The organism is Brucella sp. NBRC 12950, from assembly GCF_030268145.1.
Classification (GTDB): domain Bacteria; phylum Pseudomonadota; class Alphaproteobacteria; order Rhizobiales; family Rhizobiaceae; genus Brucella.
On sequence record NZ_BSQC01000002.1, the window covers coordinates 229612 to 460297 of the forward strand.

A 230686-nucleotide genomic window follows, 5' to 3' on the forward strand; every position below is an offset into this window, starting at 1 on the left:
AAAGCTGGCTTTGTGGCATGCAGGCTCGCACGGCGTTTCGTCAATGGTTGCGGGCTCGCGCAGTCATGTGCCGATTGCCGCAAAACGACAGCGGCGCTGCTGTTTCAACGCAGTGCAGCGTTGGCAGTGAAGATCCCGCACAATGGTTGGTTGCCAATGGATGGGCGAAAGCTGTTGCGGGTGGTGCCTATCAGGAAGCAGGGCAAAAAGCCGAAGATAGTCATTTGGGTATCTTCGGGAACAAGCCTGACGCATCTCTTCAAAGTCTGGCACCTGATGATGGTGGAGCATTGGAGAATCCTTCTCCGCTCGCACCACAGACCGAACCAGTGCCGGGGTCGCCGTCGCTCCAGCAAGGCGAGTTTCCTCCGGCCCCTTCGGCGCCCGCTCCCGCAAACTGAGTTAAAGCATTTCCAGCAAAAGTGCGAAGCGATTTTGCGTCAGATAATGCGTAAAAACAATCAGTTACCGCGGTACTAACGATTAATCTTTACTGCAACCGCTGTAAATTTGGAAAGCCGGTTTTATAAACAGACCGACTTTCCTTTGCCCGAAATCTGCAGTCAGCTTATGTCCCGACCACGGCTTTCTGATCTTGTCTCAAAGGTCTGTTGAGTGGGATCGTGATCACCACGAGACATGAAATGACAAGGACGACGCCAAACCAACCCATTAATGGCAAGCGCTCGCCTACGATAATAATGGCTAATATCGCAGCGACTACTGGCTCGATCAGCGTGATTGTTGTCGCCATGCTGGCTGGAATGCGTGCGAGACCGATCCCAAAGCAGACGTAACCAAGAAACATTGGCACAATAGCCATATAGATGCCGACTGCTGCATTGTTCCATGAAGTCAGAAACGGGCTGCCAGCCGCGATTAAGACCGGCATAAGCAATAATCCGCCAAATCCGAATGTAGCGCCCATGGCGACAGATGACCGAACTCCATTGAGCATCATGCGGCGCGCGGTCCATGAATAAAGCGCATATGTGAGACCACCGAGAAGTCCCAGACAAATACCCGTAATAACAGAGCCATTTGTTTCGATAGATGCGTGCTCTCTACCTTCTGCAACCGTAATCAATACGATCCCGGCGAGCCCAATCAGCGCGCCAATCAGCCATTGGCGCGAGAGCTGCGCGCGGTCGAAAAAATACTCGATGAGTGCAGAAAGCAGTGGCGCCGAGCCGATGGTGACGACCGTTCCGATTGTGACACCCGCCATCCGCATGGAGGCATAAAAGGCCAATGGGTAAACTGCGACAGCAAACCCGCCTAAAACGAGAAGTCCCCACTGCCTTTTCAGCAGTGACAAGCTTCGCACGATCCCCCGGCCGGCGAGTAGAGCTTGTAACAAGCCTCCGATCCCCATGGCTGCGGCACCGATAGCAACTGCGCTGACTTCGGGCGCGAAAGTGGCAGCAGTGCCGGTGGTTCCCCAAACTACGGATGAGAAGAGAACGGCAGACACGCCAATTGTGTAATCTCGAGACGAATTGCTCACAATGCCTCCAGCATATCAGAGACGATTTCACGGGCGTCGTGAACGCAGCCGCTATCACCTTCGAGACCTGCCCTTGAGATTGATCCCTCAAGCAGAAAAGACGTATGTCTTGCGAGAGTAGTGGCACGAATGGGGGAGGCGGGCAGCAGTTCTCTAAAATGCGAGGCAAGTATCGCCTCAACTTCCCTTTTGTGGTGTTTGACTGCTTGCCGCCCAATATCGTCAGCGGGTAGTTCTGCTGCAGCATTGAGCAAGCCGCAGCCACGAAAGCCGCGTTCATATTCATGCTCGGCATGGTCCTGATAGGCGTCAAAAACGGCAAGAACTCTATCTTTAGCCGTTGCCGCATGTTCCAGCCGTGCGTGATAAAGGCCTAACCACTCGGCATGGCGTGCTTCGAGATACTGGTTTACCAGATCAGCTTTCGAGGCAAAGTTGTTGTAAAGGCTCTTCTTTGCCACCCCCGCTCTTTCAACAATTGCATCGATGCCGGTGCCACCGACACCATTATTATAAAAAAGAACAGCAGCGGCTTTGAGCAGCTTAGCGCGCGCATTTTCCGGCGGAGTTTTTTCAATGCTCATGGTTTTGCCTCGTTAGTAGGTAGGTCGTACTACCTACTAACGAGGCTTGAGTCAACGGAGTTGATTTTGACCAAACGCAAACCCGTCGAGCGCCATTCGCATTTCATTTGTTGAAAGTGGACCGCCATGGCCTTCTGTTTCCATGATGCGCAACCGGCTTGCCGACCATGATTTATGAAGGTTCCAAGCAGTGATTGCCGGTCCACTGAAATCTCTGCGTCCGCAAATCAGGATCACCGGAATATTCTCAATCCGGGCCATATTCGCCAGAATTTCAGACCCATTGCGAAGGAAGCCATCATTGGCCCAGTAATGCGTAACCAGCGTTGCGAAGGCGAGGCCTTGCAGATCATCGAAACGGCTTTCGATTGGCGTCCAATTAGGATCAAGCGCGATATGCGTCGATTCCCAGGCGTTCCAATCCTCCGCGGCCTGCAAACGCTCTTCTAAACTGCCATTGGCAAGCCGCCTCGCATAGGCTTCAACTACCCGCTGACATTCGCACCTTTTAGAGGCTTTCTCGAACTTTTCCCATTCTTCCCGAAAATGACTCCCAACGCCTTCTGTGATCCAGTTCACTTCCTTACGGCTCGTGGTTGTGACGGCAACCAGTGCCAGTTCAGTGACGCGGTCGGGATGCGCTTGCGCGTAGGCGAGCGCAAGTGTCGCCCCCATGATGAGCCGGCGACTAGCCACGCATTGATGCGAAGATGACTTCGGATAGCTTCGATATCTCCAATCAGCGTCTGGGTCTTATAGAGAAGAAGGTGGTCGAGATTATTAATCACAGCGGACGACTGCGCCCGCAACCGCGTTGGTCGATGCCGATGATAAGGTATTTTGCTGGATCAAAGCGTTGCCGATAGCTGCCCGTGCGCAAACCGCTGCTCGGTCCGCCATGAAGATAAAGCGCTGGCTTACCTTGAGGATTGCCCGACGCCTCCCAATAGATTTTGTTGCCGTTTGATACCGGCAGCAAGCCTTTCAAGAAGGGTTCACATTGAGGATAGATCATTTCTGCTCCCCCTCTAAACCGAGCATAAAAAAGCCTCACTCGGTGCAATTCCGGGCGAGGCTTCTCATAAAAATATCAAGAGCTTATGACAATGTGCCAGCAAGAGCCTTCTGGATGAGTGCGCGGGTTTCATCGACGCCGTAAAGGGCAACGAACGAGCCAAAGCGCGGGCCGCGTTCCTGACCGATCAGCACTTCATAGAGCATCTGGAAGAAGGACACCGACACGCCGGGGCCGCCTTCAGGGCTCTTTTTGGTATGATCTTGATAACGCTCGATCGCACGGGCAACGTCTAGAATGGCATTCTGGATGTCGGTGCCATCGCTACCTAAAGGAAGCGTTGCAAGCTTGGCGTCAAGGCCTTCGAGTGCTGCGCGTTCCACATCATCAGGGGTACGGAACTGTTTGGTCGGCTTGACGAAATCGTTGAAGTAGCGGATCGCATAGCCGACGAGCGCGTCGAGTTCCGGATTGTTTTCCGGCGTAACACCCGGAACATGGCGCGAGATGAAGCCCCAGAGAACGCTTGGGTTTTCTGCATTGGAGGCGCTCACCAGATTAAGCATCAGCGCGAACGTAACCGGCAGCTCAACCTTTGGCGGGTTGCCGTAATGGATATGCCAGACTGGATTGTTCAGACGGTCTTTCCATTCCTGGCGGTTATAAGCCGAGAGATAAGTGAAGTATTCGTCCACGGCCTTAGGAATCACGTCGAAATAAAGCTTCTTCGCAGTCTTTGGCTTCTGGAAGTTGTAAAGCGCAAGGCTTTCAGTTGGCGCATAGGCCAGCCACTCGTCGATCGCAATACCATTGCCCTTCGACTTCGAAATCTTTTGGCCGATCTGGTCGAGGAAGAGTTCGTAGACGAAATGCTCTGGCGCACGACCACCTAGAATTTCGCAAATGCGGTCATAAATACCCGCATTGGTCTGGTGATCCTTGCCGAACATTTCGAAATCGACGCCCAGCGCTGCCCAGCGCATACCGAAATCGGGCTTCCACTGCAGCTTCACATTGCCACCGGTAACGGAGAGCGTGGTTTCAACGCCATCTTCATCGTCAAAAGTGATGGTGCCAGCCTTGGCATCCACGCTTTTCATGGGCACGTAAAGCACGCGACCAGACTTTGGCGAGATAGGCAGGAACGGGCTGTAGGTTGCTTGGCGCTCTTCTCCAAGGGTTGGTAGCATCACCTTCATGATGTCGTCATAGCGCTCGACCGCTTTCAGCAGCACTGCATCAAACTTGCCGGACTTGTAGTACTCGGTCGCACTTGCAAATTCGTAATCGAAGCCGAAAGTATCAAGAAAGCGGCAGAGCATTGCGTTATTATGTTCGGCAAAGCTCTTGTATTCGCCGCCAAACGGGTTTGGCACAGCAGACAGCGGTAACTGCAGATATGGTTCCAGTGCTGCCTTGTCTGGTACATTGTCCGGAATCTTGCGCATACCATCAAGATCGTCCGAGAAGCAGATAAGACGCGTCTTGACCGTATCGCCAGTCAGAACGCGAAACGCATTGCGCACCATCGAAGTGCGCGCGACTTCGCCGAATGTACCAATATGTGGCAGGCCCGATGGGCCGTAGCCAGTTTCAAATATCACGGTTTCAGGGAAACCGGTCTTCTCATAGCGCTTGAGGATTTTCTTTGCCTCTTCAAAGGGCCACGATTTCGCTTCCGCAGCCGCCGCGGTCAGTTCCGGGGTCAGCGTAATCTCGGGAAGACGGTGCGAAGTCATGATTTTATCCTGATGTCCTGTGAAGGGCTTTATGTGTTGAAATCTTTTACACTCAAGCGTGTCATTGCTCTATGGCGCGGTGGAACCCACACGTCAATCTTTGCCGCTACAATTCCGACCGAATTTCCTTGCGCAAGTCTGACAGGCTCCCTAATTTTCTTGGAAACTAGCCGAAACTATGATTCCGATGAGACGATGCAGGAGCATTCGATGAAAAATATTTCGCCGCAGGACGCGCTCGTTTACATCATGGTGACGACATCTGCCGCTGACACCACAATGACCGATGCTGAGCTCGAATCCATCAGTAATGTGGTTTCTCGCCTACCGGTATTCCAGGGTTTTGATGCAGCACGTCTGCCAAAGCTCGCCAGCGATTGCTACGGGCTTCTTGCATTCGATGATGGACTGGAGCGCATTCTCGATCTTGCGCATGATGCAATGCCGGAAAAGCTTTATGATACAGCTTATGCCCTTGCGGTTGAAGTGGCGGCGGCTGACCTGCATGTCGAGCAGGAAGAGCTTGAGTTTCTTCAGATGCTGCGTGACCGCTGGGCACTGGATGAGCTCACCGTCGCAGCTATTGAACGCAGTGCGCGAGTGCGTTTCCGCAAGCTTTGAATAAGTAATAACTTCAAATGGAAAACGGGCGGGGTAAATCCCGCCCGCTTCATGAGATGGTTCGACTTAGCAGACGACTGGCACGCGTCGTGCCTTGCGCCACTCAAGCGCTGTGCGCATCAAATGGGCAGCTTCAGCAAATGTGGCATTGTCTTTCCAGCGTTCCGAACGGATGAGGTTTGACGGAACAATATCCCTCAAGGCTTCCAGCGTATGACGAGGGACCGTATCGGTGCAGCGCCACAGGCGACGGAAAACGACGCTGATACGCGTGACCTTACCATTGATTGCTACGACTGGTTCGGCCGTTTCAAGGTTCCAGTCTTCATAAGCATCCACTGCGTCCTGAAATGCGTGATGCAAATAGATCGGTGCATGACCGTCATGAAGTGGGGGCAGCAAACTAGACATTTCTGTTTCCTCTCTTCCAATGGTGGTTCAGCTACAGGCACTTACGGAACTTCAGAGCGCTTTAAACCGTCTTTTGTGCACAAACATCGCTCTGATACTCATAAACAGGACTCCGCAAATGCGGTTCAAAAGAGCTGATCTCAACTCTTCAACTATGTGCCGCATCAACTTCTCCTCACGAAATGCGACAACACATAATTAACCATGATCTATGCAAGTGAGGGTGTTTGGCAAGGAGAAATTTTCCTTAAAAAACTCCAAAAGGGAAAATCAGTTCCCCTCCATTAGACCGTCTGCGCTGCATTTGAGTGATGTTTAGTTCGGCTTTCAAGCGCGCTTGAAATTGAAGTTCATTCAAGAAAAAGAAACAGTTTTCGATATTTATTGCCACTGTGACAGGATTTACCCTGCAATTCGTCCAGGCCCGGTGTAGACAAATGCACAGGGAATTGGATTTCAGAGGCGGGATATGGCTCGGTTTATTTCTTCACGCAGGGCATTTCTGGTTGGTTCAACAACGCTTGCAGCTTTACCGATGCTACCCCGTTGGGGGTGGGCTGAAGGTGGGGTGCAAAAAGGCGGGCGACTGGTTGTGGCGGCAGATTCTGAGCCACGTAACCTCAACCCTGCAATTGTTGCATCCAACGGCGTTTTCTTTGTTGCGAGCAAGGTGATTGAGCCTTTGGCAGAAGCTTCCTTCGACGGTGAAAACGGTCTGGAACCACGGCTTGCAACCAGCTGGAAAGGCGCTGATGACGGTTTGACTGCGACCTTCCATCTGCGAGAGGGCGTTAAATGGCATGATGGTCAGCCGTTCACCTCGGCCGATGTGGCGTTTTCGGCGCTGCAGGTCTGGAAGCCGCTGCAAAATCTTGGCCGCGTGGTGTTCAAGGCGCTTGAGAAGGTCGAAACGCCGGATAATTATACGGCAGTGTTCCATTTTAGCGAACCAACACCGTTTCAGCTCATCCGCAATGCTTTGCCAGCTCTGACGTCAGTACTGCCCAAGCACGTGTTTGACGGCACTGATATTGCTGCCAATCCCGCCAATGAAAAGCTGATCGGCACTGGTCCATTCAAATATGCCGAACACAAGAATGGCGAACATTATCGGCTCGAGAGAAATGGAGATTATTGGGGTGAGGCAGAACCTTATCTCGATGAAATCATCTATCGTGTGCTGCCTGATCGTGCTGCGGCCGCCGGAGCGTTGGAAGCTGAGGAAATTGACCTTGCTGCTTTTTCTGCTGTGCCTTTAGCTGATCTCGACCGCATTTCGAAGGTGCCTGGGATGAATGTCATTTCCAAGGGGTATGAGGCGCTTACCTATCAACTGGTCGTCGAAATCAATCATCGTCGTAAGGAACTGTCTGACCCTAGAGTTCGTCAGGCAATCGCTCATGCGATTGATCGCGATTTCGTCGTGAAGACGATTTTCCTGGGCTATGCCAAACCTTCAACCGGGCCGGTTCCGCAATATGACAGCCAGTTTTATACGAGCGATGTTGCCGCTTATTCTTTCGACGTGGCGAAAGCCAATGCGCTGCTGGATGATGCGGGTTATAAGCGCGGCAAGGACGGCACGCGTTTTGCGCTGAAGCTGCTACCAGCCCCATATTTCAACGAAACCAAGCAGTTTGGTGACTATCTGCGGCAGGCGCTGGCTGAAATTGGCATTGATGCGCGGATCGTCAACAATGATTCAGCAGCACATCAAAAGGCTGTCTATACGGACCACGATTTCGATCTGGCCATTGCACCGACCGTGTACCGTGGCGATCCTGCTATTTCGACGACCATTCTGGTTGAAAGCGGGATTGCAGCAGGCGTGCCGTTCTCTAATCAGGGTGGGTATGCAAATGCGGAATTGGATGCGTTAATCACCAAGGCTGCACATGAAATTGACGAGCAAAAGCGCACCGCTCTTTATCATGAGTTCCAGCAAGTCGTCCAAGCTGATCTGCCGCTTATCAATGTGGCGGAATGGAGCTTTATCACGGTCGCCAATGAGCGCGTTAAAAACGTCTCCAACAATCCGCGCTGGGCAGTTTCAAACTGGGCAGATGTCTTTATTGCGCAGTGACGAAACTCTGCTTTGAATGTACGCTCACGGCGTGGCGCAGATTCTAACCCTTTTCAGAAATCGACTGATCAGCAGCATGATCGTGCTGCTGATCGTTATTATTGGCTGTTTTCTGATGTTGGAAACAGCACCGGGCGATGCGGTGGATGCCTATGCGGTAAGCTTCGGCGGTGACGCGAATGCAATTGCAGAAATGCGCGCGCGCTGGGGACTCGATCACTCCGTTTGGCACAGACTCACGGCCTATCTTGCCGCACTTTTGCAGGGCAATCTTGGCTGGTCGGTCAGTTTCGATCGCCCCATTCTCGATGTCATTCTTGAGCGCCTCCCCAATACACTTTTGCTAATGGGTGCTGCGACGGCATTGTCGTTCGCAGTCGGGACGGCTCTGGGGATTGTCGCAGGCGCAAGACCCGGAAGCTTTCGCGACCGTTTCCTTTCGATTGTTTCGCTTGTACTTTATGCTATTCCCGGTTTCTGGTTGGGACTTGTGCTGGTCATCCTGTTTTCAATCCGGCTGCGTTGGCTGCCTTCAAGCGGCATTGAGACCATTGCTTCGGGTAAGTACGGTTTTGCGCGTGGGTATGATGTAGCGCGTCATCTGTTGTTGCCGGTGTTTTCGCTAGCGCTGATTTATCTGGCACTTTATCTACGTATCATGCGTGCTTCCATGGCTGACATCTGGCGCATGGATTTCGTCCGCGCACTGAAAGCGCGAGGCATCTCACGTCCTCGAATCGTGTTGAGCCATGTGGCGCGCAATGCGCTCTCACCGCTTGTTACAATGCTTGGGCTGCAGTCTGCCTCTATGCTGGGCGGCAGCGTGGTGATTGAAAGCGTGTTTGCAGTTCCCGGCCTTGGAAGGCTTGCGCAAGAGGCGGTTGCAAGCCGAGACACGCCTTTGTTGCTGGGCGTTATTCTGACGAGTGCCATAGTGGTGATCATCGTCAATTTTGTCACCGATCTTCTCTATCTCTGGCTTGATCCGCGTATATCCTCGGGAAAGACGCGGTGATGAGTGGGATGAGAATCTACTTCGGATCCGGCGAGGGCGTTGCAGGCGCGGTTTTTCTACTCGTGCTAATCCTAGCAGCATTTTTTGCACCGCTGTTTTTTCCAGGTGATCCCCTGCGTATTGTTGCAACGCCGATGCTTGCGCCCTTCGAAAATACATCTTTTCCGTTGGGAACAGATCGGCTGGGCCGTGATGTTTTGGCTGAACTCTTCCATGCAAGCCGCACATCGCTGGTCATTGGGTTGGCAGCTGCGGCAGCATCCATCATAATTGGCAGTATCGTCGGGACGCTTTCAGGTTTTTTGGGCGGCCTCATCGATGAGGCGCTCATGCGGGTCACGGAAGCGTTTCAGACGGTGCCGGGGTTTTTGCTGGCGCTGGCATTGGTGAGCATTGCCGGACCTTCGCTGCCGGTATTGGTTGCAGCGATTGCGCTTTCAAGCTGGACGCAGGCTGCACGCCTTACGCGTGGACAGGTGCTGTCGATCCGTGAGCGGGATTATGTGGCGTCAGCCCGCGTAATCGGTATGCACCCACTGGAGATTGCTTTTCGGCAAATTCTACCCAATGCTTTGCCACCGGTGCTCGCGCTTGCGCCTGTGATTGTTGCCTCTGCCATTCTGATTGAGGCAGCGCTTTCATTTCTGGGGCTTGGCGACCCCAACCGTGTGACATGGGGCGGAATGATAGCTGAAGGCCGCACGGTATTGCGCTCAGCTCCGTGGTTGTCCATTTTGCCGGGGCTTGCGCTGGCATTCACTGTCGTCGGTGTCTACCTCGCAGGTGAAGGTATCACGCAGGCTGCATCACGGCGCGAGGTGCAGAAATGAGATTGCTCGCACATATTCAAAATCTGAGCGTGCGCTATGGCAGCGATGCTGCTCTCAACAATCTTGACCTCGATATATATATCGGCGAGACGCTTGCCATTATCGGTGAGAGTGGTTCGGGAAAGAGCACAATGGCGTTGGCGCTTGCGGATCTTTTGCCCGCTAGCGCTCAGGTTTCGGGCTTACTCGAGTGGTCGAACGGAAAACCAACGCCGGGCCGCGATGTGGGCTTTGTGTTTCAGGATCCGGTCTCAAGCTTTGATCCTTTGATGAGCATTGGTGCGCAACTGGTCGAAACAATCCGCGCTCACGAAAATATTTCTCGTCATGGCGCAAAAGACAAGGCGATCAATCTGTTGAGCCGCGTGCAGATAGCAGAGCCGGAGCTGAGCTTTGTGCGTTATCCGCATCAGTTTTCCGGCGGGCAGAAGCAGCGTATCGCCATAGCGCTGGCCATTGCAGCAAGCCCCAATCTGCTGATTGCGGATGAGCCGACAAGTGCTCTTGATACGATCGTGCAACGAGAGATAGTGGAACTGCTGCGTGCGTTGGTTCAGGCGGATGCGATGACACTGATTTTCATCACACATGATATTGCGCTGGCCTCCAATCTTGCGGATCGTGTCGCCGTGTTTCGCCATGGGGAACTGGTGGAAAGCGGTTCAGTGCATTCGATCATTACAAACCCAATGAGCGATTATACGAAAGCGCTGATTTCAGCCGTTCCCGTGCTGGATCCTCAATATGGATAGAACCTTGTTGCAGGCGAATGATCTGACGATGCGTTATGGAAATACATTGGCGCTGGATCATGTAAAGCTTGAGATTGCAGCTGGTGAAACGCTGGCGCTGGTGGGGCCTTCCGGCAGCGGTAAATCCACGTTGGCGCGTGCGCTTCTACAGCTACTTGCGCTTGAGTCGGGTTCGATCCGTTTTGAAAATGAGGACTGGCTTGCGCTCAAAGGCAGTGAATTAAGAAAGCGCCGCGCGCGGCTGCAGATGGTGTTTCAGGATCCGCTTTCGGCATTTAATCCACGCACAACGGTACATAACCTGCTCAGCGAACCGCTGCGTATTCATGGAATAAGGCGCGATATTTCCGAGCTTTTACGAATGGTCGGTCTTGATCCAAAGTTGAGCAAACGCGGCGTGCATGAGATTTCTGGCGGCCAGCGTCAGCGTGTGGCAATTGCACGGGCCTTTGCAACAGCGCCGTCGCTCATCGTTCTGGATGAAGCGGTGTCGGCGCTGGACGTGACAGTGCGAGGTTCTATTCTGAGACTGTTGAAGGAGATACAGAAGGCTGAAGGAACGGCCTATCTCTTCATCACTCATGATCTGGCGGTCGCGGCACAAATGGCAGATCGGATTGCGGTGATGGAGCGCGGGCGCATTGTTGAATGTCGCCCGGCGCAAGAGTTGATCGCGGAACCGCAAGCGCGGGTTACTAAGGCGCTGATTGAAGCTGTACCGCGAGTTTTGGTTTAAGCTTTGCCAAGCTCAATCGAACGCTTACGAGCCGCATCAACGGCTTCGGCGACCAAATTCTTTAGGCGATCTTCACCCATTAAGACATCGAGCGCTGCGGCAGTTGTGCCGTTGGGGCTTGTGACCTGCTCACGCAGCCTGGTTGGGCTGTCGCTGCTTGCTGCAGCCAATGCACCTGCACCCATCACTGTCTGCATGGCGAGAAGTGCTGCCGTTTCGCGCGGCAGGCCAGCCGTCACGCCAGCATCGGTCAGTGATTCAATGAAGTGGAATACATAAGCGGGGCCGGAACCGGAAACGGCAGTAACTGCATCCATCAGCGCTTCATCATGGATGCTTGTGACCTTGCCGGATGTCTTGAGCAGGCTCTTTACGAAAGCCGCATCGTCATCGCCCACATTGGCATTCTTATAGGTGACAAGCATTCCCTTGCCGATAGCGGCTGGGGTGTTCGGCATGCAGCGCATGATCTTTGCATCGCTGCCTAAATGCTGTTCGAAGAATGACACCGGAATGCCAGCAGCTACGCTGACAAAGGTGGCATTCGGTGCAAAGCGCTTATAGGCAGGCAGTACACCGCTCATGACCTGCGGCTTGACGGCAACCAGCACCATGCGCGGATTGAGATCATCGGATAGGGATTCGGCGCTTGAGCACGCATTTACACCTGCAAGCGCCGCGCGGCTCTGAAGGGCTTCGGAAGGTTCAACGACATGGACATTCTCGGATTGTAAAATGCCGCTGTCGAGCCAGCCTTTAAGCATGGCAAAGCCCATATTGCCGCAACCGACGAGAATAACCGTATCTTGCATGAGAAGTTCCACCTTCATGAATCGAGTGTTTAAGCACTGTTGTTTGTTGGGTCCGATATAGCCCCCCATAAACACAAACCGCAAGGCGCGAAGGCAAAAACTCTGGAGAACATTCGCGCTTTAATGTTTCAAACGTGCAATCAATTCTTTGTTGAACAGATGCTGTTTTATGGATAGGTCTCTTTCTGGAAAATAATCACGACCTAATAAAATCTGTTGTAAAACATTGCTTTAAAAGGTGAGCAAATGCTTGGAAAAGCTTTCCATATCGTGCGTGTGGTTGCAATTGCAGCCGGTGTTATGAGCGCAGGTGCAGCTGTCGCCGAAACGCCAAACGGTCCAGAATGGGCCGTTAAGGAAATCAGCAAGCTCTCGGATGCTGACCTTGTTATTTCGTCGCCTGCAGGCAAAGCCTTCATGGATAAACTGGCTCCCGATCATGACAAGGCGTGTGGCAAGCCGGACGAAAACCGTCCGGACTTTGACGAGTATTGCTCTTGGGCCTTCAACAATGAAGAGTCCGATTTCGATATCCTTCTCGGTCTCAAAGACGGCAAAATCGTCAGCGTTGTAGCGTCAACTGTGCCTGAGAATAACGATGTCTGGGTATGCGAGAATACTAAGAAAGACATTCCCGAAAGCGATCTGCAGACATGCAATGTGCGTTCAGCCGATGAAAAGAGCCGTGCACATTGGTCGGAGAGCTGGGAAGGTTTCCTGAACTCTATCAATTAACGTTTGGCAAATAAGCTCAAGTTTTTGATCTCTGTAATGAGCGGTGTTAACGCAAGTTAGCACCGTTTTCCTTTATTATTTTATTGTGATTTATTGATTGCTTTCTCTTTCTGTTCCAAGATGCAGAACACATTGCATTGAGGGAAATGATGGATCCTGCGTTAACAACTGGCGTGCCACCTGCGGAAGCATTCACGCACGTTCGCATCATCATCGGGATTATTCTTGGTCTCTGCGTATCCCGTCTCCTGACGGGTTTTGCGCGCTTCATCCAACATCCCGGCAAACAGAAAATTTACCCGGTTCATCTGGGGTGGGTGGCTTTCATCCTGCTTTCTGTCATCCATTTCTGGTGGTTCGAGTTTAGCCTGCGCACCATTCCTCTATGGACGTTCGAGAAATATTTCTTCGTCATTTTCTATGCGGGGCTCTATTTTCTGCTCTGTACGCTGTTGTTTCCTGACAGCATGGAGGAATATACCGGTTATCGTGATTACTTCCTTTCACGACGTAAATGGTTCTTTGGAATTCTCGCGCTGGTCTATGTCGCTGATGTCGTCGATACGCTTATCAAAGGCATGGAGCACTATAATCTTTATGGGGTCGAATACCCAATTCGGGTTGGTGCGCTGATCGCGGGCAGTCTGATTGCGATGTTCACCGATAATCGGCGTTATCATGCGATCTTTGTCAGCGTCGCACTTCTGTATGAAATTGCCTTCACGCTCCGCCATTTTGCGACTTTATCCTGAATCTTGCCTTTTCTGAGATTGTCATCTCAGTCGATGACGCTTATTGGCATGTTTTCAGGATCAAGGCGCTGTATCCCAAGGCATCGCCTGTTTAAAACGGAGCATTCGATATGGCCCAATTGATCGATGGCAAGAAGCTCGCCGAGGATGTGGTTTCCACGGTGAAGCGTGAGACCGAAAAGCTCGTCAGCGCGACTGGGGTTGTGCCGGGCATCGCAGTGGTGATTGTCGGTGAAGATCCAGCAAGCCAGGTTTATGTTGCTTCAAAAGGCAAGAAAGCTAAAGAATGCGGCTTTGTTTCCGTTCAGCACGATCTGCCAGAAAATGCTTCTGAACAGGAGCTTCTCGATCTGATTGACAGCCTGAACAACGATCCTGCAATCCACGGTATTCTGGTGCAGCTGCCACTGCCAAAGCACATTGATTCAGGTCGCGTAATCCAGACTATTTCGCCGGAAAAGGACGTTGACGGCTTCCATTTCATCAATGTGGGCAAGCTTGGCACCGGCGAAGTCGACACGGCATTTGTCCCATGCACGCCTGCTGGCGCGATGATTATGATCGAACGCATTCACGGTCGTGATCTGTCGGGCCTTAATGCGGTTGTGATTGGTCGTTCCAATATCGTGGGCAAACCTATGTTCAACCTCTTGCTTGCAGCCAATGCAACGGTAACTGTTGCACATAGCCGTACCAATGACTTGCCAGCGATTGCCCGCACTGCCGATATTCTGGTTGCGGCTGTCGGTCGCCCGCAAATGGTCAAAGGGGATTGGGTTAAGCCTGGTGCAACAGTGATTGATGTGGGTATTAATCGCATTCCGGCGCCAGAAAAAGGCGAAGGCAAGACACGTCTGGTTGGGGATGTTGATTTCGCCAATGCAGAAAATGTCGCCGGTGCTATCACGCCTGTTCCTGGTGGTGTTGGTCCGATGACCATTGCCATGCTGATGGCGAACACTTTGACTGCTGCTTGTCGAAGTGTGGATTTCGAAAAGCCAGTATTCTGACGCAATTGAAAGGCGTATCTTGCGCCTTTTTGTGAGTTTTTTGTCAGTTTAAGAGGCAAAGCGGCGTAAAAACCGCTTTGCTTTATTTTTAATAGGTCAGATTTCAGAAGACCGAAGCGCCTTCATCAGCTCGCCCGGCGATGTTGCGGAAAGCGCGGAAAAGTTCCCGTCCCATGCCATGTTCATTGGCTGAAAGATCGGGGCGCTGTTCGATACGTTCATCTAGAAGCGCATCACTCATGAGAATGTCCAGAGTACCGTTCACGGCATCAAGACGAACAATATCGCCAGTGCGGATTTTTCCAATTGCGCCACCATCGAGTGCTTCCGGTGTTACATGGATGGCAGACGGCACCTTGCCGGACGCACCTGATAGACGACCATCGGTGACAAGCGCCACGCGCTGTCCACGATCCTGCAAAATACCAAGCACCGTCATCAGCTTGTGCAGCTCTGGCATACCATTGGCTTTCGGCCCCTGATAACGCACAACTGCGATAAAGTCGCCTGTCAAATCGCCAGCCTTGAAGGCCGTCTGCAGTTCGGCCTGATCATTGAAGACTTTTGCGCTCGCCTCAATGATATGGCGCTCCGCCTTGACAGCGGAAACCTTGATGATCGCATTGCCGATATTGCCGGTCAGAACCTTGATGCCGCCGCTTGGCTGAAAGGGCTCGCCAATCTTGGCCAGCACTTTATCGTCGCCGCTCTTTTCGGGAACGGGTTCGCGAACAACAGTGCCATTTTGCCCGAGTTTTGGTTCAATCGCATAAGGACGCAGACCTTCACCCCAAACGGTGCGAACATCTTCATGCAAAATGCCACCATCGAGCAATTCGCGGATCAAAAAGCCCATGCCGCCCGCAGCATGGAAATGGTTGACATCGGCAAGACCGTTTGGATAAACGCGCGCCAGCAAAGGAACTACGTCTGAAATCTCCGAAATGTCCTGCCACGTCAGTTTGATACCGGCGGCGGCTGCCATCGCAATCAGATGGATCGTGTGATTGGTCGAGCCGCCGGTGGCGTTTAACCCGATAATACCATTGACGAAAGACCGCTCGTCGAGCATCTCGCCGACAGGCGTATATTCATTGCCGCAAGCGGTAATCGCCAGCGCGCGCTTTGCAGCTTCGCGGGTCAGCGCGTCGCGCAATGGTGTGCCGGGATTGACGAATGAGGAGCCGGGCAAATGCAGCCCCATGATCTCCATCAGCATCTGATTAGAGTTGGCCGTGCCATAGAAAGTGCAGGTGCCGGGACCGTGATAGGATTTTGACTCGGATTCTAGCAATTCTGCGCGGCCGACCTTACCTTCTGCATAAAGCTGACGGGTCTTCGCTTTCTCGTCATTTGGCAGACCGCTGGTCATCGGCCCGGCCGGAATGAAGACCGCTGGCAAATGTCCGAAGGTGAGGGCACCGACGATCAGCCCAGGTACGATCTTGTCGCAAACGCCAAGATAGACGGCAGCGTCGAACATATCATGCGACAGGCCAACGGCTGCTGCCATGGCAATGACTTCGCGCGAGAATAGCGATAATTCCATTCCGGCAAAGCCTTGCGTGACCCCATCGCACATTGCAGGCACGCCGCCCGCAACCTGTGCCACGCCGCCTGCTTCGCGCGCGGCTTGGCGGATGAGTTCTGGATAGGTTTCAAACGGCTGATGGGCCGAAAGCATATCATTGTAAGCGGTGATAATACCGAGGTTTGGAACGACATCGGCGGTCAAAGCCGCCTTGTCGTTGGAGCCGCAGGCTGCAAAACCGTGGGCGAGATTGGCGCATCCAAGGATCGAGCGGTGCGGCTTGCGCGAAGCGGCCTCGCGCACGCGCCCTATATAGGTTTCGCGGGTCGGTTTCGAGCGCTCAACGATACGCTCTGTGATGGCCTTGATGCGGGTATGTGCAGTCTGCGTCGTCATGGGTATCACCTGCTGAAATATTGCCAGGTTTGCCTGTGGCTAATTATAAAACCCACAGTCCCAAACGCAAACTGCTGCGTTCGATAGGACCGTTAGCTTGTCCAGTAGAGTTGTATCGGTTTGCGGGCGTGACGGAACACGGCGCGAACCGGCATTTCATTTTCGTCGTCGTTGGCGAGTGCTTTCTCAAGCGTTGCCTGCTTGGCAGCGCCTTCGATATGCAGAACAAGCATGTCTGCTTCCACCAATAGCGGCAAAGTCAGTGTCAGACGCTTTTCGCCAGCACCTTCCGCATGAATTGGCAGAACGACAGCTTTGGTCTTGGGATCGATTGCCTGATCAAGCCTGTCAGCATTCGGGAAGAACGAAGCCGTGTGGCCATCATTGCCCATGCCAAGCACAACAACATCAAACGGACGACGCAATGCGTCGATGCGATTTGCTGCTGCAAGTGCAGCGGTTTCTGCGGTCGCCGCCGGATTATAGAGGCCCACAAACTTCGCAACGCCTGCATGATCGCGCAACAGGTGGTCGCGTACCAGCTTTTCGTTGGAACGCTCACTGGTCGGTGCAACAAAACGCTCATCGACGAGTGTGATTGTAACAAGCGTCCAGTCGATCATCTTGCGAGACAGGATGTCGAACAGCTTGAGCGGCGTTGTGCCGCCGGAAACAGCGATCGTCGCTTGCCCCCGCTCGGCGATAGCGGCAGCCAGCTTGCCTGCAATCGCTTCAGAAAGCGACTGTGCCAATTCGGTTCCGCTGGTAAAATCGTGCCGTTCGATGCTCATGCCATACCTTTCAAGTCAGGACAGAGCGAGCACCCCCTACCAGGTATTCGCGCTCGCTCTTTCTGTTTGGCACAAAGACTGATCCGGAAATGTCTGTCAACGTCTCCGGGTCTTTGCTTTATCAGCTTTCGTGCCAGGTCCGTCCGTCACGCTCGATAAGAGCTATCGAAGACGACGGACCCCATGTGCCTGACGTGTAGCCCTGAACCTGCTGGTTGTTCACATCCCAACCCTTGAGAATAGGGTCAACCCAGCGCCATGCAGCTTCAACTTCGTCGCGGCGCATGAACAGGGTCTGGTTGCCACGAACAACGTCCATGATTAGACGTTCATAGGCATCCGGGTTACGTTCATTAAACGACTCGGCGAAGCTCATGTCGAGCGGAACGTGACGAAGACGCATTCCGCCCGGACCCGGATCCTTAATCATCAGCCACTGCTTCACACCTTCATCAGGCTGCAGACGGATGACGAGCTGGTTGGCGACGACCTTGCCAGCATTTTCACCGAAGATCGAATGCGGGATCGGCTTGAAGGTGACGACGATTTCCGAAACACGCGATGCAAGACGCTTGCCCGTGCGCATATAGAAAGGAACGCCAGCCCAACGCCAGTTGTCGATTTCAGCCTTCAGCGCAACAAAGGTTTCGGTGTTGCTGTCGTCGCTGCCGAGATCTTCGAGATAGCCCTTAACAGGGCCGCCTGCGGATGCACCGGCGCGGTACTGACCGCGAACCGTAACGTCTTCGACATTGGCCGTGGTGATTGGCTTCAGCGAACGCAGCACCTTGACCTTTTCGTCATGCACGGCATCGGCTTCGAGCGACGAAGGCGGCTCCATGGCGACGAGGCAGAGAAGCTGCAGAATATGGTTCTGCACCATATCGCGAAGCGCGCCAGCGGTGTTGTAATAGCCTGCACGACCTTCGAGGCCGACGGCTTCGGCAACCGTGATCTGCACATGATCGATATGCGCGGAATTCCACAGTGGTTCATAAAGAGCATTGGCAAAGCGCAGAGCCATAAGGTTCTGAACAGTTTCCTTGCCAAGATAATGGTCGATACGGAAAATCTGGTCTTCGCGGAAAACGCTGCCGATGGTGTCGTTCAGCGCATTGGCGGATTCAAGATCGCGGCCAATCGGCTTTTCAACGATTATGCGCGTGTCGCGGGTGATGAGCCCATGCGACTTGAGGCGGCTTGCAATATCGCCAAACAGCGTCGGGCTAACTGCCAGATAGAATGCGCGAATCTTTTCAGGCTTCTTGCCGATAGCATCTTTCAGAGCGGCCCAGCCGTCTTCTGACTTCGCATCGACTGCAACATAGGTAAGGCGAGCAATGAAAGTCTCGACTTCCTTGGCGTCGATTTCAGAAGCTTTGACATGCTCGTTAATCGCATCGCGGGCAAACTTGCGATATTCCTCATCGGTCATGGCGCTGCGCGAAGCACCGATGATGCGCGTCGGCTCACTGAGCTGACCTGCACGCTGGCGCTGATAAAGCGCAGGAATCAGTTTGCGCTCGGCAAGATCGCCGGAACCGCCGAAAACGATACAATCGAAGGGCTCTACCGGTATTATCTGGCTGGTCATATATTGCTCTCTTCCACTTCTGACGCAAATCACTGTGCTAATAGCAGATTGCGATTTTCGTGCAGCCTTTGTCTATAATCTAATCGATTTAAATTCAACCGTCCAATATAACATTCTCGCGAATGTTGCCAATTACAGCTGTCTTTGCATTCCGGTTAACCGCATATGCATAGATGACATGTTCAACATAGAGCCACATGCAGGCATGAACACAGCTGTGCTGAACAAAGTTTTTAATGGTTTGACGGGCGGATCATATCTCTCATCCGCAAAAGGAGAATGACATGAAGAGGCTGCAGGATAAGGTTGCGATCATCACAGGTGCGGGATCGGGTTTCGGTTCAGCCATTGCGCGCCGATTTGCAGCCGAAGGTGCAAAGGTTGTGCTGGCTGATGTCAATGTGAAGCGCCTTGAAGACGAGCTAGCCGATATTGGCGAGAATGCATTGTCTGTGCAGGCTGATGTTTCGCGCAAGGATGATATGGAGCGGCTGGCGCGTGCAGCATTTGATAAGTTTGGTCGTATCGACATCATGATCAATAATGCCGGCTTCACGCATCGCAACATGCCGTTGTCGGAGGTGGATGAGCACAATTTCGATCTCATCAACGCGGTCAACATGAAGGCGATTTATTATTCGACATTGCTTGTCGTGCCGATCATGGAACATCAGGGCGGGGGTGTCATCATCAATACCGCATCGGCGATGGCCAATCGTCCACGCAAGGGCCTCACATGGTTTGCAGCTTCCAAAGGCTGGGTTGTGAGCGCCACCAAGGCGATGGCGCTTGAACTTGCTGAGAAGAATATCCGCGTCAACTGCATCTGCCCCGCCGAAAGCGAGGGTGAGGCTTTAGGATTGTTCCTGGCGGAAGATACCCCAAAGGCGCGTGAAGGTCTGAAAGCCACCATTCCGCTTGGCCGTTTCTCCAAACCGGAAGATGTGACCGAAGCCGCACTTTTCCTGGCATCGGATGCATCATCGATGGTGACAGGAACCGCGCTCAATGTTGATGGCGGGTATTCGATTTAATAGCCCGCTTCGCTCAGGAAGTCATTGAATATCGCTTCCAGTTTCTCGTGGCGTGCCGCCGCCATCTGGCTTCCGGTTTCAGTTTTGAAGCCGGAGGCAAGTTTGAAAAGCTTGGTGCGGAAGTGATCCAGCGCATAGCTTTTATCATCCAACGGGCGATTTTCGGCCATCGGATCGTTGCTGTCGTAAAGTGCGCTGCCCATGCGGCCTGCAATATAAAAGCAGCGCGCGGCACCAATTACCCCAATCGCATCCAGTCGGTCCGCATCCTGCAGTATCTTTGCCTCAAGCGTGCGCGTCTCGATATTGGCCGAAAAGCTGTGTGCCTCGATCACATGGGCGGTGGCGGCAATCCGTTCTTCATTCCATCCAAGCTCACGCAGAAGATTGGACGCTTTTTCAGCGGCCAGTCCTGATGCGCGATAGCGATCCGGCGAATTCTTCTCGACGCTCACGCAATCATGGAGCAGGGCGGCGGCGAAGAGTATTTCCGCGTCGCCGCCTTCGGCCTTTTGAATTGCAGCAGCATTTTTCCATACGCGCGCAATGTGGGACAGATCATGGGAGCCGTCGGCGTTTGCCTCCAGGGCGTCCGGCAGAAGCTGTTCTGCCAGTGCATCGAAGGGCGCGAATGGTTGGAATGTCATGTCAGACTTTCAAAAAGGATTCAATTGTTGGGTTTACTATTCCCGCCATACGTCAGTTCTGTGAAGCCCTGCGTAAAACCATCCAGTTATAAAGCGCGCCCATCGCCATCAAGAGACAGGTGCCGATAAACACCCACGGCATACCCATGCGTCCACCGACAAAGCCACCGGCGACCGGACCCGCAACCTGCCCGACATATTGGGCTGAAACAGAGAGGCCAAGCACGCTGCCTGCAACACGGTCAGGCACATTGTGCCGGATGACGCTGCTGATGCAAGGTAAAAGGCCGCCCAGAGCCAAGCCCATCAGGAAGCGTAAACCGATCAGCTGCCAGGCTTCGGTTACGAAAGCCTGCGGAATCAGCAGGATTGCGGCAATCGCCAAAGCGCCAGTGATAACACGGGTATGACCGATACGATCTGCCAGACGCCCAAGACGAGAGGCCGACAGGATGCTGCCGAGCGCTGCTGCTGCCATCACGACACCGGAAATCAGAGTGACCTTGGTCTGGTCATCCATGAGCTGCATGACATAGACTGTGATGATCGGTTCGATCGACATATTGGCGAACATCAACAACATGCCGGTCGCAAGCATGGCAACGACGGGTCTGCGGTCGGGAACCGCTGCCCATATCGATTGCTTCTTTTGTTCCTTGTTTCGCTTGGGTGGTTTGCGATCTTCGCGGATCAGAAATGTCGTTGCAAGGAAGGTCAGGAAGATCACGCTGCCAGCCAGCCAGAAGGTTGCGCGGATGCCTATCAGCGGTGGAAGCGCGCCACCCAGCAGAGGCCCAGCCAGATTGCCAGCCATGATGCCGGCAGAAAGTGCGCCGAGCGCCCAGCCGGTCTTATCCTTTGGTGTCTGGGTCGCGACGAGGATCATGGAGCCGGACGAATAGCCGCCTGCAATCCCGACGAACAGGCGGAGTGCGACGAGCTGCCAGATATCTGTGACCATGCCCATCAGCGACATGGCAATAGCCATGCCAAGGCTCGCCCGGATCAGCATCAGCTTGCGGCCATAAAGATCGCCGAGCTTGCCCCAGAACGGAGCTACAATCGCGGCTGCGAGAAAGGTCGCGCCATAGGCAATGCCGGACCATTGCACGATAGCGGCATGATCGGCGACGCCCAATTGTTCAACATAAAGCGGTAGGAACGGCAGAAGCAGCGACATGGCAACGAGCGTGGTGAACGAACCGATCAAGCAGATGAGAAGGTTCTGCTTCCAGTAGCGTTCGTGAATTTCGTCTGTGACGGTCGCGTTCTTCGCATCCGCATTGATTGTAGCCTTGCCGCCGCTTGTGGCGTGCTGGGTGCTCATGCTGTGTTCCGTGTTTTTATGCGTGATTGCATTGTATGCCATTTTGGGATACCAAAACGGAATACACACATGCGCCTGTCCTGACGGCTTGTCAATTAGTTGCGCGCCAGAATTATTGAGGGTCCAATGTCACAGATGCGTCAAGTCGAAGAACAGCTACGTGATATGATCCTCGGCCTTGAACTGGGGCCGGGCGAGCGGCTGACCGAACGCTGGATCGAAGCGCAGTTTAATGCTTCACGCACGCCGATCCGCGCAGCGCTTTTGCGTCTTGAGGCGGAAGGGCTTGTCGGGCGGGAAGGGCGCGGCTGGACTGTTTCACCGATCAATCTCGCCGAGATTGAACAGATCGGCGTTTATCGCGAGGCGCTGGAGATTGCCGCCCTCAACGTCACTTGCGCGATGGAAGATCGCAGTGGTGTGGAGGCAATTGCCGAAATGCTCAACAGTTGCGATGCCACAAGCACACGCGAGGAATGGCATCGTGTGGGTATGGATTTTCACATCGAACTCGCGCGACTTTCCGGCAATGAATTTCTGAGCCGTGGTGTTCGCGATGCTATGCAGCGGCTGTCACGCGCGCGCTGGCTTGAAGTGCGCGACGCGGACGCGCTGGCGCGTGCGTGGCAGCAGCATCGCGCTATTCTTGATGCAGTGCGGGAAGGAGATGCGTCGCAAGCGACAGCTCTGATGGCATCGCATCTTGGAGGAAGCCGGTCACGCCTGATCGACAATCTGCGCGAGGACCGGCGGGGTTTGAAAGCGCGTGGCTTTGCGGTGGTTAGCGGCTAAAAGCGTTTCCAGCAAAAGTGCGAAGCGGTTTTGCTGGAAACGCATAAAAACAGATAATTTTCACCATTCAGGCAGCTTGTGTCCTGCAGGGTCAAAGCGGGATGGTCGTCCTTCTTTGATCCCCACATCGCGCAGCAGATATTCCGGCGAATTTTCGCCGATGACGTAATGGCTCGGCTTCCGCTTGAACAAGCGTGCAATCCACGCACGCAGGCCGGAAGACGCGATTTTTTCAGGGCAAACAACGGCAATCGCTGATGAGTTGATCTCAACATCACGCATGGTCGATCTCGATTTTTTCTGAGCTTAGAGCCTAGTGGGAGGCTGGGCTGTCGGTTAAACTGTGCCTATAGTTATGGCGGAAAAACGCGTTGTTTTCCAATTGAACGTCGATTATGATGCATAAGGAGGACTTATGTATTATGACGTCGCCCTTACCGCCGCTCTCAGCCATTCGTGTTTTTGAATCCGCTTCCCGCCATGCAAGCTTTACGCGGGCTGCGGAAGAGCTTGGAATGACTCAGGCTGCCGTCAGCTATCAGATAAAATTGCTGGAAGAGCGTGTCGGCGCACCGCTGTTTCTGCGAAAGCCGCGCCAGGTGGAATTGACCGAACTGGGCAAGCGTCTCGCTCCTGCGATCAATGACGCATTTGAAACCATGAGGGCCGCCTTTGCATCGGCACGCGAAGATACACAGGGCGTTTTGACGATCAGCGCTGTGGTGACCTTTGCGTCAAACTGGCTCGTGCAGCGATTAGGATCGTTTCAGATGCGGCATCCGGCGCTGGCTGTACGGCTGGATACATCGAATGATATGGTCGATTTCGCAACCTCAAATGTCGATATGGCCATACGCAGCGGGCGTGGTGAATGGCCCGGCATGATCTCACATGAGCTGATTAAAGCGCAGTTTTCGCCGATGCTCAGTCCCAAGCTTATTGAGTCGGTCGGAGGTATTAAAGAACCGGCTGACCTGTTGCGTCTTCGCGCCGTTGACCCCACTGATCCATGGTGGAAAATCTGGTATAAGGCTGCCGGAATTGAAACCCCCGACATCAAGGGCAACGCATTCAGCCGGTATGGCGCGCAGCATCTGGAAGGGCGAGCCGCTGCAGCCGGGCAGGGCGTGGGTATTCTGACGCCTGCGTTTCATGCGGCTGAACTGGCATCAGGGCAATTGATTCAACCCTTTGATCTTCTTTGCGATGATGGACAGGCCTATTGGCTGGTCTATCCCAAAGCGCGAAAGAACATGCCCAAAGTCCGGGCTTTTCGTGAGTGGATTTTGGGTGAACTAAGTTAAGGCTTGCAGACGAATACAAAGGTCTTCGATTTCCGTATCTGCGAAAACCTCAATGCCATGGCCGCGAAGAAGAGTGGCAGTGACACCGGCACCAGAATGCTTCTGGCCGATGAATTTGCCATCATAGATCGTGCGACTGCCGCAAGACGGGCTACCATCGATTAACAGAGCAAAGCGGCAATCATTTGCTTGTGCCACGGCAAGTGCTGCCCGAGCACCGGCGACAAATTGTGCGGTTACATCGCCGCCGGTTTCTTCAATGACGCGGCCTTTCCCGGAAAGAACGGATTCACCATCGCCTCCCGCAGCGATTTCTGCAGGGAGGCGCGGCACGCTGAATCCCGCCATCAATTCGGGGCAAACTGTCACGAGTCGCCCTTCGGCACGCCATTTATCGACAAGTGGATGTGCAAGCGGCTTTGCCGATCCGTTGTAACGGACTGGATGACCCGCAAGGCAGGCGCTGATCAGTATTTTGCCGCTCATGGTGTGAACCTTTGATTATGGATGCGGATTGGGGAAACCATGCCGCTCGGCAAGAACTGCGAGAATAGCGTCTTTGTCCGAAACGAAAGCATTGCCTTCATTCTCGCCGGTCTGATGGAACGAGCGATCACCTTTCGTCAATATGAACAAAGGTAATGACTGGTTTTCTTCCCCCACAAGAGCAATGACTTCATGCCTTGGACGCGGCCAGGCGATCCGCTTGATGTCGAGGTCTTTCCCGAGTTCGGGAAAGGAAGCCAGAACCCCTTCCATCAAGGCGCAATGCTCGCAATAGAATTTTTGTCCGGGATAGGCCGGGTCTTCAAACCCCGGCTGCAAAAGGTAAAGTGTATCGCGATACATGATTTCAACTTCCATTATTGCTTTGGAACAGGACGCCATACAGCAGAATTCCTTAAACTTGAATCAGTTTAAGATAAAATTATGCTGTAAATATAAAGTGTTAGATCGACCTTTATGTACCCAAAAGGGGCGCATAAAGGTTGCTCTAGTCATGCTTGAGAGACTCGGCTGAGCTCTTCATTCAGATTAGCAGCCAGTTCAAAAAAGCGCTGACGAATTTGCGGTGCGAAGTCATTTGCACGTTCGATGGCATGGAAAACCTCTGGTGCATCATGGCGCACCATGCCGACTGCCTGCATGATGAGATCGAAGCTCTTCGTCGTCATACGCGTTGGCAACGGCTCCATCTGCACCAGCACTTTAGCGATCAGATGCGTGAGCCCCTGAACCATGGCCGCATCGCGATCATGGTCTTCGGGCGTTGTCATAATCACATCAAGTGCCAGTTGCTTGCGCAAGAATGCGCCGATGCAAAGCGCTTGCCTGCCGCGAACCGGGCAAATGGCAATCTTCAGACCAGCGATCCCGTTGCGTGCGCTTTGCGGACCAAACAACGGGTGCGTGGCGACAATATCGACATAATCCGGCAGGCCATTGAGCATGATTTTGGTGGGGCCAACCTTCACCGATCCGACATCCATAATCAGCGCGCCGGGCCGCAGATGCGGCGCGATAGCTCTAACAACGCCTTCAAGGGTTGATACGGGTGTTGCCAGAATAACGATGTCGCAACCGGCTGTATCTTCGATTGTCGCAAGTGTTACGGAGAGCGCGCCTGCAACATTATCCAGTCTGGCGACAGGATCATAAGCATACAGCCGGTAATAAGGGCTGAGGTAACGGGCGATAAGCTGCCCGAATGCACCAAAGCCGATAATGCCGATTGTTTTTTGCTGATGATTTTCGTCGAAAGACATAGACTGACCTCTGAATGGCTGGATCGCCAGAGGCACCGTCTTCAAACTAAACCGCTGGCAATGCAGCGGTTGAACTATGACAAAGCAAAACCACCGCTATATGAGCGGGGCGTAATAAGACCGGGTGTTGATGAGCGCTTTAATCATGGTGCCTTGCTATTCCTGCCGGGACGCATTGTCAATCACTTGAATGCGCCCGGCGTTCAATCGTTCAAAGGTTGCTCACACCGCCGTCGACCTGAATTTCCGAACCGACAACGAAGGTCGATTCATCGGAGGCAAGAAACACCGCAGCTTTCGCAAGCTCGACGGGCTTGCCCATCCGTCCAATTGGCACGAGCTTGCGTATATCCGCACGCAAGGCTTCTTCTTCATCGGCAGCAAGTCCCAGCTTGCCAAAAGCCGGCGTTTCAGTCGGGCCGGGGCTCAGACCATTTACACGAATGCCGCGATCGACAAGCTCGCCGGAAAGTGTCCGTGCGAGCGAAAGAATCCCCGCCTTGCTGGCAGCATAGACACTGCTTTGCGGTAAGCCGATATGTGCGCTGGCCGATCCGCACAGGATGACGGATGAGGGATTGGCAAAAAGCGGTAGCAACGCTTTGATGAGAAAGAATGGCCCTTTCAGATTGATCGCCATCAGGCGGTCATAGGCCTCTTCGGAAAAGTCCTGCAGCGGGCTATGGGTGACGTCGCCCGCATTTATGTAAAGGGCATCCAGGCGCGGCCATTGTTCTGCAAGCGTCTGTGCAAGCTGCTCCTGCGCCGCAACATCTCCTGAATCACTTTGGATTTTTAGAACACTGTCAGGCAGCTCGCGAGCAGCCGCTTCCAAACCCTCCGCCTTCCGGCCTGTAATGGCCACGGTCGCCCCTTCAAGGGCGAACTGTCTGGCTGTTTCAAGCCCGATACCGCTCGTACCGCCTGTGATAAGCGTATATTTTCCTTCGAGACGACCCATAATTCACCTTTCTGCAGCCGAAGCATTTTCGCTTCCGGGAGAAAGGACATTGTGTCCATTAGTATCCAATGTATAGTAGGCACCAATTTGGTACTAAAGGAATAATTTTCTAATCTGGAGATCACGTCCATGGGTGACATATCGAGTGAGGTGTCCACCGACAGTCGGTGCCCCATGGTTGATTTCGTCAATCTGATTGCTGGAAAATGGGCGATACCGATCCTGTATCGGCTGATCGTCACGGATGGTCCTATCCGTTTTGGTGAATTGCAGCGCGCTGTCGCGCCCATTACCCAGAAAGAACTGACGCGGCAGCTCCGGTTGTTTGAAACGCGCGGGTTGATTACCCGCGTCGTTTATCCGGAAATGCCGCCAAGAGTGGAATATGAGGTGACGCAGTTAGGCAAAACCCTGCGTGATACGCTTGATTCACTTGCCTGCTGGATGCAGGCAAATGGATCAAAGCTGAAGGTCTGAAAGCTGTGTCTTATACCAAGGCGGCTAAAGATGCTGACGCATCACGCCTTGAGAAAGTTCGAACGCTACTCGGGCTAACCAGAACTCCATGAGGCATCCACATAGAGTTTTGGTGTTATGCAGGCTGGTTGGCGGCGCGCATATAGCGAACCGTCGCAAACCACAGCACCACGCCAATGCCGAGGAGCACAGCGGCAATAGCATATTGTTCCGCATCGCGTCCGGTCCAGGGACCGGCAAGGAATGAGCAGCTGATTGCACCCAGTATCGGCAAAATCGTAGGCGTGCGGAAATGCTTGTGATCGACATGGTCGTTGCGCAAAACCAGCACTGCGACATTGACCACGGCGAACACGCACAGAAGCAACAATGCAGTCGTTCCTCCGAGCGCTGGAACGCCACCCGCAAACAGAATGAGGCCAATCGCCAGCAGCGAAGTGAAGATAATCGCAATATGCGGCGTACGGCGACCCTTATGCACCTTGCCCAACACTTCTGGCACCACGCCTTCACGCGCCATACCGTAAATAAGGCGACTTGCCATCATCATGTTGATCAATGCGGAGTTGGCAACGGCAAACATGGTTATAAGAGCAAAGACGCCGATCGGGAAACCGGGTGCACCAGCCTGAATGACCTTGAGAAGTGGGGTGTCGCCCTCACCAAGCTCGGCGGCGGAAACCAATGTAATGGCCGAAATGGAAACGAGCACATAGACAATGCCGGTAATGGCCAGGCCTGTGAGGAGCACTTTTGGGAAAAGGCGGCTTGGTTCTTTGCATTCCTCAGCCATGTTGACCGAATCTTCAAAACCGACCATCGCGAAGAAGGCGAGGGTAGTTGCAGCGATGACAGGCCAGAAAAAGCCGCTGCCTTCAGGCGTCTCGAAAGTCCAGGCACGTGATACATCGCCTTGGCCGCCAGCGATTGCCCATAGGCCGATGCCTATAATGATGAGCAGGCCTGTAACCTCGACAACGGTGAGAACCACGTTCATTTTTACGCTCTCGCCAACGCCGCGTAAATTGACTGCGGCAATCAGTGCAATAAAGCCGACTGCAATGAGCGGTATGCCCCATTCACCGAAACCCAAACCCAAGGATGCCTCGAAGTTTGCAGCAAAAGCACGTGACGCCGTGGATGCGGAGGTAATGCCCGAAGACATGACCGCGAAGGCAACAAGGAAGGTGATGAAGTGAACGCCGAAGGCCTTGTGCGTATAGAGCGCTGCACCAGCCGCGCGCGGATACTTGGTGACAAGCTCAAGATAGCTGCAGGCCGTTAGCAGCGCGACCACGAATGCGATGAGAAAGGGGAGCCACACAACGCCACCGACTTCTGACGCTACTTCACCTGTCAAAGCATAGATGCCTGTACCCAACACGTCGCCAATGATGAAAAGTAAAAGAAGACCGGGCCCCATCACCCGTTTCAGTTCTGTTTTTCCTTCGCCCGCATTGTCGATCTGATTTTGCATCAAGTCCTCCTCATTCGGGGCTCAATCAGTTTTAAAGCTGCGCAAAGCCAAGATTTGCCGCAGCAAATGCAAGTATCGTCAATAGAAGTAGTTCAGACCTCTTTAATGACCCAATATATGAAGTGGTTCCAAACATCTGGCGTTTCCGGAATCGATGAAACAGATGGCCACTTAATCTCAATCAACATTTCCGAGTTTTCAAATTGCCCAAACTCCGTCGAAACAGCCCTCTTTCGCGGTAGAGTCTACGCCTATTCGTGGAGGCTTTAGCCCGGATTGCTGGAATATTTTCGGTGGGGTCATCGGCTATGATCAGATTCGTAATCTTGGGGCGAAGCAACAGAAGCAGACCATCCGCGTAACACGGATTTGAAGCTTCAGATTTTTGATTTGACGCATCGTGCTTTACAAAAATCCAAGCTGATTTAGCCCGATGCCTGTCATTCGAAGAGCGGAGGGATCCATGCCATCAGATAATTACCCACACTCGCCTCGCAATCGCGCGCGACGGCACTTTTTAGGCGCCGCCGCAGGAATGGCCGCCAAAGCTGCGGCTCTGGGCGCATTAGCTTCGTCGCTGTCGTCACTACCCGCACGTGCTTTGGGCACGAAATGGTGGGAGCATGGCGGCGGCTCTGGCACCAATTGCTTTCTCCGAGGCACACTCATCGATACCGCCAAAGGACCTGTCCCGGTAGAAACACTGGAGATTGGCGATCTGGTTAAAACGGTACGTGGTGAAGCGTTGCCGGTCCGATGGATTGGATGGCAATGTCTAGTGAGCTCCGGCGCGCAGTGGAATGAGAACATCATGCCGATCCGCATCAAGCGTCATGCGCTGGGCGGTGAACTCCCCCGGCGGGATCTTATGCTTTCCCCAAATCATGCGCTGTTTATCGATGGTGTTCTTATCCGCGTAAAAGATTTGGTCAACGCGCATTCGATCGCGCGCATTTCAGAGGATGATGCCATCGACTATTACAACATTGTGCTCGATAGCCACGAGGTGGTGTTTGCTGAAGGTGTGGCGGTTGAAACTTATCTCATGCAAGGTGAAAACTATCTGAGCTTTACGAATTTCGCTGAGTATCAGCAGCTTTATGCTGGTCAACCGAGTGTAACCATGACGCCGTTCGCGCCGATCATGGGATATGAAGGCGCACGGGAACACATTCGTGCTCTGCTGTGTATGAGCGGCGTGCTGCCCATACGCGATATCGTGGAAGAAACATATCAGAAATTGGCTTCAGCATCGGTCCAAAAATCAATTTCAATTGTGGGAGGTCCGTTGCTTAGTTCACGAAGTCATGGTGCCTGAAGACGCGTCACTTAGAGTAACAGGGCATTAAACTTGCAGGCGATGCGCTCTCTGACGTGTCGCCTGCTTTTTAAATCCGATCCATCAGCGCATACCACGAGAGCGCGAGAAAGAGCAGGGGTGCGCGGAACGTGCGGCCACCCGGAAACGATGGAATGCGCAGCTCTTCAAAGAGCTTGAGCTTGTCGCGCTTGCCGGAAAGGGCTTCCGCATAGAGCTTGCCCATGTAATTGGCGAGCATGACCCCGTGACCGGAATAGCCGCCTGCGGAAATGACACCCGGCATCACTTCGCGTACAAATGGCTGACGCGGCATGGTTATGCCAACGGAGCCGCCCCAGGCTTGCGTGATTTCAACCTTGTCGAGTGCGGGATAGATCTCCGCGATCTGTCGGCGGATATGTTCGCTGATGTCGCGCGGATTGTCTGCCGTATAGGCTTCACGACCACCAAACAGTAGGCGGCCATCTTTGGATTTGCGGAAATAGCGAACGACAAAGCGCGAATCGTCAATCGACTCCCCACCGGGAATGACTGGGCTATCAGCAGCCAAGGGCGCTGTTGCGCCTATGAAGGAACGGATCGGCATGACATGCGCAGCACTTGTCGGTTCCAGATCGCCACCATGAGCATTGACCGCAAGAAAGGCATTCTTTGCCGAAATCGTGCCGTGCGAGGTTTGAACTTCAACGCCACCGCTTGCTGTCGTTATCTTCGTGGCTTTGGTGTTCTCAAACAGGTGCGCACCGGCGGCTTGTGCCGCTTTCGCGAGCCCAATCACCAATTTAAGCGGGTGAATATGCCCCGTACCGGCGTCATAGAGGCCGCCGTGATAGCGGTTTGAACCAAGAAGCGCGGCCATTTCGGCGCGTTCGACATAACGGATGTGTGGGTAATTGAAGCGCGTAGCCATCAGTTCCACATGGTCCTGATAGTTCTTGAGATAGCGCACCTTATGCACGGCCGAAATCTGGCCGGGCATATATTCCATGTCGATATTGTGCTCGCGGGAAAAGCCAAGCAAGTAAGTCTTGGCTTCTTCCGCAACGTCAAACAGGGCTTTGGCACGCTCAAAACCATATTGCTTTTCAAGATCTTCGGCCCAGATGCGCTGCCCTGTACCGAATTGACCGCCATTGCGTCCGGATGCACCATCACCGAAGCGTGCTGCTTCGACTAGCACAACATCCGCTCCCTGCTTAGCCAGATGATAAGCCGCTGAAAGACCGGTATAACCGCCGCCGATAATCACGACATCCGCCTGACGGGCACCGTCGAGCTCTTCATATTGCGGGCGCTCTGGAACGCTCACTTCATACCACGAGAAGCCGGGAGAGATAGGGCTTTGATAGGGCCGTTGATTATGCATGCGGAACCGGTCAGACGTTGAGCAGCAGGAACTCACGTTCCCACGGGCTGATGACTTCCATGAAGGTTTCAAATTCGGCACGCTTGATCGCCGCATAAGTGGTGACGAATGAATTGCCAAACAGATTTCGTAATTCCTGATCGTTTTCAAACAGTTCTACCGCGTCGATCAGGCCGCGGGGCAGGTCGATTTCCTTGGTGTTGACGCTGGTTGAAGCTGGCTGATCCGCTTCAATCTTGTTCACCAAGCCAATCAGTCCACAAGCAAGCGAAGCAGCAAGCGCCAGATAGGGGTTTGCATCGGACGATGGAATGCGGTTTTCAACACGCCGACCACCTGGCTCAGAACGCGGTACGCGGAACGCAGTCGTACGGTTGTCGTAGCCCCATTTCACGTTGACAGGAGCCGATGCAGACGGAGTCAGGCGACGATAAGAGTTTACATAGGGTGCGAACATTACAAGCGCGTTTGGCACATGGCGCTGCATGCCGCCGATGAAATGGCGGAAGGCTTCGCTTTCGCTTCCGTCTTCATTGGAGAAAATGTTGCGTCCGGTCTTTTTGTCAACAATCGACTGATGAATATGCATCGCCGATCCTGGTTGGCCCTGGATAGGTTTGGCCATGAAGGTTGCATACATATCATGCTTGAGCGCTGCTTCACGGATTGTACGTTTGAACAAAAATACCTGATCGGCCAGTTCAACCGGATCACCATGGCGCAGGTTTATTTCAAGCTGGGCTGCACCTTCTTCGTGGATCAGCGTATCGATCTCAAGGCCTTGGCCTTCAGAGAAATGATAGATGTCATCGATCAGTTCGTCGAACTCGTTGACACCAGCAATTGAATAGCCCTGACCGCCACCGATCGCGCGGCCGGACCGACCGACCGGAGGTGTGAGCGGGTAGTCCGGGTCGGGGTTCTTACGGACCAGATAAAACTCGATTTCCGGTGCCACCACAGGCTTGAGGCCGCGCTTGTTATAAGCAGAAACCACCGAGCGCAGAACGTTGCGCGGGGTGAATTCAACCGCACGTCCATCCTGATAAACCAGATCGCAGATGACCTGCGCCGTGGCATCAGATTCCCATGGCACGGCGGAGAGCGTGGAAAGGTCTGGTAAGAGTCTCAGGTCGCCGTCGTCTTCGGGATATTGGAAGCCATGGCCGTCTTCAGGATAATCGCCCGAAATTGTCGTCATAAACACCGCCGATGGAAGCGCCAGCGAAGTGTTCGATGTGAACTTTTTCGACGGCATCATCTTTCCGCGGGCAACGCCCGCTTGATCGGGGGTGATGCATTCGATGTCTTCAATGTCTCGCCATGCCAGCCATTCTGTGGCTTGCTTCCAGTTTTTCACACCTCGAAGAGATTTGACATAAGCAGGCGTACGGCGACGCGGCGCACGCGTAACCTTCTTTTCCGTCGTATCAGCAGACATCCAACACCAAAAAATGATTTCGTATGTCTGTATGATAGCGGGGACACACGACAATGACAAATGACCTTTGAGCAACAATGGCATTAAATATTGCAGTGCATTTTGCGGTGGAGGTTAGTCCTGTTTGGTGACCGCAACCCTTCGTCAGTATCATCGGTTGCCAGAGCGTAGGCAGCTAGATTCTCAGCAAGGCAAAGATGTGGATTGCCACTTTTGCGTAATGTTCGCGCCATGTTTGAGAAAAGAATTCCATAATGCATTTTTGGGGAGATTTTCTATATGCTAAGAACGATCAAGGCGGCTTTGGCAATGGCAGGCGGTTCATTGTTTGCAATGCTCGTCCTGCAAGGGCAGGCCACGGCTGCAAGTCAAAAACTCACCTGCATGATCATGCTCAATGCGAACAGCGGCGAGGTTATCGCCAAAGAGGGCGAGATTTGCGACAAGCGCAACAGTCCAGCATCAACGTTCAAAGTGCCATTGGCGCTGATGGGGTTCGAAAGCGGCATATTAAAGGACAGTCACAACCCGGTCTGGCCTTATAAGGAGGGCTATCCTGCGTGGCGTGAATCCTGGAAACAATCTGTCGATCCGAGCTATTGGGAAGAGCAGTCGGTAGTCTGGTTCTCTCAGGAGCTGACACGGAAGCTGGGGAAAGATAAGTTTCAGGTATACACAGATCGCCTCAACTACGGCAATCGCGATCTGAGTGGCGATCCGGGCAAGAATAACGGTATGTTGCGCTCATGGATTTCTTCGTCGCTGACGATATCGCCCAATGAGCAGGCGGATTTTCTCATGAAGATGGTCAATAAAAAGCTTCCGTTCTCGGAAGCTGCAATGACCAAAGCCATGGATATTCTGCCTAGCCATAAGCTGTCGAACGGCTGGACTGCCCATGGTAAAACAGGCTCGGCGTTTGAAACCGGGCCCAAGGGCAAGCCGGATCGGCGACGTCAATTCGGCTGGTATGTCGGATGGGCCGAGAAAGGCGATGAAAAGGTCGTATTTGTACGCCTGAACCGAAACATGCTGGCCCACAATGCCGGTATGGGGCCGGTGACGCGTGACGAGCAGTGGTCGATACTGGAGAAGACACTTAAATAATCTGATTAGCGCGTCATTGGGATTTCTTTCGATGGCGCGCTATCGGTTCAAAGTCTAAAATGCTCTTTAATGGATGGGGCCGCAACAATCAGTTGGTCCACCAGATTTGGATCGCGTTCACGGATATAAAGGAACACTTGATTTCCGGCATCGGTGATCTGCTCGTTTGACAGGCCGCTTGTGCGGAGGTTGGCGGCTCCTTTGAGCAAAGCGCTCATCTTTTCTCCGGCAATAGTGCCCATCAGCCCTGAAAAAACACCAACAATACCGCTGCTTCCCGCAGCGAGCACATCGTGGTTTTCTGCCAGAAGCTTCGCATCCGGTAAAAGTTCAAAGACTTTCTGTCCGATTTCCGGTGTGGTGTGTTGCAACACGGAAAAAACTGATCCGGTTAGCTTTTCGGCAAGTGGCTGATCGATATTGACCCGATGTGCAATTGTGTCGACGAGCGATTGAATGGACATGGCGGCTCCTGATTGTATCCGGCGATAGTTTTAAGTGGCTCGCCTATTGATGGCAATTGTCTAGAACGCATCACGATTTGATTTAGGGCAGAACTTGCGGTGCTTGGCGAAGAAGCGCAAAGACTATAAACACCGTCCGTAACATTCTGGGATATGCATTGAAATGATCGTTCGTCCGCGCCCGCCCTTGTGGAAATTATTCTTCATCCTCAAAGGCTCAATCATCACGCGGATATTGCCACAAATCTTTGCGGTTTTCGTCCTGTCGCTCGTGGTGGTCTGGGCGCACCGCGCTTTTCCGGGCTGGGTTCCGGCTTTCAATAATGGCACAGCCTTCGCTCTGCTTGGCATAGCGCTTTCGATCTTCTTGGGATTCCGCAACAATGCCTGCTACGACCGCTGGTGGGAAGCGCGCAAAGTCTGGGGCAAACTTGTGCATCTGACACGAAGTTTCGCGCGTCAGACCATTTTGCTGGACCAATTGCCGGGCGAGGGCTCGCGGACGAAGCTACTTCATTATGTGATTGCGTTCACGCAGTCACTGGTGCCGCATCTTCGGCCAGATGATGGGCAAGCAAAAGCCCACAGATGGCTTAGCTCTGAGGAGCAAATAGCCATTACCGCAAGCCGCAACGGGCCGGATTTCATTCTGCGCAAAATCGGCGAAGTACTTGCAGAACTGCGCGTTGAAGGGCGCATTGATGCGATCGATTTCCAGACACTCGATGAAACGGTGAGAGGCTTTGCCGAAGTGCAGGCGGCTTGCGAGCGTCTGCGCTTTACACCAGTGCCGTTCGGCTACACCTTGTTGTTGCACCGCACGGCATATTTGTTCTGCTTTTTCATTCCTTTTGGTTTTGTCGATATGCTCGGCTGGGGGACGCCGTTCGCGACTACGCTGGTCGCTTACACCTTCTTCGGTCTTGATGCGCTGGGTGATGAACTGGAAGAGCCCTTTGGCACGTTACCCAATGATCTCCCGATCGGCGCGATTGCTGATACGATCGAGATCAATCTGCGTGAAGCATTGGGTGAAACCAGTTTGCCGGACCTGCCACAGCCGCAAGATTACTTGCTGATGTAAAAAAAGAACCCGACTGGCGAGGCCAGCCGGGGAGGTCAGTGCGGGTAGTCCAGCATGGATGAACTGGTATATCAAGGTATAATTGACGTTTTATGGATGAAACGATCAGTATGCGACACTTATGCTTGTCACTTTTCGTCGTCGCAGGTTCTCCCAAGCAAGTAATAGTGCGGCAAAGGCTATTGCCGTGAGCGTCATGATGGGTTTTGGGTAACGATAACCGGGATCAGCAGATCCCTCCAGTTGCCTTCGCCATTCCCGTGTTGCCGTAGGCACACAAATTTAAATGCATGGCGGCGAAGGCAATTGTTGTGAGCGTCATCATGGGTTTCGGGTAACGATAACTGGGATCAGCAGATCCCCCCAGTTGCCTTCGCCACCATGATGTCGAGCGGAGCGAACCAGCTCAACGGAAACACCGGCCTCGACTGCATTCATAACCGACTGATTGAGGCGGTGCAGATCATTGGCAAGCATACGGATCGCGCTTTGCTGATCGGTGCTCATCGAGGTTGATTGCTCTTCTGCTCTTTCCTTAACGCGTGCAATCGAAGCCATTGTTATTCTCCTCTCAAGAATTGGGCGTCACTCAGCAGCTGGACGGAACTGTGCTGTTTCGGTGGATTCCTTCATGGCGGTGGTCGAAGACTGGCCGCCGGTGATTGCGAGCGATACGGCATCGAAATAGCCGGTGCCGACTTCGCGCTGGTGTTTGGTTGCGGTGTAGCCATTGGCTTCGGCTGCAAACTCCGCTTGTTGCAGCTCAGAATAGGCTGCCATCTGACGGTCCTTGTAGCCGCGTGCCAGTTCGAACATGCCGAAGTTGAGCTGGTGGAAACCGGCCAGCGTGATGAACTGGAACTTGTAGCCCATTGCACCCAGCTCGCGCTGGAACTTGGCAATCGTTGCGTCGTCGAGATTCTTTTTCCAGTTGAACGACGGCGAGCAATTATAAGCGAGCTTCTTGCCCGGATGTGCCTTGTGCACGGCTTCCGCGAAGCGACGAGCCTGTTCGAGATCGGGCTTGGACGTTTCCATCCAGATCAGATCGCAATAGGGCGCATAGGCGATCGCACGGGCGATACACGGCTCGATGCCGTTCTTCACCTGATAAAAGCCTTCTGCAGTGCGGCCCGCATTATAGTCAACGAAAGGCTGGTCGCGTTCGTCAATGTCCGAGGTCAAAAGCTTGGCAGCTTCCGCATCCGTGCGGGCGATAACCAACGTGGAAGTTCCCATAACGTCAGCAGCCAGGCGTGCTGCGTTGAGGTTACGGATATGGGCCGCAGACGGGATCAGAACTTTGCCGCCCAGATGGCCGCACTTCTTTTCAGACGCCAGTTGGTCTTCATAATGTACACCGGCAGCACCCGCTTCGATGAAGGCCTTCATGATCTCGAAAGCATTCAGCGGTCCACCGAAGCCTGCTTCCGCATCGGCAACAATTGGCGCAAACCACGTATCGACCGACAGGCCTTTTCCTTCTGCTGTTTCAATCTGGTCGGCACGCTGTAACGTCTTATTGATGCGCTTGGCGAGTTCAGGTGCGGCATTAGCCGGGTAAAGCGACTGATCGGGATACATGGCTGAGGCCGTGTTTGCATCCGCTGCAACCTGCCAACCGGAAAGGTAGATCGCCTTCAATCCGGCGCGAACCATTTGCATTGCCTGATTGCCGGAAAGCGCGCCAAGTGCGTTGACGAAATCTTCCTCTTGGATGAGCTTCCACAGACGGTTTGCACCCATCTCGGCCAGTGAATACTTGATCTCCACCGAACCGCGCAGCCTTTTCACGTCTTCGGCTTTATGCGTACGCTGGATACCGTCAAAGCGGCCCTTGGGTGCCGAAGGGATGAGGCTGTAAAAATCTGTCATTTCGGTGTCTCCTCACACTTAGATCAGGTTTTTGAAGAGCAGATTATCGCCGCTCTTTCTGTGACTAGATTTACAATCCCGCTGCTTGAGCGGCCAGAAAAAGCAGCAGAAAGGCCAAATAATTGAGGTAATGCTGTCTGAAAATTGACTGAGCTAATCTGTAAAGTTGTAAATATTGTCAAACGTAAAATTTGAAGCTATTTTGTCACGAGTTGTAAAACTCATCATTGCTGGTTTGGGAGGACCTGATGAGCGAACGCAAGATTTTTGCCGGTCCACGCATCAGGCGCATCCGCAACGAGCGCGGTCTGACGCAGACATCCATGGCCGAAGCGCTTGGTATTTCACCGTCCTATCTCAATCTCATTGAGCGCAATCAGCGTCCGCTGACGGTGCAGCTCTTGTTAAAGCTTGCCAGCGTTTACAAGCTCGATCTCGATAGCCTGCAGGCAGAAAGCGGCACGACGGTTGCGGGCCTAAAGGAAGTGTTTTCCGATCCGCTGTTGACGGGAGAATTGCCTGGCGATCAGGAGCTGGTGGAAATTGGCGAGGCAGCACCCAATGCGGCCACCGGGATCGTCAAGCTTTATCGCGCCTACCGTGAGCAGCAGCAGCGCCTTTCCGATCTCTCGCAGTTGCTATCGCACGAAGGCAGCGATGCGCAGCTTTCCGCCACGCGGTTGCCGCTCGATGAGGTCCGTGATGTCATGGGGCGTCGGCCCAATCATTATTCGCGTATCGAAGAAGAGGCGGAAAGTTTCTATGGCCTGCTGAAAGCCGATGGGGACCTATCGGGCGCGTTGAAAGAGTGGCTGCGGCGCGAGCATGGCATTACTGTGCGCACGCTGCCCGTCGCGACCATGCCGAATTGGCGCAGGCGTTATGATCGGCATTCGCAGCGACTGTTTATATCGGAGCGATTGTCGCCCTTTGATCAGTTGCAGGAAATCGCGATGGAGGCGGCGCTTATCCGTATGCAGGTGATAATCGGCGGCGAAACGGAAGCGCTGAAACTCTCGTCCAGTGAAGCAAAGCGCATCGCGCGTTTTGAGCTGGCGCGTTATGCGGCGCAGGCTTTGATGATGCCCTATCGCCAGTTTCGCGATGCGGCTGTGCGGACGCGCTATGATGTTGACGTGTTGCGCTCGCGCTTTGGTGTGTCGTTTCAGCAGGCGGCGAACCGGCTCACAACGCTTCAACGCCAGGGTAACTCTGCTTTGCCGTTCTTCTTGATGGAAATCGACCACGCGGGCAATCGCTTGCGCATGGCTGGTGCCGAAGGGTTTCCCCTCCGGTTTGGTGGGCAATGTCCCAAGCTGCCGGTCTATGCGGCCTTCACACAAGCGGGGCAGGTGTTGGTGGAACCAGCCGAATTGCCCGATGGGTCCGCTTTTCTGACAGTTGCGCGAACACTTGAAGGACCGCAAGGCGCTTTCAATGAGCGTCCGCGGCGCACCGCCATTCTTCTCGGCTGCTCGCTCGATGCAGGGGCAGAGACGATTTATGGTGCGAATAGTTCTCCGCGCACGGAAATTGGTCCAGCCTGTCGGCTTTGTGAGCGACAGGGCTGCATCACACGGGCCGAGCCGCCGCTTACCCGTCCATTGGGACTTGATGAAATGGTGGCGGGATTGTCAGCTTTCGACTTTCAATAGGGCCGGAAGATTTTGGCTTTGACGGTCTGCAAATGGCGTGGTTCTGCGCTCCCGGTGCTCATGTACCCAAAAGTACACTCCGCTCCGGTTCTCGAACCTCACTATTTTCGCCGCGTCATAGCCAAAATCTCATTGGTTCTTTGCGCTCGCATCGCAATTTTTGTGTTCGTCTTGTCATCACCCGGTTGACGAATGCTGCACAATCTAAAAAACTATGAAGTTGAAACAGTTTACCCACCCTTGAGCTGTACCTGGAATCAGGGTGCAGAATGGAGCACGCGATGAGGATGAAATCCTTTCTTCTGGCGACTACAATGGTTTCTGGCCTTGTAAGCGCCGCCGTATTTCCCGCAAGCGCGCAGGAGCGGGTTGTCAATATCTATAACTGGTCGGATTACATCGACGATTCGATCCTCAAGGATTTCACCAAGGAAACCGGCATCAAGGTCGTTTACGACGTTTACGATTCCAACGAAATTCTTGAAACCAAGCTTCTTGCAGGCGGCAGCGGCTACGATCTCGTGGTGCCATCGGGCGAATTCCTTGGCCGTCAGATCCCAGCAGGCGTGTTCTTGAAATTGGACAAAGACAAGCTCCCGAACCTCAAGAACATGTGGGACGAAATTTCGACCCGTGCGGCGACATACGATCCGGGCAACGAATATTCTATCAACTACATGTGGGGCACGACCGGCATTGGCTATAACAACGCCAAGATCAAGGAAGCGCTCGGCACCGACACGATTGACTCGTGGGACGTGCTTTTCGATCCGGAAAAATCGGCGAAGCTTAAAGGCTGTGGCATTTACCTACTCGATTCAGCCAGCGAAATGCTGCGCCCGGCTCTGAACTATCTCGGACTTGATCCAAATTCCCCATCGCCGGAAGATCTCGAAAAGGCGCAGGAACTTTATCTCAAGATTCGTCCAAATATCCGCAAGTTCCATTCGTCGGAATATATCAATGCGCTGGCTAACGGCGATATCTGCATGGCCGTTGGCTACTCGGGCGACATCTTCCAGGCGCGCGATCGTGCAGAAAAGGCAAAACAAGGCGTAGAGATCGGTTACTCGATCCCGAAGGAAGGCGCGCTGATGTGGTTCGACCAGATGGCGATCCCGGCAGATGCGAAGAATGTGCCTGAAGCGCTCGAATTCATGAACTATATCATGCGTCCGGAAGTTGCAGCCAAGGCGTCGAACTTCGTGTTCTATGCAAACGGCAACAAGGCATCGCAGGAATTTATCGACAAGGAAATTCTTGATGATCCGGCTATCTATCCAAGCGATGAAGTTCTGAAGAAGCTCTTCGTACCGACACCTTATGACACCAAGGTGCAGCGTGTTGTTACACGCGCCTGGACCAAGATCGTCACAGGCCAGTAACAGTCGGATAATATGACGGCTATTATTAGCCGACGCGGGTTTACCCGTTGAAATTGAGAGCGGCTCACTGTTCATACAGCTGGGCCGCTCTACGTCTTGTAGTAGATCAATGGCAGGCTCTGCCTGTGAATGTCAGGTTCCTGATAAGTCGATAGGGGAACGGAATGGAATCTTTTGGCAGCTTTCGCCGCAAATTCGCACCCTGGAATGATCCGGCGGCGAAGCCTTATATTTCTTTTGAAAATGTGACCAAGATTTTCGGCGATTTTACTGCTGTTGATAATCTGTCGCTGAATGTTTTCAATCGAGAGTTCTTCGCGCTGCTAGGGGCGTCCGGTTGCGGCAAGACCACGCTGATGCGCATGTTGGCTGGTTTTGAAGAACCGACATCTGGTCGTATCACCCTTGATGGTCAGGATATGCGCGGCATTCCTCCCTATAAGCGCCCGGTAAACATGATGTTCCAGTCCTATGCGCTGTTCCCGCATATGACGGTTGAAAACAACATTGCTTTCGGTCTCAAGCAGGACGGCATGGCGAAATCTGAAATAGATGCCCGCGTTGCTGAAATGCTTAAACTCGTGAAACTTGAGCAATATGGCAAGCGCAAGCCGCACCAGCTTTCAGGCGGTCAGCGCCAGCGTGTTGCGCTGGCCCGCGCCGTTGCAAAGCGCCCGAAGGTGCTGCTTCTTGATGAGCCGCTTGGTGCGCTCGACAAAAAGCTGCGCGAAGAAACACAGTTCGAATTGATGGATCTGCAGGTCAAGCTTGGTCTTACTTTTATGGTCGTTACCCACGATCAGGAAGAGGCGATGACTATGTCTGACCGTATCGCTGTCATGGACAAAGGGCGCATCATGCAGGTGGCGACCCCTGCAGAAGTCTATGAAGCGCCGGGCTCGAAGTTTGTGGCCGACTTCATCGGGAATGTGAACATCATCGAGGGCGAGGTGGTAAAGGCTGCTAACGGTGAGGCTGAAATAGCCACCGAGAAATTCGGCTTCCACATTCAAACCGAGACCCGTGAGCAGCTGAGCCCGGGCCAGAAGGTCTGGTATGCCGTGCGTCCTGAAAAGACACGCATCACCCGCGAAAAGCCGGAGGAAACATCAGTCAACGCGGTTGAGGGTGAGCTTTGGGATATCGCCTATTTTGGCGATATGACAGTATTCCACGTCCGCCTCGAAAATGGACGTACCATCAAAGCTGCAAGTCTGAACGCCGTTCGCAAGACGGAGAATCCTTTGACTTATGATGAGCGGGTGTGGGTTTCGTTTGATACCGATGCCGGTTTGGTGCTGACAGCCTGAGGAGGGGGAGGCAAATGCAAAAGCTGATCGCTTCCATAACCAGTCGCCTTGTGATCGCAGTACCGTACCTCTGGCTGCTGATCTTCTTTCTGGTACCGTTTTTCATCGTCTTCAAGATTTCGTTGTCAGAAGTCACGATGGCGATTCCGCCTTATCAGCCGGTCATTGATCTGACGCAGGGTTTGAGTCTTGCATGGGAGCGCGTGAAGCAGCTCTCCTTTGATAACTATCTCTGGCTTATGGATGATCCGCTTTATTATATGGCGTATCTCTCCAGCGTGCGGATTGCGGCAATCTCGACATTCCTGACATTGCTGGTCGCTTATCCGATGGCCTATGGCATGGCGCGCGCGCCGCAAAGCCTTCGCCCGACATTGTTGATGCTGGTCATTTTGCCATTCTGGACGTCGTTCCTTATTCGCGTTTATGCGTGGATCGGCATTCTCAAGCCAGAAGGTTTGCTGAACCAGTTTCTGATGTGGCTCAATGTCATTGATACGCCACTTAATATTCTGAACACGGATACTGCTGTCTTCATTGGCATCGTTTATTCTTATCTACCGTTCATGATTTTGCCGATCTATTCGTCACTTGAAAAGATGGACTATTCGCTGATCGAAGCGGCGCAGGATTTGGGCTGTACGCCATTTTCGGCATTCTGGAAGGTCACCTTCCCACTATCGCTTGCAGGCGTCGTGGCGGGTTGTTTCCTTGTGTTTATTCCGGCTGTTGGTGAGTTCGTGATCCCTGATCTTCTTGGTGGATCTCAGACGCTGATGATCGGTAAAACAATCTGGAGTGAGTTTTTCTCCAATCGCGACTGGCCGGTTTCCTCGGCGGTGGCAGTTGTTCTGCTGCTCTTGCTTATTGTGCCGATTGTGATTTTCCAGCAGGCGCAGGCGCGTCAGCAGGAGAAGGGGAAATAAGATGCAGAACAATTGGTCCCGCTTTAACATTGTCTCAGTCGCGCTCGGCTTTGCCTTTCTCTACCTGCCGATTGTCCTGCTGGTCATTTATTCTTTTAACGAATCTCGCCTCGTCACTGTGTGGGCAGGTTTCTCTACCAAATGGTATGTGGAACTGTTCCGCAACCAAGCTCTGATGGATGCGGCATGGGTGACGATCCGTGTCGGACTTCTGTCGGCGACGATTGCTACCGTGCTCGGCACGCTGGCAGCCCTGGCTTTGACCCGCTACACGCGGTTTCGCGGGCGCATTCTGTTTTCGGGTATGGTTTATGCCCCGTTGGTTATGCCTGATGTCATCACCGGCCTTTCGCTGCTGCTTTTGTTCGTGGCGATGAACTTTGACCGTGGGTTCTGGACGGTAACGCTAGCACACATCACTTTTTCGATGTGTTTTGTGGCAGTCGTTGTGCAGTCGCGTCTGGTGACTTTTGACCGTTCGCTGGAAGAAGCAGCAATGGATCTTGGTGCGCCGCCTGTTACCACCTTTTTGAAAATTACGCTGCCGGTGATCCTGCCCGCAGTGGTTTCCGGCTGGATGCTAGCATTTACCCTTTCGCTCGATGATCTAGTGATTGCAAGCTTCACGTCGGGCCCCGGAGCGACTACCCTTCCAATGAAGATTTACTCTCAGGTGCGGCTTGGAGTGACGCCGGAAATCAATGCGGTTTGTACCATTCTGATCGCCTTGGTGACGACGGGTGTTATCATTGCATCAGTCGTCAACAAGCGCAGGGAAGTGCAGCGCCGCCGTGATGAGCAGGCGGCATTCCGCATCGGATAATCATCTAGAGCGCTCGCCAAATACGGGAAATGGATTTCGAAACGGGATGCGCGTTGGAACTAACTGGTTGAGCCTTTTCCAGTGATCCAATTTCTACGGGAAATGCTCCAGAAAACCGCGACGGGGCAGGTTTACTGCCCCGTGCTGTTTCCTGTCGTTGATGGGGAGATAAATGGTCGATCCCAAGAGCCGCCGACGAAGAAATGTAATGGCGGTTTCTCTACCGTCTCTTGCGTGTCTTGAGCCTGCTGACTGTTGTCATTCTGCTGTTGTTGGGGCTGGCTGGTTGGGAAGATTACTTCGCCACTGAGCGCCAGACTGCGGTCGACGAATGGCACGATTCCAGCGAGACTGAGCGTACCTTCCGCCGTTACTAATGTAGAGTTTTCCAGCGATGCCACGCCATCCGAGAGGTTTGCTTTCATGTCTAGGCGATTGAACGCGAGTGAGACATTGTCCTGTCGTTCAAGGGCAAAGAAGCCCTGACTTTGTGCCTTGGTCAGAAAATCCTGAACCGAAAAGCCCTGCATCTGGCCATTATTTAGCTGCACCGAAACATTGCCTTGTGCATTGTTCAATAGGCCGGACCAACGATTGGCTGGCCCCTTCATAAACAAAGACACATTGCCTTTTCCATTGATAAAAGGCTTGTCAAAACCGAGCGCAGCAAAAAGCTGCGAGCTATCGATGTCTGACGCATTAAAGCGCAACTCCCCGCTCGCGGTCTTCAGGTCGCGGACGATTTGGAGATTAGCCTGCAGAATGCCATTGAAGGCTTTAGCGTCGCCGATATCGAACATCGCACGACCGCCTCTGATCTGAACTGCCGCGGCCACACCCGTCATGGACACCGGCCCAGCAGTTGCCGTCTGCGCTGACAGCCGCAAATCAAGCTCGGATCTGTTGATGAAGCTTGTATCAATTGTGTCGCGTTCATTCTGATCGCGTTCGTTCGGCGAGCGAGCCTGGCTTTCAGGCAGTGGTACAAAGATCGAAAACAGGCGGCGCAGGTTCAACTTCTCAAACGCGAGCGTTCCGGTGACGGCAGGTGTATCCTGCTCAAATCCAATCTCTATCACACCCTTGGCCGGGCTTTCGTCCGTCGTCATCTCGACATCCGCAAATTTCAATCGACGCGGTGTTGAGGTCATGGTGGAGTCGAGCGAGAAGGCACCGATTTCCGTGCTACCGGCGACCGGTGGCAAGGCAAGCCATCGCAGCGAATTGCTCAATGAAGGCGTCTTGGCGCTTAACGTGCCTTCAAAGAAGCGATCGTTGGAGATATTGGCTTTGCCTTCAAATGTGATGTTGACTGGGCTGGAGGTGAAGCTGGCGGTTATGTTAGAGGTGCCACCCGCGAGCAATGGAAGAGCCTGTGCTGCCGTCAGGCTGAACTGAGTGTTCTCTCCGCGCCATAGTGCGCTGCCGCGAAAGGTAGCAGTGCCTGATGTACGTGGCCATTCGAGAGTGGCATTTACTTTGGTGATCTGCTGGTCTTCTTTTGGTTCTTCGTCCGTGTCTGGGTGGCTGAACGCGATTGTTCCGTCTCGAACCACAACGCGGCCGAAGGGTTGAGAAGCCTGCTGCGTGGCAAGCGTCTTGTCGTTAGCGCCATTTTGTTGTTGCAGTGCGCGTTGCGCGCGTATTGCAGTGCCTAATCGACCATTCGAACTTGCTATCGCATCCAGCAATTCAGAAACATTATCGACGGGGCCGCCAATATTGAAATGGGGCCTGACTATCTGCGTTTCAGAGAATGATACCCTTCCCATGATGGCATCAAGGGGCGAAAGCTCAATTTCAATACGGTTGGCACTCATGAACGGCTTGGCGCCCTGATCGGACAGTTTGCTAAGCGTTACGCCATCTAGCGAGGCCCGCAAAACCGGAAATACCCGCAAGCGTGGTGCTTCGCGCAGTTCAACGCTATAACCGGTCCATGCACTGATTTCTTGTGCTACACGAATGCGGATCGCATCGGTTGAGACGATGAAAGGTATGACCGCCAGAAGTGTAGCGACCGCCGCCGCGCCCAGTATAACGAGCGCAATAATAAGGCGCAGAAACTTCGGCCAGCGCATCAACCATCCTATCAGAGAAACACATTCCGTAATCTAAACTAGCTCAGCACCGTGGCAAAGCAAAGTCGCCTTTGCTCATTCCACACTATGGTTAAACAATTGTTTCCCGGAAATTAACCGCGATTTTACTGGAGTTTACAATCTCTAAATTCTGAGCTCAATTTTTAACGCCGCATTAACGACCCCGGCGCGATAAAGAAAGTAACACTGAGTAATGATCGAGCCGCACTTGTGCTTGTCTCACTTGCTTTCGTGTCTTTGTCTCTCTGAAAATTATCGCGCTGGTTCTTGCCGGCGCTTTTTTTCTGCAAATGAAAAGCTCTCCAGGTGGAGGGTCTTTAGACATCACAGGTATAATTCACTTAGAGAATGTCCAATGTTTTGGCTTTTTCACGCATCTTTTTTGACACCCGGCAAAGGCTTTTTGAAAAAATGTGGGATATGCATCGCCTATTCTGCGAGAACGCGTGTAGGTGGGAAAACGATTTCCACCACAGTTCCCTGGCCGGGTGTGGAGTCGATTGAAAATTGCGCGCGGTTTGCCTCCACCATCGCCTTGGTCAGCGGAAGTCCCAGACCCGTGCCTTCGTCGCGCCAGTCCTTCGCACTTTCAGCTTTACGGCGCTGCATGGTGTTGACCTGACGGAACGGCTTCAATGCCTGTTCTATTTCGACTTTGCTCATGCCGACACCATTGTCGCGTACACGCATTACGACATCGCCGTTCAGTTCATAATTCGTCGAAACGATAACCTGTCCGCTGGTTGCGGTGAAGCGCACGGCATTTGATAGTAGATTGAGCGCGATCTGCTTGATCGAGCGTGCATCTGCGACGATGTCGGGTAGGTTCGACTGAAAGCTGGAACGGATAATGACGCGGTCGCGATTGGCCTGCGGCTGCATCAGCGCTATGGCTTCGGCGATCGCTTCATTGAGTGAGACCGCTTCGAACTTCATGTCGAGTGCGCCGGCTTCAATCTTTGAAATATCAAGGAGATCGTTAACCAATGCCAGCACATGGTTGCCGGAACGGTTGATATCACGCAGATAGTCGCGATAACGCTCGTTGCCAATCGAGCCGAATTTTTCATCGGACATCAGCTCAGAGAAGCCGATGATTGCATTGAGCGGCGTGCGAATTTCATGGCTGATACGCGCAAGGAATTCTGTTTTTTGACTGGATGCGCGCTCGGCTTCGCGGCGAGCATTGGTTAGTTCTTCTTCGGTGCGCTTCCACTGTGTGATGTCGCGCAGAACCGCACAATAACCGTTCGTATGGGTCAGCTTTCCCATCGTCATGAAGAGTGGAATGAAGCCGCCCTGCGCTTCGCGACCAATCACCTCACGTCCGTCATTGAGGACACTCAAAACGCCATTGCCGGAAAGGCCATGCAGATAATCCATCGCTGCACGCTGGCTTTCGATGGCAAAGAGCATGGAGAAGAACTTACCTTCCGTATCGCCCTGATCATAGCCAAATAGCGCCGAGGCCGAATGGTTCATCGAGCGAATGCGGCCCTCCGGATCAATCAGAACAACACCATCGGTTGCTGTGTCAAGAATGGTCTTGAGCTCTTCGATATGGGCCTGCAGTTCCTGCTTTTCAGAGCGATCCTCAGGGGCCGGTTCTGATGTACTTTGAACAGGGACAGTCGCTTCAACTACGGCAGGCATAAGGCTTAGCATCAATGCGCGGCCAGAACGCCAGTTAATAGCATTAAGATGTGCATCGACCGGTTCTTCATGGCCGTCGGCATGACGTAGCACCATGCCCTGACGCTTTTCGCTGTCGTCGGCTTCGCTGTTGAAAAGCGCATCAACGCCACCAGCCTTACGGATGTCTTCAATCGCGTCATAACCCGTCAAATCAAGCAGCGCCTGATTGACATAATGGATATCGCCGCCAGACTGAATAATCACCGGCACAGGCAGATTGGCAAGCAAAGCCGTTTCGTCAGCAAACACCTTTTCTTCAGAAACAACAGGTGTTGCGGCTTCTGTGGCAGGCTGTTCGGCGGGATTTTTTTGAGCAGGTTCAGAAACCAGCGCGACAGGTGATGCGCGTTCTGCAGCAGGCTTTATCTGCTCGGCTGCAACCGGCTTCTCATCTGCTGCGTCCTGATCCTGACGCGAGTTTGCGAGACCTTGCTTGCGCAAGCGATCAGCGATTTCGCGGAATGCATTGCGCTCGGTGGTTGTCAGGCCGCCTTCAGGGCGTTTGTCAGTCTTCGTCTTGTGTTCTTTTTCGTGATCCGCCGCGACTTTTTCGCGGGCAGCAGCGTTAAGAAGCTCAAGCACCTTGTCGGATTCCCGACGGCCTGGATTAGGCGTCAGAACCACAGGTGGCTGATATTTGGCTTCTGAAGGATGATCGTCATTCGCAACTTCTTCTGAAAGTGCCAAAACATCATCGTCCGCACCGTCGAGCGGCAGGGCGGTCTGTTGTTCTTCTGGAACCCGCTTCTGCGGAACGCCGCCAGCCAGCACAGTGCCGATGGTTTCAGGGTCTGCTTCTGCATCCTGTGGGTTCACAAGGCCGAAACCGCGGAAACCGATAAATTCGCGATCGCGCGAATAAACCGGAAGGGCGGCAAGCTCTACTGGCACACGGAGGTTTGTACCCTCAACCGGCCAAAGCAGCCTTTTACCGGACCAGGTATCGCGCTTTTGCAGCAGAGCGGCGATAACGCCGTCCGTGTCGAACCCAAATACATTTGCAACTTCCGCAAAGCGGCGACCGATAACATCGGCAGCATTAGGCCCGATAATAATGCCCAGTTCTGGCGATAGTTCGGTAAATGAACCGGCCGCATCCGTCTTCCATATGAAGCGGGCTGGTGCGCCGTCACGGTCAAAAGCAAACTCCTTGGGCTTCTGAAGCTCTTCGGCCTTGATCGCTGCTTCTTTCGCTGTGGATACGATATTTTTTTCAGCCAAAGGCGCTTCGGCGGGCAAAGTCGGCTGTGTCGCTTCGCTGATAATGCAGAGCAGGTGTAAAGCAGGGGTGTCTGAAAGACGCGCCAGCGCACCCGGAACTGAATGCTTTCCAGCACGGATACGCCGCTTGACCAGATGATCATCGGCATCTTCAGCTTCGACAATCAAATCTTCGATGGTGGATGCGGAAATATCAAGCACAGCAAAACGTGAGCTTGCAGCAAGAATTCTCGCCTGTGCATCAATCAGCGCGACATGCGTTGTTTCATCGGCGAGCCCGGAAATAATATCGCCGGGCTTAACGTCCTGCCGGTCGGCAGACATCAGCAAGGCCTCAATGCCATCGGGCAGGGCAATTTTCGAAATGCTTAGGCGGGTCAGTTCGGCCCGCATTCCTCCTCCCAGACGAACAGCGACAATCCTGGGTGCAATGTCGGTTTCATCGGTGGAAGCTGTAATCTGTCGGCGCGTCGCGACTGGCAAATCAAGGGCGCGACCGATCAGGTCTTCGATACGATCATGGCCAAAGAGGTTTGCGCCAGCGCCATTTGCCCAAAGCACTGTCGATAAGTCGCGCGTCAGCACGAGCTGCGCGTCGCCCTTGGCAAAGCCTTCGCGGATTTGATCCAGCGCGGCAATATCGATGAAGGGGTATGATCCTGACATACCGGTCCTTTACCTGTTCTTCCGTCCACCCAAGAAACCTCTTAACGACCTGTTAATAAGCCTCTTGCGGGTTGGGGTCCATATTTGCATTCGATATGGACCTTACTTTCTGTTCCATTAGTTAATGCAGGTAAGGCAATTTTATGTGTCGGTGGATAATCCGTATTTATGCACAACCATGCATAAAACATGGTAACCGAATTGCGTCGAATTTTAACGATTGCGGCTTTCGAGCTAACAAACGGGGAAATCTTCAAAAAAGATCATTATAATCACTTGCAATGTGGTTCGATTCTCCGTATGTGACCCCCTGTCGACGGACACCGAAGTGAGTTCGTTGAGATTTAGGTACGCGGTCGTAGCTCAGTTGGTTAGAGCGCAGGATTGTGGCTCCTGAGGTCGGTGGTTCGAATCCACCCGTCCGTACCATCTAATTTTCTTACATATACTGTAAACAGTGTCTGAAACAGAGCAGCATGTTGGTGAAATGCCGAAGTCGCTGTATTTGAGCGGAACGTTGGCTCTTTCTGCAATTTAAAAGAAGCTTCCAGCAAGCCATTGAAATTTTGTGATTCCGGATATTGGTTTCTCACGGATTCCCGTGATATTGCCGGGCAATTTTGGCCACTTTCTTCCCTTTGGAACAAAACCACTACCCAATCATTCGGCTATTGTAAGAGTGTCCAGAAAGGGAGGTGTTGTTTCATGAAACAGGTCAGCCCGCGTGAAGCGCGACAGGGTCGTGAGGGTAAACCCGTTCTTGTAATTTTGCTGGTTAGTATAGCTGCAGCTGGAGTAGTCTGGCTGCTTGTTGAGCTTTTCGGTAGCGCGATTGCACCTGAAGTGCCGTCCAATAGTGAAGGCTCGGTGCCACCAGCCAGCACCGAAACTGTTCCGCCTGCTTCCGGCAATTAATCTTTTAATTGCGTTTCAAGCCGCCGGAACAAAAACCGAGAATTTCTATTGAAGGGCAAGGATCAATTCTGGGCTGAATTCACAGACGATAATATGCTGAGCCTGCCAGTCGTATTGGCAAGAATGCCGCTCGCAACTCTTCTTGGCGCGGTTATCGGTCTTTGAAAGAGAATGGCGAAAGCGTCCGGCGGGGTTGAAAACCGACCTGATGGTCTGTCTTTCATCTGCAAGGTTCACAATCGTATCGCTTGAGCTGGCGAATGTGCGGGTTTTCGACAATCAGAACATCCGCGTGGAGCCTTCGCGTCTTGTAGAAGCGATCATCAGCGGCGTCGCTTTTCTTGCGAATGGCTTTATCATCTTTGGCAAAGGACAGATTACCGGCATTACCACGGGTGCGGGCATGTAGCTTGCTGCAGCTATCGGTCTCGCAAGCGGCCTCGGACTGTGGCACATCGCGATTATGGCAACGGCCATCGCCGCTATCATGTTGATCACGTTTCGAAAGATGGAACGATCGGTAAGGCCAGACAGCGGCGACTAGAGCACATCTCGAAGTGTGTAGCGGTTTTCGCACAAAGATGCGCGTCAGAAAATATTTAGAGCGCCGCCACTGCCGTGGCCAGTTCTGTTGTTATTGGGCTAATGCTTGTTCAATAGTGTCTTTCAGTGCAAGCCGCTGCTTGCGCAGGTTGGTTTCCTCTTCCTGACTGACGGGTGCTATCTTACTTTCGGCTCGATGAATGCGGTCATTGACCGAGTCATATTCCTCCAGAATGCGAGCGAAACGCGGGTCGGCTGCCTTCAGGGCGTGAATGGCAACCAATTGGCCGGGAAACTCTTCACCAAGCGTGTGAGGGGTGTTTGACATGGTTTTCTCCTTCCTTTGATAAGGACAGATTGGCAGCCGAAAACCGAAGCCTCATTGATCCCAATCAATAGGGATAAATATCGTTACATGCAGTTTCTGCATGGCTCTTATGCAAAGGCGTTACTTCAAACAGAAGTTGTTAAACACCATCTCAAGGATGCGGACCAATAAGGTGTCCGTGATGGAGATGAAAATGTTTGCCCGCTTTAATAATCGTTTCGGTCGTGCCTTTGCGCAATTCGGTAGTGCCGTTCGCGCATCTGCTGCCATGCGTGTTGGCCATCAGCCAATGGCAAAAGACCTTGAGACGCTTGGCATCGATGTGGCTGAGTTCCGTAAAATCCACGACTAAGCTAGCGGTTGTTTATTGAAATAAAGCCCCGGTTTCCCCGGGGCTTTTTGTTTTCTGAGCGCGTTTCACGCTGGGAGGGTTATGCTCTAGTCTTCGTCTGTTGCCATTTGTTTGAGCAATTCGCCCTTGCCGCGCTGGCGCATAATCATCGGCACGACGACTGCCGCGATTGCCAGTGCAATCAGCGTTATAGATACCCATGAATGCACTAGTGTCATCGGGTTACCCTGGCTGATCTGCAGTGCCTGCCGCAGACTTTTCTCTGCCATCGGTCCGAGGATCAGGCCCACGACAACCGGTGCAATCGGGTATGAGAAGCGGCGCAGCACATAACCAAGCAAACCGAAAGCCAGAAGCAGACCCAGCTCAAACGATACCGGAAGACCAAGCAGCATTGATGTCGATGCGTTGGCACCAATAGTACCCAGTGTAGCGAAGACAAGAATCCCCGCATAAAGCCAGTGGCGCGGAATGGTGAGCATCTTCACCCAAAGGCCGATCAGTGGCAGGTTCAGCACAAGCAGCATAAGATTGGCAACCAGAAGGCTTGCAACCAGCCCCCAAACCAGTGGCGCATTGGTGACAAAAAGCAATGGTCCCGGTTGTAAGCCGAATTGCTGGAAACCAGCCAGCATGATTGCCGCCGTTGCCGTAGTTGGCAGACCGAGGGTCAGTAGCGGCACGAGTGTACCCGCAGCCGATGCGTTGTTGGCGGCTTCCGGACCTGCAACGCCTTCAATGGCGCCCTTACCGAACTCTTCCGGATGTTTGGAGAACTGGCGTTCTGCCGAATAGGACAGGAAGCTTGACACGTCGGCTCCGCCCGCTGGCATGGCGCCAATCGGAAAGCCGATTGCCGTTCCACGCAGCCATGGCATCCATGAGCGCTTCCAGTCATTCTTGGTCATCCAGACTGAGCCTTTGACTGCGATGACTTCATCGTCGGGGCTTAGCTTTTTAGATACCACCGCCAAAGTCTCACCAATAGCAAACAGCGCAACTGCAAGCGTGGTAACATTGATGCCATCGAGAAGGTTCGGTGTGCCCATGACCAGACGGGCCTGTCCGGTCAGCTGATCGATGCCGATAAGGCCAAGCGTCAGACCGATGAACAGCGAGGTGAGGCCGCGCAGTGTGGAATCGCCAAATGCCGCCGAGACGGTCATGAAGGCAAGCAGCATGAGAGCGAAATATTCCGAAGGTCCGAAGGAGAGGGCGAATTTCACCACCCACGGGGCAACGAATGCCAGGGCCAGCGTTGCAATCAGGCCTGCAATGAACGAGCCAATCGCAGCGGTTGCTAGGGCCGGTCCGCCGCGCCCCGCTCGGGCCATTTTATTGCCCTCCAATGCCGTGACGATGGAGGCACTTTCTCCGGGCGTATTCAGCAAGATCGAGGTCGTCGATCCGCCATACATGCCGCCGTAATAAATACCGGCAAACATGATGAGAGAACCGGCGGGGTCGAGTTTATAGGTAACGGGCAGGAGCAACGCCACTGTAAGTGCTGGGCCGATGCCCGGTAGCACGCCAACAGCCGTACCAAGTGTGACGCCAATCAGCGCGTAAATAAGGTTTGACGGCTCAAGGGCTACCAGTAGTCCGTTGGCGAGCAGAGTGATTGTATCCATGTTCTTTCGCCTTAAACGAATTGTTCAAGCCAGCCTGATGGCAGCGATAGCTGCAGGCCGCGTGCAAAAATGAACCAGATGACGAATGAGAAGACGATGCCGACCGGCACGCTTATCCAGAATTTGCGATAGCCAAATCCGCGCGCAGTTGCTGCAAACAGCAAGCCCGTCGCGATGGAAAAGCCCATGGTTTTCATAGTCAGCATCTGGATAACCAGACCGCCGACAATCCACGCCATAGGTGCGATTTCCTGATGTTCACGTTCGGGAAACTCGCCCTTCAAAGCGCTGATTACGGTCCAGATAGACAGGATGAATAGCCCAGCTGCAATGATATAGGGCACTGTTTTAGGCCCAACGGGTGAGTAAGACAGCACATTGTTGCCATAGGCCGTGGACCAGGCAATTGCGATAGCAATTGCAGCAAGGATTAGGGCTATGACAAGAGCTGCGTAGTCTGGCGCCGTTCCAGCGGAACGGCGCTCTCCATGCTGTTCAGATCCTGTCATTTGACGAGGCCGATTTCCTTGAGGATGGTTTCAGTGGACGCCACATCTTTCTTGAGCTGCTCTTTAAAAGCATCGCCTGCAAGATAGGTATCGGCCCAGCCCTTGTCGGCCAGTGCCTTCTGCCAGGATTCAGATTTCACCATCTTTTCGATGTCTGCATTGACGGCAGCTTCCTGTTCGGCGGTGATGCCCGGAGCGGCGCCGACCATGCGCCAGTTCTGGATCGACACGTCGACGCCACCTTCTTTAAAGGTCGGGGCGTCGATGCCTTCAACGCGTTCATCGCTGGAAATACCGATAATGCGAAGCGTGCCAGCCTTGATCTGTGGGTCAAATTCGCCGTAGCCGGAAATGCCGACTGTTACCTGATTGCCAAGAATTGCAGCGAGCGCTTCGCCACCACCGGAAAAGGCAATGTAGTTGACTTTGGTTGGGTCAACGCCTGCGGCCTTGGCAAAAAGACCAGCTGTGATGTGGTCCGTACCACCTGCCGAGCCGCCGCCCCAGGAAACGGAGCCCGGATCAGCCTTGAGCTTGGCAACAAGATCGCCGAGGTTCTGAATGTCGGACGATGCCGGAACGACAATGGCTTCATATTCGCCGGTGAGGCGGGCAATTGGTGTAATCGCGTCGAGATTGACGGGCGAATTGTTGGTCAGGATCGCACCGACCATGACATAGCCGCCAACGATGAGCTGGCTCGGGTCGCCCTTATTCTGGTTGACGAACTGCGCCAGGCCAATAGTGCCACCTGCACCCGGAACATTAATGACCTGAACGCTGCCGGAAATCTTTTCATCCTGAAGCACGTTCTGCATGGTGCGTGCTGTCTGGTCCCAGCCACCGCCTGGTGCTGCTGGCGCCAATACCTTGTAATCTTCAGCCGAAGCTGCACCCGCCATTGCAAGCGCTGCCACCGACGAAATGGCCAGAATCCATTTACGCATAAATCCTCCCTGAATGCACTTGCGTGCATTTTGCTGCTGCCTTTGCGACAGCCCTCCTCAAAAACCCCTGCTTCCCAAGCAGAGACTACTGATCTGGAGACTACAGGAGAGAATTACAATATACCAGCAAGCAGCATCACTTGTTTTTACTTACAGTATCGTATTAGCAAAAAGTCTTATGTGGCGAGTTTATAGGGCTGAATAAGCGAGCCAGCTCGCTTGACGCTTATATCAGCGCGATGTAATACAATTACGACGGTTCCCCGACCGAGAGTGAAGGGGATTAATAGGGAACACGGTGAGGACGACCCAAAAGGGACCGAGACCGTGGCTGCCCCCGCAACTGTAAGCGGATTGCCGTTCATCCTTGTGATGCCTCAAAGCGTCATGTCACTGAGACTGTTCCAAACAGCTCGGGAAGGCAGATGAACAGTGAGTATCTGTGAGCCAGGAGACCTGCCGTCTAACGTAGTCCATTGTCACGGGCGGGGATGCCCGGTGCAGGAGAGTTGGTTATGACAGCATTAAGCGTCGCAGGACGTTGCCTCCCATCGTCATTCATGTCCCCGGATATGTCCGTCTTCTTTACGCGCCGGATCGCTTCCGCCGTTTGATACGGCTTTCTCTCTTATCATTTCGGGGTTTTAAATGAACTTTATCGGCAAGACGTCGTTTCGCGTTGCCTTCTCAGCAGTTGCTATTCTTGCGAGTAGCTTTGCTGCACAAGCTGCTGAAACTCAGTATCCGCTGACGCTGAAAAATTGCGGTCGCGATGTTACGTTCAAACAGGCACCAACGCGCGCTGTGGCCGTTGGTCAGAGCAGTGCAGAAATTCTTTACAGCCTCGGTCTTGGCGATAAAGTTGTCGGTACTGCGGTCTGGTTTGGCCCTGTTCTGAAGGGTTTCGAAGAAGTTAATGCAAAGGTCAAGCGCCTTGCGGACAACGACCCAAGCTTTGAAAGTGTGTTGGCGGAAAAGCCTGAAATCGTCACGGCTGATTTTCAGTGGCACGTTGGCCCGATGGGCATTGTCGGTAAGCCTGAGCAATTTGAAGAACTGGGTATTCCAACCTACACCTCACCGTCCGATTGTGTAGGCAAGGATAATTCCGGCGGCGGCGATGGCGTCCGCACGGCACCTTTCAAGATGGAAATTGTCTATCAGGAAATCACTGAACTTGCCGAGATCTTCAACGTGCAGGATCGCGGTGAAAAGCTCGTTGCGGACTTAAAGGCTCGTGAAGCTGCTGCGCGTGAGAAAATTGGTTCCACCAATGGTACGCTTTCCGCGATGGTCTGGTTCTCCAGTACGCAGATCGATGCCGATCCGTATGCGGCCGGGAAATTTGGTGCTCCCGCCTATATCCTTTCCGCGCTTGGCATCAAGAATGTGATCGAGAGTGAAGAAGAGTGGCCAACTGTCGGTTGGGAAACAATTGCGAAATCCAACCCATCGATGATCGTGGCAGCGAAGCTTGATCGCCGTCGTTATCCTGCCGACGACATTGCTGTGAAGCACCAGTTCCTTGAAAGTGATGCTGTTACCAAGCTGATGCCAGCCGTGTCAGGCGGCCATGTCTTCGATATGGATGCGCAGTCGATGAGCACTTCGCTCCGCGTGATCGAAGGTATTGAAACGCTTGCTGCAGATATTGCCGCTTCGGATCTCAACAAGTGATAGCGCGCGCAGCCACCTCTGGCATTCATCTTGGCAAGGGCATGAGCGGCAGGTTGCTGTTCGTAACGCTGGCGCTTGTCCTGCTTCTCGGTGCCTTGTGGCTGGGCGCTGCAATTGGTGAAACTGCCATACCTCTGGACGTGGTGGCAAAAACAATCGCCAACCGCGTCTGGAATGCAGGCTATACGCTTGAGCCGATAGATGAAGGTATTGTCTGGAGCTATCGTCTCAGTCGTGCGGTAGTTGCCGCATGTTGTGGTGCAGCACTTGCCCTTTCCGGTGTGGTGCTGCAATCGCTTCTGCGCAACTCACTGGCTGACCCTTATATTCTGGGCATTTCCGCCGGGGCGTCCACAGGTGCGGTCAGCGTTGCAATTCTAGGCATTGGTGCTGGTGTTCTTTCGCTTTCGCTGGGTGCGTTTATAGGGGCGATCATAGCATTTCTTCTTGTCTCGCTGCTGGCGCTAAGAGCAGGGCGAGGAAACAGCGCAATCATTCTGGCAGGTATCGCGGGGTCTCAGCTCTTCAACGCATTGACTTCGTTCATCGTGACGAAGGCTGCAAATGCCGAGCAAGCTCGCGGCATCATGTTCTGGCTCCTTGGCAATCTGTCAGGTGTCCGGTGGCCTGACGCGGCACTTGCCTTTCCTGCATGTATCATTGGCCTTGCAATTTGCCTTTGGCACGCGCGGGCGCTTGATGCTTTCACCTTCGGCTCTGAATCGGCCGCCTCGCTGGGTATTCCAGTGCGTCGCGTTTATGCGGTTCTGATTGGTGTCAGTGCCATGATGACCGCGGTCATGGTTTCTATTGTCGGCTCAATCGGCTTTATCGGTTTGGTTATTCCACATGCAGCCCGAATGGTCGTTGGCGTTCGCCATGGGCGATTGTTGCCGACAGCCGCACTGATTGGTGCAATCTTCATGATCCTCGCCGATATCCTTTCACGAATAATCATTCCGGGTCAGGTTTTGCCCATAGGGGTTATCACGGCTCTGGTCGGCGCCCCGGCCTTTGCACTCTTGCTCGGACAGAGGAGGGATCAATCATGATGCTTTCGACGAAAAATGTTGCCTGGTCGGCAGGTGGTGCAGAAATTCTGCGGGATGTTTCGCTTGATGTGAAAGAAGGGGAGTTCCTCGGCATTATCGGACCGAATGGGTCCGGAAAAACGAGTTTGCTTTCACTGCTTTCCGGTGTGCGTCGTAGTCGCGCTGGCGAAGTAAAACTGTGCGGTACGCCGATCCATAAGCTCAACCGTCGCGAGATCGCGCGCAAACTTGCGCTTGTCGAGCAACAGGCCGGCACAACCGATCGCATCACTGCACGGCAAGCCGTTGAACTTGGGCGGACACCCTATCTGGGCGCGTTATCGCCATGGTCTGATGTGGACGATGTCATTGTCGAAAGGGCTTTAGCCAATGTGGATATGGGGCATCTGGCAAATCGGTATTGGCATACGCTTTCAGGCGGTGAACGTCAGCGCGTGCATATTGCTCGTGCGCTGGCGCAGGAGCCTCAGATTTTGCTTCTGGATGAGCCGACCAATCACCTCGACATTGGTCACCAGATTGGATTGCTCGATCTTGTAAGGCGTCAAGAGCTAACGGTTGTTGCTGCACTTCATGACCTCAACCATGCGGCGATGTTCTGTGATCGTATCGCGGTGATGAACAAGGGGCAGATTGTGGCGCTAGGTACTCCGCGCGAGGTACTAAGGGCCGAATGTATTCGCAGTGTTTTCGGTGTTGAAGTCGACGTCGAATATTACGGAGTACGGGGTTGCCATATTCGCTATCGCGCACCAGGGCACGAACAGCTGCAACTAAAGCAATCTGCATAAGATAAATTAGGGCATTTATAGCAAAAGTGCGAACCGGTTTTGCGTTCGGATAATGCGATAAAACAAAAAGACAGAGATGTTTCAATGATTAAGCGCAAGCATAAATAATTACTAATAAAAAGTTGTACTAAAGTAGAGTTATCTAATTTAAATGATTTGTTGATGATCGTAAAAATGATCATATATTTTACTGTTTACTTAACTTTGTCACGCAAATTGGATCAATTTTGTTTCAAAACTTTTCCGTATCATTGACGGTTCTTTTAAATGGGGCATCTCGTGTTTAAATAAGTGTGAATGTATTGTTATTTCTGGCTCCAGATATGCAGGCCGAATTCGATTCGCATAATCTATTCGTGAAACGAAGACGGTTCATTTTGAATATAGAAATAATATATGCATTACGCACCGCTTAGTCAGTTTTAGAGCTGGGACGTGGAAAGGCTGTTTTAATATCAATTAGTTTGAGTATTATTCAGCGGCGACTTAGCTTTTTGACAAGTCGCCGCTTTTTTAACTACGGATACTGCGCACCCGTGACGGTCAAATAGACCGCGTAGAGCGATTTCGTCGCCGCAATGAAAAGTCGGTTGCGACGTGGGCCGCCAAAAGTGACATTTGCAACAGTTTGTGGCGTCTTGATCTTGCCGAGAAGCTGGCCTTCTGGCGAGAAGCAATGCACGCCGTCGCCTGCACTTGTCCAAAGATTGCCTTCCGTATCGAAGCGGAAGCCATCTGGCAGGCCGTTCTCTATCGTGCAGAAAATATTACCACCCGTGACGCGCTTGCCGTCATCAACGATATCGAAGACCCGGATATGGCGGGGTGCCTTTTCGTCGTGGCTATAGGCGCTGTCGGCAACAAAGAGCTTTGTTTCATCGGGCGAAAAGGCGAGGCCATTTGGCTGCACAAAGTCTGTGATGACGGCAGTAAGATCACCGCTTTTAGGATCAAGTCGATAGACATTGCGCGTTGGCTGTTCGGGATCGGCTTTATAGCCTTCATAGTCTGCCAAGATTCCGTAGGTCGGATCGGTAAACCAAATGGTGCCGTCAGAGCGTACGATAACATCATTTGGTGCGTTGAGCTTCTTGCCCTGATAACTCTCTGCAAGCACGGTAATGCTGCCATCAACTTCCGTTCGCGTAACATGGCGCCCGCCATGTTCACAGGAAACGAGCCGTCCTTCACGGTCGCGCGTATTGCCATTGGCAAAATTTGAAGGCTGGCGGAACACAGAAACGCCGCCTTCCGGCACCCAGCGCAAAATACGCTGGTTGGGAATATCGCTCCAGAGCAGGCAGTTCAGATCACTAAACCAGACCGGGCCTTCAGCCCACCGACAATCGCTGTAAAGTTCATCAAGACCAGCGCTCGACACGAACATCTGTCTGAAGCGTTCATCGTGAATTTCGTAAATCGAATGATTTTGAGACAAGGAAATTACTCCGGGGAATGTTGCTTAGTGCGTGTCGCGCTTAATCGTATCCACCGCGTTCGCGCTCTCCGCTTGTTTTTGCGCATGTCACCCAAAACCGGTTTCCACTTTTGGGTGACATGCGTTAACGCTCAGGCCTGCGGCTGCTGGCAAGGAAAATCACAGCAATGATGGTGAGCCCCGTCAGGACCAAACGAACACCGGCACCAAAGCCATAGGTGTTGAGCATTGAGACTATGAGGAACATGAAGAGTGCGGCACCCCAAATACCGGGGATGTTGGAATCGCCACCTGCTACTGCCGTGCCACCAATGATTACGACTGCAATCGACATCAGAAGATATTCAGCGCCCATATTGAGTGCTGCACCACCAGAAAAGCAGGCAAGCAGGAAGCCACAGAGCGAAGCCAGAACTGCGCAGAGCAGATAGGTGACGAAGCGTGTGCCATCAACCGGAACACCTGCCATACGTGCAGCAAAGGGGTTTTGCCCGATGGCTGAAATCCATCGACCATAAATGCTTTTCTTGAGTAGCGCCCAGCCTAACACCGACAAGAGCAGCGCCACGATTGCAACATTGGGAATGCCAAAGACAGAGGAGGTGGTAAACTGTGCCAGAACTTCAGGCGGCTTGACGCGCAGACCGCGATTGCTCCATATGGCGGTCGACTGGATAAGAAAGCTCATCGACAGGGTTGCGATGATTGGCGGGATCCGCAGCAGCTTGATCAGCGCATAATTGCAGATGCCAATGCCAAGGCCGATCAGAAGTGCAACAGCAAGCCCTGCCAACACCATGCTGTCTTGCGAGTCCATCAGCTTCAAAGCCAATGTTGCGGCAAGGGTCATGGTTGCAGGCACCGACAGATCAATATTGCCGGGACCAAGCGTGATAACGAACATCTGCCCGAGACCGACAATCACCGAGAACGATGCGAAGGTGAAAGCCGCGTGAGAAAGCCCTGCGGCACCTGCGCCACCCGTAAACAATACGGTGATGACCCAGACCGCAATGGTTGCGATGAACGACCATATCCATGGACGATTTGTGAGAACGGAGACAGCGCTCATTGCTTTTTCTCCCGGCGGTCGAGGCGATTGAGGAAGAGGCGAAGCGCCAGCACGAGAATGAGGATTCCGCCCTGCGCGCCAATCTGCCAGTCGGGTGAGATACGCATGAAGGAGAGGAATGAACCAGCAAGGGTAAGTGTCAGCGCCCCGATGACTGCTCCAATGGGAGAAATGCGACCGCCAACAAATTCACCACCACCAAGAATGACACCGGCAATGGAGAGCAGCGTATAGCGCAGCGCGATATTGGCATCTGCCGAGGTGGTCAGTCCCACGAGCGCAATCCCTGCAAGCACCGCAAAAAAAGCAGCAAGCGCATAGGTTCCCGCGCGGATTGCGGTAATCGACCAGCCAGCACGCTCAATGGAGCGGGCATTGCCGCCTGCGCCACGCATAAGCACACCGAAGGTTGTGCGCATGACGATGAAATGCGTGACAATAGCAATCAGAATGCTTGCAACGATTGCCATAGGTATAAATGGCGGCTTGGTCGTCATTATCCAGCGTGCCCAGTCAGGCGCCTGACCGCCGGGTGATGGCAAGAGCAGAACTGCAAAGCCACCCCAGACGAAACTCATGCCGAGTGTGACGACAATGGATGGCAGATTGCGCAGATGGATGATAGCACCCAGTGCAGCATAGGCTGCGATGGCTGCTGCAAGGATCAGAACGCCAATCACTGGAGCCGTGTTGAGATAGGTCGCAGCTACACAGACCACGAAGCTCACGAAGGTTCCCATCGAGAGGTCAAGATCATTGACCGCCATGATGAGCATCTGCGCGATTGTTGCGAGTGCAATCGGTACTGCGAGATTGAACAGCAGGTTAAGGCCGGTATAACTCATGGCACGCGGCTGCATGTAGAAAACAGCAGCCAGCAGCAAAGCAAGCGAGAAAACCGGTGTAAGCAGGCGGAGAGATGAAGCGGAGAGACGCATTATTCGTGTCCTCCCTCAAAGGATGCAGCAAGCACGTTCTTTTCCGTGATTTCGTCGCCGACCAGTTCTGTCACGATTGCACCGTCGCGGAAGACATAGACACGATCACATAGTTCGATTTCGTCCATTTCGGTGGAATACCAGACAAAAGTACGGCCATTTTCTGCTTCATGGCGCAGGATTTCATAGACTTCTTGCTTGGTGCCAACATCCACGCCACGCATGGGGTCATCCATCAGAATGGCATTGGCAGTGGTGGCAAGTGCGCGGGCAAAAAGCACTTTCTGCTGATTGCCGCCTGAAAGCGAAAGAACGCGATTGCCCATATCTGGTGTGCGGATCTGGATCTTGTCTTTCCACTGTCCGCCAAGCTGGTCTTCGCGTGACTGATCGACAAGCTTCAGCGATGAGAGGCGATCAAGCGAACCAATGGTGAGATTGTGCAGAATGCTCCAGAGCGGAAACGTGCCGTTAAGGCTGCGATCACCGGCCACGAAGGCGATTTCGCAATTGCGTGCGGGCAACCAGTTTGGCCGACGCGCATAATAGAGATCGAGTAGCATCTTGGTTTGACCATGACCGGCAAGCCCAGCGAGGCCGATAACTTCGCCCTTGAAAGCCTGAAACGTCTTGCTGTCATGGGGACGCTTTTTTGCAGAGAGAACAGCTATGCCTGTCGTGTCGGCTTTTGCCGCGCGGCGTGCCGCTTTTTCACGTTCGACACTGCCCATCGCTTCGACAAGGCTGCGGTTTGTGAAATCGCCTGCTGTGCGATTGGCGACAATCTTACCGTCCTTCATCACGACGATGCGGTCGGATGTTGAGAGGATTTCACCGAGCATATGCGAAATGAGGATCACCGAACCACCTGTGCCGACAAAGCGACGGACATAGGCCATCAGCTGTGCAGCAATGCCTGCATCGAGCGACGAGGTCGGTTCGTCGAGAATGACGAGCTTCGGCGGAGTGCCGGGGGCGGTAAAGTTGATGGCGATTTCAACCATCTGCCGTTCGGCAATGGACAACTCATCAACCGTTGCCGCGCAATCGATCTTGTGACCCGGGAAAATCTCACTGAGCTTTTTTGCAATGAGCTCAACAGCCTTGCCGCGCCAGTTCGCGCCCGTAAGGTCGCGCTGCATGATGCGGACATTTTCCGCAATTGTCAGATTGGGGAAGAGCGACAGCTCCTGAAAGACGCAGCGGATGCCGTGCTTGCGGGCAGTCGCCACGCCATGGCCTGCCTCACCGTGATAGGAGAGGCTGCCTTCATGCGGGGTAAGGCCGCCATTGATGACATTGACGATAGTGGATTTGCCCGCGCCATTATGGCCGACAAGTCCGACACATTCGCCTTCATGGATAACAAGTTCAGCGCCATCCAGTGCCTTAACCGCACCGAACTGCACGCGAATATTGCGTGCGGCGACGACCTCGCCTTTGTCGATTGAATGAGACATGCATCCGAACTGTATTGGAGATAAGGGAGGGGCGGGCATTGGAATGACCAATACCCGCCGCTTGGGAGAAACGAGTTATTTCGCTTCTGCGATGACCTTCTGTGCGTCTTCTAACGAATATTCGACATTCGCAACGCCACCCTTCTGGGTAGTGCCGAGATCCTTATCGAGCGATTCCTGGCTGACGCTCAGAAACGGAACGACGAGGTCTTTCTTGACTTCCTTGCCATCAAGAATCTGCTGTGCGACCCAGAAAGCGAGTGTTGAAACGCCCGGGGCGATAGAAACTGACATGGTTTCATAGCCGTTCGCATCTTTCTGCTGCTTCCACCACTGCAGTTCGTCTTCACGGTTGCCCATGATAATGATCGGCGTTTCGCGCTTTGCAGCGGCAAAGGCCTGTGCAGCACCATAACCGTCGCCGCCCTGCGTTACCACGGCGTCGATCTTCGGCAGGCTTGGCAGCACGCCTGCGACTGCGCGCTGTGCAACATCAGCAGCCCAGTCACCATGCACAGAGCCTACGATCTTGAAGTTCGGATGCTTCTTCACGCCTTCCTGAATACCTGCGTGCATTTCGTCATCAACGGAAACGCCTGCAAGACCTCGAATTTCAAGCAGATTTCCGCCTTCTGGCAGACGCTTTGCGAGATATTCAACCTGACCTTCGCCCATGGCCTTGAAGTCAACCGCAATACGCCATGCGCAAGGTTCGGTGACAATGCCGTCGAACGAAACGACGGTGATGCCTGCATCGCAGGCTTCTTTCACTGCGCCGTTAAGAGCGGTTGGCGATGCGGCATTGATGACGATGGCATCATAGCCTTGCAAAATCATGTTCTGGATTTGCGCTGCCTGCTCGGTGGCCTGATTTTCAGCGGTGGTGAAAGCATCGGCCGCAGAAACTGCACCTGCGCTGACGGCTTCCTTCGTCACCTTGTCCCAGCTTTGTAGCATTGCCTGACGCCATGAGTTGCCGGCATAATTGTTGGAGAAGGCGATTTTTTTCGACGATGTGTCGGCAAATGCGCTACCGCTTGCCATCAATGTGGCGAGTGCGGCGGATGCCAAAAAATTTTTCCCAAGCTTCATTTCATTCCTCCCAGTTACAAATATCCGCCCCGCAGTGCGCAATAACACTCCGGATCGTTCGAATTTGAATATGGTGCGAAACCTCCCGCACCGCCGCTCCTCAACGGCACCAGCGTGCCCGTGACATTTCCTGTTGTCTTGCGAGCAATTTTCTGGTGAAGCGAGGATGAAATAAATGCGTTGCGCTGTGAAGGCTGATCGAAGCAACGATGCTGCGGGTTTGCGCAGCAAAATTGCGGGAACCCGCAAGACGCGCCAGTAGAGAAGCGGCGTATTATAAGTGCAAAGCAATCTGTCTTTGGGAGGAGATTCGCTTGCTGGAACTAGCACCTGCGCGCCTGCTTGACCGCTATCTGAATATTTCGAGATTGCTGGCAGGCCAGCTCGATTTCGATTCCATCATTCAGGCTGTTGCTGCCGAGATCAATCATATCCTGCCCTATGACCACCTCGATGTCTGTATCAAGATGATTGATGGCAAATTTCACATTGCCTATGAGAGCGGGATTGAGACGGCTTGGAGCCGCAACCCGCCCGCGCTGTTATCAGGAAGTCCGATCCGCACACTACTGTCCGGCGAGGTCGCCTATTTGCTTACGGACGATGCACGCACTGATCCGCGCTTTCATTTTGAGGGTGCGTTTTCGACGCCGATCATCGAGCATGATCTCAAAGCTCGCCTGCATGTACCGCTGAAAGCGCAGGGCAATATCATTGGCGCGTTGAGCTGTTCGAGTTTGCAAACAGGCAGTTATTCGACGCGTGACGTGGAAAATGCGCAATCGATTGCCGATCTACTGGCGCCATATTTCTTTGCCATCCGTGCCGCCGAACAGGCCAAGCGCTCGGCGATTGTCGAGACGGAAGCGCGGGCACGCGAAGAAGGTTTGCGCTTTGGCGCGCTCAAACTCACCGAGGCTCTGGAGATCGAGCGCCATCGTATCGGCATGGATTTGCACGATCAAACCTTGGCTGATCTCACGCGTCTCGCCCGCCATGTGGAGCGGCTGACGCGCGTGCCCGACCTTTCCGGTGAACAGCTTGAGCCGCTGTTCCGCGGTTTGCAGCATTGTATGCAGGACCTACGCCAAATCATTGAAGAAGCGAAACCTTCCGTGCTTCAGCTGTTCGGCTTTGCACAGGCGACCGAAAACCATCTTGACCGTTCGATCCGCGAAAGCGGCGCTGCGATTGAATGGTTTCTCGAGGATCAGAGCAACGGCATGACCGACAGGCTCGAAGAGACGGTCGCGACTTCGCTTTTCCGGATTGTGCAGGAAGCAATCAACAATGCGATCCGTCATGCTCTGGCTGGAGAAATCCGCGTTCGTCTCCGCGATAAGGGTGATCGGCTTCTCGTTGAAGTTATGGATGACGGCATTGGCATGGATCGTCAGGCGCAGCGTATCGGCCACGGCATCGATAATATGCGCACAAGAGCACGGCTCATTTCTGCGAGCTTTACCATCAGAAAGAACACGGACGGCAGTGGCACATGCGTAACGATCCACCTGCCGCCGAAAACGTATGAACCAATTGGAGGGTAAGATGCAGGTTCTGATCGTGGAGGATGATCCGTTGCATCGCACCTATCTGAGCGAAGCGATCCGTGCGGCATTGCCCGAATGCAGTGATGTCCTGGAAGCGGATAACGGCTCGACTGGTGAAAAGCTGGCTCGAATGCATCGTGCAGCGCATATTGTGATGGATTTGCAGATGAGTGGTCGTAACGGTATTGAAGCCGCACGCACCATCTGGAAGGAAAATCCGGAAACCCGCATTCTGTTCTGGTCGAATTACGCAGATGAAGCCTATGTGCGCGGTGTCTCGCGTATCGTGCCGGAAGGTGCAGCCTATGGCTATGTGCTGAAATCGGCTTCAGATGATAAATTGCGGCTGGCACTCCGCAGCATTTTTGTCGAAGCTCAATGCGTGATCGACCGCGAAGTGCGCGGCTTACAACAAAAAAGCCTCGGCCACGCCAGTGGGTTCAGTGAAAGTGAATATGAAATTCTGATCGATATAGCACTTGGGCTGACGGATCGTGTCATCGCTCGTCGGCGTAACCTGTCGCTCAGAAGCGTTCAGAACAGATTACAGCAACTTTATGAAAAGCTTGGTGTCTATCAGGAAAAGGGTGAGCCGGAGGAGGGGCGATTCAACCTCCGTGCTCGTGCTGTGACGGTTGCGTTTTTGCGTAAGCTGTTAAATTACAGTGCTTTGGAGCGCGCCGAAATTGATCTGAATGACTGGATTAGTCGACAGCCGCCTTCAGGCGACGCTGCTCCAGATCGAGGCCGAGTTCCTTCGCGCGAGCAATGATGGGTACAAAGCGGCGCTGTTTCTTTTCTGCGTGATTTGAAGCAATGTCCGCAATGCGGTGCTTGAGGAACGGGTTGAGGAAGCGCTCGCGAACGGTAGTAACATAGGATTCAGCCTGTCCGCCCAGACCAGCAGCGGCAAAGACCGGCAGAACTTCTTCGCGCCAAAGCGCTTCGAGTTCATTGCGGATCGTTTCGTCGTGCATTGCTTCCAGCACGATTTCATCCTTCGGACGATTACCGTTCAGCCATTGCTCAGCAATGAAAGTGTGGCCGAGATTAAGCAGATAGAGCTTGAGGCGCTCATAAAGCGCAAGATTGTCCGTCACGACGATATCGGGATGCCTACAGGGAAGGGTTAGCCCGTCTGTCTGTTCAATGGCCCAGATCGCATAGGGTTCCGCAATTGCACCGACCGGATCGATAGGTTCTGATACGATGCGGTCAACGAGGCTGTTGGCAAAAACACAATTGCTTTCAATCCATTGCGTGAAAGCTTTCGGCAGGCTCCAGCTTTCTGCGAGATCAAGCACAATCGAGAGCAGCTTGTCGCCATTGCGCGAGATCAGCTCGCACGGGAAAATCGACAGCGGCGCATCTGGATTGATCTGCCAGCGATGATGCAGCAGCACAAGTAGTTTGGCGGGAAAACTTTTAGGAAGGCGGTCGATTTCGCTCAGCAGGGAAACGTCGTCAGCAGCATCCAAATCAAAACCTTTGTCGCCAGTATTGGACAGGATCACCTGGACCCCTGCGCTCAGGGCCCGGATGGCTTTCCAGTCGGTATGAGCGGAATAGGCGGCACTCACGCTTTTCGCCTGATGTTTTTCATCAACGGGCTTGCCGTCACGCAATCCGCGAATGATGACCGGATAGCCTTCTCCACTGTTCAGAGCTGCGATACGGCGTGCGCTTTCAGGGTTGGATGTGGTCTGAACAATGGCAATTGTGCCGATCGCGTCATTTTTATCCAGCGCTTCCGAGATGAAAAAATCCGCATGTCCGAGCAGAAAACGGCTCGTTCCAAACTGTAGAATCGATGGCTGCGCAGTCATGCATTCCTCCCTTGAGCTGTTGTGAAATAGCTATGCCAGTGGGTAAAATTGGTCAAGCCACTCTTTAAAAGCAATCTAAAACAAGGTGCGACAAAACTGACGAATTAGCCAATATGTAGTAAAAACAATAAAATAGACCATATTGCACTTTGTGCGGCTTCAAAATATGGTAAGGCCAATTTGGGAGAGAGCATGAGCGAGCATCTTGGCTTCGTGGAACCACGGAGGCTTTATCAACAGATTGCCGACCGGGTCAGACTGCTGATCCGCGAAGGTCATTTTCCGGCTGGAAGCAGACTTCCTGCCGAGCGCGAACTTGCGCATCAGCTGGGCGTATCTCGCCCTTCTTTGCGTGAAGCACTGATCGCGCTTGAAATTGCAGGCAATGTCGAGATCCGCATGGGTTCGGGGATCTATGTTGCGGCTGAGGAAACACGGCTTCCAGCGCAGGGCGGCTCGATCGGCGAAAGCCCGCTCGAAATCATGCAGGCACGCTCATTGATCGAAGGCAGTGCCGTCATCATGGCTTGCGGACATATCAACACGGAAGCATTGGAACGCTTGCGCGGCAATCTTGATGCGATGCGCCTACAGATTGAAGCGGAACGTAAGCCGATTGAACTGGATCGCCAGTTTCATCTGATCATTTCCGAGCAATCGGGCAATTCGGTTGTTGCCCGCATCGTGCGTGATTTGTTTGACGAGCGGCATAGTCCACTGACCGCGCAAATGCGTACCCGATATGAGAATGCCGAAACATGGACATATGCTTTGGCAGAGCATGAGAAGATTTATGCTGCACTGGAGGCGAGGGATCCGCTTCTGGCGCAGGCAGCGATGCGCACGCATCTGGATACATCAAAGCAGCGATGGATGGAGAACGAGCCCAGATAGTAGGGCTCATGTTTAACGCTGTTGCGATCTTGGGAGTGAGGTCAGAAAAATGAACGACAAGGCTGTTTCGGCTGTGACGCCGGTAATCCTTTTGCATCCGTCCGATGATGTGGCAGTTGCGCGTATTTCGGTTCGCGCAGGCGATCCGATCGGACTTGGTGACGTTATCGCGCGCGATCTGATCGGGCGCGGCCACAAGGTGGCTCTGCATGATATTCCCGCTGGCAAGGAAGTGCTCAAATATGGGCAGGTGATTGGCGTTGCCATTCAGGATATTGCGGTGGGTGAGCATGTGCATCTGCACAATCTCGCAATGCTGCCATCCGAGCATGAACATCAGTTTTCGGTCGATATTGAAGAACGCGGTATGCTGCCGGAAGCGGAGCGCCGACAGTTCATGGGCTATGATCGCGGTTTCGGTGGCGTCGGTACGCGCAACTATATTGGCGTCATTTCATCGGTGAATTGCTCTGCTACCGTGTCTCGCTACATTGCGGATTATTTCAACCGTATGGGTGGTTTGGATGGTTTTGAAAATGTCGATGGCGTGGTGGCACTTACGCATGGCAGCGGCTGTGCGCTGAACACCAAGTCGGAAGGCTATCGTCTACTGACCCGTACCATTCAGGGCTATGCCAAGCATCCGAATTTCGGTGGTATTCTGCTGATCGGCCTTGGCTGCGAAACCAACCAGATCGCGCCAATCATGGAACATTATCGTATGGAAGAGGGTGCACGCCTGCGCACCATGACGATCCAGCAGCATGGCGGTACGCGCAAGACAATCGATCATGCGATTGCAGAGATCAAGGAAATGCTGCCGCTGGTGAATTCTGCAAAGCGTACGCCGCAGCCTTTGTCAAAGCTCAAGGTTGCACTCGAATGCGGTGGTTCTGACGGCTATTCAGGCATTTCCGCAAACCCGGCTCTGGGCTATGCATCCGATCTGATCGTGCGAAATGGCGGTACGACCGTTCTCTCTGAAACGCCCGAAATTTATGGCGCGGAACATCTTCTGACACGCCGTGCAGTCACACCGGCGGTTGCAGAAAAGCTGCTTCAGCGCATCGACTGGTGGCGCGATTACACAGCTCGCAATGGCGACGAGCTGAACAATAATCCATCGCACGGAAACAAGCTCGGTGGCCTGACTACTATTCTTGAAAAGTCGCTGGGCGCTGTTGCCAAGGGCGGCTCCATGCCTCTCAAGGCAGTTTACGAATTTGCTGAAACCGTAACCGAACAGGGTTTCACTTTCATGGATACGCCGGGCTACGACCCGGTCGCCGTGACCGGGCAGGTGGCGGGCGGTTGTAACGTCATCTGCTTTACCACAGGACGCGGATCGGTGTCGGGCTTTAAGCCTGCGCCCTGCATCAAGATCGCGACAAATTCCGAAATGTACGAACACATGAAGGAAGACATGGACTTCAATTGCGGTGGCATCGTCACTGGCGATGAAACAATTGAAGAGTCCGGCACGCGCATTTTCGAGCACATCATCGCGGTCGCTTCCGGTGAGCAGACGCTGAGTGAAATCTATGACTATGGCGATAACGAATTCGTACCGTGGCAGGTCGGCGCCGTAACCTGATCTGCCTCATGCAATCAAGATGACAGGAATACTCTGATGGTAAAAGCTCTGCGTATCGAGAGCGAGAACGTTACTCGTTTTGCTGAAACTCCGGAAGCGCCACTGTTGCCCAACCATGTCCGGGTGAGCGTGAAGCATGTCGGGCTTTGCGGCAGCGATCTGAATACGTTCAGGGGGCTTAACCCGCTGGTGGAACTGCCACGCATTCCCGGCCATGAAATCGGCGGCGAAATCATCGAGGTGGGTGAGGGCGTGAGCGCGACATATGCCAAAGGCAAGCGCGTTATCGTGCTGCCTTACACCAATTGCGGCCAGTGTTCCTCTTGCCGCAAAGGGCGTCTGAACGCCTGTCGCTACAACAAGACGCTCGGCGTGCAACAGAATGGCGGGCTGGCAGAACAGATCGTGCTGCCAGCCGAAAAGCTGATCCTGAATGATACGCTCGCGCCACGTTATCTCGCATTGGTCGAGCCGCTTTCAGTTGGTTTCCATGCGGTAGAACGTGGTCGCGTTCAGGCTGGCGATACGGTCGCGGTGCTTGGCTGTGGCATGATCGGCATGGGTGTGCTGATCGGTGCAGTTGCGCGTGGTGCCAAGGTTGTCGCCATTGATCCTAGTGCTGAAAAGCGCGAACTGGCGCTGAAATTTGGCGCTACGCATTCTTTGCCGGGCGGTGAAGGCGTGGTGGAATTCGTGCAGGAACTCACCAATGACGATGGTGTTGATATCGCTTTTGAAGCAGTCGGCCTGCCGATCACATTCACTCAGGCGGTCGACCTCGCAGGCTTTGCTGGTCGTGTAGTCTATGTCGGCTATTCTAAGTCACCAGTGACCTATCAGACCCAGTTCTTCAATCTCAAAGAACTCGACATCATGGGTTCGCGCAATGCGACGCTCACCGATTTTGAAGCTGTCATCGCGCATCTTGAAAAGCTCGGAAACGATGCAGACCTGCTTATCTCGAAGGTGTTTCCTTTTGAAGAAGCAGAACAGGCGCTGCCCTATTGGGATGGCGACCGCAACGTTCTGAAAATCATCATTGAACGCAACTGAATCGAAGCAAATGCGTCACGTCAGGAAGGAAGACGTGGCGCGCTAGTGGAGGAAACCGGCCTCGTGGCCCTTGTTTGAAGACCCCAAAAGGGAGGAATATCATGAAAAAACTCGTTACCGGCATGATCGCCGCTGGCATGTTGCTGGCAGGAAGTGTGGCAGCCTTTGCTGCCAATGTGTCGATCAAAGTTGCCTATGAAAACAACCCGGGCGAGCCTTTTGATGAGGTGATGCATTACTGGAAAGACGATCTTGCCAAGCGCAGCAATGGTGAAATCACACTTGAGCTTTATCCCAGCTCGCAGCTCGGTTCTAAGAAGGATGTGACCGAGCAGGCCATGATGGGTCTTAATGTCGTGACGATTTCTGATGTGGGCTTTCTGGCAGAATACGACCCGGACCTCGGCGTGCTTTATGGGCCGTTCCTGACCGACGATCCGGCTCAGCTTTTCAAGGTTTATGACGGTCCTTGGTTTAAGGAAAAGAGCGAAGAGCTGAAGAAGAAGGGCATTCACATCGTAATGCCAAACTACCTTTACGGTATTCGCCAGATCATTTCCAAGAAGCCTATTCGCACGCCTGATGACCTCAAGGGCATGAAGATCCGCGTGCCGAATAACGTCATGCAGATCAAGACGTTTGAAGCTATGGGTGCTACACCGACCCCAATGCCGCTGGGGGAAACCTTCCCTGCGCTTGCGCAGGGCGTGATAGATGGTGTCGAGAATCCGATTTCGGTTCTTTATGGCCAGAAGTTCCAGGAAGAAGCCAAGTATCTGAGCAAGGTCGGTTACTTGACCAACGTGGCTCTGATCGTCGGTGGCGAAGCCTTTTTCTCGACGTTGCCTGAAGAGCAGCTCAAGATGATCCATGAGTCCGCATATGATGCCGGTCTCTACAGCCAGAAGCTGACGATCGAAAAAGACAACGAGATGATCGAGAAGATGAAGGAAGCCGGCGTCGAAGTAATCGAAGTTGACCGCGCTCCTTTCAAGGCCATGGCCGAGAAAGTCTACTCGCAGTTCCCGGAATGGTCTGACGGTCTCTATGACCAGATCAAAGCCGAATTGAACTAATCCCCTTCAATCCGGAAATTGCCATGCTGCAGATTGGGTCGTGACCCTCGCTGCGGCATGGCTCCGTCATGGAACAATTCCGATGAAATATTTTGAAAAACTGATTGATTGGCTGGCCGCAGCGCCGCTGTTCGTGCTGCTGGCGATGTTCAATGCAGCTGTCGTCATGCGTTACTGGATGCATCAGCCGCTGCAATGGACCGAAGAAATGGCCGGTCTTTTAATGATTTGGATTGTTATGCTCGGCAGCGTCGCCGCTGAGCGTAGCAACCAGCACCTCGCAATCCCGATGCTGGTGGACATGTTCTCGGACAAGGTCCGAGACGTCGTCAATGCGATCATCGGAATCTTCTCCGGCCTGTTTCTGCTCTATGTCTCTTATGCCGGTTACAAGCTGTCGGTTGCAGCACAGTTCAAAGTGACTGATGTGCTCCGTGTTTCCTATTTCTGGATCGATATCGCTGTACCAGTTGGCTTCGTGATTATCGCCGTTTACATGTTCGCTGGCGCTTTCAAAACCTTGCGCGCCGCTTTTGCGGGAGGCAAGGCATGAACCTGACCACCATCGTCCTTATCATGCTGGCGCTGATCGCGCTCAATATGCGCCTTTATGTGGCCATTCTGATTGCTGTATTTACATATTTCATCTTCTTCAACCAGATGCCGATTGCAATCGCTGTTCAGCGTTTCATCAGTCCGGCACAGAACACTTCGCTTTTGGCGATCCCGTTCTTCATCATGCTTGGCACTGTGATGTCACATACGGGTATTGCTGAACGTTTGATTAAGGTTGCCGATATTCTGGTTGGTCGAATGCGTGGTGGTATGGCGCTGACCAACATTATGGTTTCGACTCTTATGGGCGGTGTGAGCGCTTCCAATTTAGCTGATAGCGCCATGTTGACACGCATGATGGTGCCGGAAATGGTCAAACGTGGCTATGATAAGGCATTTTCCTGTGCCGTCACGGCAGCTGGCTCGCTGATCACTCCGATTATCCCTCCGGGTATTGCACTCATCATCTACGGTCTGATTGCTGACGTATCCATAGGCAAGATGTTTATGGCTGGTGTTATTCCGGGCCTTCTCGGTGCCGTTATTCTGATGATCGCGGCCTACATCACGTCAGTAAAGCGTGGCTATAAGCCAAGCCGTGAAACGCGTATGACCCGTTCGGAAGTCGCTTCGACGCTTGCATCGGCATGGCCAGCGGTGTTCCTACTGTTCGCTATTATCGGTGGTATCCGCATGAACATCTTCACGCCGACGGAAGCTGGTGCGGTAGCGGTGACGCTTGTTCTGATTATCGGCTTTGTGATCTATCGAGAAATGCGTGTTTCACACGTAGTTGACTCGCTTATCGAAACCGCCAAATCCACGGCCTCAGTCATGCTTGTGATAATGGCGTCGTCTGCGCTCGCTTGGGTGTTTTCGCTGGAACAGGCAGGCCAGTCGCTGATGCAGCTGATTTCGTCGTTCACCAGCAATCCTTATGCGTTCCTGCTTGCAGTCAACGTGATCCTGCTGCTGTTGGGTGCACTGATTGAAGGTACGGCACTGATGATTGTTCTGGTGCCACTCTTGATGCCAACCGTGAAAGCACTCGGCATCGATCCGGTCCATTTTGGCATTATCGTCATCGTAAATCTATCGATTGGCACACTGACACCGCCTGTGGGCACCGTTATGTTAATGGTGTGCAACATTGCCAAAGTCAGAGTGGGCGATTTTACTCGTCAGGCATTCAGCATGTATCTGGGTCTGTTTATTCTGCTGGCTCTAATTACCTATGTGCCGATCATTTCTACCTATCTTGCACACTAAGAAATAAAAGCGCGGGAATTTCCCGCGCTTTTACATTTCACCATGGGTTTTCTACCCGTGGCCAAATTGGCCGTGTCATTTTCTGGTAGTCGGTCACGCGCGGATTGACCGGGTAGGAACTCGGCGCATCGACATATATAATTTCTGCGGCAATAGGCGCGAAGCCTGCATGAAAATGATTGGTCGATTTCACAACCAGAATGTCTTTCTGCATCGGGTCTATGCCGCAATTTGAAAAGATATCTGGCTCAAATGTCTGCGTGCGATTGGTGTTGAGAATGATGTCGATCTCAGTTCCAACGATGCGGACGACTGCCGAAGGTCCAAGGGTGACGCGACTGAGGCCAAAACTCTGCCACCCTTCCTGCAACACTTTCATCACAGTGACGCTCGCATCAATAGGTTCGCCAGCCTGCGGGCCGGATTTGCCACCAATGCGCAGATTGATGACTGCACCTTCGCCAGCAGCATGGCAGAACGTGACCGCCAACGTATCCCAGATTGTTGCAATGGCGGCGTTTTGAATGCCACGTTCGATCAAGCGTCGAAGAATATAAGTGCCATCTCCCGCAACACCACCGCCAGGATTATCCCACACATCGGCAATGACAGCAGGCTTAGATGGCTGAGCTGCATGGGCGGCGATTGCGCGATCAATGCCTTCGTCAACGTGATACATGGTCATCGGCGTTTGCTCGCGCATGGCGATGAGCTCACGGCCAAGTTTTTCGGCTAACGATTGCCCTTGGGCCACATCATTGTCGCTGACGACGAGAATCCTTGTTCCCATTTCAGGGACGTCGGCTGCCATAAATCCGTGAATAACTGAGATGGATAGAATTCCGTCCTTGCCCTGCAAGTCTTTGATACGATCAATAAAGGATCGCATCGGTTCCTTGCTCGTCGGAAAAACGCCGATCATTCGGCAGTCAAATGTCGAGATGATCGGTTTGATCTTGCCCTTGAGGGTATCCAGAGCGAGAGACACGACGTGCTCGCCACGTTCGTAAAAATCTGTGTGCGGAAATTCGAGAAACGCGGCGTAAATATTGAGATTCTCAACACGCTTTTGCGTCAGATGGCTATGTGGGTCAAACTCGCTGGCAACAAGAATATCCGGTCCAACGATTGCGCGGATGCGTTCAAGCAGATCACCTTCGCAGTCATCATAACCTTGGGCAACCATCGCGCCATGAAGACCAAGGACCACCGCATCCACGGGCATCGCTGCATTGAGCTGATCCAGAATTTCATCGCGCAGTTCTTCGAACGCTTGCTTTTGAAGTAAACCGCCAGGCTCAGCCCATGTGGCCGTGCCTTCAATGACAGTTAAGCCATCAATTGCAGCCCGTTTACGCAGAGCAACGATAGGCGATGAACACAGGGTCGGTGTGTCAGGATGTTTTCCGGGTGCTGCATAAAAAGCCATTTCAAACGACGCTCGGTCGGTTGGGACAGGCGAAAATGTATTGGTCTCAGTTGCAAGCGACGCTGTGAAAATGCGCATATGGTTTGCCCGGGCTATTTTTGCGGTGCGTAGGCGATGGCTTCAATCTCGATCTTGATATCGATCATCAAACGGGATTCGACCGTGGTGCGCGCCGGTGGATCTTTCGGGAAGTAAGTCGCGTAAACCGCATTCATACGTCCAAAATCGCGTGCATCTTCAAGCCAGATTGTCGTTTTGACGACATCTTCCATGTTTGCTCCGGCGAGGGCCAGAGCTGCCTTGATGTTTTCAAGAACCTGCTTGGTTTGGGCCTCGATATTGCCTTCTACGATCTTGCCGTCAGCTCCCATTGGCACCTGGCCGGAGATATAAACTGTGTCGCCAGCGCGCACAGCAGGGGAGAGCGGTACGTGGGACGCACCGAAAGCTTGTTTCTTTGACATGATGACTCCGTTTACTTTACAGCCCCGAGTGCCAGACCTTTGATCAGGTAGCGCTGCAGCCATATGAAGAGGATTGCGACCGGCAAGGTGGCTACGAGAGTAGCGGCCATGACATAGTGCCATTCAACCGTGTAGCGGCCTGCAACCAGCGAGAAGACCTGGATAGGAAGGGTGTAACTTCCCTGACTGCGCAGCATGGTGAGTGCGACGACGAACTCGTTCCATGCATTGATGAATGTGAAAATCGCTGTAACGGCGATAGCAGGCAGACAGAGCGGCAAGAACACTTTCACCAGTGTCTTGAAACGGCCAGCGCCTTCCATCCATGAGGCTTCTTCGAGATCTTTCGGAATCGTGTCGAAATAGCTCTGCAGCATCCAGACTGTGAAGGCGATATTGAAGGCCATATAGATTGCGCCTACGGCTGTAACGCTTTCAATCAATCCATAAGCTGCAAGCAACCGGAAAAGTCCGAGCACCAGCACGATTGGCGAGATCATCTGCGAAACAAGCAGGAACTGGCGGAACGCGCCATGGCCTGCAAAATGGAAGCGCGACATGGCATAAGCTGCTGGGATCGACACAATAATTGCACCGATGGAAGCGATGACCGAAACGTAGAAAGAGTTGAGAAGAGCTGTACCGAAGCCGGTTCGCACCCACATTTCGGAGAAGTTTGCCCAGCGGAATTCACTCGGCCACCACGTTGGAGACAGAACCTCTTGCGGCGGTTTTACTGCTGTCAGGAACATGACGGCAAATGGAAACAGCGTCAGCACGATCAATGGCGCGAGGATGATCCATGCGATGAATGTACGTTTTACTTTTGATGCGGTCATGCCCGTTCGCTCCGCATGGATAGCCGGATGTATATGGCCGTGAAAACAAGCAGGATGGCGAGCATGATCAGCGATACCGCCGAGGCTTCACCGAGTTTTCCGAGCCGGAAAGCCAGCTTATAGAGGTGAGTTACGAGAATATCGGTGGAGTTCGCCGGTCCACCCTGTGTCATCACCCAGATGATCGGGAAGGAGTTGAACACATAGATCGTGTTGAGCACGATTGCGATATTCACGAATGGCTTGAGCAGTGGCAGCGTGATTTCACGAAACTGTTGCCAGAGGCTTGCACCTTCAAGCGACGAAGCTTCGTAAAGGTCTTCCGGGATAGACGACAGGCCGCCAAGGAAGATCGTGGTTGTAAACGGCACAGTAACCAGAATGCCGACGAGAATTTGCATCGGAAATGCGGTTGCAGCACTGGCAAGCCACTGGATGTTACTGTCGATCAGTCCCAGATTGCGCAAAGCCGAATTGAGCATTCCGCTTTCGCCGTTCAGCGCCCAGCGCCAGACGATTGCTGTCATCGTGAGCGAAACCGCCCACGGCAACATGACGATAACGCGCGCAACGGAACGACCGTAAAAATCCATATTGAGGATGATCGCAACCGGTACGGACACAACAAGTGCGCCACCGACCACAGCCACGGTCCAGACGGCAGTCCGCCACAATGCATTGAGAAAATCGGGTGATGCGAACAGGGCGGTAAAGTTTGCACCATCGTTGAAATCGCGCAATTGGCCAAAACGGTTCACATCATGGGTGGCGATCTCAAAGAGATGCACAACCGGCCAGAAGATCACTACCGCAGCCAGCAGCAGGCTTGGCAGGATCAGAAAATAGGGCAGGGTGCGATTTTGCATCGGCCAAAAATTCCACGGAAGAAAAAGGAACCCGGCAACAAAACAGCGCAAACTGTTTTAAGCTGACCTGTTGCCGGGTTGATGGGATTACTTCTTCAGGATTGCATCTGCCTTGGAGGCAGCTTCCTTCAGAACGGCTTCCGGTTCGCCTTGACCCAAATAGATACTCTGCATCGCATTTGATGTGATGTCGGCGATTTCTTCCCAGCCCGGAATGATCGGTGCAAAGCGCGCATCTGGAAGCAGAGCCGTGAAAGCAGCGAGATCGGCATTATTGACATAATAATCCATCTTCGCTTCCTCCTTATTTACAGGAAGAAAGCCCTCGCCCTGCGTGAACTTAGCACGCCATTCGGTCTGGAACAGGAAGTCGAGAACTTTCCAAGCCTCTTCCTTATTCTTGGAGTTCTGGAACAAGATGACAGAGTCTGTCACGCCATAGGTGCCGCGCGCGCCCGTTGGGCCGGCAGGGATTGCCGTCACTCCGTATTTCAGGTTTGGCGCTTCTTCCTTGATCTGGTTGGACAGGAACGGCGCAGTGATCATCATGCCGACCTTGCCCTGCTTGAAGAGGTTCTGAACATCTTCACGCGCATAGGAGGTAACGCCTGGCTGGGTGAGGCCCCCGTCGATCATCGATTTGTAAAGCTTTGCAGCTTCCAATGCGCCCGGTGTGCTCAGGCCTGAAGTTCCATCCTTGTTGAGGATTTCTGCACCCTGCGACCACATCGCATAATAGTAATAAACGTCGGTTTCGATTTCCTTGCCCTGAAGGCCGAAACCGTAATTTTCGCCGCCTAGCGCCTTGATTTTTTCAGCCGCAGCTTTGACTTCGTCCCAGTTTGCCGGAGGATTGGCGACCCCTGCTTTTTCAAGCAAATCCTTGTTGTAGTACATTGCACGCGCGGACGCTGCGATAGGAAGGCCATATGTTTTGCCTTCCAATACCGAAGGCGATAGGAACGTTTCGATGAAACGCCCTTTGAATGAATCGTCCATATAGCCGTCAAGCGGCTCGGCGATGCCCTGCTGAACGAAGTCGATCAGCCAGCGGGTGCCGATGATCGAAAGATCAGCATTGGTGCCTGCCGAGATATCGGTAGTCAGTTTCTGCAGAAGAACATCCCATGGCACAACCTCGAAATTGAGTGTGATGCCAGGATTTGCGGCTTCAAAAGCCTTCTTCACTTCTTCAAAATATGGGCCAGTCTTGGAGCTGTACTCCGCCACCGTCATACGCACTTCGCCAGCCTGTGCGGCTGAACCAATTGCCAGAATGCTCAACCCAGCCAAAAGGCCGGCCTTCCATTTATTAATAGACATTTTCCCGTTCCCTTGTTTGCACATGCTTCATGTGAAGACGTCATAATTTTTGTTATTTTCTTACATTATCGGCAAATTTTGCGCTTTCAAGTAAAAAGTTTTGTTGCAAACTTACATTTTCACTTTTAGGCTGGTCAGAATAAGCAGGCGCGAAAAGTGCTGTATAAAGGGGAATGGAGTGGAGCATTCAGGCGAATTTGCCGGAAAATCCGTATTGATTACCGGCGCAGGCGGCGGCGTCGGCACAGCGCTCGTACAGCTATTTTCATCGCGTGGGGCGAGAATCATTGGCTGCGATACAAGCATTGACGTGATGCAGGCAGATGGTTTTGACAGTCGCCATGCATTTGATCTTCTGGACCGTAATGCGCTGGAAAATTCAGCAAATGATATTCTGGCTAGCGATGGCGTGCCGGATATCGTCATCAATAATGCTGGCTGGACGCGCTCGGAATCCTTCGAGGAGCTTGATCAGGCCGCCATCAACCGCGAAATCGATCTCAACCTGACCGGTGTCAGTGCAATTTCCACCGCAATCGCCAAGAAAATGGCGGCGCGGGGCCATGGCACATTCGTGTTCATCTCGTCCGTCAACGCGCTTTCACATTTCGGCAACCCCGCCTATGCAGCTGCAAAAGCAGGAATCAACGCCTTTGCGCGGGCGCTGGCAGTTGAATACGGACAGAACGGCTTACGGGCCAATGTGGTTTGCCCCGGTTCAATTCATACGTCAGCCTGGGATCATCGCATCGCGAAAGACCCCGCCGTTTTTGACAAGCTCAAGCGACTTTATCCGCTTGGGCGAATTGTCAAAGTTAATGAGGTGGCAGAAGCGGTTGCCTTCCTCGCATCCGACAAAGCGTCGGGCATAACCGGCACAATATTGCCGGTCGATGCCGGACTTATGGCCGGCTGTCGTCCATTTATCGATGATATTCTAAACGGGAACTGAGTGATGAAAAATGTTTCCCTGCGTGGCATTACCAAATCTTTCGGACAGATGAATGTTCTTGATCGGGTTGATCTCGATATTGAGGATGGAGAGTTTCTAGTGCTCGTCGGCCCGTCTGGCTGTGGTAAATCCACGCTTCTGCGCATGGTCGCGGGGCTTGAGCCGATTTCGGGTGGTGATCTGATTATTGGTGGCCAGCGCGCCAATGATCTGCCGCCGCAAAAGCGCAACATCGCAATGGTGTTTCAGTCCTATGCGCTCTTTCCGCATATGACGGCACGCGAAAACATCGGCTTTGGTCCGCGTATTCGCGGCGAAGATGGTTCAACCACCGCAGCCAAAGTGGATAAGGCCGCGTCGATCCTCAATCTGCATTCCTATCTTGATCGTTATCCGCGCCAGCTTTCCGGCGGGCAGCGTCAGCGGGTCGCCATGGGACGTGCGATTGTGCGTGAGCCATCGGTGTTCCTTTTCGATGAGCCGCTTTCCAATCTCGATGCACAGCTGCGTGTTCAGATGCGTACCGAGATTAAGGCGCTGCATCATCGTCTGAAATCGACGGTCATCTATGTCACACACGATCAAATCGAAGCTATGACAATGGCGGACCGTATCGTTGTGATGAATCAAGGCAAGATTCAGCAGATTGGTGCGCCGCTCGATCTCTATGATCGTCCCGCTAACAAGTTTGTCGCAGGCTTTATCGGTTCTCCTTCCATGAGCTTTATTCCGGGTGAGCTGATCGAAGGTGGAAAATTCCGCACAAACGAGGGTGAAGAAATCGCCATACCCGGAAAATCTACTGCTGGGCGCAGCGTTGAATTGGGTGTGCGGCCTGAAAATTTCGTCATTGCGAAGGAAGCTGAGGGGTTGACGCTCTCTATTGAAGTAGTGGAGCCCACTGGGCCGGAAACTCATGTTTATGGAAAAATTGCGGGCGAGGCTGTGAGAGCCGTGTTCCGCGAACGTATTCACCTTGCACCGGGAGAGCGAGTCCTTGTAACGGCAAAGCCTGAACATATTCATCTCTTCGATAAGGAAAGCGGTTTGCCGCTATAAATCCCATATGAGTAAGGTTGCAGACATCATTACAAGGCTTCATGCCGCAGCACAGGACGGGTCTAAATCCGACCGACGACTGGCTGCATTGGTGTTGTCTGATCCTGACTATGCATCCAAGGCAGCAATCTCGGAAATTGCCGCACGTGCTGGGGTCAGCGAGCCAACTGTAACACGCTTCTGTCGCGCGTTGGGTTGCGACGGCGTTCGTGATTTCAAGTTTTTTCTCGCACAGGCGTTGGCAATTGGTGGCCAATATCTGACAGCTGAGGCGCCGGCCCGTGATATCCGTGAAGCCCGTATTGCTTCTGCCGTCGCCGATGCTGCGGTCGCTGCAATACATCGCGCAAGCGACAATCTCGATATGTCTGTTGTTATGAAGATCGCTGAGCGGATAATCAGCTCCGGGTCTGTGCTGTGCATAGGTTCTGGCGGGATTTCATCGATGATGGCGACGGAATTGCAGAACCGCCTGTTCCGGCTGGGCATTCCGGTGCTGGCTCAGGTGGATGGACAACTTCAGCGCATGTATGCAGCTGTTGCAACGCGGGAAACAACGGTCATCGCGTTTTCAGTTTCGGGTTATGCCCGATCCGTTGTCGAGGCGATACTGGTCGCGCGACAATATGGTGCTGAAACCATTGCTATTACCGCGCCGGGATCTGATTTGGCAAAGGCGGCAAACACGGTCATTCCGTTTCAGCCCAATGAAGATGGAAATCTCTATAAGCCGACATCTTCCCGGTTCGCACTTATGGCAATTCTTGACATGATTGCGACTGCCACGGCTGAAATTCATGGACCAAAAGTGCTTGAGAGCCTGCGACGCATCAAGCACAGTTTGAACACACTCAAGATTGATGATCCACGCTTGCCGCTGGGAGATTGAAGAATGACAAGGCCTACGACCGTTCGTGACATTGATACGCCTGCAATTCTGATTGATGTTAATCGGGTTCAAGCCAATATTGCCAAGGCGCAAGCTCACGCCGATGCTATCGGCGTAAAGCTCCGTCCGCATATCAAAACCCATAAACTGCCGTTCTTTGCAAGGCGGCAGCTTGAGGCTGGCGCAGTCGGAATCACGTGCCAGAAAATCGGCGAAGCCGAAGTTATGGCCGATGCTGGCATTGTCGATATCTTTCTGCCTTATAATATTTTGGGCAAGGAAAAGCTCGAGCGGCTTTATGCCCTTCATCAACGTATCACAATTTCGGTCACCGTCGATAATGCGACAAGCCTTGAGGGGTTGGCAAAGCGCTTTAACAATGAAGGGCGCGCGCTCAAAGTGCTGGTTGAGTGTGATACGGGCATGGGGCGCTGTGGCGTGCAAACACCTGAACAAGCGCTCGAACTTGCGCGCCAGATTGAGCAGAGCAAGGGCCTGAAGTTCGGTGGATTGATGACCTATCCGGCCGCTGGCAAGGCCGAGCAGGCTGAGCATTGGCTTCTGACAGCACGCAATCTTCTCGCAGAAAATGGCATTCAATGTGAGACGATATCAAGTGGTGGCACGCCCGATATGTGGCGTTCGCCGGCACAAAGCGTCATTACAGAATATCGACCGGGCACCTATATCTACTTCGACCGGCATCAGGTGGCAAAGGGTGCTGCGACGCTGGATGATTGTGCGTTTACCGTGCTGTCGACAATCGTTAGCCATCCAACTGAAGATCGTGCAATCATTGATGCCGGCTCCAAGTCACTTTCAAGCGATACGCTCGGACTGGCCGACTTTGGCGAGCTGGCCGGAAAGCCGGAAGCCAGGGTAACGGGCCTCAGTGAGGAACATGGCACGCTCAAAGGTGATCTGGCTGGTTTGAAAATCGGCGACAAGGTTCGGGTCATCCCTGATCACGTCTGCGTCGTCACCAATCTTTTCGACGAAGTACACCTTATATCAGGTGACGATGTCATTGATATACTGCCGGTGGCAGCGCGTGGAAAACTAAAGTAATTAGGAGGATTATTTGGAAGGGGCCGTCAATCCATTCGTCGGGGACAAGGACCGCGAGCAAATCTGGGAAATGCTTGTGCGTCGCGATATCCAGGCTTTCGTCACTGAAAATTGGCAATTGGTCGCCGATGACTTTGACGAGCCTCGCTTTTTAGGCATCCATGCTCACGGTGAATCTGATCCCGATAAATGGGAGGCCGCATTCCCGACACTTACCGCTTACCGCGATGAATGGCTGCGTCAGGCAGCGGAAAGTGCCGCAACCGAATATGCCGAATCTCTTTCAGACGGAATTTTTCGTGCGACGCGACTCAACGTGATTGATATCAATGGCGATGTCGCTATTGCGCGCAAAAAATTTCATGGAACGATCGCAAAAGCAGATGGAACCCACGACGAATTAAACTGGCAAACACTTTATTTTTGCCGCCGCCATGACGATCGCTGGCGTATTACGGGCTTCGTTGGATATATGGTTAATCGCTAATTTCGGGCGGTTAACTCATTTCAAATTTATGGGTGAGGATCGCTTGATCCCTGGCCATTTTTCTGGCAAATGACCCCAGATAAGTCATAAGTATAATCATACAAATTTACTGTAATTAACCTAATTTGTATTCTGAGAATACTAAATTGTCTCATGTCGCAGCTAACTGCATATTTGTCGCAGCTCGCTCGTGTACAAGCCTTTCCCCGGATTACTATTAATGACAGAACGGTTGATTAGTCCTCACAATTGGACCTGTCGATCAGCTCGTATATTTCGTCGTGCAACCCATCAAAAACAATTATGGGAACGGGTTGCGCCAAGATGAATCCGTCACTGTGGGTGGACATGTCGGGAAATGGCCTATATAAATACATCACACCAATCGCTAATCATTCTCAGCGGGTCATTCAAAGCCTGCAAGTTGCGCATGTCAAATTCGCGTATGAATGAAGAAATAATGATGTTAAAAAGGAGATTAAACCCGTCAGCACAGCGGGGTTAAACATAATGCATGGTATTTTATACAAGGAAGAAAGTATGAAGTCGCCTGCGAAGACCAAGATAAGCTTAAATAGAGTTTTTAAAGTCTTTGGCGATGATCCAGAGCGTGCAATGCAGGAATTGCATGCAGGCAAATCAAAAGCCCAGATTCACAGTGATCTTGGTGCTACAATCGGTGTAGATGATGCGACCTTCGACATTAAAGAAGGCGAAGTATTCGTCATCATGGGTCTATCTGGCTCAGGTAAATCGACGCTTCTGCGACTGCTCAATCGTCTGATAGAGCCAACGGCAGGTTCCATCGAAGTCGATGGCCGGGATATTGTTAAAATGTCGAAGCGCGAACTGATTGATCTTCGCCGCCGCGACATGAGCATGGTGTTTCAGTCCTTTGCTCTACTTCCCAACCGTACAGTCTTGAACAACGCTTCATTCGGTCTTGAAGTAGCGGGAATGGGTGAGGCCGAGCGCCACGAAAAAGCAATCAAAGCGTTAGCGGCTGTTGGGCTCGAACCATACGCCAACTCGATGCCTGATCAGCTATCCGGCGGCATGAAACAGCGCGTCGGCCTTGCAAGAGCACTTGCGAGCGAACCGACCATTTTGCTGATGGATGAGGCTTTCTCTGCACTTGATCCACTGATCCGTACCGAAATGCAGGATGAGCTAAAGCGTCTTCAGGCAGAACACAGCCGCACAATCATCTTCGTGAGCCATGATCTCGATGAAGCCATGCGAATTGGTGATCGTATCTGCATCATGCAGCACGGCAAGGTCGTTCAGGTTGGAACGCCGAACGAAATCGTCTCCGCGCCCGCCAACGATTATGTGCGCTCATTCTTCCGCAATGTTGATGTCTCACGCGTCTTCACAGCAGCAGATGTTGCGCGTGAGGACGAGTTGATCGTCTTCGATCCAACGCAATTGTCTTCGGCACTTGAACGTCTTGAAGCGAGCGGCAAGTCTTACGGTGTGTTGCTGGATGGAGATCACATTTACCGTGGCGTTGTTACACGAGATTTGCTCGCAAGTGGAAGCTTTAAGGCGGAGAGCGATCAGTTGGACGGTGCGGCTGCGATAAAGGCCGATGCTCCACTTTCCGGTCTTTTGGTGCGTGTGGCTGAAAGCCCTTGGCCTGTCCCTGTCACCGACCGGCATAACCGCTATCTCGGCGCTATCAGTAAATCGGCTTTGCTAGAGACTCTCGGCCGCGCGGGCTGATCCGCGCGCTCATATTTTCTCAGGCATTCGGGTTTGATCCCGTATTGGATACCCGTTTTGGACAATGTCCAGCCATAGGTAACTCGATCTGAAATGGACGGTAAACCATGGATCTGAATTTTAGTATCGGCGGATGGGCAGATGTAGTGGTGAACTACATTCTTGATCATTTTACGCCTGCGCTCGATATGATCGCAGCCACAATCGGTTTTGTGACCGATGGCATTCAAAATGCTCTTCTTTCAATTCCGCCTTTCGGTGGCATTGCTATTCTCACGCTGCTTGCGCTGTGGCGTGTGGGATGGAAATTCGCAATTTTCACAGTATTTGCTCTCGCTCTCATCATCCATATGGGATTGTGGAGCGGCACGATGGAGAGCCTGTCACTTGTGCTCGCCTCGACGATTATTGCCGTGGTTATTGGTATTCCCCTTGGTATCGCAATGGCGCGTAGCGATGCTGTGGCATCGGTGGTTCGTCCGGTGCTTGACTTGATGCAGACGATGCCAGCCTTCGTTTATCTCATTCCAGCAGCAATGTTTTTTGGCCTCGGCGCTGTGCCGGGCACGATTGCAACCGTCATCTTCGCCATGCCGCCTGTGGTGCGTCTCACCAATCTCGGTATCCGTCAGGTTCATGCTGAGTTTGTTGAAGCCGGTCTCGCTTTTGGCTGCACCTCGCGCCAACTGCTGTTTAAGGTACAACTTCCCAACGCCATGCCATCCATCATGGCTGGAATGAACCAGACCATCATGCTGTCGCTTTCGATGGTGGTTATCGCATCGATGATTGGCGCAGGCGGCCTCGGCAATACGGTTTTGACCGGTATTCAACGTCTTGATGTCGGTAAGGGATTTGAAGGCGGACTCGCAGTGGTCATTCTGGCCGTTATCCTCGATCGTATCACACAGAGCTTCGGCAAAAGAAATTCCGGGGGCTTGTTGGGCTTCTTCAAAAGGCTGTCCTTTATGAAAAAGACGGCAGATGAGCCATCATCATCTGCGTTCCGCAAGCAGGAAGCATAAACAAATAAAAACGGGAACGACAGTTAATCACAAAGGAGAAGCCATGTTGGGAAAGCTAACAAAGTTCGGTCTTGCAGCAGTAATAGCTGGAAGCTTGTCTGCCGGAGCTGCATTCGCGCAGGACGGAAAAACAGTGAAGATCGGCTGGGCTCCCTGGTCTGACGCAGAATTCGTCACCAAGCTCGCGGCCAAGTTGATTGAAGACAAACTTGGTCAGAAGGTTGAGCTGGTTCAGACCGACGTAGCACCGCTTTATCAAGGCGTAAGCCGTGGCGATATTGATGCAATGATGATGGCCTGGTTGCCTGAAACCCATGCTGATTATTACAAGCGTGTGGAAGACAAGGTTGAAAATCTTGGTCCGCTTTATGAAGGTGCAAAGCTTGGCTGGATTGTTCCGGACTATATCCCGGAAAGCGAGATCAGCTCGATTGAAGATCTGAAAAAGCCTGAAGTTCGTGAGAAACTGAAGGGGGAAATCCAAGGTATCGATCCGGGTGCAGGTCTGACCCGCCTGTCGGACGAAGCAATTAAAAAATACGGACTTGATTACAAGCTGAATATCTCGAGTGAAGCTGCAATGTTGACTACTGTTGATCGTGCAACGCGTTCGGATGGCTGGTTCGTCGCCACGTCTTGGAGCCCGCACTGGATGTTCGGCAAATATAAGCTGCGCTATATTGCGGATCCGCAAGGTGCCCTCGGTGGCGCTGAACACATCGATGCTTTGGCTCGTAAGGGCTTCAAGGAAGAAAACCCTAAGGTTGCGTCTCTCCTTGAGAAGATGAGCATTCCGATTGGCGAGTTGGAAGCTGCAATGTTTGATGCGCAGGAGACTTCCTACGAGAAGGCCGTCGACAAGTACATTGCAGACAATCCGGACCGAATTAAAGAATGGCTTGCTGAATAAGCTTGCTTTCAGATGAGCGTCTGAATTGCGTGTTTTGACGCGCATCTATTTCGGAAAACTGATCTGCAGTTTTTGGAATGGCTTCAAGGTGAAAGAAAGCCCCGGAAAACCGGGGCTTTTGTTTCGCTGGGATTGGCCTCATTGTCCAAATGGAAAAGGAGCAGGCTCCTCCCCAAGAACCTGCTCCTTAATGCATCGCCCCCGCCAAGGGATGGTCGATGCTTGTCCAAATCAAATGCCGATTAGGATCGACTGATCGGGCTTACGAAAACTTTCAACAACTTTAACGCACGTTACTTCCGGGATGCAACCTAATTCTTTATTTCCCGACATCGTTTTTAATCTCGCCCATGATCGGATAATTTTAGCAGGGCTTCAAGCTAGGCCGCAGCCGCGCAGAAAAAGCGTTGAAACCTCTTTTTCTAAGCGATCAAGATCTAGTGGCTCGTCTTTACTGAGCGACATCATGCTACGCACCTGCGCTTCAAAATCTGCATAGTGCTGGGTGACTGCCCATATATGCATTTGAAAAAGCAGAGGATCGACTGGTTTAATCCGACCATCGTCTACCCATGATTGAATGAGCCTCACCGCATTATGGGTGGCAGCGACGTGCTTCTTCCAATGGCGGCTTAGATAGGGCGCGCCATTGGCAATTTCGGTAGTGAAAAGACGGGAAGCCTTCGGGTTTTTCTGGCTATATTGGAGCTTGGCCCGAATATATTGCCGGATAACTTTCGCGGGTTCTTCTTCGGTACTAGCCCCAAGGAAAATATCTTCCCACTCGTCGAGGATGAAGATGATGATATCCTCGTAGAGTTCTTCCTTGCTGGAGATATAGTAGTGGAGTTGAGGCTTGGTGAGACCCGCGCGCTGAGCGATACCCTGCGTGGACGCGCCCACCAGTCCTTTTTCTGCGAACTCATCAATTGCGGCTGTGCGAATAGCATCCTGAATGCGACGCCTGCGGCCAAGAACTTTGTCTCGGCTGGTCAGCTCATTATCGTCATTCTCGTTGTCGGTTGTCATATCCGCCAGCCATTATCTTCAAATCAGAGGCTTATTGGCCCAGTTGCTTCTTGATGTCGAGACCTGCGCCTTTGTTTACGAAGGCGTCGGTAGCAACCTTGGCCATCTCCAGCTCATCACCGCTTAAGATACCGGACTTACGAGCCAGTTCGTAGAATTCCTTAACGCGGTTCATATCGATGGCGCCGATACCCTTTTCCAGCGTGTCGCCACTGTCGATGAGCTTGAGGTCCTTAAGACGTGCAAGCTCTGCATCGAGCGTTTCCTTGCTCATATCAGCATTGTCTTTGAGGATCAGCTCATAGGCCTTGCTGTTGTCGCCATAGAGGAAATTGGTCCAGCCTTCGATGGAAGCGGTCACAAAACGCTGTACAAGGTCAGGGTTCTTTTCGATCAGTTCCTGACGCGTTTCGATGGTGTTTGCATAGGTGCTATAACCTTGATCTGCGAGCAGGAAGGTTGTGACTTTCGCGCCTTCTTTCTCAGCATAGATCGGTTCTGCTGTGGCGTAGGCCTGTTGCACAGTCTTCTTGTCGCCGAGGAACTGCGCCAGGCTATAGCCATAAGGGCGGAGCTGTTCGTCCTTGAAGCCAAAATCTTTCACCAACCATGGCCAGAATGAGAACTGACCATCCTTGGAAATCAGGATTGTCTGTGCATTGACGAGGTCTTTGAAGTCCTTGTATTCGCCTTCATGCGCCATTAGCGCCTGCGGGTCTTTCTGATAGAAAGCCGCAACAACCGTTGTTGGCACGTCATTGGCAACATTGTTGAACGACAAAAGCAGATTGCCGGTCAGCAGAAAGTCGAGACGACCAGCGGCGAGCATTGGGCGATTGTTGACCTGAGGTCCGCCCATTTCGATCTTCACATCGAGGCCATATTTCTCATAAGTGCCATCTGCAACAGCCTGATAAAAGCCACCGTGACCAGCCTGCGCCAGCCAGTTGGTGCCGAGCGTCACCTTATCGAGTGCATAGGCCATCTGCGCGGATAGGCCGATCGAGAAAGCGGCGACTGCCGCAAAGAGTGCTTTTTTCATTCGTTTCGTTCCCCTATTATCAGTTTGAAAGTGCCATGTCGGCTGTCCAGCCGCGGGTTTTTCCTGGATTTAGCAGGCCATATGGATCGGCCTGCTTCTTGAATTCGATCTGCGTGCTGTCGATTTCCTTCATGCCGCCGTCTTCGATCGTATAGGCGTGAGGATCGTAAATATCGCAGCCGTCAACCTGCTCCAGCTCCTCGATCAGGCGATACATCTCCTCACGGCCTTCAAAGCGCACAAGTGGTAGGGCAAAAATTTGAACTTCGCCTTCCAGACGCGCCATTTCATGATGCATATATTGCGTTTCACCGTAGCGTTCGATCTGGCGTGTAACCACATCGATGTCGAACGGACGCGGATAGGCAACCTGCAAATAGGTCCAGCCCGGCTCTGCCTTCAGCGCCTGAAGGGTGGTGTGGTTCCAGCCGCATTCGTATGCAGGCTGAAGACCGGCTTTGTGCAGCTCATCAAGGGTCATTGAGAAGGATACATTGCCGCCGAACTCAGTGGCCAATTGCTTGAAACGAGCCAGTTCTTCCGGTGCAATCATCGCAAAAACCGCATCTTTGTCGGATGGGAAAAGATCACCAAATTTAGTGTAGAAGCGAGCAAAGCGGCGGTCTACCGTCGTCAGCAGATAGCAATCTAGGTTTTCTTCCAGCGCCTTGAGGCAGAATTTCAGCGTTGCTTCATAACTATCGAAAAGCGCCGCAGTATGCACCCATTCGGTTGCTTTGGTGAGGCCGATTTCGAGCTCTAGAATAATGCCATTGGTGCCATAGGCATGCTGCACCTTATGGATGTCGCGGCCTGTCAGCTCAATGATTTTAGGCTCTGGCTCAACGGTTAGAACCTTGACCGAATAGACATTGCCATCGTCACGCAACATGCCGTGGCGCAGAGAACCGATGCCGCCCGAACCGCCTGAGAAAAAGCCGCCAATGGTGGCGATGCGGCGGGTCGACGGATACATCAACAGTTCCTGGCCCTTTTCGCGCACAGCATCGTCGAGGCGCGAAATACGTGCGCCGCCTTCAACGCGAACTTTACCCGGTTCGATTGCGATGATGCGGTCGATCTTTGTCATATCGAGAATGACACCGCCTTCGAGCGGAACGCACTGACCATAATTGCCGGTTCCGCCACCGCGAACAGTTATCGGAATGCGAAGCTTTGCTGCTGCTGCTGCAACGCGGCGCACTTCATCCTGATCTTTCGGGATGACGACGAGATCGCCCAAATAATGGCCGATGTCTTCAGTCAGGATCGGGCTATACCAGAAATAATCGCGGGACCGCAGTTCGACCTGCTTGGGGTCGTCATAAATGCGGATACCTTCGATATCGGCGCGAAAGGCGGCCCAGTCATAGACGCGCTGTGGTGCGGCAGAATTCATGGGGTTCTCCGATTTGTTTTTTTGCCATCGCGCCAGATGACGCGACGCGCCTGCGGACGGCTGATGAGGTCGTTGATGTCTGTGGCGTCATGCCAGATAAAATTCGCATTCCCGCCTTCGTTCAGTGCCTGTACGCGGTCACTTCCGATGAAACGCGCGGACAGGGTGGTGATGCTGTCGAGCCATTCATCCGGCTCAAGGTGGCAGACCGGGGCTGCGAGGCGAAGAACCGAAAGCGGATCATAATCGCCATAGGGATAGAAAGCGTCGCACACGTTGTCGGAGCCAAGCATGGCGTCAATGCCTGCACGACGTGCTTCTTTCAATGGTGCTACACCGCGAAGACGCGGCGATTTTCCGCCTAGCCTGTCTTGCAGATAGAGATTGGATGTCGGCAGAGATACAAGCGCTGTTCCAGCTTCCGCAGCGGCATCAAGAATGCGGCTTAGTTCCTCGGGTGAACGCAGCGAAAGCGAACAGGCATGACCGCAAAGAACGCGGCGTCCCATATTGTGACGCTTGGTTGCAGCGACAATCAGCGAGAAGCCATCAGCTTCCAATTCAAGCCCTTCATCGACGTGAAAGTCGAGCTTGAGACCATGCTGTACGGCAAGACGAAACATATGTTCGATTTTGGCGTCAAGATCAGCATTGCGATAGAAGAAAGCGCCAAGAACGCCGCCGTCTTTTGCCACGCGCTGGGCAATTGCAGCAGCGCTATCAAGCACGATATCGCCATGGATAAGCGCTGCAAGTTCAAAATCGATGCGGTCTTGCCATTCCTGACGCAGCTCGTTCAGCACCGGCCAGGCGGTCGGTACATCAGGTGTGGTCCAATCGACATGAGTTCGCATGGCACCAACGCCTTGCGCATAAGCTGCTTCAAGACCACGTGTGGCGCGGGCGTGAATATCGTCGGCGTTCCAGCTCTCACGGTCGATATTCATCAGATCAATCGCATCGAACAGACACTCAACTTTGGCGCTGCCACGCTCGGCAATGCGACCGATGGTGAATGTCTTGTCGAGATGCACATGCACATCAGCGAGAAGCGGTGTGATAAAGCCGCCGCCTTTTGCTTGCGAAGGCGTCAGTGAAGCAATGCGTCCGCTATCGGTGCTGATATCATAGTATCCGCTGCGACCTGCAATCACGACGCCTTTGAGTAAATCAGCGTTTCCAATCTTATCGTTCACGACGGATCTCGCTTTCATGCCAGCGTCCGAGCACAAGGCGCGACAGCCAGCTTGTGATCAGGAAAATCACAATACCAAGCAGCGAAACGAGGAACAGTGCAGCAAACATGCGCGGGATTTCATTGCGGAAGCTCGATTCCAGAATACGCGAGGCCAGGCCAGTGCTTTGGCCAGCACTGCCAGCAACAAATTCTGCCACCACAGCACCGATCAGCGAGAGCCCACCAGCGATCTTGAGCGCTGCCATGAAATAAGGCAGGGCGCTTGGTGCAAGCAGATAGCGCAGACGCTGCCACGGCGAGGCACGATAGAGCTTGAACAGATCGCGTAAATTATGATCGGCGCTACGCAGGCCGATAACCGTGTTTGACAGGATCGGGAAGAAGGCCACGATCCATGCGCAGATCAGCAGGGCTGAAAACGTATCGCGCACATAGATCAGGATCAGCGGTGCAATGGCAATGACCGGTGTTACCTGAAGAATGACGGCAAACGGAAAGAAGGCCATTTCAATCGGTCGGGACAGCGCGAAGATCATGCCAAGCAGAACGCCGCCGATAATCGCGCAGAGTAACGAAATCAGCGTGAGCTTGACCGTGAACCACATCGAAGTCATCAGCGATGGCCCGTCTTTAATTAGCGTTTCGCCGATGAGCGATGGAGCTGGGATCAAATAATGCGGTACATTATAATAGCGCACCAGACCTTCCCAAATGCCGAGTGCGATGATGATCGCAAGCGTTGGCATGATGATGCGCAAGTTGCGGTCTCTGCGGGCCAGGCGGTGTTGTTCGGAATTCAGAACAGGCGTTTGGTTTTGCATGATCCCTGTCCTTAATGGTCGATGTCTTGCGACGAAAGCGTTGCGGTGAGTGCATCGGAAACGCGCGCGCAATCCTTTGCGTAAGCTTCCGTGGTGCGGAAGTTTTCAGCGCGCGGATAGCTGCCTTCAATAGCAATATCGGCAACGACGCGTCCGGGGCGTGCGGCCATGACGATGACGCGGTTTGAGAGATAGACGGACTCATAAACGCTGTGCGTGACGAAGACCACGGTCAAGCCGTGTTCCTGCCATAGCCGCAAAACATCATTGTTGAGTTTGAAACGCGTCATTTCATCGAGCGCCGCAAAAGGCTCATCCATCAACAGCAGACGCGGACGCGTGACCAGTGCGCGGGCAATAGAAACGCGCATTTTCATGCCGCCCGAAAGTTCGCGCGGAAAGGCGTTGGCGAAGCGGGAGAGGCCGACCTGCGTCAGCACTTCTTCCACGCGCAGCGAGGCCTCCTTGCGCGAAATGCCAGAAAGACGGAGCGGCAAATAGACATTGTCGAAAACGCTGGCCCACGGCATCAGGGTAGGCTCCTGAAACACAAAGCCGATGTCCTGCGCACCAATGGGGCCTTTGCCCGGTGCATGGCCATTGACGTGAATGTTGCCTGCCGAAATGGATTCAAGGCCTGCAATCATGCGAAGTGCTGTACTCTTGCCGCAACCTGACGGGCCGAGGAAGCTTACGAACTGACCTTGTTCGATCTTGAGCGACATATCACTGACCGCAATGACGCCTGTTCCATATTGCTTATAGACGCCGTTGATATCGATCAGGGAAGATGGGGTTTGCGAGTTGGGGGCCACGCTCATCGTCCTTACCAGGCAGGTTGATTGTCGAGCCACGAGAGTGGCGCTCGTTCGATCTCGGTCAGCACCTCGACCAGGCGCTCGGCAGCAAAGTCGATGGTCTTGCGGCCTTTTTTAGCGGTGGCAATCGATGCGTCGCCAGCAGCGCCGTGAGCGTTGATGTCCTGCACCTGCCATGCTGGCTTTGCGCCACCGCTCAGCGAAAGATGCTTGTAATCAGAAGCAAATGTTTCGGTTAGTGTGCGGAAATTCTGCGCCTTCGACATGTCCACCAGATCCGGGTGGAATTCGAGCATGACAGAGGTTTCCATGTCGCCGGCATGAATGCCGTGCTTGAGATCGTGCTCGCTATAAACGCCTTCAGGCATTCCGAGGCCAAACCAGTTGACGCTGAAAACCATCATATTGTGTTTGATACGCAATTCGCGCGCCACAATGTCCATCACCGTGATCTGGCCGCCATGGCTGTTCAGCAGCGCCATTTTGCGAACGCCGCTTGCAGCAACGCAGGCGCCAATTTCACACCACATGCGAATGAGCGTTTCTGCCGAGAATGTCAGTGTGCCGGGATAAAGGCTGTGCTCGTTGCTTTTGCCGATAGCTTGCGTTGGCAGGAACAGCACTTTGCTTTCATCGGGAAGGAGGGCGATTGTTTCTTTCACCATACCGTCCACAATAGCTGCATCCACTGCCAGAGGCAGATGTGGTCCGTGCTGTTCGATCGCGCCAACGGGCAGAACTGCTACGATTTTATCGCGCTCCAGGCGGGAGAATGCCTCGCTCGTATATTCCGACCAATATCGTTTCAAGTGGAGGCTCCTGGCTGGCTGCTGGGGGTAGGCTGCGTGCTGAAGCAAAAAACTTACTAAACAATCTGACCGATCGGTCAAACTAAATGTTTAAAAAAATGGGGAGGCATGCAATTAAGGTGTGAATCCGTGACGAATTCGCCACGCGACCGCCTGTCTCATGATTATGATGCGCGGGAAAATTCCGGAGATCCTATGGAAAACAGATGCATTATTATTGGCGCTGGACATGCAGGTTCGCAGGCAGCAATCAGTCTGAGACAGGAAGGCTATTCGGGTGAGATCGTCCTTATCAATGATGAGCAGGATATTCCCTATCATAAGCCGCCGCTTTCCAAATCTTATCTGAAGGCACCCGAAGGTGGGATTCTTGTGCTGCGTCCGGAAAGCACCTATCGCGATAATAATATTGAGATGCTATTCGGGCACACAGTTGAGCATGTGTCTCTGACTGACAAGACAGTCACGCTTGATAATGGCGTGGTGCTAAACTGGTCGGAGCTGGTTTTTGCGACCGGTGCCCGCGCACGCATTCCTGACATGCGAGGTGTTGGTCTCGATGGCGTTTTCACGTTGCGCCGTTTGGGTGATGCGCGCCGCATTGCAGATATGATGCCACGCGTTGAAAACGTGGTGATAATCGGTGGCGGCTTTATAGGTCTTGAAATGGCGCATAGTGCAGTAGCACTTGGCAAAAAGACCGTTGTGATCGAAGCAGCTCCTCGCGTTCTGGGGCGTTCGGTTGCCACACTTATTTCGGCACATGTTGAAACACGCAGCCGGGCGTCGGATATTAGGCTTCTGACGGGCGTTGGCGTTGAGGCAATTGAAGGCGAAGGCGGCCGAGTGGCAGGTGTAAAAGCGGCCAATGGCACGTTTTTCCCAGCTGATATGGTGGTGCTGGGGACGGGCGCTGTCCCAAATGTCGAGCTAGCGATCGAAGCCGGACTTGTTGTCGATAATGGTATCGTGGTGAATGAGCATATGCGTGCGTCGAGTGAGCATGTTTATGCGATTGGCGACTGCGTGAGCTATGACCATTTCCATGCAGGTCGTCGCGTACGACTGGAATCGGTGCAGAATGCAACCGATCAGGCCAAGCATGTTGCGCGCTCGATTGTCGGGCGCGGTACTCCGTTTCGTGATGTGGCGTGGTTTTGGTCGGATCAGGGCGACATGAAGTTGCAGACCGCTGGGCTGTCGTTCGATGCCGACCGTCATATTCTGTCAGGCAACTTCGAAGATAATGCATTCTCCGTGTTTCATTTTGCGGGCGAAAAGTTGGTTGCGGTCGATTCCATCAACCGTCCGGCTGATCACATGATTGCCCGGCGGCTGCTTGCCGCAGGTATCCATCCCACCGAAGACGATGTTGCAGCGGGTGCTCCACGCCTCAAAGAATTGCTGGCATCTGCACCAAAAGCCTGAGGACATAAAATGACTGTTTTGAAACATTTGCTGCCAGCCAATATGGCTGCTCCCTTTGCCGCCTATAGTCATGGCGTGAAGGTGGGTGCGGGCGCCGAGTTGATATTCTGCTCCGGCCAGCTTGGCATTGCGCCAGATGGATCGGTGCCGGAAGAGGCAGGCGCGCAGGCGGAGCTTTGCTTTGAAAACATCGGTCGCATTCTGCGCGATGGCGGTATGGAACTTTCCGATGTTGTTCGTATCAACGCCTATGTGACGGATCGCGCTTATATGCGCCCCTATATGGATGTGCGCGATCGCCTGTTTCCGCTGCCTGCACCAGCTTCAACACTGATGATCGTCTCCGGCTTTACGCGGGAGGAATTCAAGGTCGAAATCGAGGTTGTGGCGGCTAAGTAGGCAGCGATTTCCCATCCGCTGATCAAGATAAAGCGTATCGCCTTTGCCGGAAAGGAGTGGTAGGGTTTTCCGATATCCTCCATTCCCTTCAGGCAAATTCATGTCAAATACTCAGACTTCGGCTTCGTTGCCGGAAACTTCGTCACGTTCGCCTGCGCGACTGGCGGAACTCGCACTCGCGATTGGCGGCTTCGGTATCGGAACAGGCGAATTTGCGATCATGGCACTTTTGCCGGATATCGCGCGCGATCTTCAGGTCGATATGCCCTCGGCGGGTCATCTGATTAGTTCTTATGCATTAGGCGTGTTGATCGGTGCGCCTGTGCTTGCCGTGATTGGTGCTAAGCTTGATCGCCGCAAATTGCTCTTTCTTTTCATTGGATTGTTCGCTTTCGGCAATCTGGCCAGTGCCTTCATGCAAGACTACACTGGTCTTTATATCATGCGTTTTGTTGCGGGCTTTCCGCATGGCGCTTACTTTGGTGTTGCTTCACTGGTGGCTGCTTCCATGGCGGCGCCCGGAAAGCGTGCGCAAGCCGTTGGCCGCGTGATGATGGGGCTGACCGTTGCAACATTGTGCGGAACGCCTTTGGCGACATGGCTCGGACAAGTGGCTGGTTGGCGTGCAATGTTTGCAGCTGTTGGCCTGATCGCTATCCTCACGATGGTATTGGTTATGATATATGTGCCCAAGCAGCCTGCAGACGAAGGTGCTTCTCCGCTGCGTGAGCTTGGTGCCTTCCGTCGCAAGCAGGTCTGGCTGACGCTAGGAATAGGCGCGATTGGCACCGGCGGACTGTTCTCCGTCTTCACCTATGTGGCTGCTACCGTGACTGAAGTTTCGCATGTTGACGTGAAATGGATGCCACTTGTCTTTGCCACATTCGGGCTTGGTATGGTGCTTGGCAACATCGTCGGTTCAAAGCTGACTGACCGCACTGTGATGGGCACTGTTGGAATGGTGCTGCTCTACGACATGGCCGTCATGCTGGCATTTCCATTTTTGATGCAGCATCCGGCCACAGCATTTTTAAACATATTGCTGGTTGGCGGTGGCTTTGCGCTCGTTCCGGCATTGCAGACACGCCTCATGGATGTTGCGGCGGATGCGCAGACATTGGCAGCAGCGCTTAATCATTCAGCACTCAATCTTGCCAATGCGATTGGCGCGTCGCTGGGTGGTTTGGCGGTTGCATGGGGATTTGGCTGGACTTCAACCGGAACGGTCGGTGCGCTTCTGGCAGTTGCCGGTCTTGTCGTGTTTGCAATCTCTATCGCACTGGATCGTATGGGTCGCGAAAAGTCGGCGCTTGCGATACAGGAGGCTGCATAAAGCATTTTCAGGAAAAGTGCGAAACGGTTTTGCATAGGGTAATGCGTAAAAACAAATACTTACAGCGGTTCCAACGATTTAGTCTTAACAGGAGCCGTTGTTAAAAAACAACACCCGCCGCGGGAGGAGCGGCGGGTGTCATTTAGGGTAAGACCGGCTTGGGAGGAGAAGTTCCGGTCTTGCGGTCACCGGGGGAATGGGAGGAAAACGCCCCGGAAAAAACCTTGGAAACTGTGAGGACCGCGCGGTTTAAAGGGTCGCGGTCCAGAAAAAGGCGGGTGCCTTTCGAGGCGCTATTAGCGAGCAGCTGCCTTGCGTGCAACGAACGGGATTTCCGAAGCAAGAATGCCAAGGTCGTTCAGTTCGCGTGGGCTCAGGCGGCTCAGTTCATTTACCGTGTTACGGTAGCGGCGCCAGTTGTTGTACGAGCGGATCAGGTTCATTTCTCTCACCTAGTAAAATCTTATCTCTCTGTGTTGCGAACAGCATATAGGCTCGATGATTTCGGAAGTGGAGAGACAGATTTGCATAGCTGCTGTGCAATTTAGCTTGTCGATTGCATGGCTTTTGCGCAGCTTGGTCATTTTATAATCACAATCATCATACCGACTGCCCAAATCACCAGTTTGAGCGCCTTTAATGGCCATAATCCTTAATGGATCGTAAACGTCCAGCGGTATTCACTAATGTAAGAGGCTTCCTTAGAGGGTTCTTTTGTGCTTGCGGGAAAGATCGATTTTTGTCGCAAAAACCACGGGAATTGTCGTCTCGTGACAATAATTATACATGACACCAGAAGCGGTTTAAGCTAAGTGACTTATGTCGTGTGATGGAGCGTTGCGTTTTACGAGAATGTTCTGTCACTGTTTGTCTGCGGGAGAGAGCTGACGCAAGTTAGCCACCGAAGGGGAAATCGCCCGAAATCTCTCAGGTACAAGGAACCGCAGACGGGTAAGGCAACTCTGGAAAGTCGGGGGAAACCCTGCGCCGAAGGTGTAAGTATAGCATTATAGCTATGCGAGTCTCTCAGGCTTGAGACAGAGGGGCACGAAGCAACCGCATTTCGCGGAGGCATACGTGCGACTCTGGAGTTGTTATGGGCGATACCGCACACTTGAATACCCTGCCTTTGCAGGATCTGCATGAGGAAGCTGGCGCACGCTTTGGCGGTTTTGCTGGCTGGAACATGCCGATTACCTATCCGCTTGGCGTTATGAAGGAACATCTGCACACGCGCGAGCATGTCGGCCTTTTCGATATTTCTCATATGAAGCTGATTGAAGTTTCGGGAGCGGATGCAATCGCACTTTTGAGCGAAACCTGTCCGCTTGATCCTTCAGTTCTGAAAACCGGCCAGTCGAAATATACTTTCTTTCTCAATGACCAAGGCGGCGTTCTTGATGATCTGATTGTCACGCGCCTTGGCGAAGACCGTTTCATGGTCGTTGCCAATGCGGGCAACGCCGATGCCGATATTGAGCACCTCAATGAAGCAGCATCTGGCAAGGATGCGTCGGTAAATCCACTGGACCGCGTTTTCTTGGCCATTCAGGGGCCGGAAGCTGAAAGCGTCATTACCGATGCGGGTCTTAAAGGTGCAGAGCTCGGCTTTATGAGCGGCTTTGAACCTAATCCCAACTGGTTTATGACCCGTTCGGGCTATACCGGCGAAGATGGTTTTGAAATTGGGTTGCCTGCCGATGAGGCGCGCATGCTTGCAATCAAGCTTCTGGCCGACGAACGCGTCGAATGGATCGGTCTTGCTGCCCGCGATAGCCTGCGCCTTGAAGCGGGTCTATGCCTGCACGGTCAGGATATTACGCCGGAAACCGATCCGGTCTCAGCCGGTCTCACATGGGCAATCACCAAGTCAGTGCGTGAAAAGGCTGCCTTCAATGGCGCCAAGGCCGTTCTGGATGCGATTGCCAAGGGTGCAACCGCCAAGCGCGTTGGCCTTAAGCCGGAAGGCCGGCAGCCAGTGCGTGGCGGCGCAGAACTTTTCGACGAATCCGGTTTTCAGATCGGCACCGTCACATCGGGCGGTTTTGGTCCGTCCGCAGGTTTCCCGGTTGCAATGGGTTATGTCGAGGCAAGCCTCGCAAGCCCAGGCACCCGCATTTTCGCAGAGGTCCGCGGCAACAAGGTTCCCGTTGATGTTCATGCACTTCCCTTCACACCGCATCGCTATCGCAAAGGATGATTTCCATGGCCAATATCCTGTTCACCGAAGATCATGAGTGGATCAGCGTCGAAGGTGGCGTTGCCACTGTCGGCATCACGATCCACGCACAGGAGCAGCTGGGCGACCTCGTATTCGTAGATCTGCCGGAAGTCGGTCGCACCGTTTCCAAGGGCGAAGGCATCGTCGTTGTTGAATCGGTCAAAGCCGCTTCCGACGTTTATGCTCCAGTCGATGGCGAAGTGGTTGAAGTTAACGACGCCGTTTCCAGCGATCCAGCTCTCATTAATCAGGCTGCAGAAGGCGAAGGCTGGCTGTTCAAGCTCAAGCTTTCCGATGAAAGCCAGCTTTCGGGACTTCTCGACAAGGCTGGTTACGACAAACTTGTAGGATAAAAAGATGACGCAACAGGTTCTCCCCTTTGTTGCCCGTCATATCGGGCCACGCGTAGAAGACGAGCGCGCAATGCTTGCAGCGCTCGGTCTTCCTTCCATGGAAACACTGATCACGCAGGCTGTTCCGGCATCCATCCGCTTGAACCGCGCGCTTGATCTGCCAGCGGCTTTGAGCGAACACGCAGCCCTTGCCGAGCTCAATGAAATCATGGGCCGCAATGTGGTGAAGAAGAGCTTCATCGGTGCGGGCTATCATGGTGTGCAGACGCCACCTGTCATTCAGCGCAACCTGTTTGAAAATCCGGCTTGGTACACCGCTTACACGCCTTACCAGTCGGAAATCAGCCAGGGCCGTCTGGAGCTTCTGTTCCATTTCCAGACGCTCGTTGCCGAGCTTTCCGGTCTGCCGGTTGCCTGCGCATCGCTGCTGGATGAAGCAACCGCTGTTGCTGAAGCTGTGGGCGTTGCTGTTCGTCATCACCGCGACAAGCGCTCGCGCATTCTGCTTGCAGGCGATCTGCATCCGCAGAGCGTGGATGTGATCAACACCCGCGCAGAGCCGCTTGGCTGGCAGGTTGAAGCCGGAAGTGCGGTTGACGACAACACAGCTGCCGTCATCGTTCCATGGCCGGATACACGCGGCGTTTATGGCGACTTCACCGCTGTCATCGCCAGTGCCAAGGCCAAGGGCGCTTTGGTTATCGCTGTTGCCGATCCGCTGGCGCTGACCATTCTGGAAGCGCCCGCCAAGTGGGGCGCTGACATGGCTGTCGGCTCTATGCAGCGCTATGGCGTTCCAATGGGCTTTGGTGGTCCACATGCTGCATATCTCGCAGTATCTGAGCCTCTGACGCGTATCATTCCGGGTCGTATCGTTGGTCAGTCGGTCGATGCGCATGGCCGTGCCGCTTATCGTCTAGCGCTTCAGACGCGTGAGCAGCATATCCGCCGCGACAAAGCGACTTCCAATATCTGTACCGCGCAGGCCTTGCTTGCCAATATGGCTGCATCTTTTGCCATCTGGCATGGTCCTGCTGGCCTTCAGGCCATTGCAACGCGCGTTGCCGGTCTTGCGTCTCGCTTCGCAACGGGCCTCAAGGCTGCTGGCGTCGAAATCGCGGGCGATAGCCTGTTCGATACCGTAAGCGTCAAGGTTTCCGGCAAGGCGCAGGCCATTGCTGACGAAGCTGACAAGGGCGGTCGTCTCATCCGCATCATTGATGCGGATACGGTTGGCGTCACCTTTGACGAGACCTCGAGCGAAGACGATCTTGCAGCACTCGCCGTTCTGTTTGGCGCAAAGCCAGTCGGTAACGACGATCTGCTGACGCCATCCAAAGGACGTGGTGAAGGCTTCCTGACACAGGATGTGTTCCACTCGCACCGTTCGGAAACCGAGATGATGCGCTTCCTGCGTCGTCTGGCGGACAAGGATCTGGCGCTTGATCGTGCGATGATCCCGCTTGGCTCGTGCACAATGAAGCTTAATGCGGCAGCAGAAATGATGCCGGTGAGCTGGAACACGGTTGCCAATCTGCATCCGTTCGCGCCTGCCGCACAGACAACCGGCTATGCCAAGATGACCTCGGACGTCGAAGCATGGCTTTGCGAAATCACCGGCTTTGCAGGCGTATCGCTGCAGCCAAATGCTGGTAGTCAGGGCGAATATGCGGGTCTTCTCGCAATCCGTCACTATCACCAGTCACGCGGCGAAGGTCATCGCAACATCTGCCTGATCCCATCGTCTGCACATGGCACCAATCCTGCCAGTGCGTCGATGGCTGGCATGAGCGTTGTCGTCGTCAATTGCCGTCCGGATGGCGATATCGACATTGATGATCTGAAAGCCAAAGCTGAGAAGCATCGCGACAATCTTGCGGCGTTCATGATTACCTATCCGTCGACCTATGGCGTGTTCGAAGAAGGCATCAAGGCTTTCTGCGAAATCGTCCATGATAATGGCGGTCAGGTCTATTTCGACGGCGCAAACCTCAATGCGCTCGTCGGCCTTGCTCGTCCTTGCGATATTGGCGCTGACGTTTGCCACATGAACCTGCACAAGACCTTCTGCATTCCGCATGGCGGCGGTGGTCCGGGTGTTGGTCCTATTGGTGTGGCCAAGCATCTGGTGCCTTACTTGCCAGGCCATGTTGATCTCGGTTCCAAGCATGCTGTTTCCGCAGCACCGTTTGGCAGTGCATCGATTCTGGTCATTACGTGGATGTATATCCGCATGATGGGCGGCGCGGGTCTCAAGAAGGCAACCGAGGCTGCAATCCTCAACGCCAACTACATCGCGCATCGCCTTAAGGACGCTTATCCGATCCTTTACACCGGCGCACATGATCGTGTGGCGCATGAGTGCATCGTGGATACGCGTGTTCTCAAGGATAGCGCTGGCATCACCGTGGAAGATGTGGCCAAGCGCCTCATCGACTATGGTTTCCATGCACCGACCATGTCATGGCCGGTTGCCGGAACGCTGATGATTGAGCCAACCGAGTCTGAGCCGAAGTCGGAAATCGATCGTCTTTGCGATGCAATGATTGCCATTGCAGGCGAAGCAAAGAAGGTTGCCGATGGTGTCTGGCCTGCGGATGACAATCCGCTTGCCAATGCACCGCACACGGCAGGCGATACGCTGGCAACGGAATGGACACATCCTTACACCCGTGAGGAAGCAGTGTTTCCGGGAAGCGCGTTGAGTGGTGATTTTGATACGACGGCGAAGTACTGGCCGCCTGTCAGCCGCATCGACAATGTGGGTGGCGACAGAAATCTCATCTGTTCTTGCCCGCCGGTTGCATCTTACGGCTGATACCGCTCATCGGTCGTGTTTTAACGCTTTGTAAAGCGACAGGTCGGAGCGGTACTCTATCGCTCCGACAGAAATAAAATTACCACGTTCGGACGGAGATTTTGTTTGTCGGCGAAAGAACTTGGAATGCGTTTTTACAGCCGGAAAGAGGATGAGAACCATGTTCTTTGACAGTCATTTCCGGCGAGAAAAAAGGCATTGTTTTTGGAAGCGCTGCGGTAACGCGGCGCTTTTTATTTTAGTTCTAACTTACTGAAATTTAGGCAAAAAAAGAGCCGGACTAAAAAGTCCGGCTAAGTTATGAAGGTGCCATAAAGGCAAACCTCCAGAGGGGAACACTTACCGCGCGCAATGGGAGGAGGCGCAAGCGGTAAGCACCTGTCATATGGACCGGTTGCAACCATTCTTCAACCCCTGAAACGCGAAATTTTTGACCATTTCGGAAAATTCTGAAACTTTTCGGAATTTTGACTGCTTCCGGAAGCTTATTGGTCAATATTTGTTTCCGTCCGAGTATTCAGAGTGCTCCAAATCGAAACAATCTCTTGTTGCAATGCCGGGTCAGGTGCGACTCGTAAATCGGTCCCCCAAAGTTTTGGGATGTATTCGCTCTGGCTGATGGCTAGGATGTTTGTGGGAACATACTGGCATCGCTGCGAACGGGAGAGTTCATGGATTTGCGGGTGCTTCTACTTATGGTTATCGCCGGGATAGGCTTCGGCGTATTGGCAATTCATTTTCTGGGTGGAGGTTTAAAGCGCAGCATTCTTGCGAGCGACGAAATCGTCAAAGCGCGCTTTCATATCGACTATCCGGAAATCCCAATCAGTGAGATCTGTTATACGGACGATCGTCGCACAGCGTTTTTCCCGCTGAGGGAGGTCGAAACGGGGATAGTTCACGGTGTTGGCGATCGGTTTCTTACGCGATGTGTGGCAGCATCAGATGTGCTTGCCCTTGAGGAGAAGGGTAGCGCCGAACTGATATTGCACATGAAGGATTTTACCTGGCCCAAGGCAAGGCTTCTTTTCAGCGATGCTGCAGATCGACAAAGAGTGATAGACTGGCTTTCAGGCTCAGATGGGGAGAGGGGCCGAAATGGGTAGTAATCCGGTATTCTTCGATGTGACGCGTGTTGCAATTCCGCTTTATGTGCTGGGAATTTTGATTGAACTGGTGGCAATCCGCTACTGGCAGCGCAAAGGCGAATTTGAAACGCGTGATGCTTTCACAAGTCTGCTGATGGGAGCAGGCAATGTCGCGGCGGGGCTGCTGCTCGGCTTCGTTTCAGTGACGGCGCTGCTTTGGATTTGGCAGTTCCGCTTTTTCGATCTGGGGCTGCATTGGTGGGTGTTTGTAATAGCCTTCATCTTCGATGATCTGCGCTATTATTGGTATCACCGGATTGCGCATCGCGTTCGCTGGGTTTGGGCGGAGCACGTCAACCATCATTCCAGCCAGCACTATAACCTCACAACCGCTTTGCGGCAGTCATGGACCGGCCAGATGACCGGGATGTTCGTGCTGCAGGTGCCGTTGGTTTTGCTCGGATTTCATCCGGCGGTGATTGCCTTCGTTTATGGCTTCAATCTGATTTATCAGTTCTGGATTCACACCGAAGCCATCGACAAACTGCCGAAGCCTATCGAGTTTATCTTCAATACGCCTTCGCATCACCGTGTCCATCACGCGACCAATCCGCGTTATCTCGATGCCAATTATGCAGGCACCCTGATTATCTGGGATCGCATGTTCGGCACTTTTGTTGAAGAATTGCCCGAAGATATGCCGCGATACGGCATTGTTAAGAATGTCGGCACATTCAATCCTGTGCGCGTGGCGTTCCATGAATGGGTTGGCATGTTCAAAGACGTGTTCTCATCCGGTCTCAGTCTTCGTCAGCGGCTGATGTATATGATTGCGCCGCCCGGCTGGAGCCACGATGGAAGCCGCAAAACCTCTGAAGATTTGAAGGCTGACTATGTGAGGCTAAACCCCTCGGAAGCAGGCAAAGCGGGATTGCCCGGAAACATTGAACGGTAATTCGATGGCATTTCGGACGGCAGCCGAGGCTTGATAGCCGCAATTCAATACGTGAAGAGGCTTCACTATGAAGCCTTTTCAAAGGCTTACTGCACCTCCATAAAACTTGCGACCTCATCAGGGATAGCCAATTTGCATCGTTGTAAGTTTCTGAAATAGTTAGAATAATTCTAAAACATTCCCATGGTGGTCAACTTCATTTGGCTTGCAGTGGTGTGCGCGTAGATATAGAAAGATGACCAATAGACGAAGGCTTGCGCCGGTTGTGAAGAGTGTCAATCAAGGGGCGGATTGATCACTCCGCCTTTTGGATGAAATCGAATGCTCGTACCATTTCTCATCATGTTCCGCGAAGGCGTGGAAGCTGCGCTAATCGTTGGCATTATCGCGAGCTATCTGCACCAGACCGGACGCAGCGCCTGGATGCCGGTTGTTTGGATCGGTGTTCTGCTGGCCTTGGCGATGTCGCTGGCAGTTGGCGCAATCCTTCAGATCGTAAGCGCAGAATTCCCGCAAAAGGCGCAGGAGCTTTTCGAGGCCATTATCGGGCTCATAGCCGTTTTCGTGCTGACGTCCATGGTTTTCTGGATGCGTAAGGCTGCCCGTTCCATCAAAGCGGAACTGCATCATTCCATCGATGCGGCATTTGAAACGCCCACGCATAAGGGCTTCGGCCTCATCTTGATGGTATTCTTTGCTGTGGCCCGTGAGGGGCTTGAGTCGGTCTTCTTCCTGCTCGCCGCATTCCAGCAGAGCGAGGGTGGCGCTGCACCGCTTGGTGCATTGCTGGGTGTTCTGCTTGCCGCTTTGGTTGGTTACGGCATCTATCGTGGTGGCCTGAAACTCAATCTGCGCCGCTTCTTCCGCTGGACGGGTGTTTTCATCCTAATTATCGCAGCGGGCATTCTCGCAAATTCGGTGATGGCGCTGCATGAGGCTGGCATCTGGAATCACTTCCAGACGGTCGTGTTCGACACAAGCGAAATCCTGCCGCTCGACAGCACGCTTGGCTCGGTTCTGGCTGGTATCTTCGGCTATATCGCGACGCCCACGATCAGTGAAGTAGTCGCCTATCTCGGCTTCCTCGTGCCTGCGCTCATTATTTTCCTGATGCCGTCTTCCGCACCTGCGCAGAGCGCAGCCGCGAAGCACACAGTTTAATCGAAGAGATTTTCCATGACTAAGCCGCAAAGCCCAAAACCTGTTGCACCATTCTCCCGCAATCTCGTGCGAGCGGTTCTGGTGCTGGCCATTCTGCTGGTGCTGGCGGCAGGCGCTGCTTTCTATTACGCCTCGCGCGTTTCAGATAAATCGCGCCATGCAGATGGTGATGGCAAAGTGCAGATTGTGGTCAACGCGAAAAGCTGCGATCCAAATGAACTGACTGTTCCGGCTGGGCGCACGGTTTTTGAAATCGTCAACAAGTCTGACCGCTCGGTTGAGTGGGAAATTCTCGACGGCGTGATGGTTCTCGAAGAGCGCGAGAATATCGCACCGGGCTTCAAGCAGATACTTTCCGCCAAGCTGTCGCCGGGCGAATACCAGATTACTTGCGGCCTTCTTTCCAACCCGCGCGGAAAGCTGATTGTGACGCCATCGGCAAGCAGTGAAGCCGAAAAGGGTAAGATGCCGCTGACCGCTTTCCTTGGCGCGTTGGCTGAATATCAGATTTATCTCGCGACCGAAGTCGCTGAGTTCCAGAAGGCTGTTGCAACACTTTCGGATGCCGTTTCAAGCGGCAATATCGCAGCTGCACAGGCTGCTTATGCACCGGCGCGCGAAGCTTATGCGCGTATTGCCCCCGTTTCAGAAGCTTTCTCTGATCTTGATACAGCGATCAACGCACGCGCCGATTTCTTTGAAAAGCGTGAGCAGGACCCTGCCTTCGGTGGTCTGCATCGCATTGAGTATGGGCTGTTTGAACAAAAGTCGCTGGATGGCTTGCAGCCGGTCGCCACAAAGCTTGTTCTAGACGCGGCTGGTCTGAAAGATCGTATCCGCGCGTTGCGTATTTCGCCTGACCGGATGCTGGCAGGTACATCGTCAGCGCTCAATCGCTTTGCGTCTACCGCCGCTGATGTGGGCGACGATCGTTACGCACACACAGATTTGCAGGTATTTGCAGGCCTTGTTGAAGGCTCCGCAAAGACGGCGGACGTATTGCGTCCGATCGTTGTTAAAGTCGATCCCGATGCATTTGAAGGGATTGATGCTCAGGTGTCTGTCGTAAAGGCGCTGCTAAATGCTCAGAATGGCAAGGCATATGATACGCTTTCTGCTGACGAGAAGGCGAAGATCAAGGACGGCGCCACTGCTCTCGCCGAACAGTATTCAAAACTCCGCGATCAACTTGGAGTGGATTAGTGACCAAGAAATTTTTCAAAGACGATAGTTCTGTGACGGGCAACCCAACGCCAACGCGACGCGCCCTATTGCTCGGTGCTGGTGCGACAGGCGTCGCGAGCGTGCTTGTATCGCAGGCGGCCAACGCGCGCGCGTCTAACAACGCGCTCTCGTCGGAAAGCGTGACCAATGCACCTGAAAGCGACAAGCTGCAGGAGAGTCAGCCATTTTATGGCGTGCATCAGCCCGGCATTGTGACGCCGCGCCCTGCCACTGGTCTCGTGGCCTCTTTCGATGTTCTGGCGCGGGATCGCGCGGGTCTCGAACGCATGTTCAGAATTCTAACAGAGCGCGCAGCCTTTCTAATGAAGGGTGGCGAGCCGCCAGCCCTTGATCCCAAGTTTCCGCCATCCGATTCCGGCATTCTTGGGCCGACTGTAACGCCTGACAACCTGACGATCACCGTGGGTCTGGGTAGCTCGCTCTTTGATGATCGTTTTGGGCTCAAGCCGTTCAAGCCAAAGCAATTGCAGCGCATGACGGGCTTTCCCAATGATGCATTGCAAAAAGATCTCTGCCATGGCGATCTGGTAATCCAGATCTGCTCGAATACCGCAGACACGAATATTCATGCACTGCGCGATATCATGAAGAACATGCCTGATCTTCTGATGGTCCGCTGGAAGCAGGAAGGTTCTGTGCCGGTGCAGCCGCCGCATTCGCCGAAAGCCAAAGAAAGCGCACGTAACTTCCTCGGTTTCCGCGATGGCTCTGCCAATCCTGATGCCGCTGATAAAGCCTTGATGGATCGCATCGTCTGGATCCAGCCCGGCAAGGACGAGCCGGAATGGGCTTCTCAAGGCAATTATATGGCCGTGCGTATCATCCGAAATTTTGTTGAGCGATGGGATCGCACGCCGCTGCAGGAACAGCAGACAATTTTCGGCCGTCACAAGGATAGCGGTGCGCCATTCGATGGCAAAACCGAAGCTGATGTACCTGACTATTCAAAAGATCCGGAAGGCAAGGTTACGCCAATGGATTCTCATATTCGGCTGGCCAATCCGCGCGATGCCAATGCCGAACAACATCTGATTTTGCGCCGTCCGTTCAACTATTCCAATGGGGTCACGAAGTCCGGCCAGCTCGACATGGGGTTGCTGTTCATCGCTTATCAGGCCGATCTGGAAAAGGGCTTTATCACTGTTCAGAAGCGCCTCGATGGCGAGCCTCTGGAAGAGTATATCAAGCCAATCGGCGGCGGTTATTTCTTCACGCTACCCGGCGTGAAAGATCAGGATGACTTTTACGCAAGCGCTCTTTTGCAGGCGAGTGGGCCGCAGAATGCGCGTGGGTGAAGGTCTTATCACCACGGAGAGGTAAACATGAAATATCGTCTGCCATTGCTCGCGTCGGCTTGTGTCGTCGCACTGTCTCTAAGCTTCGGTGCCGCAAAAGCCGAAGTGTCCCCACTCGATCTCGTTCAGCCAATTGCTGATTACAAGATTTACGTGCAGGAAAATCTCGATACGCTCGTGAAAGACACCAAGGCGTTCACCGATGCGATCAAGGCTGGCGAACTGGATAAGGCGAAAGAGCTTTATCCGTCTTCACGGGTTTCCTATGAGAAGATTGAGCCAATCGCAGAGCTTTTTACGGACCTCGATGCGTCGATCGATAGCCGCGCTGACGATCACGAGGATGCCGAAAAGTCCGAAGATTTTACCGGCTTCCATCGCCTCGAATACGGCTTGTTCGCCCAGAATTCGACCGAAGGACTCGATAAATATGCTGACAAGCTCTACGCAGATGTTGTCGAGCTACAAAAGCGCATCAAGGACATGACGTTCCCACCTGAAAAGGTTGTTGGCGGCGCAGCAGCACTTATGGAAGAAGTTGCAGCAACCAAGATTTCTGGCGAAGAAGATCGCTACAGCCACACAGATATCTGGGACTTCCAGGCTAATGTTGATGGCTCGCAGAAGATCGTCGAACTCTTCCGTCCGCTGATCGAAAAGGAAAATCCTGAGCTTCTGAAGAAGTCGGATGCCAATTTCAAAACCGTCAACGACATTCTTGTGAAATACAAGAAGGGCGATGGTTATGAATTATACGACAAGCTGACTGAGGAAGATCGCAAGGTTATGGCTGGCGCGATTACCACGCTGGCCGAAGATCTTTCGACACTACGTGGTACGTTGGGCCTGAATTAAGGCTTTTAGACTGCATGAAAAATGGTGGGCTTTGCCCACCATTTTTTTGAACTGAATCTGGCTTTAGCAGCGACAAAGCATGAACTCATCTCTCCATGATTGCTTCTGAATTCGGACCTTTCAGATGAGCGTAAGTCAGAACAACCTGTAAGATGGAGAACCTGAAGATTTAATGGCATGCCCATTGGAATGTAGTTGCAGATTACGTTGTCTTCGTGAGTGCAGGCATTACAGTGAGCCAATTCCTGCCTTACCACGCTGCTGGTGCGGCCTTTGGCAAGGCAATGAATTCGACTTATTTTAATGTTTTGATTTTGAAGATTTTCATGTGCAGACACAAGGAAGCTAACGAGGTCGACCATCGGTGCTGACCTGGATTTCGTAGCAACGAATGATCTTATCGCTCCGCTTGAGTATCGTTAAAGTGAAGGTGTTCTTTTCAACCGAACTTTCTACATTTGCCGAAGAAAACAAGTTCAAGATAGAGGAAGTTCGGTTAGTCGCATACAAGTAATGATTGGATAAGAGCACTATACGAGTTGAGCCGTGGCTCGAGCATTTGACCTCACGCTCCAATTTGGAATTAAATCAGACGTTTAGGCCGACAAACGTAGCTTGATTTCAGCATTGAGCAGAATGTGATTTTCTTTCGGCAGGCTATGTCCACTTTCCGTTGTTTCTCCGAGCGTACGGAACAACAGCTCTATCGCCAGACGCCCGATTTCATTGTAATCCTGCGCGACGGTGGTGAGGGGCGGACAGGTGTACTCAGAGAGCGGATTGTTGTCATGACCGGCAACTCGAATATCGCAGTCATTCAGTCGGCCGACCTTAAGGCCGGCTTGCCAAAGAGCGGATGTCACTCCAAACGCAATGCGGTCATTCGAGCATAGGATTGTGCTCGTTGGAAAACGACCCTTTTCGCGCAAAATACGCGCAGCCTGTTGAAAGGCATATTGCTCGAAATCCCAGCTACAGCTTTGTTCAAGCTCTACAATACGAGGATCGTAGCCGAGTGTTTCCATAGCTGTGCAATAAGCCTTCTGCCGCTTGATCGCATTGTTGTTGACGTCTGGCATGGAGAAGTAACAAGGCTCGCTTCCTGAGCGACAGAGATAGTCGACAATCAGATGAAACGATTTGGAATTGTCAGTGCCGACGAAAGGAGAGGTGCTGTCGAGCGGAGAGTCGACGTAAACAATCGGCACATCTTCCGCTAGGCGTGTAAGTGCGGAATGCTGCGATTTTTCGCCGAGAGGTGCGATGATGGCTCCAGCGACATTGAGGGAGCGCAATGTCTCAATTGCTGCTTTTTCAAGCTCCGGGTTGCCATCGGACGATAGTACAATTGCAAAATAGCCATGGCGTTCCGCAAGCGTCTGCAGACGCTTTGTCATGGCCATGTAGAAGTGATCAAGCTGGTTAGGAATGATAACTCCCAGAATTGTCGTGCGTCGCCTATTTAAGTTGATCGCGAAAAGATTTGGCTTGAAACCAGACTTCTCAATCGCCGCCTCAATAAGTGTGCGGGACTTCGGGCGAACGGAGCCTGGGTCATTGAAATACTTGGAAACCGTCGGGCGGGACAGCCCTACGAACTCAGAGAAATCCTCCATTGTGCGAATATTTTTGCGCACGTCTTTTGTCCTGTCTATCATTCCCGGTCCTGCGCTCATTCAGCTTTTACATGCCAAACTGGACTGCATTTTGCCAAATGAAGCGTTATCAAGTGCATCCACCTACGCATGATACCGCCGGATATGATGCATAAAGATAAGAAAAATCAAGAATTTAGTTTAAGGCATCTTGCATTGGTCCTCCTGCCTGCAAGATAGGCTCAAAGTGTCAAACGTGGACGGAAAGGTCAAGCAAACAAATGATTTAACACTGTGAGATGCAGTGAATTTATAGATGTGCTAGAATTTATGTGGGAGGAATTTGGCGGCGGGGGTCGTCAAAAAATCTGCAGCAAGATTATTCAAAAAGAGGAAAATTTGCACTTCAAATCACAATTCCAAAACCGTGCTTGACAAGCCACGGATCCCCGCGCGATAAATTTTACACATGTAAGAATTTTGCTATGCATTCGTAAAGGAGGAGACGAGATGCGAAACAAATCTTATATAGCCGGGCTTATTGCATCGGTTGCAGGTGGCGTCATCATTGCAGGCAGTGCATCGGCCGAAGAATTGACCATCGCAACGGTCAACAATGCCGACATGATCATAATGCAGAAGCTTTCGTCGGAATGGGAAAAGGAAACCGGCAACAAGCTAAACTGGGTGGTTCTGGAAGAAAACGTTCTTCGCCAACGCGTCACAACTGACATTGCTACAAAGAGCGGGCAATTCGACATCATGACCATCGGTGGCTATGAAGCACCGATCTGGGGCAAGGCCGGATGGCTGCTTGAAGTCGGCGATCTGGGCGACGATTACGACTACGACGATCTGATCAAGCCTGTCCGCGCCGGCCTAACAGTCGAAGACAAGCTCTACGCTGTGCCTTTCTACGCAGAAAGCTCGTTTACCCTTTATCGCAAAGATTTGTTTGAGGCCGCTGGGCTTACCATGCCGGACGAGCCGACCTATGCACAGATCAAGGAATTTGCGACTAAGCTGACTGACAAGTCGAAAGAACAGTACGGTCTGTGCCTGCGCGGCAAGCCGGGCTGGGGCGAGAACATGGCCTATCTCGGTACGCTTGTGAACACCTCTGGTGGTCGCTGGTTCGATGAGCAGTGGAAACCGCAGATCAATTCGGACGAGTGGAAGAAGGCAATCAACTTCTACGTCGATCTGATGAAGGAAGCAGGCCCTCCCGGAATTACCTCGAACGGCTTCAACGAAAATCAGGCATTGTTCTCTACCGGCCATTGCGCAATGTGGATTGATGCAACGTCTGCGGCTGGACGGATCTATGATAAGACGCAGAGCCAGGTTGCGGATAAGGTCGCCTTCACCAAGGCACCAATTGACGTAACGCCGAACGGTTCTGCCTGGGCATGGTCCTGGAACCTTGCAATCCCTGCATCGACTAGTAAAGCGGAAGCCGCAAAGTCGTTCCTCAAGTGGGCCACTTCAAAGAAGTATGTTGAGTTGGTTGGCGAGAAGGAAGGCTGGGTTGCTGTTCCTCCGGGCACACGTCAGTCGACCTATTCCAACGAGAACTACAAAAAGGCAGCGCCTTTTGCTGAAACAGTTCTCAAGGCAATCGAGTCTGCTGATCCGACAAAGCCGACCAAGGACCCGGTTCCCTACACTGGTATCCAGTTTGTAGCGATCCCTGAATTCCAGGCAATCGGCACAATTGTCGGTCAGGCTGTTTCCTCGGCGGTTGCTGGCCAGCAAAGTGTTGATGCAGCTCTTGATGGCGCTCAGCGTCAAGCAGAGCAGATCATGACACAGGCCGGTTACATCAAGTAACCCGATACCAGACCAAAGGGCCTGCTGCTTGGCTTCAAAACATTCAGCAGGTCTAATCTTCGCAGGCTCACGAGCATTTGGAGCAGGATTGTGAAGCGCTTCTGCGTCCTAAAATTCTCAAGAGGGAAGAACAAAAGCGGCCTGACGATGCCGCTTCAACCGTAACCGCTCTTGGTGGAGTGAGAGCATGAGCGGGAAGGGAGGAGCATTCTATGCCATCTAACAATGCCGCCGTAGTCGGCATCAAATCTCGTTTTGCATCCAGATCGCGTCGCAGTATTCGTACCGGCCCTCTGCTTGCGCCAGCTGTTATCGTGCTGCTTTTATGGATGATTGTTCCACTGGCAATGACGCTGTGGTTCTCGTTCCAATATTACAATCTCATCAATCCGTTCGTGACCGGCTTTGCAGGTGTATCGAATTACTCGTTTCTTCTTTCCGATCCCGGCCTATGGTCTGCCATTGCCAACACATTGATCCTCCTTGGGTCTGTTTTGGCTATATCCATTATATTCGGTGTCCTATTTGCAGTTGTTTTTGATCAGGATTTTCTCGGCAAGAACATTGCGCGCCTTCTTGTCATCGCGCCGTTCTTTGTTATGCCGACCGTATCGGCTTTGATCTGGAAAAACCTTCTGATGCATCCGGTGAATGGCTTCTTCGCCTTCATCTCGCGCAGCTTTGGCCTGCCGGTTGTCGATTGGTTTTCGCAGTTCCCGATGGCCTCAATAATCATGATCGTGTCCTGGCAGTGGGTGCCTTTTGCGACGTTAATTCTGATGACTGCGATGCAGTCTCTTGATCGCGAGCAAATGGAAGCAGCCCGTCTTGACGGCGCGAAAGGCCCAGCGATGTTCTATTACATCATCCTGCCGCATCTTTTGCGTCCGATCTCCGTTGTCATCATGATCGAGACGATTTTCCTCCTATCGATTTTCGCCGAAATTCTCGTCACAACCTCTGGCGGTCCGGGCACTGCCACCACGACGCTCACCTACTTCATCTATCTTAAAGCGCTTCTGCAATGGGACATCGGCGGAGCATCGGCGGCTGGCGTTATCGCCATTGTCCTTGCTAATATAGTTGCCTTTTTCCTCATTCGCACCGTTGCGCGTAATCTGGATAACTAAGAGGCTGGCATGGCTAGAAAACGTAAATTCAACAAAGCCACAGTCTCCGCCGGCATAATTGGCTGGATTGTTGCGCTCCTGATGTTTTTTCCGATCCTTTGGATGCTCTTGGCCGCATTCAAAACCGAGATCGATGCAGTGGCTCCACCTAAACTGTTCTTTTCGCCAACACTTGAGAACTTTGTGGCAGTCAATCAGCGCGCCGATTACTTCCGCTACGCAATGAACAGCGTAATTGAAAGCCTCGGTGCGACCATTCTTTCGCTGATCATCGCCGTGCCAGCGGCTTATGCGGCGGCGTTTTTTCCGGGAAAGCGAACCAAGGATCTGCTGCTCTGGATGCTTTCAACCAAGATGCTTCCGGCTGTCGGTGTGCTTGTGCCAATTTATCTTCTCGCGCGCGATAGCGGAATGCTTGACACCCGCACCGGGCTAATCATCATCTTCACGCTTTCCAATCTGCCGATTGTTGTCTGGATGCTTTATTCCTTCTTCAAGGAAGTTCCGCATGAAATTCTTGAGGCAAGCCGTATGGATGGTGCGAAGGTGGGACAGCAGATCCGTTATCTGCTGCTGCCTCTCAGCCTGCCCGGGATTGCGTCAACGGCACTGCTTTCAATTATTCTGTGCTGGAATGAAGCCTTCTGGAGTCTCAATCTAACCGCTTCTCAGGCGGGGCCTTTGACGGCTTTCATTGCGTCGTTCTCATCGCCTGAAGGTCTTTTCTGGGCAAAACTCTCGGCGGCTTCCACGCTCGCCATCGCGCCAATTCTTGTCTTTGGTTGGATTACGCAGCGCCAATTGGTGCGCGGTCTTACCTTCGGCGCCGTGAAGTAAAGGGAACCCCATGGCTACGCTTTCTTTTCATAACGCAACCAAGTCTTACGGCAATGTCGATGTAATTCAGGGCGTTGATCTGAATATCAAAGACCGTGAGTTTGTTGTTTTTGTCGGCCCGTCCGGCTCAGGAAAATCAACACTTCTGCGAATGATTGCAGGATTGGAAGAAATCACTGGTGGTGATCTGACCATTGACGGGCAACAGTGCAACGATGTGCCACCCGACGAACGCGGTCTGGCGATGGTTTTCCAGACCTACGCTCTCTATCCGCATATGAATGTGCGGGACAATATGGGTTTCGCACTCAAGCTCGCAGGGGTGTCCAAAACGGAACGCGACCGTAAGGTTGAGGAGATAGCCAAGACGCTCCAGCTTGATAAGCTACTTGACCGCAAGCCGCGCCAGCTTTCTGGTGGTCAACGCCAGCGCGTCGCAATCGGCCGCGCCATGGTTCGCGAACCGAAAATCTTTCTCTTTGACGAGCCTTTGTCAAACCTGGATGCAGCATTGCGTGTGCAGATGCGTATCGAGCTTGCGCGCTTGCATGATCGTTTGAACGCAACCATGATCTATGTGACGCATGATCAGGTTGAAGCGATGACACTTGCTGATAAGATCGTCGTGCTTCGGGACGGCCGGGTTGAGCAAGTTGGCTCCCCACTTGAACTCTACCATCATCCGAACAATCGTTTTGTGGCCGGGTTTATTGGCTCTCCGACGATGAATTTCATCGACGTGAAGGTTAAGTCCGCAGGTAGCGATGGTGTGACGGTCGAACTCAGCAATGGTAAAAGCATAATTGTTCCGGTGAAGTCAGAAGGCGTCGATACCGGTGGCTCGTTGGTTCTTGGTGTTCGTCCTGAACATCTTCATCCGGCGATTGATGGTATTTTGGACGGAGAAATCATGGTAGTCGAGCGCCTCGGCGGTGAGACCTATCTTTATGTGCAGAACTCTGCGGCCAAGGATCTGATTGTTGCTGAGGCCGGTGGTAGCAGCACGGCGCGCACGCATGAGACTGCCAATCTGGGCTTTAACCCCGCAGACGCACATCTCTTTAAATCGGATGGTCTGGCGCTGGAGCGTCGCGAGCGGCATCCGCTTTTGTTGTCTGAAAAGAAAACGCATCGTTAGAGCGCCTGATGAGCTGATTTTCATAACGCGCATCGTGTCCGAGGGCCTATTGGAATTTTCGGGATGCGCTTCCACTGCACTGATGAAGAACTCTCCCGGAGAATTCCTATGAGACTGAAAGATAAAGTTGCCCTCATCACTGGAGCTGCACGCGGTATTGGCCTTGGCTTCGCAGAAGCCTATGCGCGTGAGGGTGCCAAGGTCATCATCGCAGACATTAACATCGAACGTGCAACGAAAGCGGCGCGCGGTCTCGGCGGTGCGGTGACAGCGGTGAAGCTGGATGTGACCGACCTCGCAGATATCGAAGCAGTCGTGGCCGAGATCGACAAGGAACATGACGGCATCGATATTCTGGTCAATAATGCCGCAATCTTCGACATGGCGCCTATCAACGCCATCACCGAAGACAGTTATGAACGTGTTCTGGGGATCAACCTCAAAGGTCCGCTTTTCATGATGAAAGCTGTATCGAATGTCATGATCGAGCGTGGTCGTGGTGGCAAAATTATCAATATGGCAAGCCAGGCAGGTCGCCGCGGTGAAGGACTTGTTACTCTTTATTGTCTGTCAAAAGCAGCAATAATCTCGGCCACACAGTCTGCCGCACTTGCACTCGTCAAACACAATATTCAGGTCAACGCCATTGCTCCAGGCGTTGTTGACGGCGAGCATTGGGACGTGGTCGATGCGAATTTTGCTAAGTGGGAAGGCCTGAAACCGGGGGAAAAGAAAGCCTCCGTTGCGAAATCAGTCCCGATTGGCCGCTTTGCAAACCCGCAAGATATTACAGGCATGGCGATTTTCTTGGCTTCGTCCGAAAGTGATTATATCCTCGCCCAGACATTTGGTGTTGATGGTGGAAACTGGATGGCTTGAGCCATTTTTGGGTGAAGAGATGAAGGCCATTTACTTTACAGAGCGTGGCGTAGCGGCGCTTGCCGAACTCCCCGACCCTGAGCTCCAACCCGGACACGCCTTGATTGAAGTCAAGGCTTCAGGGCTATGTCACACGGATATTGACGTGCTGCATGGCCGTTACGGCACAAGTTCATTTCCACTTGTGCCGGGGCATGAATATTCGGGTGTCGTGATTGCAGTCGCGGACGACGTGACGAACGTGAAGACTGGCGATCGGGTGGCCGTCGACCCCAATATTGCCTGCGGCCACTGTCGTGCCTGCAGGAAGGGACTGACCAATCTGTGTGCTGATCTTAAAGCCTATGGTGTTACGCACAATGGGGGCTTTGCCGATAGAAGCGTTGTGAATGCGCAGCATCTTCACGGGATTGGCACCTTGCCTTTCCATGTGGCGGCGCTTGCAGAGCCCCTGGCGTGCGTCCTCAATGGACTTGGTGCAGCTGAGCTGAAGGCAGGCCCGCAAGGGTCTGAAACGGCTCTGGTGTTCGGGGCTGGACCGATCGGCCTTTTGCTTGCGCTGTCGCTCAAAGCGCAAGGCGTTGAAAAAGTCGCGGTTGCAGACATCAACGAACATCGTCTGGCTTTTACCGAAAGTCTCGGACTGGAGCCTGTTGTCTCGGGTTCAGCAGAGCTTGATGCGCGCAAGAAGAGTTTTGATTTCGTGGCTGACGCTACCGGCATTGCGAAAGTCGCAGAAGGAATGGTCGGCTTTACTGCTGATGGTGGTACGGCGTTGGTGTTCGGTGTTTGCGCACCCGATGCACGCATGTCGGTGGCGCCATTTGAAATCTTCCGCCGCCAGATCCGCATCGCTGGTTCACATTCACTCAATCTCAATATTCCGCAAGCGCTCGAAATTCTTCATAACGATAATGGCGAAATGGCTCGTCTTGTTTCGCATCGCCTACCGATTGAAGAAATGCTGCCTTACTTTTTAAAGCAGGGGGGGGATCCTGCTACGATGAAAGTTCAATTCATTCCGGCTTGATTTCAGGAGGAAGTTTTCATGACCAAACTGACGCGCGCCACTTTGCCTGGCTTCACCAAGGTTCAAAAACCGGGCTACGATCTTGCGGTATTAAAGCCCGGGATCGTGCATTTCGGCGTTGGTAATTTCCATCGAGCACATCAGGCCGTTTATCTCGATGACTTGTTTGGTCTGGGGCTTGATCACGACTGGGCTTTGGTTGGTGCGGGCGTTCGTGCGAGCGATGGTGTCATGTGTGACACGCTGAAAGCGCAGGACTGGCTTACCACGGTTGTCGAGCAGGAAGCCGATAATTCCAGCGCACGCATTACAGCATCGATGATTGATTACGTAACCATATCCACGGATGAGGGCCGGAAAGCCCTAATGGCCTACCTGACTTCTCCGGATATCCGCATCGTTTCGATGACGATCACCGAAGGTGGCTACTACATCGATCCAGCAAGCCAGCATTTTGATCCGGCGCATCCAGATATTGTCTATGACAGCGTTCATACCAATAAGCCGAATACGATCTTCGGCCTCATTGTGCAGGCGCTTAAACTGCGCAAAGATGCTGAAGTTGAGCCGTTTACCGTCATGTCCTGCGATAATATTCCCGGCAATGGCCACGTTACCGAAGATGCTGTCGTAGGTGTTGCCAAGCTCAGCGATCCGGAATTTGCCGATTGGATCGCCGCTAATGTGGCCTTTCCGAATTCAATGGTCGACCGTATTACGCCTGCAACCGGTTCACGCGAACGCGATATTGCCCTGAAAGGTTTTGAAGTAGAAGATGGCTGGCCGGTGTTTTGCGAAGGTTTCAAGCAGTGGGTGATTGAGGACAAGTTCCCCACTGGGCGTCCACGGTTGCATAAAGTCGGTGTGATCTTCTCCGATCAAGTCGACGCTTATGAGCTGATGAAAATCCGTATCCTCAATGGCGGACATGCGGCGATTGCTTATCCGGGTGGGCTTCTCGATATCCATTTCGTGCATGAAGCAATGGAAAATCCGATCATCCGGCAGTATCTGGAAAAACTCACCAAGGAAGAAATCATTCCCGAAGTGCCTCCAGTTCCAAATACGGTTCTTGAAGACTACCGCCTGCTTATCGACAAGCGTTTTGCCAATCCAAAGATCGGCGACACAATCCGCCGTTTGTGTCTTGACGGTTCCAACCGTCAGCCGAAATTTATTCTGCCTACAGTTTCAGATCGCCTGGCCAAAGGCCATTCGGTCACGGGCCTTGCACTGGTATCCGCTCTTTGGTGCCGCTACTGCTATGGAACGACGGACAGCGGTACGGTGATCGAACCCAATGATCCGTCATGGGATCGTCTGGTGAAGCAGGCGGTGCTTGCCAAGGACGAACCGGCGCGCTGGCTCGAAATGCCCGACATTTTCGGCGCATTAGCCACCAATCCTGCCTATATCGATGCCTTCTCGGCGGCGCTCAAGCGTATCTGGCAGGATGGTACAGCCAAAACGCTCGAACGTTATCTGGCAGATCAGCCTCTATAAAATCTATCCCGAAAAGTGGAACCAGTTTTCGGGATAAGTGTGAAGTGAACACTTACAATGCGCCCGGATAAACTCTGACCGGGCGGTTGTCTTTGACAGACTCCATCACCACAAAAGTGGAGGTGCTTGCCACATTCGGCAGACTGGAGATTTTCTCGCCCAGCACCTCGCGGTAACGCCGGATGTTGGGCGTCCGCACTTTCAGCAGATAGTCGAAAGAGCTTGCAATCATGTGGCATTCTTCGACTTCGCGTATCTTGCGCACCGCAACGTTAAAGGCGGTGAGGGCCGCTTCGCGCGTGTCGGATAATTTCACGGTCGTAAAAGCGATATGATCAAGGCCAAGCTTTTCGGGATCAATCGCTGCGCGAAAGCCGATAATATAGCCTTCATCGACCAATCTTTTGACGCGTGCCTGACACGGCGTCTTGGAAAGACCGACTTTTTTTGACAACTCCGTCATGGCAATGCGACCATCATCGCTCAGCACTTCAAGAATGCGACGATCGAACTGATCCAGATCGTCTACGGAGTCTATCTTTCGCATTCAAACTGCCTCTTGAAGTCGCTTTAATAAGATCGATTTGCCTTTATATGGATCAAATGAAGACAGAATGCAATTTGCGTCGATGATAGTGTGCGACCACATATAAGCATAGTTGAATTGGGCTTAAGCCTGTTTTTGCGAGCATTGCACCATGACTGATAAAGTATCCGCTCACACCACACCTGTTTTCCAGAGCTTCGCGCCGCCAATCCGCGAGAAGACACCTCTGCGCAAGGCGATCACCGATGCCTATCGTCGGCCAGAAGCTGAATGCGTGACCGCACTGGTTCAGCAGGCGACCCTGCCTGAAGAAACGACTAAGAAGATCAGAGCGACCGCTCGCAAGCTGATCGAAGCCCTGCGTGCCAAGCACAAGGGAACGGGCGTTGAAGGTCTGGTGCATGAATATTCGCTGTCGAGCCAGGAAGGCGTGGCGCTGATGTGCCTTGCCGAAGCTCTGCTGCGTATTCCGGATATGGCAACGCGTGATGCGCTGATCCGTGACAAAATTTCCAATGGCGATTGGAAGTCGCATGTCGGCGGCGGTCGTTCGCTGTTCGTCAATGCTGCAACCTGGGGTCTTGTTGTCACCGGCAAGCTCACCAACACCGTGAATGACAGCGGTCTTTCGGCAGCACTTACTCGTCTGATCGCCCGTTGTGGTGAGCCGGTCATCCGCCGCGGCGTGGATATGGCCATGCGCATGATGGGTGAGCAGTTCGTGACCGGCGAAAGTATCGATGAAGCACTGAAGCGCGCAAAATCGCTTGAAGAGCGCGGATTCCGTTATTCCTACGACATGCTCGGTGAAGCTGCCACGACTGCTGCTGACGCAGAACGTTATTACAAGGATTACGAGACTGCGATTCACGCGATCGGTCGCGCTTCCGCCGGCCGCGGCATCTATGATGGTCCGGGCATTTCGATCAAGCTTTCGGCGCTGCATCCGCGCTATGTTCGCGCGCAGAGCGAACGCGTCATGGGCGAACTTCTGCCAAAGGTGAAGGCGCTCGCAGCCCTTTCCAAGAAGTATAATATCGGCCTCAACATCGATGCCGAAGAAGCAGACCGTCTTGAGCTTTCGCTCGATCTTCTGCAGAGCTTGATTGAAGATCCTGATCTTAGCGATTGGGAAGGCATCGGCTTCGTGGTGCAGGCCTATGGCAAGCGCTGCCCGTTTGTGCTTGATTTCATTATTGATCTTGCCCGCCGCAACAATCGTCGCGTGATGGTTCGTCTCGTCAAGGGCGCTTACTGGGATGCCGAAATCAAGCGTGCGCAAGTTGATGGCCTTGAAGATTTCCCTGTTTACACCCGCAAGGTTCATACCGACGTTTCCTACATTGCTTGCGCCCGAAAGTTGCTTGGCGCCCGCGATGTGATCTTCCCGCAGTTTGCAACGCATAATGCGCAGACGCTTGCCACGATCTATCATCTGGCAGGCCCGGACTTCAAAACCGGCTCTTACGAATTCCAGTGCCTGCATGGCATGGGCGAGCCGCTTTATGACGAAGTAGTCGGTCCATCAAAGCTGGGTCGTCCAGCTCGCATTTATGCGCCGGTTGGTACGCATGAAACGCTGCTGGCCTATCTGGTCCGTCGTCTGCTTGAAAACGGTGCGAACTCTTCCTTCGTCAATCGCATTGGCGACAAAAGCGTGTCGGTTGATGAACTGATTGCCGATCCTGCGGAAGTCGTTCGTTCGATGGCCGTTGTCGGTGCGCGTCACGACCAGATCAACCTGCCTGAAGGTCTTTATGGCATTCGCAAAAACTCGGCAGGGTTTGACCTTTCTAATGAAGAGCAGCTGGCAGAACTGAGCGAAACGCTTAAGGCCAATGCTTCGCGCGCCTGGATTGCGGAGCCGCAGGTTGCCGGTGCCAAGGTTAAGGGTGAAAGCCGCCCGGTCCTGAACCCCGGTGATCATTCCGATGTCGTGGGTACGGTTACGGAAATCGCCGCCGACGATGTTGCACAAGCAATGAAAGCGGCTGAGAAGGCTGTTGCAAGCTGGTCTCAGGTTTCGCCTGCCGATCGTGCAGCCTGCCTTGATCGTGCTGCCGACATCATGCAGCGTGAAATGGCAGAACTTCTCGGTCTCATCATGCGTGAAGCAGGCAAGTCCATGCCAAACGCGATTGCAGAAGTGCGCGAAGCTATCGACTTCCTGCGCTATTATGCCGAACAGACCCGCCGCACGCTGGGCGTTGCGCACAAGCCGCTCGGTCCGATTGTCTGTATCAGCCCATGGAACTTCCCGCTGGCGATCTTCACCGGCCAGATTGCAGCAGCCCTTGTTGCAGGCAATCCGGTTCTGGCAAAGCCTGCCGAAGAAACCCCGCTCATCGCAGCGCAGGGCGTTCGCATTCTGCATGAAGCTGGCATTCCCGCCGATGCATTGCAGCTACTGCCCGGCGATGGCCGCATTGGTGCAGCTCTCGTTGCAGCACAGGAAACCTGTGGCGTGATGTTCACCGGGTCAACCGAAGTTGCACGTCTTATTCAGAAACAGCTTGCGTCGCGTCTGCTGCCTAATGGCAAGCCGATCCCGCTGATTGCTGAAACCGGTGGCCAGAACGCCATGATCGTGGATTCGTCCGCTCTTGCCGAGCAAGTCGTATTCGACGTGATCGGTTCAGCTTTCGACAGCGCCGGTCAGCGTTGTTCGGCTCTGCGCGTTCTGTGCCTGCAGGAAGATGTTGCTGATCGCATTCTGACCATGCTCAAGGGCGCGCTCAAGGAACTGTCCATTGGCCGTACTGACACGCTGAAAGTTGATATTGGCGCCGTAATTACTGCTGAAGCCAAGGATATCATCGAGAAGCACGTTCAGACGATGCGCGATTTGGGTCGTAAGGTGGAGCAGCTTCCGCTTGGACCTGAAACCGGGAAGGGCACTTTCGTTGCGCCAACCATCGTTGAGATCGACAGTCTGCGCGATTTGAAGCGTGAGGTGTTTGGTCCGGTTCTGCATGTTGTGCGCTACAAGCGTAACGACATGGACCGCCTGATCGATGACATTAATGCAACCGGCTATGGCCTGACTTTCGGCCTGCATACGCGTCTTGATGAAACTATCGCTCACGTTGCTGATCGCATCCGCGTTGGCAACGTCTATATTAATCGCAACGTTATCGGTGCGATTGTGGGCGTCCAGCCTTTCGGTGGCCGTGGTCTGTCCGGCACGGGCCCGAAGGCTGGCGGTCCGCTCTATCTCGGCCGCCTTGTTGAAACAGCGCCAATCCCGCCGCGCATGGCTTCGGTTCACACCGATGCCGCGCTCAACGATTTCGCAAAGTGGCTTGGCAATCGTGGCATGAACGAACTGGCACTGGCTGCTCGTGAAACCGGCAGTGCTTCTGCACTTGGTTTGAATATCGAGCTTCCGGGTCCTGTTGGTGAGCGCAACCTGTATGCGCTTCATGCGCGTGGTCGTATTCTTCTGGTTCCACAGAGTGAAACCGGGCTCTATCGCCAGCTGACAGCGGCACTCGCTACAGGCAACGAAGCTGTAGTCGACGAGGCTTCAGGCTTGCGAAATGTTCTGAAGGACTTGCCTTCAAGCGTCGCTGGGCGTGTTGTCTGGACCAAGGACTGGCAGGCAGATGCGCCTTTCGCTGGTGCGCTTGTCGAAGGAGAGGGCGAACGCCTGACCGACATCAACAAGAAGCTGGCAGCTCTTCCAGGCCCGCTCGTGCTGACACAGGCAGCGACTTCGGCACAGCTTGCTGAGAGCGCTGATTGCTATTGCCTGAGCTGGTTGCTTGAAGAGGTTTCAACCTCCATCAACACAACTGCTGCAGGCGGCAATGCCAGCCTGATGGCAATCGGCTGATTGGTCTTTAGAGCGCCAATCTCAATGAATCCGATTGGCCCTCTAATGGTTTCTATTTGAAGCGAAATCTTATCGATCCGCGTTTCAAATCGGTTGGATCAAGCTCTAAATCACTTAGAAAGAGGCGGTCTTCAGGTCGCCTCTTTTGCTTTTGCACATTGTTGCAAGGCTGTGCAGAAACAGAATTATTAGACCGTTTCTAGAATTTTCAGAATGAAATTTACAAAAGCAGATTGACACATAGGCTTAAAAGGCAAAGACTGTGCACAGGCTTGCAAAAAGCCGCAGCGTGGAGGCGCTGCAAAACAAGTGGAGGTGGGGGCGATAGGCTTTCAGCCGATCAAACCGTGCTCTAAAGGGAGGAATAATGATGCGTTGGGCACTCACAGCCGCGGCACTTGCCGCTGGCGTTTCATCATTTGCGGTTTCGGCACAGGCTTCTGGTAATCTCAATCTTATTTGTTCGGCTGACGTGGTGATCTGCGAGCAGATGAAGAACAATTTCGAGAAAGAAACTGATATCAAGGTCAATATGGTACGCCTGTCTTCTGGCGAAACCTATGCCAAGGTTCGCGCCGAGGCGCGTAATCCGAAGACCGATATCTGGTGGGCCGGTACAGGCGATCCGCATTTGCAAGCTGCTTCCGAAGGCCTGACGCTCGAATATAAATCGCCACTCCTCGACCAATTGCAGGACTGGGCAAAAAAGCAGGCAGAAAGCTCGGAGTTCCGCACTGTGGGCGTCTATGCGGGTGCGCTCGGATGGGGCTATAACACCGATATTTTCAAGAAGAAGAACCTGAAAGAACCAGCCTGCTGGGCTGATCTGCTCGATCCGTCCTATAAGGGCGAAATCCAGATGGCTAATCCGAATTCTTCCGGCACCGCCTATACGGCGCTGGCAACGCTTATCCAGTTGATGGGCGAAGAGAAGGCGTTTGAATATCTGGCAAAGCTGAATGCAAATGTGGCCCAATACACCAAGTCGGGTTCGGCACCTGTAAAGTCAGCTGCCCGCGGTGAAAACGGCATCGGCATTGTGTTCATGCATGATGCGGTTGCGATGACCGCCGAAGGCTTCCCAATTAAGTCGATTGCGCCTTGCGAAGGTACCGGTTATGAAATCGGCTCCATGTCGATCATCAAGGGCGCGCGTAACCTTGAAAACGCCAAAAAGTGGTATGATTGGGCGCTGACAGCAGAAGTCCAGTCGAAGATGAAGGATGCAAAATCCTTCCAGCTGCCATCCAACAAGAACGCCGAAGTGCCGAAAGAGTCGCCACGCTTTGAGGATATCAAGCTGATCGACTACGACTTCAAGACCTATGGCGAACCGACCAAGCGCAAGGAAATCCTTGAGCGCTGGGACAAAGAAATCGGTGCTAAGGCGAATTAAACCTTAACCGCCGCTGCGGTTAGCAATCCAATTTCGTTACTGATCCTCCCGCCGGCATTCGGCGGGAGACGGATAATTGCGTCCACTTTGCCCGCCATGAGCAAAAATGAGCAGAAAAGCGGATAGGTATGAAACAACACAATCGACGGCTTGATCTGGTTCTGGCGCTGGCTTTGGTCGCGTTCCTGATCCTGCCCTGGTATCGCATCGAGCAAGGCTTCTTCCGTTTCAGCTGGCTTGAAGGGTTTTTCAGTCAGGCCGAAAACGGTCCCGGTATTCTGCAAATATTCGCTTATGGCCGCCCATGGCTGGCTGTTGTTACGGTGCTGATGCTCATTTGCGGTTTCGCACGTTTTGCGATGACGCCGGGAAAGCGAACATCCGTTCTGATTGGTGCTAGTCTTCTGGGCGCAGGCTTCCTTGTGCTGCAAGGACTGGCAGTCGGTTTCACGGGCTGGAACTGGATGGTAAGCGAAACCCTCTTCGGTCAGCTTGCCGATGGACAGCCGGCCTTCGGCGCAGGTGCCGTCCTGACAGGTCTTTGTTTTCTGCTGATCTTTTCTTTCGGGCTTGCCGAACGCGGAGTGATGAAAGGCGATGCCTTTGTGGTTTCTTCGATCACGTTGTTGGTCGCGCTCGTCAGTGTTTTTGTGTTCTATCCGATCTTCAGCATGTTTGCCGGTTCGGTTCAGGATTTTGACGGTTCATTCAAGCCAGATGGCTTTATCGGCAATATTCAGGATTCTTCGATATGGAGCCTTGCCTGTGTGATCGGCGAGGGGCGTTGTGGTGTTGCATGGCGCACGCTCTGGCTGGCGCTGATGACGGCAACCGGCTCGACAGTGCTTGGGCTTTCCTTCGCACTCGTTGCAACCCGCACAGGCTTTCCATTCAAGAAAGGCTTACGTATTCTCACAGTGCTGCCGATCATCACGCCACCATTCGTGATTGGTCTGGCGCTGACATTGCTGTTTGGTCGTGCAGGTGTTGTGACAGAACAGATTTCCAATCTCTTCGGCGTTGAACCTGGTCGCTGGCTTTACGGTCTTACGGGTATCTGGATTGCGCAGGTGCTATCCTTCACGCCGATCACTTTTCTTGTGCTAATCGGTGTCGTCGAAGGTGTTTCACCTTCCATGGAAGAAGCATCGCAAACTCTTCGTGCCAACCGCTGGCGGACGTTCAACCGTGTTTCATTGCCGCTTATGGCGCCGGGGCTGGCCAATGCATTCCTGATTGCCTTCATTGAAAGCATGGCTGATTTCGGCAATCCGATGGTGCTTGGCGGTAGCCATGGTGTGCTTTCGACCGAGATATTTTTTGCCGTTGTGGGAGCGCAAAATGATCCGTCACGCGCTGCAGTTCTGGCGATTGTTCTGCTCTGCTTCACGCTGTCAGCCTTTCTCATCCAGCGCCTGTGGCTATCTGGCAAAAACTTTGCAACCGTCACCGGCAAGGGCGATTCCGGCATTCATGCGGGTCTGCCAAAAGGATTGAAGATCGGCGTGTATGCCCTTGTTATTCCTTGGATGGGCTTCACTGTTGTCGTCTATGTCATGATCCTGATTGGCGGGTTCGTGCGCACATGGGGTCTCGATAATTCGCTGACACTTGACCATTATCGCCGTGCTTTCTCGGTGGCATGGACGGATAGCGGCTTCGCATGGACGGGGGTTGCGTGGAACTCGTTCTGGACGACGATGGAAATATCGCTGATCTCGGCACCGCTCACTGCTGCAGTCGGATTGCTCACCGCCTATCTGATCGTGCGGCAGCGTTTCTTCGGACGCAACGTGTTCGAATTTGCACTGATGCTGAGTTTTGCCATTCCGGGTACGGTCATTGGTGTCAGCTATATCATGGCTTTCAATCTGCCTCCGCTTGAAATGACCGGCACGGCGCTCATCCTGATTGCCTGCTTCGTGTTCCGCAATATGCCGGTTGGCGTGCGCGGTGGTATCGCCGCCATGAGCCAGCTTGACAAAAGTCTTGATGAAGCATCGCTCACGCTGCGTGCAGGCAGTTTCCGCACGATCCGCAAAGTGATCCTTCCGCTTCTTCGACCGGCGATTACTGCGGCTCTGGTCTATTCCTTTGTGCGGGCGATCACATCGATCAGTGCTGTAATCTTCCTTGTTTCAGCGGAATACAACATGGCCACCTCTTATATCGTCGGCCTCGTCGAGAATGGCGAATTCGGTGTGGCGATCGCCTATTCGTCGGCACTCATTCTCGTGATGGTGGTTGTGATTGTCACATTCCAGCTTCTTGTCGGCGAGCGCCGGTTGCGGCGTGAAAACCGCGTTGCCACGCTCACGCCGATCAAAACTGTTCAACAGGAGAAAGCCGTATGACCACGATCCGTCCGGGCTCCGTTACCTTTCAAAACGTCACCAAAAAATTCGGCAATTTCACCGCTCTTCCCGATCTGTCACTGACAGTGGAACCCGGCACGCTTGTCACGCTGCTTGGTCCATCGGGTTGCGGCAAAACCACAACCCTGCGCCTTTTGGCTGGGCTTGAACATCCGACATCGGGCCGCATTCTGATCGGTGGCAAGGATGTGACCATGCTGCCTGCCAATGAGCGCGATGTGTCCATGGTATTTCAGTCCTATGCGTTGTTTCCACATATGAGTTCGCTCGACAACGTGGCTTATGGTCTTGAATCTTCTGGATTAAAGAAGAAGGAAGCGCGTGAGCGGGCGGAGGAAGGGCTGAAGCTTGTTGGCCTTGCCGGTATGGGACATCGCCTTCCGGCCGAGCTTTCAGGTGGTCAGCAACAGCGTGTGGCCGTGGCCCGCGCGCTGGTCCTGGAACCACAGGTTCTGCTGCTTGATGAGCCGCTTTCCAATCTTGATGCTCGTCTGCGCCGCCGTGTGAGAACGGAAATTAGGGAACTCCAGCAAAGGATTGGTTTTACTGCAGTATATGTCACCCATGATCAGGACGAAGCTCTGGCTGTTTCTGATACAATTATTGTCATGAAAGACGGCGATATAGCGCAGCAAGGCAGTCCGCGTGACCTTTATGATTCTCCCGCATCTGCCTTCATTGCAGACTTCATGGGAGAGGCCAATGTCGTGTCCTGTGAAGTCGTCAGCGCAGAAAATGGAGAAGCTGTCATTCGTATTGGGAAGCTCAGTCATCGGCTGGCATCATCACATGCAAGAACGGGACCCGCACAGCTGGCGGTGCGCCCAAATGCGGTGATCCTGCAAGCCAAGGTTGGCGGAGACTTTCCAGGGCGCGTGGCCCACTCCGCCTATCTCGGTGATCACATCGAATATGAAATCGAGACCGAACACGGCAAGCTTTTCATTGTCGATCCGGCTGTGGAAGAAGCACTTCCGCCACAAACGGATGTGGCTATCCATTTCAAGCCGCGCGGCCTTGCCATCATCAACAATTGAGCGCATGAACCATGCGCCTTTATTACCTCTGACTGGAAACCACGCATGACATCAGACATTTCAAAAGAGCTTGAAGCACGGTTTAAGCTTGCGCAGGACATTGCGCGCGAGGCTGGTGCGCTGGCACTCGATTACTTCAATCGCCGGGAGACGCTGGTGATTGAAACCAAGCGCGATCCGCAGGATGTGGTGTCCATTGCTGACCGCAATGTCGAACAACTGATCAATGAGCGCGTATCGGCCGCTTTCAGCGATGATGGCTTTCTGGGTGAAGAATATGGACTGAATGCGGGTAGCTCAGGCTATACATGGGTGGTTGATCCCATTGATGGCACCAGCCCCTTTGTCAACGGAATGCCGAACTGGTGCGTTTCCATTGCCGTGGTGAAAGATGGCGAGCCGGTGATCGGTGTTATTCAGGCACCTTGCTTTGATGAGCTTTACGCATCCGCCAAGGGACAGGGTGCAACGCTTAATGGCAAAAAGCTTTTGGTTGATGAAACGCGCACAATTCGCAACGCGGTGACGGGAATTGGAGCCAATAATTACGTAACGCCGCAGGTTGTTGCGAAGATTGTTGAAGATTTGCTTGAAGCAGGCGGCACATTCATTCGCAATGGCTCTGGCGCGCTGATGATTGCCTATGTGGCAGCAGGGCGTCTGGTGGGCTATTACGAGCCATATATGCACGCTTGGGATTGCATGGCGGGTTTTTGCCTCGTCCGCGAAGCAGGCGGGTATACACATCCATTTCCAACGGATGGCGAAAAGCTAACTAAAGGTAGTCACGTTTTCGTTGCTGCACCCGGCGCGGTGGACGATTTGAAAAAAGTGGCAAATCTGTAAGAAAAAAGCCCCGGAAATCCGGGGCTTTCGTTTTATGTCGATGGATTATCGCGCTTATAAATCCAGTCGTGATCAGGATGGTTTTTAAATCGCCATTTGCGGATAGGTCCGGCCATAACGTTGAGATAATACATCTCATAACCATATGGTACGCCGCATGGGTGATGCCCCTTTGGTACAAGAATGACATCGCCGTCAGAAACGGCCATCGTTTCATCGAGACTGCCATCTTCGGTGAAGACCCGCTGAATACCATAGCCCTGCGATGGGTTTAGGCGATGATAATAGGTTTCTTCCAGATAGGTCATATCCGGGAAGTTATCTTCATCATGTCGGTGCGGCGGGTAGGATGACCAGTTGCCCTGTGGCGTAAAAACTTCCGTCACCAGCAGACTATCGGCGACATCGCGGCCTTCCATGGCAATGTTGAAGATGTTGCGGGTATTCGCACCTTGTCCGCGCGTATCGAATGTCAGGCCTTCCGGTCCGAGTTTTTGCGCCTTGCGGCCCGGTTTGCCAGGTGCTGCGCAGACAGCAAGCACGCAGTCAGTTGTCGCCTCTGCATCCCAGCCGCTTTCAGCAGGCACATAAAGACAATGCGGAGCGAGTTTTTCAAACACGCTCATTCGCTCGCCCATTTCGCCGAAATCCTCTCCAGAGGCTTTGAGCTTTGCTTTGCCTTCGACCAGCACCAGAATGACTTCCCGGTCGCCGGTTTTCTCGGTTGCAGTTTCACCTGCTTTCAGACGATAGAGGCCAAAGCCAACATAGCCCCAATTGGCGCTTTCCGGCGTGATGTCGTGCACCTTGCCATGCGTGCCGCTGGGTTTGCGTAACAGATTGGCCATAACTCAGTCTCCTTTGTCTAACCCTGCTTCGCGTGCAAATGCTTTGAGCGATTTAAGCCCCAGTGACTGATACTCAAATGGATTGCGCACATCAGGGTCCTGTTCGGCTTCAATCACCAGCCAGCCCTGATAGCCATGCTGGGCTGCGACCGTAAGCACTTGCACAAAATCGACATCGCCTTCCTGATCACCGGGAACCGTAAATACGCCGCGGCGCACACCTTCAAGAAAGGACAGGCTCTGGTCGCGCACCTGTGCCGCAATCGTTCGGCGGACATTCTTGGCATGGATATGCTGGACGCGTTTCATATGGTTTTTTGCAACGCGTTCAGGATCACCGCCGGCAAACAGACAATGGCCTGTATCAAGCAGCAATTTCGCATGTGGGCCGGTATGTTTCATCAGAAGGTCGATCTCGTCTTCGCTCTGAACGATCGTGCCCATGTGATGGTGATAGACGAGTGCAATACCCTGCGCGCTCGCATATTCAGCCAGTGCTTCAACGCCTGCACCGAACTCAGCCCAGCGTGCTTCTTCCAGCACAGGACGTTCGGATAGAGACTTGCTATCCTCGCCGTGAATGGCGTTCGACGTTTCGCAAACGATGATGACCTTGCAGCCCATGGCGTTCAGAAGATCAAGTGCTGGCTGCATTGCAGCCTTCTCATCCTCAATGGAATTGGTAAGAAGGTTCAGCGAATGCCAGCCAGAAACGTAACGCAGATTGCGGGGTTCGAGTACTGCTTTAAGTTCCGCTGCAACTTGCGGAAATTTATGACCTTTTTCGATTCCGTCGAAGCCGATTCTTGAAGTCTCATCAAGACATTGATCAAGGCTTATATGCGCGCCAAGGCTGCGATCATCATCGTTCGACCAGGCAATCGGGTTGGTGCCATAGAGGATCATCGGTCAGTTTCTTTCTTTGATCTGAGCTTCATAATTTTCGCGTGCGGCGCGTACTTGGCTGCGGGCCGAGACTTCCGGCACAGCCACGTCCCACCACCAGCCGCCGGTTTCAGGCGTCGGGTAAGGATCGGTATCGACGACGATAACTGTTGTGCGTGGGCTGTGACGCGCTTCCGCCAGCGCATCTTCAAGTTCGCGGATAGAAGCGACTTTTCTACTGTCGGCACCCATCGCACCGGCATGGGCTGCGAAGTCGATATTGGATGCATTCACGTGGGTCGTGTGGTCGAGGAGATTGTTGAACTCGGCACCGCCGGTCGCCATTTGCAAACGGTTGATGCAGCCATAACCGCGATTGTCTGTAAGCACGACTGTAATCTTAATGCCCATCATTACACAGGTCGCAAGTTCTGAATTGGCCATCATATAGGAGCCGTCACCGACCATCACGATCACATCGCGATCCGGTTCCGCCATCTTGATGCCAAGCCCACCTGCAATCTCATAGCCCATGCAGGAGAAGCCATACTCCATGTGATAGGACATCGGACGACTAGCTTTCCAGAGTTGGTGCAATTCACCCGGCATGGTGCCAGCCGCACACATGACGACAGTATTCTCTTTTGACTGACGCTGGACCGCGCCGATCACCTGCATGTCTGTGGGCAGCTGGTTAGCGTCGCCGGGTGCAGCAGTGAAACGGTCCGCTGCTTCGAACCAACGTGCTTTAAGCGTGGCGTCGAGTGCGCTGCGTTTATAGCTTTTTAGGCCATTTGACAGCGTTTTTAGCGCAATTTGTGCATCTGCAACGAGTGAAATTGCGGCATTCTTGTGGCTGTCATATGGCTGAACATTGACCGAGAGAAGCTTTCGGCTCGGATGTTTGAACAATGACCACGAGCCTGTGGTGAAATCCTGAAAGCGTGTTCCCACCCCAATAACCAAATCGGCGTTTGCTGCAATTGCGTTTGCACTGTCTGCACCAGTGACGCCGACCGGGCCGAAATTGAGCGCGTGATCCCACGGCAAAGCGGATTTGCCTGCCTGTGTTTCGATAACCGGAATGCTGTGGGTTTCTGCAAAGTTTTTCAGTGCTTCATGGGCACCTGAATAGTGTATGCCGCCGCCTGCAACGATAACAGGGGTCTCGGCAGATTTGATCGCGGCAATTGCAGTTTCCAGCTCGTGTTCATCGGCTGGCGGTCGCCGCCAATGCCAAACTTTTGGCGCGAAGAACTCCTCCGGCCAGTCATAGGCTTCGGCCTGCACGTCCTGACAGAAAGACAGCGTTACAGGCCCGCAATCCGCGGGATCGGTCATTGTGCGGAAGGCGCGCGGCAGAGCAGTGAGAAGCTGCTCGGGGCGGGTGATGCGATCAAAATAGCGGCTTACGGGGCGGAAACAGTCATTAACGGTCATGGTGCCGTCATTGAAATCCTCAATCTGCTGCAGCACTGGATCGGGACCGCGATTGGCGAAGACATCGCCAGGAATGAACAGGACCGGCAGTCGGTTCACATGGGCGAGTGCCGCAGCTGTGACCATATTGGTTGCGCCGGGGCCGATGGAGGAGGTGACAGCGCAAGCGCGTTTGCGGCCAAGCTGCTTGGTATAGGCAATCGCCGCATGAGCCATGGTTTGCTCATTATGACCGCGCCATGTCACGAGCTTGTCGCGGATGCCATGCAGCGCCTCGCCAAGCCCAGCCACATTGCCATGGCCAAAAATCGCCCAGACACCAGCGATAAACGGTTCACCATCGGATGTCATCTGATTGGCAATAAAGCGCACAAGAGCCTGCGCCGCTGTCAGTCGAACGGTCTTCATTTATCCTCCCAGCGGAAATCCGCTTTCTCGCTATTTCAGATTCAGGCCTCCACCTGTTTCTGAGATGCGTTTATTTCTGTCGCAACCTATCCCAAAGATCGCAGAAACCGCGATAGCGTTTTGCCATTTCTGCAATGGCTTCTGCGTCGCTTATCTTGTTCGCAAGCCACTGGCGCGCAACATCGCCCAGAATGGTTCGACCAATAGCAAAGCCTTTCACCAGATCAAAATCGGCAGCAACTTTCAGGCTTGCTTCCAACTCTTCCGCAGGCGCATCAAGCCCAAGCACAACAATGCCACGCGTATGCGGATCATTACGGTTGATCGCCTCACAAGCATTGCGCCATGCCTCTGTGGTCTTCAGTGGCTCAAGCTTCCACCAGTCCGGATAGACATCAATCTCATAGAAGCGCTCAATGACTTTTGCCGTGCTCATATCATCGACGGGGGCGACCTTTGATGGGATGATTTCCAGCAGAAACTCCAGACGATTACGCCGAGCAGCGGTGAAAAGCCGCTTTACGGTGGCTTCCTGCTGCGCCTTCACGTCGTCGCCGTCGTCGGGGTGGTAGAAGCAAAGAAGCTTCACAACATTTTCGACGGGCCATTCCACAAGGCCGCCGCAATCGGGGCCGAGTTCTGGTTCAAGCTCCAGGGGGCGTGACCCGGGCCATTCTGTCGGGCGTCCGATCCACAGGCCACTGCCTGCAGCGCGGTGGAGTGCATCGCGGCCAAGCCGTCCATCGCACAGGATGCCATAGCCGTTTTCACCGCCCGAAACCTCTAATGCAGCATTCAAGCATAGTTCCTTGAATTCACCTATTTTTTCATCTATGGCGCCAGTTTCCTGAGCCATTTCTTCCAACTGGATACGGTGGTCAAAAGCGAAGACCCGCATATGCGGCCAGTCGCCATTGCGGTTGGTTGACCAATGCACCTGTTCAAGCGCCTGATCCTTGCGCAATGCCTTGTCGCGAATGCCGGTTGTGAAGAAATACTGCAGCTCTTCCCAGCTTGGATAAGCGGGTGTGCAGCCATGACGCGATACAGCAAAGGCACCGCAGGCATTTGCGAATTTCAGGCTAGTCGGCCAATCTTCACCCTTGAGCCAGCCGCGCAAAAGGCCAGACATGAAGCCATCGCCCGCTCCCAGCACATTGAAAACTTCAATCGGAAAACCTTGTCCTGACTGCCCCTTCTCAAGAGTGTCGGGAATGTCGCCTTCAAAGACCACAGCGCCCATTGGGCCGCGCTTGCAAACCAGTGCCGCATTGGTGACTTTGCGGACGGTTTTGAGTGCCTCAATCGTATCGATTGAGCCACCAGCGATATGAAACTCTTCTTCCGTTCCGACAATAAGATCAAAGAGATGCAGCGTCGATTGCAACTTCTTTGTTACTGCAAGGGATTCAATGAAACGGTTCTCGCCATCACCATGGCCGGAAAGCCCCCAGAGGTTGGGGCGGTAATCAATGTCGAGTACTGTTCTGCTTTTGTTTTCGCGCGCAAGCCTGAGCGCCTTGATGACAGCTGCTTCGGTGTTCGGATGCGACAGATGCGTCCCAGTGGCGAGCACACATCCGGCCTCGGCGATGAAGTCGGGATCAATATCATCTTCGCAAAGCGCCATGTCGGCACAGTTCTCACGATAGAAGATCAGCGGGAAATGTTGCTGATCCCGGATGCCCAGGATGACAAGTGCTGTCAGACGCTGCGGATCGGTGACAACGCCGCGTGTATCCACGCCTTCGCGCGCGAGTTCGCGCAACAGAAAGCGTCCCATATGCTCGTCACCAACGCGGGTTATGAGAGCAGATTTGAGACCAAGCCTTGCGGTGCCGGTTGCAATATTTGTGGGTGAACCACCAACATATTTGTTGAAGGACGACATATCTTCGAGAAGACCGCCGACCTGTGCGCCGTAAAGATCTACCGAAGATCGGCCAATCGTAATCAAATCCAGCCGCTTCATCTTGTTCCTCCCTCGGCACGTGCGTCTTTTTTAGCTTGGGAAGGCTGTGTGTGACTCACATTACGCAGCAGCCATTCTATTTCTGATTAAAATGGATTTATTATTCCATTTCAACCGAAAAATAGAATGTTGTATCATTTTACGATTGACGTTCCGTGCCGACGGCAACGGCGAGGGTAATAGCAAGGCAGAGTGTGGCCGAAAGCGACCTGAATGCGCCGAAGTCCACTTCTGAAACAAGCAGCGATTGCTGAGCAAACTTGCTCATCGGGCTGACAATCGTGTCGGTAATCGCAACAACATCGATGCCGCGTTCGCTCACATTTTCCGCCATTGCTATGGTTTCAGGCGAGTATGGCGAAAAGGAAATGGCAAGAAGCACATCGCCTTTGCGGATGGCGTGCTGGTTCTCCAGTTTGCCGACAGTGCTGTGAAGCATCGCTGGAACCTGCATCTTTTCAAGAGCATAGGCCAGATAGCTCGCGACCGGAAATGCGCGACGAACGCCAATTATGTGAATTGTTTCTGCTGTTGCCAGCAGCTTGACGGCTTTCTCAAGTGCCTCCGGCTCGATGGTCTTCAACAGGCTTTCAAGTGAAGTGCGGCCTGCCTCGGCAAACTCTGCCAGAAGGGCCGGGGCGCTTCCTGCCGCCGTTTCACGCAAATGTTCAAGCCGTGTGGAATAATCGGGCCAACCGCCAGCATAGGAATCGCGAAAAAGTTTCTGCATTTCCGAAAAGCCGGAAAAGCCCAATATCTGACAAAAGCGCATGAAGGCCGAACTTTGAACGCCTGCACCTTCTGCCATTTCCGCGACGGTGGAAACAGCGATACGGTCCTGATTGGCAGCAACAAAATCAGCGCATTGTTTGAGGCGTTTTGGCAATCGGTCTGCCACTTCGAGCAGTCTCGCCTCAAATTCTTTGACATTCGTTGGGGCTGGCACACTGGTGGGAGTATTGGCTTGTGCTGCAACAGCTTGTTCGGTGTGCATTGCCATCCTTTCAGAAACGGTCTCTTGACTTCCTGTATATCACAATCTAGCAAAATAGAATAAATATTCCATTGCGCTTTGTATCTCCCGAATAATCGGGAATCGCGCAAAACGGAATAGCGGAACTGTTTTGCCGGTCAATCGAGGATGACCGTTTTGGGAGGATGAAGGCAATGGTTACACGTCTTGCTCTGCTCGGTGCTGGCCGTATCGGTAAGGTTCATGCAGGCGCGATCGCTTCCGACAAACGCGCGAAGCTTATAGCAGTGGCGGATGCCAATCAGGACGCAGCACGCGCCATTGCCGATGCAGCAAGCGCGGAAGTGCGCACCATCGACGAAATTGAAAAGTCGTCTGATGTGGATGCGGTGCTGATCTGTACGCCAACCAACACGCATGCCGATCTGATCGAGCGTTTTTCCCGCGCAGGCAAAGCGGTGTTCTGCGAAAAGCCGATCGATCTCAACATTGCGCGCGTGCGTGCGTGTCTTGATGTTATCAAGGAAACCAGCGGCAAGGTTATGCTCGGCTTCAATCGCCGGTTTGATCCGCATTTTGCAGCTGTTCGCAAGGCGATCGATGACGATCGGATTGGCAAGGTTGAAATGGTCACGATCACCAGTCGTGATCCGGGCGCGCCGCCTGCAGAATATATCAAAGTTTCCGGCGGCATCTTCCGCGATATGACCATCCATGATTTTGATATGGCGCGTTTTCTGCTGGGCGAAGAAATTGCAACGGTTTCTGCATCGGCGTCGGTTCTTGTTGATCCGAAGATCGGCGAACTTGGTGATTTTGACAGTGCAAGCGTAATCTTGACCACAGATTCCGGTCGTCAATGTGTGATTTCCAATTCACGTCGGGCTTCTTACGGTTACGACCAACGCATCGAAGTGCACGGATCGGACGGGGCAGTATCGGCTGAAAACCAGCGCCCGGTTTCTATCGAAGTAGCATCGAAGGACGGCTATACCCGCCCGCCACTGCATGATTTCTTCATGACCCGCTACACGGATGCTTATGCGGCTGAAATTGGTTCGTTTATCGATGCGATTGATGGCGGCAAGGCACCAACACCTTCGGCTGAAGATGGGTTGCAGGCTTTGGCGCTTGCGGAAGCGGCGCTCCTTTCAGTCAAAGAAGGCCGTACTGTGAAAGTTGCGGAAGTTCTGGCCTAACCGCTCATTTTTGTTTGCCTTTCTTCGCAATCGCTTGCGAGTAGCGGAGATTACCAAAATTCAATTGGTTAGAGAAAAGTGCGGCCCAAATAGCCACCCTGGTTTTCCGAGGTTTCACGACCAGACGGGTCGCACTTTTGAAGCCCACAAAGCAAGAAAAAGGCCCCGCCCGGCGTTAACCGGGTGGGCTTTTTTCATTCTTTGTCAAAGCTTTTGACCAGCATCATAAGACGACCGACCACGATATCAATTATCCACATTGCGATTACGCCAATGATAAAGGCAGCGGCGTTATTTGTCGCATCGGTGGCAGCCTCTTGAGGCATACCGGTGCACGTCAGGGCGGGGCGACCCGAAGTCCGGCTGGATGAAAGATCGTTACGGCCGGACGCTTGCCACCGCATATGTTGAGGGCATTGATATCGGATGAATATCTCCTAGTTTAAACATGAGGAGAACATTCAGGAAATATTATAATTTTTTTTGATCTTTGCATTATCATTTGGACCTGCACTGTGGCACGCCTATGCAGCGGACGACAAACGCGCTCCGACTTGGAATTGCACCACGCCCGGGTGGCGCACCCACAGGAGGAACATACATGGATCAATATGGCAACACGATTTGCCCACAGTGCTTCCATAAGCAGTTCGGGACAGATAATCGCGTTTGGGATAATGGCGCTGGAGCTTACGTCCCTCCAGGGGGCGGAGGCGCTCCATCACGTGGGGCAGGTTGCCATAGGTAGTTTAATGACAAAAATTAGTGCATTGGAAAACATTGATCTCGAAAAACCCGGTTCACATAATGGGTGTGAATTGCAGCTTATGCTCGCTGGCCTCAAACCGATGGCTAGTTTCGTCGCCGAGGATACAGTTCCGCCCGAATTGATTGGCGACCACGAATTCGCGCCGTACGTTGAGAACGGGTCCATTAAAAAGATGGTCTATCGAAATGATGAGCTCGCTTTCGAAATGCGTTGTTATTGTCTTCCCACTGAGGAATGGCGAGGCAAACTAAGCAACCTAATCTTTCAATTGTCGTGCGAAGGAAAATTGAACGGAGTTTGTGACCGTGTCGATCGAGAAAGAATTGACGGCATGTTGCTCGGATACTCGAAACGGTCAACCGAGGAGCACATAGTTATTCTAATGGAGCACCTAAACAGGGGGTGAAATTAATCAAATTCCGCTATCTGAATTCGCGGCCCCACGCGGAAGCGCAGGGGGCTACGAATTTTGTTGAACAACCTCATACGGAGAGCACTCCAAGCAAAGCTGATGCTTTTATGACGGAGGGCCATCATTCTTGGACAGAAGAATAAGTCCTGAAATTTGAAGCAAAGTTTTGCAATCGGGACAACGGAACGCCTTGCGCTCGGCATCTTACTCTACACCGGGCAACGTCGTTCAGACGTCGTGCGCTTCTGCCCTGCTATTGTAAAAAACGATTGGCTTGTGTTCACTCAACATAAGAACAGAAATAGAAAGCCTGTCGAAATGGCGCGTCCATTCGTCGAGCCTCTTAAGAAACTGATCGAACAGACACCGGCGCGGGAAAGGAAACATGGCTTGTTTCGGCAACAAACCAGCCGTTTGAAGGGGACTATTTTTCGCGTTGGTTTAAGGATGGTTGTAAGGAAGCGGGCGTGCCAGGCACACCTCACGGTTTGCGGAAGGCTGCCGCATCAAGGCTCGCTCAGTTCGGCTGTACGGAGCGTGAAATTATGGCTATTACGGGCCACACTACTTCGAAGGAAGTCGACCGATATGCTAAGTCCGCTCGCCAAAAAGTCCTTGCGAAGTCGGCAATGGACAAGATGCTTAAGCCCCATTGCAACTCGTTTCGAACGGTTAGTTCCGAGGCGTTTGGGCCGCACCAGCCAAAGCGGGCCGCACAGGTGCGATAACCAATTGAAAATACTGCTTAACTGATTATTCAACATTCGGTTGCGATATGCGGAACATGGCTTATGAATTCGATAAATTGCCGCTCGATGAGCTTTTTGTGCCCGTGACGAATGCCACGGTTGCATTAACAAGGCTTGACGAGCGGCTCGCCCGTTCTCCAATCCGCGATGGAATGCTGGAGCGTATGCATATGCAAGACGCTGTCGCATCCATGTGGCTTGAGGGGGAGCTAGTGCATCTGGAAGACCTTGTTCTGCATGATGCGCTTATGGATACACGTACGCCCAGTCACGCTCTGACGATTGCGCATTCTGTGTTACGACTGCGTCGGCAGATTGTCGGTCGTGCGCCGGGCTGGGCTTTTACTACGACAGGCATTCAGCAATTACTTGGTCGAAATATCGAGGTGCGTGAGGAAGAGAAGCGTGATTATAGCGAAGTGGCGGACGGCGAAGCTGATCCGTTACTGGACGATATCGACGCGCTTCTCGCTCGCACGGACGCTCTGCTAAAAGGCGTGGTCAAGGAGAAGCCGAAGCCTGTCGAGGCGGAGGCTCTGCTTTATGACGATGACTGGGATGAAGATGCGCGTTTGCAGCAATGGCGCGACCTGTTTGCCAAAACGGCACATTTGCCTTCAATGTTACGCGCTGCAATTATGCATGATGCCTGGTATTCTCTTGAAGTGGTTCAGCGTTCAAACTGGATCGGTCGTTTGCTGACATCTGCCTATCTGCGTCAGTCGGACATTGCGGCTAACCACCTGCCCGCAATCAGTATAGGGCTACGGACGAAAAGGCCAGATGAGCGCCGCTCGTCAAACCGGTTGATACGGTTGAAGACATTTTTGTCGGCAATTGAGGACGCGGCCGACGCAGGCATGAAAGAACATGACCGCCTGATGCTTGCGCGTGAACAAATGCAACGCAAGCTCAGAGGACGGCGATCAAATTCACGTCTTCCGCAATTGGTTGATATGATGATGCGCAGCCCTCTGGTTTCAAGCCAGATGGTTGAGAAAGAGCTTGAAGTCACGCAACAGGGTGCGTTGAAGCTGATATCCGATCTCAATTTGCGGGAAATTACCGGACGCGGCAGGTTCCGCGCCTGGGGCGTTTTGTGATTTATTTCTTCATGCAGTGATTGCGCAGATGGGCCGCAAAAAGCTGATACTCGTTGCGGCGGGCAGCATTGGCGCGCCATACCAAAGCCAGCGAACGGTAATTGTGCTGACCTTCATAGGGTACGATGCTGATTTCGCTGCCGCGCGTGACGCCAGCCTTGATAGCGACTTCGGGCAGCAGTGTCACGCCCATGCCGAACTCCACAAGCTGCACCAGCGTCATAATGCTGGTTGCATGAACATCGCCGCCTGTCTGCGTTGGTTTTGAACCGATTGCCGCCATAACGTGTTCACGCAGACAGTGGCCAGTTTCTAGCAGAAGAAAAGGTTGATCTTGAAGATCACTTGCATCGATAAGATCACGATTGGCCAATGCATGATCGCGGCGCACGGCAAGAAAAAACGGGTCCTGACCGATTTCGGAGACTTCAAAGTCATCAAGATCATATGGGTGGGCGACGAGCGCCACATCAAGCGAACCTGAACGCAGACTATCGAGGAGAGTGCGTGTAAGGCCTTCACGTACGCTCAGTTTCAGTTCTGGAAAGGCCTTGGCTGTCGTGGGCAGCACTTTGGGCAGAAGAAACGGTGCTATCGACGGAATGACACCGAGCCGCAAACGCGTAGTCAAAGGCCGCTCTGCCTGACGTGCATGTTCAGGAAGTTCTTCGATCGAGGCAACAATTTCCTGCGCGCGACTGAGAAAGTCTTCTCCAGGTGGCAGCAGTTGCATGCGCCGCCCTGTGCGGTCGATCAGAGTAACGCCGATCTCCGCTTCTAGCGCTTGAATGGCCGCGCTTAACGTGGATTGGGTCACGCCGACGGCTTCAGCGGCGCGAGAAAAAGAGCCTGCTTTCACGAGGGCGATAAAGTAGTGGAGCTGGCGAACGCTGATATTGAGCATAGTGTTGGGCCGAACTTATCCCCATCGTTAAAATCGATGGAATTGATCGTTTTAATCGCTTTGACCGATTGATCTAGAGTGCCTATATATGACTCGCAAGCGGAGAGTTCTGAAACTTCTGAATTTTCTGCATAACAACGAATTTACAGGCAGGTATGAGATGCTCGGTATCGGTGACAAGCTCCCTTCTTTCAAAGTAACCGGCGTAAAGCCAGGCTTCAACTTCCATGAGGAAAACGGCGTTTCGGCTTTTGAAGAAGTCACTGAAGCAAGCTTCGAAGGCAAGTGGAAGGTTATCTTCTTCTACCCTAAGGACTTCACTTTCGTTTGCCCAACAGAAATCGCAGAATTCGCACGTCTGGCCTCGGATTTTGATGACCGTGATGCGGTTGTTCTCGGCGGTTCAACCGACAATGAATTCGTGAAGCTTGCATGGCGCCGCGACCACAAGGATCTGGACAAGCTACCAATCTGGTCGTTTGCTGACACCAATGGTTCGCTTGTTGATGGCCTCGGCGTTCGTTCACCTGATGGCGTTGCTTACCGCTACACCTTCGTTGTCGATCCAGACAACACAATCCAGCACGTTTACGCAACGAACCTGAACGTTGGCCGTGCTCCTAAGGACACGCTGCGCGTTCTCGACGCTCTGCAGACAGATGAGCTTTGCCCATGCAACCGCGAAGTCGGTGGCGAAACGCTCAAGGCTGCTTAATCAGCGTAAAATTGCATGAGACAAGGCGGGTTAAGGCCCGCCTTTTGTTTATCCAGAAATGACATTTGAAGAGGGTTCCATGTCCATCGATGATCTGAAGTCAAAAATCCCAGATTTCGCCAAGGATGTTCGTCTTAACCTTTCGTCCATGGGGAGCGATGAAACACTTACGCCACAGCAGAAATATGGCCTGTTCGTCGCCTGCGGTATTGCCTCGCGTAACGCCGATGTGCGCAAGGCGCTCACTGCCGAAGCAGCAGGTAAGGTTGATGCTACGGTTGTGCAGGCTGCAAAATCTGCAGCATCCATCATGGGTATGAACAACGTTTATTATCGCTTCGTGCACCTGGCCACGAACAAGGAGTATCGCACGCTTCCTGCCAAGCTGCGCATGAACGTGATTGGCAACCCAGGCGTTGACAAGGTCGACTTCGAACTGTGGTCACTGGCCGTTTCGGCAATCAATGGCTGCGGGATGTGCATCGACGCCCACGAAGATGTGCTGCGTAAGGCTGGCGTCTCAACGGAAGCAATCCAGACCGCTGCACGCTTCGCCTCGATCATTCAGTCTGTTGCGATTGCTCTGGAAGCTGCTGACACCGAATAAGGTTAGTCGAGCTTACACTTAAAGGAAAAGCCCGCGTGGATCGCTCCACGCGGGCTTTTTTAATTGCGTTTTAAATATTTTATTGCGAGCGCATCTTATCCGAAAACCGGTTCCCACTTTTCGGGATGCGCTCTTTTATTCGCCGCGCTTGAACGAGATGAATGCAAAGCCGATCAGAGAAATCACGGCGGCAGCAGTCATGTAGTACCCAACATAAGCGAAGCTATAATGAGTTGCGAGCCATGTTGCGATGTAAGGTGCAACTGATGCGCCGAGAATTCCTGCCAAATTGAAGGTAAGCGAAGCGCCAGTATAGCGAACCGAAGTCGGGAATGGTTCAGCAAGAGCCGCACCAATCGGACCATAGGTCAGACCCATCAGGCCGAAACCGAGGATGAGGAAGGCGAGGACGCCAGCTGTTCCGCTGAGGAAGAGCGGAGCCATGAGGAAGCCATAGATACCAATCAGAACAGTGACGATGATCATTACAGGACGCATTCCGTATTTATCGGAAAGCAGCGCTGCGACCGGGATGGTGAGGCCGAAGAAGATCACGCCGATCATCTGCAGAATGAGGAACTGCTCACGGCTATAGCCGAGCGCACGGGTACCCCAACCGAGCGAGAACACGGTCATGAGATAGAACAGAACGAAGGTTGCAACAGCGCCGATGGTGCCGAGAAACAGGCTCGCCTTATGCTTCTTGAAAAGCGTTGCGACTGGAACTTCAACGCGTTCAGCCTTGTCGATAGCCTTCTGGAACTCTGGTGTCTCAGCAATCTTCAAGCGAATGAAGAGGCCGACGCCAACCAACAGGGCACTCGCGATGAAAGGAATACGCCAGCCGAACGACATGAACTGTTCTTCGGTCAGGAGTTCAGCCAAGACTAAGAAAATACCCGTCGCAAGGATGAAGCCAACAGGTGCGCCGAGCTGCGGGAACATGCCGTACCAGGTACGCTTGCCTTCCGGCGCATTTTCGGTAGCCAGCAGAACTGCACCGCCCCATTCGCCACCAAGGCCAAGGCCCTGACCCAGACGGCAGAGTGCGAGCAGGAGAGCCGCCCAGACGCCGATGGATTCATAAGTTGGCAGGAAGCCGATTGCGACTGTGGAAATACCCATGGTCATAAGCGCTGCAACGAGGGTTGCCTTACGGCCAACCTTATCGCCGAAGTGGCCGAACAACGCGCCGCCAATCGGGCGCGCAAAGAAGGCAATAGCGAAAGTTGCCAAAGACTGGAGCAGCGCCGAGTTACCGTCACTTGCCGGAAAAAAGAGGTGCGGGAAAACGATTACCGCGGCGGTAGCATAAATATAAAAGTCAAAGAATTCGATTGTTGTGCCGATCATGCTCGCGGCCAAAACGCGGCGCGCAGAATTTTTCTTCGGAACAACTGCTTGAGCTACAGTCATTGTTTCATATCCATATTTGTGGGCTGTACGTTTGGGGGGAAAGCCCGAGATATTGCCTTCTTAGTGCCACAAAATACGAAACCGCAAGCTTAAAAGGGCTATCACGTAATTTTATAATTTCGAATGTGCTGTTTTCGAAACAAAATGAATGTTTGAGGTTGTTTCAAGGAAAAGGATCGAGGCCTTTCATTTGCCTTAAGGCAGCCTTAAGCTGAAATTTAGAACATGGAATCACAATGACTGCGCGGGTTTTCAGAAACAGCAATATTGGGATGCGTTTTCGCAAACATTCTGTTTTGGGGATGCCTTCCCGTATGCTGATTGCGCTGTTCTCGTTGCTGTTTCTGGTTTCGACGCAATTTTGTTATGCGATGGCGCATGAGCTGCCACTGACGTCAGCAGTTATTGACTGTCATACGATTGCGCAGGTTGCAAAACATGACGTCGGGCATTCAATGCCGACGGATCATAGCAAGAAGGCATCTGCCGCCTGTGTAATGATGAGCTGTGGCGGCATCATACAGCTTAGCTCCAGCGTTGCGCTGTTCACTCCAGATCACGAATTCGGCCTGCCGCCACGCGTCGCAGCATTGAACAGCAACGACCCCTTCGGCGTGCTACGCCCTCCAATACTCACCCAGTTCTGATCTTCTGAAACGCTGCCGGTTTTTCGGCGGCAATAAGCGCATTTCGAAGGTTTCGATGCGCGTTGATAGAGATTTATCTGGAGAATTATCATGACGAGTATGACTCGCCGTCGTCTTTTGACGCTTGGAGCAAGTGCTGCTGGCTTATCCATCGTCCGGCCATTTGAAGCCTTTGCGCTGGATCCCCATCAGCAGCACATACAGCACGGTACAGCCAACACACAGGCAAAGGCGCCGGCGCTGCCTATTCCGGCTTTGATTGAGCCCGATGCTGCAGGCGTGGTGAAGCTGACTGTCCAGAAGGGACGCCATGCTTTCACCCAAGGCAGCGATGCAACCTCTGCCGGGATAAACGGCACATATCTCGGGCCGATCGTCCGCCTCAAAAACGGCGAAGCTGTTACGCTTTCGGTAAATAACGAGATGGATGAAGACACAACACTTCATTGGCATGGTCTTTTTGTTCCGTCGGTTCTCGATGGCGGGCCGCATAACGTGATTGCGGCAGGCACTAGCTGGGAGCCAAAGGTTACGGTCAAACAGCCTGCTTCGTTCAACTGGTTCCACCCGCATATGCATGGGGACACTGCGCGGCAGGCGCATATGGGAATTGCCGGGTTGATGATTGTCAGCGACGGCAAGGACGGGGACCGCGGCTTGCCTCAAACCTATGGTGTTGATGATATTCCGCTCGTCTTGCAGGATCGCAGGGTGATCGAAGGCGATAAGGTTTATCAGCCTGACATTATGGATCTGATGCATGGCTTTCGCGGCGACAAGCTTATTGTGAATGGCGTTATCGCGCCGCAAGCGCGTGTTCCTGCTTCAGTGGTTCGGTTGCGTATTTTGAACGGAGCAAATGCTCGCAACTTCCACATCCGTCTTAGCGACGACCAGCCGTTGCAAGTCATTGCATCAGATGGCGGCTTTATAAGTACGCTTGATCCGGTTAAACGCCTGACAATCAGTCCGGGCGAGCGCTACGAGGTGTTGGTCGATTTTTCTAAGTCGAAAGATATCCTCGACCTTCTGACAGCCAGTGATGACAGCGGTGGCGATGACCAGCCTTTGATGCAGTTCATCATCGATGATAAAATTGAAGGCGCGATCAAAACCTTGCCGACAAAGCTGGATGGTCCAGAACAGCCCGACGAAAAACTTTCTGTTCGCAGACGCTCATACTTATTTGATGAACGGATGTCGAATAATATGAAGCTTATGATGGGCGGCAAGTCGAGCGATGCTCATGCTGGTCACAACATGGCGACCATGAGCGACCATGATATGCATGGTGGGCGGAGCAATGCCGACACCGGACCTGCGTTGCAGGCTTTAACATCAGGCATTCAGATGGCGATTGCGGAGAAGCCTTTCGACATGAACCGCATCGACGCAGAAGTTAAGCTTGGATCCTGGGAGATCTGGGAGTTGTCAACGAAAGAAATGGCGCATCCATTTCATATTCACGGAGCATCGTTTCGCATCCTGACATTGAACGGCGAAACGCCGCCACTGCACCAATCAGGCTGGAAAGACACGGCGCTGATTAACGGCAAGGCAGAAGTTCTTGTACATTTTGATCGTGAAGCGAAACGCGATCATCCTTTCATGTTCCATTGCCATGTGCTGGAACATGAGGATGTTGGCATGATGGCACAATTCGTTACGGTTTAAGTTTCAAATGTGCTGCGCGCCGGCCAGACTGGCGCGCAGTTCTTTAAATTTCGAACAATTCGCGCCTCTACGCGTTTACCGCTTATCCCACACCAAATTATAGGAGGAGATAATGCGGTCTCTGATTTTAGCTTCGACTATTGTTCTTGTCGCTGGTCCGACTTTGGCGGAGGGCGTAACCGTCAAAATGTTTGAGGCACTGGAATCCGGCCAAGGTAAGGAAATGGGTACTGTTAAAGTTTCCCAGAGCGCCGATGGTCTTTCTTTCAAAGCAGATTTGAGTGGTTTGCCTGCAGGCGAGCATGGTTTTCATGTTCACGAGAAGGGAAGTTGCGCACCCGCTGAACAAGATGGAAAAATGACGCCGGCGCAAGCTGCTGGCGGCCACTTCGATCCGGATGGCTCAAAACACCACATGGGTCCAGAAGGACATGGTCATATGGGTGACTTGCCGCTTCTGAAAGCCAGTGCGGATGGCAAAGTTAGTGAAACCGTTGTCGCACCTCGTTTGAAATCACTGGATGAAGTCAAAGGTCGCGCATTAATGGTTCACGTTGGTGGTGATAACTATTCCGACAAGCCTAAGCCGCTCGGTGGCGGCGGTGCCCGCTTCGCCTGTGGTGTGATTGAATAAACTCGATCTGATTTTGCGCGCTTTTACCGGCTCTGCCCTAACCCCAGTTCTCGATACGGATTTTTGAGCCGTCCGAGAAACGAGAGATATGGAACGGCGACGGATCGACAACCGGCGTTTCGCCGCTGACCATATCGGCGACCAATCGTCCTGCACCGGGGCCGATGCCAAAACCATGTCCTGAAAATCCTGTGGCGACAATTAACCCGTCGATGCCGGGCATGGGTGAGATTACCGGAATAACATCTGGCATCGTATCGATCAGACCGGCCCATTCCTGTGCGATCGTTGCCGATGCAAAAGATGGTATGGCAGCTTTAAGTTTGGACAGTACTGCTGCATTCGCTGCCCGGTGTGGTTCTGGATCAAGCGTGCGGATTTTTTCAAACACCGAGACCTGATCTGCCGGACGGAGCTTCCATTGGAAACATTCTTCAAAAAAGCGTTGACCGAAACGGAAACGCAGGGATTTCCATTCTGTTGAGAGCGACGGAAGGAAGTCACGGAAGAAACGAAAACTGTCAGGCACAATGTCGGCAATGGAGCCCCCAAGGCTCGCAACCGTATAGCCACCATCAAGTCGCTTGCGCAGTGCGAAGTCCGAAAATGCGATTGCCGGTTCAACGCCACTCTCGATAGACGACGTACGGAAGACGGACGAGCGCACTTTGAGCTGCGGTAGATGGGCATCAAACGACGATATGATCAGTCGTGACCAGGCGCCACCAGCAACGACAATCGCTTCGCAAGCCACGCGGCCTTTTTCAGTCAAGACGGCTGACACACGTCTATTGGTGGTTTCGATCCCACGCACGGCACAGTTTTGCAGAATAACTGCGCCAAGTTCCTGCGCCTTGGCCGCCAAAGCAGGGACTGCTTTTTGCGGTTCTGCACGGCCATCGAGCGGTGTGGTCATGCCACCTTTGAGCGACCGGGTTAATCCCGGTGCGAGACTTGCTGCCTGCTGACTGTTTAGCAGGTGTGTTTCGATGCCGTGTTCGCTGGCAATTTTGATCCACTCTGCGTATCGCTCGACTTCCTCTTCCTTTTCAGCAGTGTAGGCAATGCCGGTGACGCGAAATCCGGTTTCGCGACCAACACGTTCATTCATGCCTTCCCAAAGCCGCATGCTCTCGACAATCAACGGCATTTCGCGACTGTCGCGTCCGGTTCGGCGGCACCAGCCCCAGTTACGGCTTGATTGTTCTCCTGCGATTTCCCCTTTTTCAAACAAGGCAACTGGAATGCCGCGCTCTGCCAGAAAAAGCGCTGTCGATACACCGATCACGCCACCGCCGATGATAGCGACCCTCGATTCCGGCGGCAAATGTTCGGCTGTTGCCACCTTGTCGGTGATCGGCCCCATGATCAGACTCCTGCAATACGAATATGAAATGATTTGTGAGCAGAATTGCGTGATTTGCAAGCCAGTTCAACTGGATAGTGCAGTAATCTATTGCGCTTTAAACGGGGGCTCGACAAATTCCTGACGCGCTTGGTCGTGTTTTATTGGCAAAGTAGTCCAAGTGCATTTATATGCAGATTGTTAGTAACAGGACTCTCGGCCTCATCTATGGATGCACGCACTCTGCAGGATACGATGCTCGATAACGAAACGGCTCCGGCACTGACCCTCTCGGGAATTGGTCGGCAATTTGGAACCGTGCGGGCACTGAACAACATATCGCTGGATGTGCAGCCCGGTGAGATCATCTGTCTGGTTGGGCATTCAGGTTGCGGCAAGACTTCCCTTTTGCGGATTATTGCTGGCATTGATGCACCGGATGAAGGCCAGCTTACAATGGGCGGGCGCGCGCTCGTCGGTCCATCGATCTTCGTTGAACCGGAACAGCGAAACATTGGTGTGGTCTTCCAGGACTACGCGCTGTTCCCACATCTGACCGTGTGCGAAAATGTGCTGTTTGGTCTGCGCAAGGTTCGCAAGGAACAAGCGCTCAGCCGTGTTGATGAGTTACTCCAACTTGTCGGTCTCACTTCGATGGCGGATCGTTACCCGCATATGTTGTCGGGTGGGGAGCAGCAGCGCGTGGCACTTATTCGGGCTTTGGCACCGAAGCCTGACCTTTTGTTGATGGATGAGCCGTTCTCCAATCTCGATCGCGGCTTGCGCGCGCGCGTGCGTAGTGAGACGATGGCACTGTTGCGCGCACTCGGCACGCCGGTCATTATCGTTACGCATGAGGCGGAAGAAGCGCTTTCAACGGGCGACCGTGTTGTCCTGATGCGCTCTGGCGAAATCGTGCAGCAAGGCTCTGCCCGTGATCTCCATAATTGTCCGAACTCTCGCTATGCAGCCGATTTCTTCTGCGACTTCAATGCGGTTGAAGGTAGTGTTCGCGGCGAAATGATTGAAACGGTGCAGGGTGTCTTTAATGCTCCGGCCGACTTCGCAAGTACCGGCGAAGTTCTCGTTTATATCAGACTGCGCGACATTGAGATTCTGCCTGATGCTACTGCGGGCGCTTTAAGCGGACAGATCGAAACACGGATCTATCTAGGTGAAACCGAAGAGTTGCTAATCCGCCTTGACGGAAGCGAGCAGTGTCTGCGTGTGCGAACCGACCATCATGTTCCGGTAAGCGTTAATTCGGTTTTCCTTCGAATAAATTGGAGCAGAGCGCTGGTTTTTGCAAAATAATGAGTAAACAGGTCATATTTAGAGTGCCGCGCAATTGACCCTGCAAAACCGAGTTATTATATTCCAATTGCATACCATATAGTTCCAAATGAACCATATTTTTTCGGAGGTAAAATGCCCAAGATCGCGCGTGCTGGACTTGCACTCATGGCTGCGACGTTTCTCTCAGGTGCTGCAAATGCAAATGAGATTAATATTTACACGACGCGTGAGCCAGGCCTGATTCAGCCTTTGCTTGACGCCTATAAGGAAAAGACGGGCACCACCGTCAATACCGTTTTCCTTAAGGATGGTCTCGCTGAGCGTGTAGCTTCCGAGGGCGAAAAATCTCCCGCCGATATTCTGATGACGGTCGATGCAGGCAATCTGGTTGACCTCGTCGACAAGGGCCTTACCCAGCCGATCGATTCCCAAGCTCTGAAGGACGCAATCCCTGAGCAGCTCCGCGATGCAAATGGCAACTGGTTTGGGCTTTCGATGCGCGCGCGCGTTATTTATGCCGCCAAGGATCTGGAACTCGACAAGATCACCTATGAGGAACTGGCGGATCCGAAGTGGAAGGGCAAGATCTGCATTCGCGCTGGTCAGCATCCATATAATACGGCCCTGATCGCCGATTACATCGCTCATCACGGCGCAGAAAAGACCGAAGAGTGGCTGACTGGCCTCAAAGCCAATCTGGCACGCAAGGCAGCCGGTGGTGATCGTGATGGCGCCAAGGACATTGTCGGTGGTATCTGCGATATTGCAGTTGCCAACTCTTATTATGTTGGTTTGATGCGCTCGGGTAAGAGCGGTGACGAACAGAAGGCATGGGGCGACGGCATCAAGGTCATTCTCCCAACCTTTGCTGATGGCGGCACTCAGGTGAATATCAGCGGCGCATCTGTTGCCAAGAACGCTCCGAACAAGGACGAAGCCGTCAAGCTTCTCGAATACCTTGCTTCGGACGAAGCCCAGCAGCTCTATGCAAAGGCCAACTACGAATACCCGGTCAAGGCAGGCGCACCGGTTGATCCAATTGTTGAATCCTTCGGCGAACTGAAGATCGATACTGTTCCGCTTTCGGAAATCGTCAAGCATCGCAAGCAGGCCAGCGAGCTGGTCGACAAAGTCGGCTTTGATAACTAAAAGCGGATTATCCCTGTAAAAATAACGCCGGTGCAAAACTATTGCGCCGGCGTTATAATATGAAGGTCGACCAGAGTGCCGGAACCTGTGCAAGCCGCGTCATCATCCATACGTTTTCGTACCCGTTCGGGGCGTGGCTGGTTGTGGCTTTCAGGATTGATTGCGCTGCTGGTCTGCCTGCCGGTGCTTGCACTGGTTACCGAAGCGGTTCGCGGCTCATCCGGCCTGTGGAGCCATCTTTTTTCGACGATCTTCGCGACAGCTTTTACTGATACGATCATTCTTCTGGCAGGCGTTGGGCTTATCACTGCATTTGTCGGCACGTCTGCAGCATGGCTGGTGACGGCTTATGATTTCCGTGGACGCGGTGTACTGGAATGGGCGCTTTTGCTGCCCTTAGCGGTGCCGACCTATATCATCGCCTACGCATATCTTGATATTTTGCATCCGATCGGCCCGATACAAAGCGCGATCCGCTTTGTGCTGGGTTATGAAACGCCTCGTCAGTTTCGCTTGCCGGATATAAGATCAATGACGGGCTGCATAATCCTGCTCGGCTTTGTACTTTATCCTTATGTTTATATACCAACACGCGCCATGTTCCTCACGCAGTCAGCGAGCCTGATTGAAGCAGCACGGACATTGGGCGTCAGCCGCAGAGGAATATTCTGGCGTGTGGCCCTGCCACTCGCACGTCCAGCTGTAGCTGTCGGCGTGAGCCTTGCATTGATGGAAACGCTCAACGATGTTGGCGCTGCCGAGTTTCTCGGCGTGCGGACGCTGACGGTTTCGATCTACACAACATGGGTCACGCGCTTTGATCTTCCGGGAGCAGCACAACTCGCCTTGGCGCTATTATTGCTGGTTGTCGCCATTGTATCAATTGAGCGATGGGCGAGGCGGAAACAGCGCTTCTCTTCCAATATCCGCCACTCGCGCGGCTTTGAACCGCTGAAGGTCAGCGGCGTAAAGGGCATTTGGCTGTTCATTATCTGTGCCGTGCCGATCATTATCGGCTTCATCATGCCCGCGACCTATCTCCTCATTGAAGCAGTCAAGCGGATGCGCTTTGCCGGTATCTCACCTCGTCTGGCGGGTGAAGCATTCAACACCGTCATGCTGGCATCTGTCGCAACCATTCTAGTGCTTCTGTTTGGCATGATGGTGGCCTATGCGATGCGGCTGTTTCCGGGCACGGCTTCACGTTGGTTCTATCGCTTGTCGACCATGGGCTACGCTGCCCCCGGAACAGTGATTGCCATTGGCATCATGATTGTGTCCGGTGCGGTTGACCGTTTTTTCGATCAGGTGTTCAGCACGTTTTTCGGCCTCTCCACGGGAATACTGCTGATCAGTACCGGCGCCGCTATCGTCTATGCTTATGTAGCACGCTTTCTGGCTATATCTGCGGGCGGCATCGATGCCGGTCTTGAGCGCATCCCGCAATCGCTCGATCAAGCCTCTCGTACCCTTGGTCGTGGCGTGACTGCTACATTCTGCCAGGTGCATCTGCCGCTATCAAAGACGGCCATTGTTGCCGCTGGTCTGCTGGTTTTTGTCGATTGCGTTAAGGAGCTGCCTGCCACGCTTTTATTGCGCCCGCTTAATATCGAGACTTTTGCCACACATCTTTACGGCGAGGCCGCACGCGGAACCTATGAAGAGGCTTCGGTTGCTGCACTTGCAATTGTGGCCGTCGGAATATTGCCGGTCATTCTGCTTTCGCGTGTAGGGCGTCGTTTGGGTGGCGCTCGCGGCTAGTTGCAGAAGTTCTGCAATATCAAATTGTTACAATGTCGTTATGGTTCGCGACTTTAACGTGATACTCGGCATGGTTGACGAAGTTCCATAAATTCAAAAAATGCTGATCTATCAAGGGCTTTTAGGCTTATGCAGCCTCGCTCTCAGCGGAGATAGGTGAATGTTTTCAACACGATATTTCGCGTGAACGCAATAATATGTGACTGTATTATGAAGTCGTTTTCATGCTTCTACCACAAAGCGAAAGCTCAATGGTCACAATTGAAACAAGACCGCGCAATCTGAAATGCAAATGGCCATGAAGGTCGATGTCAGGATCGCGGAAGGAAAGAGATGATGGAAACTATGCTGAATACGCAACAATGGCTTCCGGTCGAGTTGCTGAACATCGGTTTGGCAGCAGCCGTTTTCTTCGCCTGTCTTGTGCTTTCGCTGTGGAAGGCAGTTTTTGACGAACTCAACCCGGTTTTCTGGCGCCGTACCGCCGCTTTTCTTTGGGTGGGCGTTGTTATAGTTGCCTTGAGCACCGGTATTGAAAGCTTTAACTGGCCTCAGATCGTTGGCTGGGTGATGGTTGCTGGCGGCGTGATCGCAACGGCTACCCGTATGGGAATGAGCTATTATCGCCAGTATTCCGCGCATAATGTTCGCCGCACAAAGTTCACAAATCCGCGCTTCTCCGGCCCGCGCGCTACTGGACGGTGATCACCATGTTTGCAAAGACCGTTCAAATGCCTTTGCGGCAACACCGCCCCTATAGCTTGCGCTCTTTCTTTATCCGCGCTTTTGGTTCTGCACGATACCGTAAATATTCGTAGAGCGCGTGCCTGAACGGCAATAGCCCAGAATGGGACCTTCGGCTTCGGCAAGTGCCGAGGCCATTTCATCGACATTCTCCTGCGTCAATTGTCCACCAATGACCGGGATGTAATAGGTCTTGATACCAGCCTTTTCCGCTACCTTTGCAACTTCCGCAAAAGTTGGTTGGTCTGGTCCTTCTTCGCCGTCTGGACGATTGCAGATGATCGTCTGAAAGCCTTCAGCCGCAATATCGCGCACGTCATCCGGCGAAATTTGTCCGGTGACTGAGTAATTGTCGTCGATCTGGCGAATATCCATCGTTTTGCACCTAAAAGATTAGCTGTCGGAAGCGGGAGCTCATCGTCTTGTTCAGACGGTTTGAGGCTTGCAGGTATAGCTTGTTCGCAATGCTTGCCGCAAGGGCATGATGCCGACGCTTAGAGTTTAGGTCCTAGTGGAGTGAAACGAGGATCGATAAGATTACGCTTGAAATGATGGAAATCAGACCGGCTTTCTCAATAACAAGATTATCCAATATTTGAGCTCATTTGTTTCAGTAGGATTAATCCTTCTGTCGCTTCAAAGACATTGAGTAGCTGACGGTAAATGATAAGACAAATCGGAAGTCTTAACGACCATTGACGGAATGCTATGAGGATACCGAAGATCAGCCAGAATATGCCGTGTCTTGCGCGTCGCGAGGCAGGCTTTCATGAAAGTTCTCGCGAGGTTCCAGAAGAGGTGCCGGTCGCCATGAGCTACAATGGCACAACCCATGCTGTCATGCTGGCAACGCCCGTCAATCTCGAAGACTTTGCGGTCGGGTTCAGTCTTACCGAAGGTATCATATCCAACATTTTCGAAATCGAAGATCTGAGCATTGAGATCTTTGAAAAAGGTATCGACGTTCAGATGCGACTGGCTGTTGAGCCGGGCGATGCGCTTACCGCGCGGCGCAGGTTTATGGCCGGACCTGTTGGCTGTGGCTTATGCGGGATCGATTCCATCGACCAGGCTCTGCGGCCATTATCGGCGTTGTCTGCCGACAGTTTACGGTTCAAATCCGGATCGATTGTTGCTGCTATGGGCGCTTTGGGCGGCGCTCAGACTTTGAATGCAGAAACGCGCGCCGTGCATGGTGCGGGGTTCTATGTTCCGGGCGAGGGGCTTTTTGCCGTTCGCGAGGATGTCGGACGACACAATGCTTTGGATAAGCTCATTGGCGCAATGGCGCGTGCTGAACTGCCTGCGGAACAGGGTTTGGTGGCGATTACCAGCCGCGTATCTGTCGAAATGGTGCAAAAAGCCGTTATTCTTGGCGTGCCATTGTTGGCCGCAATTTCGGCACCGACCGCATTGGCAATCCGCACCGCAGATGAAGCCAATCTGACGCTTGTGGCGCTTGTTCGGGGCGACGACTTCGACGTCTATTCGCATCCCGAGCGAATTATATACGGGTAGCCGACCTCGAAAATGCAAGGCCGGCTATGTCGTTTATACGTTGGCTTACACCAGAGCTGCGATACGTGCGCGTTCGCTGACGATCTGTAGCGCTGCATGTGCAGCTTCAACGCCCTTCTTCTTGAAATGGTTGAAGAAGAACTCGTGATGTTCCTTGCTGTCGTGATAATGGTGCGGCGTGAGCGAAACGCTGAGAACCGGAACTTCGGTCTCCAGCTGCACCTGCATCATGCCATTGATAACGGCAGTAGCTACGAAATCATGACGATAAATACCGCCATCGATAACGAATGCAGCACCAACGATTGCCGCATAGCGACCGGTCTTGGCGAGCGTTTTGGCATGAAGTGGAATTTCATAAGCGCCGGGAACATCGAAGACTTCAACTTCGACACTGGTGCCTGTCTTGGCTTCTAGTTCAGCAATGAAGCTCTTGCGCGCTTCGTCGACGATGTCGGCGTGCCAGCGAGCCTGAATGAAGGCGATTTTGAAAGTTGTCTTGTTCGGATAGCTCTGGTTCATAGGTTCCTCACGAAACTAGAATCAGGGCGCACAAAGGAACGCAATCCCGCGCAATAGCCGGGTTTAACGCTCTTTCGCTCTCTTCCATCCGGACTTTAACCGTCGGCTCCGGCATCTCACCGGATCTGCTGACCCTGAAACTATACCTCAAAAGGCGTTTGCTGCAGGCGCTCGCGGGCTCGAAGATCTCTCTTCATACCGCCGGTGGGGAGTTTCACCCCGCCCCGAGAACAAACCCGCACACCATTGTGCGAGCAGCCGAAAAATATGCATTTCAGAGTGCAATGTCCAGTGCGCTCACAGGAAATTTATACTGACGCCAGCGTGCCTTGGCAGCAATTTTTGGCTCATTCTCATAAGGTGGTGAAAGTTTGTCGCCAGAAATATTTTAATCGGACTAAGTCACTATTTTTGCTCTATTATTTAGATAAAAATTTCTGCTTCAGATATCGATGTTACGTGTTATTTCGCTCTTCTCTGTTCAAACCATATTGACACACATCCAGTATCTGAGCCTATGTTAGGGGAACATCTTGTCTTGGGCGAAGGCTTTCGTTCAAAAAAGACAACGTTGTCAATCGCAGGAGGAGCTGCGAGAAACATAGTGGGATGGAGGTCTCAAAGCAGATTGAATGCTCTTCTGGATGTGCGGGTCTGAGACTCGCATAACGTCCGACGAAATTTTGTTTTGTAGAGTTCTACGGGAGGTAGACATATGCGTAAATTTTTCAGAGTGGCCGCAATGGGCACAGCTGCCTGTGCAATGCTTGCAGCAATGGCGCCTGTTACAGCCAGCGCTCAGGACAAGCAGAACGTTGAAGTTCTGCATTGGTGGACAGCCGGTGGTGAAGCTGCGGCTCTTGATGTTCTGAAGAAAGACCTCGAAGGTAAAGGTATCAGCTGGACGGATATGCCAGTTGCAGGCGGTGGCGGTACGGAAGCCATGACCGTCCTGCGCGCACGCGTTACTGCAGGCAATGCGCCAACCGCTGTGCAGATGCTCGGCTTCGACATTCGCGATTGGGCAGAGCAGGGAGCGCTTGGTAATCTCGACGAGATTGCTGGCAAGGAAGGCTGGGACAAGGTAATTCCGGCACCTTTGCAGGAATTCGCCAAGTATGACGGTCACTGGATTGCTGCACCCGTCAACGTTCACTCCACCAACTGGATGTGGATCAACAAGGCTGCTCTCGACAAGGCTGGCGGCAAAGAGCCAACCAACTGGGATGAACTCGTAGCCCTCCTCGACAAGTTCAAGGAACAGGGCATAACACCGATTGCTCACGGCGGTCAGCCATGGCAGGACGCTACGATTTTCGACGCTGTTGTGCTTTCTTTTGGTCCTGAGTTCTACAAAAAAGCTTTCGTTGATCTCGATCCAGAAACTCTGGGCAGCGATACGATGAAGCAGGCGTTCGACCGCATGACCAAGCTGCGTTCCTATGTGGACGACAACTTCTCCGGTCGTGACTGGAACCTTGCTTCGGCCATGGTGATTGAAGGTAAGGCTGGCGTTCAGTTCATGGGTGACTGGGCGAAGGGCGAGTTCGTCAAGGCTGGCAAGAAGCCAGGCGAAGACTTTGTATGCATGCGTTACCCTGAAACACAGGGCTCTGTGACCTTCAACTCCGACATGTTCGCAATGTTTAAGGTTGCTGAAGACAAGGTGCCAGCGCAGCTCGAAATGGCTTCGGCCATTGAAAGTCCGGCATTCCAGTCGGCCTTTAACGTGGTCAAGGGGTCGGCTCCTGCACGTACTGACGTGCCTGATACCGATTTTGACGCTTGCGGCAAAAAGGCCATCGCCGACGTGAAGGAAGCTGCAGGGAAGGGCACAATGCTCGGCTCGATGGCTCACGGCTATGCAAATCCGGCTTCCGTAAAGAACGCGATATATGACGTTGTGACCCGACAGTTCAATGGCCAGCTTTCTTCTGAAGACGCTGTCAAGGAACTGGTCTCCGCGGTTGAAGGCGCGAAGTAAGCAAAAGCGAGCGCCCGGCACTTCCGGGCGCTCTCCTTTCAAGCATGACAATTCATTGAACTATCGGCGGATTTTTCGCCTGAACAATTCATTGCAATGAACGGCAGACAATACAGCCGTTGAAACAATAGCCCGCATCAACAGCGCCGCAATTGAACGGCACCGGGTGCGCAGCGCAGAAATGGGTGGCGCAAATATGCAGCGTAACAGACGACTACAGGAACTCGTGCCCAAGCTGGTATTGGCACCGAGCTTTCTCATCGTCCTCGTCTTTGTCTATGGATTCATCATTTACACGGGCGTTCTTTCCGTCACCAACAGCCGAATGCTGCCTTCCTATGGCTTTGTGGGTCTGACGAATTACGAAAAACTGTGGGCCTTGCCGCACTGGTGGCGTGCTGTCACCAATCTCGCGATCTTCGCATCGCTCTACATCATCATTTGTTCGGTTATAGGCCTGTTTCTGGCCATTCTGCTCGATCAGAAGATCCGCGGCGAAGGCTTCCTGCGCCCGATCTATCTTTATCCGATGGCGCTTTCATTCATCGTGACGGGCACGGCATGGAAATGGTTCCTCGATCCGGGCATTGGGCTTGAACACACGATGAGGCTATGGGGCTGGGAAGGCTTCACCTTTAACTGGATCAAAAGCAACACGATGGCGATCTACTGCCTTGTGATAGCGGCTGTGTGGCAGTCGTCCGGCTTCGTCATGGCAATGTTCTTGGCAGGTCTGCGCGGCGTCGATAATGAAATCATCAAAGCTGCTCAAATCGACGGTGCTTCGACCAGCACGATTTATCGTCGCATTATCATCCCCTTGATGCGTCCGGTATTTTTGTCGGCTTTCGTGGTATTGGCTCATCTTGCAATCAAGGCCTATGATCTTGTGATTGCGCTCACCGGCGGCGGGCCGGGGCAGGCGACCGAGTTGCCTGCGACCTTCATGTATTCCTACACATTTACACGAAATCAGATGGGTATTGGTGCCTCGTCGGCAATCATCATGCTGGTGATGATCTTCTCAATCATCATTCCGTATCTTTATTCTGAAATTCGTGGAGGGTCGCGTTCATGAGTGCTCAGACCCAGGAAAATGCGATCAACAGCGGCAAGCTCACGCGTGCCCTGATCTATTCCGCACTGCTGCTGTTTGCGATCTACTACCTGTTGCCGCTCTATGTGATGCTGGTGAACTCGTTCAAGCCGCTGGATGAAATCCGTCAGGGCGGTATGCTAGGCCTGCCGCAGCAATGGACGATTGAGCCGTGGCTTTCGGCCTGGTCAACCGCACAGATTGGTGTGCAGCCAACCGGCCTCAAGCCGTTCTTCATCAACTCGATTCTGATGGTCGTGCCTGCGGTTGCGATTTCAACGATTGTCGGCGCATTGAATGGTTACGTGCTGACGAAATGGCGGTTCCGTGGCTCCAACATCTTCTTCGGGTTGCTGCTTCTTTCATGCTTCATTCCGTTTCAGATTGTGCTGATCCCGATGGCGCGTGTGCTCGGTATGCTCGGCATTGCTGGTACGATCTGGGGCCTGATCCTCGTCCATGTGGTCTATGGTATCGGCTTTACGACGCTCTACTTCCGCAATTATTACGAGGCGTTCCCGACCGAACTGGTGCGCGCAGCACAGATCGATGGCGCGAGCTTCTTCCAGATTTTCTGGCGCATTCTCCTGCCGTCGTCAGGCCCGATCATCGTTGTGTCGGTCATCTGGCAGTTCACCAATATCTGGAACGACTTCCTTTTCGGTGCTTCCTTCTCCGGTGCAAATTCAACGCCGATGACGGTGGCATTGAACAACCTCGTTTCCTCCTCCACAGGCGTCAAGGAATATAACGTCCATTTCGCAGCCGCTATTCTGGCCGCTTTGCCGACGTTGATCGTTTACATCGTTTCCGGGCGCTACTTCGTGCGCGGCCTGATGTCCGGTGCCGTTAAGGGATAAGTCTCATATGTCATTTCTGAAAATTAGCGATCTCTACAAATCATACGGCAGTGTTTCGGTCTTGAAGGACATCAATATCGAAATCGAAGAAGGCGGCTTTCTGGTCCTCGTCGGTCCTTCAGGTTGCGGCAAGTCTACGTTGCTCAACACGATTGCCGGTCTTGAGCCAATTACGTCGGGCGATATTTCGATCAATGGCCGCTCGGTATCAGGCCTGCATCCATCGCAGCGCGATATCGCGATGGTATTTCAGTCCTATGCGCTTTATCCAAACATGACAGTTGGTGGTAATATCGCCTTCGGCATGGAAATTCGTAAAGTGCCAAAGCCTGAGCGCGACAAGGCCATTCAGGAGGTAGCCGATATTCTGCAGATCGGCCATCTTCTTGATCGGAAGCCGAGCCAGCTTTCCGGCGGTCAGCGTCAGCGCGTTGCGATGGGGCGAGCGCTTGTTCGCAATCCGCAGGTCTTCCTGTTCGATGAACCATTGTCCAATCTGGACGCGAAGCTGCGCGTGGATATGCGTACCGAAATCAAGCGTCTGCATCACCGCATGAAGACGACAATTGTTTATGTGACGCATGACCAGATCGAGGCCATGACGCTTGCAACCAAGATTGCAGTCCTCAAAGACGGGATTTTGCAGCAATTCGGTACGCCTGCCGAAATTTACAACAATCCGGCCAATATGTTCGTTGCTGACTTCATGGGCTCTCCTGCGATGAACCTGCTCAAAGCCAATGTCGAAAAGAATGGCTCGGATTTTGCGATTACGCTCACACAGGGCGAGGGCGAGGCTCTGAAGTTGCCGCTGAAGGTTGCCCCCGGGAGCCTTGGCGATTTTGTAGGGCAGGAAGTGATCTTCGGTATCCGCCCGGAAGCGCTGACAGATCCGGATGGTGCTGATCGCAATGCAAGCTCGGTTGTGGAAGGGGATTGCCTTATTGATGTGGTTGAACCGGCTGGTTCCGACACTTTCGCGGTGACGCGGATTGGTGGAAAGCAAGTAGTCGCGCGCCTTCGTGCGGATGCACGCATCGCGGCTGGTCAGCGTTCACGCTTGGCTTTCAATCTCGACAAGGCCGTGTTCTTCGACCCGAAAACACAAGCGCGTATTCTTTAGAGCGGTTTTAGCCAATACTGAACCATAGGAACCGCTCTATCTATTCGTTTTACGCACATCTTATTCCGAAAACTGCTTCGCACTTTTCGGGATGCGCTTGAAGCCGAGTGGATAGTTAGCAATCTATTGGAATAGCCTCGAATGATTATAGGTTTACTTTCCAGTGCATGTTTTTGAACCAGAGGTTAAAATATGCGCTGGAAGTCGAGCTTGCTAGTCATGGCACTGATCGTTGGAGGAGGTGACGTCGGCCATGCCGAGGAGATGAACCCGTTCGATGAATTGAAACACAACCTATTCGCAGGAAAAAGAACAACGTCTGTCTTACGATTGGATAAATGCGAGCAGATTTCGGGCGAGACGATTAAATCCAAAAATATCGACGGTGGTTTTGTTATCGATGCATTCATGAGCTTGCGTGAACCCCAACAGGCGATTGTTTATTCCAACACACATCAAACCGTCGCCATGGACGGGAAACCGATTTTCGAATTTATTCGTTATCGAGTGCTGCCGGATAAAACGGCTACTGTCTCGATGAAGATCTTCTCAGCCAAAACGCATGAAGAAATCGGCAAAGGTGAAACGTTCAAGTGCGAATTAGGTGAGGGACTAAGTTTTGCTTATCAGCCAAGCAATTGGCGTTGGTAAAAGATCGGACTTCGATCATTGAGGCTCAAATGAAAAGGGTGCTCCCAAACTCGGGAACACCCTTTTTCATGCTTGCCTGGAGGGCAAAATTCTATTTTGCGGATGCCGCGTCTAGCGCAGGAAGTCCAGCCCAAGAAGACCAATTGCCAGTGCGGTGTTTAGTGAAATGATCATCATTCCATAAACGAGCGCTGTTCTAGTAATGTCATTCATTTTCTACCTCCTTGAACCACGACGCCTCCACATCGGATTCTAAAGCTCGAGAACTGTAACGAAATGTAACAGCCTGTTACGGGTAACGCAACCCATTTTACGTAAATGTGAACGAATGTAACGCTGCGTGAGATGTCATGAGATGGGTCGGCAACTCTCAAATCTCAAGACAGTCACCGTATTGTGACGGCGAATTAACTGGAAAAATTCGGACGGACGCTACATAAAGCGGGAGCTATAATCGACTGGCAAAGTCGTGTTTAATTCTCTGCTTTTATTCGGATTTTCACTGTGAACCGGATCGTTCCTCTCGTACTGGCAATTGCTCTTTTCATGGAGCAGATGGATTCGAATGTTATTTCAACATCGCTTCCTGCTATTGCCGCTGATATCGGCACCAGCCCCATCGCATTAAAACTAGCATTGACGGCCTATCTCGTGGCGCTTGCGGTTTTCATTCCCGTCAGCGGCTGGATGGCGGACCGATTCGGGGCGAAGAATGTTTTTCGTGCAGCGATTGCGGTTTTCGTTGTCGGTTCGGTCGCCTGTGCCGCATCGAATTCACTATCAGCGTTTGTTGTCTCGCGTTTTCTGCAGGGCATGGGCGGCGCGATGATGACGCCAGTCGGACGACTTGTGCTTATTCGTTCAACGCCCAGAAGTGAACTTGTGTCGGCTATGGCCTGGCTGACGATCCCCGCAATGGTTGGCCCTTTGGTCGGGCCACCAGTGGGCGGCTTCATCACGACCTTTTTCTCGTGGCACTGGATATTCCTAATCAATGTTCCGATTGGTTTAATCGGCATCTGGTTTGCAACGCGCTTTCTGCCGGATAATGACGAGAGGATCGTCAAGCCGCTTGATTGGCCGGGTTTCTTTTTGTCGGGCATCGCGATGTCGGGTGTGGTGTTTGGGCTGTCAGTTGTCAGTCGTCCCGCACTTCCGCCGGTCATAGGGCTTGTCACTGTAGCAGTCGGCCTTATCAGCTCGGCGCTTTATATATTTCACGCACGGCTAACGATTGATCCGCTGCTGAACCTGAAACTCTTTGATAATCAGGTTTTCCGCTCGGCTGTTTTTGGTGGTAGCGTCTTCCGGCTTGGGATTGGCGCCATCCCCTTTTTGTTGCCGCTCATGTTCCAGCTTGGTTTCGGCATGACGCCGTTCCAATCAGGTATGATGACATTTGTCTCGGCAATCGGTGCCATCAGCATGAAGTTCGGAGCGAAGCGAGTATTCAATCTGTTCGGTTTCCGGCGCACGCTTATGTATGGTTCGCTGATTTCTGCCGGGTTTATTGCAGCAAATGGCTTGTTCTTCCCTGAAACGCCTTATGGCGTTATTGTTGGGTTCCTGCTGATCGGTGGGTTCTTCCGCTCGATGTTCTTTACGGGCGTCAATGCTCTAGCTTTTGCTGAAATCCCCGATGACAAAACCAGTCAGGCAACGCCAATCACAGCGGTTGCGCAGCAAGTTTCGATTGCGCTCGGTGTCGCCATGGCGGGTGGAATTCTGGAAATCAGTACTGGCCTTCGCGGAGCTTCGTTGCAGCTCGCAGATTTTCATATTGGCTTCTTCGTTGTTGCAGCGGTGTCTGCGACGGCGTTCTTCTGGTTTGCAAAGCTTGCACCAGATGCCGGGCATGAACTTTCAGGCCCGAAAGCTACCAAGTCAAAGAGCAAGGAACGGACTGCACTCGAAGTCGCGGATTCAGCAAACGGCAAATAAAAAAGCGGCTTTGAAGCCGCCCTTTCTCATTCTGATATATCCCGATAACTAGCCTTTAAAATCGCGAGCGAGCAGATAAAGCTCGACGGATTCTGCGCGCGATGCAGGCGGTTTGATATGATGCACTGAGCGGAACTTCTGTTTCAGCATAGCAAGCAGATCGTTTTCGGTGCCGCCCTGGAATGTTTTAGTTAGGAAATGGCCGCCGGGTTTGAGCACGGAAACAGCAAAATCAGCTGCGACTTCACAAAGATGCACAGTGCGCAAATGATCTGTGCGGCGATGACCCGTCGTCGGTGCAGCCATGTCAGAGATCACGAGATCTGGCTTATCGCCAAGTGCTTCCATAAGCTTTTCAGGTGCTGATTCATCGAGAAAGTCCATCTCAAGCAAAATGACACCTGCCAGCGGATCAACATGCAGATAGTCGATGCCGACAACCTGCGGGTTCTCATCTGTCGAACCGACGATCTTGGCCGCGATCTGCGACCAGCCGCCCGGAGCTGCGCCAAGATCGATAATACGTTGGCCTTTCTTCAGCAGATTATAGCGGTCGTTGATTTCGATCAGCTTATAGGCCGCACGCGAGCGATAGCCATCCTGCTTTGATTTGTGAACGTAAGGATCGTTCAGATGGCGTTCCAGCCAACGACGCGAGGATTCCTTAATCGTTCCGGCTTTCTTCTTCACACGAACGCGAAGATTGCTTGTGCCCGCGCCGCCGCGTCCGCCGGTTTTCGTGCCGCCTTTGTTTCCGCCTGCTTTGCTCATCTTCAATGCCTGTTTCTTACGTCGGTTTTACCGCCAGTTTTGGCAGTATGGGCGCGGTTATGGCGCCAGGCACCGTCACGCGACATGAGTTCCGTTAATATGCCTTCGCGCAATCCGCGATCGGCAACCAGTAGTTTTTCACTCGGCCATACATTGCGTATGGCGTCAAGAATGGCACAGCCTGCCAAAACAAGATCAGCACGGTCGGCGCCAATACAAGGATTAGCAACACGAGCGTCAAAATCCCAAGACAGCAGACGTTGGGTCATCTGTGTTACGTCATTCGAGCCCATCCACATACCATCGACGCGGCGGCGATCATAGCGTTCGAGTCCAAGATGGATGCCGGCGAGTGTCGTCACAGTGCCTGACGTTCCAAGCAGGTGAAACCGTGATCCCTCAGTAAGCTTGCCAAGACAATGACGCTCGGCAAAGCCTGAAAGCAGCTCAGTGACATGGTCAACCATGGCGTCAAAGCTTTCCGGCGTAACATTGCGTCCCCCGAAGCGTTCCGCCAGCGTGACGACGCCGACGGGCAGGGAGGTCCATGCGGTAATGTGTTCTGCAAGACGTGGAGAACGACGCTGTGATACGTCGATGAGCGCGATTTCAGACGAACCGCCGCCAATGTCAAACAAAACAACGGCGTCGGTTTCACGCGTTACAAGCGTGCCGCAGCCCGAAACTGCTAGACGTGCTTCTGTCTGACGATCGATAATCTCAAGCTCAAGCCCCGTTTCATCACGAACGCGCGCCAGAAACGCGTCGCCATTTTGCGCTGCACGGCAGGCTTCGGTAGCGACTAGGCGAGCACGTCTGATCTTGCGTGCGGCAAGCTTATCATGACATATTTTGAGCGCTTCTATGGCACGATCCATGGCGTGCTCACCCAGACGCCCAGTGGAGCTAAGACCTTCACCAAGACGAACGATACGTGAGAAGGCATCTACGACGCGAAACTGTCCTGGACGCGTTGGTGACGCGATCAACAGGCGACAATTGTTGGTTCCGAGATCGAGCGCCGCATAAAGCGGGGCTTCGTGTGCACTGATGCGCGGTTGTTGCGATCCGGATTGACTACGCTTGGCTTGAGGTGTCTGACTATAATCAGAGCGTGCAGGGGCGTTCTGTGACTTTGCCGTGTTATCGGTGTGAAGAGTGACGCTGCTTTGTTGAAGAGCTTGTTTCTTCTTGCGCGCACGACGGCGACGATTCGATAGCTTCCCGGAAGGCTTGCCGTCCGAGGGCTTTTCGTTTGCGGAGGTCTCAGCAGAAGCAGTCTTTTGCGCTTGGCTCTCTGGACCACGAGCCATTTTCCCGCGGTTGCGCCTGCGCGCACGCTTCCTCTGGCTTTGAGAGCCTTTACTTTCAGTGTCTGAGCGTCCTGAATCGGAGGCTTGCGTGGCCTTGCCGACTTCTGAAACAGCGTTCTTGCGCGGTTTGCGCTTGCCGTTTTCGGACGGATTCCGGGTCTTTGAATTGCCCGCTAGTCCGCCGGACGCCCCTTGTTGCGCCATTCCTGCAGGGCGCTCCTCGGGGTTCTTCAAGGTTCTTATCCTTATGGCGCCGCGCGAGCCTAAAAGGACGCAATCAAGGCGCTTCAATTTTTACGTTGCCCCTAATGTAACAGTGCTTTGGACATTTACCAAGGGGCGGGCCCGGAACAGCCGTTGGAAAATTGATAAAACACCAGTGATATTAGTAAGACAGATATAAATAAGGGCTCTTGCAATATGCAAAAGCCCTTCATCACTAACAGAAACGACCGGATATTTTCCTATATGTCGTAGGTATGAGCTGCGTTAATTGTAGCAACAAACTGTTTTGTGCGGTCGCGTTTAGGATTTGCGAAAACGTCGTGAGCGCTGCCTGTCTCAACGATGTTGCCTGATTCCAGGAATACGACATTCTGCGCGATCTTGGAGGCGAGGCGTAAATCATGTGTCGCAATGACCATGGTCGTGCCTTCTTTTGCAAGCTTGCTCAAAACGTCGACCACTTCGGACGCAAGTTCCGGATCAAGTGCTGAGGTGGGCTCGTCACAGAGAAGGACACGCGGCGACGGCGCGAGTGCGCGGGCGATAGCAATACGCTGCTGTTGTCCGCCCGATAGTGTTGAGGGCCATGCATCTGCTTTATGAGCCATGCCGACCTTCGTCAGAAGTTCCATCGCACGTTCCTGGGCCTTTGCCTTTGGCCATTTCAAGACTGTAACCAGACCTTCCATCACATTCTGTATCGCTGTCTGATGCGGGAAAAGCTGGAAGTTCTGGAACACCATGCCTGTTTGGCGACGGATCGACTGCACTGATTGCCAGCTTGGCTTGCGATCAGCGACGAGCGTAATGCTTTGGCCGCCTAACACCAGTGTTCCCGAAGTCGGAATTTCAAGCAGATTGATGCAACGCAGCAGCGTGCTCTTGCCGCCGCCCGATGGCCCGACAAGCGCCGTCACCGTCCCTTCGGCGATCTTCACATTGATATCGTTGAGGATAACAACATTGTCGAAACTTTTGACGATGTGCTGTAGCTCGATCATGCGTTTGTCTCCAGAGTTCCGCCATAGCGACCAAAGCGCTTTTCAAGCCTTGCCTGTAGGTTGGACAGGATCGTGCTGAGCACCAGATAAATCAGTGCTGCTTCTATGTAGAGGATGAGCGGTTCATACGTCGTCGCGACAATGCGCTGCGCTGACTGGAATAGTTCGGGCACGGTGATGGCTGCTGCAAGTGACGTATCTTTCACCAACGAAATAAAGGTGTTGGAAAGCGGCGGGACAGCTGTGCGGGTGGCTTGTGGCAATATGGTGCGTGTAAGCGCCTGACGCCAACTCATCCCAATGGAATAGGCTGCCTCCCACTGGCCTTTTGGTACAGAGGAAATGACTGCGCGAATGACTTCGGAGCTGTAAGCACCCACATTCAATGAGAACCCAATCACGGCAGCAGTGAAGGCGTCAAGATAAATCCCCACACTTGGCAGGCCGTAGAAAATCACGAACAGCTGCACCAGCAAAGGTGTGCCGCGGAAAATCCAGACATAGAACCGAGCAATAGCTGAAACCCACACTGGTGCGAATAAGCGCACAAGCGCGGTTAGCAGTCCAAGCGATAGTCCGAAGATAAAGGATAGAATTGTCAGAGGAATGGTGAACAGCAGTCCAGCCCAAAGCAGGGTGGGCAGGGAATCCGCCATGAGTTGAAACCAATCGGGCACTTGTTCGGTCCTTAGATGGAAGATTCCTGGAGATAGGTGTTCGTTAGATTTCTATATAGCCACAACGAAAGGAAGCCGGAAACATGTTCCGGCTTCCTAAATTGCACTTATCCGAAACTTACTTGGAGACGTCCTGACCGAAGTACTTCTGAGAAATCTTGTCGTAAGTGCCGTCAGCCTTGATTTCGTCGAGCGCCTTGTTAATTGCAGAGACGAGATCGTCATCGCCCTTGCGCACGATGATGCCCGAAGCGTCTGCATTTTCCTTTTCAGCAACAACTTTTACAGGTGCATTCGGCTGATGCTTCTTGAAGTCGAGGAAGGATAGGCTGTCGTTGAGCGTGGCGTCTGCACGACCCGTCAAAACGAGCTGGATCGACTGATCAAAGCCATCGGTGGCAACCAATTCAGCACCGGCTTCCTTGGCAATGCGACCGTAATTGCTGGTCAGCGACTGTGCGGACTTCTTGTCCTTCAGATCAGCGAAATCCTTGATCGTATCATTCTTGTCATTGACGATAAGAACGACCTTGGAAACGATGTAAGGGTTTGAGAAGTTGAACTTTTTCTGACGTTCTTCGGTGATGCCAACCTGATTGATAACGGCGTCATAACGCTTGGCGTCGAGACCGGCGATCAGGCCATCCCACTTGCCTTCAACAAATTCTGGTTTAACGCCAAGCTTCTGGGCAACTGCTTCGCCGATTTCTACGTCAAAACCGACAAGCTTGTTGTCCTTATCGTGGAAGGTGAACGGTGCATAGGTGCCTTCCGTGCCAATCTTCAGCACGCCGGCTGACTTGATGGCATCGAGGTTTTCGCCCGCCATTGCGGTCGAGAAGAGAGCTACGTTAAGAACACCGACCGTTGCGAGGATTTTTGCGAACTTCATTTGTAAGGTCACCTGTAAAAATATTCGATGAGACGTAAAATACAGGAATTTAATTCTAACGTAGCGTCTAAAATCGCAGTCTTTGCCCAGCTAAGAGAAATTATTTCTAATTTAACGTCACTAATGGCAATTTGAATCCGTATATAGCGATTTGGCAATTTCTGGTTCTAAACATCAATAAAAACGCCGCCTCACGGCGGCATTTTTAATTCGCATGTTTTGCTATTAAGCTTTCCCGAATCCGCCGCCTGTTGGCGTTATGACAGTGAAGGCTTCTCCTGCTTCAAGTACAGTTTGATCGCAGTTGCCCAGCACTTCAATAGTACCATCCTTGCGACGAACTTCGTTGCGTCCGGTCTGACCGGCTTCACCACCTTCCAGACCGAAAGGGGCAACACGGCGATGGCCTGAAAGGATCGCGAAGTCGAGCGTCTTCAACGCACGGATCGTGCGCTTCGTGCCGTCGCCTGCGTGCCATTTACCTTTGCCGCCTGATCCTTCCCGAACATGGAAATCTTCTAGAAGCACGGGGAAACGTGTTTCCAGAATTTCCGGATCGGTAAGGCGAGAATTGGTCATATGCGTATGGACCGCATCGGCACCATTGAAGCCCGGTCCGGCTGGTGCGCCGGAACAGATGGTTTCGTAATACTGATATTCATCATTGCCGAATGTCAGGTTGTTCATAGTGCCTTGTGCTGCTGCCATGGCTTTGGTCGCGCCAAACAGACAGTTGGTGACGGCCTGACTGACTTCCACATTGCCCGCAACAACAGCTGCCGGGAAGCGTGGCGAAAGCATCGATCCCTGTGGAACAATGATCTTGATCGGCCGCAAACAGCCCGCGTTCATCGGAATATCGCCTTCAACAAGCACGCGGAACACGTAAAGCACGGCAGCGCGTGTTACAGGTTCTGGCGCGTTGAAGTTATCTGGACGCTGTTCTGATGTGCCGGTGAAGTCAACTGTCGCCTCGCGCTTATCACGGTCGATAGTGACGCGAACTACTATCTGGCAACCCTGATCCATCTCGTAGGTGAAATGCCCATCAGGCAACTTGTCGAGCACGCGGCGCACGCTCTCAGCTGCATTGTCCTGAACGTGTCCCATATAGGCTTTCACTACGTCTTCACCGAAGAGACCAATGATCTTTTTCAGCTCAGCTACACCTTTTTCATTGGCGGCAATCTGAGCTTTAAGATCATTGACGTTCTGCGTTAGATTGCGCACCGGATAGGTTGCTCCGGTCAGGAGAGCTGAAAGATCATCTTCACGGAAGGTGCCGCGATCAACGAGCTTGAAGTTGTCGATATAGACGCCTTCCTGCTCGATATTAACCGCCAGCGGCGACATCGAACCAGGGGCGATGCCGCCGATATCAGCATGGTGGCCGCGGCTTGCAACCCAAAAGCGGATCTCGCGATTATCGTCATCGAAAACCGGTGTGCAGACTGTCAGGTCAGGCAGGTGAGTCCCACCATTGTAAGGCGCGTTGATCAGGAATACGTCGCCCGGCTTGATATCCTTGTTCTCGCGGATTGCGGTTGCAACAGAAGCATCCATCGAACCAAGATGCACAGGCATATGCGGCGCATTGGCAACCAGATTACCCTCGGCGTCGAATACGGCACAGGAGAAATCGAGACGTTCCTTGATATTGACAGAGTAGGCGGTGTTCTGGAGCGTCACGCCCATCTGCTCTGCAATCGACATAAAGAGATTGTTGAAAATCTCTAGCATGACCGGATCGGCTTCAGTGCCGATCGCGCTGCGTGACGGCAAAGCCTTGATGCGGGTAAGAACGATGTGATCGTAGTTGGTGAGGCGTGCCTGCCAGCCATCTTCGATAACGATCGTCTGGTTCTTTTCGATAATGATTGCAGGTCCGGTTACGGTCTGGCCACGCTGAATCTGCTCGCGAATAACGACACCAGCATCGTGGAAATCACCTTGCGAGAAGAAACGTGCGCGCTTGGCTGTTTCAGCCTCAAGGTCGCTTTCAAGCGGCAGGCTGGTCTCGGTTTCTCCCGCACCGCCGCCGACTGCTTCGACTTCAACCGCATCGATTACCAGTGCCTTATTTTCTGCAATGAAGCCGAAGCGGCGCTTGTGCGCGGTTTCGAATTCGCTGCGCAGACGATCGGAATCGTCCTCGGCAGGGAAGGTTGCTTCGATGGAAAGTACCGTGTCGGTGCCTGCGTAGCGGATATGCGCACGAAGATGACGCTGAATTGCGGCTTGTTCGATGCCCTGCGTCGCAAGTTCTGCCACACATTCCAAGACCAGTTCTTCACCAAGTGCTTTCAGTGCTGCTGGAGCGGATGCATCGAGCGACACGCCGAGCGCCTTCTGCCGAGTGGCGCGAATGTCGGCCAGGCCCATGCCATAAGCGGAGAGCAGGCCGGACATTGGATGAAGAAGAATGTTCTTCATTCCAAGTGCATCTGCGACGAGGCAGGCGTGCTGGCCACCAGCACCGCCAAAGCAACTCAATGCATAACGGGTGACGTCATAGCCACGCTGTACGGAGATCTTCTTGATCGCTTCGACCATATTCGCAACAGCAATGCGAATGAAGCCATCGGCAACCGATTCTGGTGAGCGGCCGTCGCCAATTTCATTAGAAAGAGCAGTAAAAAGCGTGCGAACGCGTTCCACATCAAGCGGCTGGTTCTGTTCGGGGCCAAAGATAGCCGGAAAATAATCAGGGATCAGTTTGCCGAGCATGACATTAGCGTCAGTAACAGCAAGCGGGCCACCATTTCGGTAACAGGCTGGGCCAGGATTGGCGCCTGCTGAATCCGGGCCCACGCGGAAGCGCCCGGCATCATAATGCAGGATCGAGCCGCCGCCAGCAGCAACAGTGTGGATCAGCATCATCGGCGCGCGGACACGAACGCCAGCAACTTCCGTTTCGAATGCGCGCTCGTATTCACCATCAAAATGGGCAACGTCAGTCGATGTGCCGCCCATATCGAAACCTATGACCTGTCCAAATCCCGCCGTCTCGCCTGTGCGTGCAAGGCCAACAACACCGCCAGCTGGGCCGGAAAGAATGGCGTCCTTACCCTGGAACAAGTCAGCTGCCGTAAGGCCGCCAGAAGACATCATGAACATGACGCGTGCGCCGGTGCGCTGAACGTCGAGTTCGTTGGAAACCTGTGCGACATAGCGTCGAAGGACTGGTGACAGATAAGCATCGACGACTGTTGTGTCGCCACGACCCACCAACTTGATCAGCGGCGAGACTTCATGGCTAACTGAAACCTGCTCGAAGCCGATCTCACGGGCAATGCGTGCGATTTCAGCTTCGTGCGCCGGGAACTTGTAGGCATGCATGAGGGCAATCGCGATAGATTTATAGCCCTGATCTTTCAACGAACGGAGTGCTGCTTCTGCTTCAGTGCTATCAAGTGCCTGCTCGACAGTCCCATCGGCGTGGATACGCTCATTAAGTTCGGTTACGCTGTCATACAGCGATTCCGGCTTAATGATCTCGGTTGCAAAGATGTTTTTGCGTTCCTGATATCCGATGCGCAGAGCGTCGCGGAAGCCCTTGGTGGTGACAAGTGCCAGCCGCTCGCCCTTGCGCTCGAGAAGCGCATTGGTAGCAACGGTCGTACCCATGCGCACTTCGCCGATCAACCCAGCCGGAACCGGCTCACCCGTCTTGAGGCCGAGATGCAAACGGATGCCGTGAACGGCTGCATCGCGATAGGCTGAAGGGTTTTCGGAGAGAACCTTGCGTGCATGCAGATTGCCTCCCGGATCGCGTCCAATGACGTCGGTAAATGTGCCGCCACGATCAATCCAGAAGTCCCACACGCCACTTCCCGTTCCGCTCATTATTGGCTCCCTCATGCATGAAGACAGTGCATTTTAAAATCTTTTCAGAATTTCATACTTCCACTTTATTGACAAAATGTCGATAAGATGGTGACATAAAATTCACAAAAATAAGGGAGCAGCAATAATGGGGAATAAAAGAGACTCGGAGTTAATGGCGGAAACGCCCATAGAGATGCTAGAACAGAGCTTCGATGAAGTTTCTCTTCCAAAGCATCTACGCTCTGTTGCTTCTCTAGGGCCGATTGTTTCGTCTGCGCACCTTGCAGAAGGCGGCTCGCCTGGCATGTCAGAGGTCGAATACGGCCTCATTCTGGCTTCGCACGCATTCTCTCGCTGGATGGTTCGCTGCATGGCAGCTGCCGATCTGCCGGGGCTTTCTCCGATTGAAGTTTTGATCCTGCATTCAATCCGTCATCGCGGACGCGAGAAGAAGCTGGCCGATATCTGTCTCGTGCTCGATATCGAAGACACACATATTGCAACCTATGCGATCCGCAAGCTTGAGAAAGCGGGCCTGCTTACCACCGGTAAGGCATCCAAGGAAAAGACGGTCAAAATAACGGAGAAGGGCGCTGAAGCGTGTGCTCGCTATGCGCAGATTCGCGAACGCCTTCTGGTTGAGTCCACTGCGAATGCACGGCCGTCTGAAGAAACCCTATCTGAAGTAGCCGCCTTATTGCGCTTCATGTCGGGTGCATTCAATCAGGCCACCCGGTCTGCCATCACGTTATAAGAGAGTTACAAGTTTGAACGGAACCGAGTTGAACTTATCTGTTTCAAAACCTCTGCTGACGGTCGAGGGCCTCAGTGTTGAATTCGGCGCCAGTCGGGTCGTCGATGATTTAAGTTTTTCGGTTGCTCCTGGCCGAACGCTGGCTGTCGTTGGTGAATCAGGGTCGGGTAAGTCGATTACGTCGCTTTCGATCATGCGCCTTGCCGATATGAGCGGCGCGAAATTCCCGAAGGGGAGTATTCTTTTCAATGGTCCTGACGGTGAACGCGATCTGCTGAAAGCCGATCAGAAAGCAATGCGTGGCATTCGCGGCAAAGACATTGCGATGATCTTTCAGGAGCCGATGACATCGCTCAACCCGGTCTTCACCATTGGCAACCAGATATCTGAAGTGTTGATGCTGCATGAAGGCATGGCGAAGAGTGCTGCTCTGGCTGAAGGCAAGCGGCTGCTGGAAATGGTGCGCCTGCCAGATGCTGAAGGGCTTCTCAAGCGTTATCCTCACCAGCTTTCTGGCGGTATGCGCCAGCGTGTGATGATCGCGATGGCACTTGCTTGCCGTCCGAAGCTGCTTATCGCTGATGAACCGACCACCGCACTTGATGTGACCATTCAGGCGCAGATTCTGCATATCATCAAAGATTTGCAGAGAGAGCTTGAAATGGCTGTCATTTTCATCACGCACGATATGGGCGTGGTGGCTGAAATGGCGGATGACGTTGTCGTCATGTGGAAGGGCAAAAAGGTTGAAGAAGGTCCGGTTGGCCGCATCTTCGACGCGCCAAAGCATCCATATACACAGACACTTTTGTCGGCAGTTCCGAAACTTGGCAGCATGACGGGCGAAGCGTTCCCGAAGCGTATGCCGGTCATGGTGATGCGCGATGGCGTACCTGTTCTGTCGGGTGAAGAGCGTATTCAGGACACGGCACGGTATAGCGACAAGCCGCTTCTTGCTGTCGATGATCTTTACGTGCGCTTTCCGATCAAGAAGAACATGTTGGGCAAAGTCACCCATGTTTGCAATGCGGTCTCGAAGGTTGCTTTCGACATCTATCCGGGTGAGACCCTGGCACTTGTCGGTGAATCCGGTTCAGGCAAGTCGACCATCGGCCGCACGATCCAGCAACTCCAGTCGCCGCTTTCCGGTGATATCCGCTTTAATGGCAAAGCCTATTCGCAGATGAGTTCCTCGGAGCGCTATAAGATGCGCCGCGAAGTGCAATATATCTTTCAGGATCCGTTTGCCTCGCTCGATCCGCGCAAAACTGTTGGCTTCTCGATTGCAGAGCCGATCCGCACCCACGGCCTTCTTGACAACAACAAGGAGATCAATGCGCGCGTGGCGGAACTACTGGAACGCGTTGGCCTTGGTCCGGAACACGCTTCGCGCTATCCGCACGAATTTTCCGGCGGTCAGCGTCAGCGCATCTGTATTGCGCGTGCGCTTGCTTCAAAGCCTAAGCTTATCATCGCTGATGAAGCGCTTTCGGCGCTCGATGTTTCCATTCAGGCGCAGGTTATCAACCTGTTTATGGATCTGCAGAAAGAACATGGGTTGGCTTATCTCTTCATCAGCCATGACATGGCCGTGGTTGAAAAGATGAGCCATCGCGTTGCTGTGCTCTATCTTGGACAGATTATGGAGCTTGGCTCACGTCGTCAGATTTTTGAAACGCCGACGCATCCTTATACGCAACGCCTGCTTTCAGCTGTGCCGGTTGCCGATCCTTCGGCACGGACCGAACGCGCAGCGCTTGAAGGAGAAATTCCAAGCACGACGCGCCGGATCGACGACAAACCGACGATCTACAATCACCGCGAGGTTTCATCGGGCCATTTCGTCGCCGAAAGCGCCTGAGATATGGCTGCTTTTTTATCGCATTATTCAACGCAAAACCGCTTCAAACTTTTGCTGGAAATGCTTCAACTAAACCCAAAGGGGAAAATAATGATAAGGAAAGCACTGAAAGCTGCTCTTCTGACTTCTGTCCTGTCAGCAGCTGTGATCGCAACGGCACCAGCTTTCGCCGCAGGCAAGCTCACCGTTTCGTCGCCGCAGGACCCGGGCAGCTGGGACCCAATTGATACGTTCCTCGTCAACTGGGCGTCGGTCGCAACCAATATTTTTGACGGTCTCGTCTATCGTGGTCCTGATCTGAAAATCGTACCGGGTCTGGCAACGTCGTGGGAAGAACTCGACGAAGGCAAGCGTATCCGCTTCAATTTGCGTGAAGGTGTGAAGTTTCACGATGGCGAGCCATTCAATGCTGAAGCGGTGAAGTTCACTTTTGATCGTTTGCTTGGTGAGGAAGGCGCGAAAGGTCCGCAGCGTTCCAACTATATCGCAATCGAAAAGGTCGAGATCATCGACGAAAAGACCGTCGATTTTCACCTCAAGACGCCAGATCCAGTGTTGATCACCAAGCTTGCTGGTTACGGCGCGATGATTGTTCCACCCAAATACATCACCGAGAAGGGTGATGATTATTTCAACACACATCCAGTCGGTACTGGCCCGTTTAAGTTTGTATCCTATGAGCCAAAGGTCAACATCAAGCTGGAAGCGTTTGCTGACCATTGGGGTGGTGCTCCGAAGCTTTCGGAACTTGAATATCGCTTCATTACTGAGCCTTCGACAGCTGTAGCCGAGCTTCAAGCTGGTCGCGTTGATCTGGTCATTCCGCCAACTATCCCAATCGGAATGATCCCGACGATCGAAGGCGATCCAAAGCTTGAACTAGTCACAGCCTCTGGACCTACAGTTTATGCACTGCGTTTCAACACCGTAGATGGCATTACCAAGGACGAACGAGTTCGCAAGGCGTTGATTATGGCTGTGGATCGCGATGCGATCATCCAATCGATCCTTGCCGGGCAGGCTGAAGCGATCGCAAGCTTCCAGGGTTCACTGTCGTTTGGTTTCGATCCAAATATGAAGCCGCTGCCTTATGATCCTGAACAGGCTAAGAAATTGCTTGAAGAAGCAGGCGTTCAGCCCGGAGCAACGGTGCAGATTGACGTGCGCGGTCAGGATGCGAGCTTCAACGAAGTTGCGCAAGCAGTCGCAAGCTTCCTGCAGATGGTTGGCGTGAATGCAACCATCAAGCCCTATGACACGAATGTTTTGCTCAATGACATCATCCCACAGGGCAAAACGGGTGCCATGTTCCAGCAGGCATGGGGTGGTTGGACCTTCGATTACGATAATACCGCTTACTCGATGTACCATTCGGGTGAAAAGTGGAACCCGTACGACAAGGATGAAAAGCTCGACAAGATGCTTGAAGCACAGCGTTCGGTTCTCGACCGTGGCGAACGTGAAAAGCTGCTTCAGGAAATTGCGCATTATGCTGCCGAGCGCGCGCTCGAAATGCCGCTCTACAACCTGAAGGCAATCTTCGGCGTCAACAAGCGCGTGAAAAACTTCGTGCCTGTTCCAGATAGCCGTCTGCGTCTCACCGACGTAACCGTCGATTAAACCAACTGATACGGCAAGCCGTTCATCGGCTTGTCGCTGCATTTCGGAGGCGCTCTGGTGGCTGGATTTCTTATAAAACGAATTTTGCAAGCATTGTTCGTGATGATCGCAATGACGTTGCTTGTCGCATATGCGATCCGCCTGACTGGCGATCCGGCGCTGATGTTGACGCAAGGTGCTGGCAGTATCACGGAAGCCGATCTCGAGCGCATCCGCGAGGGTTTAGGTTTGAACCAACCATTTCTTGTTCAATATTGGCAATTTCTCAAAGGTCTGTTCACACTTGATCTTGGACGCAGCTTCCTTGGTGGTACACAGGTTTCCGTTTTAGTTGGAAGTGCGCTGCCAGCCACGCTTATGCTGGCTTTTGCCTCACTTTTCGTCTCCATCGTGATTTCGGTGCCACTTGGCATCAAGGCGGCAGTATCACGTGGTAGATGGGCTGATCAGCTCATTCGAATCTGCTCGCTCGTCGGTCTGTCTTTCCCGAACTTCTGGCTTGCGACGATGCTGGTTCTGCTGTTCGGCATTTATCTCCAATGGCTACCGCCAAGTGGTATGAGCGGTATAGCTAGCTTCGTGATGCCTGCGCTGACCATGGGCATTATTCTGACTGCAACCAACATCCGCCTCGTGCGCACGTCGATGCTCGAAACGCTGCAGTCGCAATATATCATGGTGGCTCGCGCTAAGGGCCTGAGCGAAAACAAGGTGCTCTATAAGCACGCACTGCGTAACTGCGCTATTCCGCTGATTACCTATATCGGTTTGCAGTTCGGTGGCCTCCTGGGCGGTATCGTTGTGGTCGAACGCGTCTTCAACTGGCCGGGTATGGGCACGCTTGCATTCGATGCGGTTGCCGGACGCGACTATCCCGTCTTGCAGGCAACAATCGCAATCCTTTCGATGCTGATTATCGGCGTCAATCTTCTGGTGGACATCGCTTACGGCCTTGTCGACCCGCGAATTCGTACGGAGTAGAGCCTATGGCGACTAAAGTGGCGACCAAAACCTCAACACTCCAGCATTCCCGCTTTGCCAGTCTGGAATTTATTGTTGGTTTTCTTCTCACTGGCACCATCTGTCTGGCGGTCATTTTCTCGAGCTATCTGTTTCCAGCAGGCGCGAACAAGATCGACCTGATGGCACGTCTGATGCCGCCATTCGTCAATCCGGCTCATATTTTCGGTGCTGACCCTCTCGGCCGAGACGTGCTTGCGCGTGTCGTTATCGGCGGCAAAATCTCACTTTTTGTGGGTTTCATCTCCGTCATTGGTTCGGTGATCATCGGCACGATCATGGGCTTGGTTGCAGGCTATTATCGCGGGTTTTGGGATATGGCCCTCATGCGCTTTGTCGATGTGCAGCTTGCGATGCCGTTTATCCTGCTTGCCATCACCTTCATGGCTATCCTTGGCGGTGGACTGGTCAACACGATCATCCTGCTGATTGTTTCACAATGCGTGCAATATGCCCGGCTGGTGCGCGGCTCAGTGCTATCGCTGCGCGAGCGCGAGTTCATCTTGTCTGCGCGCGCTATTGGCGTGAAGGACTGGCGCATCATTTTCCAGCACCTGCTGCCAAATCTGCTCGGACCGGTCATCGTTTTGATGACGCTTAATGTCGCCAACAACATCCTGCTTGAATCCAGCCTGACCTTCCTTGGCTTTGGCATTGATTCAACCATTCCAAGCTGGGGTGGAATGTTGGCCGATGGCCGCACCTATCTCCAGACGGCATGGTGGGTAAGCCTGTTCCCCGGTCTTGCCATTCTTTTCACGGTGCTTGGTCTCAACCTTCTGGGAGACTGGCTGCGTGACAGCCTCGATCCAACCGGCAGGACCTCGCGATGAGCGTGATATTTGAAAAGACCTATCCGCGTTCAATCAATTTACTGATCGAACGCCTTTCAAAGCCGGAAATGCGTGGCGCGAAAGTGAAGGTCTGGCTGTTCGATGACCAGCCAAGCCGCTTTGCTGCTGAAACAAAGCTGCGCGAAGCGGGCATCGATGCGCGTGTTCGTTCATCCTATAAACCGCTTCTGCATTTCTTTCTTGAAGAAGTGAATGGGACAGGACTAACGGCTGCAACAATTCGCTATCCACGCCATGACAATTGCGTAGAGAACCGTTTTCTGCTGGAAACCTACCCGTTGACAGCACTCCTACCAGAAGCGCTGATCAGCTTCAGTGCGTCCGGAAACGACGATTTCTTTTACGAAGTCGATCTGAGATTTGCCGATGGCCGCAATGAAAGTCACCGTGTTTTCGCACCCAATCGCGTGCATGAAGATTTTATCGGCGAAACGCTCGTCTCACCAACGGGCTGGCTAATTGTCGAACATGAAGGTAGCAGTGAGAACGCGCGCTTTGAAACCGCTTATGAAAAGCTGTTTCACGATACGATTTCGACCATTGCCACCCATGACTGGGGCAGGGGCGAGCCCTATTTTGAAGAGCTGAACATTTCGGTCAACTTGCCGATCACTGATCGACGCATTGCCTATGATGAGGAAGCGCTGAGCCTGACGGAAGCTCTGCACGAAGATATCTATTTCTCGCTGCTCGAAGTTTTCCAGAAAAAGTCTGGTCGCCCCGTCGGTGATCGTGGCTTGCAGCCCGGTCAGATCGTACCCGAAGTCCGCTTCCGTGATGCAGAGCCAACCGTTAGAGTGGAAACACGTCCGCTGGCAACGTCAGATGCGCTGACTGCCGAGCAAGTTCTGGAAAATGCGCAGGCTCCTCTTTCGGCTGACCAGATCCGCAGAGAGATTGCAAAGCTTGGCGGCACACCTTTTGAAGCTAAGACCCGTGCAGGTCGCAGCGTGCGCGCGACCTATGTTTCGGGCCATGAAACGGCGATGATGATCAGTGCCGGGCAACATGCCAATGAAACAACTGGCATCGTCGGAGCGTTGCGTGCCGCAAGCCGTCTTAGCGCACGCGATGGCGCGCACTTCACGATCTCGCCGCAGGAAAACCCGGACGGGTATGAAATCCATAAGCGTCTGTGCGTTTTGCAGCCACATCATATGCATCACGCGTCGCGCTATACGGCTCTTGGCGATGATCTTGAATATCGCAGCGGCGAGGGGCTTTTTGAGAAAGCAATCCGTGTAGAGGCGGAGGCGCGCACCAATGCGAAGCTGCATGTCAATCTGCATGGCTATCCGTCGCATGAATGGACACGCCCGCTGTCTGGATATGTTCCACAATCCTTTGCAATGTGGACGTTGCCAAAAGGCTTCTTCCTGATTATTCGCCATCATGCGACGTGGGAGAAAGAAGCCGAACAGCTGATGGATCATGTGACCAGGCATCTTGGTGCCATCGATGGTCTGCTTGATTACAACGATGCGCAAATCAAGCTTTTCGAGCAACATGCAGGCGAAACAGGTTTCCGCATTATCAACGGCTTCCCATGTATGGTCGGTGTTGATGATCGTCACACAGTTCCGCTGACGCTGATTACCGAATATCCGGACGAAACCATCTATGGCGATGCCTTTGTCAAAGGCCATACGGCGCAGATGGAAACCGTGCTCTCGGCTTATGAAGCCTTGCAGCTGCTCTTTCCGAGCGAGCCGATTGCCTAACTAAAAGCGCATCCCGAAAAGTGTGTAACGGTTTTCGGAAAAGATGCGCGTTAAAGAAAATTTTAGAGCGTTGAGCCGATTTAATCGGATCGGCGCTCTAAAGATAGTAAATGCCAATGCGATTGCCGCCGATCATTTCGACGGCAATCTCCATCTCGTAAATATCGCGCAGAATATCCGGTTGAATGAGTTCTTCCGGTGATCCCTGATGGACGACCTTGCCCTTGCGCATCGCAACGATATGGTCGGAATAGCAGGATGCGAAATTGATGTCGTGCAGCACCAGCACGACTGTCTTGCCCAGTTCATTTGCCGCCCGCCGCAGCAGTTTCATCATCGAAGCGGAGTGCTTCATGTCGAGATTGTTGAGCGGTTCATCCAGCAGAACGTAATCTGTGTTCTGGCAGAGAACCATCGCCACGAAAGCGCGCTGGCGCTGTCCGCCCGAAAGCTCATCGAGAAAACGGTTGCCTAGCTCTTCAAGTTCGAGATAGCCGATTGCCTGATCAACGTGGTCGAGATCTTCGCGTGTTGGGCGGCCCTTGGAATGCGGATAACGCCCGAAAGTCACCAAATCGCGCACTGTGAGGCGCGAGTTAATGGCATTGTCCTGCCTTAAGATCGAAAGTCGTTTTGCCAGCACATCACCCGACGTGGTCGATACATCCAGCCCATCGACGGTAATGCGGCCTTTACACATGGGAAGTAGGCGGCTGACCATGGAAAGCAAGGTGGACTTTCCAGCACCATTCGGTCCGATGATCGACGTTATGCCACGTGCGGGCAATTGCAGCGTCACATCATCAACGACGATCGCATCTCTATAGGATTTACTGACCTGGTTTATTTCGATCAACGTGCGTTTCCCCTGACGAGAAGGATGATAAAGACGAGCCCGCCCAGAAACTCGATGATGACACTGAGCGCAGTATTGAACGAGAAAACGCGCTCAAGAATGGTTTGTCCGCCGACAATGCATAGGATTGCGAGCAATACAGCAATAGGCAGCACGATACGATGCTTGGATGAACCAGCAATCATGTAAGCCAGATTGGCGACAAGCAGGCCGAAGAAGGTGATAGGGCCAACGAGTGCGGTTGAGACGGAAACAAGGATCGTGACGATCAGCAGAATGCGATGCACAACGCGGCTATGATCGACGCCCAGATTGATTGCCGGATCGCGTCCCAGCGATAAAACATCAAAGACATTGAGAAAACGCAGGCCGTAAAGCGTGACCACTGCCACGATAATTGCTGCGAGCAACAGAATATCCGCGTTGACGCTGTTGAAGCTTGCAAAGAAACGGTCCTGAAGCACGGCGAATTCATTCGGGTCGATCATGCGTTGCATGAGGTTGGAGAGGCTTCGGAAGAAGACACCGAACACAATGCCGACAAGCATGACCAGATGCAGGCTGCGTGCCGCACCTGAAAACAGCCAAGCATAAAGTGTGCTGGCAAAGACCACCATGATTGCCGTCTCGGCGAAGAAGCGGCCATTTGGACCGACCCCGTTCACATGGATAGCGCCAAAGGCGAAAACTGCCAAAGTCTGGATCAGAATATAAAGCGCATCAAACCCCATGATGGAGGGAGTGAGAATGCGGTTGTTGGTGACAGTTTGAAACAGCACTGTCGAGACAGCAATCGAATAGGCAACCAGCACCATTGCCGCAAGCTTGGTGCCGCGGAAAGTCAAAATGAATGACCAACTGCCCTTGGCTCCCAGTGTCATGAAGGCTGCGCAGGAAATAATGACGAGGATCGAAAGAAGTGTGATGACGAAGCAGGGACGTTTAAGCAAGGCGTGATCCCCGACGCAAAAGCAGATAGAGGAAGATCGCGCTGCCGACGACGCCCATCATCGTGCCGATGGGGATTTCATAGGGAAAACGGATGAGGCGCCCGACGATATCGCAGGCTAGCACCAGTCCAGCGCCAAGCACGGCCACCCATGGCACAGCGCGGCGCATATTATCGCCAATGAACATGCTGACCACATTTGGTACGATGAGGCCCAGAAAAGGGATCATTCCAACCGTCACAACCACGCTGGCGCTGACCATAGACACGATCACAAGCCCGAGGGTCACGACGCGGCGATAGTTGAGACCGAGGTTAGTCGTGAAATCTTCGCCCATGCCAGCGACTGTGAAACGATCAGCGGCAATATATGCGATGACGGTGAGGGCGAATGAAAGATACAGCAACTCATAACGACCGCGCAGCACGCCCGAAAAGTCGCCGGTTGTCCACGAATTGAGCGCTTGCAGCAGATCATAACGATAGGCGATGAAGGTCGTCACGGCGCTGATTACGCCGCCCAGCATGATGCCGACAAGCGGCACCACCAGTACCGAACGCAACGGAATGCTGCGCAGGATGCGCAGAAAAAGGGCTGTACCAGCAAGGGCCGTAACGGATGCTACCAGCATCTTGCCGAAAACTGGTGTGTCAGGTGCGAACAGAATGACAAGCAGAATGCCGAGGCTTGCAGATTCAACGGTTCCGGCTGTCGATGGCTCAACAAAACGATTGCGTGTCAGCATCTGCATGATCATTCCGGCCACAGCCATCGACATGCCGGCAAGAATGATTGCTAGCGTACGAGGTATCCGGCTGACCAACATAACTTCTGCCGCCCGATCGGTGCTATTTGCGCCAAACAGTGTAGTGAGCGATACATCGCTGACGCCGATAAACAGGCTGATAAAAGCCAGTATGACGACAACAACGATAGCTGCGGCGAGTGCCTTCACGCTTAATTCCTGTTCTCTTGCCTTGTCATGAAATCGGGCCACAAATTGTGCGGCCCGAAATGACTGGGTCAGAAGATATTATTTCGCTTTGTCAAAAGCCGCTGAAAGCTGCTGGATCGTGTTGTGCAGTGCACCCAGGCCACCGCCAACGAGATACCAGTTCTGCGCGTTCAGATAGACGACCTGATCGTTCTTCCAGGCGTTGGTCTGACGCACGAGTTCATTATCGAGCAATTGTTTGGCAGAGGTGCCTTCACGACCGATGGCTGCATCGCGGTCGAGCACGAAAAGCCAATCCGGATTGGTTTCAAGAATGAATTCTGAGCTGACTGGCTGGCCATGATTGCCAACAGAAAGATCGGGTGCTGCGGGTTCAACGCCGAAGCTGTCATGCAATACGCCGAAGCGTGAACCCGGACCATAGGCGCTGATTTTACCGCCGGACGTCAGGATCATCAGGCCTTTGCCTTTGCCCTTGGTCTTTTCTTTCAGTGCTGCGAGTTCGCTATTGAGCTTGTCGACTTCAGCCTTGGCTTCGGTTTCCTTGCCAAAAATCTGGCCCAGCTTTTCGATATTGGCTTCGGTTCCGGAAATGAATTCCTTGGCTGGAACAGTCAGATCGATGGTCGATGCAATCTTTGCGAGCTCACCATATTTTGCAGCCGAGCGACCGCCGACAATGATCAGGTCTGGTTCGGCTGCATTGACCGCTTCATAGTCAGGTTCAAAAAGCGTGCCGACTTTCGTGTAATCTGCGCCGTCGTATTTCTTGAGATATTCCGGGAAAGCTATGCTGCCAGGAACACCGATGATCTTCACGCCAAGGCGATCAAGATTGTCGAGCGTTGCAAAATCGAACACCACGACTTTTTCAGGATTTGTCGCAACCGTTGTTTCGCCTTGGGCGTGTTTGACTGCCACATCAGCAGCGTTCGCGCCGGAGGCAAGGGCTGTGGCAACAAGTGCTGCGCCAAACAGACGGGAAAAATGTCGGCTGATTTTCAGCATGGCGTTCAATCCTTTCGTCAATCTTGTGCTTTATAGTCCGGTTTTCTTCCAGTCAAAGCCGGAAGACCACAATTCAGTTGTTTTGTTCGTCTGGGCTCTCATTGAGCAGGATGAATTTCAAGCTATCTTCGACCGTAAGCGGTATCATCGAACCATGGCTTTCGTTGTCGAAGCGACGATAGGCGACCTCAAAGCCCGGAAGTTGTTTCAACTCGGTCTGAATGTCTGCACCCGAAGGTCCGCCGCGCAGCTTCTTCAGACGCTCAGTATCTTCTTTTGACTGACCTGGGCGTTCGCCGCGCTTGCCGGATGATTCAACAAGCAGCCGCATCGGTTTCGGATCGGCTTTGAATGCCTCCACAAACCGATCCTTGTCGGTGAGAATCGAGCGTCCATTCCACCAGATCGATGGGTCTGCGGCGGCATAAGTCTGAAATGAATCCGGATGATTGAAGAGCGCATAAAGCGTGAAAAGGCCACCCAGCGAATGCCCGAAAAGAGCCTGCTTGTTTTTGTCGATAGCAAAACGCTTTTCGACTTCGGCTTTTACCTGATGATCAATAAAATCGAAAAACGCGTCACGACCGCCAGTTTTCGGAATATTGGTCTGAACAGGGATCAACTCGTCTGGTGTCGGAGGCGTAAGGTCGAAGTAGCGTAGGCGGACAATTTCGTCCTTGTCTTCGGTTGGATAACCGATGCCGACAAACACCGCGTTGAGCCGAGGACTATCTTCCATCAGTTTGGCTGCGATTGGCAACATCCGGTTGCCATCACTCATATAGACAACGGGAAAGCCACTGGCAGGCGCTTTTTCAGCGGGTGCAGCCACGAAGATTCGATAGTCGATGCCGTTCGCCTGCAAATCAAAGGAGTCGACTTGTGGCTTTCCGGCATGTGCGGAGGCGTTCACGAGAATGCATCCGAACATGAGGCATACCTTTAAGACTAAGTTCTTTGTCTGGCTCACGAGAGCATCCATTCCATAAAGAAATGACGCCAGCCCTAAAATCAGCTGGCGTCATAATGTGCGTTAGAAACGTGACGTCATGCCGAGCCAGAGACGACGGCCTTCAACCACGTTGTTGATTTCGTCCACTGTGACCTTTTTGTCGAATATGTTGTAGACGGCAGCATTGAGCGTGACATTCTCGCTGAATTCATAGGAGCCACCCAGGTCGAAAGTGGCATAGCCCTTATATTTTCGGGCGATGACCTGACCTCTGCTGTTATAGGCATATGGCTCACCCACGGTACCGATACGCAGACCAGCATTGATTTCAGGGCCGTGATAGTTACCAGCCGCCCAGGCAGTCAGACCGTCGACTGGCGTTTCCCAATCTGCACGGATGTTTGCCATGTGCTTTGGCGTACGAGCCAGAGGCAGACCTGCGTATTCGCCGGTCTTCTGTTCTGAGTCGGTATAAGTATAGCTACCGCGGAGCTTAATCGTGTCAGTCGCTTCCCAATCTGCCGTCAGTTCTACACCCTGAATTGTAGCTTCATCGATGTTGTAGCTGTAATAGAGAACGTAGTTCGGGTCCTGGGCCCAGCGCAGTGGCTGACCTGTGATTGGGTCATACTGAATGTTGCTGGCGATCTTGTCTTTAAAATCGGTGTAGAAGTAGGTCGCACCGAGACGCAGACCCTGCTGGTTGTCCCACAGTGCACTGGCTTCATAGCTGGTGCTCTTTTCGGGCTGAAGGTTTGGATCACCGATAATGACGCCGCAGTTTCCAGTCGGGCCATAGGTACAGTTGCCGCCGCCAGTCGTGTAAGCATAACCAGGTGCAATAGTGCGAATCTCAGGTGCGCGGAAGCCGGTTGAAATGCCGCCCTTAAGGGTCAGTTGATCCGTGGCGTGCCAGACTGCATAGCCGCGAGGGCTCCAATGCGAACCATAGATTTCGTGGTGATCCATGCGCAGGCCGCCGGTTAGCGCGAAGTCTGGAGTGATCCACCATTCATCTTCAGCGAAAAGCGCCCACTGCTTGATCGTAAACTCTTCGTCCAAGCCTGTACGACGGCCCGGATTCTGATCTGTCAGGGTGCCCTCGATGAACTGACCGCCCGTTACAAGCGTGTGGTTGCCATAAAGCTCGAACGGCGTGGTGAACTTGCCGTCCAGTGTAGAGTTGCGGATATGCGGTGAACGCAGGCTTTCTACAAAATCACCGCGAGCATTGTTCCAGGTAAAGTTTGTTCTCTGAGCAGTTTCCTGCATGAAAGAGAATTCGGAAGTTGTTGGACCCCAGCGGCCTGTGTGACTGATCGACCAGTGGTTTCGGTCGTTCATATTATAAGTGTCGAGCGGTGCGGTGCTGCCGGTGGCTACAGGGTTGATCGTGTTTCCAACCGATGAATCGCGGCGCAAGCGCGTCTTGCCAGCTTCAAAAACGATGTCGTGATCGGCGTTCGGCGTAATCGTCACGCGACCGGTGATATCGATATCGCGTTGCTCAGGCGTTCCGCTGATGATCTTGTCTTCCTGACGCTTGAGACCGCGCCCCCACAGCTGCACGCCAACCAAATTGGGAACGAGAGGGCCGGTCATGTAGTATGAGCCCTGTAGCGAATTACCAAACTTCGAGTGCTGCTGAACCGTGGTGTCGAAGCTCAGCGAACCGCTCCACTTGTCCGAAACCTTCTTGGTGATGACGTTGATCACCCCACCCATGGCGTCGGAACCATAAAGCGATGACATCGGGCCACGAATAACTTCGATGCGTTCAATAGCGTTGGCTGGCGGCAGGAAGCTCTGTTCAAAACCGGAGTTGCCGTTGGTGCGCGCATCACGCGTGCTTTGACGCTTTCCGTCAACGAGGATCAGCGTGTAGGTTCCCGGAAGTCCGCGAATAAAGATATCACGTTCTGCTGCAGCCCCCGTCACAGCAACACCTTGAACGTCGCGCAATGCATCGCCGAGATCGCGATAAGAGCCTTTCTCAAGTTCTTCACCCGGGACAACCGAAATGCTCGCTGGCGCATCGGTGATGTTCTGCTCGAAACCCGTCGCCGAAACAACGATCTGATTGAGCGTGATACCACCGGCCGCGTTTACTTGTTCGGTCGCCTGGGTTCCAGCCTGTTTCTTTTTCGCGGCTTCTTCTTCCGCGTTGGTCGCGGTCTGTGCGAAAGAAGCTACACTGCTTAGAATGAGTGCTGTCGAAAGGCATGTGCCCGCAAGAATGGCTTTTGCAAAAAACGATCCGCTGGCCAATTGCCTGTTCTGCGAACCATTGGTACGCAATCCCCGAAACAAGCTGGTCATAAATATCACCCTTAAAGTTGAGTTTTCAGCTCTCCTTATGTATGGCAATAACGTGACGTCAATCATCATGATTTATAACAGTTCCAAGTTCCAGAAAACGCAACTGAACGGATGTCGGAGCAATGTCGGGCAAGCGAATGAAAACGCAGGCAGAGGTTGAGAAAGTGGCGGGCGAGAGCCTGAAACTGGGGCAACTGAGATTGCTCATTGCACTGGATTCACTTCTTGTGGAAGGCAGTGTCGGTGGCGCTGCAAAACAAATGGGTTTGAGTATTGCGGCCATGAGCCGGCTACTTGGACAAATCCGAGAGAAGTTCGACGACCCGATCCTCGTTCGTTCTGGTCGCAACATGATTGCAACCCCAAAAGCTGAAGCTTTACGTGGCCGTTTGCGCAGACTGGCCAATGAAGCTGAAGCGCTTATGAGCTTCGATGGCAGGGATGCAGTGGAAACGCATTGCAAAAGAAAACAGGGCTGGGAGAGGGCAAGCGCTATCATTGCGCCTCCGCCGCTTGGTATTCGTAAAGTGGTAGAGCTCGAAAACCATCCGACACCTGAACAGCTTGCAGCACAATTTGCCAATATTCAGGATGAGAATGACCCTGTCCGGCGGCTTGCAAAATATATTGCGATCACGGGACGCAAGGTTGGTCACACGCGCCCACTCGAAATGTTCGAAGCAGAAGATGCTTTCACCACGATATTTGCGGGTGAGGCAGACCCTATGCAAATCAGTGCTTTATTGAGACTTATTCATTATCGAGGTGAAACGGCGCCTGAACTTGCCGGGATGGCTAATGCAGCTCGAAAATACTACTCGACAAAGGCTGAATTAGGTGGACCAGCACTCGATTGGCCTGCATATCTTTCACCGAATTCGCATCAGTCTCCATGGTTTATGTTGGCGGCGATCCTTGTTGCACGCGCGGGCTATCCCGTCGTATTGCATGGCAATTGCGGAACTGGCGAGCTTTCCGGAAAGCTGGAGCTTGCGGCAGAATCCGTCAACATCCCGGTTACAGGTTCACTATCTTTGGCTGAAAGTGCTTTGCAAGCGCATGGCATCTGTTTCATGCCATTAGCTGGTTTTGCACCGCAGGTTCACGCGCTGCTCTCGCTTTATCCTCTGTTTCACTCGAGATCTTCGATCAACAGCCTTGCGCATCTGCTTAACCCCATGAAGCTCTCCGCATCGTTCCTTGGCGTTACTCAACCGACCTATCGTGAGCTGCATCGCGATGCAGCGGCGCTCTTGGATTTGCAGTCTGTTTCGGTTGTGTCGACGAGCCGCGATGTGGCGGAGCTGGTGCCTCACCATGCGCATACGGTTTTTAGATGGCTCGGCGGACAGAAAATAGATCTCACATTGCCAACCTTGTCGAAAGCAGGAACCGACAAACATTCCAGCCTGTCTTCATTCGAATACTGGCTCGCCGTCTGGTCGGGTGCCGCGATTGATGAGCGTGCAGAGCTTACGATAATCGCGTCTACAGCAATGGCGCTCATGACTGTCGTCAAAGCGGAGAATGATAGTTACGGACAGTTTTACAAAAAGGCGGAAGAACTTTGGAAAGCACGCCATCAACACTGATTGCCTGTGGGTGTGTGCGCGCAATCTTCTGTTTTGTTGTCTACATCGGCGGCTGAAGTGGAGCAAATCCGGATCGACACCGCCAGCCGTCGAAGTGCGATTGCTGATAAGGACCAATGAACATAAAGCTGGTCAGGTTCTGCAAGATGTGTCGTTGCGTTCAGGCAAGGGAATTATTCACGGAATCCTTGGTCGCTAAGGCAGTGGTGTAAGTACATTAGAGCGCTGTTTGAAATATGCTGTATAGCCTATCAAGAGGGTATGCATTCGCCGCTGATCTGAATTAAGTAAAGACAAGGAGGTATTTTCTATAAAAATACGAAGCGGTATATGCGATATATTACAGTATTTTATCACGATATGCTCATAAAATACTAAAGGTATGTCGTGGCCTTATCATATATGAGATGGATGTGGTCCGGCAGATTGCAGCAGCGTGAAGGATCATCCAAGAAATACGTGGTTGCGTGAAGTAGGAAGAACAATCTGAAACGGCGACTGCGTCCGCATCCGGATGTTGCACGCCTATCAAGATCTCCAGTGTTTTCCAAGGCTCGCAAGCCTGAAGCTGGGATGAGTTTACGGATAGCCTACTTGACGGTTAATTGGTGTGTAGTCGTCGACACACGCAACCGATGCGATACCTAGAATACCTTGTGACCGATAGGCGCCTATAGTAGCTGGCAGGACAAGGAAAAAAGCGCCGGAAACCCGGCGCTTTCATTTCGACATATTCGTTGCGCTCAGCCGCTGATCAGCTTGACTTCCATGAAGTCTTCCAGACCCCACTTGCCGCCTTCGCGACCATTGCCGGATTGCTTGTAGCCGCCAAACGGGCTACCTGGCGCACGCGCAGTTCCGTTGATCTGGATCATGCCAGCGCGGAGTTTACGCGCCACGCGTTTTGCGCGATCCGGGCTGCCTGTCTGAATATAGGCAGCCAGGCCATATGGCGTATCATTGGCGATAGCGATGGCCTCCTCTTCCGTATCAAAGGGGATCATCGCCAGCACCGGTCCGAAGATTTCTTCCCGTGCAATAGTCATTTCGTTGTTTACATCGGCGAAGATGGTCGGCTTGACGAAATCACCTTCGGAGATGCCATCGGGTCGACCGATGCCACCTGCAACGAGACGCGCACCTTCATCAATACCCTTCTGGATCAGCGCCTGCACCTTTTCGAACTGGATTGATGACGACAGCGGGCCAATATGTTCACCATCCTTGGACGGGTCATCGACTGCGGTTTTGGCGGCAGTCTTCTTGGCAAATTCGACTGCCTGTTCATAGATCGATCGTTCAACGAGCATACGTGTTGGCGCATTGCAGGACTGACCGGTGTTTTCAAAGCAATGGTTCACACCACGTTCGATTGCCTTTTCCAGATCACTATCAGCAAAAACGATATTTGGTGACTTGCCGCCGAGTTCCAGCGAAACGCGCTTGACGGTCGCAGCCGCTGCACGCGAGACTGCAGATCCAGCACGGGTCGAACCTGTAAATGACATCATGTCGATGTCAGGATGCTGTGACATTGCTTCGCCAACGACTGGACCTTCGCCGTTGACGAGGTTGAATACGCCTTTCGGCAGACCGGCTTCATCGACGAATTCGGCGAAAAGCATTGCCGACATTGGTGCAATTTCGGATGGCTTGAGTACGACCGTGCAACCAACAGCAAGAGCGGGGATAACCTTGAGTGCGATCTGATTCATCGGCCAGTTCCATGGCGTAATCAGTCCGCAAACGCCGATGGGTTCATGCAAAATGGCCTGATTAGGATGCTTTGGCGATAGAATTTCTTCGAATTCGAAATTCTCAAAAGCAGCGATGAAAGCCTTGGTATGCGAGAGACCGGCGGCAGCCTGGGATTCGCGCGCAAGCTTGATTGGAGCTCCCATTTCCTTGGAAATAGCATGGGCCATTTCTTCAAGGCGACGCTCGTAGATTTCAACAATTCGGCGCAGATAGCCAATACGTTCTTCAGCAGGCGTTTCGCTCCAAGAAGGAAACGCTTTGCGCGCTGCAGCAACAGCGAGATCAATATCCGCTGAAGAGCCAGCAGAAATCGCTGCATAAGGCTTCTCATTGGCTGGATTGATGACTTCTATGGTCTTTGCTTCAAGCGGGGACCGCCATGCACCGTCGATATAGAAATCCGTTTTCTGATCCAGATTTTTCTGAAGCATGATGAAATCCTCCAATGCTTTGAATTTTATCTTCAAGGTGGCGAACCACCCGTTTTCCCTAGTTGCCGCGCAGACTAACCGCCAGCTACGACGCCGTCAAAACACAACGATCAATGGAAACATCAATTTTTCTTATTCATTATCGTAGGCTTCAAACTCGATGCCGAGCGTTTCCAAACCTTCTTCTATGTAGTCGCCCAAGAGCGGTATGCCGAGCAGGTACTTCGCTTCGCGTCCATTGTGACGATCACTTGCGGTCGCAAGAGCGTCATCCCATTCTTCAGCGCTAAAATCCCCGCGACCAACCCAGACTAAAGCCAACAACTCAACCTTCTCGTCTTCATTCAGAGAACGAATTGCGGCGACAAGCTCCTTGCGCGTCGGATTATCAAGCGAAGCATCGAGAATATCGATATCGCCGTCATCGGAAGCATTGGAACCAGGGTTTTCATCGACCGCCGGAACCTGCACATCATATTCGCGCGCCTTGGCGATAATGAATTCGATGTTTTCGATATTGTTGACCAGTTCAACCATAGTGATTTGCCTCCATGACGTCATTGTTTAACGAACGCAGGGTTGGTGGTTCTGGTTCCGTCACAGGTGAACCATCAGAGCATCTTTGCCGCAGCACGTCCCGCTGTTCGTCCAGAAAAGATGCAGCCACCAAGGAAAGTTCCTTCTAGCGCATTATAGCCATGATAACCGCCGCCGCCAAAGCCTGCTGCTTCGCCAGCTGCATAAAGGCCAGCTACCGGCGCGGCGTTCTTGTCCAAAACCGCTGCGTTAATGTCAGTATGCAGTCCGCCCAGCGTTTTCCGGGTCAAAATATTAAGTTTGACTGCAATCAGTGGACCATTGGCTGGATCAAGCAAAGCATGAAGTGGGACAGCGCGGGTCAGCTTGTCGCCAATATAGGATCGCGCATTGTGGATGGCCATGATTTGCGCGTCCTTGGAGTAGCGATTGCTGACTTCCCGGTCGCGTGCTTCAATCTGGTTGCGGATATGTGTTGCATCCAGCAGCTCGCTGTCGGTTAGCTTGTTCATCTTGGCCACAAGCTCGTCAAGACTCTTCGCCGTGACGAAATCCTCGCCATGATCAATGAATGCTTTGACTGGCGGGGGCGGGGCTTTGCCTAGTCTGCTTTTGATAAGCAGTTTCCAGTCTTTGCCGGTCAGGTCGGGGTTTTGTTCAGAACCGGAAAGCGAGAATTCTTTGCGAATGATTTTTTCGGTCAGTATGAACCACGAATATTCATGCCCCGTTGCGAGGATGTGCTTCAAGGTGCCGAGTGTATCGAAGCCGGGGAGGCAAGGTGAGGGCATCCTGTTGCCTTCCGCGTCGAACCACATGGATGATGGTCCCGGAAGAATACGAATGCCGTGATTGGGCCATATCGGATTCCAGTTTCGGAGCCCCTCCGTATAGTGCCACATGCGGTCACCATTGATCACATGCCCGCCAGCGGCGAGGGCGATGTCTATGCCGCGCCCATCCACATGCGCAGGTACGCCAAGCACCATATTCTGAGGTGGATTGCCAAGGCGATCACGCGGCCATGCCTTGCGAACACGTTCTGGATCGCCGCCAATGCCGCCCGAGGTGACAATCACGCAATTGGCTGTAAGCTCGAACTGGCCCTCAACATCGCGTGATGATGATTGCCCGCGCTCGACGGTCGATTGCGTCAAGATATCACCGCGCACGCCGCTTGTTCGCCCATTGGTTGTTACAATCTCATTGACGCGATGGCGGCATTTGAGTGTCAGCAGGCCGCTAGAGATTGCTTCTCGCATAAGGCGCTCAAAAGGAGCCAACACGCCTGGCCCTGTTCCCCACGTTACATGAAAACGTGGAACCGAATTGCCATGGCCATGGGCCTGTCCACCACCGCGCTCTGCCCAGCCAACGACTGGAAACCATCGCATACCTAGACTGTGCAGCCAGGAACGCATCTCGCCCGCTGCAAATTGCAGATAGGCTTCTGCCCATTGTTTCGGCCAATGATCCTCCGGGCGATCAAATTGTGCAGATCCGAGCCAATCCTGGCGGGCGAGGTCGAGATTATCTTTTATGCCAAGACGTCGTTGTTCGGGGCTATCCACCATGAATAGGCCGCCGAGCGACCAGAAGGCCTGTCCGCCGATCGAATTTTCGCCTTCCTGCTCAAGTAGAATGACCTTTCTGCCAGCACTTGTCAGTTCATGTGCTGCCACAAGCCCGGCAAGGCCCGCACCAATTATGATCGCATCCGCATTTTTCATACCCGCATCCTCCCTCACGGGCAGAGTGGCTTATGCAAATGCGGCTGGCAAGTGCCCGTCAGGCCGAGAGGAATGGCAGAACCCAGTCGGCGATCAGCTTGATTGAAAGACCGAAAAGCGTGAGCTGCACCAAAAGAAAAAACGGGCCATCTGGCATGATGCGTGTGAGCTTTGCGCCAACGAACGTACCGATAATAGCGGCAGGCAAAAGCCAGAGACCGAGTGACCAGTCGAGATTGGAAAACTGCTGCAACTGCCAGTAAGGGATGAGCTTAACCGAATTGACGATTGCAAAAAGAATGGTCGAAGTGCCTGCGAAGACCAGCTTTTCGAGATGTTGCGGCAGGACATACATTTGAAATGGTGGTGCGCCGGAATGCGAAACGAAGCTGGTAAGACCGGTGATGATTCCCCAGAAGGTGCCACGGGGAATATCGGCTTTGCGCGCCTGACGGCGGTACTTTGCGCCAAACCAGACATTGAAGCAGAAGAAGAGACCGACAAGCCCCACCAGCATTCCAATGAACGTGCTTGAAAGGTGCGAACTGAAGAACCAGCCAAGGCCGATGCCAACAATCGCGGCTGGCGTCAGGATCGCCAGATTACGCTTCGAAAAATGATGACGGTAGAGATAGAGACCGAACATGTCGCTTACGACATAGATCGGCAGCAGAAGCGCTGCTGCCGTTACAGGTGAGATCACCAACGCCATCAGTGGTACTGAAAGTGTGCCGACAGATGGTAAACCACCTTTTGATAAGCCCACCAGAAAGGCTGCAACAACGGCTACTGTCATAAACAAAGGGGTATGCTCAAGCATTCAGGCAGTAACCGTTATTGGAATCAAACGATGGTTAAAGCTGTATTTATCAGCTATGCGCCCATTCCCAGTAGAGCGAACGCGCGCGCTTGGCTATAGCGCCATACTCGAGTTTACGTTCATCAAAACCGATGATCGGTACAACCTTGCTCAAATTGCCAGTAGAGAAGATTTCGTCTGCTTCGCGGAAATCCTGCACCGAGAGCGTGGTTTCATGAACGCTGACGCCTGCATGGCGGAGCAGTCCGATCACGCGCTGACGCGTAATGCCATTGAGGAAGGTACCATTCGGAACTGGCGTGAACACTTCTCCACCGCGCACCATGAAGACGTTGGATGTAGCAGTTTCGGCAACATTGCCGAGAACGTCTGTAACCAGGGCATTGTGAAAGCCTTTAGCTTTTGCTTCGCGTAGCATACGGCCGTTATTTGGATAAAGGCATGCGGCCTTGGCATTGACGGGCATCACTTCAAGATAAGGGCGACGGAAAGATGTTGTCGTGATGGTAAAGCCTTTTGGCTCGACCATAGGGATTGCTTCGAGACACAGCGCAAAATCTGTCGATTCAGGTGCGGCTGCAACCGTGCTGGTATCGCCTTCTTCGGCCCAGTACATTGGACGAATATATACGTCAGTGCCGGGCTCGAACTTTTTGAGGCCTTCGCGAGCCAAAGCTTCAATATCGTTGCTCTCAAGCGTTGGTGCCAGACCGAGCGCACGCGCTGAATCATTTGCGCGCGCGGAGTGGCGATCAAGATCAGGTGTTACACCTTCAAAAAGGCGAGCGCCGTCGAAAACGAGCGAACCAAGCCAGGTTGCGTGGGAGGCAGCGCCAAGAATACGAACATCGCCTTCATGCCATTCGCCTTTGTAATAGGTCCACATTGCCAGCTTCTCGGCCATCGTCTTCATCCTTCTTCAATCTCGTTGTCGTGCCAAATCCCGCGCAGGACGCTTTTGATTGACTGTTGGAATTTCAGGTAGAAGCGTGGGCGGGACATGAACGTGAGCCGTTATAGCACGTCACCCGAAACTGAAAACCAGTTTCGGGTTTGATATCGCCGTATAATAATCAATCCTTTGAGAGGATTGGGCTATTTCTCTTCCGCCAAGGCGGGTGATGGATCAGAAGTCGCTACTGCCGCCGGACCTTCCACACCGCGCTGGCGTTCGCGAACGAAAGTAAACAGGCCGGAAATGGTGATCAGGATAATGCCGATGAGCATCGGCAGATCGATATGGTCATGGAAAATGAAATAGCCGAATAGAATTGCCCAGATCATCTGGCTGTATTGCGGGGAGGCGATAGCGCTTGCCGGTGCACGCTGTGCTGCCAGCATCAGGAGAATATTTGCAAGGGCTGCAAGCAGTCCATATCCCGCGAGATAGCCCCATTGAACGGCTGAAGGTGTCTGATAGCTCGGGATCATTAATGCGCCGCAGATAAGAATCGGGCCGATAAGGCCAGCGGTATAAAGCGAGATACGCTTTTCCTTCTTACCCATTGCGCGAAAGATTACGATGCTGAATGCGCCGCCAAGCCCGCCGCCCAACGCGCCAAGATGACCGATAGAGAGTTCGCGAAAACCCGGGCGCAGCACAACAAGCACACCGATAAAGCCGATAATCACAGCTGACCAACGACGCCAGCCGACCTGCTCCTTTAGAAAGAGCACAGAAAGGATCGTGACAAAGGCCGGGAGCAGAAAGATGAGCGCAAAAGCTTCAGCCATAGAAAGATGTGTGAAAGCGACAACGCTTCCGATTACGCCCATAGCTGCGGTAAGTGTGCGAAGTAACCACAACTTTATATTTGTGGTTCGAAACATATCGAGCCACTCATCTTCGGGTTTCTTGATGAACGGTATGGCAAGCACACCCAAAATGGCACCATAAAAAGCGATTTCATATGGCGATAATGTGCCGTCGAGGAACTTGACGCAGGCGTCGCTTATCGCGAATGCAGCATAGGACGCGAACGCAAGAAAAATACCGTAAAGCATGGTGATATCCGCAAGGGGCTAGAGATAATCTCCTCCGCTGACCGGATTAATCGATTAAAGCGGCTTTTGCAAAAGACATTTGGTAAAAAAATCAAGAAATCGAGTTGCCGCTATCCCCTATGCAGTAGGCGATTGCGGCATTTTCAAGAAGAGGAGCTCTACCGAAAATGCATGCCTCATTTGCAATCATATCCGTGGTGGAATTTTATGCAAAAGACTATTTATGAGGCATCCAACGAGGAGAAAAGAAATGAACATTCGTCAGAAATTCCAGCAGTACGTTTCCCGTCGTCGCGCCCTTCGTGAACTAGGTGCAATGGACGACCATCTTCTTTCCGATATCGGCGTATCGCGGTCGCAGATCCAGAGCGCAGTTTTCGGTAAGTAATCACTGATGGTGCGGCTGATAATTGATCGCCCCGAAAGTGAAATTGAAATAATGTAACAAAGCGTCGGTGCTCCAGTCCCGGCGCTTTTGTTTTTGATAAGTATAGTTTTAATTTGATCTGCTGATTGGTTGTGAGCAGTCCGAATTTTTCAAAGAACCAGCGCCATTCTTATATGCCGCAGATCTATTCGCATTTATGTGCGCTCATCTCTAAGGTCAGCAATTGAAATTGATTCCGATTGTTCTGTCGCTTCAATCGCGACGCCTTTGCGCGGTCTCAAAGGGGCGGAAGCTCGCGATGGAAGCGATTTCTCAAAGATGCCAATGATCAATTGTTGACCTTCGCCGCCGCAATGATATCGAGGCTTGTAAACCGAAAACTATTCTGCGTGTTCATGCGAAACATATCTGTTTTTATCTTAATGTCGAGCATGCATTCAGATGGATTATATTCCTTGCGTGTCGGGTGGCTACACGGTTATGTGGCTGCCCAAGCCAAGAGGACTCGTCAATGCTTACTCTCATCATCAACGGTATATTGATCGGAATTGGTGCGACGATCGTGATGGACCTCTGGGCCCTCGTTCTATCGATGTTTCCGGGGCAATCTCGTCCCAACTGGGGGCTCGTTGGCCGTTGGTTCTGGCATTTGCGCGACGGACAGATCTTCCATGACGATATCTCAGCATCCAAGCCTTACGCGCACGAAGTTGCGCTGGGCTGGCTTGGCCATTATGTCGTGGGCATCCTTTATGGCATCGTCTTTGCACTCTATGGCGGCGCCGAATGGTTTGCGAACCCAATTTTCTTCCCCGCATGGATGTTCGGCATTGTGACGGTTGCAGCTGGGTGGTTTCTGCTTCAACCAGGATTGGGAATCGGCTGGGCCGCATCGCGTTTGCCAAATGCGCGAAATGTCCGTATCCTCAATCTTGTTGCCCATACATTTTTCGCTTTGGGCATGTATGGAACCGGTATCCTATTGAAAGTAATTGTTTAATCCGAAATATTGACTTGAGAGTGGTGACTTAGACAGTTACCATTTTTGAAGCTCTTTCAAAAATTAAAGCCTGAATAAGTGACTGGCGCAGTTTTGAAAGTCAGTCCAAACTAAATCACGTTAATAAACAGGCATTCTTGCGGCAGAACTGTGTTTTTGATCGCGTTGGGTGTATGGGGAACAAATCCGCTCGCGTAAATGCGGCTGCGGCTAACAAATACGGCAATCGCAACAGATTGCACCGATTTCAACCGGCTGGTCGCAAGCAATTGCGCTCGGCTGTTTATTGGTGCCTTTCAATGCGCGCTTTTTGCCCTGGAGGGATCATGCTGGAAAAGCTGTTCAAATTGCAGGAACATGGCACGTCGGTGAGAACGGAAGTGATCGCTGGTGTGACCACCTTCCTGACGATGTCTTACATTATCTTCGTCAATCCTGATATTCTGTCCACCACGGGCATGGATCGCAATGCGGTATTCGTAGCCACCTGTCTTGCGGCAGCTCTTGGTTCGATTGTCATGGCGCTTGTCGCCAATTGGCCAATCGGCATGGCACCCGGCATGGGCCTCAATGCTTTCTTCGCCTTTACCGTTGTTGGCGCCATGGGTTTTTCCTGGCAGCAGGCACTCGGTGCGGTCTTCATTTCGGGTATCATCTTCCTGTTCCTGACGGTGACAGGTATTCGGCGTTGGCTGGTTGAAGGTATTCCGCATTCGCTAAGAAGTGCGATTGCTGCCGGTATCGGTATGTTCCTGGCGCTGATCGGTTTGAAGAGCGCAGGCGTTGTCGTTGATAATCCTGCAACGCTCGTCGGTCTTGGCGATCTGCGCGAAGCTGGTCCTCTTCTGGCGATTGCTGGTTTCTTCATAATTGCAGCCCTCGATGCGCTCAAGGTTCGCGGTGCGATCCTGATCGGTATTCTTGTCGTTACCATTGCGTCGATTTCGCTTGGCATTACGCAGTTTGGTGGCGTGTTCTCCGCTCCTCCAAGCCTCGCGCCGACTTTCCTGCAACTCGACATCATGGGCGCTTTGCACACAGGCATTCTGCACGTCATTCTGGTTTTTGTGCTGGTCGAAGTGTTTGATGCGACTGGTACGCTGATTGGTGTTGCCAAGCGTGGCGGTCTGATTGAGCCGGGCAAACAAAATCGTCTGGGTAAAGCGTTGTTTGCAGACAGCACCGCAATTCTAGGTGGTTCCCTGCTCGGTACGTCTTCCACGACTGCTTATGTTGAAAGCGCTTCTGGGGTTCAGGCTGGTGGTCGGACAGGTCTTACGGCACTCGTCGTCGCCCTTCTATTCCTCGCGGCGCTATTTATTTCGCCACTGGCTGGTTCTGTACCTGCCTATGCAACGGCACCGGCGCTTGTCTATGTCGCATGTCTGATGATGCGCGAACTCTCCGAAATCAAGTGGGACGAAATCACGGAAGCAGCTCCAGCCGCTCTTACGGCACTGTCCATTCCGTTCACCTACTCTATCGCCAACGGTTTGGCTTTCGGCTTCATCAGCTACGTTGTGCTGAAGTCTGTAACGGGCAAGGCTCGTGAAGTTCACTTGGCGACCTGGATCGTCGCGGCACTATTTGTGATCCGCTTCGCATTCTTCCCAGAATAACACGAAACGCCGGGGCAACACCCCGGCGTTTTTCTTTCTAGCCTAAGGGAGTTGAGGTTATGACACCGGATGAATTGAAACTGCTCGAAAAACTGATTGAGGTAGTCGAAAAAGACATCATACCCCTGACGGAACAGGGCGTTGCAGAAGGCAACAAGGTCTTTGGTGCAGCTCTACTGAACAAGTCTGACTTATCTCTGGTGCTTGCCGAAACTAATAATGAGACCGAAAATCCGCTGTGGCACGGCGAAGTCCATACTTTGAAGCGTTTCTATGAAATGCCTGAGCAGGGACGTCCGAATACGAAGGAAATGGTTTTCCTCTCCACCCATGAGCCATGCTCCATGTGCTTGTCTGCGATAACCTGGAGTGGTTTCGATAATTTCTACTATCTCTTTAGCCACGAAGATTCACGCGATGCTTTTTCGATCCCACATGACCTGAAAATTCTCAAGGAAGTCTTCACCCTGGAGCCGGGTGGATACAATCGCGACAACAGTTTCTGGCACAGCCATTCTCTTCCGAAGATGGTGGCTTCGCTTCCGGAGCCTGATCGCTCACGGCTGGAAAAGCGACTTGATGCTATTCGCACAAAATATGACGCAATGTCAGTCACTTACCAATCTTCCAAAGATGCCAACGCCATTCCATTAAGCTAATAAAAAGGCCGGATATCTGATGATATGCGGCCTTTCTCAGTATCAAATTCTGTCTAGTAGATTGCGCTTCTGCAGGTTCTGGATCAGCGCGCGAACACCGAAAGTCCATTCGGCGCAATTATCGGTGCGATCGACCCAGTTGACCAGTCGTCCAAGCTTAGGCGTCGAAATCTCCACCTTGTCTCCGATTTCGTGCGTGAATCCTTGACCAGCACCCCGACGATCTTTGACCGGTGCAAACATGGTGCCGAGGAAAAGAACAGCGCCATCCGGATACTGATGGTTGCGGTTCATCATCTGCCCGGCAAGGTTTTCCGGATCCCGGCTGATCGCCTCCATGGGGCTTTCGCCGGTCATTTCGAAGCCGTCAGTACCTGTTACTTTCAGCGACAGCTTGAGCTTACGCAAAACATCCATCGTAAAATTGCCGTCAAAGAGCCGGATAAATGGACCAATGGCGCATGATGCGTTGTTGTCCTTGGCTTTGCCGAGCAGAAGTGCCGAGCGACCTTCCACGTCACGAAGATTGACGTCGTTGCCAAGCGTTGCGCCAACGATACGGCCGTCAGATGCAACAGCAAGCACCACTTCTGGCTCGGGATTGTTCCATTGTGAAATTGGCAGAATGCCGACAGTAGAACCGCAACCCATCGAAGACATTGGCTGCGACTTTGTGAAGATTTCAGCATCCGGGCCAATGCCGACTTCCAGATACTGCGACCAGAGGCCCATTTCCTGAAGCAACGCCTTGACCTGTGCCGCCTTCTCAGAACCTGCAGCTACTCCGCGCAGACTGTCGCCGATGACAGGTGCAAGACGGTCGCGTACTTCACGCGCACGGCTTGGATCACCCTTTGCCTGCTCTTCAATCACACGTTCGAGCATACTGTCGGCGAACGTAACACCTGCAGCCTTAATAGACTGAAGATCAATTGGCGCAAGCAATTCACCCTTTTCGCCAGAAAGATAATCGTCAAGCGCACCAAGGTTAGCAAAACGGCTGATATCATTCAGCTCACCCACCAACTCCCTGCGCTCCAGCAGACCCGATACGGTTGCAGAAAGGCTGGAAAGATCATGCACATGGCCATTTATAACCAATACTGGGCAGGGACCATTTTCAGCCTTCGACCAGACGCGCCCAATGAGCACTGCCGACGCGCTGTCTTCAGGCAAAATGATGGACGAGTTCAGAGTATGCTTGTCTTGCACGGATATTCCTCCCGGTTTGTTCATTCAGATGCGATCGGATGGTTTGCGGCGCGGAGGCGCGACTATGTCCAAATCAGAGGAGGGTCATCTCCGTTGGTGCTGAAAAGTTCACAATCTAACTCCTCCGAAATTATATTGTAGGGTTGTCTGATAACTATATATTCAAAATTTGAAAACTCTTTTATGCGTCGAACAACGCAATTGGGATGAAATAGACCGCCCAACTGCCGCTTTTCGCATAGGTCAACCTCTTCTGCGAAGAGCGGTTGTCGTTGGAAGTGATGGAATTGAACACGGAGCAGCAAGGTTCGCTGAAGCACGCGCGCTTGGCATTGGTATCGTGCTTACTGATCCAGATGCGATGCAGCGTTTCTGCCGGGATTTTTCCGGCGACGTAGAACATAGGGCGGTTGCCGTGTTGCGTCCGCGGAGCACAGAAGAGGTCACGTTCGCAGTTAAAGCGTGCCGCGCGCTCGAACTTGGAACCATTCCTCAGGGCGGTGTATCTGATGGTAACAGTGATCGGGTTATTCTTAGTCTTGAGTGTATGAATCGCATCCGCCAGGTCGATCTTGATGATTTTTCAGCGATTGTCGAAGCTGGCTGCGTTCTCCTCGAAATGAAATGCCAGCTCGCGTCGCAGGGCATGTTTTTCCCGCTAGCGCTGGGAGCTCAGGGCAGTTGCCGTATTGGTGGCAATGTCAGCACCAATGCTGGTAGCGTGAATGTGCTGCGCTACGCCATGACGCGGGAATTGGTGTTAGGACTTGAGGTTGTTTTGCCGGATGGCTCAGTTTTCAATGGCCTTTCCACTATGCGAAAAGATAACCGCGGTATTGATCTCAAGCAGCTGTTTATTGGTGCAGAAGGCATTTTCGGTATTGTTACAGCTGTTGCAATCAAACTGATGCCCTTTGCCCGACAAAGTCGAAACCGCGATGCTTGGGATCAATTCGCTCGAAGATGCGATTGCGCTCTATCGTGGAGCGGCGTTCAGTGCTGCGATTTGATGCCAGCCTTTGAATTCATGCCGCCGATGGCATTTACCCTTGCACAAGTGGCCATTCCGGATCTCGTCGCTCCATTGGGGCAATATCCCGCTTATGTGTTGATGGAGATTTCAGGCTCGGGTCCGGTCGATACTGCGGCCTTGATCGAAGCATTTTTGAGCGAAGCATTGGAAAGCGGTCTTGTGCTTGATGGCACCATCACTTCGTCGCGTGCACAAGCGCAAAACCTTTGGCAATTTCGTGAAGGAATGATAGAAGGTCAGGCATTGCGTGGTAAGCACCTTCGCACCGATATCTCTGTACCCCTATCAAAGCTCGCAGCATTCTTAGCGGAGGCAGAGGCAGAATTTTCGGCGGTTTTGCCAGAGTCCCTTGCGATTTCTTATGGTCATGTCGGTGACGGCAATGTGCATCTGAATGACATACCGCCAAACGACCTCGACCTCGCAATCAAGAGTAAGAAAATCAAACTCGCTAAAGAAACGGTCAATGCAGTTCTTGATCGCTATGCTGGCAGCATCAGTGCCGAACACGGCATCGGGCGCTTGAAGCGCGATGATTTCGACAAGAGGCTCGATCCTGTGAAAAAAGCTCTTTTATCAAGCCTTAAACATGCTCTTGATCCAAGTGCGCTCATGAATCCCGGATGTCAGCTTTCGCTTGACTTGGTTCGGGACTGACGACAAATCAGATCTAAGGAATACAGAAAAGGAGGCGGAACGTGTTCGGTGAAATCAGGCGCAACGAGCAACTTCCGGCCCGTATTGCTTCAGAGATTGTGCGACAGATAACTGAAGGCAGTTTTCTGCCTGGGCAAAAACTGCCGACCGAACACAATCTTGCACAGAGCTTCGGCGTTAGCCGTTCGGTCATCCGTGAAGCGATTGCCCAGTTGCGTAATGAAGGATTGATCGAAACGCGTCAGGGTGTTGGTGCATTCGTCACTGAACCCGACCGTCGCCAATCAATCCGCATTGAACCAGAAACACTTGCTGACAAAGATCATTTTCAAAGTCTGTTTCAGCTTCGCATGGCACTGGAGATTGAGGCAGCAGGCCTTGCCGCTGTGCATCATACAGCCGAAGACATGCATCGGCTTGACGCGGCTCTTGCCGACATGACTGGCCGAGAAAAATGGACGAGCGAGGGGATCGCTGCCGACCTTGCGTTTCACCGTGCGCTCGCAGCTGCGACTCATAATGAATATTTTCCGCTTGTTCTGGGCTTTGTAGCTGAGAGGATCAGTCTGGCAATTCGTGCTGCGCGCGCGCGTGCCGTGCTTGCAGAGATCGTTGAAATCACTATCGCAGAACATCAAGCGATCCGCGATGCGATTGCGGTGGGCAATCCACTCAAAGCGCGAGAGGTCATGCGCCAGCACATCGTGGGTGCAGCCAGCCGCGTCAATCTCAAGCTCGAAACATTTTAAGGACAATGAATTTGCATATCATCGTTATGGGTGTGTCCGGGTCTGGAAAATCGACGGTTGGCGAAAAGTTGGCAGAGGCTCTTCATCTGCCCTTTCTTGAGGGTGACAGTCTTCACCCAAAATCCAACGTCGATAAAATGGCGTCTGGCATTCCTTTGCAGGATGAGGACCGGTGGCCGTGGCTTTATAAAATCGGCGAACGAATGGCCGCTGCAGAGCAGGGGCTTATTGTTTCGTGTTCGTCGTTGAAAAGGAGCTATCGGGATCGCTTGCGCGCAGCAGTCGGCGGGAAACTGGCTTTTTTGTTTCTCGATGGAAGCTTTGAAGTTCTGCATGAACATATGGGGCATCGTACTGGCCATTTTATGCCGGTAACAATGCTGGAGAGCCAGCTTGCCACGCTGGAAAGCCCTGTTGGTGAACCTTTGGTGTTCCGGGCCGATGTCGTCGATCCGATTGAGAAAATCGTCGCAGAAAGCCTTGAGTGGGTCCGCTCTACGAATGCTCAGTTATCTTAGAGGCCAGAAGAACATCAGTGCAGGCACAGTTACGAGTGCGATAATAATTGATAGCGGCAGTCCAAGCCTCGGATAATCGCTGAATTTGTAGCCGCCCGGTCCCATCACAAGCGTATTACACTGGTGTCCGATTGGTGTGAGAAAATCGCAACCAGCACCGATTGCCACCGCCATAAGAAAAGCTTCCGGTTTAAAGCCAAGGCCGGATGCAAAGCTTGTCGCAATTGGAGCCATCACCAGCACAGTTGCCGCATTATTGAGAAACGGCGTAACCATCATGGCCGTAACCAGAATAAGCGCCAGCGCGCCGGCGGGTGGTAGCTGGTGACCGATACTGGCCAAGCCTTCTGCAATCAGTTCAGTGCCACCCGTTGTTCTTAAAGCATCGGATACCGGGATAAGCGCTGCGAGCATCACCAGAATAGGCCCGTCAATCTCGTCATAGACCTCATTGATCGGTATGACCTTGAAAAGTAGCATCGCAACAGCGGCAGCAAAGAATGCCACGGCAACGGGAACAAGACTGAGCGCGGTAGCGCCAATGGCTACAATCAGGATTGCAAGCGGGATAAGCCCGCGCCTCACACTGCCAAGCATCAACTTGCGGCGAGCCAGTGGCAGCAGCTCAAATTCTGTCAGAAAGTTTGATAGGCTTGCCTGTCTGCCTTGCAGAACCACAACATCGCCAAAACTCAAACGCACTTCACTGAGACGTTCGGAAATACGCTGACCGGGACGACTGACCGCCAGCAGATTGACCTCATAGCGGGCGTAAAGATCCAACTGTTGCGCATTGAGGCCAACGAGCCGGGAATTGGTTCCGATCACAGCTTCAACAGTTTCGATTTCTGTGGAGCCGCTCGTTTCTGATGGGTTGCGGTTCTTCGACAGTGTAAGCTTGCCAGTGCTGACGACCGTATCTAGTGCTTTGGGATCACCTTCAAGCAGAACGACATCGTTCTCGACGATCACAGTATCGGGCAAAGGCGTAATGCGGCTGTTTTTGCGAATGATTGACGTCACCATAGCTTCGCCCTCGGCGGGCTTGATGAGATCGCTGATGCGCTTGCCGACGATGGTAGAGTTGGCAAGCACGCTTGCTTCTGAAGCGTAATTCTTGATCTTGATGGTTTCGTCGAGTGAAATATTTTCACGGCTGCGCTGCGGAACCAGCCAATAAAACGTAACCAGATAGACAAGCCCTACTGCTGCCAGAACAGCGCCGACTGGGGTGAAGTCAAACATTGTGAATGGCTCACCAACCATTTCACCTCTTATTCGAGAAACGACGATATTGGGCGAGGTACCCACTTGGGTCATCAGGCCACCAAGAAGTGCACCAAATGCCATCGGCATCAAAAAGGTAGAAGGTGAGACGTTGGAGCGTCGCGCAAACTGAAAGGCAACCGGGATCATGATCGCGAGCGCGCCGACATTCTTCACAAATGCGGATAGAACGGTCACAATGGCAACCAGAACCGCGAGCTGCAATCGCACGCTGTTTATATCCGGCAAAAATCGTTGCACGGCTTCCTGCATCAGGCCCGAACGGGCGACCCCAGCACTTACAATTAGAGCACTGCCGACAATAATGACGATATCGTCGCTGAAACCGGTAAACGCCTGGTCGAAAGGCACAACACCGACTGCGACTGCCAGCAGCAGTGAACAGAGAGCCACAATATCGTAGCGAAATTTGCCCCAGATAAATGCCCCCATCATGAGAATAATCACTGCGAAGGACAGTATCTGCTGATGGGTCATGTAATGCGCATTCCTCAGAAAGAGAAAAATATTCTACTTTGTGTAGCGCATAACAAAGAAAACGAAAACGGATAATTAAATCGAATTCTAATGCATTGGGCGCTCAGAATCCTGAACGCCCTATGTTGAAATTAGTTGCCTGCGCGACGACCGTCGGCACCAAAAATATGAACGTCTTTTGCCGACGCACCAATCTTCACAACTTCATCAATCGTATGTTCAGAACGGCCCTGAACGCGGAAGATCAGCGGCTTGCCGTCAGTGAGTGAACTATGGATATAGCTTTCAGCACCAACGAGTTCGATGGCTTCGATGCGAACTTCTGCATTGAATCCGTCGGCTTCCGGTTCACCGTTCTCGATGATGCGAATATCTTCCGGGCGCACGCCGAACGTGTATTTGTCCGAAGGAAGCGTTATAGCCTTGCCCGGCTGCCAAAGGTTCTTCTCGCCGCTTTCCAGAAGGTTCATGGACGGTGAGCCGATGAAGGTCGCAACAAAGGTCGAAGCTGGCTTTTCGTATAGTTCGATTGGCGTGCCAACCTGTTCGATATTGCCTGCGTTCAGCACCACTAGACGGTCTGCCATGGTCATGGCTTCCATCTGGTCGTGAGTTACATACACGCTGGTTGTTCCAAGCGACCGCTGGAGACGCTTGATTTCAACGCGCAACTGCACGCGCAGTTTTGCGTCTAGGTTCGACAGTGGCTCATCAAAAAGGAATGCAGCCGGTTCGCGCACGATAGCGCGACCCATAGCAACGCGCTGACGCTGACCACCAGAAAGCTGACGGGGCTTGCGATCAAGGAACTGCTCGATTTCAAGTGCTTTCGCAGCCTTGGCGATGCGGCGCTCGATTTCGTCCTTTGGCGTTTTACGGTTCTTCAAGCCATAGGCGAGGTTATCGCGAACCGACATATGCGGGTAGAGCGCATAGTTCTGAAATACCATTGCGATGTCACGTTCTGCCGGTTCCACATCGTTCACAACGCGATCACCAATAGAAATTGTGCCCGCAGTGATGCCTTCAAGGCCTGCAATCATGCGCAGAAGTGTAGACTTGCCGCAGCCAGATGGACCGACGAGAACGACGAATTCACCGTCCTTGATTTCCAGCGAAACGCCTTTGATTACTTCAATACCGCCGGCATAGCTCTTGCGGACATTATCAAGAATGATCTTGCTCATTATTTTTCCGTTTCCACGAGACCTTTGACGAACCAGCGCTGCATTAGCACAACAACGAGGATCGGCGGTATGATAGCCAGAATGGCCGTTACCATGACGTAGTTCCACGGTGTGGAAGCATCAGCGAAATCCACCATACGACGCAAGCCGATGATGATGGTGTTCATTTTCGCATCGTTGGTAACGAGCAGCGGCCAAAGATACTGGGTCCAGCCATAAATGAAGAGAATGACGAAGAGGGCGGCGATATTCGTCTTTGACAGTGGCAACAGGATATCGCGCATGAAGCGGAACGGTCCTGCATTGTCGATTCGTGCAGCTTCTACCAGCTCACCCGGAATGGTGAGGAAGAACTGACGGAAGAGGAACGTCGCTGTGGCCGATGCCATAAGAGGTAGCGTGAGGCCTGCATAGGTATCGATCATGCCAAGATCGACGATGACCTTATAAGTCGGCAGGATGCGTACTTCGACCGGTAGCATGAGCGTGACGAAGATCATCCAGAAGAAGAACATGCGGAACGGAAAGCGAAAGAACACAATCGCGAAAGCCGACATGAAAGAAATGATAATCTTGCCGACTGCGATCAACATCGCAACAACGAACGAGTTCCATAGAAGCCGTTCGAGGCTCACGCCAACCACACGCTCAACGCCACCGAAAATAGCGTCGCCATAGTTCTCTATCATATGCCCACCGGGCAGAAGCTGGATTGGCGGGCGAATAATATCGCCTGAGGTAAGTGTCGAAGCGACAAAGGTATAATAGATCGGAAAGGCAACCACGATGATCCCGATAATAAGGATCAGATGGCCTAACAGATTTGAGACTGGGCGTTTTTCAATCATGGTCGCCTCACTCACGAATAATGCACGCGCTTCTCAATGAAGCGGAACTGGAATGCGGTCAGGGCGATCACGATAATCATCAGAATAACCGACTGCGCCGAGGAGGAGCCGAGGTTAAGATTGACGAAGCCGTCGTTATAAACCTTGTAGACCAGGGTTTCAGTGGCTTTGGCAGGGCCGCCGCCGGTTACAGCATGGATAATGCCGAACGTATCGAAGAACGCGTAGACCGTATTGACCACCAGCAGGAAGAATGTGGTTGGCGCCAGAAGCGGGAATACGATCGACCAGAAACGCCGCGCGCCGCGCGCGCCATCAATGGCCGCTGCTTCAATAAGCGATTTCGGAATTGCCTGAAGTCCTGCGACAAAGAACAGGAAATTGTAGGAAATCTGTTTCCAGGCTGCAGCACCCACGATCATAGCCATTGCCTGATTACCATTGAGCAACGGGTCCCATGCAAAACCACTGCTGCGAAGCAGATAGGCGAGCGTGCCCATCGCTGGATTGAACATAAACAACCACAGCATACCTGCAACGGCGGGCGCTACCGCATAAGGCCAGATCAGAAGGGTACGATAGAATGTCTTGCCGCGAATGACACGGTCGGCAGCGGTTGCAAGCAACAAGGCTGCGCCCATGGCAACAAAAGCGGTCAGAAGATTGAAGACAATCGTAACCTGAACGGAATGAAGATAATTCGAGTCGGCTAGCACATTGGTAAAATTGGCTAACCCAACGAATGTAGATTTGAGCCCGAATGCGTCTTCACGCATGAAGGACTGATAAATCGCCTGACTTGCTGGCCAGAAGAAGAAGATCACAGTCAATATGATCTGCGGTGCCAGCAGGACGTAGGGTAAGATTTTATTTGGAAACGTGACTTTCTGCACGGGGAGTTTCCTTGCGGATAGCAGTGCCGCCAAACCCTTGGGGCAGGCGGCACGCTTTAGTTCATCAGATTATTGAGCTGCAGCAATCGCTTCGTTCGCGCGTTTTACAGCGTTATCGAGAGCAGTCTTTGCATCCTGCTTGCCGCCGAGCATCGCTTCGAATTCTTCATTCAGAATATCACGAACTTGTGGCAGGTTAACGAGACGCACACCCTTGGAGTTTTCCGTTGGTGCCTTGCCCATCATCTGAAGGATTGGCGTTTCGCGACCCGGGTTCTTTTCATAGAAGTCCGAGTTCTTGGTTGCTTCATAGGCAGCCATGGTCACAGGCAGGTAGCCGGACTTTTCATGTAGCTTCTGCTGAATTTTGGTCTGCGAAAGGAAGTTGAAGAACTGCGCAATGCCTTTGTATTGGTCATCACTGAGACCAGCAAACACCCAGAGACTGGCGCCGCCCGGAATTGTGTTCTGTGGGCCATGGCCTTCATAATAAGGAAGCTGACCGATACCGTAGTTAAGGCCAGACTTAATAACGTCACCAAGGCCACCTGATGATTCCGTCAGGATTGCGCATTCTCCGGAGGTGAAAAGCTGCTTGGCTTCAGATGTACGACCGCCATAACGGAAGGTGCCATCCTTGGCGAGATCGGCGATTGCCTGGAAGTGCTCAACAAAAAGTGGCTCGTTGATCTTGAGTTCGACGTTGGTACCGCCGAGGCCGTTTTCATTGGTACCGTAGGAAACGTTGTTCCATGCAGCAAAATTCTCAGTCTGAATCCATGTGAGCCATGTCGAGGTGAAGCCGCAAGCAGATGCTCCGCTCGACTTGATCTTCTTAGCTGCTTCAAAAACTTCCGGCCAGGTCTTTGGCGGGTTGTTTTCGTCAAGACCTGCTTTTTTGAAAGCGTCCTTATTATAATAGAGGATCGGCGAAGACGAGTTGTATGGGAAAGACAGCATAGTGCCGTCTGGCTTTGAATAATAAGCAACAATTCCTGGCAAGTACTGCGACTTGTCGAACTTGAATCCACCCTTTTCGAGCACTTCTGCAGCAGGAACCATAGCGCCTTCGGCAGCCATCATGACACCGCTACCAGCGTCGAAAACCTGAATGATTGCTGGCGGTTGCTTGGAACGGAATGCAGCAATGCCTGCGTTCAACGTTTCAGGGTAGCTGCCCTTGTAAACAGGAACGATCTTATAATCGCTCTGGCTTTCATTGAACTCTTTTGTAAGCTCAATGATCATTTCGTTGTTGGCGCCAGTCATACCGTGCCACCAGCTTAGCTCCGTCTGAGCGAAAGCCTGTGAACCAATGGTGAGAGCAAGAGCGCCGGTGAGCGCTGAAGTCGTGATCAGACGGGTAAGCATATTTCCTCCTCGGAAATGAGGTTACGTAAACATCAAGAGCGAATTTACCGCTCAAGGTGCCGGAACCTGCATTATGGTTATTACACTTTTATGACCGCAATTGTGCTCGGGATCAACTTCTCACTCGCAATAATGGAATAAATTCGAAAATTTTAATCGTTAAAAGGAAAAAAAACGAAACAGAATCGATAAATATTGGGGAGAAGATGTGGATATCTAACCAAGCGATCTCTGACGAAAAGAAGTCAGTAGAGATATGTCGTTAGTCGCCTCACAAAACCGCCATTCATAGCGCCTCCAATTACATAAGCGATAATGCATTTAAGGCACTATTAAAAGTAACCCATAAAATTCAATATTCTCAGGGGCTTGCGCGGGAGAAAGAATCCGAATTATCTGCTGTCGGTTTTACGATGCTGCCGGAGTTTTCACTTAATCTTCAGGCAATCTACGCAAACGAACATGATAACATTCGCATACATGGAGCCGCTAACGGTTTCATGAACCGCCTGACGGAGTTTCCATGCCCATTCATGCTGACTGGAATGCAGCGTCTTTGTCTGCAAAAGTTTTTTCCAGAACTTGGAGCAGGAATGAACCCGGCGGTGTTATCATCGGATTTGACGCCCATGGCGTCAAGTTCGCCTATGCAGGTGGTTTGGAATGCCTGCCTTCCGGAATGCCTTTTACGGCCAATACGGTCGTCCGATATGCATCCATCACCAAGCATATCTTTTGCGCCATGGTGTTGCGTCAGGCTGATGTAATCAGTCTGAATGACAGGCTTGGCGATCACCTTCCAGAACTGCAAAGCCCACTGGCAGATGTTTCCGTCGGACGCGCACTTGATATGACATCAGGTCTACCCGATGTACGCGAAAGTCTGACTTTATTAGGCTTGTCGGTCTACACGCATACGGACGCGGACGGCCTTATCGACTTTCTGTCGTCGATGACGCGGCTGAACTTTAATGCTGGCAGTGAAATCTCTTATTCGAATACGGGATATAGGCTGGTTGAAGCGGCACTGGAGCGCAAAGGACTAAGTTTCAACGACTTTGTGAGATCTGAAATCAATGCGGTGCTGAACACTTCCCTTGAAGTGCCAGATGTCTGGGCCGACCCGGTCAAAGAGCTGGTCCCCGGCTTTTGGAATGACGGAGATAAATGGCAGGAAAGTTCAGCAGGTTTGCATCTCTCGGCGTCGGGCAACCTAGCGGGTAGTGGAATGGCTCTCACCAACTGGGCGCAAGCGCTCCTTAAGGGTGAAGGTGCATTTAGTGGGTTGCTTTCGACGCTTTCAGCTGAGCACTTTTTGAGCGACGGTCGTCCGACAGGCTATAGCCTTGGCCTGCGGTGGAACGAAATAAATGGCAAGCGCTTCGTCGGCCATGGAGGATCACATCCCGGCTATAAAAGTTATTTCCTCCTCGACCCCGCAGACAAAACAGGCATGATTGTTGTCTGTAATCGCGATGATGCAGATACATATAAAATTGCCCGCGACTGCATGGCTGAACTCAACGGGCTTTCGCTCCCTGAAATGGCGACAGCTATCCCTGATGGGTTATACGTCGCTGATTCAGGTCCAATCTGGCTTGAGATGCGCGGCGGCGTTGCCAATTATCTCGGTGCTGAAGATCGGCTCTACGATATAGGAGAGGGCTGGGCCTCTTCGTTATCGCCATCCTCGCCACTCAAATTGCGCTGGAACGGTGAGGTACTTCAAGGCGAAATCGGCCATGTGAAGCGAGACTTGCTTCCAGTTCAGGCGAGACCAGTCAGTAAAGAATTTGACGGTCACTGGAGCGCTCCGCTCTACGGTGCATCTTTCACCATCGCTAATGGCCATATCATAATGGGTATCGGACCTACGCGTCAGGTTATGCCGCTTGAAGATCTCGGTAATGGTAGAGCTTTGTTCACGTTGCGGGATGGTCCATGGAACAAGCGCATTTGCGTCCATTTGCTTGGCGGCAATAGCGTTGAATTGGTACTCAACCGCAGCCGTATGATTGAATATCAGCGTTGAAACAGCTTCCTTATGTTATTTTCGGGAAATTGATTCCGAAAATGATTTGAATGGAGTGTGCCAATGCTTGAACAGATGATCGATCAGGGTGCCGGTCGTGAGCTCGCCGATATCGTGTTGAAAGGTGGCCGCTTCTTCGATCTTGTAACCGGCGAACTGGTTGAAAGCGACGTTGCGATCAGCGGTGATCGTATTGTGGGAACGTTCGGTAGGTATCAAGGCAAGCAGGAAATTGATATTTCCGGTCGCATTGTTGTGCCGGGTTTTATCGATACGCATCTCCATATTGAATCGTCCAATGTGACACCGCATGAATTTGATCGTTGTGTGCTGCCACAGGGCGTCACAACGGTCATTTGCGACCCACATGAGATTGCCAATGTTCTCGGCGTAGAAGGCCTGCAATATTTCCTCGATAGCTCGCTGGAAACGATCATGGATATTCGGGTGCAGCTTTCAAGCTGTGTACCTGCGACGCATATGGAAACATCCGGTGCAGAACTGCTGATCGATGATCTTCTGCCTTTTGCCGATCATCCGAAGGTCATAGGCCTTGCTGAGTTCATGAATTTCCCCGGTGTGCTTTCAAAAGACCCTGAATGCATGGCAAAGCTCAAGGCTTTTCAGGGACGTCATATTGATGGTCATGCGCCGCTTCTGCGTGGGCTAGATTTGAATGGCTATATTGCTGCCGGTATTCGCACCGAGCATGAAGCGACCAGTGCCGAAGAAGCGCTGGAAAAGATGCGCAAGGGTATGCATGTGCTGGTGCGTGAAGGCTCGGTTTCCAAAGACCTGCATGCTTTGATGCCAATCATCACTGAAAGGCACTCGCAGTTTCTGGCGCTTTGCACGGATGACCGCAATCCTCTCGATATCGCTGATCAGGGCCATCTTGATTATCTCATCCGAACGGCTATCGCTGGAGGCGTAGAGCCGCTGGCGATTTATCGCGCGGCAAGTGTTTCGGCAGCGCGCGCTTTCGGGCTGTTTGATCGCGGACTTGTTGCGCCGGGGCAACGCGCCGATCTCGTGATCGTCGACAGTCTTGAAGGGTGCAATGCTGAAATCGTTCTGTCTGCGGGCAGGGTGGTTTCGGAAGAACTGTTCTCAACGCGTGGATCAGTTGCGGAAGTCGGGCGCAACAGCGTGAAAGCGCCTATCGTCAGTGCATCAAGCTTCAGATCACAATCCAACAGCGGCAAAACCCGTGCAATTGGTATTGTTCCGGGAAAGATCATCACGGAAAGCCTCGAGTTTGATCTTAAAGTTGGTCCGCAGGGCGTGGAACCTGATCTTGAGCGCGATGTGGTCAAAATCGCAGTTGTCGAGCGACATGGCAAGAATGGCAATATCGCCACCGGATTCGTGCATGGTTTTGGCCTGAAAGCCGGAGCCATCGCGTCGACGGTCAGCCACGACAGCCACAATATCTGTGTGGTCGGTGTTTCAGACGAGGACATTGCCGCTGCGGCCAACCGCTTGGGCGAAATCGAAGGCGGATTTGTCGTTATACGCGATGGCAAAGTGCTTGCGGAAATGCCTCTGCCTATTGCCGGACTGATGAGTGTTGAGCCTTACGAAGCCGTCCGAGAGCAACTACGTGCACTTCGCCATGCAGCTGAAGAGCTTGGTTCGGTATTGGAAGAACCGTTTCTGCAACTGGCCTTTGTTGCGTTGCCGGTTATTCCACATCTGAAGATCACGGATCGCGGACTAGTCGATGTCGATAAATTTGAATTTGTTGGCAACTGAGCAGGCTGACATTATCGTCATATTTGCATTAATCTGATTTGCTAACGCACTGGCATAAATCGGATTTTTGACCATGCAGTTTTTGAATACCTTTGATTTTTATCCATTCCTCGACACGGCAGTGAGCTTCACCGCCGCGTTCATCTTTGGCACGATGATCGGTGCAGAACGTCAATATCGCCAGAGAACTGCGGGCTTGCGTACCAACGCGCTTGTCGCGCTGGGGGCAGCTGCTTTCGTTGACCTAGCTGCGCGTCTTGCAGGCAGTGCCGAGGCGTTGCGTGTTATCGCTTATGTCGTTTCTGGCGTAGGTTTCCTAGGCGCTGGCGTCATAATGAAAGAGGGCATGAACGTCCGTGGGCTGAACACAGCTGCAACGCTCTGGTGCTCAGCAGCTGTTGGTGCCTGCGCAGGCACAGATATGCTGGCGGAAGCTGCACTTCTGACCCTATACGTTTTGCTGGGAAATACGTTGTTGCGACCGCTCGTCAATCTCATTAACCGCATTCCAATTGATGAGCAGGCGTTGGAGCAGACCTATGAGGTGCGCCTGATTGCGTCTCATCAGGTCATGGAAGAAATGCGCGAATTGCTAGTCGAGAAACTGGACGAGGCGAAATACCCGGTCGGAGATGTCGAAATCACGGATCGCAACGCCGAGACTGTCGAAATTTTGGCAACCCTCGTCAGCACATCGATTGCCCCGGAGGAAATCGACGCTGTTACGCATTTTATGGAGAAACAACCCGGTGTCTTTTATGCAGGTTGGGAAGGCAGTTCGAAGGATTGATTATCGATCAATTCGCGTCGACAGAATGATAGAAGACATGGTGCGTTCGACACCTTCGAGCGCACCAATCTTATCGAGAACAATATCGAGTTCCTGAATCGACGGCGCTTCGACTACAACAATCATATCAAAATGACCGCTGACCGAGTGAAGCGTTCTGACGGCCATGATACTGCGAAGTGCTGTTTCAACCTTCGGCGCGAACTTCGGAAGCGCTGTCACCAGCACATGTGCACGCACCAGATCACGTTCAAATTCAGGAGCGATTCGAACGGTATAGCCTTCGATTACACCGCGCTTCTCCAGCTTTTCCAGCCTGCTTTGTACGGTCGTGCGCGACACGCCGAGCCTTCTTGCAAGGTCAGCGGTTGAGGCGCGGGCGTTCTCACGCAGCAGAGCTATAAGTGTCAGGTCAGCATTTGTCGTCATAATGCATATTAGATACGTCATATCGCACAAACAAACAACGTGAAATCGTCGGTTTGCATGCTTCTTTTCGCCGAAATTTATGAGATTCTTTATCTATCGAAATTGCATTACCCAAACAGACTTATAAGGGAAAAGACATGAAAGAGATCGTTGTTGTAGGCGCGGGCAAAATTGGCGCGACCATTGCCGATCTTCTCGCTTCGACGGGTGATTATGCTGTGACAGTTGTTGACCGTTCGCAGACACAGCTCGACGCGCTGGACACTGGTGCGGAAGTCAAGACACAGGCTCTCGACATTGCAGATGCTAAGGCTCTTGAAGCCGTTCTCACCGGCAAATTTGCAGTTCTGAGTGCTGCTCCATTCCAGCTCACCACGCTGATCGCAGAAGCTGCAGCCAAGACGGGCGTGCATTACCTCGATCTCACCGAAGACGTCGCCAGCACCAAGCGCGTCATGGAATTGGCACAAGATGCAAAGACTGCATTCATTCCACAGTGTGGTTTGGCTCCAGGCTTCATCTCGATAGTTGCTTACGATCTCGCAAAGCGTTTTGACACGCTGGAAAACGTGCGTATGCGCGTTGGCGCTTTGCCAGAGTTTCCATCAAATGCTCTAAACTACAACCTGACTTGGAGCACAGATGGTCTGATCAACGAATATATCGAGCCATGTGAAGCCATCGTAAACGGCAAACTGACCAAGGTTCCAGCTCTTGAAGAGCGCGAAGAATTCTCACTCGACGGCGTAACCTATGAAGCATTCAACACTTCGGGTGGTCTCGGCACGCTTTGCGATACCCTGGAAGGCAAAGTTCGCACGCTCAACTACCGCACGATCCGTTATCCAGGTCACGTAGCGCTGATGAAGGCGCTGCTTAACGATCTTGGCCTGCGTCATCGTCGCGAAGTGCTCAAAGACATCTTTGAAAACGCTCTGCCAAGCACGCTTCAGGACGTTATCGTTATTTTCGTAACTGTTTCGGGCACCAAGAACGGTCGTCTGGTTCAGGAAACCTATGCGAACAAGGTTTATGCCAATCAGGTTGGCAAGATCGTTCGTTCGGGCATCCAGATCACGACAGCATCGGCAATCTGCGCCGTGCTCGACATGCTTGCTAAGGGCGAAATTGCACAGAAGGGCTTTGTTCGTCAGGAAGACATCACACTTGATGCATTCCTCGCAAACCGCTTCGGCAAAGCCTATGCGCAGGACGATCATTCGACGCGTCTCGTTGCCTGAAAGCACCGTTGAGGCCATGTCAGACCCGTTGCGCTAAACGCGCAGCGGGTTATTTTGCATTTTAATATGACCAAAGTTGCAATTGAATTTGTTCGGCTTTGCGGGCAATCCGAACCGAGTACTTGATAAAAAGCCCGTGTCTAACAAGTGGAATAGGGAAGTGATGTTTAAAACAATTTTGCTGGCCGGACTGGCCTCCGTCGTCTTTGCCATGCCTGTGCAGGCGAAGGAATGGAAAGAAATCCGTATCGCCAGTGAAGGTGCTTATCCACCCTTCAATTATATGTCGCCAGACGGCAAGCTCGTTGGTTTTGACATCGACATTGCCAATGCAGTTTGCGAAGCGATGGAAGCGAAGTGCACAATCGTTGCAAATGATTGGGATGGTATGATCCCCGGACTGCAGGCAAACAAGTTCGATGCAGTCATTGCTTCCATGGCCATTACGCCCGAGCGTGAGGAGCAGGTTGCCTTCTCAGAGCGCTATTACACGACGCCACTGGCAGTCGTTGTTCCGAAAAACACCGACATCGCCTCGCTTGAGCCTTCAGCGTTCGATGGCAAGACCGTAGGCGCACAGGCTGGCACAACGCAGGGTAATTATGCCGATGACGTTTATGGCAAAGCCGGCGCGGATGTGAAGCTTTATCCGACGGCTGACGAAGCTAATGCTGATCTTGAAAGTGGTCGCCTTGATGCCATTGCTGCTGACAAGTTCCTCGCTGCCGACTGGCTGAAGAAGCAGGGCGCTGATTGCTGCAAGTTCCTTGGCGATATTCCGGGCTCTGAAACCAAGATCGCTGTTGCTCTGCGCAAGGGGGACGATGATCTGCGTGAGCAGTTCAACGCCGCAATCAAAAAGATCCGTGACGACGGTACTTACGAGACAATCCGCAAGAAGTATTTCGACTTCGATATTTATTGATAAAATTATCGGACGCCGCCAGATGTTTAACTTGAAACAGTCGGCGTCCGGTGCTTCATTCAATCCATCAAATTGCGGGCGGGAAACCTGCAAAATAGAACCATAACAACGGTCAAGGGGAATATTATGTTGAAATCAATCCTGTTCGCGGGCGTGGCCTCCATTATTGCTGCACTTCCAGCGCAAGCCAAAGAATGGAAAGAAATCAAGATTGCAACTGAGGGTGCTTATCCGCCGTTCAATTTTGTTGCGGCTGATGGTTCTTTGCAGGGGCTGGATGTTGATATCGCCAATGCGCTTTGTAAAGCGATGGAAGCAAAGTGCACCATCATTGCCAATGATTGGGACGGCATGATTCCGGGCCTTCAGACCAATAAATTCGACGCGGTTATCGCTTCGATGAGTGTGACGGAAGAGCGCCAGAAGCAAGTATCTTTCACCGACAAATATTATTCCACGCCGCTGTCGGTTGCTGTTCCAAAAGATAGCACGATTACATCCCTCGATGCCGACGCGTTCAAAGGTAAATCAATAGGCGCGCAGGGATCAACTACACAGGGCACTTATGCGGAGGATGTTTACGGCAAGGCCGGTGCTGACGTAAAGCTTTATCCGACAGCGGATGAGGCGAATGCAGATCTCAAGAGCGGCCGCCTCGATGCCGTTGTTTCCGACAAGTTTCCGATTTCAGATTGGATCAAGGGCGATGGCGGTGATTGCTGCAAGCTGATTGGCGACATTCCAGGAACTCAGACAGATACGGCGATTGCTGTTCGCAAGGACGACAACGACCTGCGTGAACAGTTCAACGCGGCTATCAAAAAAATTCGCGACGACGGCACCTATGCGACCATCGTGAAGAAATATTTCGACTTCGACATTTATTGATTGAATATATGTGACTTGTAAAAGTCACCACTCTTTGCTGTATGCGGGAGCGCGCTGAAAATCGATCAGCGCGCTCTTTCACTTCATGGAATTGGCGGGAATACCATGCAGAAACAAGACGTCATTGTACTGGGTGCGGGTATCGTTGGGGTTTCAGCCGCGCTTCACCTGCAAGCGCGAGGGCGGTCGGTTACGCTGATTGATCGTGGTGAGCCGGGGCAGGGCACGAGTTTCGGTAATGCCGGTCTAATCGAGCGTTCAAGTGTCATTCCCTATTCGTTTCCGCAAGGTTTCTGGACGCTGCTGCGTTATGGCCTGAATCGCCGTTCAGATGTGCGATACGACCCGTTTTATGTATCGCGAATGGCCCGCTGGCTGTTCCAGTATTGGCGCGAATCTTCGCCAGTGCGCCTGAAGATTGCAACAAACGCCATGTTGCCATTGGTCGAAGCAAGTGTTCGCGAGCATGATGCGCTTATTGCCCAAGCTGGCTGTGAACGACTTGTGCGTGCGCAGGGCTGGATTGAGGTTTTTCGCAATGAAGCAGCTTTCAACGCTGCCGTACAACGCTTGCCGCAATTGCAGCAGTTTAATCTCGCCTATGATGTCCTGGATTCCCAGTCGCTAAAACAACGGGAAACAACACTTGGCGATGTTGCGGGCGGCATTCACTGGCTTGACCCAAAAACAATAGTCAATCCGGGTGGTTTGGTTGAAGCTTATGCTGATCTTTTTCGCGCGAATGGGGGCACATTTGTTCATGGTGATGCAGATTCCCTCGTTGAAAATGGTGATAGCTGGCAAGTAACGACTGAAGAAGGCCCGATCGTTGCGAGCGATGTTGTGGCAGCTCTCGGACCGCAATCTGGATTGATCTTCCAGAAGTTTGGTTACTCAATCCCGCTCGGTATTAAGCGTGGGCATCATATGCATTTTGAAATGCAGGATGGCGTGCGGCTCGGTCATACAGTTGTTGATGAAGAAGCAGGCTATGTACTCGCGCCTATGGTACAGGGCGTTCGGCTTTCAACCGGTATAGAGTTCGCTTCGCCAGATGCGCCTGCCAATTTCATTCAGCTCAAACGTGCTGAGAAAGTTGCACGACGTCTTTTGCCGCAACTGGGTACGCCTGTAGAATCCAAGCCATGGCTCGGTTTGCGTCCATGCCTGCCGGATATGCGACCGGTTATTGGACCCGCACCGCGCCATAAGGGACTATGGTTTGACTTTGGCCATGCTCATCACGGCTTGACAATTGGCCCGGCAAGCGGGCGTCTGCTTGCCGAAATGATGACGGGCGAGAACACATTTACTGATCCCGCGCCATATTCCGCAAAACGGTTTCTCTAATCGCTTTCAATTTTCAGCGAGCGGCCTTGTCAGGCGCGACACTGTGGGGGTAAGACTTTAGCCCCGTCAAATCCGCGTTCTGCGGGCAAATCGATCCGGAATAATCTCGTGAAAATGAAACCTTTGGGCCGTACAGGCCTCAATGTTACCGAAATCTGTCTCGGCACCATGACCTGGGGCGTACAGAACACTGAAAACGACGCGCATCAGCAACTTGATTTCGCTGTCGATGCCGGCGTCAATTTTATCGATACCGCTGAAGGTTATGCTATTCCGATGAGCCCGGAAAGCTATGGCAAGACTGAAACCTACATCGGCAACTGGTTCAAGAAGTCTGGTAAGCGTGATCGCGTTATCCTCGCCAGCAAGATCGCAGGTGGTGGTCGCCAGGAGTGGATTCGTGGCGGTGCAAAGCCAAGCCGCGCAAGTGTTACTGAGGCGGTCAATGACAGCTTGAAGAGACTGCAGACCGATTACATCGACCTCTATCAGATTCACTGGCCATCGCGTCCGCATTATCATTTCGGTCAAGGCTGGGGTTTTGATCCCTCCCATGTTGACCCAAAGGCGGAACGTAAACAGATCCATGATGTTTTGCTCGGACTTGAAGATGCGGTTCGCGCAGGCAAGATTCGAAACGTCGGTCTTTCAAACGAAACAGCTTGGGGTACGATGCAATGGCTGAAGATTGCTGAAGAGCACAATCTGCCACGTATGGCGTCTATACAGAATGAATATGGTCTGCTGCAGCGTGAATTTGATCATGATATGGCAGAAGTATCGCTGTTTGAACAAGTTGGTTTGCTTGCCTATTCAACGCTTGCTGCAGGTGTTTTAACCGGCAAATATCTAGGCGGAAAAATCCCAGAAGGATCACGCGCTTCGGTGACAGATGGGGGCCTTTGGCGTGATAATTCCTATTCGGAACCCGCAATTCGCGCCTATATCGATATTGCCAAGAAGTACGGGCTCGAGATTGCGCAGATGGCGATTGCGTTTTCGGCGTCGAGACCTTTCATGACATCTGTCATTATCGGCGCCACGTCTGTCGAACAGCTGAAGATCGACATTTCTGCAAGCGAAGTGACGCTTTCAGCAGAGGTACTGGCAGACATTGAAAAAGTCTACAGATCTCATCCGCGTCCTCTTTGATTAAAAAACGGCCAGCCACATATCTGTGGCTGGCTTTTATCCTTTAAGCTGAATCTCGTGCTTTACGTGCCATTCATCGATCGGCGTCTCGCTCGATGAACTCACAATTAGCAGCCGGTCAAAGCGCAGCTTTCGACCTGAAAGCTCTTTGGCAAGCCGCTGCATTTCCGTTTGTTTCTGCGTTGTAGCCTCAACACCATAAGCCAATGAGACATGCGGCATGAAGCTCTGCAGGCTGGCCTGACTAGATATTTCAAGGGAGTCTTGTTTCAGTCGCATCAGCGCCGGTGCTTTTTCAAGTGCCGCGTAGAAAGAGCGAAAATAGGCTTCGCTCCCCGTTACATCCTCAATCAAAAGTTCAAGTGGTTGGCGGCCGATTGCAAGGCTCACCACCTGTGGCAAAAGCTCTTCTGCAGATCGATTCATATCCGGTACCAGTGTTGCGTGTGGCTCAAATACCGGTGAGTTGAAGCGCCCACTCAAATGCCGGCCGATTTTCTCAAGAAAAACAAGATCATCATGCGCGGGGCGGAGCCAGATAGAATGATCGGACATTCAGGGTTTGCTTCCTTTAGAAGAGTTTTCCTTTTTAAGCGGGCGCACGCTGCCTCGCAAAATAAGTGGTGTGTCGATCATCGCCATCTGTGGCGGCTCGTTGGGTGCACTTTGTCGTTCATCGAGCATACGGATAATTTCAGCAGACAGGCGCTCTGCATTCTGGTCGAAGGTTGTGAGACGATATGCACCCCAGCGCGCTTCGGCGACATTATCAAAACCGATAACGGACAAGTCTGTCGGTATAGAGAGATTGAAAACCTCACGTGCGCAATCAATTAGCCCAAATGCCATCAAATCATTCACGCAGAATACGGCCTCGACACGGTCGCGCTCGCTGAGGAGAAGGGACGCAGCGGCAAAGCCGCCATCGTAATCCGTCAGTTCCCCGCGTTCTACGCTAACATCCAGGCCTAAGTTTTTAGCACGAGAGACATAGGATTCTTCGCGTTCCAGCAAATTAGGACTGCGAACATTTGATGTCACAAGCCCGAGCCTTTTCATGCCACGCGCGGCAAACACGTCGACAGCCGTTTCCGCCGCTTGTTTGTTATTGATCCGGATATGATCGGGGCCATCTTCGTTACGGCCCACAACGATCAGCGTATGGCCGTTGCGCTGTGCCAATTCGACAAATGATGATGATGGCATGCCAGATAGAACTACAGTCGCTTCTGCCCGATAACGGAGAAGCGTCTGGTGGGCTGCGGAAAGATTCTCGCCGTGCTGACCGGTCGGGATCAGCACCGGCACGCTGCCACGCGCGGTCAATCGGCGGGACAGCGCTGCGATCTGGCGGGAGCGAAAAGGACTTGCCGGATCGGCTGCGATCATGCCGACGATGCGGCTACGCTTAGCGAGCAGGCCCCTTGCAAGATCATTGACCTGATATCCAAGCTTTTCAGCTGCCTTCAGCACTTTCTCACGCGTTGAGGGGGATACGCTGGCTCCAGGCGTAAAGGTGCGAGAGACTGCCGAGCGAGAGACGCCAGCCTCCACTGCAACTTCATGTGCGCTGATGAAACGCGGTTGGTTTTCGGGGATCTCGTCCTGAAAACGATCTTTGTCGGCCATAGTTATCGACCCACTTTCGAGAGAACATCGGCGCGCAGGAAACGCTCGACCACGAACATGAAAGCAATGGACGGAACCAGCAGGATTAGCGCGCTGATCGACGCTATCTGATAGTTGCCACCGGAGCTTGCTGTATAAAGCATCAGCGGCAATGTTGTAATATCGGGTGCGCCCACAAAATATGTCCCGGTGAATTCATCAAGTGATTCAAGGAACACGAAGATAGCGCTGGCGAGCAGCCCTGGGGCTGCAATTGGCATTGTAATGTGGAAGAAAGTCTTCATGGCGGAAGCGCCCATGGAACGTGCGGCCTCTTCCAGCTCACGATCAATCGCGGAGAAAGCGGCTGTCGCAATCCACACCGCATAGACCAAGCCATGGGTCACATGAACCAGAACCACGCCGGTAATCGTACCGTTTAGACGCAGCGAATAGAACATCTGCGCAATGTTGACGTAGATCGGCAGATTTGGAAATGCCTGTGGTATCAGCAAGATAAGCAAGATCAATCCGCGAAATGGCAACTTCAGCCGTGCCAGCGCATAGCCAGCCGGGATGGCAAGACCCAGCGAAACAACCACAGTAAGGCTTGCAATAACCACGCTTGTGCCGAGTGATGAAAGAGCGTTGCCGCGTGGCGAAAACACATTGGCCCAGAAGGAAAAGCCATACTGAATAGGCAGCGTATGCGGAAAATACCAGCGTTCAGCTACGGCCCAGAGAAGGAGGTTTGCAAGCGGGCCGAAGATTGCAAAGGCAAGCAACCCTAGAAGAATTCCGCGCGGTATCCAGCGCCAGTCGAGTGCGGTGCTCATCAGCCGTGCTCCTTCATGGTTTGTCTGAGATAAATCCATGCAACCAGACTGGTCATCAGGAGCGATATTGTGCCGAGCGCATTGGCGACGCCGTAATCGCCATAGGCATTGATGCGGAAAGCCATATTAGCAGTGATCATGGTTGGAGATTGAGCATTGATCATCAGCGGCACAGAAAGTACCGACATCATGGTGACGAAGCTGAGGATCAAGCCAACGAGCAGGGTGGGACGCACTTGTGGAAGCACGATTTCTATCAAAATACGTAGTCGTCCTGCACCGAGATTACGCGCAGATTCGATAGTACTGCGATCAATCGATGCCATTGCCCCCGCAAGGAGTAACGTGACGAAGGGCGTTTGTTTCCAGACAAAGGCGATGACGATGCCGCGCCAGTCGAGAAAGCTCATCGCCTGAAGCGGCGTGAGAATGCCGCTTTCAATCAGAAGGCTGTTCATCAGGCCGTTTTTAGCGAGAAACGTGCGCAATATCTGGCCGACCACAATGAATGGAATGAACAGCGGCCAACGGTAGAGCCAGCGCAGCAAGGTAACGGCACGCTGATTAGAGCCGAGCGTTAGATAGCCACCGATGGCGATTGCAAAAATTGCGATCAGCGCAGAAGAGAGCGTCACGATTACAAGGGTGAAAAGCATGTCGCTTGAATAAAGCTCGAAAGCCTTGGTGAAATTGCCGAAACCCCAGTCTTCACCAACATGAAATGCTCCGGTTATCGCGCCAAACAACGGCACGATGAATAGAAACAACACGATTGCCAATGCTGGCGCGACCAGCAGAAAACCCGTCATTCTCTGCGACATTGATATTCCCCGAATTTATGATGTAGGGACCGGGTCCGTGTTTCACGCACCCGGTCTATGCTTTAGTGCAGGCTAATTAGTTGCCTACCTGACGCTCGTAAGCTTCGAGGATTGCTGTATTGTATGGTGCAATCGGAAATGGCTTGCCGTAATTGGCAAGATCTTCCGGCGAAATGTCGGTGAAGAGCTTGTTCCACGTATCGGTATTGAGTTCTGCCTTGACGTGATCAGCATCAATGCCCGGATACCAGTTGAAGCGTTCAACGATGCCTTCAGCCTGAACTTTGGGGCTGGTTGCAAGTGCCACGAACTTTTCAGCAAGTTCCTTGTTGGCGCTCTTTTGAGGGATGACATAATGCATCGGCTGCCCCGGCATGCCCGGCGAAGGCAGAACAAGTTTCATTTCTGGTGGAAGCTGGCCATTGGCCTTCCATGAATAGAACATGTCAACCCAGACAGGGCCCATGGCGATTTCACCGCGGCTTAGCATATCGAGCGTACCGGCATTACCCGGTGTCAATGTTGCTTTCGTCGTGAAGTCCTTGAGCGACGCAAAGGCCTTGTCCCAGTTCTTGGCTTCGCCTTCTTCAAACGGGCCTTGCATTAGCTTGTCGGCATCGCCACCATAGGCATAAATCCAGCCCATCACGAAGCTCACGCCCGATGCGCCACCCTTGATGCCGTTATAGCCGAACTGCTTCGGGTTTTCCTTTGCCCATGTGACCAGCTCATCATAGCTCTTTGGTGGATTTGAAACGAGAGCTGGGTTGTAGGCGAGGGCTGTCTGGCTGTTGAACATTGGCATGACATAGCCATCAACATTTGTGCCGAGCGCCATCTTCGCATTGTCGCGTGTGACGAGCTTCCCGCTGTCGATCTTACTGCGATAGTTTTCGAGAAACTTTTTTTCAACCATCGGACCTGCGAATTTCTCGTGAACGACAGCAACGTCTGCGTCCCACTTTTCAACGCCCGCCTTCGACTGGGCTTCAAAGCGTTCGAGAATCTTCTGTGAACCAGCGTCGCCTGGGCCGGTGCCAACAACACGAACTGTCGTCCCTGGATTTTCCTTCTCGAACAATGGGCCGAGATATTCGTTCACGTAATCGACCATGTTCTGGTCCCCTGCGGTCAGAACGGTCAATTCATTCGCTGCGGCGGGCGATGCCGTCAGGACGAGGACAAGAGCTGTTTTCAGGATCGTCTTCATCGAATAATTCCTGCTTTTGTATCCGCATGGCGGAAGATTTCGGCGGTTGGATAATTGTGTATCCGGTGAGGTGTGATCGGGAATTTTGTGCGGCTGCGGGCGGTCGAAGGCCCGCAATCCTCTTCTGAGCAGGAAAGCCTGCTAACGATCGACTTGATGACAACTTCACTCGTATGCACACCTGTGCATCGCAGAAACAGTTACCAATTAAGCAGATCAGGTCACTTGTCGAACAGGAAGAGTGCCTGTTCGGGAATGCGGATTTCAACGTGTGAACCGGGTTGATGGCTCTCTTTTGCATCAACCAGAAGATGCTTGCCGCCGACGCTTATCATGTGCCGCCAAAGGCCACCCGGATAGCTCGTCTGGTCGACTGTGCCAGTTAGGATAAGTTCAGGTGTTGTGCCAGAATTTGGAGCACCGGGACTTGTAAGCTTTGCGGCTTCACTACGGAAGCGTGCTGTTGCGATGCCATCGGACAGATTGCGGCGGCCAGCCGGGATTATACTTGCTTTGTTTTGTGGGCCTGCGGCGATCGTGATCCGGTCTGCTTTAACACTGACAGGAACCTCAATGAGGTTCTCAGCGCCCATAAAGGCTGCGACGAAGTCGGATGCTGGATGATTATAAACTTCTTCTGGTGCGCCGGCTTGTGCCACTTCGCCATTATTCAGGATCACGATGCGATCAGCCATAACCATGGCCTCTTCACGATCATGCGTCACATGCACCGCAGTGATGCCAAGCCGACGCTGCAGAGCGCTGATTTCATGGCGCACCGACAGGCGAATGCGGGCGTCAAGGTTTGAAAGCGGCTCATCTAGCAGCAGAATGTCTGGCTCGATTGCCAATGCACGTCCGAGTGCTACGCGCTGACGCTGACCACCGGAAAGTGCGGCTGGCTTGCGATCAAGCAGCGCATCGAGCCCTAGAAGGCGTGCAACTTCCTGAACTTTCTGCCTGACAGTATCTTTCGCTGTACCACGAATACGCAGGCCGTAGCCGATATTTTGCGCCACAGTCATATGCGGCCAGAGCGCATAGGACTGAAACACCAGTGCCATACCGCGCTTGTCAGGCGGTAATTGAGTGACATCCTTGCCTGCAACGCGGATAGCTCCATCGCTGGGAGTATTGAATCCAGCAATTGCACGCAGCAAAGTGGTTTTGCCACAACCGGAAGAGCCGAGCAGCGCTACGAATTCACCCTTCTTCACTGAAAGGTCTACACCTTTAAGAATCTCATTATTGCCATAACGGACGCGTGCATCCGCTACCTCCAAAAACGCAGGCATATGCGTATCCTCCCCAGGATCGACGGCCGGTTTTATTTTTTCTGCACAGCCGTGCAATCTGGATTGAAGCATTTTTATTTTACCTCGACAAGCAACAAATTCTAGTGTGCTGGAAAATAGCGAACGGTTTTGAAGCGCCGTTCGTTGTTATGGTTATCTATCGAGGATTTATAACAGCCATATGACTGATGCTGCGCAGCTGTGCAAAAACGTGGACAGCTTTGCAAAGCTGTCCACGCTGCACGCAAGCTGTTCCGACACGAAAGGAGACAGCTCACAATGAAGTTTTAAGCCGTTTCAGCCTCTTGCCGCGTTTCTGCGCGTGCGTTTCGCCAGCTTGAGAACAGGAAAGCTGCAATGAAGATCACTGTCATCAGCAGAACAATTGTCGGTGCAGGGGCGCTGTCTATGAAGAACGAAAGATATACGCCCATGAAGGACGAGAAGACAGCAACGATGACTGAAACGATCATCATGCTGCTGAATCTGTGGGTGAGCAAAAAGGCGATGGCGCCTGGAGCAATCAGCATGGCGATTGCGAGAATAATTCCTACCGCTTTTAGGACACCTACGATGGTGAGTGAAATCAGGCACAGAAGCCCATAATGCAGCAGCCGGACTGGCAAGCCGACAGCACGCGCCTGTGCGGGGTCGAATGCATGCAGCAGGAAATCACGCCATTTGACGATGAGAACGCCTGCGGTCACAGCTGCGATAATCGCCGTCTCTATAAGGTCGCTTGCGCTGATACCGAGAATGTCGCCGAAGAGGATGTGATCAAGATGCACATTTGCACGCACAGAAACATAGAGCACAAGACCCAGCCCAAACATGCCGGAGAAGACGATACCCATGACCGTATCCTGCTTGATACGGCTGTTTTCCTTGAGAAAACCGGTTGCAAGTGCGCAGACCATACCTGCAACAAAAGCACCTATGCCAAAGGGCAGGCCGACGATATAGGCAATCACAACACCCGGCAGCACCGCGTGGCTTATGGCATCGCCCATTAGCGACCAACCCTTGAGCACCAGAAAGCAGGAAAGTAAGGCCGTTGGAATGGCAATCAGGATCGACGCGATCAGTGCATAGATCATAAAGTCAAACCGAAATGGCATTAGAAGCATGTCGGGGAAGCTCATGGCTCAACCTCCTGCAATGCTTTGGCTGCGCGCCTGCGGGCCGCAAGCATTCCGTGTTTAGGTGCCAGAAAAAATACGGTGAGAAACACCAGCGTTTGCAGCACGACGATGATGCCGCCGGTTGCGCCATCCATGAAGTAGCTAACATAAGCGCCGATGAAGCTGGTTAGCGTGCCGATTAGCACCGCAATCCACAAAAGTCGCGAAAAGCGATCGGTGAGCAGATATGCAGTCGCGCCGGGGGTAACGACCATGCAGATGACCAGAAACGCACCTACGGTCTGCATTGCAGCAACAGTGCTTGCCGAAAGCAGCGTGAAGAACATGATCTTCAGCGCCGTTGGTTTTAATCCAATGGAACGTGCATGGCTTTCATCGAAAAACACCACCATCAGGTCTTTCCATTTGAGCAAAAGCAGCGCGAGCGAAACGAACCCTATGATCGCCAGCTGAAGAATATCGCCCGGTGTTATCGCCAGAATATTGCCAAGCACTATTGTCTGGATACTGATCGAGGTTGGCCGCAGCGAAATCATAAACAGTCCAAGGCCGAAGAAGGCCGTGAAAATCAGCCCAATAATCGCGTCTTCTTTGAGCTTTGTTCGCTGGTTGAGAAACAGCATTGCTGCAGCAGCCAATCCACCTGAAAAGAAAGCACCTACGGAAAAGGGCAGACCGAGCATATAGGCGCCAGCAACACCGGGCACGATGGAGTGGGAGAGGGCATCGCCGATAAGCGACCAGCCTTTAAGCATCAGATATGCAGAAAGAAACGCACAAACACCACCGACAAGGGCTGAAACCCACATTGCATTGAGCATGTAACCGTAAGCAAAAGGTTCGAGCAGGAGAGCCATCAGTCTTAGCCTTCCTGCTTATGCTCATAGAGCACGAAGGGCCGCTCATCATCAGTTATGACACCGATTGCCGAACGATTCTGCTTGGTTTTCTCGTCGAGAATGAGGTGCCGTAGCACTCCGCCAAACGTCTTTTCGAGATTGGCCTGTGTGAAAATCTTCTCTGTTGGACCAAAAGCAAGCACCGTATTCTTAACGAGAACTGTCCGGTCGCAAAACTCGGGCACGCTGCCGAGATTATGCGTGGAAACAAGCATCACGCGGCCTTCATCGCGGAGCCCACGCAGAAGCGTGATGATCGCTTCCTCAGTCTTTACATCAACGCCGGTAAAAGGCTCATCAAGAAGAATGACGTGCGCATCCTGAGCAAGTGCGCGAGCAAGAAAAACACGCTTCTTTTGGCCGCCAGACAGCTCGCCTATTTGCCGCTTGCGAAAGTCGAGCATGTTGACACGGCTCAGTGCCATTTCGACTGCTTCGTGATCGGCACGACGGGAAATGCGCATCATGCCCATATGTCCATATCGGCCCATCATGACGACATCTTCGACCAAAACGGGAAAGTTCCAGTCAACCTCTTCACTTTGCGGGACATAGGCGACAAGATTCTGCTTGAGCGCCTGTTTGACCGGCAGGCCAAGGATGGAAATGTCACCCTTTGCCAAACGGACAAAACCCATGATGGCTTTGAATAAGGTCGACTTGCCTGAGCCATTCACGCCAACCAGTGCCGTAATCGTGCCGGTAGGGATCTCAAAACTGGCATTGCGTAAAGCCGTGTGACCATTGCGATAGGTCACAGTCGCGTCCTTTACCTTCAACCCTTCAACCGCGCTATTTCTAAGCGCGGCATGTTCCTGAAGATGGCGATTTATCGGAACGTTCATTGTTTTAGGCCTTTTGCGATCGTGTCCGAAGTTACTTTCAGAAGGTCGATATAGGTAGGAACTGGTCCATCAGCCTCGGAAAGAGAATCGACATACAGCACGCCGCCGTATTTCGCGCCGGTTTCTCGCGCAACCTGTTCTGCCGGTGCTGCCGATACCGTGCTTTCAGAAAAAACAGCGGTGATGTTATTTGCGCGAACCGCATCAATCACCTTACGTACCTGCTGAGGTGTGCCTTGTTGGTCCGCATTAATCGGCCAGAGGTAAAGCTCCTTTAGATCAAAATCACGAGCGAGATAGGAGAATGCGCCTTCGCTGGTAACGAGCCAGCGCTTGTCAGCTGGTATAGCCGTAAATTCTGCTCTGATCGGATCAATTGTCGCCTTTATCTCGGTCTTATACTTCTCAGCATTGGCTTTGTAGACTTCAGCATTGTCTGGATCATATTTGACGAATGCATCACGAATATTATCGACATAGATGAGGGCAGAAGTAGGCGACATCCATGCATGTGGGTTAGGTTTGCCAGAATAAGGGCCTTCTGTGATGCCCATTGGCACAACCCCGTCACTTACGACCGCGCTTGGAACGTTCTTAAGTCGCGAGAAGAACTTCTCAAACCACAATTCGAGATTAAGTCCATTCCAGAGGACGAGATCTGCATCCTGCGCCTTGATTAGATCGCCAGGCGTTGGCTGATACTCATGGATTTCAGCGCCGGGCTTGGTAATTGATTCAACAGTGGCGGCATCCCCGGCAACATTCCGGGCAATATCTGCAATGACCGTAAATGTAGTTACAGCTTTAAACTTGTCAGCTGCAAAAGCGGAACTTGATGCCAGCAGCATTGCGAATCCAGCAACAAAAGCTTTTGCCAAGCCACATCTGATCGGTCGATACATTACCTTCTCCTTAATGCGAATAATTAGCAATTGCATAACGTAGAATTATATTCACCTCAAGCGCTTTTGCAAATCATTTGCAATTAGGGAAGGTCTTTCTTGCTAGATACAAATTTCCTTCCTTTTTTCATGCAATCTAAAATTGTGTCCTTGTATTTTATGTTAAATTTCTTTTTTCAGAATCGAGATGATTCCAGCTTGGCTCCTTGAACCGATTTTTCAACGCGACCTGGGGTAACTCTGTTAGTAAACTGATGCAGCGTTTCTCGAATTTATTTCCATTTCTAACATTTGAGATGTCGGAAAGAATGCCCGATTGCAACGAAGTGGAGCCCATAAATAAGAAAGAATTTCAGGGGCAGCGGAGATGTAAGAATCAAGAAAAGAGCTCGACAGAACCGGACAACTTAGGTGAAGCTTTCTCTTATGGATTCCAGCAACCAAGGTAAGAGGACGTGGCTCGAAAAAAATGATGATAATTCTCTGGATTAAAAAGAAAACTTAAAGTTGTATTTTATGCAAAAATCATGATTTGCGAGCAATTGAATAATGCGAATTTTTTTTGTTACAGCTGAAATGGAAACAGCGTTCAAATTGCGAGATTCTTCGGAATTCCTAATAGTAACTACTCCTGAAACGAATATTCCCATCATTGATCTTGCGAAGATATACGCAGAATCGGCAACAACTCTCCGAGAGATCGTTAGTATTTTCAGCAACAGTGTTTGCAACTCAGTCAGTTTGTCATGGGCTACTTAAGAGACGCTGATGATAGCGGCGAACACCAGTTGCGTGCTCTATACTCCGTAGTGATTTAGCTTCCGACACGTAGCGACAATGCTTTCAGTAAGCCCATCGCAGTTCTGTGGGACTTCGCGCTCTTGCAACTTGGCAAAATTAGACACGGGGATCGCGCCAAAGGAACAACCCATCAGATAAATCATAGAACAGAACTGAGGAGCGGTTTGTTTAGCTAGCACTGGGTGTCGATCCTCGTTTCAGCCATTTACGCCAAATGTGAATTTCACTTCTTCGGCGCCAACGCCGCACGCGATGTGAGTCATGCGAAAGTACGATCAGTCCTAGAGGCAACATCCAGAAGCCTAGCACCGGGAGAAAACCTAATGCGCCACCTACGACCAATGAACCGCCAAGTGTTCGCCGCATGAGCACTGATTGAGGCATTGGGATTCGCTTTCCAAGAATCACAATTGCGCGTTTTCGTGGTTTAGGTTCGTATTCTTCGGTCACTCGGTCTTTCTCACAGCTTGGGGGCAGAAACTTTTCGGTTGGAAACGTCCCAGAGAATATAGGGTTTCATGATCAGAATGCAAAAAATTGAAAAAAAACAAAATTAGGGCTTGGCAAATCAGAAATCCTCCTGCTATACGCCACCTCGCTGACGCAACGAGCACCTCTTCCCCGGTAGCTCAGTGGTAGAGCAACCGGCTGTTAACCGGTTGGTCGCTGGTTCGAATCCGGCCCGGGGAGCCACTTACTTTTTGGGTTACAACTGCTCAAAAATTTAAGTTAAGCTAATCAAAGGCTTACGGCTCAATTTAAAAATCACAATATAACTATTGATCCAAATCGGCTACAATCCGGATTACATTGTGGGCGTTGATCTTGTCAGTTGATATTACGAAATATGTGCAGCGGCAGCCGAGCGGTATCTACCGCTATTATAGGCGCGTGCCGATCGAAGTGTCGAATCACGACAAATGAACTTTCGTAAAAATAAGCCTCAAAACTAAGAATCATAAAGAAGCACTGGAAAAGGCGCAGGGCGTTCATGACGCGACCGAGCGTCTCTGGGCTGCAATGTCATCGGGCAACGACAATCGCCCTGAATGGGAGCGCTATGAGGCTGCTGTGCGGACTGCACAGTCGC

204 protein-coding genes, 2 tRNA genes, 2 pseudogenes and 3 riboswitches (2 of these 211 running past the window's edge) are annotated in these 230686 nt (G+C 52.7%); of the genes and pseudogenes, 112 read left to right on the top strand and 96 right to left on the bottom strand.

What is annotated here, in order from left to right:
- A protein-coding gene (locus tag QSJ70_RS04035) for a thermonuclease family protein (protein WP_215776988.1) crosses the window boundary here: on the top strand, window positions 1-401 show its 3' end. 568 nt of this gene lie to the left of the window's left edge; the window shows 401 of its 969 coding nt (coding positions 569-969); its start codon lies beyond the left edge, outside the window; its stop codon occupies window positions 399-401.
- 167 nt (window positions 402-568) lie between these two features.
- Here the strand turns inward: QSJ70_RS04035 and QSJ70_RS04040 are convergent, their stop codons facing one another.
- From QSJ70_RS04040 to QSJ70_RS04060, 5 genes are all read right to left on the bottom strand, one after another.
- A complete protein-coding gene (locus tag QSJ70_RS04040; RefSeq protein ID WP_285534914.1) occupies window positions 569-1507 on the bottom strand; it encodes a DMT family transporter in 939 nt (312 codons plus the stop codon).
- Window positions 1504-2091: a TetR/AcrR family transcriptional regulator gene (locus tag QSJ70_RS04045; RefSeq protein WP_285534915.1), complete on the bottom strand. Its 588-nt coding sequence runs from the start codon at window positions 2089-2091 to the stop codon at window positions 1504-1506. Before QSJ70_RS04045 ends, QSJ70_RS04040 begins: the two co-directional genes overlap by 4 nt.
- A gap of 51 nt (window positions 2092-2142) precedes the next feature.
- On the bottom strand, window positions 2143-2787 hold the full coding sequence (locus QSJ70_RS04050) for an alpha/beta hydrolase family protein (protein WP_285534916.1): 645 nt from the start codon (window positions 2785-2787) through the stop codon (window positions 2143-2145).
- A gap of 88 nt (window positions 2788-2875) precedes the next feature.
- On the bottom strand, window positions 2876-3106 hold the full coding sequence (locus tag QSJ70_RS04055; protein ID WP_285534917.1) for an alpha/beta hydrolase family protein: 231 nt from the start codon (window positions 3104-3106) through the stop codon (window positions 2876-2878).
- Between the two features lie 83 nt (window positions 3107-3189).
- Window positions 3190-4845: a lysine--tRNA ligase gene (locus QSJ70_RS04060; protein ID WP_285534918.1), complete on the bottom strand. Its 1656-nt coding sequence runs from the start codon at window positions 4843-4845 to the stop codon at window positions 3190-3192.
- Window positions 4846-5055: 210 nt separating this feature from the next.
- Here QSJ70_RS04060 and QSJ70_RS04065 point away from each other — a divergent pair, with 210 nt between their 5' ends.
- Window positions 5056-5466, top strand: a complete 411-nt coding sequence (locus tag QSJ70_RS04065) for a tellurite resistance TerB family protein (RefSeq protein ID WP_215776981.1) — start codon at window positions 5056-5058, stop codon at window positions 5464-5466.
- A gap of 66 nt (window positions 5467-5532) precedes the next feature.
- Here QSJ70_RS04065 and QSJ70_RS04070 read toward each other — a convergent pair whose 3' ends face one another.
- Complete coding sequence (locus QSJ70_RS04070; protein WP_215776979.1) at window positions 5533-5877, bottom strand: BRA0787 family protein; 345 nt, start codon at window positions 5875-5877, stop codon at window positions 5533-5535.
- Window positions 5878-6346: 469 nt separating this feature from the next.
- Here QSJ70_RS04070 and QSJ70_RS04075 point away from each other — a divergent pair, with 469 nt between their 5' ends.
- The 5 genes from QSJ70_RS04075 to QSJ70_RS04095 are packed head-to-tail and all read left to right on the top strand — an operon-like array spanning window position 6347 to window position 11293.
- Window positions 6347-7960: an ABC transporter substrate-binding protein gene (locus QSJ70_RS04075; protein ID WP_285534921.1), complete on the top strand. Its 1614-nt coding sequence runs from the start codon at window positions 6347-6349 to the stop codon at window positions 7958-7960.
- A gap of 16 nt (window positions 7961-7976) precedes the next feature.
- Window positions 7977-8975: an ABC transporter permease gene (locus tag QSJ70_RS04080; protein WP_285534923.1), complete on the top strand. Its 999-nt coding sequence runs from the start codon at window positions 7977-7979 to the stop codon at window positions 8973-8975.
- Window positions 8975-9805 carry an ABC transporter permease gene (locus QSJ70_RS04085; protein ID WP_285534924.1) on the top strand — a complete coding sequence of 277 codons (831 nt, stop codon included), beginning with the start codon at window positions 8975-8977 and terminating at the stop codon, window positions 9803-9805. Before QSJ70_RS04080 ends, QSJ70_RS04085 begins: the two co-directional genes overlap by 1 nt.
- On the top strand, window positions 9802-10557 hold the full coding sequence (locus tag QSJ70_RS04090) for an ATP-binding cassette domain-containing protein (RefSeq protein WP_285534925.1): 756 nt from the start codon (window positions 9802-9804) through the stop codon (window positions 10555-10557). The genes QSJ70_RS04085 and QSJ70_RS04090 overlap by 4 nt, the downstream gene beginning before the upstream one ends.
- Window positions 10550-11293, top strand: a complete 744-nt coding sequence (locus tag QSJ70_RS04095) for an ABC transporter ATP-binding protein (protein WP_215776970.1) — start codon at window positions 10550-10552, stop codon at window positions 11291-11293. The genes QSJ70_RS04090 and QSJ70_RS04095 overlap by 8 nt, the downstream gene beginning before the upstream one ends.
- On the opposite strand, the gene proC is transcribed toward QSJ70_RS04095, so the two are convergent.
- Window positions 11290-12105, bottom strand: coding sequence for a pyrroline-5-carboxylate reductase (proC, locus tag QSJ70_RS04100; RefSeq protein ID WP_285534927.1), 816 nt, complete (start codon window positions 12103-12105; stop codon window positions 11290-11292). The genes QSJ70_RS04095 and proC overlap by 4 nt on opposite strands.
- 246 nt (window positions 12106-12351) lie before the next feature.
- Here proC and QSJ70_RS04105 point away from each other — a divergent pair, with 246 nt between their 5' ends.
- The 3 genes from QSJ70_RS04105 to folD all read left to right on the top strand — a co-directional run bounded on the left by QSJ70_RS04105 (window position 12352) and on the right by folD (window position 14602).
- Window positions 12352-12840, top strand: a complete 489-nt coding sequence (locus QSJ70_RS04105) for a hypothetical protein (RefSeq protein ID WP_215776966.1) — start codon at window positions 12352-12354, stop codon at window positions 12838-12840.
- 149 nt (window positions 12841-12989) lie between these two features.
- Window positions 12990-13592 (top strand): hypothetical protein, encoded by a 603-nt coding sequence (locus QSJ70_RS04110; protein WP_285535097.1) that lies wholly within the window; start codon window positions 12990-12992, stop codon window positions 13590-13592.
- 110 nt (window positions 13593-13702) lie between these two features.
- A complete protein-coding gene (gene folD, locus QSJ70_RS04115; RefSeq protein WP_215776964.1) occupies window positions 13703-14602 on the top strand; it encodes a bifunctional methylenetetrahydrofolate dehydrogenase/methenyltetrahydrofolate cyclohydrolase FolD in 900 nt (299 codons plus the stop codon).
- 103 nt (window positions 14603-14705) lie between these two features.
- Here folD and edd read toward each other — a convergent pair whose 3' ends face one another.
- The 3 genes from edd to zwf all read right to left on the bottom strand — a co-directional run bounded on the left by edd (window position 14706) and on the right by zwf (window position 18914).
- Window positions 14706-16529 carry a phosphogluconate dehydratase gene (edd, locus tag QSJ70_RS04120; protein ID WP_285534929.1) on the bottom strand — a complete coding sequence of 608 codons (1824 nt, stop codon included), beginning with the start codon at window positions 16527-16529 and terminating at the stop codon, window positions 14706-14708.
- Between the two features lie 92 nt (window positions 16530-16621).
- Window positions 16622-17320, bottom strand: a complete 699-nt coding sequence (gene pgl / locus QSJ70_RS04125; protein WP_215776961.1) for a 6-phosphogluconolactonase — start codon at window positions 17318-17320, stop codon at window positions 16622-16624.
- A 121-nt stretch (window positions 17321-17441) separates the two neighbouring features.
- Window positions 17442-18914: a glucose-6-phosphate dehydrogenase gene (gene zwf, locus QSJ70_RS04130; RefSeq protein WP_007879705.1), complete on the bottom strand. Its 1473-nt coding sequence runs from the start codon at window positions 18912-18914 to the stop codon at window positions 17442-17444.
- Between the two features lie 284 nt (window positions 18915-19198).
- Between zwf and QSJ70_RS04135 the strand changes: the two genes are divergently transcribed.
- A complete protein-coding gene (locus tag QSJ70_RS04135) occupies window positions 19199-19948 on the top strand; it encodes an SDR family oxidoreductase (protein WP_215776959.1) in 750 nt (249 codons plus the stop codon).
- Here the strand turns inward: QSJ70_RS04135 and QSJ70_RS04140 are convergent.
- Together QSJ70_RS04140 and QSJ70_RS04145 are read right to left on the bottom strand one after the other, a co-directional pair.
- Window positions 19945-20595, bottom strand: coding sequence for an HD domain-containing protein (locus QSJ70_RS04140; RefSeq protein ID WP_285534935.1), 651 nt, complete (start codon window positions 20593-20595; stop codon window positions 19945-19947). The genes QSJ70_RS04135 and QSJ70_RS04140 overlap by 4 nt on opposite strands.
- A 52-nt stretch (window positions 20596-20647) precedes the next feature.
- Window positions 20648-21922: a multidrug efflux MFS transporter gene (locus tag QSJ70_RS04145; RefSeq protein ID WP_215776956.1), complete on the bottom strand. Its 1275-nt coding sequence runs from the start codon at window positions 21920-21922 to the stop codon at window positions 20648-20650.
- Between the two features lie 126 nt (window positions 21923-22048).
- Between QSJ70_RS04145 and QSJ70_RS04150 the strand changes: the two genes are divergently transcribed.
- Window positions 22049-22714 carry a GntR family transcriptional regulator gene (locus tag QSJ70_RS04150; RefSeq protein WP_285534936.1) on the top strand — a complete coding sequence of 222 codons (666 nt, stop codon included), beginning with the start codon at window positions 22049-22051 and terminating at the stop codon, window positions 22712-22714.
- Window positions 22715-22774: 60 nt separating this feature from the next.
- Here QSJ70_RS04150 and QSJ70_RS04155 read toward each other — a convergent pair whose 3' ends face one another.
- A complete protein-coding gene (locus QSJ70_RS04155) occupies window positions 22775-22996 on the bottom strand; it encodes a hypothetical protein (protein WP_285534937.1) in 222 nt (73 codons plus the stop codon).
- Between the two features lie 140 nt (window positions 22997-23136).
- Here QSJ70_RS04155 and QSJ70_RS04160 point away from each other — a divergent pair, with 140 nt between their 5' ends.
- Window positions 23137-24018 (top strand): LysR substrate-binding domain-containing protein, encoded by an 882-nt coding sequence (locus QSJ70_RS04160; protein WP_215776950.1) that lies wholly within the window; start codon window positions 23137-23139, stop codon window positions 24016-24018.
- Here QSJ70_RS04160 and QSJ70_RS04165 read toward each other — a convergent pair.
- From QSJ70_RS04165 to QSJ70_RS04180, 4 genes are all read right to left on the bottom strand, one after another.
- On the bottom strand, window positions 24010-24504 hold the full coding sequence (locus QSJ70_RS04165; RefSeq protein ID WP_215776948.1) for a 2-thiouracil desulfurase family protein: 495 nt from the start codon (window positions 24502-24504) through the stop codon (window positions 24010-24012). The two genes, QSJ70_RS04160 and QSJ70_RS04165, sit on opposite strands and share 9 nt — an antisense overlap.
- A gap of 15 nt (window positions 24505-24519) precedes the next feature.
- On the bottom strand, window positions 24520-24867 hold the full coding sequence (locus QSJ70_RS04170) for a DUF3088 domain-containing protein (RefSeq protein ID WP_215776946.1): 348 nt from the start codon (window positions 24865-24867) through the stop codon (window positions 24520-24522).
- Window positions 24868-25016: 149 nt separating this feature from the next.
- Window positions 25017-25784, bottom strand: coding sequence for a prephenate dehydrogenase/arogenate dehydrogenase family protein (locus QSJ70_RS04175; protein ID WP_285534939.1), 768 nt, complete (start codon window positions 25782-25784; stop codon window positions 25017-25019).
- Between the two features lie 211 nt (window positions 25785-25995).
- A complete protein-coding gene (locus QSJ70_RS04180) occupies window positions 25996-26745 on the bottom strand; it encodes an SDR family oxidoreductase (protein ID WP_285534940.1) in 750 nt (249 codons plus the stop codon).
- 129 nt (window positions 26746-26874) lie between these two features.
- On the opposite strand from QSJ70_RS04180, the gene QSJ70_RS04185 reads away from it, so the two are divergent.
- On the top strand, window positions 26875-27222 hold the full coding sequence (locus tag QSJ70_RS04185; protein WP_285534941.1) for a winged helix-turn-helix transcriptional regulator: 348 nt from the start codon (window positions 26875-26877) through the stop codon (window positions 27220-27222).
- Window positions 27223-27337: 115 nt separating this feature from the next.
- Here the strand turns inward: QSJ70_RS04185 and QSJ70_RS04190 are convergent, their stop codons facing one another.
- A complete protein-coding gene (locus QSJ70_RS04190) occupies window positions 27338-28699 on the bottom strand; it encodes an APC family permease (RefSeq protein WP_285534942.1) in 1362 nt (453 codons plus the stop codon).
- A 463-nt stretch (window positions 28700-29162) separates the two neighbouring features.
- Between QSJ70_RS04190 and QSJ70_RS04195 the strand changes: the two genes are divergently transcribed.
- Window positions 29163-30017 (top strand): Hint domain-containing protein, encoded by an 855-nt coding sequence (locus QSJ70_RS04195; RefSeq protein WP_285534943.1) that lies wholly within the window; start codon window positions 29163-29165, stop codon window positions 30015-30017.
- Between the two features lie 70 nt (window positions 30018-30087).
- On the opposite strand, the gene QSJ70_RS04200 is transcribed toward QSJ70_RS04195, so the two are convergent.
- Window positions 30088-31386: an NAD(P)/FAD-dependent oxidoreductase gene (locus tag QSJ70_RS04200; protein WP_285534944.1), complete on the bottom strand. Its 1299-nt coding sequence runs from the start codon at window positions 31384-31386 to the stop codon at window positions 30088-30090.
- A gap of 10 nt (window positions 31387-31396) precedes the next feature.
- Window positions 31397-32827: a glutamine synthetase family protein gene (locus QSJ70_RS04205; protein ID WP_215776935.1), complete on the bottom strand. Its 1431-nt coding sequence runs from the start codon at window positions 32825-32827 to the stop codon at window positions 31397-31399.
- Window positions 32828-33106: 279 nt separating this feature from the next.
- Between QSJ70_RS04205 and blaOXA the strand changes: the two genes are divergently transcribed.
- A complete protein-coding gene (gene blaOXA / locus QSJ70_RS04210; protein WP_215776933.1) occupies window positions 33107-33934 on the top strand; it encodes an OXA-919 family class D beta-lactamase in 828 nt (275 codons plus the stop codon).
- Window positions 33935-33981: 47 nt separating this feature from the next.
- Here the strand turns inward: blaOXA and QSJ70_RS04215 are convergent, their stop codons facing one another.
- A complete protein-coding gene (locus QSJ70_RS04215; RefSeq protein WP_215776932.1) occupies window positions 33982-34398 on the bottom strand; it encodes a DUF2267 domain-containing protein in 417 nt (138 codons plus the stop codon).
- Window positions 34399-34561: 163 nt separating this feature from the next.
- Between QSJ70_RS04215 and QSJ70_RS04220 the strand changes: the two genes are divergently transcribed.
- Entirely contained in the window at window positions 34562-35482 is a 921-nt protein-coding gene (locus QSJ70_RS04220; protein ID WP_285534946.1) for a bestrophin family protein, read from the top strand.
- Between the two features lie 321 nt (window positions 35483-35803).
- Here the strand turns inward: QSJ70_RS04220 and QSJ70_RS04225 are convergent, their stop codons facing one another.
- The gene (locus tag QSJ70_RS04225; protein WP_007879671.1) at window positions 35804-36040 is read right to left on the bottom strand and encodes an SMc00767 family acetate metabolism repressor; all 237 of its coding nucleotides are present in this window, start codon (window positions 36038-36040) and stop codon (window positions 35804-35806) included.
- A 27-nt stretch (window positions 36041-36067) separates the two neighbouring features.
- Window positions 36068-37357, bottom strand: a complete 1290-nt coding sequence (gene aceA / locus QSJ70_RS04230) for an isocitrate lyase (RefSeq protein ID WP_215776928.1) — start codon at window positions 37355-37357, stop codon at window positions 36068-36070.
- Window positions 37358-37605: 248 nt separating this feature from the next.
- On the opposite strand from aceA, the gene QSJ70_RS04235 reads away from it, so the two are divergent.
- The 5 genes from QSJ70_RS04235 to QSJ70_RS04255 all read left to right on the top strand — a co-directional run bounded on the left by QSJ70_RS04235 (window position 37606) and on the right by QSJ70_RS04255 (window position 43456).
- A complete protein-coding gene (locus tag QSJ70_RS04235; RefSeq protein WP_215776927.1) occupies window positions 37606-39012 on the top strand; it encodes a helix-turn-helix domain-containing protein in 1407 nt (468 codons plus the stop codon).
- A 281-nt stretch (window positions 39013-39293) separates the two neighbouring features.
- On the top strand, window positions 39294-40397 hold the full coding sequence (locus QSJ70_RS04240; RefSeq protein ID WP_285534948.1) for a polyamine ABC transporter substrate-binding protein: 1104 nt from the start codon (window positions 39294-39296) through the stop codon (window positions 40395-40397).
- A 164-nt stretch (window positions 40398-40561) separates the two neighbouring features.
- Entirely contained in the window at window positions 40562-41707 is a 1146-nt protein-coding gene (locus tag QSJ70_RS04245; RefSeq protein WP_285534949.1) for an ABC transporter ATP-binding protein, read from the top strand.
- A 14-nt stretch (window positions 41708-41721) separates the two neighbouring features.
- Window positions 41722-42633, top strand: coding sequence for an ABC transporter permease subunit (locus QSJ70_RS04250; protein WP_285534950.1), 912 nt, complete (start codon window positions 41722-41724; stop codon window positions 42631-42633).
- 1 nt (window position 42634) lies between these two features.
- Window positions 42635-43456 (top strand): ABC transporter permease, encoded by an 822-nt coding sequence (locus QSJ70_RS04255; protein ID WP_215776921.1) that lies wholly within the window; start codon window positions 42635-42637, stop codon window positions 43454-43456.
- A gap of 131 nt (window positions 43457-43587) precedes the next feature.
- On the opposite strand, the gene QSJ70_RS04260 is transcribed toward QSJ70_RS04255, so the two are convergent.
- Together QSJ70_RS04260 and pdhS are read right to left on the bottom strand one after the other, a co-directional pair.
- Window positions 43588-45537 (bottom strand): AsmA family protein, encoded by a 1950-nt coding sequence (locus tag QSJ70_RS04260; RefSeq protein WP_285534951.1) that lies wholly within the window; start codon window positions 45535-45537, stop codon window positions 43588-43590.
- 450 nt (window positions 45538-45987) lie between these two features.
- Window positions 45988-49140 carry a cell-division control histidine kinase PdhS gene (pdhS, locus tag QSJ70_RS04265; RefSeq protein ID WP_285534953.1) on the bottom strand — a complete coding sequence of 1051 codons (3153 nt, stop codon included), beginning with the start codon at window positions 49138-49140 and terminating at the stop codon, window positions 45988-45990.
- Window positions 49141-49492: 352 nt separating this feature from the next.
- On the opposite strand from pdhS, the gene QSJ70_RS04270 reads away from it, so the two are divergent.
- The 3 genes from QSJ70_RS04270 to QSJ70_RS04280 all read left to right on the top strand — a co-directional run bounded on the left by QSJ70_RS04270 (window position 49493) and on the right by QSJ70_RS04280 (window position 50464).
- Window positions 49493-49569, top strand: a tRNA-His gene (locus tag QSJ70_RS04270).
- Between the two features lie 276 nt (window positions 49570-49845).
- Window positions 49846-50055: a hypothetical protein gene (locus QSJ70_RS04275; protein ID WP_215776916.1), complete on the top strand. Its 210-nt coding sequence runs from the start codon at window positions 49846-49848 to the stop codon at window positions 50053-50055.
- A 142-nt stretch (window positions 50056-50197) separates the two neighbouring features.
- Window positions 50198-50464, top strand: a complete 267-nt coding sequence (locus tag QSJ70_RS04280) for an MgtC/SapB family protein (protein WP_285534956.1) — start codon at window positions 50198-50200, stop codon at window positions 50462-50464.
- Between the two features lie 225 nt (window positions 50465-50689).
- Here the strand turns inward: QSJ70_RS04280 and QSJ70_RS04285 are convergent, their stop codons facing one another.
- A complete protein-coding gene (locus tag QSJ70_RS04285; protein ID WP_007879653.1) occupies window positions 50690-50926 on the bottom strand; it encodes an HP1242/YdcH family protein in 237 nt (78 codons plus the stop codon).
- A 193-nt stretch (window positions 50927-51119) separates the two neighbouring features.
- Here QSJ70_RS04285 and QSJ70_RS04290 point away from each other — a divergent pair, with 193 nt between their 5' ends.
- Window positions 51120-51278: a hypothetical protein gene (locus QSJ70_RS04290; RefSeq protein WP_215779136.1), complete on the top strand. Its 159-nt coding sequence runs from the start codon at window positions 51120-51122 to the stop codon at window positions 51276-51278.
- 86 nt (window positions 51279-51364) lie between these two features.
- On the opposite strand, the gene QSJ70_RS04295 is transcribed toward QSJ70_RS04290, so the two are convergent.
- The 3 genes from QSJ70_RS04295 to QSJ70_RS04305 are packed head-to-tail and all read right to left on the bottom strand — an operon-like array spanning window position 51365 to window position 54365.
- Complete coding sequence (locus QSJ70_RS04295; protein ID WP_285534958.1) at window positions 51365-52909, bottom strand: tripartite tricarboxylate transporter permease; 1545 nt, start codon at window positions 52907-52909, stop codon at window positions 51365-51367.
- Between the two features lie 11 nt (window positions 52910-52920).
- A complete protein-coding gene (locus tag QSJ70_RS04300) occupies window positions 52921-53418 on the bottom strand; it encodes a tripartite tricarboxylate transporter TctB family protein (RefSeq protein ID WP_112806840.1) in 498 nt (165 codons plus the stop codon).
- Complete coding sequence (locus QSJ70_RS04305; protein WP_007879642.1) at window positions 53415-54365, bottom strand: Bug family tripartite tricarboxylate transporter substrate binding protein; 951 nt, start codon at window positions 54363-54365, stop codon at window positions 53415-53417. Before QSJ70_RS04305 ends, QSJ70_RS04300 begins: the two co-directional genes overlap by 4 nt.
- A 239-nt stretch (window positions 54366-54604) precedes the next feature.
- A riboswitch (cobalamin riboswitch) is annotated at window positions 54605-54843 on the top strand.
- 170 nt (window positions 54844-55013) lie between these two features.
- Between QSJ70_RS04305 and QSJ70_RS04310 the strand changes: the two genes are divergently transcribed.
- From QSJ70_RS04310 to QSJ70_RS04320, 3 genes are read left to right on the top strand one after another with little or no spacing between them, the layout of a single operon-like run.
- Window positions 55014-56042, top strand: a complete 1029-nt coding sequence (locus tag QSJ70_RS04310; RefSeq protein ID WP_215776910.1) for an ABC transporter substrate-binding protein — start codon at window positions 55014-55016, stop codon at window positions 56040-56042.
- 41 nt (window positions 56043-56083) lie between these two features.
- Window positions 56084-57094, top strand: coding sequence for a FecCD family ABC transporter permease (locus QSJ70_RS04315; RefSeq protein WP_215779042.1), 1011 nt, complete (start codon window positions 56084-56086; stop codon window positions 57092-57094).
- On the top strand, window positions 57091-57885 hold the full coding sequence (locus tag QSJ70_RS04320) for an ABC transporter ATP-binding protein (protein WP_215776909.1): 795 nt from the start codon (window positions 57091-57093) through the stop codon (window positions 57883-57885). The genes QSJ70_RS04315 and QSJ70_RS04320 overlap by 4 nt, the downstream gene beginning before the upstream one ends.
- Window positions 57886-58402: 517 nt before the next feature.
- On the opposite strand, the gene QSJ70_RS04325 is transcribed toward QSJ70_RS04320, so the two are convergent.
- From QSJ70_RS04325 to QSJ70_RS04345, 5 genes are all read right to left on the bottom strand, one after another.
- On the bottom strand, window positions 58403-59272 hold the full coding sequence (locus QSJ70_RS04325; RefSeq protein WP_285535098.1) for an SMP-30/gluconolactonase/LRE family protein: 870 nt from the start codon (window positions 59270-59272) through the stop codon (window positions 58403-58405).
- A gap of 175 nt (window positions 59273-59447) precedes the next feature.
- Window positions 59448-60395 carry an ABC transporter permease gene (locus QSJ70_RS04330; protein WP_215776907.1) on the bottom strand — a complete coding sequence of 316 codons (948 nt, stop codon included), beginning with the start codon at window positions 60393-60395 and terminating at the stop codon, window positions 59448-59450.
- Complete coding sequence (locus QSJ70_RS04335) at window positions 60392-61333, bottom strand: ABC transporter permease (RefSeq protein ID WP_215776905.1); 942 nt, start codon at window positions 61331-61333, stop codon at window positions 60392-60394. Before QSJ70_RS04335 ends, QSJ70_RS04330 begins: the two co-directional genes overlap by 4 nt.
- Window positions 61333-62793 carry an ATP-binding cassette domain-containing protein gene (locus QSJ70_RS04340; RefSeq protein ID WP_285534963.1) on the bottom strand — a complete coding sequence of 487 codons (1461 nt, stop codon included), beginning with the start codon at window positions 62791-62793 and terminating at the stop codon, window positions 61333-61335. Before QSJ70_RS04340 ends, QSJ70_RS04335 begins: the two co-directional genes overlap by 1 nt.
- A 75-nt stretch (window positions 62794-62868) precedes the next feature.
- Window positions 62869-63885, bottom strand: coding sequence for an ABC transporter substrate-binding protein (locus QSJ70_RS04345; RefSeq protein WP_215776902.1), 1017 nt, complete (start codon window positions 63883-63885; stop codon window positions 62869-62871).
- Between the two features lie 314 nt (window positions 63886-64199).
- Here QSJ70_RS04345 and QSJ70_RS04350 point away from each other — a divergent pair, with 314 nt between their 5' ends.
- Both QSJ70_RS04350 and QSJ70_RS04355 read left to right on the top strand, forming a co-directional pair.
- Window positions 64200-65432: a GAF domain-containing sensor histidine kinase gene (locus QSJ70_RS04350; RefSeq protein WP_215776900.1), complete on the top strand. Its 1233-nt coding sequence runs from the start codon at window positions 64200-64202 to the stop codon at window positions 65430-65432.
- A gap of 1 nt (window position 65433) precedes the next feature.
- Window positions 65434-66207, top strand: a complete 774-nt coding sequence (locus tag QSJ70_RS04355; protein WP_215776898.1) for a response regulator transcription factor — start codon at window positions 65434-65436, stop codon at window positions 66205-66207.
- On the opposite strand, the gene QSJ70_RS04360 is transcribed toward QSJ70_RS04355, so the two are convergent.
- The gene (locus QSJ70_RS04360; RefSeq protein WP_285534965.1) at window positions 66140-67261 is read right to left on the bottom strand and encodes a mannitol dehydrogenase family protein; all 1122 of its coding nucleotides are present in this window, start codon (window positions 67259-67261) and stop codon (window positions 66140-66142) included. The genes QSJ70_RS04355 and QSJ70_RS04360 overlap by 68 nt on opposite strands.
- 192 nt (window positions 67262-67453) lie before the next feature.
- On the opposite strand from QSJ70_RS04360, the gene QSJ70_RS04365 reads away from it, so the two are divergent.
- The 6 genes from QSJ70_RS04365 to QSJ70_RS04390 all read left to right on the top strand — a co-directional run bounded on the left by QSJ70_RS04365 (window position 67454) and on the right by QSJ70_RS04390 (window position 73702).
- Window positions 67454-68155 carry a FadR/GntR family transcriptional regulator gene (locus QSJ70_RS04365; protein WP_285534966.1) on the top strand — a complete coding sequence of 234 codons (702 nt, stop codon included), beginning with the start codon at window positions 67454-67456 and terminating at the stop codon, window positions 68153-68155.
- A 49-nt stretch (window positions 68156-68204) separates the two neighbouring features.
- Complete coding sequence (locus tag QSJ70_RS04370; protein ID WP_215776893.1) at window positions 68205-69749, top strand: UxaA family hydrolase; 1545 nt, start codon at window positions 68205-68207, stop codon at window positions 69747-69749.
- A 36-nt stretch (window positions 69750-69785) separates the two neighbouring features.
- Window positions 69786-70802, top strand: a complete 1017-nt coding sequence (locus tag QSJ70_RS04375; RefSeq protein ID WP_285534967.1) for a zinc-binding alcohol dehydrogenase family protein — start codon at window positions 69786-69788, stop codon at window positions 70800-70802.
- A gap of 101 nt (window positions 70803-70903) precedes the next feature.
- Window positions 70904-71878 carry a C4-dicarboxylate TRAP transporter substrate-binding protein gene (locus QSJ70_RS04380; RefSeq protein ID WP_215776889.1) on the top strand — a complete coding sequence of 325 codons (975 nt, stop codon included), beginning with the start codon at window positions 70904-70906 and terminating at the stop codon, window positions 71876-71878.
- Between the two features lie 82 nt (window positions 71879-71960).
- Complete coding sequence (locus QSJ70_RS04385; protein ID WP_215776884.1) at window positions 71961-72431, top strand: TRAP transporter small permease; 471 nt, start codon at window positions 71961-71963, stop codon at window positions 72429-72431.
- Window positions 72428-73702 carry a TRAP transporter large permease gene (locus QSJ70_RS04390; RefSeq protein ID WP_215776875.1) on the top strand — a complete coding sequence of 425 codons (1275 nt, stop codon included), beginning with the start codon at window positions 72428-72430 and terminating at the stop codon, window positions 73700-73702. The genes QSJ70_RS04385 and QSJ70_RS04390 overlap by 4 nt, the downstream gene beginning before the upstream one ends.
- A gap of 37 nt (window positions 73703-73739) precedes the next feature.
- Here the strand turns inward: QSJ70_RS04390 and QSJ70_RS04395 are convergent, their stop codons facing one another.
- From QSJ70_RS04395 to QSJ70_RS04415, 5 genes are all read right to left on the bottom strand, one after another.
- Window positions 73740-75209, bottom strand: coding sequence for a M81 family metallopeptidase (locus tag QSJ70_RS04395; RefSeq protein ID WP_285534968.1), 1470 nt, complete (start codon window positions 75207-75209; stop codon window positions 73740-73742).
- Between the two features lie 14 nt (window positions 75210-75223).
- The gene (locus tag QSJ70_RS04400) at window positions 75224-75595 is read right to left on the bottom strand and encodes a RidA family protein (protein WP_215776872.1); all 372 of its coding nucleotides are present in this window, start codon (window positions 75593-75595) and stop codon (window positions 75224-75226) included.
- Window positions 75596-75606: 11 nt separating this feature from the next.
- Window positions 75607-76434 carry a carbohydrate ABC transporter permease gene (locus QSJ70_RS04405; RefSeq protein WP_215776870.1) on the bottom strand — a complete coding sequence of 276 codons (828 nt, stop codon included), beginning with the start codon at window positions 76432-76434 and terminating at the stop codon, window positions 75607-75609.
- The gene (locus QSJ70_RS04410) at window positions 76431-77300 is read right to left on the bottom strand and encodes a carbohydrate ABC transporter permease (RefSeq protein ID WP_215776868.1); all 870 of its coding nucleotides are present in this window, start codon (window positions 77298-77300) and stop codon (window positions 76431-76433) included. The genes QSJ70_RS04405 and QSJ70_RS04410 overlap by 4 nt, the downstream gene beginning before the upstream one ends.
- Window positions 77301-77387: 87 nt before the next feature.
- Window positions 77388-78623, bottom strand: a complete 1236-nt coding sequence (locus QSJ70_RS04415; protein ID WP_215776867.1) for an ABC transporter substrate-binding protein — start codon at window positions 78621-78623, stop codon at window positions 77388-77390.
- 178 nt (window positions 78624-78801) lie between these two features.
- Here QSJ70_RS04415 and QSJ70_RS04420 point away from each other — a divergent pair, with 178 nt between their 5' ends.
- From QSJ70_RS04420 to QSJ70_RS04455, 8 genes are all read left to right on the top strand, one after another.
- Window positions 78802-79575 carry an SDR family oxidoreductase gene (locus tag QSJ70_RS04420; RefSeq protein WP_215776865.1) on the top strand — a complete coding sequence of 258 codons (774 nt, stop codon included), beginning with the start codon at window positions 78802-78804 and terminating at the stop codon, window positions 79573-79575.
- 3 nt (window positions 79576-79578) lie between these two features.
- A complete protein-coding gene (locus QSJ70_RS04425; RefSeq protein ID WP_285534969.1) occupies window positions 79579-80634 on the top strand; it encodes an ABC transporter ATP-binding protein in 1056 nt (351 codons plus the stop codon).
- Window positions 80635-80641: 7 nt separating this feature from the next.
- Entirely contained in the window at window positions 80642-81523 is an 882-nt protein-coding gene (locus tag QSJ70_RS04430) for a MurR/RpiR family transcriptional regulator (RefSeq protein WP_215776861.1), read from the top strand.
- 3 nt (window positions 81524-81526) lie between these two features.
- Window positions 81527-82591 (top strand): D-TA family PLP-dependent enzyme, encoded by a 1065-nt coding sequence (locus QSJ70_RS04435; protein ID WP_215776859.1) that lies wholly within the window; start codon window positions 81527-81529, stop codon window positions 82589-82591.
- A gap of 13 nt (window positions 82592-82604) precedes the next feature.
- On the top strand, window positions 82605-83078 hold the full coding sequence (locus QSJ70_RS04440; RefSeq protein WP_285534970.1) for a hypothetical protein: 474 nt from the start codon (window positions 82605-82607) through the stop codon (window positions 83076-83078).
- Between the two features lie 540 nt (window positions 83079-83618).
- Window positions 83619-84803: a glycine betaine/L-proline ABC transporter ATP-binding protein ProV gene (gene proV, locus QSJ70_RS04445; protein ID WP_285534971.1), complete on the top strand. Its 1185-nt coding sequence runs from the start codon at window positions 83619-83621 to the stop codon at window positions 84801-84803.
- A gap of 107 nt (window positions 84804-84910) precedes the next feature.
- Window positions 84911-85828, top strand: a complete 918-nt coding sequence (locus QSJ70_RS04450; RefSeq protein ID WP_285534972.1) for an ABC transporter permease — start codon at window positions 84911-84913, stop codon at window positions 85826-85828.
- Window positions 85829-85871: 43 nt separating this feature from the next.
- Window positions 85872-86738 carry a glycine betaine ABC transporter substrate-binding protein gene (locus tag QSJ70_RS04455; protein ID WP_215776852.1) on the top strand — a complete coding sequence of 289 codons (867 nt, stop codon included), beginning with the start codon at window positions 85872-85874 and terminating at the stop codon, window positions 86736-86738.
- A 375-nt stretch (window positions 86739-87113) separates the two neighbouring features.
- Here the strand turns inward: QSJ70_RS04455 and QSJ70_RS04460 are convergent, their stop codons facing one another.
- The 7 genes from QSJ70_RS04460 to QSJ70_RS04490 are packed head-to-tail and all read right to left on the bottom strand — an operon-like array spanning window position 87114 to window position 93854.
- Entirely contained in the window at window positions 87114-87767 is a 654-nt protein-coding gene (locus QSJ70_RS04460) for a TetR family transcriptional regulator C-terminal domain-containing protein (RefSeq protein WP_215776851.1), read from the bottom strand.
- Between the two features lie 31 nt (window positions 87768-87798).
- Window positions 87799-88809 carry an ABC transporter substrate-binding protein gene (locus QSJ70_RS04465; protein ID WP_215776850.1) on the bottom strand — a complete coding sequence of 337 codons (1011 nt, stop codon included), beginning with the start codon at window positions 88807-88809 and terminating at the stop codon, window positions 87799-87801.
- A gap of 19 nt (window positions 88810-88828) precedes the next feature.
- Window positions 88829-90208, bottom strand: a complete 1380-nt coding sequence (locus QSJ70_RS04470) for an FAD-binding oxidoreductase (protein WP_215776848.1) — start codon at window positions 90206-90208, stop codon at window positions 88829-88831.
- Window positions 90205-91422, bottom strand: a complete 1218-nt coding sequence (locus QSJ70_RS04475) for an amidohydrolase family protein (protein ID WP_215776847.1) — start codon at window positions 91420-91422, stop codon at window positions 90205-90207. Before QSJ70_RS04475 ends, QSJ70_RS04470 begins: the two co-directional genes overlap by 4 nt.
- The gene (locus QSJ70_RS04480; RefSeq protein WP_215776845.1) at window positions 91394-92227 is read right to left on the bottom strand and encodes an ABC transporter permease; all 834 of its coding nucleotides are present in this window, start codon (window positions 92225-92227) and stop codon (window positions 91394-91396) included. The genes QSJ70_RS04475 and QSJ70_RS04480 overlap by 29 nt, the downstream gene beginning before the upstream one ends.
- 11 nt (window positions 92228-92238) lie before the next feature.
- Window positions 92239-93048, bottom strand: a complete 810-nt coding sequence (locus QSJ70_RS04485; RefSeq protein WP_215776843.1) for an ABC transporter ATP-binding protein — start codon at window positions 93046-93048, stop codon at window positions 92239-92241.
- Window positions 93049-93053: 5 nt separating this feature from the next.
- A complete protein-coding gene (locus tag QSJ70_RS04490) occupies window positions 93054-93854 on the bottom strand; it encodes a creatininase family protein (protein ID WP_215776842.1) in 801 nt (266 codons plus the stop codon).
- 195 nt (window positions 93855-94049) lie between these two features.
- Between QSJ70_RS04490 and QSJ70_RS04495 the strand changes: the two genes are divergently transcribed.
- The 3 genes from QSJ70_RS04495 (at window position 94050) to QSJ70_RS04505 (ending at window position 97014) form a co-directional block, all read left to right on the top strand.
- Window positions 94050-95282 (top strand): NAD(P)/FAD-dependent oxidoreductase, encoded by a 1233-nt coding sequence (locus QSJ70_RS04495; protein ID WP_215779038.1) that lies wholly within the window; start codon window positions 94050-94052, stop codon window positions 95280-95282.
- Window positions 95283-95291: 9 nt separating this feature from the next.
- The gene (locus tag QSJ70_RS04500) at window positions 95292-95681 is read left to right on the top strand and encodes a RidA family protein (RefSeq protein ID WP_215776841.1); all 390 of its coding nucleotides are present in this window, start codon (window positions 95292-95294) and stop codon (window positions 95679-95681) included.
- A gap of 100 nt (window positions 95682-95781) precedes the next feature.
- On the top strand, window positions 95782-97014 hold the full coding sequence (locus tag QSJ70_RS04505) for an MFS transporter (protein WP_285534979.1): 1233 nt from the start codon (window positions 95782-95784) through the stop codon (window positions 97012-97014).
- 296 nt (window positions 97015-97310) lie between these two features.
- On the opposite strand, the gene QSJ70_RS04510 is transcribed toward QSJ70_RS04505, so the two are convergent.
- Window positions 97311-97457, bottom strand: a complete 147-nt coding sequence (locus tag QSJ70_RS04510; protein ID WP_007879540.1) for a DUF1127 domain-containing protein — start codon at window positions 97455-97457, stop codon at window positions 97311-97313.
- A 421-nt stretch (window positions 97458-97878) separates the two neighbouring features.
- Window positions 97879-97968: riboswitch (glycine riboswitch) on the top strand.
- Between the two features lie 142 nt (window positions 97969-98110).
- Between QSJ70_RS04510 and gcvT the strand changes: the two genes are divergently transcribed.
- From gcvT to efeO (QSJ70_RS04555), 9 genes are all read left to right on the top strand, one after another.
- Entirely contained in the window at window positions 98111-99214 is a 1104-nt protein-coding gene (gene gcvT, locus QSJ70_RS04515) for a glycine cleavage system aminomethyltransferase GcvT (protein ID WP_215776838.1), read from the top strand.
- A 5-nt stretch (window positions 99215-99219) separates the two neighbouring features.
- Window positions 99220-99588, top strand: coding sequence for a glycine cleavage system protein GcvH (gcvH, locus tag QSJ70_RS04520; protein ID WP_215776836.1), 369 nt, complete (start codon window positions 99220-99222; stop codon window positions 99586-99588).
- Between the two features lie 4 nt (window positions 99589-99592).
- The gene (gene gcvP, locus QSJ70_RS04525; protein ID WP_215776835.1) at window positions 99593-102406 is read left to right on the top strand and encodes an aminomethyl-transferring glycine dehydrogenase; all 2814 of its coding nucleotides are present in this window, start codon (window positions 99593-99595) and stop codon (window positions 102404-102406) included.
- Window positions 102407-103077: 671 nt separating this feature from the next.
- The gene (locus QSJ70_RS04530) at window positions 103078-103512 is read left to right on the top strand and encodes a hypothetical protein (protein ID WP_285534981.1); all 435 of its coding nucleotides are present in this window, start codon (window positions 103078-103080) and stop codon (window positions 103510-103512) included.
- Entirely contained in the window at window positions 103505-104449 is a 945-nt protein-coding gene (locus tag QSJ70_RS04535) for a sterol desaturase family protein (RefSeq protein ID WP_285534982.1), read from the top strand. Before QSJ70_RS04530 ends, QSJ70_RS04535 begins: the two co-directional genes overlap by 8 nt.
- Window positions 104450-104770: 321 nt before the next feature.
- The gene (efeU, locus tag QSJ70_RS04540; protein ID WP_285534983.1) at window positions 104771-105610 is read left to right on the top strand and encodes an iron uptake transporter permease EfeU; all 840 of its coding nucleotides are present in this window, start codon (window positions 104771-104773) and stop codon (window positions 105608-105610) included.
- Window positions 105611-105625: 15 nt separating this feature from the next.
- Entirely contained in the window at window positions 105626-106813 is a 1188-nt protein-coding gene (efeO, locus tag QSJ70_RS04545) for an iron uptake system protein EfeO (protein ID WP_285534984.1), read from the top strand.
- A complete protein-coding gene (gene efeB / locus QSJ70_RS04550; RefSeq protein ID WP_215776825.1) occupies window positions 106813-108150 on the top strand; it encodes an iron uptake transporter deferrochelatase/peroxidase subunit in 1338 nt (445 codons plus the stop codon). Before efeO (QSJ70_RS04545) ends, efeB begins: the two co-directional genes overlap by 1 nt.
- 27 nt (window positions 108151-108177) lie before the next feature.
- Window positions 108178-109005, top strand: coding sequence for an iron uptake system protein EfeO (gene efeO, locus QSJ70_RS04555; RefSeq protein ID WP_285534985.1), 828 nt, complete (start codon window positions 108178-108180; stop codon window positions 109003-109005).
- A 596-nt stretch (window positions 109006-109601) separates the two neighbouring features.
- On the opposite strand, the gene QSJ70_RS04560 is transcribed toward efeO (QSJ70_RS04555), so the two are convergent.
- Window positions 109602-110621 (bottom strand): LacI family DNA-binding transcriptional regulator, encoded by a 1020-nt coding sequence (locus QSJ70_RS04560; protein ID WP_215779036.1) that lies wholly within the window; start codon window positions 110619-110621, stop codon window positions 109602-109604.
- Between the two features lie 489 nt (window positions 110622-111110).
- On the opposite strand from QSJ70_RS04560, the gene QSJ70_RS04565 reads away from it, so the two are divergent.
- The 7 genes from QSJ70_RS04565 (at window position 111111) to QSJ70_RS04595 (ending at window position 118947) form a co-directional block, all read left to right on the top strand.
- Complete coding sequence (locus QSJ70_RS04565) at window positions 111111-112430, top strand: ABC transporter substrate-binding protein (RefSeq protein WP_215776824.1); 1320 nt, start codon at window positions 111111-111113, stop codon at window positions 112428-112430.
- A gap of 212 nt (window positions 112431-112642) precedes the next feature.
- Entirely contained in the window at window positions 112643-113560 is a 918-nt protein-coding gene (locus QSJ70_RS04570) for a carbohydrate ABC transporter permease (RefSeq protein WP_285534986.1), read from the top strand.
- A gap of 9 nt (window positions 113561-113569) precedes the next feature.
- Window positions 113570-114397, top strand: coding sequence for a carbohydrate ABC transporter permease (locus QSJ70_RS04575; protein WP_215776821.1), 828 nt, complete (start codon window positions 113570-113572; stop codon window positions 114395-114397).
- Between the two features lie 10 nt (window positions 114398-114407).
- Window positions 114408-115535 (top strand): ABC transporter ATP-binding protein, encoded by a 1128-nt coding sequence (locus QSJ70_RS04580; protein ID WP_215776819.1) that lies wholly within the window; start codon window positions 114408-114410, stop codon window positions 115533-115535.
- A 108-nt stretch (window positions 115536-115643) separates the two neighbouring features.
- Window positions 115644-116414 carry an L-iditol 2-dehydrogenase gene (locus QSJ70_RS04585; protein WP_285534987.1) on the top strand — a complete coding sequence of 257 codons (771 nt, stop codon included), beginning with the start codon at window positions 115644-115646 and terminating at the stop codon, window positions 116412-116414.
- A 19-nt stretch (window positions 116415-116433) separates the two neighbouring features.
- Complete coding sequence (locus QSJ70_RS04590; RefSeq protein ID WP_285534988.1) at window positions 116434-117444, top strand: zinc-dependent alcohol dehydrogenase family protein; 1011 nt, start codon at window positions 116434-116436, stop codon at window positions 117442-117444.
- Between the two features lie 18 nt (window positions 117445-117462).
- Window positions 117463-118947, top strand: coding sequence for a mannitol dehydrogenase family protein (locus tag QSJ70_RS04595; RefSeq protein WP_285534989.1), 1485 nt, complete (start codon window positions 117463-117465; stop codon window positions 118945-118947).
- 52 nt (window positions 118948-118999) lie between these two features.
- Here QSJ70_RS04595 and QSJ70_RS04600 read toward each other — a convergent pair whose 3' ends face one another.
- Window positions 119000-119494 (bottom strand): Lrp/AsnC family transcriptional regulator, encoded by a 495-nt coding sequence (locus QSJ70_RS04600; RefSeq protein ID WP_007879523.1) that lies wholly within the window; start codon window positions 119492-119494, stop codon window positions 119000-119002.
- A 151-nt stretch (window positions 119495-119645) separates the two neighbouring features.
- Here QSJ70_RS04600 and putA point away from each other — a divergent pair, with 151 nt between their 5' ends.
- The 5 genes from putA (at window position 119646) to QSJ70_RS04625 (ending at window position 128983) form a co-directional block, all read left to right on the top strand.
- On the top strand, window positions 119646-123329 hold the full coding sequence (gene putA, locus QSJ70_RS04605; protein ID WP_285534991.1) for a trifunctional transcriptional regulator/proline dehydrogenase/L-glutamate gamma-semialdehyde dehydrogenase: 3684 nt from the start codon (window positions 119646-119648) through the stop codon (window positions 123327-123329).
- A 370-nt stretch (window positions 123330-123699) separates the two neighbouring features.
- Complete coding sequence (locus QSJ70_RS04610; RefSeq protein ID WP_215779034.1) at window positions 123700-124725, top strand: ABC transporter substrate-binding protein; 1026 nt, start codon at window positions 123700-123702, stop codon at window positions 124723-124725.
- 128 nt (window positions 124726-124853) lie between these two features.
- Entirely contained in the window at window positions 124854-127079 is a 2226-nt protein-coding gene (locus tag QSJ70_RS04615) for an ABC transporter permease (RefSeq protein WP_215776810.1), read from the top strand.
- Entirely contained in the window at window positions 127076-128137 is a 1062-nt protein-coding gene (locus QSJ70_RS04620) for an ABC transporter ATP-binding protein (protein WP_285534993.1), read from the top strand. Before QSJ70_RS04615 ends, QSJ70_RS04620 begins: the two co-directional genes overlap by 4 nt.
- A 45-nt stretch (window positions 128138-128182) precedes the next feature.
- Window positions 128183-128983: an inositol monophosphatase family protein gene (locus QSJ70_RS04625; protein ID WP_285534995.1), complete on the top strand. Its 801-nt coding sequence runs from the start codon at window positions 128183-128185 to the stop codon at window positions 128981-128983.
- A 32-nt stretch (window positions 128984-129015) separates the two neighbouring features.
- Here the strand turns inward: QSJ70_RS04625 and iolB are convergent, their stop codons facing one another.
- The 5 genes from iolB to QSJ70_RS04650 all read right to left on the bottom strand — a co-directional run bounded on the left by iolB (window position 129016) and on the right by QSJ70_RS04650 (window position 135530).
- Complete coding sequence (iolB, locus tag QSJ70_RS04630; protein ID WP_285534997.1) at window positions 129016-129831, bottom strand: 5-deoxy-glucuronate isomerase; 816 nt, start codon at window positions 129829-129831, stop codon at window positions 129016-129018.
- Window positions 129832-129834: 3 nt separating this feature from the next.
- The gene (gene iolE, locus QSJ70_RS04635; RefSeq protein WP_285534998.1) at window positions 129835-130737 is read right to left on the bottom strand and encodes a myo-inosose-2 dehydratase; all 903 of its coding nucleotides are present in this window, start codon (window positions 130735-130737) and stop codon (window positions 129835-129837) included.
- A 3-nt stretch (window positions 130738-130740) separates the two neighbouring features.
- Window positions 130741-132564 carry a 3D-(3,5/4)-trihydroxycyclohexane-1,2-dione acylhydrolase (decyclizing) gene (iolD, locus tag QSJ70_RS04640; protein ID WP_285535000.1) on the bottom strand — a complete coding sequence of 608 codons (1824 nt, stop codon included), beginning with the start codon at window positions 132562-132564 and terminating at the stop codon, window positions 130741-130743.
- 70 nt (window positions 132565-132634) lie between these two features.
- The gene (locus tag QSJ70_RS04645) at window positions 132635-134536 is read right to left on the bottom strand and encodes a bifunctional 5-dehydro-2-deoxygluconokinase/5-dehydro-2-deoxyphosphogluconate aldolase (RefSeq protein WP_285535001.1); all 1902 of its coding nucleotides are present in this window, start codon (window positions 134534-134536) and stop codon (window positions 132635-132637) included.
- A 139-nt stretch (window positions 134537-134675) separates the two neighbouring features.
- On the bottom strand, window positions 134676-135530 hold the full coding sequence (locus QSJ70_RS04650) for a MurR/RpiR family transcriptional regulator (protein ID WP_285535002.1): 855 nt from the start codon (window positions 135528-135530) through the stop codon (window positions 134676-134678).
- Between the two features lie 173 nt (window positions 135531-135703).
- On the opposite strand from QSJ70_RS04650, the gene iolG reads away from it, so the two are divergent.
- The 3 genes and pseudogenes from iolG (at window position 135704) to QSJ70_RS04660 (ending at window position 139741) form a co-directional block, all read left to right on the top strand.
- Complete coding sequence (gene iolG, locus QSJ70_RS04655) at window positions 135704-136708, top strand: inositol 2-dehydrogenase (RefSeq protein WP_215776796.1); 1005 nt, start codon at window positions 135704-135706, stop codon at window positions 136706-136708.
- Window positions 136709-138272: 1564 nt separating this feature from the next.
- A pseudogene (locus QSJ70_RS27660) lies at window positions 138273-138617 on the top strand (tyrosine-type recombinase/integrase); the annotation flags it as partial.
- A 56-nt stretch (window positions 138618-138673) separates the two neighbouring features.
- Window positions 138674-139741, top strand: coding sequence for an RHE_PE00001 family protein (locus tag QSJ70_RS04660; protein WP_215776795.1), 1068 nt, complete (start codon window positions 138674-138676; stop codon window positions 139739-139741).
- A 1-nt stretch (window position 139742) separates the two neighbouring features.
- On the opposite strand, the gene QSJ70_RS04665 is transcribed toward QSJ70_RS04660, so the two are convergent.
- Window positions 139743-140645: a hydrogen peroxide-inducible genes activator gene (locus tag QSJ70_RS04665; RefSeq protein ID WP_215776793.1), complete on the bottom strand. Its 903-nt coding sequence runs from the start codon at window positions 140643-140645 to the stop codon at window positions 139743-139745.
- Between the two features lie 160 nt (window positions 140646-140805).
- Here QSJ70_RS04665 and QSJ70_RS04670 point away from each other — a divergent pair, with 160 nt between their 5' ends.
- Together QSJ70_RS04670 and ahpD are read left to right on the top strand one after the other, a co-directional pair.
- A complete protein-coding gene (locus QSJ70_RS04670; RefSeq protein WP_215779032.1) occupies window positions 140806-141360 on the top strand; it encodes a peroxiredoxin in 555 nt (184 codons plus the stop codon).
- Window positions 141361-141439: 79 nt separating this feature from the next.
- Window positions 141440-141967 (top strand): alkylhydroperoxidase, AhpD family, encoded by a 528-nt coding sequence (ahpD, locus tag QSJ70_RS04675; RefSeq protein WP_215776792.1) that lies wholly within the window; start codon window positions 141440-141442, stop codon window positions 141965-141967.
- A 135-nt stretch (window positions 141968-142102) separates the two neighbouring features.
- On the opposite strand, the gene QSJ70_RS04680 is transcribed toward ahpD, so the two are convergent.
- Complete coding sequence (locus tag QSJ70_RS04680; protein ID WP_215776790.1) at window positions 142103-143383, bottom strand: MFS transporter; 1281 nt, start codon at window positions 143381-143383, stop codon at window positions 142103-142105.
- A gap of 236 nt (window positions 143384-143619) precedes the next feature.
- Between QSJ70_RS04680 and QSJ70_RS04685 the strand changes: the two genes are divergently transcribed.
- The 3 genes from QSJ70_RS04685 (at window position 143620) to sodC (ending at window position 146338) form a co-directional block, all read left to right on the top strand.
- The gene (locus tag QSJ70_RS04685) at window positions 143620-144030 is read left to right on the top strand and encodes a hypothetical protein (RefSeq protein ID WP_285535003.1); all 411 of its coding nucleotides are present in this window, start codon (window positions 143620-143622) and stop codon (window positions 144028-144030) included.
- 90 nt (window positions 144031-144120) lie between these two features.
- Entirely contained in the window at window positions 144121-145704 is a 1584-nt protein-coding gene (gene cueO / locus QSJ70_RS04690; protein WP_285535004.1) for a multicopper oxidase CueO, read from the top strand.
- A gap of 112 nt (window positions 145705-145816) precedes the next feature.
- On the top strand, window positions 145817-146338 hold the full coding sequence (gene sodC, locus QSJ70_RS04695) for a superoxide dismutase family protein (protein ID WP_215776787.1): 522 nt from the start codon (window positions 145817-145819) through the stop codon (window positions 146336-146338).
- Between the two features lie 37 nt (window positions 146339-146375).
- Here the strand turns inward: sodC and QSJ70_RS04700 are convergent, their stop codons facing one another.
- Window positions 146376-147704 (bottom strand): NAD(P)/FAD-dependent oxidoreductase, encoded by a 1329-nt coding sequence (locus QSJ70_RS04700; RefSeq protein ID WP_215776785.1) that lies wholly within the window; start codon window positions 147702-147704, stop codon window positions 146376-146378.
- Window positions 147705-147911: 207 nt separating this feature from the next.
- Between QSJ70_RS04700 and QSJ70_RS04705 the strand changes: the two genes are divergently transcribed.
- From QSJ70_RS04705 to QSJ70_RS04720, 4 genes are all read left to right on the top strand, one after another.
- Entirely contained in the window at window positions 147912-148997 is a 1086-nt protein-coding gene (locus tag QSJ70_RS04705; protein WP_285535005.1) for an ABC transporter ATP-binding protein, read from the top strand.
- Window positions 148998-149111: 114 nt separating this feature from the next.
- The gene (locus tag QSJ70_RS04710) at window positions 149112-150128 is read left to right on the top strand and encodes a Fe(3+) ABC transporter substrate-binding protein (RefSeq protein WP_285535006.1); all 1017 of its coding nucleotides are present in this window, start codon (window positions 149112-149114) and stop codon (window positions 150126-150128) included.
- Window positions 150129-150203: 75 nt separating this feature from the next.
- The gene (locus QSJ70_RS04715; RefSeq protein ID WP_252349052.1) at window positions 150204-151889 is read left to right on the top strand and encodes an ABC transporter permease; all 1686 of its coding nucleotides are present in this window, start codon (window positions 150204-150206) and stop codon (window positions 151887-151889) included.
- A 333-nt stretch (window positions 151890-152222) separates the two neighbouring features.
- Entirely contained in the window at window positions 152223-152594 is a 372-nt protein-coding gene (locus tag QSJ70_RS04720; protein WP_215776780.1) for a hypothetical protein, read from the top strand.
- 69 nt (window positions 152595-152663) lie between these two features.
- On the opposite strand, the gene QSJ70_RS04725 is transcribed toward QSJ70_RS04720, so the two are convergent.
- Entirely contained in the window at window positions 152664-153008 is a 345-nt protein-coding gene (locus QSJ70_RS04725) for a protein tyrosine phosphatase family protein (RefSeq protein ID WP_007879466.1), read from the bottom strand.
- A 333-nt stretch (window positions 153009-153341) separates the two neighbouring features.
- Between QSJ70_RS04725 and fdhD the strand changes: the two genes are divergently transcribed.
- Window positions 153342-154151: a formate dehydrogenase accessory sulfurtransferase FdhD gene (fdhD, locus tag QSJ70_RS04730; RefSeq protein ID WP_285535008.1), complete on the top strand. Its 810-nt coding sequence runs from the start codon at window positions 153342-153344 to the stop codon at window positions 154149-154151.
- A 45-nt stretch (window positions 154152-154196) separates the two neighbouring features.
- Here the strand turns inward: fdhD and QSJ70_RS04735 are convergent, their stop codons facing one another.
- Complete coding sequence (locus QSJ70_RS04735) at window positions 154197-154673, bottom strand: 6,7-dimethyl-8-ribityllumazine synthase (protein ID WP_215776776.1); 477 nt, start codon at window positions 154671-154673, stop codon at window positions 154197-154199.
- 72 nt (window positions 154674-154745) lie between these two features.
- A riboswitch (FMN riboswitch) is annotated at window positions 154746-154909 on the bottom strand.
- A gap of 479 nt (window positions 154910-155388) precedes the next feature.
- Between QSJ70_RS04735 and QSJ70_RS04740 the strand changes: the two genes are divergently transcribed.
- From QSJ70_RS04740 to QSJ70_RS04765, 6 genes are all read left to right on the top strand, one after another.
- A complete protein-coding gene (locus QSJ70_RS04740; RefSeq protein ID WP_215776775.1) occupies window positions 155389-156657 on the top strand; it encodes an ABC transporter substrate-binding protein in 1269 nt (422 codons plus the stop codon).
- Window positions 156658-156853: 196 nt separating this feature from the next.
- Complete coding sequence (locus tag QSJ70_RS04745) at window positions 156854-157735, top strand: carbohydrate ABC transporter permease (protein WP_215776773.1); 882 nt, start codon at window positions 156854-156856, stop codon at window positions 157733-157735.
- On the top strand, window positions 157732-158613 hold the full coding sequence (locus tag QSJ70_RS04750; protein WP_064321805.1) for a carbohydrate ABC transporter permease: 882 nt from the start codon (window positions 157732-157734) through the stop codon (window positions 158611-158613). The genes QSJ70_RS04745 and QSJ70_RS04750 overlap by 4 nt, the downstream gene beginning before the upstream one ends.
- Before the next feature lie 7 nt (window positions 158614-158620).
- The gene (locus tag QSJ70_RS04755; protein ID WP_285535015.1) at window positions 158621-159736 is read left to right on the top strand and encodes an ABC transporter ATP-binding protein; all 1116 of its coding nucleotides are present in this window, start codon (window positions 158621-158623) and stop codon (window positions 159734-159736) included.
- A gap of 219 nt (window positions 159737-159955) precedes the next feature.
- Window positions 159956-160387: a VirK family protein gene (locus tag QSJ70_RS04760; protein ID WP_215776768.1), complete on the top strand. Its 432-nt coding sequence runs from the start codon at window positions 159956-159958 to the stop codon at window positions 160385-160387.
- Between the two features lie 504 nt (window positions 160388-160891).
- Window positions 160892-162328 carry an MFS transporter gene (locus QSJ70_RS04765; RefSeq protein ID WP_285535017.1) on the top strand — a complete coding sequence of 479 codons (1437 nt, stop codon included), beginning with the start codon at window positions 160892-160894 and terminating at the stop codon, window positions 162326-162328.
- 48 nt (window positions 162329-162376) lie between these two features.
- Here QSJ70_RS04765 and QSJ70_RS04770 read toward each other — a convergent pair whose 3' ends face one another.
- The 6 genes from QSJ70_RS04770 to QSJ70_RS04795 form a co-directional block, all read right to left on the bottom strand.
- Window positions 162377-163099 (bottom strand): RlmE family RNA methyltransferase, encoded by a 723-nt coding sequence (locus tag QSJ70_RS04770; protein WP_007879442.1) that lies wholly within the window; start codon window positions 163097-163099, stop codon window positions 162377-162379.
- 2 nt (window positions 163100-163101) lie between these two features.
- Complete coding sequence (locus QSJ70_RS04775; RefSeq protein ID WP_252349051.1) at window positions 163102-164646, bottom strand: Ppx/GppA phosphatase family protein; 1545 nt, start codon at window positions 164644-164646, stop codon at window positions 163102-163104.
- Window positions 164647-164876: 230 nt separating this feature from the next.
- Entirely contained in the window at window positions 164877-165638 is a 762-nt protein-coding gene (locus QSJ70_RS04780; protein WP_215776765.1) for an amino acid ABC transporter ATP-binding protein, read from the bottom strand.
- Window positions 165635-166315 (bottom strand): amino acid ABC transporter permease, encoded by a 681-nt coding sequence (locus tag QSJ70_RS04785; RefSeq protein ID WP_215776763.1) that lies wholly within the window; start codon window positions 166313-166315, stop codon window positions 165635-165637. The genes QSJ70_RS04780 and QSJ70_RS04785 overlap by 4 nt, the downstream gene beginning before the upstream one ends.
- A 118-nt stretch (window positions 166316-166433) precedes the next feature.
- Window positions 166434-167207, bottom strand: coding sequence for an amino acid ABC transporter substrate-binding protein (locus tag QSJ70_RS04790; RefSeq protein WP_215776761.1), 774 nt, complete (start codon window positions 167205-167207; stop codon window positions 166434-166436).
- 225 nt (window positions 167208-167432) lie between these two features.
- Complete coding sequence (locus tag QSJ70_RS04795) at window positions 167433-171068, bottom strand: hydantoinase B/oxoprolinase family protein (RefSeq protein WP_285535019.1); 3636 nt, start codon at window positions 171066-171068, stop codon at window positions 167433-167435.
- A 112-nt stretch (window positions 171069-171180) separates the two neighbouring features.
- Here QSJ70_RS04795 and QSJ70_RS04800 point away from each other — a divergent pair, with 112 nt between their 5' ends.
- The 6 genes from QSJ70_RS04800 to QSJ70_RS04825 all read left to right on the top strand — a co-directional run bounded on the left by QSJ70_RS04800 (window position 171181) and on the right by QSJ70_RS04825 (window position 178865).
- Entirely contained in the window at window positions 171181-171789 is a 609-nt protein-coding gene (locus QSJ70_RS04800) for a winged helix DNA-binding protein (protein ID WP_445558131.1), read from the top strand.
- Between the two features lie 13 nt (window positions 171790-171802).
- Window positions 171803-173650 (top strand): ABC transporter ATP-binding protein, encoded by a 1848-nt coding sequence (locus QSJ70_RS04805; protein WP_215776757.1) that lies wholly within the window; start codon window positions 171803-171805, stop codon window positions 173648-173650.
- A 90-nt stretch (window positions 173651-173740) separates the two neighbouring features.
- Window positions 173741-175270 (top strand): ABC transporter substrate-binding protein, encoded by a 1530-nt coding sequence (locus QSJ70_RS04810; protein ID WP_285535020.1) that lies wholly within the window; start codon window positions 173741-173743, stop codon window positions 175268-175270.
- Between the two features lie 57 nt (window positions 175271-175327).
- On the top strand, window positions 175328-176251 hold the full coding sequence (locus QSJ70_RS04815) for an ABC transporter permease (protein WP_285535021.1): 924 nt from the start codon (window positions 175328-175330) through the stop codon (window positions 176249-176251).
- 17 nt (window positions 176252-176268) lie between these two features.
- The gene (locus QSJ70_RS04820; protein WP_215779023.1) at window positions 176269-177123 is read left to right on the top strand and encodes an ABC transporter permease; all 855 of its coding nucleotides are present in this window, start codon (window positions 176269-176271) and stop codon (window positions 177121-177123) included.
- On the top strand, window positions 177120-178865 hold the full coding sequence (locus QSJ70_RS04825) for a peptidase M14 (protein WP_285535022.1): 1746 nt from the start codon (window positions 177120-177122) through the stop codon (window positions 178863-178865). The genes QSJ70_RS04820 and QSJ70_RS04825 overlap by 4 nt, the downstream gene beginning before the upstream one ends.
- 97 nt (window positions 178866-178962) lie before the next feature.
- On the opposite strand, the gene QSJ70_RS04830 is transcribed toward QSJ70_RS04825, so the two are convergent.
- The 6 genes from QSJ70_RS04830 to QSJ70_RS04855 form a co-directional block, all read right to left on the bottom strand.
- Window positions 178963-179721: an iron ABC transporter ATP-binding protein gene (locus QSJ70_RS04830; RefSeq protein WP_215776751.1), complete on the bottom strand. Its 759-nt coding sequence runs from the start codon at window positions 179719-179721 to the stop codon at window positions 178963-178965.
- Window positions 179718-180671 (bottom strand): iron chelate uptake ABC transporter family permease subunit, encoded by a 954-nt coding sequence (locus QSJ70_RS04835; RefSeq protein ID WP_285535023.1) that lies wholly within the window; start codon window positions 180669-180671, stop codon window positions 179718-179720. Before QSJ70_RS04835 ends, QSJ70_RS04830 begins: the two co-directional genes overlap by 4 nt.
- Window positions 180664-181626: an ABC transporter permease gene (locus tag QSJ70_RS04840; RefSeq protein ID WP_285535024.1), complete on the bottom strand. Its 963-nt coding sequence runs from the start codon at window positions 181624-181626 to the stop codon at window positions 180664-180666. Before QSJ70_RS04840 ends, QSJ70_RS04835 begins: the two co-directional genes overlap by 8 nt.
- A 78-nt stretch (window positions 181627-181704) precedes the next feature.
- Window positions 181705-182634, bottom strand: coding sequence for a siderophore ABC transporter substrate-binding protein (locus QSJ70_RS04845; RefSeq protein WP_215776746.1), 930 nt, complete (start codon window positions 182632-182634; stop codon window positions 181705-181707).
- A 73-nt stretch (window positions 182635-182707) separates the two neighbouring features.
- Window positions 182708-183565 (bottom strand): alpha/beta hydrolase, encoded by an 858-nt coding sequence (locus QSJ70_RS04850; RefSeq protein ID WP_285535025.1) that lies wholly within the window; start codon window positions 183563-183565, stop codon window positions 182708-182710.
- A gap of 102 nt (window positions 183566-183667) precedes the next feature.
- Window positions 183668-185905: a TonB-dependent receptor domain-containing protein gene (locus QSJ70_RS04855; RefSeq protein WP_252349050.1), complete on the bottom strand. Its 2238-nt coding sequence runs from the start codon at window positions 185903-185905 to the stop codon at window positions 183668-183670.
- A 122-nt stretch (window positions 185906-186027) separates the two neighbouring features.
- Between QSJ70_RS04855 and QSJ70_RS04860 the strand changes: the two genes are divergently transcribed.
- On the top strand, window positions 186028-187497 hold the full coding sequence (locus tag QSJ70_RS04860) for a glycosyl transferase family protein (protein ID WP_215776742.1): 1470 nt from the start codon (window positions 186028-186030) through the stop codon (window positions 187495-187497).
- 743 nt (window positions 187498-188240) lie between these two features.
- Here QSJ70_RS04860 and QSJ70_RS04865 read toward each other — a convergent pair.
- The 6 genes from QSJ70_RS04865 to QSJ70_RS04890 all read right to left on the bottom strand — a co-directional run bounded on the left by QSJ70_RS04865 (window position 188241) and on the right by QSJ70_RS04890 (window position 194777).
- Window positions 188241-189686, bottom strand: a complete 1446-nt coding sequence (locus QSJ70_RS04865; RefSeq protein ID WP_215776741.1) for an aldehyde dehydrogenase family protein — start codon at window positions 189684-189686, stop codon at window positions 188241-188243.
- 132 nt (window positions 189687-189818) lie between these two features.
- Entirely contained in the window at window positions 189819-190223 is a 405-nt protein-coding gene (locus QSJ70_RS04870) for a DUF3775 domain-containing protein (RefSeq protein ID WP_215776740.1), read from the bottom strand.
- Between the two features lie 74 nt (window positions 190224-190297).
- Entirely contained in the window at window positions 190298-191953 is a 1656-nt protein-coding gene (locus tag QSJ70_RS04875) for an FAD-binding dehydrogenase (RefSeq protein ID WP_285535026.1), read from the bottom strand.
- A gap of 58 nt (window positions 191954-192011) precedes the next feature.
- Window positions 192012-192773 carry a sulfite exporter TauE/SafE family protein gene (locus tag QSJ70_RS04880; protein WP_285535027.1) on the bottom strand — a complete coding sequence of 254 codons (762 nt, stop codon included), beginning with the start codon at window positions 192771-192773 and terminating at the stop codon, window positions 192012-192014.
- A gap of 49 nt (window positions 192774-192822) precedes the next feature.
- The gene (locus QSJ70_RS04885) at window positions 192823-193677 is read right to left on the bottom strand and encodes a branched-chain amino acid aminotransferase (protein ID WP_215776734.1); all 855 of its coding nucleotides are present in this window, start codon (window positions 193675-193677) and stop codon (window positions 192823-192825) included.
- A gap of 191 nt (window positions 193678-193868) precedes the next feature.
- Entirely contained in the window at window positions 193869-194777 is a 909-nt protein-coding gene (locus QSJ70_RS04890) for a DMT family transporter (protein ID WP_215776733.1), read from the bottom strand.
- Window positions 194778-195027: 250 nt separating this feature from the next.
- Here QSJ70_RS04890 and QSJ70_RS04895 point away from each other — a divergent pair, with 250 nt between their 5' ends.
- The 4 genes from QSJ70_RS04895 to QSJ70_RS04910 all read left to right on the top strand — a co-directional run bounded on the left by QSJ70_RS04895 (window position 195028) and on the right by QSJ70_RS04910 (window position 198443).
- Window positions 195028-195165: a DUF1127 domain-containing protein gene (locus tag QSJ70_RS04895; RefSeq protein ID WP_215776731.1), complete on the top strand. Its 138-nt coding sequence runs from the start codon at window positions 195028-195030 to the stop codon at window positions 195163-195165.
- Window positions 195166-195676: 511 nt separating this feature from the next.
- Window positions 195677-196165 (top strand): DUF2938 domain-containing protein, encoded by a 489-nt coding sequence (locus QSJ70_RS04900; protein WP_285535028.1) that lies wholly within the window; start codon window positions 195677-195679, stop codon window positions 196163-196165.
- Between the two features lie 326 nt (window positions 196166-196491).
- Complete coding sequence (locus tag QSJ70_RS04905; RefSeq protein ID WP_215776727.1) at window positions 196492-197784, top strand: NCS2 family permease; 1293 nt, start codon at window positions 196492-196494, stop codon at window positions 197782-197784.
- A 59-nt stretch (window positions 197785-197843) separates the two neighbouring features.
- Window positions 197844-198443: a deaminase gene (locus QSJ70_RS04910; RefSeq protein ID WP_215776726.1), complete on the top strand. Its 600-nt coding sequence runs from the start codon at window positions 197844-197846 to the stop codon at window positions 198441-198443.
- A 42-nt stretch (window positions 198444-198485) separates the two neighbouring features.
- Here QSJ70_RS04910 and QSJ70_RS04915 read toward each other — a convergent pair whose 3' ends face one another.
- On the bottom strand, window positions 198486-199655 hold the full coding sequence (locus tag QSJ70_RS04915; RefSeq protein ID WP_285535029.1) for a fumarylacetoacetate hydrolase family protein: 1170 nt from the start codon (window positions 199653-199655) through the stop codon (window positions 198486-198488).
- Window positions 199656-199941: 286 nt separating this feature from the next.
- On the opposite strand from QSJ70_RS04915, the pseudogene QSJ70_RS04920 reads away from it, so the two are divergent.
- The 3 genes and pseudogenes from QSJ70_RS04920 (at window position 199942) to QSJ70_RS04930 (ending at window position 202612) form a co-directional block, all read left to right on the top strand.
- Window positions 199942-201345: pseudogene (locus QSJ70_RS04920) on the top strand (FAD-binding oxidoreductase).
- A gap of 41 nt (window positions 201346-201386) precedes the next feature.
- Entirely contained in the window at window positions 201387-202094 is a 708-nt protein-coding gene (locus tag QSJ70_RS04925; protein WP_285535030.1) for a FadR/GntR family transcriptional regulator, read from the top strand.
- Between the two features lie 5 nt (window positions 202095-202099).
- Window positions 202100-202612 (top strand): gluconokinase, encoded by a 513-nt coding sequence (locus QSJ70_RS04930; protein WP_215776720.1) that lies wholly within the window; start codon window positions 202100-202102, stop codon window positions 202610-202612.
- Here the strand turns inward: QSJ70_RS04930 and QSJ70_RS04935 are convergent.
- The 5 genes from QSJ70_RS04935 to ugpB all read right to left on the bottom strand — a co-directional run bounded on the left by QSJ70_RS04935 (window position 202604) and on the right by ugpB (window position 208675).
- Window positions 202604-204376, bottom strand: a complete 1773-nt coding sequence (locus tag QSJ70_RS04935) for an SLC13 family permease (protein ID WP_215776718.1) — start codon at window positions 204374-204376, stop codon at window positions 202604-202606. The two genes, QSJ70_RS04930 and QSJ70_RS04935, sit on opposite strands and share 9 nt — an antisense overlap.
- 131 nt (window positions 204377-204507) lie before the next feature.
- Window positions 204508-205563 (bottom strand): sn-glycerol-3-phosphate import ATP-binding protein UgpC, encoded by a 1056-nt coding sequence (locus QSJ70_RS04940; protein WP_285535031.1) that lies wholly within the window; start codon window positions 205561-205563, stop codon window positions 204508-204510.
- Window positions 205563-206411, bottom strand: a complete 849-nt coding sequence (ugpE, locus tag QSJ70_RS04945; protein WP_215776715.1) for a sn-glycerol-3-phosphate ABC transporter permease UgpE — start codon at window positions 206409-206411, stop codon at window positions 205563-205565. Before ugpE ends, QSJ70_RS04940 begins: the two co-directional genes overlap by 1 nt.
- 11 nt (window positions 206412-206422) lie before the next feature.
- Entirely contained in the window at window positions 206423-207304 is an 882-nt protein-coding gene (gene ugpA / locus QSJ70_RS04950; RefSeq protein ID WP_215776713.1) for a sn-glycerol-3-phosphate ABC transporter permease UgpA, read from the bottom strand.
- Window positions 207305-207373: 69 nt separating this feature from the next.
- On the bottom strand, window positions 207374-208675 hold the full coding sequence (gene ugpB, locus QSJ70_RS04955; protein WP_007879361.1) for a sn-glycerol-3-phosphate ABC transporter substrate-binding protein UgpB: 1302 nt from the start codon (window positions 208673-208675) through the stop codon (window positions 207374-207376).
- Window positions 208676-209198: 523 nt separating this feature from the next.
- Here ugpB and QSJ70_RS04960 point away from each other — a divergent pair.
- From QSJ70_RS04960 to QSJ70_RS04970, 3 genes are all read left to right on the top strand, one after another.
- Window positions 209199-210707 carry a serine hydrolase domain-containing protein gene (locus QSJ70_RS04960; protein WP_285535032.1) on the top strand — a complete coding sequence of 503 codons (1509 nt, stop codon included), beginning with the start codon at window positions 209199-209201 and terminating at the stop codon, window positions 210705-210707.
- A gap of 63 nt (window positions 210708-210770) precedes the next feature.
- A complete protein-coding gene (ade, locus tag QSJ70_RS04965) occupies window positions 210771-212462 on the top strand; it encodes an adenine deaminase (RefSeq protein ID WP_285535033.1) in 1692 nt (563 codons plus the stop codon).
- Window positions 212463-212535: 73 nt separating this feature from the next.
- The gene (locus QSJ70_RS04970) at window positions 212536-213252 is read left to right on the top strand and encodes an MgtC/SapB family protein (RefSeq protein WP_285535034.1); all 717 of its coding nucleotides are present in this window, start codon (window positions 212536-212538) and stop codon (window positions 213250-213252) included.
- Here QSJ70_RS04970 and QSJ70_RS04975 read toward each other — a convergent pair whose 3' ends face one another.
- Window positions 213253-213681: an Lrp/AsnC family transcriptional regulator gene (locus QSJ70_RS04975; protein WP_039860826.1), complete on the bottom strand. Its 429-nt coding sequence runs from the start codon at window positions 213679-213681 to the stop codon at window positions 213253-213255. It abuts the gene before it with no gap.
- Window positions 213682-213818: 137 nt separating this feature from the next.
- Between QSJ70_RS04975 and QSJ70_RS04980 the strand changes: the two genes are divergently transcribed.
- The 5 genes from QSJ70_RS04980 to QSJ70_RS05000 all read left to right on the top strand — a co-directional run bounded on the left by QSJ70_RS04980 (window position 213819) and on the right by QSJ70_RS05000 (window position 219237).
- Complete coding sequence (locus tag QSJ70_RS04980; RefSeq protein ID WP_215776704.1) at window positions 213819-214922, top strand: saccharopine dehydrogenase family protein; 1104 nt, start codon at window positions 213819-213821, stop codon at window positions 214920-214922.
- 163 nt (window positions 214923-215085) lie between these two features.
- Window positions 215086-215847 (top strand): ABC transporter substrate-binding protein, encoded by a 762-nt coding sequence (locus tag QSJ70_RS04985; protein WP_285535035.1) that lies wholly within the window; start codon window positions 215086-215088, stop codon window positions 215845-215847.
- A 126-nt stretch (window positions 215848-215973) separates the two neighbouring features.
- The gene (locus QSJ70_RS04990) at window positions 215974-216735 is read left to right on the top strand and encodes an ABC transporter substrate-binding protein (RefSeq protein ID WP_215776700.1); all 762 of its coding nucleotides are present in this window, start codon (window positions 215974-215976) and stop codon (window positions 216733-216735) included.
- A 105-nt stretch (window positions 216736-216840) separates the two neighbouring features.
- Window positions 216841-218085 carry an NAD(P)/FAD-dependent oxidoreductase gene (locus QSJ70_RS04995; RefSeq protein ID WP_215776698.1) on the top strand — a complete coding sequence of 415 codons (1245 nt, stop codon included), beginning with the start codon at window positions 216841-216843 and terminating at the stop codon, window positions 218083-218085.
- A 114-nt stretch (window positions 218086-218199) separates the two neighbouring features.
- Window positions 218200-219237, top strand: a complete 1038-nt coding sequence (locus tag QSJ70_RS05000; RefSeq protein WP_215779020.1) for an aldo/keto reductase — start codon at window positions 218200-218202, stop codon at window positions 219235-219237.
- 36 nt (window positions 219238-219273) lie between these two features.
- Here QSJ70_RS05000 and QSJ70_RS05005 read toward each other — a convergent pair whose 3' ends face one another.
- From QSJ70_RS05005 to QSJ70_RS05055, 11 genes are all read right to left on the bottom strand, one after another.
- On the bottom strand, window positions 219274-219792 hold the full coding sequence (locus QSJ70_RS05005; protein WP_215776696.1) for a haloacid dehalogenase: 519 nt from the start codon (window positions 219790-219792) through the stop codon (window positions 219274-219276).
- The gene (locus QSJ70_RS05010; protein WP_285535036.1) at window positions 219793-220866 is read right to left on the bottom strand and encodes a LacI family DNA-binding transcriptional regulator; all 1074 of its coding nucleotides are present in this window, start codon (window positions 220864-220866) and stop codon (window positions 219793-219795) included.
- 2 nt (window positions 220867-220868) lie between these two features.
- Window positions 220869-221681 carry an ABC transporter permease gene (locus QSJ70_RS05015; RefSeq protein ID WP_007879337.1) on the bottom strand — a complete coding sequence of 271 codons (813 nt, stop codon included), beginning with the start codon at window positions 221679-221681 and terminating at the stop codon, window positions 220869-220871.
- Complete coding sequence (locus QSJ70_RS05020) at window positions 221681-222502, bottom strand: ABC transporter permease (RefSeq protein WP_285535037.1); 822 nt, start codon at window positions 222500-222502, stop codon at window positions 221681-221683. The genes QSJ70_RS05015 and QSJ70_RS05020 overlap by 1 nt, the downstream gene beginning before the upstream one ends.
- Window positions 222503-222578: 76 nt before the next feature.
- Window positions 222579-223712 (bottom strand): ABC transporter substrate-binding protein, encoded by a 1134-nt coding sequence (locus QSJ70_RS05025; RefSeq protein WP_285535038.1) that lies wholly within the window; start codon window positions 223710-223712, stop codon window positions 222579-222581.
- A 221-nt stretch (window positions 223713-223933) separates the two neighbouring features.
- Complete coding sequence (locus QSJ70_RS05030) at window positions 223934-225007, bottom strand: ABC transporter ATP-binding protein (protein WP_285535039.1); 1074 nt, start codon at window positions 225005-225007, stop codon at window positions 223934-223936.
- 287 nt (window positions 225008-225294) lie between these two features.
- Window positions 225295-226149 carry a metal ABC transporter permease gene (locus QSJ70_RS05035; protein WP_215776687.1) on the bottom strand — a complete coding sequence of 285 codons (855 nt, stop codon included), beginning with the start codon at window positions 226147-226149 and terminating at the stop codon, window positions 225295-225297.
- Complete coding sequence (locus QSJ70_RS05040) at window positions 226146-227006, bottom strand: metal ABC transporter permease (protein WP_285535040.1); 861 nt, start codon at window positions 227004-227006, stop codon at window positions 226146-226148. The genes QSJ70_RS05035 and QSJ70_RS05040 overlap by 4 nt, the downstream gene beginning before the upstream one ends.
- Before the next feature lie 5 nt (window positions 227007-227011).
- Entirely contained in the window at window positions 227012-227893 is an 882-nt protein-coding gene (locus tag QSJ70_RS05045) for a manganese/iron ABC transporter ATP-binding protein (RefSeq protein WP_285535041.1), read from the bottom strand.
- The gene (locus tag QSJ70_RS05050; protein WP_252349119.1) at window positions 227890-228741 is read right to left on the bottom strand and encodes a metal ABC transporter substrate-binding protein; all 852 of its coding nucleotides are present in this window, start codon (window positions 228739-228741) and stop codon (window positions 227890-227892) included. The genes QSJ70_RS05045 and QSJ70_RS05050 overlap by 4 nt, the downstream gene beginning before the upstream one ends.
- Before the next feature lie 1023 nt (window positions 228742-229764).
- Complete coding sequence (locus QSJ70_RS05055; RefSeq protein ID WP_215778966.1) at window positions 229765-230046, bottom strand: hypothetical protein; 282 nt, start codon at window positions 230044-230046, stop codon at window positions 229765-229767.
- A 168-nt stretch (window positions 230047-230214) separates the two neighbouring features.
- Between QSJ70_RS05055 and QSJ70_RS05060 the strand changes: the two genes are divergently transcribed.
- Window positions 230215-230289 (top strand) — tRNA-Asn (locus QSJ70_RS05060).
- A gap of 327 nt (window positions 230290-230616) precedes the next feature.
- Window positions 230617-230686 carry the start of a site-specific integrase gene (locus QSJ70_RS05065; protein ID WP_285535042.1) on the top strand. It continues 1052 nt past the right edge of the window, so the window shows 70 of its 1122 coding nt (coding positions 1-70); its start codon is at window positions 230617-230619; the stop codon falls past the right edge of the window.

Excerpts from the sequence above, each read along its gene's own strand:
- QSJ70_RS04045 (WP_285534915.1), bottom strand. The coding sequence starts at position 2,091 with ATGAGCATTGAAAAAACTCCGCCGGAAAATGCGCGCGCTAAGCTGCTC.
- QSJ70_RS04055 (WP_285534917.1), bottom strand. The coding sequence starts at position 3,106 with ATGATCTATCCTCAATGTGAACCCTTCTTGAAAGGCTTGCTGCCGGTA.
- QSJ70_RS04060 (WP_285534918.1), bottom strand. The coding sequence starts at position 4,845 with ATGACTTCGCACCGTCTTCCCGAGATTACGCTGACCCCGGAACTGACC.
- QSJ70_RS04065 (WP_215776981.1), top strand. The coding sequence starts at position 5,056 with ATGAAAAATATTTCGCCGCAGGACGCGCTCGTTTACATCATGGTGACG.
- QSJ70_RS04070 (WP_215776979.1), bottom strand. The coding sequence starts at position 5,877 with ATGTCTAGTTTGCTGCCCCCACTTCATGACGGTCATGCACCGATCTAT.
- QSJ70_RS04075 (WP_285534921.1), top strand. The coding sequence starts at position 6,347 with ATGGCTCGGTTTATTTCTTCACGCAGGGCATTTCTGGTTGGTTCAACA.
- QSJ70_RS04080 (WP_285534923.1), top strand. The coding sequence starts at position 7,977 with ATGTACGCTCACGGCGTGGCGCAGATTCTAACCCTTTTCAGAAATCGA.
- QSJ70_RS04085 (WP_285534924.1), top strand. The coding sequence starts at position 8,975 with ATGAGTGGGATGAGAATCTACTTCGGATCCGGCGAGGGCGTTGCAGGC.
- QSJ70_RS04090 (WP_285534925.1), top strand. The coding sequence starts at position 9,802 with ATGAGATTGCTCGCACATATTCAAAATCTGAGCGTGCGCTATGGCAGC.
- QSJ70_RS04095 (WP_215776970.1), top strand. The coding sequence starts at position 10,550 with ATGGATAGAACCTTGTTGCAGGCGAATGATCTGACGATGCGTTATGGA.
- proC (WP_285534927.1), bottom strand. The coding sequence starts at position 12,105 with ATGCAAGATACGGTTATTCTCGTCGGTTGCGGCAATATGGGCTTTGCC.
- QSJ70_RS04105 (WP_215776966.1), top strand. The coding sequence starts at position 12,352 with ATGCTTGGAAAAGCTTTCCATATCGTGCGTGTGGTTGCAATTGCAGCC.
- QSJ70_RS04110 (WP_285535097.1), top strand. The coding sequence starts at position 12,990 with ATGGATCCTGCGTTAACAACTGGCGTGCCACCTGCGGAAGCATTCACG.
- folD (WP_215776964.1), top strand. The coding sequence starts at position 13,703 with ATGGCCCAATTGATCGATGGCAAGAAGCTCGCCGAGGATGTGGTTTCC.
- edd (WP_285534929.1), bottom strand. The coding sequence starts at position 16,529 with ATGACGACGCAGACTGCACATACCCGCATCAAGGCCATCACAGAGCGT.
- pgl (WP_215776961.1), bottom strand. The coding sequence starts at position 17,320 with ATGAGCATCGAACGGCACGATTTTACCAGCGGAACCGAATTGGCACAG.
- zwf (WP_007879705.1), bottom strand. The coding sequence starts at position 18,914 with ATGACCAGCCAGATAATACCGGTAGAGCCCTTCGATTGTATCGTTTTC.
- QSJ70_RS04135 (WP_215776959.1), top strand. The coding sequence starts at position 19,199 with ATGAAGAGGCTGCAGGATAAGGTTGCGATCATCACAGGTGCGGGATCG.
- QSJ70_RS04140 (WP_285534935.1), bottom strand. The coding sequence starts at position 20,595 with ATGACATTCCAACCATTCGCGCCCTTCGATGCACTGGCAGAACAGCTT.
- QSJ70_RS04145 (WP_215776956.1), bottom strand. The coding sequence starts at position 21,922 with ATGAGCACCCAGCACGCCACAAGCGGCGGCAAGGCTACAATCAATGCG.
- QSJ70_RS04150 (WP_285534936.1), top strand. The coding sequence starts at position 22,049 with ATGTCACAGATGCGTCAAGTCGAAGAACAGCTACGTGATATGATCCTC.
- QSJ70_RS04155 (WP_285534937.1), bottom strand. The coding sequence starts at position 22,996 with ATGCGTGATGTTGAGATCAACTCATCAGCGATTGCCGTTGTTTGCCCT.
- QSJ70_RS04160 (WP_215776950.1), top strand. The coding sequence starts at position 23,137 with ATGACGTCGCCCTTACCGCCGCTCTCAGCCATTCGTGTTTTTGAATCC.
- QSJ70_RS04165 (WP_215776948.1), bottom strand. The coding sequence starts at position 24,504 with ATGAGCGGCAAAATACTGATCAGCGCCTGCCTTGCGGGTCATCCAGTC.
- QSJ70_RS04170 (WP_215776946.1), bottom strand. The coding sequence starts at position 24,867 with ATGTATCGCGATACACTTTACCTTTTGCAGCCGGGGTTTGAAGACCCG.
- QSJ70_RS04175 (WP_285534939.1), bottom strand. The coding sequence starts at position 25,784 with ATGTCTTTCGACGAAAATCATCAGCAAAAAACAATCGGCATTATCGGC.
- QSJ70_RS04180 (WP_285534940.1), bottom strand. The coding sequence starts at position 26,745 with ATGGGTCGTCTCGAAGGAAAATATACGCTTATCACAGGCGGTACGAGC.
- QSJ70_RS04185 (WP_285534941.1), top strand. The coding sequence starts at position 26,875 with ATGGGTGACATATCGAGTGAGGTGTCCACCGACAGTCGGTGCCCCATG.
- QSJ70_RS04190 (WP_285534942.1), bottom strand. The coding sequence starts at position 28,699 with ATGCAAAATCAGATCGACAATGCGGGCGAAGGAAAAACAGAACTGAAA.
- QSJ70_RS04195 (WP_285534943.1), top strand. The coding sequence starts at position 29,163 with ATGCCATCAGATAATTACCCACACTCGCCTCGCAATCGCGCGCGACGG.
- QSJ70_RS04200 (WP_285534944.1), bottom strand. The coding sequence starts at position 31,386 with ATGCATAATCAACGGCCCTATCAAAGCCCTATCTCTCCCGGCTTCTCG.
- QSJ70_RS04205 (WP_215776935.1), bottom strand. The coding sequence starts at position 32,827 with ATGTCTGCTGATACGACGGAAAAGAAGGTTACGCGTGCGCCGCGTCGC.
- blaOXA (WP_215776933.1), top strand. The coding sequence starts at position 33,107 with ATGCTAAGAACGATCAAGGCGGCTTTGGCAATGGCAGGCGGTTCATTG.
- QSJ70_RS04215 (WP_215776932.1), bottom strand. The coding sequence starts at position 34,398 with ATGTCCATTCAATCGCTCGTCGACACAATTGCACATCGGGTCAATATC.
- QSJ70_RS04220 (WP_285534946.1), top strand. The coding sequence starts at position 34,562 with ATGATCGTTCGTCCGCGCCCGCCCTTGTGGAAATTATTCTTCATCCTC.
- QSJ70_RS04225 (WP_007879671.1), bottom strand. The coding sequence starts at position 36,040 with ATGGCTTCGATTGCACGCGTTAAGGAAAGAGCAGAAGAGCAATCAACC.
- aceA (WP_215776928.1), bottom strand. The coding sequence starts at position 37,357 with ATGACAGATTTTTACAGCCTCATCCCTTCGGCACCCAAGGGCCGCTTT.
- QSJ70_RS04235 (WP_215776927.1), top strand. The coding sequence starts at position 37,606 with ATGAGCGAACGCAAGATTTTTGCCGGTCCACGCATCAGGCGCATCCGC.
- QSJ70_RS04240 (WP_285534948.1), top strand. The coding sequence starts at position 39,294 with ATGAGGATGAAATCCTTTCTTCTGGCGACTACAATGGTTTCTGGCCTT.
- QSJ70_RS04245 (WP_285534949.1), top strand. The coding sequence starts at position 40,562 with ATGGAATCTTTTGGCAGCTTTCGCCGCAAATTCGCACCCTGGAATGAT.
- QSJ70_RS04250 (WP_285534950.1), top strand. The coding sequence starts at position 41,722 with ATGCAAAAGCTGATCGCTTCCATAACCAGTCGCCTTGTGATCGCAGTA.
- QSJ70_RS04255 (WP_215776921.1), top strand. The coding sequence starts at position 42,635 with ATGCAGAACAATTGGTCCCGCTTTAACATTGTCTCAGTCGCGCTCGGC.
- QSJ70_RS04260 (WP_285534951.1), bottom strand. The coding sequence starts at position 45,537 with ATGCGCTGGCCGAAGTTTCTGCGCCTTATTATTGCGCTCGTTATACTG.
- pdhS (WP_285534953.1), bottom strand. The coding sequence starts at position 49,140 with ATGTCAGGATCATACCCCTTCATCGATATTGCCGCGCTGGATCAAATC.
- QSJ70_RS04275 (WP_215776916.1), top strand. The coding sequence starts at position 49,846 with ATGAAACAGGTCAGCCCGCGTGAAGCGCGACAGGGTCGTGAGGGTAAA.
- QSJ70_RS04285 (WP_007879653.1), bottom strand. The coding sequence starts at position 50,926 with ATGTCAAACACCCCTCACACGCTTGGTGAAGAGTTTCCCGGCCAATTG.
- QSJ70_RS04290 (WP_215779136.1), top strand. The coding sequence starts at position 51,120 with ATGTTTGCCCGCTTTAATAATCGTTTCGGTCGTGCCTTTGCGCAATTC.
- QSJ70_RS04295 (WP_285534958.1), bottom strand. The coding sequence starts at position 52,909 with ATGGATACAATCACTCTGCTCGCCAACGGACTACTGGTAGCCCTTGAG.
- QSJ70_RS04300 (WP_112806840.1), bottom strand. The coding sequence starts at position 53,418 with ATGACAGGATCTGAACAGCATGGAGAGCGCCGTTCCGCTGGAACGGCG.
- QSJ70_RS04305 (WP_007879642.1), bottom strand. The coding sequence starts at position 54,365 with ATGCGTAAATGGATTCTGGCCATTTCGTCGGTGGCAGCGCTTGCAATG.
- QSJ70_RS04310 (WP_215776910.1), top strand. The coding sequence starts at position 55,014 with ATGAACTTTATCGGCAAGACGTCGTTTCGCGTTGCCTTCTCAGCAGTT.
- QSJ70_RS04315 (WP_215779042.1), top strand. The coding sequence starts at position 56,084 with ATGAGCGGCAGGTTGCTGTTCGTAACGCTGGCGCTTGTCCTGCTTCTC.
- QSJ70_RS04320 (WP_215776909.1), top strand. The coding sequence starts at position 57,091 with ATGATGCTTTCGACGAAAAATGTTGCCTGGTCGGCAGGTGGTGCAGAA.
- QSJ70_RS04325 (WP_285535098.1), bottom strand. The coding sequence starts at position 59,272 with ATGTTCGTGTCGAGCGCTGGTCTTGATGAACTTTACAGCGATTGTCGG.
- QSJ70_RS04330 (WP_215776907.1), bottom strand. The coding sequence starts at position 60,395 with ATGAGCGCTGTCTCCGTTCTCACAAATCGTCCATGGATATGGTCGTTC.
- QSJ70_RS04335 (WP_215776905.1), bottom strand. The coding sequence starts at position 61,333 with ATGCGTCTCTCCGCTTCATCTCTCCGCCTGCTTACACCGGTTTTCTCG.
- QSJ70_RS04340 (WP_285534963.1), bottom strand. The coding sequence starts at position 62,793 with ATGTCTCATTCAATCGACAAAGGCGAGGTCGTCGCCGCACGCAATATT.
- QSJ70_RS04345 (WP_215776902.1), bottom strand. The coding sequence starts at position 63,885 with ATGAAGCTTGGGAAAAATTTTTTGGCATCCGCCGCACTCGCCACATTG.
- QSJ70_RS04355 (WP_215776898.1), top strand. The coding sequence starts at position 65,434 with ATGCAGGTTCTGATCGTGGAGGATGATCCGTTGCATCGCACCTATCTG.
- QSJ70_RS04360 (WP_285534965.1), bottom strand. The coding sequence starts at position 67,261 with ATGACTGCGCAGCCATCGATTCTACAGTTTGGAACGAGCCGTTTTCTG.
- QSJ70_RS04365 (WP_285534966.1), top strand. The coding sequence starts at position 67,454 with ATGAGCGAGCATCTTGGCTTCGTGGAACCACGGAGGCTTTATCAACAG.
- QSJ70_RS04370 (WP_215776893.1), top strand. The coding sequence starts at position 68,205 with ATGAACGACAAGGCTGTTTCGGCTGTGACGCCGGTAATCCTTTTGCAT.
- QSJ70_RS04375 (WP_285534967.1), top strand. The coding sequence starts at position 69,786 with ATGGTAAAAGCTCTGCGTATCGAGAGCGAGAACGTTACTCGTTTTGCT.
- QSJ70_RS04380 (WP_215776889.1), top strand. The coding sequence starts at position 70,904 with ATGAAAAAACTCGTTACCGGCATGATCGCCGCTGGCATGTTGCTGGCA.
- QSJ70_RS04385 (WP_215776884.1), top strand. The coding sequence starts at position 71,961 with ATGAAATATTTTGAAAAACTGATTGATTGGCTGGCCGCAGCGCCGCTG.
- QSJ70_RS04390 (WP_215776875.1), top strand. The coding sequence starts at position 72,428 with ATGAACCTGACCACCATCGTCCTTATCATGCTGGCGCTGATCGCGCTC.
- QSJ70_RS04395 (WP_285534968.1), bottom strand. The coding sequence starts at position 75,209 with ATGCGCATTTTCACAGCGTCGCTTGCAACTGAGACCAATACATTTTCG.
- QSJ70_RS04400 (WP_215776872.1), bottom strand. The coding sequence starts at position 75,595 with ATGTCAAAGAAACAAGCTTTCGGTGCGTCCCACGTACCGCTCTCCCCT.
- QSJ70_RS04405 (WP_215776870.1), bottom strand. The coding sequence starts at position 76,434 with ATGACCGCATCAAAAGTAAAACGTACATTCATCGCATGGATCATCCTC.
- QSJ70_RS04410 (WP_215776868.1), bottom strand. The coding sequence starts at position 77,300 with ATGCAAAATCGCACCCTGCCCTATTTTCTGATCCTGCCAAGCCTGCTG.
- QSJ70_RS04415 (WP_215776867.1), bottom strand. The coding sequence starts at position 78,623 with ATGTCTATTAATAAATGGAAGGCCGGCCTTTTGGCTGGGTTGAGCATT.
- QSJ70_RS04425 (WP_285534969.1), top strand. The coding sequence starts at position 79,579 with ATGAAAAATGTTTCCCTGCGTGGCATTACCAAATCTTTCGGACAGATG.
- QSJ70_RS04430 (WP_215776861.1), top strand. The coding sequence starts at position 80,642 with ATGAGTAAGGTTGCAGACATCATTACAAGGCTTCATGCCGCAGCACAG.
- QSJ70_RS04435 (WP_215776859.1), top strand. The coding sequence starts at position 81,527 with ATGACAAGGCCTACGACCGTTCGTGACATTGATACGCCTGCAATTCTG.
- proV (WP_285534971.1), top strand. The coding sequence starts at position 83,619 with ATGAAGTCGCCTGCGAAGACCAAGATAAGCTTAAATAGAGTTTTTAAA.
- QSJ70_RS04450 (WP_285534972.1), top strand. The coding sequence starts at position 84,911 with ATGGATCTGAATTTTAGTATCGGCGGATGGGCAGATGTAGTGGTGAAC.
- QSJ70_RS04455 (WP_215776852.1), top strand. The coding sequence starts at position 85,872 with ATGTTGGGAAAGCTAACAAAGTTCGGTCTTGCAGCAGTAATAGCTGGA.
- QSJ70_RS04460 (WP_215776851.1), bottom strand. The coding sequence starts at position 87,767 with ATGACAACCGACAACGAGAATGACGATAATGAGCTGACCAGCCGAGAC.
- QSJ70_RS04465 (WP_215776850.1), bottom strand. The coding sequence starts at position 88,809 with ATGAAAAAAGCACTCTTTGCGGCAGTCGCCGCTTTCTCGATCGGCCTA.
- QSJ70_RS04470 (WP_215776848.1), bottom strand. The coding sequence starts at position 90,208 with ATGAATTCTGCCGCACCACAGCGCGTCTATGACTGGGCCGCCTTTCGC.
- QSJ70_RS04475 (WP_215776847.1), bottom strand. The coding sequence starts at position 91,422 with ATGAAAGCGAGATCCGTCGTGAACGATAAGATTGGAAACGCTGATTTA.
- QSJ70_RS04480 (WP_215776845.1), bottom strand. The coding sequence starts at position 92,227 with ATGCAAAACCAAACGCCTGTTCTGAATTCCGAACAACACCGCCTGGCC.
- QSJ70_RS04485 (WP_215776843.1), bottom strand. The coding sequence starts at position 93,048 with ATGAGCGTGGCCCCCAACTCGCAAACCCCATCTTCCCTGATCGATATC.
- QSJ70_RS04495 (WP_215779038.1), top strand. The coding sequence starts at position 94,050 with ATGGAAAACAGATGCATTATTATTGGCGCTGGACATGCAGGTTCGCAG.
- QSJ70_RS04500 (WP_215776841.1), top strand. The coding sequence starts at position 95,292 with ATGACTGTTTTGAAACATTTGCTGCCAGCCAATATGGCTGCTCCCTTT.
- QSJ70_RS04505 (WP_285534979.1), top strand. The coding sequence starts at position 95,782 with ATGTCAAATACTCAGACTTCGGCTTCGTTGCCGGAAACTTCGTCACGT.
- QSJ70_RS04510 (WP_007879540.1), bottom strand. The coding sequence starts at position 97,457 with ATGAACCTGATCCGCTCGTACAACAACTGGCGCCGCTACCGTAACACG.
- gcvT (WP_215776838.1), top strand. The coding sequence starts at position 98,111 with ATGGGCGATACCGCACACTTGAATACCCTGCCTTTGCAGGATCTGCAT.
- gcvH (WP_215776836.1), top strand. The coding sequence starts at position 99,220 with ATGGCCAATATCCTGTTCACCGAAGATCATGAGTGGATCAGCGTCGAA.
- gcvP (WP_215776835.1), top strand. The coding sequence starts at position 99,593 with ATGACGCAACAGGTTCTCCCCTTTGTTGCCCGTCATATCGGGCCACGC.
- QSJ70_RS04530 (WP_285534981.1), top strand. The coding sequence starts at position 103,078 with ATGGATTTGCGGGTGCTTCTACTTATGGTTATCGCCGGGATAGGCTTC.
- QSJ70_RS04535 (WP_285534982.1), top strand. The coding sequence starts at position 103,505 with ATGGGTAGTAATCCGGTATTCTTCGATGTGACGCGTGTTGCAATTCCG.
- efeU (WP_285534983.1), top strand. The coding sequence starts at position 104,771 with ATGCTCGTACCATTTCTCATCATGTTCCGCGAAGGCGTGGAAGCTGCG.
- efeO (WP_285534984.1), top strand. The coding sequence starts at position 105,626 with ATGACTAAGCCGCAAAGCCCAAAACCTGTTGCACCATTCTCCCGCAAT.
- efeO (WP_285534985.1), top strand. The coding sequence starts at position 108,178 with ATGAAATATCGTCTGCCATTGCTCGCGTCGGCTTGTGTCGTCGCACTG.
- QSJ70_RS04560 (WP_215779036.1), bottom strand. The coding sequence starts at position 110,621 with ATGGAGGATTTCTCTGAGTTCGTAGGGCTGTCCCGCCCGACGGTTTCC.
- QSJ70_RS04565 (WP_215776824.1), top strand. The coding sequence starts at position 111,111 with ATGCGAAACAAATCTTATATAGCCGGGCTTATTGCATCGGTTGCAGGT.
- QSJ70_RS04570 (WP_285534986.1), top strand. The coding sequence starts at position 112,643 with ATGCCATCTAACAATGCCGCCGTAGTCGGCATCAAATCTCGTTTTGCA.
- QSJ70_RS04575 (WP_215776821.1), top strand. The coding sequence starts at position 113,570 with ATGGCTAGAAAACGTAAATTCAACAAAGCCACAGTCTCCGCCGGCATA.
- QSJ70_RS04580 (WP_215776819.1), top strand. The coding sequence starts at position 114,408 with ATGGCTACGCTTTCTTTTCATAACGCAACCAAGTCTTACGGCAATGTC.
- QSJ70_RS04585 (WP_285534987.1), top strand. The coding sequence starts at position 115,644 with ATGAGACTGAAAGATAAAGTTGCCCTCATCACTGGAGCTGCACGCGGT.
- QSJ70_RS04590 (WP_285534988.1), top strand. The coding sequence starts at position 116,434 with ATGAAGGCCATTTACTTTACAGAGCGTGGCGTAGCGGCGCTTGCCGAA.
- QSJ70_RS04595 (WP_285534989.1), top strand. The coding sequence starts at position 117,463 with ATGACCAAACTGACGCGCGCCACTTTGCCTGGCTTCACCAAGGTTCAA.
- QSJ70_RS04600 (WP_007879523.1), bottom strand. The coding sequence starts at position 119,494 with ATGCGAAAGATAGACTCCGTAGACGATCTGGATCAGTTCGATCGTCGC.
- putA (WP_285534991.1), top strand. The coding sequence starts at position 119,646 with ATGACTGATAAAGTATCCGCTCACACCACACCTGTTTTCCAGAGCTTC.
- QSJ70_RS04610 (WP_215779034.1), top strand. The coding sequence starts at position 123,700 with ATGCGTTGGGCACTCACAGCCGCGGCACTTGCCGCTGGCGTTTCATCA.
- QSJ70_RS04615 (WP_215776810.1), top strand. The coding sequence starts at position 124,854 with ATGAAACAACACAATCGACGGCTTGATCTGGTTCTGGCGCTGGCTTTG.
- QSJ70_RS04620 (WP_285534993.1), top strand. The coding sequence starts at position 127,076 with ATGACCACGATCCGTCCGGGCTCCGTTACCTTTCAAAACGTCACCAAA.
- QSJ70_RS04625 (WP_285534995.1), top strand. The coding sequence starts at position 128,183 with ATGACATCAGACATTTCAAAAGAGCTTGAAGCACGGTTTAAGCTTGCG.
- iolB (WP_285534997.1), bottom strand. The coding sequence starts at position 129,831 with ATGGCCAATCTGTTACGCAAACCCAGCGGCACGCATGGCAAGGTGCAC.
- iolE (WP_285534998.1), bottom strand. The coding sequence starts at position 130,737 with ATGATCCTCTATGGCACCAACCCGATTGCCTGGTCGAACGATGATGAT.
- iolD (WP_285535000.1), bottom strand. The coding sequence starts at position 132,564 with ATGAAGACCGTTCGACTGACAGCGGCGCAGGCTCTTGTGCGCTTTATT.
- QSJ70_RS04645 (WP_285535001.1), bottom strand. The coding sequence starts at position 134,536 with ATGAAGCGGCTGGATTTGATTACGATTGGCCGATCTTCGGTAGATCTT.
- QSJ70_RS04650 (WP_285535002.1), bottom strand. The coding sequence starts at position 135,530 with ATGCACACCGAACAAGCTGTTGCAGCACAAGCCAATACTCCCACCAGT.
- iolG (WP_215776796.1), top strand. The coding sequence starts at position 135,704 with ATGGTTACACGTCTTGCTCTGCTCGGTGCTGGCCGTATCGGTAAGGTT.
- QSJ70_RS04660 (WP_215776795.1), top strand. The coding sequence starts at position 138,674 with ATGGCTTATGAATTCGATAAATTGCCGCTCGATGAGCTTTTTGTGCCC.
- QSJ70_RS04665 (WP_215776793.1), bottom strand. The coding sequence starts at position 140,645 with ATGCTCAATATCAGCGTTCGCCAGCTCCACTACTTTATCGCCCTCGTG.
- QSJ70_RS04670 (WP_215779032.1), top strand. The coding sequence starts at position 140,806 with ATGCTCGGTATCGGTGACAAGCTCCCTTCTTTCAAAGTAACCGGCGTA.
- ahpD (WP_215776792.1), top strand. The coding sequence starts at position 141,440 with ATGTCCATCGATGATCTGAAGTCAAAAATCCCAGATTTCGCCAAGGAT.
- QSJ70_RS04680 (WP_215776790.1), bottom strand. The coding sequence starts at position 143,383 with ATGACTGTAGCTCAAGCAGTTGTTCCGAAGAAAAATTCTGCGCGCCGC.
- QSJ70_RS04685 (WP_285535003.1), top strand. The coding sequence starts at position 143,620 with ATGACTGCGCGGGTTTTCAGAAACAGCAATATTGGGATGCGTTTTCGC.
- cueO (WP_285535004.1), top strand. The coding sequence starts at position 144,121 with ATGACGAGTATGACTCGCCGTCGTCTTTTGACGCTTGGAGCAAGTGCT.
- sodC (WP_215776787.1), top strand. The coding sequence starts at position 145,817 with ATGCGGTCTCTGATTTTAGCTTCGACTATTGTTCTTGTCGCTGGTCCG.
- QSJ70_RS04700 (WP_215776785.1), bottom strand. The coding sequence starts at position 147,704 with ATGGGGCCGATCACCGACAAGGTGGCAACAGCCGAACATTTGCCGCCG.
- QSJ70_RS04705 (WP_285535005.1), top strand. The coding sequence starts at position 147,912 with ATGGATGCACGCACTCTGCAGGATACGATGCTCGATAACGAAACGGCT.
- QSJ70_RS04710 (WP_285535006.1), top strand. The coding sequence starts at position 149,112 with ATGCCCAAGATCGCGCGTGCTGGACTTGCACTCATGGCTGCGACGTTT.
- QSJ70_RS04720 (WP_215776780.1), top strand. The coding sequence starts at position 152,223 with ATGATGGAAACTATGCTGAATACGCAACAATGGCTTCCGGTCGAGTTG.
- QSJ70_RS04725 (WP_007879466.1), bottom strand. The coding sequence starts at position 153,008 with ATGGATATTCGCCAGATCGACGACAATTACTCAGTCACCGGACAAATT.
- fdhD (WP_285535008.1), top strand. The coding sequence starts at position 153,342 with ATGAGGATACCGAAGATCAGCCAGAATATGCCGTGTCTTGCGCGTCGC.
- QSJ70_RS04735 (WP_215776776.1), bottom strand. The coding sequence starts at position 154,673 with ATGAACCAGAGCTATCCGAACAAGACAACTTTCAAAATCGCCTTCATT.
- QSJ70_RS04740 (WP_215776775.1), top strand. The coding sequence starts at position 155,389 with ATGCGTAAATTTTTCAGAGTGGCCGCAATGGGCACAGCTGCCTGTGCA.
- QSJ70_RS04745 (WP_215776773.1), top strand. The coding sequence starts at position 156,854 with ATGCAGCGTAACAGACGACTACAGGAACTCGTGCCCAAGCTGGTATTG.
- QSJ70_RS04750 (WP_064321805.1), top strand. The coding sequence starts at position 157,732 with ATGAGTGCTCAGACCCAGGAAAATGCGATCAACAGCGGCAAGCTCACG.
- QSJ70_RS04755 (WP_285535015.1), top strand. The coding sequence starts at position 158,621 with ATGTCATTTCTGAAAATTAGCGATCTCTACAAATCATACGGCAGTGTT.
- QSJ70_RS04760 (WP_215776768.1), top strand. The coding sequence starts at position 159,956 with ATGGCACTGATCGTTGGAGGAGGTGACGTCGGCCATGCCGAGGAGATG.
- QSJ70_RS04770 (WP_007879442.1), bottom strand. The coding sequence starts at position 163,099 with ATGAGCAAAGCAGGCGGAAACAAAGGCGGCACGAAAACCGGCGGACGC.
- QSJ70_RS04780 (WP_215776765.1), bottom strand. The coding sequence starts at position 165,638 with ATGATCGAGCTACAGCACATCGTCAAAAGTTTCGACAATGTTGTTATC.
- QSJ70_RS04790 (WP_215776761.1), bottom strand. The coding sequence starts at position 167,207 with ATGAAGTTCGCAAAAATCCTCGCAACGGTCGGTGTTCTTAACGTAGCT.
- QSJ70_RS04795 (WP_285535019.1), bottom strand. The coding sequence starts at position 171,068 with ATGAGGGAGCCAATAATGAGCGGAACGGGAAGTGGCGTGTGGGACTTC.
- QSJ70_RS04800 (WP_445558131.1), top strand. The coding sequence starts at position 171,181 with ATGGGGAATAAAAGAGACTCGGAGTTAATGGCGGAAACGCCCATAGAG.
- QSJ70_RS04810 (WP_285535020.1), top strand. The coding sequence starts at position 173,741 with ATGATAAGGAAAGCACTGAAAGCTGCTCTTCTGACTTCTGTCCTGTCA.
- QSJ70_RS04825 (WP_285535022.1), top strand. The coding sequence starts at position 177,120 with ATGAGCGTGATATTTGAAAAGACCTATCCGCGTTCAATCAATTTACTG.
- QSJ70_RS04845 (WP_215776746.1), bottom strand. The coding sequence starts at position 182,634 with ATGCTGAAAATCAGCCGACATTTTTCCCGTCTGTTTGGCGCAGCACTT.
- QSJ70_RS04850 (WP_285535025.1), bottom strand. The coding sequence starts at position 183,565 with ATGTTCGGATGCATTCTCGTGAACGCCTCCGCACATGCCGGAAAGCCA.
- QSJ70_RS04855 (WP_252349050.1), bottom strand. The coding sequence starts at position 185,905 with ATGACCAGCTTGTTTCGGGGATTGCGTACCAATGGTTCGCAGAACAGG.
- QSJ70_RS04860 (WP_215776742.1), top strand. The coding sequence starts at position 186,028 with ATGTCGGGCAAGCGAATGAAAACGCAGGCAGAGGTTGAGAAAGTGGCG.
- QSJ70_RS04865 (WP_215776741.1), bottom strand. The coding sequence starts at position 189,686 with ATGCTTCAGAAAAATCTGGATCAGAAAACGGATTTCTATATCGACGGT.
- QSJ70_RS04870 (WP_215776740.1), bottom strand. The coding sequence starts at position 190,223 with ATGGTTGAACTGGTCAACAATATCGAAAACATCGAATTCATTATCGCC.
- QSJ70_RS04875 (WP_285535026.1), bottom strand. The coding sequence starts at position 191,953 with ATGAAAAATGCGGATGCGATCATAATTGGTGCGGGCCTTGCCGGGCTT.
- QSJ70_RS04880 (WP_285535027.1), bottom strand. The coding sequence starts at position 192,773 with ATGCTTGAGCATACCCCTTTGTTTATGACAGTAGCCGTTGTTGCAGCC.
- QSJ70_RS04885 (WP_215776734.1), bottom strand. The coding sequence starts at position 193,677 with ATGGCCGAGAAGCTGGCAATGTGGACCTATTACAAAGGCGAATGGCAT.
- QSJ70_RS04890 (WP_215776733.1), bottom strand. The coding sequence starts at position 194,777 with ATGCTTTACGGTATTTTTCTTGCGTTCGCGTCCTATGCTGCATTCGCG.
- QSJ70_RS04895 (WP_215776731.1), top strand. The coding sequence starts at position 195,028 with ATGAACATTCGTCAGAAATTCCAGCAGTACGTTTCCCGTCGTCGCGCC.
- QSJ70_RS04900 (WP_285535028.1), top strand. The coding sequence starts at position 195,677 with ATGCTTACTCTCATCATCAACGGTATATTGATCGGAATTGGTGCGACG.
- QSJ70_RS04905 (WP_215776727.1), top strand. The coding sequence starts at position 196,492 with ATGCTGGAAAAGCTGTTCAAATTGCAGGAACATGGCACGTCGGTGAGA.
- QSJ70_RS04910 (WP_215776726.1), top strand. The coding sequence starts at position 197,844 with ATGACACCGGATGAATTGAAACTGCTCGAAAAACTGATTGAGGTAGTC.
- QSJ70_RS04930 (WP_215776720.1), top strand. The coding sequence starts at position 202,100 with ATGAATTTGCATATCATCGTTATGGGTGTGTCCGGGTCTGGAAAATCG.
- QSJ70_RS04935 (WP_215776718.1), bottom strand. The coding sequence starts at position 204,376 with ATGACCCATCAGCAGATACTGTCCTTCGCAGTGATTATTCTCATGATG.
- QSJ70_RS04940 (WP_285535031.1), bottom strand. The coding sequence starts at position 205,563 with ATGAGCAAGATCATTCTTGATAATGTCCGCAAGAGCTATGCCGGCGGT.
- ugpE (WP_215776715.1), bottom strand. The coding sequence starts at position 206,411 with ATGATTGAAAAACGCCCAGTCTCAAATCTGTTAGGCCATCTGATCCTT.
- ugpB (WP_007879361.1), bottom strand. The coding sequence starts at position 208,675 with ATGCTTACCCGTCTGATCACGACTTCAGCGCTCACCGGCGCTCTTGCT.
- QSJ70_RS04960 (WP_285535032.1), top strand. The coding sequence starts at position 209,199 with ATGCCCATTCATGCTGACTGGAATGCAGCGTCTTTGTCTGCAAAAGTT.
- ade (WP_285535033.1), top strand. The coding sequence starts at position 210,771 with ATGCTTGAACAGATGATCGATCAGGGTGCCGGTCGTGAGCTCGCCGAT.
- QSJ70_RS04970 (WP_285535034.1), top strand. The coding sequence starts at position 212,536 with ATGCAGTTTTTGAATACCTTTGATTTTTATCCATTCCTCGACACGGCA.
- QSJ70_RS04975 (WP_039860826.1), bottom strand. The coding sequence starts at position 213,681 with ATGACGACAAATGCTGACCTGACACTTATAGCTCTGCTGCGTGAGAAC.
- QSJ70_RS04980 (WP_215776704.1), top strand. The coding sequence starts at position 213,819 with ATGAAAGAGATCGTTGTTGTAGGCGCGGGCAAAATTGGCGCGACCATT.
- QSJ70_RS04985 (WP_285535035.1), top strand. The coding sequence starts at position 215,086 with ATGTTTAAAACAATTTTGCTGGCCGGACTGGCCTCCGTCGTCTTTGCC.
- QSJ70_RS04990 (WP_215776700.1), top strand. The coding sequence starts at position 215,974 with ATGTTGAAATCAATCCTGTTCGCGGGCGTGGCCTCCATTATTGCTGCA.
- QSJ70_RS04995 (WP_215776698.1), top strand. The coding sequence starts at position 216,841 with ATGCAGAAACAAGACGTCATTGTACTGGGTGCGGGTATCGTTGGGGTT.
- QSJ70_RS05000 (WP_215779020.1), top strand. The coding sequence starts at position 218,200 with ATGAAACCTTTGGGCCGTACAGGCCTCAATGTTACCGAAATCTGTCTC.
- QSJ70_RS05005 (WP_215776696.1), bottom strand. The coding sequence starts at position 219,792 with ATGTCCGATCATTCTATCTGGCTCCGCCCCGCGCATGATGATCTTGTT.
- QSJ70_RS05010 (WP_285535036.1), bottom strand. The coding sequence starts at position 220,866 with ATGGCCGACAAAGATCGTTTTCAGGACGAGATCCCCGAAAACCAACCG.
- QSJ70_RS05015 (WP_007879337.1), bottom strand. The coding sequence starts at position 221,681 with ATGAGCACCGCACTCGACTGGCGCTGGATACCGCGCGGAATTCTTCTA.
- QSJ70_RS05020 (WP_285535037.1), bottom strand. The coding sequence starts at position 222,502 with ATGTCGCAGAGAATGACGGGTTTTCTGCTGGTCGCGCCAGCATTGGCA.
- QSJ70_RS05025 (WP_285535038.1), bottom strand. The coding sequence starts at position 223,712 with ATGAAGACGATCCTGAAAACAGCTCTTGTCCTCGTCCTGACGGCATCG.
- QSJ70_RS05030 (WP_285535039.1), bottom strand. The coding sequence starts at position 225,007 with ATGCCTGCGTTTTTGGAGGTAGCGGATGCACGCGTCCGTTATGGCAAT.
- QSJ70_RS05035 (WP_215776687.1), bottom strand. The coding sequence starts at position 226,149 with ATGAGCTTCCCCGACATGCTTCTAATGCCATTTCGGTTTGACTTTATG.
- QSJ70_RS05040 (WP_285535040.1), bottom strand. The coding sequence starts at position 227,006 with ATGGCTCTCCTGCTCGAACCTTTTGCTTACGGTTACATGCTCAATGCA.
- QSJ70_RS05045 (WP_285535041.1), bottom strand. The coding sequence starts at position 227,893 with ATGAACGTTCCGATAAATCGCCATCTTCAGGAACATGCCGCGCTTAGA.
- QSJ70_RS05050 (WP_252349119.1), bottom strand. The coding sequence starts at position 228,741 with ATGCTGCTGGCATCAAGTTCCGCTTTTGCAGCTGACAAGTTTAAAGCT.